The organism is Blastomonas sp. CCH9-A1, assembly GCF_001557175.1.
Lineage (GTDB): Bacteria > Pseudomonadota > Alphaproteobacteria > Sphingomonadales > Sphingomonadaceae > Blastomonas > Blastomonas delafieldii_A.
Map to the genome: position 1 here is coordinate 57214 of NZ_LSHM01000032.1, position 216985 is coordinate 274198.

A 216985-nucleotide genomic window follows, 5' to 3' on the forward strand; every position below is an offset into this window, starting at 1 on the left:
CTGGTCGCCGCGCGCGCATCTTGATCTTTGGGCCGACTGGGCCATGTTACTGTCTCCCCAGGAGAGACAGATGAGCGACACGAAGATCAGCGACGCCGAGTGGCGCGCGAAACTCAGCCCCGAACAATATCATGTGCTGCGCGAAGGCGGCACCGAGCGGGCGTTTACCGGCAAGTATAACGACCACAAGGGCACCGGCATGTACCGCTGCGCCGGATGCGGTGCGCCGCTGTTCGAATCCGACACCAAGTACAATAGCGGCTCGGGCTGGCCGAGCTTCACCGCGCCGGTCGAGCAGGAAGCCGTCAGCGAGATCGTCGACACCAGCCACGGCATGGTCCGTACCGAAGTGCGCTGCGCGCGCTGCGATGGGCATCTGGGGCATGTCTTCCCCGATGGTCCGGGACCCGAGGGGCTGCGCTACTGCATGAACAGCGCCTCGCTGGATTTCGAGCCGAAAGAGGATTGATCGGCCTCTCTGTTTTCCGGCGGAAGCCGGAATCCAGAGGCGAGGTTGCACTGTAGCCGCTCTCGGCTCCGGCTTTCGCCGGAGAACAGGTTGGGATGATGTTCGCTAGATTTGACACCACGTCCCTCGACTTTAGTTTACCCTGAGCGGCTGGCCTGTCAGCCAGTCGAAGGGCTCGGGACAAACGGGAAGTGGTGCATTCTCGGCTTAACCCAAATCCGTTTGTCCCGAGCGCAGTCGAGGGACGTGCGCACCTAACTAGCCCCGCCGCCGCCTGAGCACGATATACAGCGCCCCGTCCCCACCATGGCGCGGATGCGCGTTGCGGACCGCTGCGATATCGCCCGCATGGCGCGACGAGGCGAGCCAGTCCAAGACCGCTGCGCGGATCGCTCCACGTCCCGTCTCCGGCGCGCGCGCCTTGCCGGTGATCAATAACATCAACCGCATGTCCGCCGCGACCGCCTGACCCAACGCCAGGTCAAGCCGCGCGTAAGCGCTGGCGAGCGTGTGGCCGTGCAGGTCGATCGTGACATCGGGCTGCACCCCGCCCTTGGCCATGCGCCGATCCCAATGGCCGTCGAGATTGCCCTTGACGGTGGGGACAGGCGCGGGGGTGAAGGTCCAGCCAGGGGTGGGTTTGGCTGCAGTTGAGCTGAGCCAATCCTCCCCCTTGATGGGGGAGGCGCGAGATTTGGCCGCATGCGGCCTAGTCGCAGCGGTGGGGGTGAGCGAGCCTTTGAGTGCAGCGGCAGACGCTCCATCACCCCCTCCCAACTCTCCCCCATCAAGGGGGAGGGCTTTGGGTGTGCTGGGGGCCTTGACCCGATCCTTGAACGGCTCGACTGTCGCGATCACCCGTTTCCACAGGGCCGCTTCCGCATCGGTCAGCGGCCTGCGGCTCATCGTCAGCGCGCCTGGGCAGCGAGCCGGTCGTAGCTCCCGCGCGGCAGCAGGATCAGCGCCAGCCCGCGCGCGGACATGCCGCCGGCGATGGTCCGCGCCTGATCGCCCGCGCCCCAGAAGGTGTCGAACCGGTTCGCACCCTTGATCGCGCCGCCGGTATCCTGCGCGATCCACAGCCCATTGGGCTCGGCCCGGTCCATCGACAGGAAGACCGGCGCGCCCAGCGGGATGAACTTGGGATCGGCGGCGACCGAGCTGCCGGCCTCGACCTGATAGCCGAGCGCCCCCAGCGGCCCCGGCCCGGTCAGCTCGCGGAAGAAGACGAAGCTCTTGTTCTCGCGCATGATGCTGCGGCCCTGTTCGGGATTGGCGCGCAGCCAGGCGACGATGCCCTGCATATTGGCCTGGCCGGGCGCGAGCAGCCCGCGATCGCGCATCAGCGCGCCGATGCCGGTATAATCGCGCCCGTTCTGGCTGGCATAGCCGATGCGCACCACCGACCCATCAGGCGCGCGCAGGCGGCCCGAGCCCTGGACCTGGAGGAAGAAGAACTCGATCTCGTCCGCCGCCCAGGCAATCACCGGCGCGCGGCCGCTGAGCGATCCCTGCTCGATTTGGGTGCGGTCGTCATAGGGCACGAAATCGCTGCCCTTCACCTTGCCGCGAATCTTCTTGCCCGCCCATTCGGGGGAGAATTGCGACAGGTCGACATCCACCAGATCGGATGGCCGACCATAGACCGGCACCTCGAACCCCGGCTGGCGGGTGCGTGTGCCGGCGATTTCGGGCTCGAAATAGCCGGTGGCGAAGGCCGCGCCTTCGCCGACCTGTACCGCCTCGAACGCTTCGGCGAAGAAGCGCGCGGGGTCCTTGTCGCCCCAGGCAGCAGCGGCGTCGCATGGAGCGCGCCAGTCCTCGGGCCGGGTGAGGCCGCTCGCATCCTGGCGCTTGGTGACCGACGGGCAGGTGAGGCGGAATGCGGCGAGCGCGGCGCGCGCATCGTCAGGCGCGATCGGCAGGCTGGCAATATCGGGACCGCGGCGCAGCGTCTGCCCCGCAGCCTGCGCGATATCTGCGCTCGCGATCACGCCCGCCCCGGTCATTGCAGGCAAGGGCGTGGCGCGCGGGATCACATAATTGGAAACAGCACCCCCAGCAGGCGGTGTCACGGGCCGCGAAGGCGCAGGCGTGACCGTTTCATAAGGGAGGCGCGATGGCGCTGGCGTGGATGCCGTGTCCCCCGAAGGAACGACACCCGCGCATCCGGCGAGCGTCAGCGGCACTAGGGCAAGCGCCAGCCTTTGCATAGCAGCCCCCTGCCCCGTCGCAATCAGGCCTGGTCGGTTTCGACCAGAATCCAGTTGGGATCATTGCTGCGCAGGTCGCGCTGGAAGGTCCAGACATCGTGCGTCTCGACTGCATCGGTCAGCGATCCGGCAACAAGCTCGCCATCGGGACCACGCACGACCGCCGCAATGTCGGAATCGAAGCGCACGGTGATGCGCGCCATCGGCGCGTCATATTCGGCGTCGACGATGCGCGTTTCGTCGATGCGAACCAGCCGGTTCTCCAGCGTCTCGCCGCGCGCAGTGCGCTGCTCGATCGATTCGGCGAAGCTTTCGTAGACTTCATCATCGCACAGGCTGCGCAGTTGTTCGCGGTCGCCCGACCAGAAAGCTTCGAGGATCATGCCATAGGCAGCCTTGGCACCTTCGCGAAAACGGCCGACATCGAAGCTGCGATCGGACGCGAGAATTTGGCGGATGCCCGGCTCGGCAGCGATGTCGAACACGGTCGAGGTGCCCGGCGTCAGTCCAGCGGGCTTGTCGTCGAGCTGCGGGCGCTCGATCGCCGTGGGGCGTTTGGTGACAGGCGTGTCCATCCCGCGGGTCAGCGGTTCCTGCTCGTGCCCGGTGCGTTTGCCCAGCACCGAATAGAGCCGGAGCCCCAGAAATGCTGCAACCATGGCCAGGATGATGATTTCTACCGTCACAAGACTTCCCGTTTGCCCACCCGTGTGGAACGTGATGCTGCCAGCGCAGCAGGTTGAAAGCACAACATAGGACATGTCGGCCAATATGCAAATCGCTTTGGCCCGATATCCGTTGCGCCGGACCTGCACTTTCGCGACGCTTGCGCATGCAGCACAGCCCGATTAGAGCGCGGCACAGGACGCGCGGGGCGCGCAACTGCATCGAAAGGGATTATTCATGGCCGAAGACGGCACCGTAAACACGCAAGAGTCGGCGCTGAATGGCGCAGCGGGACCGCAGGCTGGCCTGATCTCGCAATATGTGAAGGACCTTTCGGTCGAGAACCCGAACGCCCCCGACAGCTATCAGTGGCCGGGTCAGTTGAGCTTCGACGTGCAGTTCCGCGCCGAATCGCGCCAGCTCAATGAAGAGGTGCATGAAATGCTGTGCACCTACACGATCGCAGCCAAGGCCGAACAGGGCACCGCCTATCTGGTCGAACTCGCCTATGGCGCGCTGGTCGGCCTGCGCGGCATGGACGAGGAGCAGACCCGCCGCTTCCTGTTCGCCGATACGCCCCGCATGGTCTTCCCGAACATCCGCCTGATCCTGGGCAATGTCATCCGCGATGCGGGCTATCCGCCGCTGGTGCTCGAGCCGATCGATTTCGTCGGACTGTACGAACAGCAGAGCCAGGACCCGAATTTCGGTGCGGCAATGCCGCCTGCGGAAGGCAACGCCTGATCCTCGCTTCCTGGGGCATCATCCGATGAACCTGCTGCGCGCCGTCTCCACCATCGGCGGTCTGACCCTGGTCAGCCGCGTGCTGGGGATGGTGCGCGACATATTGATGGCCCGCTATGTCGGCGCAGGCATGGCATCGGACGCGTTCCTGATCGCCTGGCGGCTGCCCAACCTGTTCCGCGCGCTGTTTGCCGAGGGCGCGTTTGCCGCGGTCTTCGTGCCGATGTTCAACCGCAAGATGGCCGAGGCGGACAAGGACGCGCCCGGTACCGGACTAGACATCGCCAAGGCCTTTGCCGGCCAGGTGCTGTCGGTGCTGGTGCCGTTCCTGGTCCTGTTCACCGCGCTGATGATGCTCGCTGCAGGGCCCGTCGTCTATGCGATGACCGGCGGCTTTCCCGATGGCGGGCCGGAAAAGTTCGCGCTCGCGCGGCACCTGACGATCATCACCTTTCCCTATCTCGGGCTGATCTCGCTGGTCTCGCTCTTGGGCGGCATCCTCAATTCCTTGAACCGCTTCTGGGTCAATGCCGCAGCGCCCATCCTGCTCAACATCTGCATGATCGTCGCCTTGCTGTTCTTTCGCGGCGACAATGAGGTCGACACCGCGATCACCCAGGCGATCGCCGTCACCGTCTCGGGCGCGATGCAGTTGCTCTGGCTGATCCTGTCCTGCCGCGCCAATGGCGTGGTGCTCAAGCTCTCGCGCCCGCGCCTGTCGCCCGACGTCAAGGCAATGCTGCTGCTCATTGCGCCGGCAGCAATCGGCCAGGGTGCGATCCAGTTCAACCTGCTGATCTCGACCTCGCTCGCCGCACGCTATTTGAGCGAAGGTGCGGTCTCGTGGATCTATTATGCCGACCGGCTGAACCAGCTGCCTTTGGGGCTGATCGGTATCGGTGTCGGCACCGCGATCCTGCCGATGCTCTCGCGCCAGATCGGCGGCGGCGACAGCGCGGCCGCGCTCAACACGCAGAACCGCGCGCTCGAACTCGCACTGCTGCTCGCGCTGCCTGCTGCGGTCGCTTTGGTGACCGCCGCCGGGCCGATCATCCACGGCGTGTTCCAGTACGGCGCGTTCACCGCCGAGGACACGCTGGCCACCGCGCAGGTGCTTGCCGCCTTTGCCTGCGGGGTGCCGGCCTATGTGCTGATCAAGGTACTCACACCCGGCTTCTATGCCCGAGCCGATACCAAGACGCCGGTGCGCCTCGCATTAGCGGCCATGCTGGTGAACCTTGTCGGCAATCTGGTGCTGATCTGGCCGCTGGGCCCCGTCGGCGTGGGCGTAGCCACCGCGCTGTCGGCCTGGGTCAATGTCGGCCTGCTGTTCGGCGTGCTGTACAAGCGCGGGCATATCCAGCCCGACGGGCGACTGATTGCCAAGATGTGGCGCATCATCGCTGCGTCGGCGCTGATGGGCGTGGCGCTCTGGCTTGGCGGGCATCTGGCAGAAAGCTGGATGGAAGGCAGGCTCGAGCACCGCATCGCCGCACTCGCCGTCTTGTGCGGCGGCGGCGCGGCGGTATATGGGCTCGCAACGCTGGCGCTGGGCGCTTACCGGCTCAGCGAGATCAAGGGCATGCTGCGCCGCAAGGCGTGAAGCGGCCCGCCCCTTCAGGCGAGAAAGTAACCGACATGCGCGTCCTTTCCGGCATCCAGCCGACCGGCAATCTGCACCTGGGCAATTATCTGGGCGCGATCCGCAACTGGGTGAAGATGCAGGACGAGATGGACGCGGACAGCGCGTGCTTCTTCTTCCTCGCTGATCTCCACTCGATCACCGTGCATGAAGAGCGCGAGACGCGCATCCGCAACGTGCGCGAGATGGCCGCCGCGCTGATCGCCTGCGGCATCGATGCCGACCGCAGCGTGCTGTTCAACCAGGCGCGCGTTCCCGCACATGCCGAGCTTGCCTGGCTGCTCAACGGCACCGCGCGCATCGGCTGGCTCAACCGCATGACCCAGTTCAAGGACAAGGCCGGCAAGAACCGCGAGGGCGCGAGTGTCGGCCTGTTCGTCTATCCGGTGCTCCAGGCCGCCGACATCCTGCTCTACCAGGCGACGCACGTTCCCGTGGGCGAGGACCAGAAACAGCATCTGGAACTGACCCGCGACATCGCGATGAAGTTCAACACCGATTTCGGGGTCGAGCTGTTCACCCTGCCCGATCCGTACATCCCGAAGGAATCGGCGCGGATCATGAGCTTGCGCGACGGCAATGCCAAGATGTCCAAGTCCGACCCGTCGGACATGAGCCGCATCAACTTGACCGACAGTGACGACGAGATCGCGCAGAAGATCCGCAAGGCCAAGACCGACCCCGAACCGCTGCCGGACGTCGCATCCGCGCTCGAAGGCCGGGCCGAGGCGCTCAACCTGATCGGCATCTATGCGACGCTGACCGAATCGACGCCCGATGCGGTCTGCGCCCAGTTTGCAGGCCAGGGCTTCGGCGCGTTCAAGCCCGCGCTCGCCGAAGTGCTGGTCGAGACGCTGCGCCCGATTCGCGAGCGTTTCGTCGAGCTCAAGGAAGATGAGGCTGCACTCGACGCGATCCTCGACAAGGGCGCGGAAAAGGCGCGGTCAGTCGCGGCGCCGACACTCAGCGGAGCTTATGAGGCGCTCGGCCTGATGCGCTGAGCCGAAGCTGAACCTGCGCAGAATTGCGTTCAAACGGGGTTCATTCGCGGCCAGTTAGTCCTATATCCAGAGTCGGACGGCGCAGGGTCGCGTGCGTCCGCCATGGAGAGACAAAATGACTGTTCGCAGCCGTTTTACCCGTCGTGCAGCGCTGTTTGCGGTGCCCGCCCTTGCCCTTGCGCTTTCGGCCTGCGCCACCCCGTTCAAGGCCGATGTCGCCCGCTTCCAGGCTCTGCCCGCTCCCCAGGGCCAGAGCTTTGTCGTCACCGCATCCGATCCGCGCCTGCAAGGCGGGCTGGAATTCGCGCAATATGCCGGGCTGGTGACGCGCCAGATGAGCCAGCTGGGCTATGTCCCCGCCAGCGATCCTTCGCGCGCCGACATGGTGGTGAGCTTTGCCTATGATGTCGACAATGGCCGCGAAAAGGTCGTGTCCGACGGCTTTGGCGGCGGCTGGGGCGCCGGTTTCGGTCCGTGGGGCGGTCCCTGGGGCGGCTTCTACGGTCGCCGTGCCTTTGGTTTCGGCTTCTATGACCCGTTCATCTTCGGCCCTGGCTGGAATAACGATGTGCGCAGCTACACCGTGTACACCAGCGAACTCGACCTGAAGATCGACCGCGTCGCCGACAATCAGCGCCTGTTTGAAGGCAAGGCCGAGGCCCAGTCGCGCAGCAAGAACCTGCAATATCTGGTGCCGAACCTTGTCGATGCGATCTTCACCGATTTCCCCGGCCGCTCGGGCGAGACGGTGCGCATCTCGATCGCACCCGAAGGCAAGAAGGTGAAGCCGATCCGCGAGACGCGGTGAGCATAGGCTAACCCTCCTAAATCCTCCCCGAGCTTGTCTCGGGGAGGGGGACCGCCGATCAAAGATCGGTGGTGGAGGGGAAGCGGGATCACGCTTGGAATCGCGGCAGTGCACATCCGCTGCCCCTCCACCACCCGCTGCGCGCGCGGTCCCCCTCCCCCAGCAAGCTGTGGGAGGATTTTTATACCCCCGTCGAGCCGAAGCCGCCGGTGCCGCGTTCGGTAGCGTCGAGATCATCGACCTCGGCGAAATCCGCGCGCTGCACCGGTGCGGCCACCAGTTGCGCGATGCGGTCACCCCGGCGGATCGGGAACGGCGTGTCGCCATGGTTGATCAGGATGACCTTGAGCTCGCCGCGATAGTCGCTGTCGATCGTGCCGGGCGTGTTGGGCACGGTGATGCCATGCTTGAGCGCGAGGCCCGAGCGCGGGCGCACCTGCACCTCGTATCCGTCGGGAATCGCCATCGCAAAGCCGGTGGCCACCGCATAGCGCTGACCCGGCATCAGGTCGAGCTCTTCAGCCGCGACGACATCCATCCCCGCCGCGCCCGCTGTCGCGTAGGCAGGCACCGGCAGCCCCTCGCCACGCGGCAGCCGCTTCAACCTTATCGTGATCGGCGCCAGCGGGTGTTCAGCGGACGGCATCAGCGATCTTCTCCATCAATTTGCGCGCGACCTGGTCCTTGGGCAGGTTGGACCAGCTTTCCACGCCATCGGCGGTGACGATGTGCACCGCGTTCTCGTTCCCGCCCATCACATCGCCGGAGACGTCATTGGCGACGATCCAGTCGCACGCCTTGCGCGCCAGCTTGGCCTGGGCATGCGCGATGACATTCTCGGTCTCCGCAGCAAAGCCGACCAGCAGTGCGGGCCGCCGCGCGTCCCGGGCCAGCCCTGCCAGAATGTCTGGATTCTCCGCCAGCTGCAGCACCGGTAGCGCGCCGCCGGTCTTCTTGATCTTCTGCTCCGCCGCATCCGCGGTGCGCCAGTCGGCCACCGCCGCGACCAGGATCGCGATATCGGCTGGCAGCGTCGCATCGACCGCCGCCGCCATCTCGCGCGCGGTCTCGACATCGATGCGCGTCACCCCCGGCGGAGTCGGCAGATGCACCGGCCCGGCGATCAGCTGCACCTCTGCACCCATGGCCGCCGCGGCTTCGGCAATCGCAAAGCCCTGCCGCCCGCTCGACCGGTTGGCGATATAGCGCACCGGATCGATCGGCTCGTGCGTCGGCCCGGCGGTGATAAGGATGCGCTTGCCGGAAAGTGGTAGCGTTGGAGCAACGGCAGCACCCGCCCGCACGGCCAGAGCCTGTTCGATCTGCTCCATGATCGCCACCGGCTCGGGCAACCGGCCCGGCCCGTATTCGCCGCATGCCATCGCGCCGTCATCGGGATCGACCACCGTGATGCCGTCGGCGCGCAACCGCGCGACATTGCGCTGGGTCGCCGCATGCTGCCACATGCGCACGTTCATCGCGGGCACCGCCAGTACCGGCGTGTCGGTGGCCAGCAGCACCGTCGTCGCCAGGCTGTCCGAAATCCCCGCCGCCATCTTCGCGAGCAGGTCTGCGGTGGCGGGACAGACAACGATCAGGTCGGCCTCGCGGCTCAGCTGGATATGCCCCATCTCGGTCTCGTTCTTGAGATCCCAGAGCGTGGTGAACACCTCGTTCTCGCTCAGCGCCGCGAGCGTCATCGGCGTGATGAACTGCGCGCCGCCATCGGTCAGCACGCAGCGCACGCTCATGCCCGCCTTGCGGATCAGCCGGATCAACTCGCACGCCTTGTACGCGGCGATGCCGCCGCCGACGATAAGCAGGATATGGGGTGGTTTCATGGGGGCCAGCGGTAAATGCTGCGCGCGCGCCGGTCAACGATAGTGCCAGCTTTCGAGCAGGCGGGAGGTGCCGGGGCGATAGGGCTGGTCAAAGGCATCGGGCGGCCGCGTCTCGCCGCAGCGATAGAGCGGCCCTGCGACCAGCCGCCTGCGATACAGCGCGGTCAGCACGATGGCATGGGCCAGCGCACACAGCGCGACGCCGATCAGCTGGCCCGCGCGCCCCTCGATCAGAAGCGAACCGTGGGGGACAAAGTCGGGCAGGCGAACGAGACCGATGGCATGCGCGCACAGAATCGCTGTGGCCAGAGCGGCCAAGTGATCGCGCATCCGCAACAGGGTGGAACACAATGACATGCGATCCGCCTACACGGCGCGCAGGGCGCGCGCTGTGCGGCAGATCGCAGTCAGGCCGGAATCACGCGGTGACTGCGCGCAGCCCCTCGATGAAATGCGGGATATTGGCTTCCGTGAACCCGGCAATGTTGATCCGGCCCGAACCCGCCATGTACACGCCCCAGTCGGCGCGCAGCGCGGCAATCTGATCCGGCGTCAGCTGGAGCACCGAGAACAGGCCGTTCTGCTGGCCCACGGCTGCCAGATTGACCGATCCGATCGACTGGTAAGAAGCGAGCGTGTCGCGCACGCTGCGCATCCGCTCGCGCATCGAATCGAGTTCAGCGAGCCAGATCTTGGTCAGCCCCTCGTCTTCCAGCACGATCCTGACCGCAGCCGCGCCATGATCGGGCGGCATCGACCAGTTGGCACGCGCCAGCGCGGCCAGGTTCGACTGGATCGCGGGCTGCTGCTCGGCGCTTTCGGTCATCACATAGAGCGCGCCGACGCGCTCGCGATACAGGCCGAAATTCTTGTCGCAGCTATAGGCAATCAGCGCCTCGGGCACCTTGGCAAGGACGGTGCGCAGGCCATAGCCGTCGGCCTCAAAGCCATGACCCAGGCCGTGATAGGCCAGATCGATCAGCGGAAAGAGTCGCTTGGCCGCGACCGTCTCGGCAATCTGCTGCCATTGCTGCTCGCTGTAATCCGCACCGGTGGGATTGTGGCAGCAGCCGTGCAGCAGCACCGCATCGCCCGCATCGGCCTTGTCCAGCGCGGCTTCGAGCGCGGTGAAGTCGAGCTTCTGCGTCGCGACGTCGAGATGACGGAAGGTTTCGCTCGCCAGGCCCACGGCGTTGAAGATCTGCACATGGTTGGGCCAGCTGGGCGTGCCCATCCAGATACGCTTGACGCCGGCCTTGAGCAGCAGGTCCGCTGCCAGCCGCACCGCGCCGGTGCCGCCGGGGGTCTGCAGGCCGTCGATGCGCCCTGCCGGATCGAAATCGCCCAGCATCCAGGGCATGATCGCGCGGACAAAGCCCATATCGCCTTCGGGGCCGAGATAGCTCTTGCTGTCCTGCCCGTCGAGCAGGCGCGCCTCAGCCGCCTTGATCGCCTTGAACACCGGGGTGGCGCCATCGGCGGTGCGATAGACGCCCACGCCCAGGTCGATCTTGGTCGGGCGGTCATCGGCCGCATAAAGCTTGATCAGCGCGAGCAGCGCATCGGCCGGTTGCGCCTTCAATTGTTCCAGCACGGGTAATTCCCCCATCTCACGTTTGAAAATTGCCGGAAACCACCTCTCCGGCGTCAGGAAAATGCGCGAGCCTCCATGCCGACCGTTGCGCGCCGGGGCAAGGCAAAAAGGCCGGCTGCCGCTTTGGAGTGCGACAACCGGCCCCGTATTTGCCCATGGCAGTTGCGACCCTGCGGGCTATGCCTGCCGCGAAGCGATCCGTCAGAAAGGGACGAAGTTCCGCTTGCGGGTGAATTTCATGTACCCGGCATTGACGCCGAGGCGCAGGCCCAGCCCCATGCGCACGGGGATCAGCACCACATCGCCGCGGCGCAGATAGCTGGTGTGGAATCCGCCGACCAGATAGGCCGCGCCCTCGCCCGCGCCGAAGCGCTTGTACAGGTCCTCGGTGTCATAGAGATTGTAAACCAGAACGAAGGTGTTGCCGGCATTGGCCCCGGCATCGAAGCCGATGGAAGGGCCGGTCCAGTAGACGGGCCGGTCGCCTTCCACCTTGTGGTGCAGCGTGCCCGAACCATAGCGCAGCCCGACGACGAATGCGCCCGATGCCTCGCGCCCGACGATATAGCCATTGGGCTCGCCCTGCTTGCGCAATATGTCCTCGATCAGCCCGGCCAGCCCTTCGGCGCCCTTGCCGAACACGCCCTCTGCCGCGCCGATCAGATCATCCTTCTGATAGCCGTTGCCGGAAACCGCAGGCGGCACCGCCGCATTCGCGGCAGGCGCGCTGCTGTCGGCTACCGGCGGCAGTGATTCGGTGCTGCTGGTGGCACCATTGTCGGGCGTGCCATAATCATATCCGCCGTCGAGGGGCGCCTCACGCGCCGGCTCGGCCGTGCCGCTGGGTCGCGCCGGCGCCAGGTCCGCATCGATTGCGTCATTGGGATCGATCGTCCTGACCTGGGCCGATGCCGGCCCGGCCAGAGGCCCTGCCCCCAGCCCCAATGTCGCCAGGGCGACAATCGCCAGACCCTGTCCGAACCAGCCCATTGCCATGCTTGCCTCCCGCCTGTGCATCATTAACCACAATCGCCGCATTCCTGGACCCAAGACAATGAATGGGCGATGACCCGAGTCGGTGGTGCGCCGACCCGAGTCCGATTTGCGACAAATGCGGTTGAATCGGGCGATTGCGGGCCATCCACAGCAAATGCGCAAAAGCGGGCGCGGAAAGCGAACTTAACCGGTTGATCCCTGCCCCACCCGCCGCTATAGCGCGCTCTGGCCAATCGACCGGCCCCGTAGCTGGGGCAAGCAAGCATCGACATGCTGCCATGCGGAGACGTGGGTGAGTGGCTGAAACCAACGGTTTGCTAAACCGTCGTACTGGTAAATCCGGTACCGAGGGTTCGAATCCCTCCGTCTCCGCCACTTCCTGTTCCGCGCCCCGGCCCTGATGGTCAGCAGCCCCGAAGGACACGCGACTGTCTCTGCTTTTGCCTAGCAGAGGAGCCAACGACATTCCCTGGCGCGGGACACGCGGGCGCCGGGAGCGAGACAAGCTGTCTAGCCCGAGCGGGATGGATCCCCCTCTGAAATGCGCAGGGAACGGGCATGCAGGAGTTTCGGTAGCAAACCCGCGGTCCGGACCGGCTTGACTTCCCCCGGCCGGCATCTGGGCGCAGCGCCATGAGCCGGCGTCCTCGATCACAATCTCAAGCCTGTTGGGTTGGCGGGGATGAAGGACGCCACCACGCCACTATACCGAATCGGTCGTGGCAGCTTTCGCATGTCTCGAAGCGCGCGGGCATCGTCTGCAAGGGGTTCGGACGACGCTGCTCGCAGCCGCAAGCCAGGCACGTGGAACTGTCACCGTTCCGCAGGATCAGCCCAGCCTGCTCGAACTCCCGGAGAATATCGGCAAACAACGTTGCCGAGACCGGGTCGTGCACACGGCCGGTCGCGTTGCAAAACGAACGATAGATTTGCGAGAGGCTGCGCTTACTGTCGATCTCGAACCACAGCGCCTCGATGGTTTCATCGATCTCGAGGCGGCTATGCCCATTGTGAATCATGCGGATATCGCCCCTGGGATCGGGATAGAAGCGGAACACCGCCGAGATCTCCCTCACCACTTCAGGCATAGACTCGCCTCAGGGCACAGTCGGACCAGTAGAGCACTTGCCGCACCAGTGTCAGCACTTCGTCCATATCGGGCGCGTCCAGCCCGAGACCGAACACCCTATAGCGCAAATAGATGCCAAGCGCATTTTCGGCCTCAGGCGATGGCGGCATCGACCGAAGCGATCTGATCCGCCATTTTCCGAGTGGATTGGTGAAGCCGTGCGCAAATCGGATGGCATCCACGCTATGGTCGATGATGTCGAAGAGGCGCAGCAGCACTTCGGCCGGATCTCCGCGATCCACCATGCCTTCAAGATCGAGCGCGGCGCCGTCGATCTTGTGCATGCAGCGCTTGACCATGTAGCGGCGGAAATCGCAGGCCTGCGCGGCGGCAAGCAGCGCGCGGTAGGCGGGTGTGTCGAAGAGCGGGACCGCGTTCAGAAGGCGATGAATCAGCAGCTCCTGCCGCTCGTCGATCCGCTCTGCGACAAAGTCGACGGGAATGTCCAGCGCAGCAATTTCCGCGACCGGCGAGGAGATGGTCCCGGTGTGGATATATTCCAGATCGATCCGGCGAGCTTTGCCGAAGATCATGTTGATCAGCATATGATCCTTGCGCACGACATGATCGATGCCGTCCAGCGCCAGCTCGCTCACAATCATGACATCGAGATCGGAGGTCTTGTTGCCAAATCCCTCCACCAGCGATCCTGCAAGAAAGATGGCTCCATGCTCGATGAAGCGCTGCTGTATCGCCGGGAGAAATTCGCCCATGTCGACACCGAAGCGCTGGCAAGCCGCCACGGACGCATGGGTCGGTAGAGGATGAATTGTGCCCTGCATTTTACTTGCGCATCACGCCAGGAGGGACAACAATCAAACTACTGTACCGATGAAGAACATTGGCTGCGGATGAATATCCGCAGCCAACATCACGATCAGGCGACCACGTCTGCGCGAAGCGTACGCAAGGTGGCGGCAAGTTCATTGAGACGCGATTCGACAACGTCGATCTTCTTCGTCACCATCTGCTTGCGATCAAGATACGCAGCACGAGTCACATTTTCAGACTTTGCCATCATAAATCTCCATTCGAATCATTGTTTTGAATATTACCCGAACAAATAATTCGGACTGCAGCTAAATTGAATTAGCTGCACCAGCATTGCTGGCACTTTTTGCAAGCAGCTTACATTTTCACTATACAAATCACCCCAGGATTGTCAACAATGATTCAATAGCCGCATCAACATATCGAATCTTTTCAGCTAAAGATTAAGTACTGTTCATGTTCGTTACAGGGAGATGTGCAATGACCGATAAGGGTTCAGACATCCGCATGAGTCGTGCGGTCTACGATCCGGCGATCCGCGAGGCGCTGACGCTCGGAGAGGTCGGCCGGATGAAATCGGTTCTCAAGCGCGCCAGAAAGGTTCAGGCAGAGACCGGAAACCTCTCAGCCGGAATTGCCGACCTGGAAGCGGCCATCGCCAGGCTGGAGAAAGGCTGACAATGGTCCCGCAGGCGGAGCTGCCGCATGCGCGCTTCTTCGGTTCGGCGGATCAGCGCAGGCGCGTACCCGTCAGCGTCGTCTGGGAACTGACCCGAGCCTGCGACCTGTCCTGCTGTCATTGCGGCTCGCGGGCCGGACGGCGCGCGCGTGAGGAACTGTCCAGCGTCGAATGCCTCGATCTTGTCGATCAGCTTGCCGAACTCGGAGCGCGGGACATCGGCCTGATCGGCGGCGAAGTCTATCTGCGGCGCGACTGGCTGGAGATTGTTCGGCGCATTCGCCAAGCGGGCATGGATTGCTCGGTCCAGACCGGCGGGCGGTTCTTCACTCCGGCCACGCTCGATGCTGCCATCGCGGCCGGCGTCATGAGCATCGGGGTGTCGCTCGACGGCGTCGGCCAGACCCACGACCTGCAGCGCGGGGTGCCGGGCAGCTTCGAAGCGGCGCTGGCGCTGCTGCACCTTGTGGCGAACCGGCCCATCATGGCGAGCGTGAACACGCAGATCAACCGTCACACGATGCAGCAGCTTCCCGAGCTGCTCGATGTCCTGATCGCAGCGAAGGTCTCGAACTGGCAGCTGGCGCTGACCGTCGCGATGGGCAACGCCGCCGACAATGACGACCTGCTGCTGCAGCCTTATGACCTGCTCGCATTGTTTCCCCTGCTTGCCAGCCTTCATGACCGTGCTGCCGAAAACGGCATCGTGCTGCAGCCATCGAACAATATCGGCTATTTCGGCCCCTATGAGGAAAAGCTGCGCCTGATCGGCGATATCGCGGCGCACTGGACCGGCTGCAGCGCTGGCGACAATGTCCTGGGCATCGAGGCGGACGGCAATATAAAGGGCTGTCCGGGGCTGTCGCGCGACTATGTCGGCGGGAATGTGCGCGACGAACCGTTGCGGGTGATCTGGGACCGCGCCGAGCGACTGGCCTTCACCCATCGCGCGACGAAGAGCGACCTGTGGGGCTATTGCGCGCAATGCTATTATGCCGAAATCTGCATGGCCGGATGCACATGGACAGCGCATTCGCTGATGGGGCGGCCGGGCAACAATCCGATGTGCCATTACCGCGCGCTCGAGTTCGCGCGCCGCGGCAAGCGCGAAAGGCTGGTCAAGGTGGCCGATGCGCCGGGCCATGCCTTTGACTATGGGCGCCATGCGCTGGTGGTGGAGGATAGGCCGCTATCCGACCAGGCGGTGCTGTCGTGACCGCCGGAAGGGTCGCCGCCACGCTGCTATTGTGCCGGTCGTGCCGGCAGTTCGTATGGCCCGAAGAGAAGGTCTGCAGCCACTGCCAGAGCGATCTGGCCAAGGCCGAACGTGAGTATCTGTCGGCGCTTGATATGGCCCGCGCTGCGGCAGAGCGGCTCGCGGCTGCCCTCAAAGCCGACCATCGGCTCCAACCCGACCGGCAAACCGGAGCCGCTGCAGCCATGGGCCACAGCGCATCCGGCTCGTTTTCATGAACCCAGAAAGGGCGTGCCGTGTCCGTTCATCAACCACGCGAGATGATCCTCGGAGCCTATATTTCCTATGGGACGGGGCATCACCCGGCCGCCTGGCGCATGGACAGCAGCCGCGCCGATGGGGCGCAGAACATCGAACATTATACAAGTCTGGTGCAACACGCCGAAGACAATCTCTTCGACTTCATCTTCCTGAGCGACACCCCCTCGGTGTTTGCGGACGACCATCTGGGTTATGGCAGCAGGGTTGTTGTCTTCGAGCCGCTGACATTTCTCGCCGCCATGGCAGTCCAAACCCGCCATATCGGGCTGATCGCGACCTCGTCGACGTCCTACAAGGAACCGTTCAACCTCGCGCGCGAATATGCTTCGCTCGATTGGATTTCGGGGGGGCGCGCGGGCTGGAACCTGGTGACCTCGTCCAAGGCGGGTGCGGCACTCAATTTCGGCCACGCCCCGCATGCCGAGCACGAGGCCCGATACGATCGTGCCGAGGAGTTTTTCGATCTGACCTGCCGCTTCTGGGACAGCTGGGAAGATGACGCCTTCCCACGGGACAAGGCGAGCGGCCTTTTCTACGATCCGGCCAAGCGCCACCCCGTTCATTTCGATGGGCAGCATTTCCGCATTGCAGGTGGCTTGCTCAACATCGCGCGTCCGGTGCAGGGGCGGCCTGTCATCGTCCAGGCGGGAGCATCCGCGACGGGGCGCGACTTTGCCGCACGGCATGCCGAGCTCGTGTTCACCGCTTCGGGCAGCATCGAGGATGCCCGCGAATTCTATCGCGATGTCAAGGCACGGGCCGCGCGCCATGGCCGCGATCCGGATCAGCTGAAGATCCTGCCCGGATGCAGCCCCTATTGTGGCCCAACCGCAGACCATGGCCGACGCAAGCTGCAGGACCTGCAGGACAAGGTGGCGCCGGGCCTCGCCCTGTCGATGCTGTCCGACCTGCTGGGAGGATTCGACCTCTCGCCCCATGACATCGACGGCCCGTTGCCCCCACTGCCCCCGTCGAATGGGAACCAGAGCCGCCGGGCGATGATCGAAAAGCTCGCCGCACAGCGAGGCGCCACCATTCGCAGCCTGTACGAACGGCTGGTCGTCGCGCGGGGCCATTTCATGGCGATCGGGTCGTACCAGGACATCGCGGACGAACTGGTCGAATGGGTGGCGACGGGCGCCGCCGACGGATTCAACATCATGCCGCCACAGATGCCCGATTTCCTCCATGATTTCTCGCAAGGGGTGATACCCCTGCTGCAACGCGCTGGCTGGTTCAAGCAGGCGTACCGCGCCGGCACGCTGCGCGACAAGCTGGGCCTGGACCGCCCCCGGCATCCCCGGGCACGCGCTTCAGTGGAGTAGCGACCGGCCGGTTTCGCTTCGATCGAACCGGGCCGTGTCAGCCCGCATGCGCTCTGGTTGCGGGGACTTCGCCCAGAAACAGTTCGGTGACATACGGGATCTCGATCGTGCCGTCGCGGCCGAACGTGGCGAGCAGATCCCAGATCGCCTGATCGACCAGCGCACGTCCCCTGGCCCTGACCGCCGCGGCGACCTTGCTCGACGAATGCGCCATCCCGAGAAAGGCTTCGCCCGTCATCTCCCGGATCCACTCGGCATGGTGGACGCGGATGCGCGTGAAACCCTGGTCCTCAAGCTCCTGGCGATAATCGAACGCGCGATAGTTGCGGCTATAGCCAGGGCTGCTGCCTTCCAGCAGCGCTTCATAGGCGCTGAGGAATTCCGATGTCTGCCAGTTGCGGTTGTTCTGGATCAGGGCGATCGCCCCACGAGGCTGAAGCACGCGCCTTGCCTCGGCATAGAATGCCGGTCGGTCAAACCACTGCGCCGCCTGTGCCGCCATAATGAGTGCCGCCGCGCCATCATTGACTGGCAGGTGCTCGGCTTGGCCACGGACGAATGCGATGCGCGGATCGTCCAGGGCCTGCGCCTGTTCGAGCATGCCGGATCCCGGCTCCACCCCCAGAATGCGCCAGCGCTGATCGAGGACATGCGCCAGCTGCTGCGTGGCGATGCCGGTACCAGCGCCAACATCCAGCGCCAGCAGAGGGCCATCGCCCTCAGGTTCGATCGGCGAGACATAGCGCGCCAGTTCATCGAACAGGGACGCAGGGTAGCTCGGCCGAAACTGCCGATAGCCGCCGGCAATCTCGTCAAAGGCCTCAAGTCTTTCCTTATCCATTTTGTCGGTCCGGCATGAGGGCGAGCGCCTTGCCAAGCAGGCGCGTCGCATCGTCCAGTTGATTTACCGGCACGGCCAGCGAGATCACCTTCCCGCCGGCGGCGCTCAACCTGTCGAGGAGATGGCCGAGCTCGGGAGCATTTCGAGGGGTCGGAAGGCCGTGCCAGGACAGGAACGACGGTTCATGATCGTCGAATGCCGATGCGCGCAGGCAGCTCAGAGCCTGTTCCCGGTCTGCGCCGTCAAGGTCCAGTTCGCGAAAGACAGTCCGCTCGATATCGGGTGAAACCTGGCACAACACGATAGCCCCCAGCTGCCCCGCGTTGCGATACGGGCGTCCATAGACCTCTCGCAGCCAGCGCATGGGGTAGGTTCGCTTTCCGGCCTTGTCGAACCGACCGCTGAGCTCAATCCCCCAGCGCCGCGTACGATAGGTACAATCCTCCGCTTCATAGCGGCGCGCGGCGGCCGCCAGCGACGCATCGCCCAGCAGGTGGCCCTCGCAGAAGCTCGCATAGGAAGGCCAGGAAAGCGTTTCCAGCGATGCATCCGGCAGGACCAGGAAGCGATCATTGGCAAAGGGATGGCAGCCTGTGTTCGCCAGCATTCGCGTCATCAGCGTCGTCTTGCCCGCCATCGAAGGGCCGACAAAGGCGATCAGGCGATCGCCGCAAGCCACCGCGCTACCATGCAGCATGTTGCCGGGCGGGCGATGATAGAGCGCCAGGCTGCGAATGGCGTGGAATATGCCCTCGGCGGCAAATCGCGCATTCACATCCTGTCGCACGCCGATGCGCCAGCTGCGGGGGCCCATCCGTTCGATCGAGAGGCCGCGGGTCGGCCAGACATGCATCACGCGCGCCGCATCGGTCAGCCCGCCGAAATTCCAATAAGGATGTCTGGTGCGGTGCACGGCGACCTTCTCGGTTGGTGATGCCGGAAGCGTCGCAACCCGGCGGACATGAAAGGCAAGGCCCTCGCCCGCAACCATCGCCGCTGCCTCGCCAGGCGCATAGGCCCCCATGAAGGCGTGCGTGATGCTGGCAAATTCCGGTTCCTCCACATCAAGGCGGATCGGGATATCGAGGATCGCAAAATGCACGCTGTCGCCTCGGCCCGGGTCCGCTGCGCTGCCGTGGGCAAGCAGGGCCATTTCGTCGCGGATCATGCCCCGGCTGCCCGGTCGGGACAGTAGCGCCGCTCCGCCGCCGTCACCTCTGCATAGTCGAACAGGTCGAACACCTCTTCCATCGCCACGATCTTGTTGGAGATGCCCTGCACAGACCGTTGCGAAGAGACCTGGTTGCACACTTCGGACATGGCAGCGACGCTGGCCCTGATCATGTGATTGGCCCAGATGACAAGGCCGAAGCCGGACGCTTCGAAGAGCTCGCAGGGCGTTTCGCTATAGGTCGTCGGGACAGCGATGAGCGGGGTGCGCCCAGCCCAGTGCAGCGCAAATTCAAGCACCTGATCGGCCGTCTTCTCTTTCGAATGGATCAGGATCGCATCGGCCCCGGCGAGCCGGTAGCGTTCCGCCCGCTCCAGCGCCTCGTGCATGCCGGCACCGACGACAAGCGCTTCGGTCCGCGCGACAATGCAGAATTCGTTCGCCAGCTGGCTGTCCTTTGCAGCCCGGATCTTGCCGCAGAATTCCTCGGCATCGATCAGGACCTGCCGACCGTTCACGAAGGAGTTCAGCTTCGGAAAGGTCTTGTCCTCGATACATGCACCGCCGACGCCCATCGCACTCAGCCGGCGGACAAGCAGGCGAAAATTGTTGAAATCGCCAAATCCCGTATCGGCATCGACCAGGATCGGCGTGTCGGTGACCTCGCGCATTCCCTGGAGCACATCGATGAGCTGCGTCGAGGAGACTTCGTTGCGATCGCGCTTGCCCAGCGCCGTCGATATCGAGAAGCCCGAGGCCCAGACGACATCGAACCCGGCATTGCCGACAATTCTGGCCGCCAGCGGATTATGGGCCTCCATTGCAAATGCCAGCCGATCCCGGGCAAGTAGCCGCTTCAACGCCGCGCCAGCATCCGGAACAGCGTTACCATTGCAGAGCATGCCATTCACGATCCTTCTCCCTGACTTGGAAGGCTTTGGCGAGAGAGCTTTTTCGCCGCGACATGGCGCAGCAGGCCTCCGGCCCGGTAGACGTCGAGAAGCAAGGGCGGAGGAGGCGCAAACGCGACGGTTGCGCCCTTGCAGACGATCTGTCCTGCGGCGAGGTCGATCTGGACAGGATCGCCCTCGCGACAATCGCCCAGGTCGGCCTCGATCGCCGGAAGCGCCAGGTTCCAGCAGTTGCGATAGAATATCCGCCCGAATGCCGGGCCGATCAGGGCACCGACACCTGCGGCCATCAGCGCGCTGACCGCCTGTTCGCGCGAACTTCCGATGCCGAAGACAGAATCGGCAATGATGCAGTCGCCAGGGGCGAAGGGCGCAAAACCCGGTGGCAGGAAATATTCGAAGACGTGTTTTGCGAGTTCATCCGGATTGGTGGAGGCGTGCTTGTAGCGCGCCGGAAGAATATCGTCCGTCGACACGGCGCCCGAAATCCGTCTTGCCCGCAATTGCATCATGAGGCGTGCTCCGGTTGGTCGGCACGGTCATGATCCAGTGAGACATCGTCTGTCAGTGTTAGACCTTCGAGTTCGGCGAGCGAGGGGATATGCCCCAGCAGCGCCGTTGCCGCAGCAACCAGGGGAGACACCAGCACGATCCGGGCATGCGGATTGCCCATGCGACCCAGGAAGTTCCGATTCATCGTCGAGACCACCAGATCCCCATCTGCTGGCACATGCCCCTGCGTTCCGACGCAGGGCCCGCAGCCCGCAGGGGTTACCAGCGCACCGGCGGCTATCAGCGTTTCGACATAGCCGTGTTGCAGCGCCTGAAGATGGATGTTGCGCGTGCCCGGCGTCACCACCAGCCGCAAGCCCGGTGCTATGCTGCGACCGCGCAGCAGGCGAGCGACCGTGCCTATGTCTTCCAGCCTGGAATTGGCGCAGCTGCCAACGAAGACACAGTCGACAGGCTCGCGGTCGGCCTCGTCTATCGATCGTCCGGTCGAGATTGCATGCCCGTCTGCAAACTGGGGCTCGAGCCCGTCGAGCTGGATGACCATCTTCCGGGCGCCGTCCTCGGCATCGGGGTCGATCCGCATCATTCCGGCCGGGCAGCCCAGCCAGGCCGAGACGAAACAGCATTTCGCACCCAGTTCGACGGACATGTTGGCCACCGTGGCCGCGCCTTCGGCGTCGAGCGACTCGATCCATTCGCCGCACCATTCGATCGAGCGATACAGGAATGCCTCGGGCGTGTTCGTCGCCAGCATATGCAGCATGACGTCCTTTGGCGTTGCATGGCGCGAAGGGCGACCGCGCAATTCGATCCGAACGGTTTCGGGCACCCGCAGCCAGGTCCTGCCTTCTGCCATCGCGCACGCGATATCGGTCGCGCCCATCCCCAGCGCCAGCGACTGAAAGGCTCCGCCGGTACAGGTATGCGAGTCTGCGCCCAGAACCAGTCGCCCCGGTCTGAACCATTGCTGCTCAGCGGCAAGCAGATGGCTGATTCCCGAGCCGACCGGCACCATCTCGATGCCCTGTTGCGCGGCGAAGCGCTCGGCATCCTTGACCCTGGAGGCCATGAGACGGTCGGGCGCGAGTACCGAATGGTCGCAGACGAACCGGATCCGCGATGCATCGCCGACATTCAGGCCGTGCAGTTCGAACAGGCGGGCGATGGTGGGCACATTGCCGTCCTGCGCATAGATCCAGTCGACCTCGACCTCGACGATGCTGCCGACTTCGGCCCCTGGCAGCTGGGCGTGATGCGCAATGATCTGCTGCACCAGCGTCATGCCACCGCGGCCTCGCTCGCAATCCTGCGATGAATGGCGACCAACTCTCCAGCTGACAGCGCCCGCTCCTTCTCCATCGCGAATTCACGAACCGCGCCGAGGCACTGGCGGAGTTCGCCCGCATCGGCCTCGATCCCCTGCTCGCCCAGCACATATCGAATCGCTTCGGTCCCCGAATGCTTGCCGATGACGATCTTTCTGGTGCCGCCGACCTCGGCCGGGTCGAATGGCTCGAAGGTATTCGCGTTGCGGACCACGCCCTTGACGTGAATTCCGGATTCATGAGCGAACACGTTGTCCCCGACAACCGGATGCCATGGCGGCGGCGCATGGCCAGTCGCCTGCGCCAGCAAGTCGCTCAGAGCCTTGAGCTGGGTGAGGTCCAGCCCCAGATCCACGTCGTGAAAGTCGCGCAGGCACAGGGCGACCTGGGCAATGTCGGCCATTCCGGCACGTTCGCCGATCGCATTGACCGTGGCATGGAAATAGCGAGCCCCCGCCTCGAGACCGGCCAGCGTGTTGGCTGTGGCTAGACCGTAATCGTTATGGGCGTGGCATTGCAGGTCGATCGGCACCGCCTTGGCGATGCTCGCCACCACCGCCGCGTACCGGCTTGGCGAAAGGATGCCGATCGTGTCGGAAAGCCGAAGCCGGTCCGCACCCGCTTCCTTCACCGCGCCGGCATAGTCGATCAGAAACGACGGGTCGGCCCGCCCGACATCCTCTGCGCTGATCGACACAAAGGCCCCGCGGTCCTTCGCGACGCCGATCAGTGTCCTGGCCTGCTCGACCAGCCAGCCGCGGTCACGCCCGACGCTGTGCTTCAAATGCATGTCCGAGGCCGGCAGGCCGATGTGAATCGCGCGAAAACCCAGGTCCAGCGACTGCACCACATCGTCCAGCTTTCCCCGGTTCCAGCCGATCAGCATCAGGTCGGAGCCGCGTTCGAGTAACTCCCGGATGACGGCAAGCTCGCTGCCCCCCATGGCGGGAATGCCGACTTCCATCCAGCGCACGCCCAGCGCACGCAAAGCCGTGAAGATGGCGATCTTGGTATCACGACCGAATGCAATTCCAGGGGATTGCTCTCCGTCCCGAAGCGTCGTGTCCTCATATACAATATCGTTGTTCACCAGCCATTGCTCCCGCCAGTACGGTCAGCCACGTTGCCTACTATGGATCGAATGTTTTTGATAAATATACTGTTGATTCGAGTAACTCTACAAGTTTCCTTCAAATCCTACAATTTGTCAAACGAATGACATGAAGCAAATGCTGGGTTTAATACAGTTTAATGATTGAACGTACTTGACAACGCTCGAAATATGCCAAGTTAAGGTGGAAACGGTTCTGAAATGATGTGAAGCCTTTTGCGCGATGGCTGGCCATGCGATTTGTCGGCACAGCGCTGGCTTGCTCGGCCCTGCTGCGGAGAGACAGCGCGTCGCAGCGATACAGGTTCAGGTGGCGCGGATCTGCTCGACGAAATGGCCGCTTTCGGCGGCCAGCTGGCGGGCCCCGTCGAACACGCGCTTGGCAATGCCGAGCATAGCTTCCGCCCTTTCCGCGGCGCTCTGGGCAATGCCGTTGATCGCATCGGCATCCACGCCTGTCGCCCGGCTAGCGTCATGGGTCTGCGCGGCATTGAAGGCGATCAGCTGCGTCGCCGATCGTTGCAGGGCAACCGCGCCCTGAATTTCGGCCGAGTTCAAGGCGATACGCGCAATCGCGGTTTCGACGCGAGCATGGCCGCAAGACACTTCGTCGACCGCATTCCCGATTTCATCGATATAGGCACGGATGCGATTGGCGGCGATAGCGGTCTGATGCGACAGTTGCTTGATTTCACCGGCGACTACGGCAAAGCCACGCCCAGCGTCACCTGCGCGTGCAGCTTCGATCGTCGCGTTGAGTGCCAGCAGGTTCACCTGACGCGAGATTTCGCCAATCAGGTCGATCACCGATTCGATCGATGCTGCAGAGACGCGCAGATCGGCAGTACGGGCGCTGCCTGCCGTCACGAGCGTGACCGCATCAATTCCGGCCTCGCGCGCCTCGTCCGTCCGGGCGGCAATGGAGTCAAGCGCAGCTGCGAGTTCGCGGCCCCTGCCAGCAATTTCCTCCATATGCGTACTGGTCTGCACGGCCGCAGTGGCAACGGCGGCAGCGCGGGTGCTGACCTGGGTCGACCTCTCCGCCACCTGGGCAGCGTCGTTTTCCAGCATGCTCGACAGCTTGTCCATCATCTGGCCCAGAGCCGCAACTTCGCGCTCGAAACGCTCTGCGGCAGCCTCGATCTGGTCGGCGCGCGCAACCCTGTGGCGGGCTCTATGACCCTCCCATTCACCCGCGAGCAGCGCCAGTCGGCGGTTGGTCAGCACGCCGAACAATCGGTGATCCTGCAGGATCATCATGCCTTCGGTTCCTCGTCCGACCCGATATTGCTCCAGGGCCGCACCGATCGACTGCGCGACATCGGCCCTCGGGCAATCGCGAATGTGCGACCTCAGGTCGCCCCCATAAGCCGGATTGCGCAGCAGGGCGTGGCCATAGGGGTTAAGCAGCAGCCGACGCATATCACGCTCGAAAATTGCACCGCACGGTCGACCCTCTGCGTCGAGCACCGGCAGCAATCGCAAGTCTGGATTGGCCTGAAAGCGGTCGATCACGCTGACCAGCGTGTCGCCGTGCAGGATATGGAGCGGCTCGCGATCTGCCGCCGACAGCCAGTCGCCGATCCTATCCGATCGCGCATCTGCCCCGGATGACCCGGCGGAGAAAGAAAAGGCGGATGGCGACTGCATCATACCCGAACAAATTATCGGAATCGTAGTAAACAAGCGCTTAAATATTTGTTACACTTTGAAGACATGACAAAAATGTTCGTCCACCATGTTCGGAGTCAAGCCGAACCGCCAACCGGAACTTTGCCCATAGATGGAGCCGGCAACATCCTGCCCGCCGAGACGCTGATCGTCGTGGGGTCAGGCATCCAGCGCTCGCAACCCTGCATGCCTGGCTCTTCCCCTGGCGCGCGGCATGCCCGATGGAACCATGGGGTCGAGGATCGCTGCTTCAGGCGGCCAGTTTCATGTGCGCGCGAGCGCCGAGCCACGCTGCGGATTGCAGCGCCACCAGAACCGTTAGCGACATCACCAGATAGGCGACCAGTCCGCTCAGCGTGCCGGATGGAATCGCCGCGAGCAGCAGCGTGTCATTGCCCCCGGGGATGAGCGAAGCGCCGAGCGCCATCACCGCACCGCCGGCCAGTGACCGGGCGAGATCCGCCGGGCGGGGCGGCGTGTACACGAACGAGCGCGCAAGGAGGCCCGAGACCAGCGCGCCGCCCAGCAGCGCGATGGCTGGTGCAAAGGCACGGGCATCGCTGTGCATCTCCATCTGCCCGCGCCGCACGATGGCGCGCACCGCATCCGAATAGGCCCAGTTCGGCTCCAGCGCGAAGAGCAGCGCCCCGCACAGACCCATGGCGAGCATCATCGCGCGCGGCCAAGCAGGCCTTGCCCGCCCGGGTTCGATGGATCGGCCACGTTCGCGCCAGCCCCAGGCAGCCAGCAGCGCAAAGCCGATGACAAGCGCGATACCGGGCCACATTGGCGTCGCATGGACATTGCCCAGCGCCGGACCGGCGGTCAGCAATGGTTGCCGATCGGCCAGGGCAAAGCCCAGCGCCAGACCGAAGGGCAAGGCCAGGAAGCGGACCTCGCCCTGGCCAATCCGCGCCAGCGTGCCCAGCAGGCAGGCATCGTTGATCACCGCGCCCAGCCCTATCAGCACGGCGCCGGACACCAGTGTACCCGAAATCGGCACTTCGGACGAGAGACGGGCTGTGGGACCAAGCAGCCAGTGCAGCGGCAGCGTCATTGTGCCCGCGACGCCCATCGCGATGACGAAACCGAGCAGCATGGTGCCGCGCCGCTGCAGCAGGATCTCGCGCGAGGCCGTCACCGCGCAAGTGCTGCTGCCGCTGATCGCCATGCCGACAAGGAAGGCGCATGGCAGGACGAGGATCAGCAGCATGCTGGCTTGCTCGCCGCGACATCGTCACCACTGGACGGTCCATCCACACTGGCACCGCCAGATCGCATCGCATCAGCCTCCTTCTACGGCACTGAGCGGGTTCGCCGGAAAGGCGCGTGCGGTTTCAGTCACGCGCGATTGCAGCCGCTCTCCTGCTCTGGCAAGGCAGGCGCGCGGCCGGTAAACGTCCGGCTGCTGTTGCCAAACAGGAGGGATGTTTGATGAATGTAGCCGAAGCAGTCGCCACGCGCCGGTCGATCCGGGCTTTCAAGGACACGCCGGTTCCGTTCGAGACGGTGCGGCGGGTGCTCGAACAGGCGCGGATGACGCCTTCGGGTTGCAACTATCAGCCTTGGGAGGCGACGGTGCTGACCGGCGCGCCGCTCGCGGCGCTGCAGCAGCGGCTGCTCGCGAGCCAGCCGGACGATCCGCAGGAATATGATTTCGCTGCCCCCGGCCAGGTGCCCAAATATCAGGAGCGGCTCTCGAACCTGGGCAAGGCGATGTACGGGGCGATGGCCGTGGCGCGCGACAATTCGGAACAGCGTGCCGATTTCGTCAAGATGAACATGGTCTCGTTCGGCGCGCCGGTGCTGCTGCTGTGCCATTTCCCCAAGCTGATGAAGGAACCGCAATGGTCCGATTGCGGCATGTGGCTGCAGACGATCATGCTGCTGCTGCGCGACGAGGGCCTGGACAGCTGCCCGCAGGAATATATGGGCGTCTATGGTCGCACGATCAAAGACCATCTCGGTCTGGGCGACGACATCCTGCTGTTCTGCGGCATCGCGATCGGCTGGCGCGACGAGCAGGCGCCGGTCAACAATTTCGAGCGCGAGCGGGTGCCACTCGACGAGCAGGTCACCTTCCTCGGTTTCGAATGATCGGGATGGGACGGATCGAGGGTGCTGCCAGCTATTCGCTGCGCAGCGCCTCGATCGGCGAGAGCCGCGAGGCACGGATCGCTGGATAGCCGCCGAACACCAGCCCGATGACGCCCGAAAAGGCAATGGCAAGCAGAGCTGTATCGAGCCCGATCGGCGCTGGGAAATCCGCCACCTGCTGGAAGATCGCCGCTGCGACCATCGCCAGCAGGAGGCCGATGCCGCCGCCGATGATGCACAGCACCGCCGCCTCGACCAGAAACTGGTTGCGGATATCGCTGCGCTTGGCCCCCAGCGCCATGCGCAGCCCGATCTCGCGGGTGCGTTCGGTGACGCTGACCAGCATGATGTTCATGATGCCGATACCGCCGACCAGCAGCGAGATCGAGGCGATCGCCACCAGCACCGCCTGGAAGATTTGCGTCACCTGACCCGAGGTCTCCGCGATTTCCTTGGTGGTGCGCACCGTGAACGGCGTGATCTTGCCCTTGGAGACGCGATAGCGCGCGCGCAACAGGCTCTTGATCTCGCGGTCGCCGGCGACCAGCGTGTCCTCGTCCTCGAAGCCGACGAACAGCAAGGTGACATCGTCAGGCCCCTGCGCGGTGGCGGTGGAAAGGCGCTGGCGCAACGTGGTGATCGGCACGACGATCTGGTCGTCATTGTCGTTGCCGAGGTTGCTGCCCTTGCTTTCGAGCAAGCCGATCACGGTGAACGGCACGCGGTTGATCCGCACCTTCTCCCCGATCGGATTGACATCGACGAACAGCTTGTCGGCCACGGTCTGGCCAATCACCACCACCCGCGCCGCCGATCCGACATCGCTCTTTGTGATGAAGCGGCCGTCCGACGTGCCTAGGTTGGAAATGCTGCCAAAGGCCTCGGTCGAACCGACCGCCTGGGTCGAGGCACTGCGCCCCCCGGTGACCAGCTGCACGCTGGTGCGGATCTGCGGGGCCACCGCCACCACGCCCGGAACCTGGCGCGCGATCGCCTCCCCGTCGCGCTCGGTCAGACGGCCGCGGTCGCCGGGACGCGGCGGACCATTGGCGCGCTCGGGCTCGGGCACCACGATCGCCATGTTCGAGCCCAATGTCGCGATCTGCTCGGTCACCGAAACTTGCGCGCCATTGCCGACGGCGACCGCCAGGATCACCGAGAACACGCCGATCATCACGCCCAAAGTGGTGAGAATCGAGCGCATGAGGTTGGTGCGCAGCGCCGTGAAGGCGATCGCGACATTGACGCCCCAACCCGCCAGCGTGCCCAGCAACCCGCTCATGCCGGCTCGGCCCGGCGGCGCGATGTTACAGCAGCGTCCTCGATGACCTTGCCGTCGCGGAACACGATCCGCCGCGCGGCATATTCGGCGATATCGGGCTCGTGCGTCACCACGACCAGGGTGATGCCCTCGTCATTGAGCTTCTGGAAGATGCCCATGATGTCGAGCGAGGTCTGCGTGTCGAGCGCGCCGGTCGGTTCGTCGGCGAGCAGGATCAGCGGGTTGGTGACCAGCGCGCGCGCGATCGCCACGCGCTGCTGCTGCCCGCCCGAAAGCTTGGCGGGGGTGTTGAGCAGCCGGTTGCCCAGCCCCATCGCTTCGAGCCGCGCCTGCGCGCGCTGGCGGCGTTCGGCAGGCCCGACCCCGGCATAGATCAGCGGCACCGCGACATTGTCCAGTGCGCTGGTCCGCGCGAGAAGGTTGAACTGCTGGAAGACGAAGCCGATCTTGCGGTTGCGGATCTCGGCGAGCTCATCGCTGTTCAGCGTGCGCGTATCGATGCCGTCGAGCCTGAGCACGCCCGATGTCGGCACGTCGAGACAGCCGATCATGTTCATGAAGGTCGACTTGCCCGATCCGCTCGCGCCCATGATCGCGACGAATTCGCCCTGGTCGATGCGCAGCGACACGCCGTTGACGGCGTGGACCATCTCACCGCCGATCACATAGTTCTTGATGAGATCCTGGGTCTCAAGAAGCGGCGCTGTCATCTTCGTCCGCATCTTCGCTCGGGGTCCTGGGCTTCAGCGACTTGGTACGCACCAGCACCTTGTCGCCCGGCTTGGTGCCCGACAGGATTTCCGTATAGTCGTCGCCCTCGAGCCCGATCTTCACCTGCTTGCGGACCGGACGATAGGGGTCCGTTCCCGCCAGATAGACGAAATGCCGCGGTGCCTGCTTGCGATCGGGATCGCCGGGCTGCGGCTCTTCCTGTGCCTCACGGTCGGCCGCCTTGGGTCGGAAGCGCAGCGCGCTGGTCGGCACCCGCACGACATTGGCCTTGGCGCCGGTGATGATCTCGACATTCGCGGTCATGCCGGGCAGCAGCTTGCCATCGAGATTGTCGACATCGATGATGACGAGATAGCTCACCACATTCTGCGTTTCGACCGGAGCCTTGCGGATCTGGCGGACGCGAGCGCGGAAAATGTCATCGGGATAGCTGTCGACCGTGAAGGTCACGTCCTGGCCTTCGCGGATCTGGCCGATATCGGCCTCGTCGACCGAAGCCTCGACCTGCATCTTGGTGATGTCGGCGGCAATCTCGAACAGGTTCGGCGTCTGGAAACTCGCCGCCACGGTCGTCCCCGGCTCGACCAGCTTGTTGATGATGACGCCGCTTGCAGGCGCGATGATGACGGTGCGGTTGAGGTCGAGCCGCGCCGAGGAAAGCTCGGCATTGGCCTGACGGATCTGCGCATCGCCGCTCTCGGTCTGCGCGGTGGCAACCTCGAGCGCATTGCGCGCGCTGTTGAGCCGGGTCTGTGCGGCGTCGAGATTGGCCTTGGACACGAAGCCGCGCTCGGCCAGCGATTTCTGCCGCGCGTAATCACGTTCCTGGATCTGCAACTCGGCCCTGGCGCGCGCCACATTGGCGGCGGTCTGCTGCAATCCGGCGCGGGCCAGCGCCACCTGCGCCTCGATCTGCTGCACCCGCGCGCGCACCCGGGTGGGATCGATCTCCGCCAGCACCTGGCCCTTGGTCACCGGCGAGTTGAAATCGACATAGACCTTGGTGATCTGGCCCGATACCTCAGTGCCGACCTTGATCGTGTTGAGCGCGCGCACCTTGCCGCTGGCCGAGACCACTCGCTCGACCGATCCGCGCGCCACGGTCTCGCCGAGATATTCGTAATCATGCTGGACCGGGCGCACAGCCAGATAAGCAAGATAGAGAAGGACAAGCGCGATCAGGGCGGACCAGATCTTGTGGCGCCCTATCCAGGAACGCAATTTGCTCAGCATCTATATTGGCCCCATCCTGCCCTGTACCTGCGAACATAGATGCTCGTCACGGGCATGGCCAGCGATGATGCGTTGAGATTGGACGAAGATTAGAAACGGTCGCGACGGCCAGCAATGAGTTGAACATGCGATCAGTCGCACGGATCGATCACCATGGGTGCGATACGGGGCCGGTTTCCCAGGTTGAGGAAATACATCGCGGTCATCCACGAGACTTCCTCGACAATCCTGTCCTCGTCGAGCAGCGGGTCCTCGAGCAGCATTTCGATCGCCGTGTATGTCATCTGTTCGGACAGCCGCACGGCAGCCTTCAACGTTTCGATCGGCACTTCGGGATAGATGGTCGCGACATGGCCGACATGCAGGTCGAGCACCTTGTCGCGCGAGTCGTTACGGACTTCCTGCAGCACCGGCACCGAGCGGATCGCGCGCAGAATCCACAGCCCGCCCGGCTGCGCGCGGGTGACCCGGATCAGTTCCTTGCGCAGCGCAATGTTCCACGCCACGACCTCGTCGAGCGAACGCGAGCCATAGGCATCGTTGCGCATGAACCTGTCGACAACGGCATCCTGCGCGGCCATCAGCCGCTTGGCGAGCTCGGTCAGCAGCGCATATTTGTTGGGGAAGTACCGGTAGAGCGCGGGCGGCGTCATCCCGGCGCGTTCGCACACCAGATTGGTGGTCAGCTTTTCGAACCCGACTTCGGACAGGAGCTCGCCCGCCGTTGCCAGGATCATCTCGAACGTGTCCTTGCCCCGCTGGCGCTGGGGCGTCTTGGTGTCGAGATCGGGCCGCGCGGCCAGCCTTGTCGAAGATCCTTGGGTGACCATCCAGCGTCCATTTGGTTCAACGATGTCAATGTCATAACACCGTGCGATCGGCTCGCAAGCCAAAGCTGGATGGGCCGCCCCCTGGGTCGGCCGGATGCCAGCCCCATCGCTATGCGGCTCTCCTGCCAAGGCAAGACCAGCGTGCCAGGCGGACCTGACACGCTGGTTTGCCGGGGTGCGACCCTTCAGGGCTATATCAATCGTCGATATTGCGGCGGAAGGTTTCGGGCAGGAAGATCAGGCCGATCACCACCGTCGCCGCTGCCACCACCACCGGATACCACAGGCCGTAATAGATGTTGCCGGTGGCCGCGACCATCGCGAAGGCCGTGGTGGGCAGGAAGCCGCCGAACCAGCCGTTGCCGATATGATAGGGCAGCGACATCGAGGTGTAGCGGATGCGGCTGGGGAACAGCTCGACCAGCATCGCGGCAATTGGGCCGTAGACCATGGTCACCAGCATCGCCAGCGCCCAGAGGATCGCGACCACGGCGAGCTTGTTGATCTTCGCCGTATCCGCCTTTTCGGGATAGCCCGCCGCGATAAGGCCAGCCTTGAGCTCGTCCTGGAAGCTCTTGATCGCCGCCTTCTTGTCCTCGCCCGACAGCTTGCCGGCATCGGGCGCAGTGAAGGTCTTGTCGCCGATCCTCACCATCGCCACCGTTCCGGCTGCTGCCTCGGCATTGGCATAGCTGATGCCCGCCTTGGCGAGATAGGTCTTGGCGATGTCGCAGCTCGTCGTGTCGAAGCTGTTCTTGCCGACCGGATCGAACTGGAACGAGCACTCGTCCTGATGGGCACTGATCGTGACCGGGGACGACGCCTGGGCCGCGGCGAGCGCGGGGTTGGCGGCCTGGGTCAGCGCGCCGAACAGCGGGAAGTAGAGCATCGCCGCCAGCGCGCAGCCGCCCAGGATGATCGGCTTGCGGCCGATCTTGTCCGACAGCCAGCCGAAGAAGACGAAGAACGGCGTGGCAAGCGCAAGGGCGATCGCAATCAGGATATTGGCGGTGGCGCCATCGACCCGCAGCGTCTTTTCGAGGAAGAACAGCGCGTAGAACTGGCCAGCATACCAGACCACCGCCTGGCCTGCGACCGCACCCAGCAGCGCGACCAGCACCCAGCGCAGGTTGCCCCATTGGCCGAATGCCTCGGTCAGCGGTGCTTTCGAGGTCGTGCCCTCTTCCTTCATCTTCTGGAAGACCGGGCTTTCGTTGAGCTGCAGCCGGATCCACATCGACACCGCGAGCAGCACGATCGAGATCAGGAACGGCAGACGCCAGCCCCAGGCGGCGAACGCCTCTTCACCCAGCGCGAAGCGGAAGCCGATGACCACCAGCAGCGCCGCGAACAGCCCGAAGGTCGCGGTGGTCTGAATCCAGCTGGTATAGAGCCCGCGCTTTCCTTCGGGCGCGTGTTCGGCGACATAGGTGGCAGCCCCACCATATTCGCCGCCCAGCGCGAGGCCCTGCGCCAGCCGCATCAGGATGAGAATGATCGGGGCTGCCACCCCGATCGAGGCATAGCTGGGCAGCAGCCCGACCGCAAAGGTCGAAAGCCCCATGATGCCCATGGTGACGAGGAACGTGTTCTTGCGCCCGACCAGATCGCCGATCCGCCCGAAGACGAGCGCCCCGAAGGGCCGCACCGCAAAACCGGCGGCAAAGGCGGCGAGCGCGAAGATGAAGCCGGTCGTCTCGTTCACGCCCGAGAAGAACTGGGCGGAAATGTACGTCGCCAGCAGCCCGTACAGGTAGAAATCATACCATTCGAACACCGTGCCCAGCGAGGAAGCGGCGATGACCATCTTCTCCCCCTGGGTCGCTTGGTGATGCTTGGGTAAAGCATCCTCGTACACCGTAGCCATTGTACCCACTCCTCTGCTTGTGTCGTTAGAAGGTGTATTTCGCCGCCATCTCGACGCGATCCATCTGCCCCTTCAATCCGTTGGCTACTTCCCGCTCGGCGTGACGCACTTCCACGCCGATGTCGAGATTCTTGACCGGGGACCAGAACAGGTTGACCGCCGCGCTGTACGCGGAAACATTGGCGAGCCCCGGCACGATCACGCCGCCGGGATAGTCGGCATGTTGATAGCCTGCCGCGATCGTCGAGCGCAGATTGCTCGTCCAGCCGAGCTTCAGCGATGCGAAAGCCGCAAAATTCTCGACCTTGAGCAGCCGGTTGCCCAGCGCGATCCGGTCGTACAGCGCGTCGGGCGCATAGCCGAGGCCGAGATAGCGGCCGATGCCGTCGCCATAGGTCGCGCTGAAGCGGATATCGTGGCGCTTGTCCGGGCCGAAGGCCAACTTGCCGCCCGCCGAGATGCCCCAGCCCATCGCATCATCGTCATTGCCGCCATCGTGCACCGACAGCTGACGCACCAGCCCTGCGACGTGCAGGTCGAGGTTCGGCTGCTTGTAGACCAGCTTGGCGACCAGATCGGGCACGCGGTCCTGATCGTTATCGGCCAGCGCGGCATTGGTGGTGTTGACCGTTTCGGTCTGCGGATTTTCCAGCGCCAGATGCAGTTCGAGCCCTTTGGCCAGCGGCTGGCGGTACTGGACGATCATCTGGCGGACGAACACCGTGCCTTCGAGCGGCCCGACGAAATCGGTGCTTTCAGGGAGCAGCGCGGGGTTCTGGAAAGTGGTCCATTCCTGGCCGATCAGGAACTTGTCGAAGGTCAGAAAAGCGCGGCGCAGCGTCGGCGTATAGGCGTTGGTTGCGCGCTGCGCCCCCGGCGGCGCGGTCGCCAGCGCGAAATCGAACTCGATATGCGCCTTCAACTCCTTGCCCGCGACCGGGGTGGAGCTGGTGAAGAACAATCGCGTCTGGCGCGCATTGGCCATGAAGTCGCGGGTCGATGTGCCGCCGACCGGAATCTGCTGCGGCAGGTAGAATTCCTTGCCCAGCGATCCACCGGCGAGCATGCCATCGTCATAGCGCGTCGCGCTCGCCACGGCCTTGACGAAGCCGCCCAGCTTGAAGGTGGTGCTGCCGACGCGAAAGCCCTCGGCAGGCGCGGTCGGCTTCGCCTCGAGCGCGGCGACCCGCGTCACCGCCTGTTCGCTGGCATTTGCGGCCTGGCTGGCGGCAGCGGCGGTTTCCGCCTGCACCGTGCGCGCAGCGACCAAGTCGGCGCGCAGCGTCTGCATCTCGGCCTCGAGCCGTGCCAGCCGTTCTTCCAGCGCCGCCTCGCGCGCTGTCTGGGCGATGGCCGTTCCCGGCGCCATCAGCGCGCTTGCGGCCAGTAACGCCGCCCCCATCGATCGATAACCGCTCGGCATCGCTCTCTCCTCAACCTGCGCCGGGTGCTCCCGGTCGCAGCCTCAGTCTTTGCCGATTGGCCCTCGCCTTCCAGAGCGACCATGGTCGGATATCTACGACCTTTGTCTAATGGCCCCATCGGGCACCGGCGGCTTATCATCGCGCCAGCCCTGCGCCCTCAGACGCAGCTCAATGAGGAGAGTGACCATGGCCGAGACCGTCTATCCCGTGCCCGCCGACTGGGCCGAAAACGCGCTGATCACCGCGCCGGTGTACGAAGAGCGCTACCGCATGTCGATCGAGCAGCCCGACGCCTTCTGGCGCGAGGAAGCGGCGCGGATCGACTGGATCAAACCGTTCACCAGGGTCAGCGAGTCGAGCTTTCACGAAGCCGATTTCGGTATCAGCTGGTTCGCCGACGGCACGCTCAACCTCGCTGCCAACTGCCTCGACCGGCACCTGGCCGAACGCGGCGACAGCATCGCGATCCTCTGGGAACCCGACAGCCCCGACGCGGCTTCGCGCGCGATCACCTATCGCGAACTGCATGAGCAGGTCTGCCGCTTCGCCAACCTGCTCAAGGCACAAGGCGTGCGCAAGGGCGAGCGCGTGACGCTGTACCTGCCGATGGTGCCCGAGGCCGCGGTCGCGATGCTCGCCTGCGCGCGGATCGGCGCGATCCATTCGGTGGTGTTCGCAGGGTTCTCGCCCGAGGCGCTCGCCGGGCGAATCCAGGATTGCGACAGCCGCGTCGTCGTCACCGCCGATGAAGGGCTGCGCGGTGGCAAGAAGGTTCCATTGAAGGCCAATGTCGATGCTGCGCTCGGCCATCATTGCGAGGCGGTGGATACCGTCATCGTCCTGAAGCACACCGGCGCGGATGTGCCGATGACTGAGGGCCGCGATATCGACTGGGCGCTGGGCGTCGCCGCGCAATCCGCCGATTGCCCGGCAGAGGAGATGGGCGCAGAAGACCCGCTGTTCATCCTCTATACCTCGGGATCGACCGGCAAGCCCAAGGGCGTGCTGCACACCACCGGCGGCTATGCCGTCTGGGCAGCAATGACCTTCCAATATGTCTTCGACTATCGTCCCGGCCAGATCTACTGGTGCGCGGCGGATGTCGGCTGGGTCACCGGGCACAGCTATGTCGTCTATGCCCCGCTGATGACCGGCGCGACCACGGTGATGTTCGAAGGCGTGCCGACCTGGCCCGATGCCTCGCGCTTCTGGCAGATCGTCGACAAGTTCGGTGTCGAGATTTTCTACGGTGCCCCCACGGCGCTGCGCGCACTGATGCGCGAGGGCGACGACTGGGTGACGAAGACCAGTCGCAAGTCCTTGCGCCTGCTCGGATCGGTGGGCGAGCCGATCAATCCCGAAGCCTGGGAATGGTATCACCGCGTCGTCGGCGAGGGCCGCTGCCCGATCGTCGACACCTGGTGGCAGACCGAGACCGGCGCGTGCATGATGACCCCGCTGCCCGGCGCGCATGCGCTCAAGCCCGGGTCTGCCGCCAAGCCGATGTTCGGCGTGAAACCGCTGCTGCTCGACAATGACGGCAAGGTCATCGAGGGTGCGGGCGAAGGCTGTATGGTCATCGACCGCAGCTGGCCCGGCCAGATGCGCACCGTCTGGGGCGATCACGAGCGCTTCTTCCAGACCTATTTCACCACCTTCAAGGGCCTGTATTTCACCGGCGACGGCTGCAAGTGCGACGAGGACGGCTATTACTGGATCACCGGCCGCATCGACGATGTGATCAACGTGTCGGGCCATCGCATGGGCACGGCAGAGGTCGAAAGCGCGCTGGTTGCGCATCCCAAGGTTGCCGAGGCCGCCGTCGTCGGCATGCCGCACGCGGTGAAGGGCCAGGGCATCTATGCGTTTGTCACGACCAATGTCGAGGTCGAGCCCGATGAACAGCTGCGCCGCGACCTGGTACAATGGGTCCGCCGCGAGATCGGGCCGATCGCGACGCCCGACATCATCCAGTTCACCCCCGCGCTGCCCAAGACCCGCTCGGGCAAGATCATGCGCCGCATCCTGCGCAAGATCGGCGAGAACGACCTGTCGAACCTCGGCGACATATCGACGCTTGCCGATCCGCAGGTTGTCGAGCATCTTGTCGCGGGCAGACCGCAACTGGCAGACGCGACATAGAAACGATCCTGATCGCGGATGACCACCCGCTGTTCCGCCAGGCGCTGGTCCTGGCGGTCAGCCGGGTCGCTCCGCAGGCGCAGATTCTGGAAACCGGGACGCTGGCCGCCGCCGCTGCCGCCGCCAGCACCGCGCAAGGGCTGCGCCTCATCCTGCTCGACCTCAAGATGCCCGGCGCGATGGGCTATTCGGGCATCGCCATGCTCCATGCCGAACGACCCGAGGTGCCGATCCTCGTCGTTTCCAGCGCGGAAGGCGCGGCCGTGGCCGAAGAGGCGCAGCAGCTGGGCGCGGTCGGATTTCTCTCCAAGGACAGCGACCTTGGCACGATCGAGGCGGCGATCGCGCGGGCCCTGGGCGGTCGTGCGCCCGCTGCCGGTGCGACGAGCCCGCCCGAACCCCTGCCGCAGGATGTCGCGGGCCTCACCCCCACCCAGCTGCGCGTGCTGCGCGAGGTGATCGACGGCAAGCTCAACAAGCAGATCGCGCACGACCTCGCCATGAGCGAGGCGACGGTGAAGGCGCACATGACCACGATCATGCGCAAGCTGGGCGTGCAGAACCGCACCCAGGCCGCTCTGGTCGCCCGCTCGCTGGGGCTCGACCTCAAGCATTAGGCAGGTTCGCGCGCGCGTGCGACCGAAGCCAGGAACCCGCCGATCAGATCCGCCCCCGCAGGTTTGGCGATCAGCACGACGCCCATACGCGCCGCGCGCCGTGCGAGGTCAGGCGAGCCCTGCGCGGTGACCAGCGCAGCGGGCAAGCCGGGATGCTTGTCGCGCAACGCCGCGATCAGCGCGAGCCCGTCGATCGACGCTCCGAGCTGATAATCGACCAGAGCGGCATCGAACGGCCCCGGCTCGGCCAGCGCCGCTGCCGGGCCATCGGCGCCGTGCGGATCGTGGCCGAGCAGCCCGAGCAGGCTCGTCGTGCCCTCGACGATCAGTGGATCGTTGTCGACCACCAGCACCTTGAGCGCCCTATCGGGCCAGATGGCGCGCGCTGACGCGGAGTATGGCATGGGCATGTCGATCGCATCGGAAGCGGGCAGCGATAGGCTGAAACGACTGCCCCTGCCCGGCATCGACTTGACCTCGATCACCCCGCCCAGCAGCCGCGCAATCCGCTCGGACAGCGCAAGACCCAGCCCCAGCCCTTCGGCCTCGACCGTGCCCAGGCGGGTGAATTCCGCGAAGATCGCCTCGATCTGGTCCTCGGCAATGCCCACCCCGGTATCGATGATGTCGATGCGGATGCGCGCGCCCCGCCGCCGGGTACCGATCAGTACCACGCCTTCGGGCGTATAGCGCAGCGCGTTGGACAGGAAATTCTGCAGGATCGAGCGCAGCAGGCCGGGATCGGTATGGACATGCCCACCCATCGGCCCGATGCGCAAAGCCAGCCCCTTGTCCTCGGCCATCGGCACAAAGCTTTCGGCCAGATCGGTGAGGAACGGCTTCAGCGCCACCGGCTCGGGGCTCGGCTCCACCCCGCCGGCATCGAGTCGGCTGATGTCGAGCAGTGCGCGGATCAGCCCGTCGGCCGCGCCGATCGCGCTGTCGATGCGCTGGGCGAGCTGTTGCGTTCCCGGCTCGGCATCGCGGGTCAGCGCGGCGGTGAACAGCCGTGCCGCGTGCAGCGGCTGCAACAGGTCGTGGCTCGCGGCGGCAAGGAAGCGCGTCTTGTCGCGCGTGGCTTCAGCGAGCTGACGGTTCGCGCTGCTGAGCTCCTGCGTGCGGTCGGCGACGCGCTGCTCCAGCTCAGCGAGCGTGCGTTCGAGCTCGTCGCGCATCCGCGCCTCGGCGGTGATGTCGGTAAAGCTGGTGACATAGCCACCGCCCGGCATCGGCCCACCCACGGTCTTGATGACGCGCCCGTCCTTGCGCTGCCGCTCGAAGCTGTGCGGCTGGCCGCGGCGCATGTGCATCAGCCGCTTGGCGACATGATGCTCGATATCTTCCGATCCGAAATCGCCGAGTCGCGCATTGTAGCGGATGAGGTCCGCGATGGGCGTTCCCACGCGCACCAGGCCGGGCGGATAGCCGAAGATATCGAGATACTGGCTGTTCCACGCGACCAGGTTCATCTCGGCATCGACGACGCTGATCCCGGCATCGACATTCTCGAACGTCGCGGCGAGCAGTTCGCGCGAGAAGCGCAGCGACTGGCCGCGCTCACCCAATAGCCGGGTCACATCGGCAAGGCTCATCTGGCTGCCCGCCAGCGCCGAGGCGACCAGCGCACGTGCCGACGAAGCCCCGACGACCCGCGCAATCAGGTCGCGCGCGCGCTGTGCGGCGGCGCGGGTGATCGGCACGCCCGGCGCGGCATCGGGAAATTCTCGCTGCGCCCGCTCGGTGCCGACAAAGCTGGCGGTGAGGCGCACGAGATCGTCGAGATCGCTGATCTTCTGCGCGCCGCGCAGCTGCCAGAGCAAGGGCCGCGCCTGCACCTTGCGCGCCGCGACCAGGCTGTAGGCGATCAGATTTGCCCCCAGGCTCCAGGCGACGCCATGCACCAGCGGCGAGGCGTTGCCGATGCCGAACAGCCGCATCGGATCGGCCAGCGTGCCGGTGACTGCCGCCATCCATGCATCGGGGAGGATCGGCGGCAACGCCAGCGTGTAGAGCCACAGCGCAAAGCCGGTCGACAGGCTCACCCGCGCCGCCAATGCATCGCGTCCGCCGCCCTGGGTCGCGAGGATCAGATGCGGGGTGAACTGCGCCATCGCGGCAAAGGCGACCAGCCCGATCGAGGCGAGCGTGTTCTCCGCCGGGATCAGCAGCGCCCAGGCGAGCGAGGCGGCGACGATGCCCAGGATCGAGGCGCGCCGCACGCGCAGCATCCTGCGCCCGAATGCACCTTCCGCCGCATCCGAGCGGTCGCGCTGCAGCAGCGCCGGGAAGATCAGGTCGTTCGAGACCATCGTCGCAAGCGCGGTCGCATCGACGATCACCATCGATGCCGCCGCGCTGATCCCGCCGATCAGCGCCAGCACGAGCACCCCGCCGCTGCCCGCCAGCGCCGGGATTTGCAGCACATAGAGATCGGCTCCGGTATCCGCCTGCACCAGGCTCGCACCGGCCAGCGCAATCGGTAGCGCCATGATCGCCATCACCGCCAGATAGGTAGCCAGGCCGAAGCGCGCGCGGTGCAGCGCGCCTGCATCCTGCGCCTCGACCAGCCCCATATAGAATTGGCGGGGCAGCGCGATGATCGCCATCAGCGAAATGAGGAAGATCACCGCGAACTCGACCGACAGTCGTTCGGGCCGGAAATTCTCGGCAATCAGCGCGGTGCCGCGATCGACCGCGCCCGCATCGGCACCGACCAGCAGCACCACCGCCACCGCCGCGACCGCCGTCAGCGCCACGATCTTGATCACCGATTCCAGGCCGATCGCATAGACCAGGCCCTCGCTGCGTCCCGCGAGCTCATAGCGGCGCGCGCCGAACAGGATCGCGAACAGCGCGAGCAGCACCGCCGCGCCGATCATTGCGGCATCGGCCATGGGCTTGCCCGAAGCGAGCGACAGCGCGCCGCCGATCGAGCGGAACTGCAGCGCGACATAGGGAATGGTGCCAACGAGCGCGATCAGCGTCACCAGCCGCGCGACGCCATTGTCATGCCCGAAGCGCGCGGCGATGAAATCGGACACGGTGGTCGCCTGCTCCTCCGCCACCGCCTGCGCCAGCCGCTTCAGGAAGCGCGGCGCGAACAGCAACAGGCAGATCGGCGCGAGATAGATCGGCAGATAGTACCAGCCGTCGCGCACGATCGACCCGACTGCGCCATAGAAGGTCCAGCTCGAGCAATAGACGCCCAATGCCAGCGTATAGGCAAGCTGCCTGAGCCACGGCCGTCGCTCAGCCTCGCCCGCGCGCCGCTCGACCAGCGCCGCCACCGCAAACAGCAGCAGAATGACCGCAAGCCCGATCAATGCCGCCGACGGCAGGCTCATAAGCTCCAGCGCTCCTCCCCCCGGCCCGACCGGGCTCGTGGGGGGAGTTTATGTCATCAACCACGTCAGGAGCAAGCGCGCTGCGCTCAGCCGCGATTGTCGAGCAAGCGACGCAAACTGCGGTGATGGCGCTCCATAGCCACGAAAAGGTAGAGAAACATCAAACCAAGAAAGCCGAGGAACAGCTTGATGCTCATTTCGATGTTCTGACGTCCCTCTGCCTTCCGACTGAAATTTGCTGCTGTCGCCTCTTCGGCAAGATTCTGAGCGTTTTCCAGCCGCGCCTCCGCAACGACGGCATATTGCTCGACGGCATGCGCCAGTTGCGCCGCTGGCTCCTCTATATCGTCCGGATACTGCATCTTGCAGACCTTCTCGACATAGGGTTCCGACACGGTCCGGCGCGAGGAACACCCCATGGGCGATTCATACCAATAGGCGCAATCCGTGGAATAGCTGTCCCAGGTCGCGATCGTCCGCGTGCGCGTTCGCACTTCGTCGCTGCAGACATTGACCTTTTTCGCGTCACGAAATGCCGAGAGTTTCTTGCGGAACGGCTCTTCGTTCGCAGCCTCACTGATGATCGCCAGCGCGTTCAGCATGACCGCGTCTTTGCCGACAAGAACCTTGCCTTGAGCATCCGTCACGTTGCCGGCCAAAGCCTCGAACATTTTTATGCGATCTTCGCTCCATACAAAATCGGCAATCTGGTTTTCACCGATCTTCGCATCGGATCTTTGAAACTTGCGAAACTTGTTGCGGAAAAGCCGGACGGTCTCCTTCTCGACCGCCTTGCTTGCCTCCAGCTTGACCTGCTTGGCCGCCAGCGGGTCCGGCGCAGCTTCTTTCTCTGCAACTGGGCTTACGTCATCCGCCTTGAGCGCGACGGGCTCCGGCGTTACTTCGGTCGAACCGATCTGCTGGGCCGCTCCGTAACAAAGCAAGAGAACCGTTGTAACCAGCGCCAGAGCGGCGAGAATCAAAACTGAATACCGCAGCAACGCCAGAAAGCTGGTTTCAGTTCGAGCGGCCCGGTCTTTTAATTTCTGTCGCCATGCCACCCGCTGCTGATCATCGGCCGTTATATCTTCCATCATGCCCCCCTTTTGATCCCCGATCATGCTTAGGGCGAGAGAGGCAATAACATCAAGAACAACGCCAGAAAAATAACATTCATTTCGGTTGCAATACTGTCAACCGACGAACAGCTCCGCCATCGCATCGATGATCGCTTCGCGGTCGAGCCGGTAGGTGCGGTAGAGATCGGGCAGGTCGCCGGTCTGGCCAAAACGGTCGGTGCCGAGCGGACTGACACGGTGGCCGCGCACGCCGCCGAGCCATGAGAGCGCGGCGGGCGAGCCGTCGAGCACGGTGACCAGGCCTGCGTTCGGCGACAATTGGCCGAGCAGCCGCGCGACATGGCTCTGCCCGCCGGGCGTGCCGGTCCAGCGCGCGGACCTTTGCGCCAACCAGTCGCGGTGCAGCCGGTCGGGCGACGTCACCGCGAGCAGGCCGAGGCCGGGAATGTCGTCCTTCAGCGCCTCCCAGGCAGCCAGCGCTTCGGGCGCGACCGCGCCGCAATAGGCGATTGCGGCTTCCGCGCCCGGCGCGGGTTCGCGCAGCCAATAGGCTCCCGCGAGCGCATCCGCTTCCCAGGCGTCGTCCGCGCGCGCGACCTGTTCGATGACGCGCGTGGTGAGCCTCAGATAGACCGAAGCGCCATCCTTCGCCTGCATATGTGCAAAGGCCCAGCCCATCATCAGCGCGACCTCATCGGCAAAGGCCGGTTCGAAGCTTTCCAGCCCCGGCTGGCCCATGCCGATCAGCGGGGTGTTGATCGACTGATGCGCGCCGCCCTCGCCCGCCAGCGTGATGCCCGAAGGCGTGCCGACCAGCAGGAAGCGCGAATCCTGGTAGCAGCCGTAATTGAGCGCATCGAGCCCGCGCGCGATGAACGGATCATAGACCGTGCCCACCGGCATCAGCCGCGTGCCGAAATGCGGGGCGGACAGGCCCAGCGCGGCGAGCGCGAGGAAGAAATTGTTCTCCGCGATGCCGAGCTCGATATGCTGGCCCGCCTGATGCGCCGCCCATTTCTGCGCCGAGGGAATCTTCACGCGCTGGAACACGTCCGCCAGCTCCTGACGGCGGAACAGCCCGCGCTGGTTGACGAATGCGCCCAGGTTCGTCGTCTGCGTGACATCGGGCGCGGTGGTGACCAGCCGGTCGGCGAGCGGCGCATCCGATTTTGCGAGATCGTGCAATATCTTGCCGAACGCGGCCTGGGTCGATTGCTCCGCTCCTTCGGGCACGGGCAACCTCTCGGGCAAGGGGATCGCGGGCGCTGCATGCTCGGCCTGTTTGCGCGCGATCGGGCTGTCAGCGACAAAGGCCTGAAGCGCGCTCGCCAGATTGTCGCCAAGGCCTGACCATTTGCCCCATTCCTCGCCAGCAGCGATGCCGAGCGCGTCGCGGAAGCCCTCGATCTGCGCGCCGTTCATCATGCCGGAATGGTTGTCCTTGTGCCCTGCCAGCGGCAGGCCATAGCCCTTGACGGTATAGGCGATCAGCAGCGTCGGGCGCTCGTCGTCCATGCTGTCGAAAGCGTCGAGCAGGGTCTCGATGCAATGCCCGCCGAGATTTGTCATGAGCTGTGCCAGCCCCGCATCGTCGAACGAGCCGATCAGGTCCGCCACGCCGCGCTTCCTGCCGATATCGTGCATCAGCCGCTCGCGCCACGCCGCGCCGCCCAGATAGGTGAGCGCCGCGAAATCGGCATTGGGGCAGGTCTCTATCCAGTCCTCCAGCGCCTTGCCGCCGGGGCGCTGAAACGCCGCGCGCTGCAGCTTGCCATGTTTCAAGGTCACGACGCGCCAGCCGCATGTCTCGAAAATGTCGTCGAAGCGGCGGAACATGCGGTCCGCCGTGGTCGCATCGAGCGACTGGCGGTTATAGTCGACGATCCACCAACAATTGCGCAGGTCGTGCTTGTAGCCCTCGATCAGGCATTCGTAGATATTGCCCTCGTCGAGTTCGGCATCGCCCATCAGCGCGATCATCCGGCCCGCCTGCTCCTCGCGCAGCTGGCCGTGCGCGATGAGATAATCCTGCACCAGCGAGCTGAACGCGGTGATCGCAACGCCGAGGCCCACCGATCCGGTGGAGAAATCGACCGGAATGCTGTCCTTGGTGCGCGAAGGATAGCTCTGCACCCCGCCGAGCCCGCGAAAGCGCTCCATCTTCTCGCGCGTCTGCTCATCCAGCAGATAGTGGATGGCGTGCAGCACCGGTCCTGCATGCGGCTTCACCGCCACCTTGTCCTGCGGGCGCAGCGCGTGGAAATAGAGCGCCGCCATGATCGCGGTCATCGACGCGCAGCTCGCCTGGTGTCCGCCGACCTTCAATCCGTCGCGCTTCTCGCGGAGGTTGTTTGCATTGTGGATCATCCACGAGGAGAGCCAGCGCAGCCGCTGCTCGATCTCGGTTAGGAGCCGCACGGTCTCGGCGCGACTTTCGGTGTTTACGGTGTCGATGACCATGGGGCCTCTGCGTCAAATCAGGGGGAATCGTGGTTTCTCCCATGCCCTAAAGCCAGCGGTGTCATCCAGCATTTTCGTGCCGCCCCCGACAATGCGGAGACACCGCCGGTTGAACCCCTGCCCGCTTGCTGCTAGCTGCGCGGCGGACTCGCCCGGGGCCTGATCGCGCGCCCCGATCCGCTCTTGCTGCAAGGACATCCTCATGGTCCCCCGTTATGCCCGCCCGCAAATGACCGCCATCTGGGAGCCGGAGGCAAAGTTCCGCATCTGGTTCGAGATCGAGGCGCACGCCACCGATGCGCTCGCCGAGATCGGAGTCGTGCCCAAGTCCGCCGCCAAGGCACTCTGGGCCTGGTGGGCGACCAACCCTGTGATCGACGTCGCCGCGATCGACGCGATCGAGGCTGTCACCAAACACGATGTCATCGCCTTCCTGACCTGGGTGGCCGAGCAGGTGGGCGACGAGGCGCGCTTCATGCACCAAGGCATGACCAGCTCGGACGTGCTCGACACCTGCCTTGCCGTGCAGCTCGCGCGCGCCACCGACATCCTGATGGACGACCTGAACGCGCTGCTCGAGGCGATCGAGCGCCGGGCGATGGAGCACAAGTACACGCCGACCATCGGCCGCAGCCATGGCATCCATGGCGAGCCGACCACATTCGGCCTCAAGCTCGCCCAGGCCTATGCCGAGTTCGACCGCTGCCGCGCCCGCCTCAAGGCCGCGCGCTCGGAAATCGCCACCTGCGCGATCTCGGGCGCGATCGGCACCTTCGCCAATATCGACCCCCGCGTCGAGGCGCATGTCGCCAAGAAGCTGGGGCTGGCGCTCGAGCCCGTCTCGACGCAGGTCATCCCGCGCGACCGGCATGCGATGTATTTCGCGACGCTCGGTGTCATTGCCTCGTCGATCGAACGGCTGGCGACCGAGATCCGCCATCTGCAGCGCACCGAAGTTCTGGAAGCGGAGGAATATTTCTCGCCCGGCCAGAAGGGCTCGTCTGCCATGCCGCACAAGCGCAACCCGGTGCTGACCGAAAACCTCACCGGCCTCGCCCGCATGGTGCGCAGCGCGACGATCCCGGCGATGGAAAATGTCGCCCTGTGGCACGAGCGCGACATCTCGCACAGCTCGGTCGAACGCTATATCGGCCCCGATGCGACGATCACGCTCGATTTTGCGCTCGCGCGGCTCACCGGCGTCGTCGACAAGCTGCTCGTCTATCCCGAACGGATGCAGAAGAATCTCGACAAGATGGGCGGGCTTGTCCACTCGCAGCGCGTGCTGCTGGCGCTCACCCAGGCCGGCGTGAGCCGCGAGGACGCCTATCGCCTGGTCCAGCGCAACGCGATGAAGGTGTGGGAATCGGATGGCGCGCTATCGCTGCTCGACCTGCTCAAGAGCGATGCAGAGGTGACGGCGGCGCTGTCGCCGGAAGAGATCGAGGAGAAGTTCAACCTCGATTATCATTTCAAGCATGTCGACACGATCTTCGCCCGCGTCTTCGGTTGAACACCTGAGCGAGTAACGCCTTCACAGGACCGGACGAACCGCGATGGCCGGGCCGCGCGCCCGGCGTCAGGAGGTTCGTCGATGGTCCGTGCAGTGTCTTATGGTGTGAGCGCGCCACTGACAGTGGCCTTTCATGCCGGTTCGCAGGGCGAATGGCAGGTCGTGCGGCAAACGACCCGGACGGGCGAGGACCTGCCCGTTGCCGCGCGCATCGGCACCGGCAATCCCGTGGACACGCCGCTCTGGACGCTGACCGGCTTCACCTCGAACCTGCGCTATACCACGGCCTCCGAACGCCAGCGTCTCGATGCGCGCTCGGCGCCGCTGGGGCGCAGCGAAGCGCGGATGGCCGCGCTGATCCCGATCCGCAAGTCGGCCGCCTGGTGGGCGATGGCGCAGGACGAGCGCCGCGCGGTCTATGAACGCTCCGGCCACACGCCGATCGGCCTCGGCTATCTCCCCGGCATCGCGCGCCGCCTGCATCACTGCCGCGACCTTGGCGAACCGTTCGATTTCCTCACCTGGTTCGAGTTCGAACCCGAGCTGGAAGGCGAATTCGACGATCTGCTGGCGCGGCTGCGCATTACCGAGGAATGGCGCTATATCGATCGCGAGATCGATATCCGGCTGATCCGCACCGACTGACCCGGGCTATTGTCCGCTAGGACAGCGGACTGGCCAAGCCGCAATTATCCTCCTATGCTGGCCACCGACCGCCGGGACGCGGGCTGGCTTGAGGGAGAATGCGCTTGAGGGAGACTGGGCGGTCATGCAGTTTCTGAAGACACTTGTGCTCATCATGATCGCGGTGGTGTTCGTCGTGTTCGCCTATAACAACTGGCAGGCGGTGACGGTGGACCTGTGGGGCGGGCTTGAGCTGGTGACCAAGCTGCCGGTGCTGCTGCTGCTCACGTTCCTGGCAGGGGTGCTGCCCGCATGGGCCTATCATCGCACCGCGATGTGGCGGCTGAGGCGGAGGCTGGCAACGCTGGAGGCGAACCAGGCGCGCACGGCAGCGACGCCTTTGGCTGCACCGGCATCGGCACCGCCGCAAGCCACCGAATTTGCAGACCATGCCGAGCCCGAACCGGTATTGCGGTCGGTCTGAAGGATCATAACAGGGGCCCGTTTTCCATCATGTCCAATCCTATCTATCTCGCGGTCGATCTTCCCGATCTGGCCCGCGCCACCGCTCTGGTGCAGCAGGTGCGCAGACATATCGGCGGGGTGAAGCTGGGGCTGGAATTCTTCTGCGCGCATGGCCATCACGGCGTGCACGAGATCGCGAAGATCGGCCTGCCGATCTTTCTCGACCTCAAGCTGCATGACATCCCCAACACCGTCGCCGCCGCGATGCAGGCCATCCATGTGCTCGAACCCGCTATCGTCACCATCCATGCCGCCGGTGGCCGCGCGATGATGGAGGATGCCAAGGCGGCCGCCGGTGCGAACACCAAGGTCGTCGCGGTCACCATGCTCACCAGCCTCGACGATACCGACATCGCGCGGATCGGCTTTGCGGGAAGCACGCACGACAACGTGCTGCGACTGGCAGAGCTGTCGCATCAGGCCGGTCTCGACGGCATCGTCTGTTCGGGGCACGAGGTCGGTGCGGTGCGTCAGCAATGGCGCGACGGCTTTTTCGTCGTCCCCGGCGTCCGCCCCGCCAGCGCCGCAATGGGCGACCAGAAGCGCGCCGTCACCCCGCGCCAGGCGCGCGACGCAGGCGCCTCGGTGCTCGTCATCGGCCGCCCGATCGCGCGCGCAGAGGATCCCGACCAGGCCGCGCGCGACATCATGGCGACGTTGTAGGGATCGCCCCACAGACCCCTTTCGTCACCCTGAACTTGTTTCAGGGCCCATTTCGCCTAACTCTCCAACCTAGCCCAGACGCACAATGGGTGCTGAAACAAGTTCAGCATGACGGAAAGACGACGGCTCAGAGCACATGACCACCCTCATCAAGATCTGCGGACTTTCCACCGAGGCGGCGATCGATGCCGCCGCGCGCGAGGGCGCCACGCATATCGGCCTGGTGCATTTCGAGAAGAGCCCGCGTCATGTCACGCTGGAGCAGGCCGCCGACCTGCGTCGCCGCACGCCGTCTCATGTCCAGGTCGTGCTGCTGCTGGTCAACGCCTCGCCCGAGTCGACCCAGCGCGCCCAGCGCACCGTGCGCCCCGACGTCATCCAGTTCCATGGCTCCGAAAAGCCCGAATGGCTGCGGATCGTGAAGCAGCATATGCCGGTCGAGGCGTGGAAGGCTCTGGGCCTGCGCAGCGCAGACACGTTGACTAACGCACGCCGTTTCGATGGCAGCGCCGACCGGCTGCTGTTCGATGCCCCGGCCCAGGCGCTGCCCGGTGGAAACGGATCGGTGGTCGACTGGTCGCTGCTGGTGGGCCATCATCACGCCCTGCCCTGGGGGCTGGCCGGCGGGCTGAGCCCCGACAATGTCGGGGAAGCCCTGGCCGCGACGCGGGCCCCGCTGGTCGATGTCTCCTCGGGCGTGGAGAGCGCACCGGGAGTCAAAGATATGGACAAGATCGCCCGCTTTTGCCAAGCGGTTCGCGACCATGACCAACACCGCAACCCAGCTTAACAGCTATCGCAATCAACCCGACGCGCAGGGCCATTTCGGCCCCTATGGCGGGCGCTATGTTGCCGAAACCCTGATGCCCCTGGTGCTCGATCTGGAGAAGCACTATCGCGCCGCGAAAGCCGACCCCGCCTTCCAGGCGCAGTTCGACGACCTGCTCGAACATTATGTCGGCCGCCCCAGCCCGCTCTATTATGCCGAACGGCTGACCGAGGAATTGCGCAAGGACGCCCCTGAAGGCAAGGGCGCACAGGTCTGGTTCAAGCGCGACGAGCTGAACCACACCGGCGCGCACAAGATCAACAACTGCATCGGCCAGATCCTGCTCGCGATGCGCATGGGCAAGACGCGGATCATCGCGGAAACCGGCGCGGGCCAGCACGGCGTCGCCACCGCGACCGTCTGCGCGCGCTTCGGCCTGCCCTGCGTGATCTATATGGGCGCGACCGATGTCGCGCGGCAGCAGCCCAATGTGTTCCGCATGAAGCTGCTGGGCGCGGAGGTCGTGCCGGTGACCTCGGGCGCGGCGACGCTCAAGGATGCGATGAACGAGGGGCTGCGCGACTGGGTCGCCAATGTCCACGATACCTTCTACATCATCGGCACCGCTGCGGGTCCGCATCCGTACCCCGAACTGGTCCGCGATTTCCAGAGCGTGATCGGCAAGGAAGCACGCGCGCAGATGATGGCGCGCACCGGCCGCCTGCCCGACCTGCTGGTCGCGGCGATCGGCGGCGGATCGAATGCGCTGGGGCTGTTCCACCCGTTTCTCGACGATGATGTCAAGATGCTGGGCGTCGAGGCAGCGGGCTATGGCCTGGATGGCGACCAGCATGCCGCGAGCCTGCTCGGCGGCTTTCCCGGCATCCTGCACGGCAACAAGACCTATCTGCTGCAGGACGAGGACGGCCAGATCACCGAGGGCCATTCGATCAGCGCGGGCCTCGACTATCCCGGCATCGGCCCCGAACATGCCTGGCTCAAGGACATGGGCCGCGTCGAATATACCGCGATCACCGACGACGAGGCGCTGGACGCCTTCCAGCTGCTCTGCCGCACCGAGGGCATCATCCCCGCGCTGGAGCCGAGCCATGCCATTGCAGCGGTGGCCAAGGTCGCCGCGACCATGGACCGCGACCAGATCATCCTCGCCAACCTGTGCGGACGCGGCGACAAGGATATCTTCACCGTGGCGGAAAAGCTGGGAGTGGAGATGTAGCTAGAAGCCCTCTCCCCTTCAGGGGGGAGGGTTGGGAGGGGGGAATGCGATGCGGCCCGGGAAACTGACCAAACGTGCAAGGGCCATGCGCATCGAAGCTACCGAACCCGAAATCAGGCTATGGCTTGAGCTTCGAGCCAAAAGATTTGCCGGAGTGAAATTCCGGCGGCAAAAAGTGATTGGGAATTACATCGTCGATTTTGCCTCGCGCAATCCGATGCTGGCGATCGAGGTTGACGGCGACACCCATGACGGGCGTGAAGCCTATGGTGCGGCGAGGACGAAGTATCTGGAAAGCCAGGGCTATCGGGTGCTGCGTTTTACCAACTATGATGTAATGACCGCGATGGAAGGTGTGTTGATGTTGATCGAAGCGGCGGTGCAGGCCCCCCTCCCAACCCTCCCCCCTGAAGGGGAGAGGGCTATATGAGCGCGCGCCTCTCCTCCGCCTTCCCCGCCGATCGCGCGGCGCTCGTCTGCTTCGTCACGGCTGGCGATCCCACGCCCGCATCCACGCCCGCAATCCTCGATGCATTGGTCGAGGGCGGGGCGGACGTGATCGAGCTCGGCATGCCGTTCACCGATCCGATGGCCGATGGCCCCGCGATCCAGAAGGCGAACCTGCGCTCGCTTGCCGCTGGAACGACCACTGCCGATATCCTGAAGATCGCGACCGATTTTCGTGCCCGTCACCCCGATGTGCCGTTGGTGCTGATGGGCTATGCCAACCCGATGACCCGGCGCGGGCCCGAATGGTTTGCCGATGCCGCTGAAGCAGCAGGCGTCGATGGCGTGATCTGCGTCGATATTCCCGCCGAGGAAGACGCGGCGCTCGGCCCCGCGCTCCGCGCCAAGGGCATCGCGCCGATCCGGCTGGCGACCCCGACCACCGATGCCGCGCGTCTGCCCGCCGTGCTCGAAGGTGCAGGCGGTTTCCTCTATTATGTCTCGGTCGCAGGGATTACCGGCAAGCAGCAGGCGGCACAGGCGAGCATCGAGGAAGCGGTGACGCGCCTCAAGGCCTCGACCGAGCTGCCCGTCGCGGTCGGCTTTGGTGTGCGCACGCCGGAGCAGGCCGCCGCCATCGCGCGCGTCGCCGATGGCGTGGTCGTCGGCAGCGCAATCGTCGATATCGTAGCCCAGCATGGCGCGGATGCGGCAGCGCCCGTGCGCGACTATATCCGCAGCCTCAGCACCGCCATCGCCGCCGCCCGCCAAACCACGAACGCCTGACAGGAGCATCCCCCATGAGCTGGTTCAGCCGTGTCCGCAATTCGATTCCGTTGATCGCCAAGCGCGACACCACGCCCGACAACCTGTGGCACAAGTGCAAGGCCTGCGGCGAAATGGTGTTCGCCAAGGAGTTTGAGGACAATCTTTCGGTCTGCCCCAAGTGCAACCATCATGAGCGCATCGGCGCACAGGCGCGCTTTGCGATGCTGTTCGACGACAAGATCTGGGAAGAGCTGCCCGCGCCGGTGGTCAAGGAAGACCCTCTCAAGTTCCGCGACAGCAAGAAATATGTCGATCGCATCAAGGCCGCGCGCGCGGCGGGCACTGCCACCGACGCGCTGACCAACGCGCTGGGCCGCATCCAGGGGCACAAGGCCGTGGTCGGCGTGCAGGATTTCGCCTTCATGGGCGGGTCGATGGGCATGGCCGTGGGTGAGGCGTTCATCCGCGGCACCGAGCGCGCGATTGCCGAAAAATGCCCCTATGTGATCTTCACCGCCGCCGGCGGCGCGCGGATGCAGGAAGGCATCCTCTCGCTGATGCAGATGCCGCGCAGCACCGTGGCGATCAGCCGCCTGCACGCGGCGGGGCTGCCTTATATCGTCGTGCTGACCGACCCGACCACCGGAGGTGTTACCGCGAGCTATGCGATGCTGGGCGACATCCAGATGGCCGAGCCCAATGCGCTGATCGGCTTTGCGGGCCAGCGCGTGATCGAGCAGACGATCCGCGAAAAGCTGCCCGAAGGCTTCCAGCGCTCCGAATATCTGCTCGAGCACGGGATGCTCGACATGGTGGTCGAGCGCAAGGACCTGCGCGAACGGCTGGGCAGCGTGATCGATTATCTGATGGCGGCCAGGGCGGCGGCGTGACGCGAAAGCCCCTCCCCTTCAGGGGAGGGGTTGGGGTGGGCCCGAATTGCGCCTTACGCCCTTCCCCACCCCCAGCCCCTCCCCTGCGCCGCAGGCGAGCGCAGCTCAACGGGAGGGGTGAGGCATGCCCGACCACGCCATTTCCTCGCACGCGGGCGTTCAGACCCAGCTCGACCGGCTCGCCGCGCTGTCGCCGGGGCGCGATGTGCTGGGGCTGGAGCGGATCACGGCCTTGCTCGATCGTCTCGGCAATCCGCACCACCGCCTGCCGCCGGTCTTCCATGTCGCGGGCACCAACGGCAAGGGATCGACCTGCGCATTCCTGCGCGCCGCGATCGAGGCGTCGGGCCTCAGTTGCCATGTCTATACCAGCCCGCATCTGGTGCGCTTCAACGAGCGTATCCGCCTCGCCGGTCGGCTGATCGAGGATGACCCGCTGGCCGACTATCTCGCGCGCGTGCTCGACATAGCTGAGGGCATCAACGCCAGCTTTTTCGAGGTGACCACCGCCGCCGCGTTCCTCGCCTTTGCCGAGACGCCTGCCGATGCCTGTGTGATCGAGGTGGGGCTGGGCGGCAGGCTCGATGCGACCAATATTCTGCCCGCGCCTGCGGTGTGCGGCATCGCGGCGCTGGGTATCGATCACGAGGCGTTCCTGCTCGCACCAGAGGAGGGCACGCCGGAGATCCCGCTCGAACGGATTGCATTCGAAAAGGCGGGCATCGCCAAGCAGGGCGTGCCGCTGGTCATCCAGAAATATGCCATCGGCATGATGGGCGCGATTGCGGGCCAGGCGATGCGCGCGGGCGCCTATGTCAAGGCGCGGGGCGAGGATTGGGACGCAGCGCTCTATCAGGGGCGGCTGCATTATCGCGATGTCGACGGCAAGCTCAGCCTGCCCGTGCCACGCCTGCCCGGCGCGCACCAGGCGGACAATGCCGCGCTCGCCGTCGCGATGATCCGCCACCAGAGCGCGCTCAGTATCCCCGACAGCGCATTGAGCGCCGCGATGGGCTGGGCCGAATGGCCCGCGCGGATGCAGCGGTTGAACCAGGGTCCGCTGGTCGCGCTGCTCCGCACCGACGAGCCGGTCTGGCTCGATGGCGGGCACAATCCCGACGCCGGGGCGGCGCTGGCGCGGCATGTCGCGGCCATGGGCGGCAAGGTGCACCTGGTCATCGGCATGCTGTCGAACAAGCAGCCCAGCGCACTGCTCGGCCCGCTCGAACCGCATCTTGCCAGCGTCACCGCGCTGCCGGTGCCGGGGCATGAATGGCACGATGCCGATGCGTTTCAGCGATGCCTCTCCTCGGGGATCGAGGTGGTGGCGGCAGCGGATGTGCGCGCGGCGATGGCGCTGCTGGCCGAGCGCGAGGCCGCCCCGGTGCTGATCGCGGGCTCGCTCTATCTGGCGGGCGAGGTACTCAGGGCCAACGGCCAGGAGCCGGATTGAACCGTCATTCCCGCGCACGCGGGAATCCCGCTTGAGCGCAACGGTGACAAGAAAGCGGGCCCCCCGCGTGCGCGGGGGTGACGAAAAACCGGGGCTTGGGTTACTCCCCGCTCTCCTCGGTTCCCGCGGTGCCAAGCGAGCGATCGACCAGCCCGCTCGCCATCATCCACCAGAACAGCAGCACGCCCGGCAGCGCGGCCACGGTCGTCACCAGATAGAAATTGGTGAAGCCCAGCTGCTCGATCATTCCGCCTGCGAGCGTTCCGGTTAGGAACCGCCCGGTGATGCTGGCTGCTGCGGAGAGCAGCGCAAATTGGGTCGCGGTGAACTCGAGGTTGCACAGCGCCGAGAGATAGGCGACCACACACACCCCGCCGATGCCGCTGGCGAAATTCTCGAAGCCCATCGCGCCTGCCATCGCCCAGGTGCTGTGACCGACCGTGGCAAGCCCGGCAAAGGCGAGGTTGGAGACCGCCATCAGCACCAGGCTGATCAGCACCGAGCGCTTCATGCCCAGCCGCGCATAAAGCACCCCGCCGACGAAAATCCCCGCGAGCAGCGCCCAGAAACCTAGGCCCACGTCATAGATCGCCAGCTCGTCATTGGTGAAACCCAGATCCTCGAACAGCAGCCGCAGCGTCAGGTTGGCGAGCGTGTCGCCGATCTTGTGCACCAGCACGAATAGCAGCACGACCAGCGCGCCCTGACGCTTGAAGAACTCGGCGAGCGGGCTGACATAGGCGATCGCCGCGGCGACCGGTCCCTTCAAGGGCTTGGGCTCTTGTCCGCGCGCCGGCTCACCCATCACCAGCCCGGTGATGACCGCGAACAGCCCGAAGAACGAGACCGCGATATAGGCCGTGGTCCAGTCGCTGCGCGCCGCGACGATCAGCGCCACCGATCCGGCGAGCGCCGCGCCGATGCGCCAGCCATACTGGCTCATCCCCGATCCCACGCCCAGTTGGTGCGGTTCGAGCAGTTCGATGCGATAGGCATCGATCACGATGTCGAAGGTCGCGCCCGCCACCCCGACCAGGATCGCGGCGACCGCGACGCTGGCAATATCGGCTTCAGGGTCGGCGAGCCCCAGATTCATGATCGCGACCATGACCAGCACCGCGCACAGGATCAACCACGAGACGCGCTGGCCCAGCCGCCCCAGCAGCGGCAGCTTCACCGCATCGATGATCGGCGCCCAGAGCCATTTGAAATTGTACGCGAGGAAGGTGAGCGCGAACGCGGTGACGGTGGATTTCTCGATGCCCGATTGCGCGAGGCGCGTCGAAAGCGTCGCTGCGATCATCGCAAAGGGAAAGCCCGAGGAAATGCCCAGGAACAGCGCGGCGAGCGGTGCCGCCTCGGTATAGGGGCGCAAGCCCACCGGCAGCGACGCGCGCCAGCCCGTTGCCTCGGGGGCGATCCCGGCGGTGTTTTCGGTCATTCAGCTTCCCTTCCCGTGTCCCGGGGCAGGAAACTAGCGGCACCAGCGATTTACGCCAGAGGCTTTTGCGCGCGCTGGCCCGGTCAGATCACCGCCGATCCGATCACCGGCCCGCCCGGCCCCTGCCGCACCAGCAATGCGTGCCGATCCGCGCCGGTCACGCGGAGCATGTCGGGCGTGATCGTGACGGTCTGCGCGCCGCCGGTCCACGCGCCAAGATTGCGCTCCGCGAGCACAACATTGGTATAGTGCACCTTTCGTCCGCCATTCTCTCCAGCACCGATGCTGACCGTGCGCCCGGACGCGAGCGCGACCAGCACCAGCTCGGCCTGCTGGCCCTTGGGACCATCGAGCATCACCTGTTTGCCCATGTCGGCAGCAGCGAGGCGGACGCTAAGCCCCGCCTTGCGCCGCGCGGCCGCAGCGGTGGCCAGAAGCCCGCGCACCTTCGCCTCCTGCGATCCCACCGTCTGCGCACGCCCATCGACCACGACCTGCGGCGTATAGATATTCGCGCCCCCAAAGGCCCTGTCGCCATATTGCCGCTGCAGCCTGGTATTCTCCTCGCGGCCCAGACTGTCCTTCCAGCCGAGCCGATCCCAATAGGTGACCGGACGGCTGATCACCAGCACGCCGGGGTCGCGCGCCAGCCTGGCCGCTACCGCATCGGCGGGCGGACAGGACGAGCAGCCCTGGCTGGTGAACAGTTCGGCGACTACTGGCCCCGCCGCGCTCTGCGTGAGCGCGGCGGGTGGCGCAGCGTGTTGGGGATCGGTTGCCGCCTGCGAAGGATCGGCTCTTCCCTCTATCAGCACAAACGCGGTCAGTGCGGCCAGCGCCGCCATCGGAATCCAGATTTTCAGCATGTTGATATCCTCGCGCGCAGCCTGTGCGCTCCATGAGCGCGAGGTTCGCCCGAGACCGGCGCGCGGTTACGCTGCCGAATAGAGGTTGAGCGGCTTTGGCATGGCCTTGGGCGTCTTGCCGCGGATCAGCAGATCGACCGCGTGGATCGCCTTGACCAGTTCGGCGGCACTGTAAGGCTTGATCAGACAGCCGATCGCATATTGTTTCGCATGGCCGGGGCACGTGCCGGTCGCGAACAGCACGGGTATGTCGCGCTCGCTCGCGACGCGGGCGACCTCGACCCCGCTGCCGCCGCGCGACAGGTTGACGTCCGCCAGCACCAGATGGATCGGTTCGCGCTCCAGCACCGCGATCGCCTCGGCCTCGGTATCGACCGTCGCGACCACGCGATAACCCGCATCGACCACGCGCAGCTCGTTGTCGAAAGCGACCAGCGGCTCGTCTTCGACGATCAGGATGGTTTCGATCGACCGGGTAAACCGCGAAAACAGCATGGGGAACTTTCTGAACGGGCGGGCGGCGGGAAAAGCAAATACGCCGGGTGCAATTCTTGCGTTCCCGCGCGCCCGCTTCGACGTTATAGCAGCGCGCATGCCCCCCCGGAAACCGAAATTCGATCCGCTCGACGACAGCCCGTCGCCGCGCGCTGCACAACCCAAGGCCCGCACCTCCACGCTCGGCGAAGGCCAGCGCATCGCCAAGCTGCTGGCGCGCGCCGGCATCGCCTCGCGCCGCGAGATCGAGCGGATGATCGAGGGCGGACGCGTCGCGCGGGATGGTGTCGCCATCACCACGCCCGCCACGGTGCTGACCAGCCTCAATGGCATCACCGTCGATGGCAAGCCAGTCAAGGAGCCTGCACCCGCCAAGCTATGGTGCTTTCACAAGCCCGCCGGGCTGCTGACGGCCGAGCGCGACTTTACCGGACGACCGACGATCTATGAACATCTCGCCAAGGTCGCGCCCGATGCGCCGCGGATGATGCCGGTCGGCCGGCTCGACCTCAATACCGAGGGCCTGCTGCTGATGACCAATGACGGCGAATTGAAGCGCCAGATGGAGCTGCCCGCTACCGGCGTCGAGCGCACCTATCGCGCACGCGCGTTCGGCGAGGTCAGCCAGGCGCAGCTCGAGGACCTGATCCATGGCATCACCATCGAGGGCGTTCGCTACGGCAAGATCGACGCCAATCTGGAACGCCGCACCGGGCGCAACGGCTGGATCGAGATGACGCTGACCGAGGGCAAGAATCGCGAGGTTCGCCGCGTGCTCGAACATCTCGGCCTCAAGGTCTCGCGCCTCATTCGCACCCGCTACGGCCCGTTCGTGCTCGATGGGCTCGATGTCGGCGCGATAGAGGAAGTGCGCCGCCACGACGTGGTGGCATTCAGGAAGACGCTGAAATGAGGGGCGTGCGATATAACCACTCTCCCTTGAAGGGAGAGGGTTGCGCAGTCTTGGCGACGAAGGAGCCTAGACGAAGCTGGGTGAGGGTGATTCGGGCGAGAAACCGCGCAAGCGTTGCTGCCCCTCATCCAACTCCGCCTAGCCGCGCTGGCGCTTGGCAAGGCTGCGTATCCTTCTCCCCCACCGGGGAGAAGGTTTAGTCATGTTGCGCATCATTTCGGGCGAATGGCGGGGGCGCAAGCTCAAGGCCCCGCCGGGCGACACCACCCGCCCCACCGCCGACCGGACCCGCGAAACCCTGTTCTCGATGCTCACCAGCCGCTTGGGCTCGTTCGAGGAACTGAGCGTGCTCGACCTGTTCGCAGGATCGGGCGCGCTGGGGCTCGAAGCCCTGTCGCGCGGGGCGGACCGGTGCGTGTTCGTCGAGCAGGACCGGCCTGCCATCGATGTGCTCAAGGGCAATATCCGCCTGCTCGGCGCCGATGCGCGCTGCGAGGTGCGGCCGAGTTCCGCACTCTCGCTGGGTCCGGCGATCAAGCCATTCGACCTGATCCTGCTCGACCCGCCTTATGGTACCGGCGCGGGCGCGGTCGCGCTCGACAAGCTGGGCCGCCTGGGCTGGTTCGCACCCTCGAGCTGGATCAGCGTCGAAACGTCAGCCAAGGAGAAGCTGGAGGTCGCCGGGTTCGAGATCGACACCGAGCGCGTGGTCGGCAAGGCCAAGCTCACGCTGTTGCGGCCTGCGGCGTCTGTGATAGACTGAACCGACGGCCAAATATTCGCCGATCGAGTCCGAATTCGCCTCGTCCGAGGAGGAAGAGGCCTATGACGCATGGTTCCGCGCCAAGGTCGAACGCGCGCTGCAATCGACCGGGCCCTTCATCCCGCATGAAGAGGTGATGAGGCAAGCTCACGAGATTATTGAAACGGCGAGGCAAAGAACCGCTGGCCGTTTTCCGGCGAACGCCGGAATCCAGAGCGACGCAAGTGCAACCTGACTCCTGGGCTCCGGCGTTCGCCGGAGAACGAGCCAGAATTTAACTTATCGCTCGCCCCCGCTGCACCCACAGCCCGGCAAAGCTCACCAGCCCCGCTGCCGCCAGATACAGGCCCACCGCGTCCGCGCCGCCCCGGTCCGCCAAGGCCTGGGCGGCAATCGGGGCGACTGCGCCGCCGATGATGCCGCCGCCGTTGAACGCCACCGACGCGCCGGTATAGCGCACGCGCGCGGGGAATTGCTGCGGCAGCCAGGCGCCGAGCGGGCCATAGACGAAGCCCATGACCAGCAGCGCCACAGACAGCGCGATCCAGGCGAGCCAGAGCGAGCCTGACCCGAGCAGCGGTCCGAACATCAAGCCGACGCCGACGGTCGCCGCGCAGCCGATCATCAGCACCCGCCCGCTGCTGGTCGCGTCTGACCGATAGCCCGACACGACGATGCCCAGCGCCAGGAACAGGATCGCGCCCAGCTGCACGATCAGGAAGCTCGTGCGGTCATGCCCCAGCGCGGTGGTGGCATAGCCGAGCGCAAAGGCGGTCGAGAGGTAGAAGATCGCAAAGCACGCGACGACCGCGAACGTGCCTGCCAGCGTTGCGCGCAGATGGTGGCGCAGCAGCTCTGCCACCGGCACCGGCGCGGGCCGCTCGGCCTCGAGTACGCGTGCAAAATCAGGCGTCTCGCTGATCTTGAGCCGCACCCAAAGCCCGAGCCCCACCAGGATGCCGCTCGCGAGGAACGGCACGCGCCAGCCCCAGGCGATGAACTGCTGTTCGGTAAGGTTCAGGCCCAGCAGAAGGAACAGCCCGTTGGCGGCGATGAAGCCCACTGGAGCCCCCAGCTGTGGGGCCATGCCAAAGCGCGCCGCCCAGCCCGGAGGCGCGTTTTCCACCGCCAGCAAGGCCGCGCCACCCCATTCGCCGCCCAGACCGAAGCCCTGGCCGAAGCGCAATATGCACAGCAGCAGCGGCGCGACCCAGCCGACCATCTGCCAGGTCGGCAGGAACGCGATCAGCAGCGTCGATCCGCCCATCAGCAGCAATGAGGCGACCAGGGTCGACTTGCGCCCGATCCGGTCGCCGAAATGCCCGAAGGCGATCGCGCCGACGGGCCGCGCGAAAAAGGCGAGCCCGAAGCTCATATAGCTCAGCATCAGCTGGGCCGAGGCGCTTTCGGAGGGGAAGAACAGCGGTCCGAACACCAGGGCGGCGGCGGTCGCATAGATATAGAAATCGTAGAATTCGACCGCGGTGCCGACCAGCGATGCGGTCAGCACCCGTTTATGGGTGCGATATGGATGCGTCATTCGGCCCTCCCCGGCACGCGACCGTTAACGCGAGGGTGCGGCTTGGCAAGCAGAAGCGCGCGTTTGCGGCAAGGCGAACAGCCAAAAGGGGCCGCGGTTGCCCGCGACCCCTTTATGGAAGAGAAGGAAGTGTGAAGGGTAGTTCAGGAGTAATCAGGCGGCGATCACCTCGCCATCGGCCTCCGGATCGCGCAGCACATAGCCGCGGCCCCAGACGGTCTCGATATAATTCTCGCCCCCGCAGGCCAGCGCCAGCTTCTTGCGCAGCTTGCAGATGAAGACGTCGATGATCTTGAGTTCGGGTTCGTCCATGCCGCCATAGAGGTGGTTCAGGAACATTTCCTTGGTCAGCGTGGTGCCCTTGCGCAGCGAGAGCAGCTCGAGCATCGCATATTCCTTGCCGGTCAGGTGGACGCGGGCACCATCGACCTCGACGGTCTTGGCATCAAGGTTGACCGCCAGCTTGCCGGTGCGGATGACGCTTTGCGAATGGCCCTTGGAGCGGCGGACCACGGCGTGGATGCGGGCGATCAGCTCTTCGCGGTGGAACGGCTTGGTGACATAATCGTCGGCGCCGAAACCGAACGAGCGCACCTTGCTGTCCATTTCCGAAATGCCGGACAGGATGAGCACCGGCGTCTGCACCTTGGCGACACGCAGCTTCTTCAGCACGTCATAGCCGTGCATGTCGGGCAGGTTCAGGTCCAGCAGGATGATGTCGTAATCATAGAGCTTGCCGAGGTCGAGGCCTTCCTCACCCAGGTCGGTGGTATAGACATTGAAACCCTCGGTCGTGAGCATCAGCTCGATTGCCTTGGCCGTGGTCGGCTCATCTTCGATCAAAAGCACCCGCATGTGCAGCCCCTTTTCGCCCGTGCCATCGGCACCGTTCAGTCATCTGGACCCAAGAACGGATCGACGAGGAAAACATTAACCATATTTTTTTGGGGGCAAAAGGTTAATTTTGAATTAACCGGCCTGACTCCACGAGTCGCGTCGGCCTGCGCAGGCACGAGGGGGCTCAAAAGACTCCCATTTCCGGCACTTAGGCGGTCCTTTTCGGTTCGTCGCTTTTGATCGAGTAGCGCCAATTGGTTTCCAATTGGTAACGGAGATGAAACGCGAATTTACTCCCCTTGCAAACCTTTACGCAGCCAGGCGATCAGGGCCTCGACCCGCGCTGGCCTGTGCGGCGAGGGCGGCGTGACGATGCTGAGCGTCAGCGGTTCGAACCGCCATTCGGGAAGCAGATGCACCAGCCGCCCGTCGGAAAGACCCTCCATGCAGAAGAAATCGGGCAAGGCGGCGATGCACTGACCGTCGAAAACCGCGGGCATCGCGGCATCGGCATTGTTGACGATCAGCGCAGGCTGCGAGCGGGCGAGCACGCGCGTCCCGTCGGGTCCCGTCAGCGGCCAGAGTCCCGGCTGCGGGCTGTTGGCATAATGAACCGCCTTGTGCGCCTCCAGCTCTGCGGGATGGCTCGGGGTGCCGTGGCGCGCGCAATAGCCGGGCGCGGCGATCAGGTAGAGACTGACGGTGCGCAGCCGGATCGCGCGCAGGCTGCTGTCGGGCAGCACCGCGATGCGCAGCGCCATGTCGAAACCCTGATCGACCAGGTCGACCCGCGCGTCGGACAGGTGCATGTCGATCAATATGCCGGGGTGCAGCGCCATGAACTGCGCGATCAGCGGCGCGACCGCGCTGAGGCCGAAGCTCATCGGCACCGCGATGCGCACGGTTCCGCTCAGGAGCACCGCCTCGTCGCGCGCCGCCTCGACCGCCGCCTCGCCATCCATCCGGATGCGCCGCGCATGATCGACCAGCGACCGCCCCGCCGCCGATAGCGACAGCCGCCGCGAGGTGCGGTGGAACAGCACGGTGCCGAGTTCCGCCTCGAGCCGCGAGACCGCCTTGGACACCTTGGCCTTGGACAGGCTCAGCGCATCGGCCGCCCCGGTAAAGCTGCCGGTATCGGCCACGGCCGCGAAAACCGCCCAGGCCTCGAAATCGGGAAGTCGCATATCCGGAAACAATCCTTTTCCAAACTGGCTATTTTGGAAACGATAGCTCAGGACTATCTGTTGCTCAAGCCAAGGCGTCGGCGTCGGTCCGGTGCCAGCAAGGAGCAAGTGACATGATCGAGAAACGCGATTTTTCCACCCTGGGTCACGCCAATCACGGTTGGCTCAATGCCCGCCACCATTTCTCGTTCGGCGGCTATCACGATCCGGCCCGCATGGGCTGGGGTAGCCTGCGCGTCTGGAACGACGACGAGATCGCCCCCCGGAGCGGCTTCCCCACCCACCCGCACCGCGACATGGAGATCATCACCTATGTGCGCACCGGCGCGATCACCCACCGCGACAGCCTGGGCAATGAAGGCCGCACCGAGGCGGGCGACGTCCAGGTGATGAGCGCGGGAACCGGTGTGGCGCATAGCGAGTTCAACCTGGAGGACGAGGAAACCCGGCTGTTCCAGATCTGGATCATCCCCGATGAAGCGGGCGGTGCTCCGCGCTGGGATGCCAAGCAGTTCCCCAAGGGTGAGCGTTCGGGCAAGCTGGAGGTTCTCGCCAGCGGCCGCGATGACGACATCCTGGCGGGCGCGCTGATGATCCGGGCCGATGCGCGGCTGTCCGGGGCCACTTTGGTCAAGGGCGACAGCATCACCCACCGGATCGATCCGGCCTATGCCGCCTATCTGGTGGTCTCGGCAGGCAGCGTGAGCGTCAACGGCGTCGAGATCGGCGAACGCGATGCTGCCGCGATCACCCGCGAACCTGAGATCACGATCACGGCGCTGGAAGACGCCGAATTCCTGATCGCGGAAACCCGCACCCACTGATCCCCCCAGCCCCGCCGTCTTCCCCCTCTCGGACGGCGGGGCACCCTTTTCCCTCCCACATTCCACGAAGGAGAATTTCCATGGCAAAGGTTCTGGTGCTCTATTACTCGACTTATGGTCACATCGAGACGATGGCCGAAGCGGTCGCCGAAGGTGCGCGCAGCGAAGGTGCGGAGGTCACGATCAAGCGTGTCCCCGAAACCGTCCCCGAGGAGATTGCCCGCGCGAGCCATTTCAAGCTCGACCAGGCTGCCGAGATCGCGACGCCCGAGGAACTGGCTGATTATGACGCGATCATCGTCGGTACCGGCACGCGTTTCGGCCGCATGTCGAGCCAGATGGCGGCCTTCTGGGACCGCACCGGCGGTCTGTGGGCCAAGGGCGCGCTGGTCGGCAAGGTCGGCGCCTCGTTCACCGCGACCGCCAGCCAGCATGGGGGCCAGGAGACGACGCACTTCTCGATCCTCACCAACCTGCTGCACCACGGCCTGACCGTGGTCGGGCTCGACTATGGGTTCCAGGGCCAGCTGAGCAATGACGAGGTGATCGGCGGATCGCCTTATGGTGCCAGCACGATCGCCGGCGGCGACGGATCGCGCCAGCCGCACCAGGCCGATCTCGATGGCGCGCGCTATCTGGGCGCCAAGGTCGCCCGCACTGCGGCCAAACTGACCGCCTGACCCCCTCCCCCGCCCGCTCGGGAGCAGCCGCCCGCGTCCCCCATGTTTGGGGGATTGCGGGCGGTTTGGCATCTGCCTAGCCTCGCCGCCTGTTCTGGGGAGAGCGATGATGGTGCGGGTTGCGTTGCGGCGGATGGCGTTCATCCTGTCGATAGTCTGGGTCGCCGCTGCACCGGCCAGGGCCGAATGGCGCGAAGCCTCAAGCCCCAATTTTCTGGTCTATGCCGATCAGAGCGAAGGCGACATTCGCGAATTCACCGACATGCTCGAGCGGTACCGTTCGGCGATGCGCTATATCTACAAGCTGCCCGAAGAAGCGACTTCGCCCTCGAATCGGCTGACCGTGTTCGTCGTGCGCGACGCCAATCAGGTGCGCAAGCTGATGGGCACCAACAACCGCTATGTGCTGGGCTTCTACCAGTCGCGCGCCGGCGGGTCGGTGGCGTTCGTCCCTCGGGTCGATGACAATAGCCAGAGCGACCGCGTGTCGCAGGGCGAGCAGATATTGCTGCACGAATATGCGCATCATTTCATGTTCAGCGTGTTCGCCGGTTCCCCGCCGCTCTGGCTGCAGGAAGGCTTTGCCGAATTCTATTCCACCGCGAAGTTCGACAGCGCGGGCGGCGTCGGCCTGGGACTTCCGGCCGATCATCGCGCGGCCGAACTGGCGCTGGCCCAGGAAGTTCCGCTCGACATGCTGCTGAGCACCCGCAAATACCGGGAAAATGCCTCGAAGCGTTATGATACCTTTTATGGACGCAGCTGGCTGCTGTTCCACTACCTCACCTTTTCCGAAGCGCGCGCCGGCCAGATGGCCCATTATCTCCAGCGCATCAACGCCGGCGAAGGCGAAGAGGCCGCAGCGACCCAGGCCTTTGGCGATCTGGCCGCGCTCGACAAGGAACTGGGCGCCTATATGAAACGGCGTCGGCTGACCTATCTCAATCTGGGCGCAAGCAAGATCGCCAGCGCGCCGATCGCGATCCGCATGCTCGGCAAGGGCGAAGCCGCCATTCTCCCGGTCATGATGCGGTCGAAACGCGGTGTGAACGAGGAAACCGCCCCCGAGGTTCTGGCGGACGCGCAGAAGGTCGCGGCGCAATATCCCGACGATGCCTTCGTGCTCAGCGCACTTGCCGAGGCGGAGTACGATGCAGGCAACGACGAGGCTGCCATCGCGGCTGCGGACAAGGCGATCGCCAAGAACCCGCAGGCCGTGGGCGCGATGATCCAGAAAATCTATGCGCTGTTCCGCAAGGCTGGGGACGACGAAGCGCTCTGGCCCAAGGTTCGCGCGGCGATCTCAGCCGCCAATCGGATCGAGAACGACAACCCCATCCCCCTCGCCTATTTCTTTCGCAGCTATGCGGCAGAGGGAAAGAAGCCGCCCGAGATGGCCGTCCAGGGCCTGCGAAAGGCGCTGCAGCTGGCGCCGTATGATACGGGCAACCGGCTGACACTGGCGGATTACTTCATCCGCACCGGCGACAAGCAGGCTGCAGAGACGACCCTTGCCCCGCTGCTGAACCACCCGCACGATACCCAGCTTGCCGATCTGGCGCGCAAGCTGCTGGACCGAGGCAATGCCCAGGCCGAGCCGAGCGCTTCCGACGACAGCAGTTCGTGATCGCTTAGGCCGCGAGCACATTCCACAGGACGAGCAGCGCCACCAGCAGCACCATCGCCGCAAACAGTCGGCGCGCGATGAGCACCCTACGCGCCAGCACCCGCGCCAGAAATATGCCCGGCACCGTGCCCAGCGCACCGCCCGCCACCATGGCCGCAAGGATCGGTCCGTCGATCTGACCCGACATCGCATAGCTGGCGCTGGTCGATGCGCCGAACAGGCTCACCGAAACCAGCGACGAGGCGGCGGCGTTGGAAAGTGTCATTCCCGTTGCCGCCATCAGCCCCGGCGCGATCAGGAAGCCCCCGCCGATGCCGAAAAATCCGGCCGCCAGCCCCACCAGCAAACCGATCGGCGCGAGCTTCATCGTCCGCGCGGCATCCAGTCGCACCGCAGGATCGCCCGTGCTGGCGGGGGCGCGCATCATCGACAGTGCGACCAGCGCCATCGCCGCCGCGAAATAGCCAAGCAAAGCCTCGCCATCGACCTGTTTGGCAAAATGCGCGCCGATCATCGCTCCGGTCACACCGGCGAGTGCAAACACGCTGGCGCAGGGCCATTTGACGGCACCCGCCCGCGCCTGACCCAGCAATCCGGCAAGCGCATTGATAGCGACCCCCGCAGCCGAGGTGCCGATCGCGACGTGCACATCGGCCACGCCGACAACATAGATCAGCCAGGGCGTTGCCAGCACCGAACCGCCGCCTCCGAAAGCCGCCAGCAACAGGCCGACGATTGCGCCTCCCAGCGCCGCCAGGGCGAGCGATTCGATCATCGGGTCAGCTCAGCGACCGCCGGTTCCAGGGCATCAGCGCAAGCAGCCGCGCCATGCCGCAAAAGCCGGTGACGCCTGCAAAGCTCAGGCCCAGCCCGACAAAGACGGTGAGCGCGACAAAGGCAGGCGCAACCAGCCAGGCGAGCAAGAGACCCGTCAGAATCAGCACGCCCGCCGCAATCTGCACCTGGCGCATCAGCTCCAGCGGTGCACGCGCATTGTGCACGACCGGTTGCCCGGCCGCCTCCCAGGCCTTCAGCCCACCCTTCAGAACGAGCGTATCGACGGGCCATCGGCGCGCCAGCCGTTCCTGGTGCAGCCCCGTGCGCATGCCGCTGGCGCACATCAGGATCGGCAGGACGCCGTCCTCCAGCACCACCGGTTCCGTTATGGCTGCCGAGGCGGGGCGCAGGATCGCGCCTGGAATGTGAGCGCGCGCAAACTCATCCGGCTCGCGAATGTCGATCAGCCGCGCCAGGCCCTGATTGAGCAATTGGTGCGCCTGACGCGCATCGATGGTCGTGATTGCCATGACAAGATTCCTCAGCTTTCCGGGGGACAGTAGATCGCGGCAAGCACCTGCATGATCTGCAGCACGGCAGGGTCGGCGATCCGGTAGAAGATGCTGGTGCCCTCGCGCCGGGTCTCGACCAGCCCCTGCTCGCGCAGGCGGGCCAGATGCTGCGACAGCGCCGATTGCGACAGCGCGACCTGCTGCTGAATAGCCCCCACCGACAGTTCGCCATCCACGAGCAGGCAGAGCACCTGCAGCCGGTGCGGATTGGCGAGCAGACGCAGCATGTGCGCGGCCTCGTCGGCCTTGGCGGCCATCGCTTCGGGCAGAGGTTTGGTGAAGGAGATATCAGACATGGGGCTCATATATTCCTTGATTATAAATTAGACAAGCCTAAATTAGAGAGAGCTTAAGGAGGAGTCCCCATGCCCATCGCCATTCATCCGCATTTCGATACCGTGACCAACACGGTCAGCTATGTCGTGATCGACCGGGCCAGCGCGCGCGCGGCGATCATCGATCCGGTGCTGGATTTTGAGGCCAAGGCAGCGACGATCGCCACCACCATCGCGGACAGTCTGCTCGCGACGGTCGAACAGCAGGGCGCGACGCTCGACTATGTGCTGGAAACGCACGCGCATGCCGATCACCTGACCGCCGCGCATTACATCCGTGCGCGCACGGGCGCCAGGATCGTGATCGGCGCGCATATCCGCAACGTCCAGTCGATCTTCACCCCGGTCTTTGCCGCCGAGCCGATCGAAACCGGCAAGGTCTTCGACATGCTGGTCGAAGAAGGCGACACGCTGGCCTTGGGGGAGACCGATATCCGCGTGCTGCACACACCGGGGCATACGCCCGCCTGCCTCACCTATCTGATCGACGACGCAGCCTTTGTCGGCGATACACTGTTCATGCCCGATTACGGCACCGCGCGCGCCGACTTTCCAGGCGGCGATGCCGCAACGCTGTTTCGTTCGATCCGCAAGATCCTGGCGTTGCCGCCGGAAACGCGCATCTTTGTCGGGCATGATTATCTGCCCAAGGGCCGCAGCGATTTCCGTTGGGAAACGACCGTCGCAGAACAGCGCGCGGCCAATGTGCATGTGCATGACGGTGTGAGCGAAGCCGAATTCGTCGCGATGCGCGAAGCGCGCGATGCCACGCTCGATGCGCCCACGCTGATCCTGCCCAGTCTGCAGGTCAATATCCAGGGCGGAAAACTGCCCAGTCCGGATGCCCAGGGCCGCGCCTTCCTGCGCCTGCCCATCAACGCGCTGGGCAAGCACAGTCCCCTGCCCGCAGAGCTGTTCGAATAAGGCTGTCAGTGAGGCCGTCGCTCGCTATGAACCTTATCCGATCTCTTCCCGGGAGGCATGGATGCACTCTGCTGTTCTGAACCAAATGCTCGGCCTGATCCTTCTGGCGGGACTGGCCGGCACGATGCCGGTTCAGGCGCAGGAGCCGATGCGGCCAGGCTTTCACGCCGGGACCGTCATCCCCGAATTCGGGCCCGTCGCCAGCGCTGAGGGCCATATGCCGATCCCTGTAGAGGCGACCTTCAGCATCGCGTTCGATGTCAGTGAGCCGGGCAAGCCAGGCAGCCTCAACCGCACGATCGAAAGCGCGGCGCGGTTCATCAACATGCATGTCGAGGCGGGCGTGCCGCGCGAGGCCATCCGCATTGCAGTGGTCGCGCACGGCCAGGCGTCGTTCGACCTCACCAATGCGGCGACCTATGCGGCGAAGCATGACGGTGCCGCCAATGCCAACCTCGCCGCGATCGCAACCCTGCTGCAGCACGATGTGCAGTTCATCCTGTGCGGCCAGAGCGCGGCTGCGCTGGGCATCAAGCGCGAACAGCTGGCCCCCGGCGTCAAGCTGGCGCTCTCCGCGATGACAGCGCACGCGCAGCTGCAGCAACAGGGCTACACGCTCAATCCGTTCTGAGGCTGCCGGTTATTCGGCGGGCGCGACCGATCGCTATGTATGGGCGGCTGGCCGTCTGACCGCTACATGGCGCGCGGAGCGCTTGCGCCACCAGATCATCAGGCCGGTGACGACGAACGTGCACAGCGCGATGCCGGACAGGAAAATCGCGATCCGCCCCGCCCAGCCGAAGGCTTTGCCGCTGTGCAACGGGAACTGCCAGGCCACAACGACATCCCCCGCGCTTCCCTCGCTGAAATGCCGATCGCCGATCACCGCACCACTGCGGGCATCGACGAAAAGCCAGCGGCCGCCATTGCTGTCGATGTCGCGCGAATCGAAAAGGCGCAACCAGTAGATACCCTTCGCAGGGTTGTACGAAAGGCTATCCACCCTGGTGGCACCCGCCAGCGCCAATGCCTGATCGGCGCTGACCGGAGGACGGTCCAGCGGCTCGGCCAGCACCGCCACCGCCTGGTCGGGTCGCTTGGTCAAGGGCGAGATCCGATCGATCGCCATCAGGACATCGTCAGACCAATTGAAATATACACCCGTCGCCGCGAGCGTCAGTGTTACCGGAAAAAGCCAGAGGCCCACGGCCCGATGCAGATCGAACACCCGCTTGTGCCCCGCCGCTCGGCGACGGATGCGGAAGCTTTCCTTCCAGCGCGCGGCATTGGGAAAGGACAGCACAGCAGACGCGATATGGTCGATGATCCAGACAAGGCCGACGAGGCCGAGGATCCAGGTCATCCACGCGCCCAGGTGCAGCGAGTAATGGAAGGTGTAGAGGAAGCTCATCAGCCCGCGCCGCGACAGGTCGATCGCATTGGCATCGCGCGCGCCCAGCACCTTGGCGGTCGCCGGGTCGATAAAGACCTGCCAGTAGGAAGGACGCGCCACTGGCGACAGGCCCGGCCTCACGATGGGCTCGAGATAGACCGTCACGACATCGCCCGGTTCGTCGGGCAGGTCGATATAGCCGGGCCGGTTGCCCGGATGCACCGCGATTGCTGCCCCGACTAGTTGGCTGACAGGGAGCATCGGCCCCGGACTAGCGGTGAACCAGTCCGCATTGAGACCATGGTCGATCTCATCATGGAAGACGAGAATCGACCCGGTTGCGCCCAGGAGGAACAGCCACAGCGCCCCCAGCAGGCCGAACCAGCGATGCCACAGCACCAGGGCGGGTCTGGGCCGCATCGACGATCAGACCTGACGCAGAGGCATCAGAACGCCCATGACACTGTGGCTTCGAAGGTCCGCGGCGTGCCATAGGTCACCCGGCCCGGACCAAAGGCATCGAAGGCAAAGCTGTCGGTGAGGTTCCGCGCGTTGAGCGCAAAGCGCCAGCCATCGATCTTGTAGGAAATGACGGCATCGAGCAGCGTATAGCCCGGCAATGTCAGCGTGTTGGCATTGTTCACCGGGCGCTTGTCGACCAACGTCACGCCGCCACCAAATCCCAGCCCCTTGAGCGGCCCGGATTGCACCTCATAGCTCGACCAGATATTCGCGCTGTGCGGCGACGTGCGCTGCACCTGACGCCCGAGAAAGGCAGGCGTATTGGTGCGGGTGATCTCTGCGTCGAGATAGGCATAGCTCGCCTGGATGCTCCAGCCAGGCAGGATCGTGCCTGCCAGCGACAGCTCCACACCCTGGCTGCGCTGTTCGCCATCGAGCACCGAAAAACCGACATTGACCGGATCGGGCGTCGCCACATTGGTCTGCTCGATCCGATAGACGGCGAGCGAACCGGTCAGTCCTTCAGTCAGGTTGACCTTCGCGCCGAGTTCCAGCTGCTCGCCGCGCGTCGGGGCAAAGGCTTCGCCGGTGACGGTCCTGCCAATCTGCGGCTGGAAGGATTTGCTGTAGCTGGCATAGAGCGACACGGCCTCGCGCGGCTTGAAGACCAGGCCGATGCGCGGGCTGAAGGCACTGCCGGTCTGGCGAGTGCGCGAGCCGGCGCCCGTGTCGGTATCGACCTGCTCGAACGTGTCGTAACGGCCGCCCAGAATGAGACTCCACCGATCGCTGAAGACGACCCGGTCCTGCACGAAAAGCCCGAGCTCGCGCAGGGTGTTTCCCGCATCGAAGGTGAAGTTGAGCGCGCCGCGCCGCGCGCCGTAAACAGGATTGAAAATGTCGATCGGAGCCGATGGGTCATATTCCCGGTAACGGAAATCCGCAGTCGAGCGCGACAGATCGATCCCGGCGATCAGCTCGTGGCGAATCGTTCCAGTCGCGAAACGGCCTCGCAGCGTCGTCTGCATCTGGGTTTCGCCATAGGTGTCGAAGGAATCGAACGGGGTTCGCGACAAGGTTCGCCCATCCGCAGCCAGTGCGCCAGGCAGCTCTGCTCCGACCGCAGCATAATCGGTATCGACAAAGCGCAGGATGCTGCTGACCGACCAGTCATTGCTGAATTCATGGACCAGGCGCGCGCCGATGCGATGCTGCTCCACTTCCACGCTGCCGGTATTGACGTTGCGCCGCCGGGATATCCGGCCATTGGGATTGGGAAGAATTGTGCCAACCGCAGGCAATCCGAAATTCTGCCGGTCGAGATCGAGAAGCTTGTAGGCTCCTTCGACCGTCAGGCTGGTACGATCGCTCAGCATCGCGCGAACCGACGGCATGATGACCGAATTGCGCGTGCTCGCACCCTCGAGAAACGAGCCCTGGTCGCGCACCGACGTGCTCAGCCGATAGCTGATCTTCCCCGCCTGATCCAAGGGCCCGGTGAGATCGGCCTCCGCGCGGAAGAAGTCATAGCTGCCCAGCGTTGCCGTCACGAAATAGCCCGGCTCGGCTTCGGGTTGCTTGGTGATGAAGTTGATCGTCCCACCCGGTGAGCTATTGCCGAACAGCAAGGAGGCGGGGCCGAGCAACACCTCGATCCGTTCGATCCCGGTCAGGTCCGGGCCCAGATTGGCCGCCGGACCGTTGCCGACCTTGGACAGCATTCCATCGAGCGCGGTCGGCGCAAAGAAACCGCGGACCTGTACCCGCAGGCCGTCGAAATTGGCGGGCGCCGAATTGCGGACGCTCGGGACATTGGCGAGCGCGCTGAAGGTGTCCGCGCGTTGATCGCGCAGCAGGTCCTCGGTCAGCACCTGCACCGATTGCGGCGTATCGAGCAAAGCCGCTCCATCGCGCGTACCGACCGCGTCGAGCGCCTGATAGCCCGATGCGCGCCCCGTCACGATGATCTCGCGCCGTGCTTGTTGGTCGGCTTCTGCATCCTGGGGCTCGGCTTGCGCATGGACTGGCGATGCAGCGATCACCAGCGGCAGCGACAACAGAGCCAAACGGAAAAGGTGTCGGGGTGCAGTCACGGCCGCCTCATCAATTGTTAATGCGAGGCGTTCCTAACAATTCCGAAATGCGAGTCAATTGCAATAATTGGCATGGCGTCAGGATGGGTGATTTTGCTGCGCCAAGCCCCTGAATGATCGCTGCATCCCGCATTCGCCCGAGTAGCAGACAACAAAAACCCCGCCGGAATGCGCTTCCGGCGGGGTCTTGTCATGTCGGCTCCCCGGGCGTGGCCCAGGGTGAACGCGAGGCTTATTCGGCGTCGCTGTCCACCGCTTCGGCTTCGGCAGCAACCGGTGCCGGGGCGGGTGCCGCCTCGACCTCATTCGCCGCTGCCATCGCCTTTTGCAGCGCACGCTGCTGAGCGCGGAGCGCGGCGTCGCGGCTGTTCGCTGCGATGCGGATGCGCGCCATGCCTGCACCGGTGCCCGCCGGGATCAGACGACCGACGATCACGTTTTCCTTCAGGCCGATCAGCGAGTCCCGCTTGCCTTCCACCGCCGCCTGGGTGAGCACCCGGGTGGTTTCCTGGAACGATGCAGCCGAGATGAACGAACGCGTCTGCAGCGAAGCCTTGGTGATGCCGAGCAGCACCGGCTTGCCTTCGGCAAACTTCTTGCCTTCGGGCAGACGGGCGTTGACCTCGTTCATCTCCTCGGCATCGAGCTGTTCGCCCGGCAGCAGCGTGGTATCGCCGCCATCGGTGATCTCGACCTTCTGCAGCATCTGGCGAACGATCACCTCGATGTGCTTGTCGTTGATCTTCACGCCCTGCAAGCGATAGACTTCCTGGATTTCGCTGACCAGATATTCGGCCAGCGCTTCCACGCCCAGCACTTCCAGAATGTCGTGCGGATCAGGCGAACCCGAGATCAGGTTGTCGCCCTTCTTGACATAGTCGCCTTCCTGGACGTCGATGACCTTCGACTTCGGCACCAGATACTCGACCGGTTCGCCCTCTTCCGGGTGGATCGCGATCTTGCGCTTGGCCTTATAGTCGCGGACGAACTCGATGCGGCCCGAGACCTTGGCAATGATCGCATTGTCCTTGGGCTTGCGCGCCTCGAACAGCTCGGCCACGCGCGGCAGACCACCGGTGATGTCACGGGTCTTGGCGGCTTCACGGCTGACGCGGGCGAGAACATCGCCAGCTTCGACCTTCTGGCCATCCTCGACCGAGAGCATCGCGCCCACGGCAAGCATATAGCGCGCCGCTTCGCCCGAATCCTCGTCCAGTAGGGTGAGGCGGGGACGCAGGTCTTCCTTGGACTTCGCCTTGCTCGATCCGCGGAATTCCACGACCACGCGCTGCGCGATACCGGTGGCATCGTCGGTCTGTTCGACCAGCGTCTTGCCGTCGATCAGGTCCTGATACTTCACGACACCGCTGGTATCGGTGATCACCGGCATGGTGAACGGGTCCCATTCGGCAATGCGATCGCCGATGTTCACTTCACCATTGTCGTCGACCAGCAGAACCGTGCCGTACGGGATGCGGTGGACCGCACGCTCGCGGCCTTCCTTGTCGACGATCGCGATCTCGCCGTTGCGGGCGAGCGACAGGCGCTGGCCGCGCTTGTTCACGATGGTCGGGATATCCCGGTACTGCAGCGTGCCATCGGCCACCGCTTCGAGGTTCGACTGCTCGTTGAGCTGCGCCGCACCGCCGATATGGAAGGTACGCATGGTGAGCTGCGTGCCCGGTTCACCGATCGACTGCGCAGCAATGACGCCGACCGCCTCGCCGATGTTCACCGGCGTACCGCGAGCGAGGTCACGGCCATAGCACTTGCCGCACACGCCCTGGGTCGCTTCGCAGATCAGCGGCGAACGGATGCGCGCTGCCTGGATGCCCAGAGCCTCGATCGACGCCACAGCGGCTTCGTCGAGCAGCGTATCCTTGGCCACCACGACATCACCCGACTTCGCATCGACGATGTCCTCGGCCAGGGTACGGCCCAGGATGCGCTCGCCGAGCGAGGCGATGACCGAACCGCCCTGCACGATCGCGCGCATTTCCAGCGCCCGCTCGGTGCCGCAGTCTTCCTGCACGATGACGCAATCCTGCGACACGTCGACCAGACGGCGGGTCAGGTAACCCGAGTTCGCCGTCTTGAGCGCCGTATCCGCCAGACCCTTGCGCGCGCCGTGAGTGGAGTTGAAATACTCCAGAACGGTCAGGCCTTCCTTGAAGTTCGAGATGATCGGCGTTTCGATGATCTCGCCCGACGGCTTGGCCATCAGACCACGCATACCGGCAAGCTGCTTCATCTGCGCTGGCGAACCACGCGCACCCGAATGGCTCATCATGTAGATCGAGTTGACCGGGGCTTCGCGGCCATGCTCGTCCTTCGGCGTCGCCTTGATCTCTTCCATCATGGCATTCGCGACCTGGTCGCCGCAACGGCTCCAGGCGTCGATCACCTTGTTGTACTTTTCCTGCTGGGTGATCAGACCATCCTGGTACTGCTGCTCATAGTCGGCAACCAGCGCACGGGTCTCGTCGACCAGACGCTCCTTGCTGTCCGGAATGATCATGTCGTCCTTGCCGAACGAGATGCCGGCGCGGCAGGCGTGACGGAAGCCCAGGCCCATGATCGCGTCGGCGAACAGGACGGTGTCCTTCTGGCCGGTGTGACGATAGACCTGATCGATGACGTCGCCGATTTCCTTCTTGGTGAGAAGGCGGTTGACGACATCAAAGGGCACCTTGTGGCTCTTGGGCAGACATTCGCCGATGAGCATACGGCCCGGCGTCGTCTGGTAGCGCTTCAGATACTGGTTGCCCTGTTCGTCGGTCTGCGGAACGCGGGCGATGACCTTCGAGTGAAGCGTCACCGCACCCACTTCGAGCGCCTGATGCACTTCGGCGATGTCCGCCATCAGCATGCCTTCGCCCGGCTCGCCTTCGCGGTCCATCGACAGGTAATACAGACCCAGCACCATGTCCTGCGAGGGCACGATGATCGGCTTGCCGTTGGCGGGCGAGAGGATGTTGTTGGTCGACATCATCAGCACGCGCGCTTCCAGCTGGGCTTCCAGCGACAGCGGCACGTGAACGGCCATCTGGTCACCGTCGAAGTCGGCGTTGAAGGCCGAGCAGACCAGCGGGTGCAGCTGGATCGCCTTGCCCTCGATCAGCACGGGTTCGAACGCTTGGATGCCCAGACGGTGCAGCGTCGGTGCGCGGTTGAGCATCACGGGATGCTCGCGGATCACCTCGTCGAGGATGTCCCAGACTTCCTTGCGCTCCTTTTCCACCCACTTCTTCGCCTGCTTCAGGGTCATCGACAGACCCTTGGCGTCGAGACGCGCGTAGATGAACGGCTTGAACAGCTCGAGCGCCATCTTCTTGGGCAGGCCGCACTGGTGCAGCTTGAGTTCCGGACCGGTCACGATGACCGAACGGCCCGAATAGTCGACGCGCTTGCCGAGCAGGTTCTGACGGAAACGGCCCTGCTTGCCCTTGAGCATGTCGGACAGCGACTTCAGCGGACGCTTGTTCGCACCGGTGATGATGCGGCCACGACGGCCGTTGTCGAACAGCGCATCCACGGCTTCTTGCAGCATGCGCTTTTCGTTGCGCACGATGATGTCGGGCGCGCGCAGTTCCATCAGCCGCTTCAGGCGGTTGTTGCGGTTGATGACGCGGCGATACAGGTCATTGAGGTCCGAGGTCGCGAAGCGGCCACCGTCCAGCGGCACCAGCGGGCGCAGCTCGGGCGGGATCACGGGGATGACTTCCAGGATCATCCACTCGGGACGGTTGCCGGAATCGATGAACGACTCCACGACCTTGAGCCGCTTGATGATCTTCTTGGGCTTGAGTTCCGACTTGGTCGTCTCAAGCTCCTGCAGCAGGTCGGCGCGCTCCTGCTCGAGGTCCAGATCCATCAGCATCTGGCGCACGGCTTCGGCACCGATACCGGCCGAGAAGGCGTCCTCGCCGAACTCGTCCTGCGCATCGAGCAGCTCGTCTTCGGTGAGCAGCTGATACTTTTCCAGGCTGGTCAGGCCCGGCTCGATCACGACATAGCTTTCGAAATACAGCACGCGCTCGAGCTGCTTGAGCTGCATGTCGAGCAGCAGGCCGATGCGCGAGGGCAGCGACTTGAGGAACCAGATGTGCGCGACCGGCGCGGCCAGCTCGATATGGCCCATGCGCTCGCGGCGCACCTTGGTCACGGTCACTTCCACGCCGCACTTTTCGCAGACGATGCCCTTGTACTTCATCCGCTTGTACTTGCCGCACAGGCACTCGTAATCCTTCACCGGACCGAAGATGCGCGCGCAGAACAGGCCGTCACGCTCGGGCTTGAACGTGCGATAGTTGATCGTTTCGGGCTTCTTGATCTCGCCGAAGGACCACGACCGGATGCGCTCGGGGCTGGCGAGACCGATCTGGATCTCGTCGAAGGTTTCCGGCTTCACGGCGGGATTGTTGAATTTGGTCAGTTCGTTCATTTTCTGCTCCATTTAAGCCCTCTCCCCTTCAGGGGAGAGGGTTGGGAGAGGGGCTTTCGCCGAGGGAAGCCTGTGACTCCCCCTCTCCCCGGCCCTCTCCCTGCGAAGGGGAGAGGGAGGGACAATCTTACTCCGCGGCTTCCGGCAGTGCGTCCGGGCCTTCGTCCGGATCGGGCAGCGCGTCGAGCGAGTTCAGCTCGACGTTCAGGCCCAGCGAGCGCATTTCCTTGACCAGCACGTTGAAGCTTTCAGGGATGCCGGCCTCGAACGTGTCGTCACCCTTGACGATCGCCTCATAGACCTTGGTGCGGCCGACCACGTCGTCGGACTTCACCGTCAGCATTTCCTGCAGCGTATAGGCCGCGCCATAGGCCTGGAGCGCCCAGACCTCCATTTCCCCGAAGCGCTGGCCACCGAACTGGGCCTTGCCGCCCAGCGGCTGCTGGGTGACGAGGCTGTAGGGGCCGATCGAACGTGCGTGGATCTTGTCGTCGACCAGGTGGTGCAGCTTGAGCATGTAGATATAGCCCACGGTCACCTTGCGGTCGAACTTGTCGCCGGTACGGCCGTCGTACAGATCGACCTGGCCCGACGGGTCGAGACCCGCACGCTCCAGCATCCGCGACACGTCCGCCTCGCGCGCACCGTCGAACACCGGGGTGCCCATCGGAACGCCGTTGCGCAGCAGGCCGGCCAGTTCGACCACGCCGTCATCCGAACGGTTGTCGATCTCGGCATGATATTCGGGGCCGTAGACATATTTCAGCTTCTCGCGAACGGCATCGGGCGGCGGTCCGGCTTCCGGATTCGGATTGGCCTCGCGCCATTCGTCCAGCGCCTTCGAAATCTGCTGGCCCAGACCGCGCGCGGCCCAGCCCAGATGGGTTTCGAAAATCTGGCCGACATTCATGCGGCTCGGCACACCCAGGGGGTTGAGCACGAAGTCGACATGCGTGCCGTCTTCGAGGAACGGCATGTCCTCGATCGGCAGGATGCGGCTGATGATCCCCTTGTTGCCGTGACGTCCGGCCATCTTGTCGCCCGGCTGCAGCTTGCGCTTCACCGCGACGAACACCTTGACCATCTTGAGCACGCCCGGAGCCAGCTCGTCACCGCGCTCCAGCTTCTCGCGACGGTCATCGAACTTCTCGGTGATGCGGGTCACGGCCTCGTCATACTGGGCCTTGACGGCTTCGAGATCAGCCTGAACCGCATCGTCCTCGACCGCGAACTTCCACCACAGGTGCTTCTCGACCTCGTCGAGCAGCGCCTCGTCGATGACGACGCCCTTCTTAACGCCCTTGGGCGCAGCCGATGCGACCTGACCGACCAGCATTTCGCGCAGGCGGTTATAGGTCGCACGGTTCAGAATCGCCCGCTCGTCCTCGCGGTCCTTGGTCAGACGCTCGATTTCCTCGCGTTCGATCGCCAGCGCACGCTCGTCCTTGTCGATGCCGTGACGGTTGAACACTCGGACCTCGACCACGGTGCCCGACACGCCCGGCGACAGACGCAGCGAGGTGTCGCGCACGTCGCTCGCCTTTTCGCCGAAGATCGCGCGAAGCAGCTTTTCTTCCGGCGTCATCGGGCTTTCGCCCTTGGGCGTGATCTTGCCGACCAGAATGTCGCCAGGATGCACTTCCGCGCCGATATAGACGATGCCCGCCTCGTCGAGGTTGCGCAGCGCTTCTTCGCCGACATTCGGGATGTCGCGGGTAATGTCCTCGGGGCCCAGCTTGGTATCGCGCGCCATGACCTCGAACTCCTCGATATGGATCGAGGTGAACACGTCATCCTTCACGATGCGTTCGCTGATGAGGATCGAGTCCTCGTAGTTGTAACCGTTCCAGGGCATGAACGCGACGAGCGCGTTGCGGCCCAGCGCCAGTTCGCCCAGATCAGTCGACGGACCGTCGGCGATGATGTCGCCTTCGTTGATCACGTCGCCCACCTTCACCAGCGGGCGCTGGTTGATGCAGGTGTTCTGGTTCGACCGCTGGAACTTCATCAGCGTGTAGATGTCGACGCCCGACTTGCCCGAATCCACCGAGCCGGTGGCACGGATCACGATACGGGTCGCGTCGACCTGGTCGACGATACCGGCGCGCTTGGCGGCGATCGCAGCGCCCGAATCGCGCGCCACGGTCTCTTCCATGCCGGTGCCGACGAACGGCGCTTCGGCGCGCACCAGCGGCACGGCCTGACGCTGCATGTTCGATCCCATCAGCGCGCGGTTGGCGTCATCGTTTTCCAGGAACGGAATGAGCGATGCCGCGACCGAGACGAGCTGCTTGGGGCTGACGTCCATCAGCGTGATGATGTCGCGCGGTGCCATCAGGAATTCGCCGGCCTGGCGGGCCGAAACGATATCCTCGGCAAAGCTGCCATCGTCGTTCAGCTCGGCGTTCGCCTGCGCGATCGTGTGCTTGGCCTCTTCCATGGCCGAGAGATACACGACCTCGTCGGTCACCTTGCCGTCGATCACCTTGCGATACGGGGTTTCGATGAAGCCGTACTTGTTGACGCGGCTGAACGAGGCGAGCGAGTTGATCAGACCGATGTTCGGGCCTTCGGGCGTTTCGATCGGGCAGATACGACCATAGTGCGTCGGGTGAACGTCGCGGACTTCGAAGCCTGCGCGCTCGCGGGTCAGACCGCCCGGGCCAAGCGCGGAGACGCGGCGCTTGTGGGTCACTTCGGCCAGCGGGTTGGTCTGGTCCATGAACTGCGACAGCTGCGACGAGCCGAAGAACTCGCGAACGGCAGCGACCGCCGGCTTGGCGTTGATCAGGTCGTTCGGCATGACAGTCGACACGTCGACCGAGCTCATGCGCTCCTTGACCGCGCGTTCCATGCGCAGCAGGCCGACGCGATACTGGTTTTCCAGCAGCTCGCCCACCGAGCGGACGCGGCGGTTGCCGAGATTGTCGATATCGTCGACTTCGCCCTTGCCGTCCTTGAGATCGACCAGCGTCTTGACGACCGCCAGAATGTCCTCGCGGCGCAGCGTGGTGACGGTGTCCTCGCAGTCGAGCTCGAGGCGCATGTTGAGCTTGACGCGGCCCACGGCTGAGAGGTCATAGCGCTCGGGATCGAAGAACAGGCCTTCGAACAGCGCATCGGCGGTTTCGCGCGTCGGCGGTTCGCCGGGGCGCATCACGCGATAGATCGCATCGAGACCCATGTCGCGGCTGTCGGCCTTGTCGGCCTTCATCGTGTTGCGGATCCAGGGCCCTGTGGTGACATGGTCGATGTCGAGCAGCACCAGCTGGTCGATCCCGGCCTTGTCGAGCTTTTCCAGATTCTCGGCGGTGACCTCGTCGCCCGCTTCGATATAGATTTCGCCGGTCTGCTCGTTGATCAGGTCATAGGCGCTGTAACGGCCGAAGATTTCCTCGGTCGGGATCAGCAGGCTGGTCAGGCCATCCTTGGCGGCCTTGGCGGCGGCGCGCGGGGTAATCTTGTCGCCCGCCTTGAACGCGACTTCGCCGGTTGCGGCATCGACAATGTCGAACGCCGGCTTCATGCCGCGCCACTGTTCGGCGACGAACGGGATCTTCCAACCGCCGGTGCCGCGCTCATAGGTCACGGTCTCGTAGAAATAGTCGAGGATTTCCTCGTCGTTGAGGCCGAGCGCATACAGCAGCGAGGTGACCGGCAGCTTGCGCTTGCGGTCGATACGGACGTTGACGATGTCCTTGGCGTCGAATTCGAAATCGAGCCACGAACCGCGATAGGGGATGACGCGCGCAGCGAAGAGATACTTGCCCGATGAATGGGTCTTGCCGCGATCGTGGTCAAACAGCACGCCCGGCGAACGGTGCATCTGGCTGACGATCACGCGCTCGGTGCCGTTGATCACGAACGTGCCGTTCGCGGTCATCAGCGGCATGTCGCCCATGTACACGTCCTGCTCCTTGATATCGAGCACGGAGCGGCTTTCGGTCTCGGCATCGACCTCGAACACGATCAGGCGCAGCGTCACCTTCATCGGCGCTGCATAGGTGATGCCGCGCTGACGGCATTCCTCGACATCGTATTTGGGCGACTCGAGTTCATAGTGAACGAAGTCGAGCTCGGCGGTTCCGGCAAAGTCGCGGATCGGGAAGACGCTGCGCAGCGTCTTTTCCAGGCCCGAAACATAACCGATCGAGGGATCCGAACGCAGGAACTGTTCGTAGCTCTCGCGCTGGACCTCGATGAGGTTCGGCATTTCGCTGACTTCGTGGATGTCACCGAAGATCTTGCGGATACGCTTCATCGGGGTCGGCTTGGTGGCGGCCGATGCTCGTGCGGAAGTTGCCATAAACGTGTCTTCGCCTTTTCGTGTCTATCGATTCGGGGCGCACAAAGACGCCAAAAGGCCGCAAGCTCATGAGAACCCCATGAACCGCAGCCTATCGCGTCAGATTATCCCTGAAGCTTCCTTCGTTCGGCAGGTCCGCGCAAACCTGTCATGTCTCGAAGCGTCCGGTGTTGGAGCGCGATATAAGCGGCGCTGTTGGACTTGTCAAATGGCCCCCATCACGGCCAGGCCATCCCCGCCGGTCGGCCAGGCGAGCAAATCGGGACAGCATTGCATCCCCATTTCCTCAATCCGTCGGCACATGCGGTCGGTTGACCTGCAAATGTCGAAAAAGCGGTGAACGCTCTGCCGCCCTCCGAACGTTGACCCGATACCATGACACACATATCGCACCCCATTCGCCCGGCAAGGGCCGCGATTGCCGCCGTTCTTGCCCTGACCGCAACCCCGCTGATGGCGCAGGATCTGGCACCGGCAACCACGCCGACGGTGGCGCCGACGCTGCCCCAGGCGCAGCCAGCGCAGCCCTTGGTGCCAACGACGGCGCTTCCGGGCATCAGCGCACCGGTGGCCACGACACAGGCCCCGACCGTCCAGGCCCAGCCGCCCGTTGCAGCGCTGCCTGGCACGCCGCTGGCGAGCCCCGTTGCTCCGCCCGCCGTGACGGATGTGCCGGTGGCTGCGATCGCACCGACGGCCGAGGTGGAAGCGGCCCCCGCTCCGCGAGCAGCCCGCCCCCAGACAGCGGAACGCGCAGCACCGCCGCGCCTGGCCCAGGCCGAGCCCGCCAATCCGAGTCCTGCGACCGGCGCGGAAATTGCCGATCCGGTTGAAACCCTGGCAGGCGAAGATTTGACGGCGATTCCTCCGATGACCAATGGTGGCACCGTTACCGAAACGCCGACATCCGAAGTGACGGCTCCCCCGCCCGCACCGGCCGAAGGCGATGGCGAGGTCTGGGGTTGGATGGCCGCCCTGCTGGCAGCGCTGGGCGTGGGAGGTGGCGCGATCGCGCTCCGCCGTACCCGGACGCGCAAGAGCGCCGCGATGATGGCCGCAGCGCGCGCGGAAGATGCGGAATATGATCGCCGCCTTGCCTCGCCGCATGCGCGTCCGCCGGTAGCACCGACCATGGCGGCTGCCGCTCCCGCGACGGCGAGCTTCGCGCAGCCGGTGACCCATCCCGCGCCTGCCCGGCCTGCCTCGCGCACGGGCAATCCGGACAGCCCGATCGACCACCGCCGCCTCGAAGCGCTGATCGCGCAGCGCCCGAACCGCGACAACCCGTTCAAGACCCGCGCCAACCGCAAGCGCCGTGCGCTGTACCTGATGCGCAACGGCTATGGAATGCAGAGCGCAGCCTGATAACAAGAATGGAACGACACCTGCGCATATCGGGGAGGCGGCGATCCGCCTCCCCTTTTTTTGGGCGCTTTTTTGCGTCAGGCTGAGCGATAGCGCGCCAGCCAGTGCGCATAGGGCGCAGGCAGCGTCCAGCTGGCATTGTCGACGCCGAGTTCGCGTGCGGCCTGATAGGGCCAGTGCGGATTCTCGAGCAGAGGGCGGCCCATCATCACCAGATCGACATCGCCATCGGCGACCATCCCATTGGCGTTTTCGGGCGTGCCGATGTACCAGCTGGTGGCATTGGGCAGGCCCGTCTCCTCGCGCACCCGGCGCGCGATCGGCGCCATGAACGCCGGACCCCAGGGGATCTGCGCGGCAGGCGTCGAAAAGCCGATGCTGACATCGATGAAATCGAGCCCGCGCGCCTTCATCTCGCCGACAAGCGCGATCGATTCCTTGAGCGTTTCCTCGTCCTGCCCGTCATATTCGAGCACGCCGAAACGGGCAGACAGCGGCAGATGCTCGGGCCATACCGCGCGCACCGCTTCGAGCGTTTCGAGCAGGAAGCGCCCGCGATTTTCGGCGCTGCCGCCGTACTGGTCGGTGCGCTGGTTCGAATGGCGCGACCAGAAGCTCTGCGCGAGATAGCCATGCGCAAAGTGCAGCATCAGCCATTCGAAGCCCGCATCGCGCGCGCGGATCGCCGCGGCGACGAAATCGGCCTTCACCCGCTCGATATCGTCCAGCGTCATCTCGCGCGGGGTGCGGTTGAGGCCACCGCCGAACGCAACCGCCGACGGCGCGATCGGCTCCCAGCCGCGCGGATCGCCTTCGGCGATATGGTCGTCGCCCTCCCAGGGCACATTGGCGCTGGCCTTGCGCCCGGCATGCGCGATCTGGATGCCGGGGACAGCGCCCGCTTTCTTGATCTCGGCGACGATCGGCGCGAGCGCATCGCGCTGTTCGTCGTTCCAGATGCCAAGGCACGCGGGCGTGATCCGGCCTTCGGGCGACACGCCCGAGGCTTCGACCACGACCAGCCCTGCGCCACCGCGCGCGAACGAGACGAGATGCGAGCGGTGCCAGTCATTGGCGACGCCTTCGGTCGCCGAATATTGGCACATGGGCGAGACCGCGATGCGGTTGCGCAGTGTGATCGACTTGAGCTTGAACGGGGTGAACAGCGGGGCGTCGGTGCCGGGGCTGGGATTGGTCATGGGGGAAATGTCCTTGGATAGGGGGTGGGGGTAGGTTTGATTGTTCGTATATAATCGAACTATAGGATATTCAAGAGCACCACGCTATATAAGGGCGCATGAGGAATTATGCCCATCCCGACCTTGCCGACGTTTCGATCGAGCATCTGCTCCACGCGCTGAGCGATCCGGTGCGGCTCGACATCGTCCGCCAGCTCGCCCGCGACGGCGAAGCGAGCTGTGCCGCGCTCGACGGCGGCCGCCCGAAATCGAGCATGTCCCACCATTTCCGCGTGCTGCGCAGCGCCGGGCTGGTGCACACGCGGATAGCCGGCGTGCAGCATATGAACACGCTGCGGCGCGAGGAGGTAGATAAGAGGTTTCCGGGGCTGTTGAGGGCGGTGCTGGGGGTGGCGGGGTAGGGTTGCGGTTGGGTGTCTGGTTTCAGGCAACCAGCGGCAACACGCGGATGGCTGCTATTGGGTGGCTTGTTGCCAGTCAGCGTGAGCGTTTAATCAAATATTTTTATCGATATCTTATCAGTGCAGAACTGGGGGGCGCTCGAGTTTTACGCTATGCTGAAACATTTTTTGACCGCTGTCGCGATATTGGTCCTTGCAACTGCAACGGTCTGGTTTGCGCTACCTCCGAAAGCACGGGAGAGCGAGCGACTTGAGAACCCGCCACCGAAACCGCCAAACTGCGAAGCTATGCCGAAGGAACTGTTTTACGAAAGCGGAGAGGCGTTGCCGGAGGGCATCCGAATCATTCGAGTTGGGGAAACCCGTCTGTTTGTGCCTATCAAATGGATCGAGAATTATTTTGTTGATTCCCAAAGTACGCGCCCAGACAGACACACCTATGATATTCTCAAAAAATTTCGCCCTGACCTTCACGGTTATGAATGCCCGGGCGTTGAGCATACACTCGTTGCAATAGGACAAACTCCACGGTTCGGTGAAAATCGTGGAGATGTGGTCGCTTTTGTTTTGAGGGGTAATTTTGCGCCAAAACAGGTCAAAGGGACGGATCGGATACGGGGCTTTTCGGTAAGCATCCAAGCGACGAAGAGGCCAGATGGAAGTGTCAAAACCTATCCGCGATACTCATCGACTGGGAATTATTGGGTGCAACCAAGCCCAGACTTCTTCCTAACTAAAGTCGGCTGCGAAACCGCTGCGGTTAAAAAATACGAAGAAGAGCTTCATAAACTTGGAAAATGGCTGATGACCCATCCAAGATATCGAGACAATTCGCACGAATTTTTCCCGCCATCTGAATTCTGAAAGCCCAGCCGTCCATTGATGCCCGCATCGGGGTCGGTTGCTGAATGGCAGGAATTTTTCCGCTTGGTTGCAAAGCCGCCATCCCCTCCCCGCTTGCCTGTGCAGGCAGGCATCCATCTCCTGCTTTCGCGCCCGGCGCAACGCTCGGGAGATGGCTCCATGCCTTCGCAGGGGAGCAGGTGGCTTGGTGGTGCGAGCGGGCGGCGGACAGTGAAGCCCTCTCCCGTTGAGCTTCGCTCGCCTTACGGCTCAGGGGGGAGGGTTGGGAGGGGGGATTGCGCCACCCTGGCGCTCGACTAGCCCCTCTCAACTTCGGCTAGCCGATACATCGGCGAGCCTTCGTATCTCTCCCCCATGGGGGAGAGAGCAACCAGTGGCTAATGCACCCAGGCCAGTAGCGCCGCCGCGCCTGCGCCCGCACCGATCAGCAAAGCCGCAAGGTGGCTCCAGAAGCCGCCACCCCCGCGCGCGCGGCGCTTGCGGTCCCAGATCAGCGGGATTTTCGGGACTGGCGGCGGTTCGGGCGCGCCGCCCTTTCTGGGTACGCGCTCTTCGAGGCGGCGGATCAGGTCGGGCAGGCGTAAGAGCGTCGCGACATCGGTGTTGATCCGGTCGGCAAGCAGCGTCTCGGGGCCCAGCTCACCGCGAATCCAGTCGCGCACATAGGGCGCTGCGACATCCCACATGTTGATATTGGGGTCGAGCTGGGTCGCGACGCCCTCGACCATCACCATCGTCTTCTGCAGCAGCAGCAGGTGCGGTTGGGTCTTCATGTCGAAATCGCGCGTGATCGCGAACAGCCCGTCGAGCATCTGCCCGACCGACAGCTCGCTCACCGGCTTGCCGCGCATCGGCTCGCCGACGGCACGCAGCGCGGTCGCGAACTCGTCGACATTGTGATAGCTCGGCACGTACTGCGCCTCGAAATGGATTTCGGCGACGCGGCGATAGTTGCCGGTGGTGAGACCATAGAGGATTTCCGCCAGCCAGAAACGCGCCTGGCGGTTGATGCGGCCCATGATGCCGAAATCGATCGCGACGATCGTGCCATCGGGGGCGACGAACAGATTGCCCTGGTGCATGTCGGCATGGAAGAATCCGCCCGCGATCGCCTGGCGCAGGAAGGCGAGCACCAGCCGGCGCGCAAGATCGGGCAGGTCATGCCCCGCGGCGATCAGCGCTTCGCGGTTGGAAATCTTGATGCCGTCGATCCATTCGAGCGTCATTACCGTGCCGCAGGTGCGATCCCAGTCGATTTGGGGCACGCGATAGCCCGGATGGCCATCCATCGCGCTGGCAAGCTCCGACGCGCTCGCCGCCTCGCGGCGCAGGTCGAGCTCGCGCAGGGTCCAGCGCTTGAAATTGGCGATGGTGAGCTGCGGGCGCAGGCGCGAGGCTTCGCCGCCCAGCGATTCGAGATGCGCGGCAGCCCATTCATAGGTGTCGATGTCGCGCGCGAAATTCTTGCGCACGCCGGGGCGCAGCACCTTGATCGCGACGTCGCGCCCGTCGGTCGTGCGCCCGCGATGCACCTGCGCGACCGAAGCCGCGCCGACCGGCATCGGCTCGACGAATTCGAAGAATTTCTCCAGCGGGCCGCCCAGCCCCTGCTCGATCTCGGCGCGGATGTCCTCGAACGGCACCGGCGGCAGGCTGTCCTGCAGGGTGAGCAGATTGTTCGCGGCTTCCTCGCCGACCAGATCGGGCCGGGTGGCAAGCGTCTGGCCGAGCTTGATCGCCGCCGGGCCGATCGCGCGGAAGGCCCCGGCATAATCGGGCACGGCGGGCACGCTGGCACCAAGGCGCGCGAGGCGGAACAGGCGGCGCACCTCGGGCGGGGTCTGCGGCGCGGCCTCGAGCCCTTTGAGCGCCCCATGGCGCGCAAGGATGCGGCCCCATTTCAGGAGCCGCAGGATATGCGTGCGCGGACGGGTCATGGGCGGATGCCGAACCCCCGCCGTTCAGCCGGCCCTTCCCCCATCACGCCTTCCAGCCGCTGTGAATGTTGACCGCGCCGCCCAGGATCTGCTCGACCTTGGTCGCGGTGAACCCGGCGTCCCTGATCATCTGCTCGAACACCGGCGGCTTGGGAAATCGGCGGATCGATTCGGCGAGATAGCGATAGCTGTCGGCATCGCCCGCGATCATCTGGCCCAGGCGCGGCATCAGATGGTGCGAATAGGCATCATAGACTTCGCCGAACACCGGCCATTCGGTCGACGCGAATTCGAGGCAGAAGAAGCGGCCGCCATAGCGCAGCACGCGGTGCGCCTCGGCCAGCGCCTTGTCGATATAGGTGACGTTGCGGATGCCGAAGGCGATCGTATAGGCATCGAAGCTGCGGTCGGGGAATTTGAGCTTCTCGGCATCCTGGCACGACCAGACCAGCCGGTCCTCGCCGCGCTCGACTGCGCGCTCGATGCCGACATCGAGCATGTCCTGGTTGATGTCGGCAACGGTCACGTTCGCGCCCGACTTGACCATGCGAAAGGCGATGTCGCCGGTGCCGCCCGCCATGTCGAGAATGTCCTCGCCAGCACGCGGCTTGACCCGGCGCACGAAGCGATCCTTCCACAACCGATGCATGCCGCCCGACATCGCGTCGTTCATGATGTCATATTTGGCCGCGACGTTGGAAAATATGCCGCCAACCCGGCCCTGCTTTTCCGCCGGGTCGATATCCTGATAGCCAAAGGGCACTGTCTCGCTCATGAGCGCCATGTAAGCATCTTTGTGCCCAGCGCAAAGCCTGATAACGGGCCTTTTTATGCCAGAGCTTCCCGAAGTCGAAACCACCGTGCGCGGGCTTGCTGCCGTGCTGCAGGACGTGCGCCTGACCAGCGTCGTTGCGCGCCGCGCGGACCTGCGCCGCGCCTTTCCGGCCGATCTCGGCCAGCGGATGACGGGCGCGAGGATCATCTCGCTCGGCAGGCGCGCCAAATACGGACTGCTGGACACCGACCGGGGCGATTCGATGGTGTTCCACCTCGGCATGTCCGGGCGCTGGCGGATCGATCCCGAGGATATCGGCGCGCACGACCATCTGGTCATGGAGACCGAATCGGGGCACCGCCTCTCGCTGTTCGATCCGCGCCGCTTCGGCTCGGTCGACCTGGTGACGACCGATGCGCTCGCAGGTTTCGCCCCTTTTGCCGCGATGGGCCCCGAGCCGCTGGGCGACGAATTCACCCCTGCCTATCTACGGGCCGCGCTGGCCGGTCGCGCCTCGCCGATCAAGGCGATGCTGCTCGACCAGCGAATCGTCGCAGGGCTGGGCAACATCTATGTCTGCGAGGCGCTCAACATGGCGCGAATCTCGCCGCTGCGGGCTGCCGGGCAGATCGGCCCTGCCAAGCTGAAACCGCTGGTCGCCGCGATCAAGGCGGTGCTGGCCGATGCCATTCTGGCAGGTGGATCGACCCTGCGCGATTATGCCCGGCCCGACGGGCAACTGGGCTATTTCGCCAAGCAATGGCGGGTTTACGGGCGCGAGGGTGAGGCCTGCCCCTGTGGCGGCACGGTCGAGCGCTTGGTGCAATCGGGCAGATCGACCTTCTGGTGCCGTTCCTGCCAGAAATAGCCGCGATCGCCCCACCGGGCGGCATTGAGACATTGACGTGGGCCATGAGAATCGCTAACGGCAGCGGCTTCAAAGCGCTGGCACCGCCACCGGGCGGCCAATCTGCTTTACCCCAAATCCGCCGATCAGCCGTGATCGCCAATTGAAAGACGTGTGAGAAACTATGGCCAATACGCCGCAAGCCAAGAAGCGCATCCGCCGGAACGAGCGTCGTGCCGTCGTCAACGGCAACCGCATCGGTCGCATCCGCACCTTCGTCAAGAAGGTCGAATCGGCCCTCGACGCCGGCGACAAGGAAGCGGCCAAGGCGGCTCTCGCCAGCGCACAGCCCGAGCTGGCCCGCGGCGTTGCCAAGGGCGTGCTGCACAAGAACACCGCCTCGCGCAAGTTCTCGCGCCTGACCAAGCGGCTCGCCGCTCTGGCCTGATGGCGAATCGGGTGGCGGCGCCAACGCCCTGCCCGCTTCCAGTCTTTCGGACACGATGATCCGCCGCCCGTCAGGGCAGGCGGATTTTTCGTGCGTCCAGTGTTCTTGACAGTGTTTGCAACATCGCGTCGGCTTTGTGACATAACGGTAATGGATCCGTCACACGCCCCATCGGGCAACTGACGCATTTCCTGCGATTCGGCTCGGCAGGGGTAACATGCCTCCGGCTAAGTCATTGAATTTGAATTATAATCAATGTGAATCCAGCAATATCCTCGCGTTAACCGAGTCAAGCGCCATTATTTCATTTTTTTTACCCGGCGGCTCTTGCTCGACTCGTTTTTCCACGGCTACATCAGGGTCGAGAGCCGAGCGATCAGCCAAGCTCTCCATTGCACAAACTGGTGGATACATTGATCGAAAGACCCATGTGTTTTTCGGTGAGCACCTTTTGTGCCCCAGATTTGGGACGGTTTCCCGTGCTGACCAAGGGGTTGGGCGGCACACAGGGAAGATCATTGCGCCAGGGATAGGCCCTGATGCGATGCAAGCGAGGGGGAGGTAGCAGGTTTTGCGTAACTGGGTCGGATTGCCACTGCACTGGATGGACCGGGATCATCCCGGATGTGACTCTGCACGCCTGCCCGGCTATGCCGCCCGGCATGCCGCCTGTGCCAGCTCGCGCTGGCCGGACCCTGGCCGAGGGCGCCTGAACTAGCATTCCGCAACGGCTGGGGTGCAACCGAAGTCAAGGGTTGCCCGCCGTTTTCCGTCCCATCCGGCAGAACCATCAGGTTCCGCCGGACCCCTTGTCAGCGATGACCGGCGGTACCGGTGCTGACCAAGATACAAGAAGTGGCATTCAGGCATGATCGAACTCAGTGATTCGAGCGGCGCGGCAGACTGGGCGGCCGACTGGAACGAGATCAGCGAAGGTCTGCGCAAGGATCTGGGTGCACAGATCCACACCCAGTGGATCCGCCCCATCCGTCCCGGCAGCTTCGAGCCTGCCTCGGGCCAGCTGCACCTGCACCTGCCGTCTGAATTTTCCGCCAACTGGGTGCGCGAGCGCTTTGCCGACCGTCTGGCCCTGGCTTGGAAGATCGTGCGCCCCGAAGTGCGCAGCGTCGCCATTGCCGCCGCGCCGCGTGAAGCCGAGATCGCACGCCCGCGCGTGGCCGCCCCGGTGGCGCCGATCGCGGCCGCGCCGCGCGCTGCCGAAAGCGGCAACCGCATCGCGCTCGATCCCTCGCAGCTCTTCTCGGGCTTCATCACCGGTCAGTCGAACGTGCTCGCGTTCAACGCCGCGCAGCGCATGGCCGCAGCCGAAAAGCCGCTGTTCAGCCCGCTCTACCTCAAGGCCGCGACCGGCCAGGGCAAGACGCACCTGCTCCACGCGATCGGCAATGCCTATGCCGAGATCAATCCGCAGGCGCGCATCTGCTACTGCCCGGCGGAAAAGTTCATGAACGATTTCGTCAGTGCCATTCAGCGCGGCGATTCAATGGCATTCAAGGCGCGTCTGCGCAGCTTCGACATGCTGCTGGTCGACGACATCCAGTTCATCATCGGCAAGAATTCGACCCAGGAGGAATTCCTCCACACGATCGATGCGATCCTGGGCGCAGGCAAGCGCCTCGTCGTCACCTCGGACCGCGCGCCGCAGGCGCTGGACGGGGTGGATCAGCGGCTGCTCTCGCGGCTCGCCATGGGCCTGGTCGCCGACATTCAGCCTGCCGATATCGAACTGCGCCGCGCGATCCTGCGCGCGCGGGTCGAGCAGATGCGGATGGGCGAGATTCCCGAAGACGTGACCGAATTCCTCGCACGCACGATCAGCCGCAATGTCCGCGAGTTGGTCGGCGGGCTCAACAAGCTGATGGCCTATGCCCAGATCACCGGGCAGAAGGTGACGCTGGCGCTGGCCGAGGAGCAACTCTCGGACCTCCTGAGCGCCAACCGCCGACGGATCACCATCGACGAGATCCAGCGCGCCGTCTGCCAGTTCTACAAGGTCGATCGCGCCGAAATGTCGTCCAAGCGCCGCGCACGCGCCGTGGTGCGCCCGCGCCAGGTGGCGATGTATCTCGCCAAGGTGCTGACCCCGCGCTCCTATCCCGAGATCGGCCGCAAGTTCGGCGGACGCGATCATTCGACCGTCATCCACGCCGTCCGCCTGATCGAGGACCTGCGCACGCGCGATGCCGATATGGATGGCGACGTACGCGCGCTGCTGCAGCAGCTGGAAAGCTGACGCGGCACCAGCCCAACAATTTCGCCATTCCCGCGAAGGCGGGAATCCCGCTATAGCGCCGACCCGAGCGGGATTCCCGCTTTCGCGGGAATGACGATGGCCTTTTCGGCATTCGCGCGGTTCAATGAGGACGTTCGCCGCATGCCGCTTTCCCCCACCCAGCTCGAACGCCATGCCCGGCATATCGTGCTGCCCGAGATCGGCGGCGTGGGCGTGGCGAAGCTCGCGTCAGCGCATGTCCTGCTGGTCGGCATGGGTGGAATCGGCTGTCCGGCGCTGCAATATCTCGGCGCCGCCGGCATCGGGAAGCTGACGCTGATCGATGGCGATGCAGTCGATCTTTCCAACCTGCAGCGCCAAACACTGTTCACGCCCACAGATGTCGGGCAATCCAAGGCCGAGGTCGCGGCCGCCTGGGTCCGGCGGTTCGACCCCGAATTGCAGGTCGCCGCCCTGCCCGAGCGGCTGAGCGCGGACAATGCCACCGCCCTGCTCGCCGGAGCCGATGTCGTGCTCGACGGCACCGACAATTTCGCGACGCGGCTGCTCGTCTCCGATACGCTCACCGCCTTGCACATCCCGCTGGTCAGCGCGGCGATCGGGCGTTTCCAGGGGCAGATCGGCACGTTTCGCGGCTGGTTGCCCGATGCGCCCTGCTATCGCTGCTTTGTCGGTGACGCGTTCGATGCCGAGGATTGCGATACCTGCGCCGAGCAGGGCGTACTCGGCGCGATGGTCGGCCTAGTGGGCGCGTTCGCCGCGATGGAGGTCGTGCGCGCGATCACCGGATTTGGCGACGATCCGCGCGGCAAGCTGCACCTGATCGATGGCCTCAGCCCGCTCTGGCGCACGCTGAAGATTGCCAAGGATCCCGAGTGCAAGGCTTGCGGGGGCGCGAGCCCGGCGGCATAGTCGGCTCCTCATCTGGGAGGATGCCGATGACCCTGCCCGTTACCGCGCTGACCGCCGCGATCTGCGCGATCATGCTGCTCGCCACCGCCATCGCGACCGTGCGCGCACGCTTCCGCACCCAGGCCTCGTTCGGCGATGCGGGCGATGCCGGGCTGATCAGTTCGAGCCGCGCGCATGGCAATCTCGCCGAACATGCGCCGCTGTTCGTGATCCTGATCGGGCTGCTCGAGATGGCGAATGCCAGCCACTGGCCGCTGACCGGGCTGGCGGTGCTGTTTCTGGCGGCCCGCGCTGCGCATATCATCGGTCTGCACCAGCCCCACGGCCCCGGCAAGCCGCCGCGGTTGCGGGCACTGGGCGTCATCGGCACCTGGATCGCCTATGCGGTTGCGATCGGCTGGACGCTGTTTCTGGTGGTGACGGTGAACGGCTAGGCCTCTCCCCTCTTCTTGGGGAGGGAAAGCGTGCGCGTTACCCGCCTCTCCCTCGATGGGAGAGGCAGCGAGACTTGGTGGCTTTGCCACCTTGTCGCAGCGGTGAGGGTGGTGGTGCCAGTTGGCGCCCAGGCATGATCCGGCACGATCACCCCCACCCAACCCTCCCCCATCGAGAGGGAGGGCCCTGCGCGCATCATCCCTGACCCAGCATCTCGCCGACCCATTCGGGCACCAGCTTCGTCGCCGGGCCGTGGCGCGATTCGTGGAAGAAATAGCTGCCCTGGCTCGGCTCGAGATTGAGCTCTAGCGTCATCGCGCCGCGCGCCCGCGCCTCGCGCACGAGGCCCGCAGCAGGATAGACCGCGCCCGAGGTACCGATCGAGACAAACAGGTCGCACGCGCCGACGGCTTCGTAGATCCGCTCCATTTCGTACGGCATCTCGCCGAACCAGACAATATCGGGGCGCAGCTGCCCGGCCACGCCGCATTCGGGACAGGCGGGCCGGTCGATCAGCGGTTCGCGCCATTCGGGCCGCGCATCGCAGGCGAGACACCAGGCGGTCAGATGCGTGCCGTGCATGTGCAGCAACCGGCTTGCACCAGCGCGCTCGTGCAAATCGTCGACATTCTGGGTGATGATCAGCAGTTCGCCCGGCCATTCGGCATCGAGCCGGGCCAGCGCCTCGTGCGCGGCATTGGGCTGCTTGGTCTGGATCGCCTCGCGGCGCATGTCGTAGAATCGCAGCACCAGATCGGGATCGCGCACGAACGCCTCGGGCGTGGCGACATCCTCCACCCGGTGCTGCTCCCATAGACCGCCCTCGGCGCGGAAGGTGTCGATGCCGCTTTCCGCGCTCACGCCGGCGCCGGTGAGGATGACGATGCTGGGAATCTTTGCCATGAGCCAGGCAATAGGGCATTGGCCGGGCGAATTACAGTCTGAGGAAAGACGGATGACGCGTATCGGGATTATCGGGCTTGCGGGCCGCATGGGCCAGGCGCTGGAAAGCGCGATTGCGGAGGGCGGCGCAAGCGTTTCGGGCGGCATCGATCAGGGCGGCGATCCGCTGGCGCTGGCAAAGGAGAGCGACGTGCTGGTCGATTTCTCGGTCCCCCAGGCACTCGAGGCCAATCTCGACGCGGCGGTCGCGGCGAATGTGCCCATCGTCATCGGGACCACGGGGCTGGAGGAACGCCATCACTGGCTGATCGACAGCGCTGCCGATCACATCGCCGTGCTGCAGACGGGCAATACCTCGCTCGGCGTCACCTTGCTCGCGCATCTGGTCCACGAAGCCGCGATCCGGCTCGGCGAGGACTGGGATATCGAGATTGCCGAAATGCACCACCGCCACAAGGTCGATGCACCCTCTGGGACTGCCTTGCTGCTGGGCGAGGCGGCAGCGCGGGCGCGCGGGCTCGACCTCGCACGCGACAGCGAGCGCGGGCGCGATGGCGTGACCGGCGCACGGGCACGCGGGGCGATCGGCTTTGCGAGCTTGCGCGGCGGATCGGTCGCGGGCGACCATACCGTCTATCTGGCGGGCGATAACGAGCGGATCGAACTCACCCATCGCGCCGAAAGCCGGATGGTGTTCGCGCGCGGTGCAGTCAGGGCGTGCTTGTGGCTGCACGACCAGCCGGCAGGGCGTTACACCATGCCGCAGGTGTTGGGGCTGGCTTGACGACCATCACGCCTCCGCTTAAGCCTGTGTTATAACAGCAATACAGCGGGGCAGGCATGGCATTCGATCCGGAAGCGGCAACCAGGGCGTATATCGACGGGCTGGGCGCGGAAGCGCTCGCCAAGGCCGCCGCCTATACGGCATCGAGCGAATGGATGATCCTGGGCGGGCTGGTCGTCACACTGGTCGTCACCCTGATTCTCGTGCGGCTGAAGCTCACCGATCGCATCTGGGCGCGCCTGGAACGGCGCGGCTGGGCGCTGCGTACCCTGCTGACGGTCGCAGGCTTCTCGGTAGCCTCCACCGTGCTCGGCCTGCCCTGGACGATCTATTCGGACTGGTGGCACGAAAAGAGCTATGGCCTGACCAGCCAGCCGCTCGGCGATTTCCTGAGCCAGGGCGCGATCGCGATGACGATCAGCACCGTGATGGGCAGCCTGTTTCTGCTCGGCGTCTATGCGCTGATGCGGCGTACCGGCCAGACCTGGTGGCTCTGGTCCGCCGGCCTTGCCGCGGCGGCGGTATCGGCAGGCCTGCTGCTGGCGCCGAGCCTGATCGAGCCGCTGTTCAACCAGTACAAGCCGATTCCCGAGGGACCGGTGCGCGATGCGGTGCTCGATATGGCACGCCAGGTCGATATCCCGGCGGACAGGATCTTCATCTATGACGGATCGCGCCAATCGAACAATTTCACCGCGAACGTCTCCGGCATCGGCAGCGCCGCGCGGATCGCCATCTCGGATGTCGCGCTGAAACAGGCCTCGCTCGACGAGGTGCGCGCGGTGACCGGGCACGAGATCGGCCATTATGTGCTCGGCCATGTCTGGCGCTCGGTCGGGGTGCTGAGCCTGCTCGTGGTCGTGCTGTTCTTCCTTGCCGATCGCCTGCACCCGCGCCTTGCCCGCGCGCTGGGCAGCCCGACCACCGATATATCCGATCCGCGCGGCCTGCCGGTGCTGATGCTGGTGCTGTCGATCCTGGGCACGCTGGCGCTGCCGGTGACCAATGCGCTGACCCGGATCGGCGAGAGCGAGGCCGACGCCTATTCGCTGCAGATGGTCAACCTGCCCGATGCTCTGGCGGGTGCGCTCGTCAAGACCGCCGAATATCGCTACCCGCGCCCGCATCCCTTGCAGGAAATGCTGTTCTACACGCACCCCTCGGTCGAGCGCCGCGTGCGCAGCGCGATGGAATGGAAGGCGAAGCATCCCGCAGGCAAGCCAGCGACCGCCACGGCCAATCCCTGATGCGCACCATCGGCCTGCTCGGCGGGATGAGCTGGGAGAGCTCGGCGCATTATTATCGCCTGATCAACCAGGCGGTGCGCGAGGGACTCGGCGGCACGCACAGCGCGGCAAGCGTGATGGTCTCGGTCGATTTCGCCGAGATCGAGGCGCTGCAACATGCTGGCGATTGGGATGCGCTGACCGAGCGAATGATTGCTGCTGCACGCCAAGCCGAACGCGGCGGGGCGGAGCTGCTGGTCGTCTGCACCAATACCATGCACCTGATGGCCGATGCGGTTCAGGCAGCGATCGGCATCCCGCTGCTGCACATTGCCGATCCGGTCGGCAGCGCCATAACAGCCAAGGGGCTAGCCAAGGTCGGGCTGCTGGGCACCGGTTTCACCATGGAACAGCCTTTCCTGCGCGATCGGCTGGCGCAGCGGTACGGGCTGGACGTGATCGTCCCAGAAGCGGCGGACCGGCAGGACGTGCACCGAATCATCTATGACGAGCTGGTGCGCGGGATCGTGACCGAAGAGTCGCGCACCACCTATCGCGCGATCATGGCGCGGCTCGCAGAGGCCGGCGCGCAGGCGATCATCCTGGGCTGTACCGAGATCATGCTGCTGGTGCGCGAGGAGGACAGCGCCGTGCCGCTGTTCGACACGACCACGCTGCACGCCCTTGCCGCGGTGGACATGGCTCTGGCACAAGCGGCGCCATGAACAAGGCCGACACTTTCGAATTCTACCGCCGCCTCGCCGAAACCAATCCCGCACCGGTGACCGAGCTGGAATATGGCAACCATTTCCAGCTGCTGGTCGCGGTGGTGCTCTCCGCCCAGGCGACCGATATCGGCGTCAACAAGGCGACGCGCGCGCTGTTCGAAAGCGTCAAGACGCCCGAGCAGATGGTGGCGCTGGGCGAGGAAGGCCTCAAGCAGCACATCAAGACGATCGGGCTGTTCAACAGCAAGGCGAAGAACGTCATCGCACTGTCCGAGGCGCTGATCGAGCGGCATGGCAGCGAGGTGCCGGAGGATCGCGATGCGCTGACCGCGCTGCCCGGCGTCGGGCGCAAGACCGCCAATGTCGTGCTCAACGCGGCGTTCGGGGCGGAAACCTTTGCGGTCGACACGCATATCTTCCGCGTCGGCAACCGCACCGGGCTGGCGCCGGGGCGCACCGTGATCGATGTCGAGCGCGCACTCGACAAGGGCACGCCGGGCCCGTTCCGCGTGCACGGCCATCACTGGCTGATCCTGCACGGTCGTTATATCTGCAAGGCACGAAAGCCCGAATGCTGGCGCTGCCCGGTCGCGGACCTGTGCCGGTTCAAGCCCAAGCCCGACGGCCCCGATGCGCCGATCCCCAAGGCGGCGAAGAAGCACCGTGCCAACAAGCCCGCGCCCGCGCGCAAGAAGCGGGTGCGCAAGATTGCCCCCGGCTCGACAACAGCGCCGCAATCGACCAGCGTGGCGGAATGACCCGTCTGCACACCCGGTCCGCCCTTGCTCTGCTGCTGTTCGCGCTCGCCGGTTGCGCCACCACCCTGCCCCCCGCTGACCCGCAGGCTGCGTTCATGGCCAGCCTCGCGCAGCATTGCGGCAAGGCCTATCCCGGACGGCTGGTGAGCACCGACCCTGCCGATGCCGATCTCGCCGGCAAGCCGATGATTGTCCATTTCCGCGCCTGCAGCGCAAACCGGATGGAAATCCCCTTCCATGTCGGCACCGCGAACGGCGGCTGGAACCGATCGCGCACCTGGATCATCACCCGGACCGGGACGGGCCTGCGCCTCAAGCACGATCACCGCCACGAGGACGGCAGCATCGACAAGGTCACCCAGTACGGCGGCGACACCGCCAGCCCCGGAACACCCGGCCAGCAGATATTCCCGGTCGATGCCGAAAGCATCGCGACGTTCCGCGCGCAGGGCCTCGGCGCATCGGTGACCAACAGCTGGATCGTGGGTATCGACGCGCGCACCTATGCCTATGCCCTGCGCCGCCCCGACGGACCCGCTTCGCGCAACTTCCGCGTCGAATTCGACCTCACGCAGCCGGTCGCCCCACCGCCTGCCCCCTGGGGCTGGTAGGGGTGGCTGTCGTTGGCTTTCGGAATGGGCACTCTGACGGTCATAGTGGAATGGCAGCTTTGGTCTCCGTGCGGACAAAAGCGGAAGTTCTCTCATCGACCCCAAAGCGGACATAAGGCGCAAGCTCAAGCATTGCCTCTTCGACCAATTCGCGTGATGCTCCAAAGCGGGCGGACGGGGCTTCGCCACAAGCCATCACACTGTCTCCAGTTTGCTGGCAGCAAAGGCAGCTAGATTAAGTGAAAGCAAGGCTTCCGCAGCCTCATCGGAGGCGTAAATGCCACCACCCATCAGGTGCTTGTCGCGCCAGAAATGATATCCTTCGGTCTGCTTCTTGCTGTGATAGAGTTTGGCATCAGATATCCGCACTCGTTCGCCATCCTCCAACCAATTCGACATCCATAGAGCTCCTTTCTTGAGCACCAATGTCGTATGCTCGCGATCAACGCCGTCGATCCGGTTGCACACCACCCACAGCCAGCGCTCAGCGACCTTTTCTTTCGCGTTGTTCACCACTGTGATCGGAAAGAACTGGTGTACCTCGGGCTCGAACCGCTCGACCACTTCCTTGAAGCGCGAGGAGACGCAGATAAAGCCCGGTGGACCTTCAAAGTCCGGCACTTTATTGCGAGAAATCCATTGAAGCCGTGTTGGTATATTGGTCGTACTGATTCGAATCCTGCAAGGGCTTTCGCAGTAGGACTTATTAGAGGCGTCGTTATCGGGCCAATATCTTCTAGCCATTCCAGTTTAGATGGATCTCCATCCAAAAAGTGCATCATCGGATGTTTTTCCCACGGGCATTTGTAGCCAATCAGATAAACCAACGGTCTCTCCATTGAAATTCCGCACCATTGATCTGCGCTCGCTCAAATTCAATCCAGTTTTGCGGCAGGCGCGGTGCAAAGCGACAGCGAACGTCCTCCAGGCATCCGAAAGGAGGAAAGAACCATCAATGCGTTTCGAGTTTGATGACGCAGGAACCATCAAATCAAACGCAAGCAGGACTTTCACACGCTTAGCCTGCGCCGGTTAAGCAATGCTTTTTGGGCATGTCTGCTTTCCACCCATTTGTTGCCATTCGTGCTGTTTGAGACTTTCCCCAACAGCGGACATCTCCAAAAGCTTCGGAGAACTGTGACGCCTGAGCCTTGTCTCCTGTAACGCGCTTGCGAAACCGAGGCTGTGCCATGCTCGCGAATTGTCGCGCTTTGCACGGCGATTGGCGCTATGGCGGTGATCCGGGCGCACCGCCTGGACAAGGAACAGACCATGGCTAAGGGCCAGAAGAAATCGAACCGCGAAGTCCGCAAGCCCAAGGCCGAAAAGCCCAAGCCCCAGAACGCCTCCAACCCTTCGACCAAGCCCGGCGGGCTGAACATCGTGACCCTGAAGAGCTGAAAGACCGCTGATGCTACCCCCGGATGGCGAAGACTATGTCTATGACGAGGCGAGCGGCGAATGGATCGCTCCCGGCGAAGCGGTCGCTGCGCCGCGCGATGAGGGCGTCGAGGTCCGCGATGCGGTCGGCAATCTGCTCGCCGATGGCGATCAGGTCACGCTGATCAAGGACTTGAAGGTCAAGGGCGCGGGCCAGACGCTCAAGCGCGGCACGCTGATCAAGGCGATCCGGCTGACCGGCGACGCGCAGGAAATCGACTGCCGGTTCGACGGCATCAAGGGCCTGGTGCTGCGCGCCGAGTTCGTCCGCAAACGCTGACCGTTATGCCGCGCCAATCGCCCGTCCGCACCGGATTTCGCTGGCTGCTGGCGCTGATCTATTTCGCTGCCGGGGTCATCCACATCCGCTCGCCCGGGGGTTTTGTCGCGATCACGCCCGATTGGGTGCCCAGCCCGCACGCGGTGGTGTTCTGGACCGGGGTCGCGGAAATCGCAGGCGCGGTCGGGCTGATGATCCCGCGGCTGCGCTTTGCCGCAGGCATCGGCCTTGCGCTCTATGCCCTGTGCGTGTGGCCTGCCAATTTCAACCACGCGATCAATGACATCGCGATCGGCGGCATGCGGCTTCCCTGGACCTATCACGGCCCGCGGCTGATGCTGCAGCCCGTGATCATCTGGTGGGCGCTCTGGGCAGGCGGGGTCACCGACTGGCCCTTCCGCAAGCGCCGCTGAGCGCGGTCAGCCGACCCCGCCAGGGGCAGCCAGCATCGCAACCAGTCTGCGCACGCCCTCGCGAAGCTCGTCGAGCCCCTCGGGCGAGCGGCCGCCCGCGATCGTCTCGGGCACGTGCAGCGCGTCAGCCCGCAGCGCCCTGCCCCGCTCGGTCAGGCCGATAAGCACGCGCCGCTCGTCCTCGGCATCGCGGGTACGGCTGACCAGGCCAGCCGCCTCCATCCGCTTGAGCAGCGGGGTCAAAGTCCCGCTGTCCAGATACAGCCGCGCGCCCAGCGACCCGACCGTCTGCGGCTCGTCTTCCCACAGCACCAGCATGACCAGATATTGCGGATAGGTGAGCCCCAGCGGCTTGAGAACCGGGCCATAGAGCCGGTTCAGCAGGTTGGTGGCAGCGTAGAGCGGGAAGCACACCTGCCGATCGAGCAGAAGCGGATCATCGCCCGTCGCTGCCACCGTGCCGGTCATTGCGCGAACACGCTGATCTTGACGTCGACATTGCCGCGCACGGCGTTCGAATAGGGGCAGACGGCGTGCGCTGCCTGAACGATCTCCTCGGCCTTGGCCTGATCGACGCCGGTGATCTCGACCTCGAGCGCGACGGCGAGCTGGAAGCCGCCCTGTTCGGTCGGCAGCAGGCTGACCTCGGCGGCGACCTCGATATCGCTGTCCTTGACCTGCTCCGCCTTACCGCGCGTCACATGGATGACGGCGTTTTCGAAACAGGCGGCATAGCCCGCGGCGAACAGCTGTTCGGGGTTGGTCGCGCCGCCCTTGCCGCCCAGTTCCTTGGGCATGGCGAGCGCCAGGTCGAGAATGCCGTCCTCGCTCTTGATGGTGCCGCTGCGGCCGCCATAGGCGTTGACGCGGGTGGTGTAGAGAGTGCTCATTTTCGGCTCCTTTTTGTCCGGGTATGACAGTTATGTAGGGATCAATTATATTGCACACAATATGACTGATCGATGTGATACCAAATTTATCGGCGCCGATTGTCGTGCGGTTGATCTCGCCGCGCGATTGCGTCACTAGGCGACAGGTGCCTGCCGCTACGGCTATCTCGCTGCAAGCGGCAAGGCGCGACCGGGGGTAGGATGACCAAGGCAAGCCAGGCGTCGCGCTCGCGCGAGCCATCGACCGCGCATCTCGGCTGGATGGCGCGCGCACTCTATGCACTGCTGATGTTCATCTATCGCCGCCACCGGTTCACGGCTGTGGGCACGCCACCGCCCGAGCGGCGCTATGTCATCATCGCGGTGCCGCATACCAGCAACTGGGACTTTCCTAACTATATGGGCGTGACCCGCGAGCTGGGCCTGCAGACGCATTTCATGGCCAAGACCTCGCTGTTCCGCTGGCCGTTCGGCAATTTCATGCGGCAGATGGGCGGCGTTCCGGTCGATCGCAGCGCGGCGGGTGACATGGTGCAGCAGATGATCGCCGAGTTCGCCGCGCGCGAGGACTTCATCCTGACCATCGCGCCCGAAGGCACGCGCAAGACGGTCGATGCCTGGCGCACCGGCTTTTACCGCATCGCGCATGGCGCGGGCGTGCCGATCGTCTGCGGCTTCATGGATTATGGCAACCGGCGCGCAGGCCTGGGCCCGGTGATCCACCCCACCGGCGATTACGAAAAGGACATGGCCCCCGCCTTCGCCTTCTATTCGGCGATGGCGGGGCGCAATGCGGTGCACAAATAGCGCCGGCGGCGCCGGGGCCGGTCAGCCCTGATGCGCGAGATCGGGGCGACCGAGATCGCCCTGCCCCACCGTGCTGCTCGCCATTTCGAGCATCCGGTCGAGCGATTTCTTCGCCTGGAGGCGCAGCTCCTCGTCCAGCTCGATCCGCGGCTCCAGATCGCGCAGCGCGACATAGAGCTTTTCCATCGTGTTCAGCGCCATGTAAGGGCAAATATTGCAGTTGCAGTTGCCGTCCGCGCCCGGCGCGCCGATGAACGTCTTTTCGGGCACCGCCTTTTCCATCTGGTGGATGATGTGCGGCTCGGTCGCGACGATCACCACCTCGCTCGGCGTTTCCTTGGCGAATTTCAGGATCGCGCTGGTCGATCCGACCATATCGGCATGGTCGATAATGTGGGCCGGGCATTCGGGGTGCGCGGCGACCGGCGCGTCGGGATATTGCGCCTTGAGCTTGAGCAGCTCGGTCTCGCTGAACGCCTCGTGCACGATGCACACGCCCGGCCAGAGCAGCATCTCGCGGCCCAGCTTGCGCTGCAAATAGCCGCCCAGATGCTTGTCCGGGCCGAAGATGATCTTCTGGTCCGCAGGAATCTGGCTCAAGATCTTTTCCGCCGAGGACGAGGTGACGATGATGTCGGACAGCGCCTTCACCTCGGTCGAGCAGTTGATATAGGTGAGCGCGATATGATCCGGATGCTGCGCGCGGAACGCGGCGAACTTGTCCGGCGGGCAGCTGTCCTCAAGGCTGCAGCCCGCGTCGAGATCGGGCAGCACGACGATCTTGTCGGGCGACAGGATCTTGGCGGTTTCGGCCATGAACTTGACGCCGCAAAAGGCGATCACGTCCGCATCGGTGTCCGCCGCGATCCGCGACAGTTCCAGCGAATCCCCGACGAAATCGGCAATATCCTGCAATTCGGGCTTCTGGTAGTAATGCGCCAGAATGACCGCGTTCTTCTCCTTGCGCAGCCGGTCGATCTCGGCGCGCAGGTCGAGACCGGAGAGGTTTTCGCGGGGTTGTGCAGTCATGGCAGATCCTCAACACGGGGCACCCATGCCCCTTGCGCCCCTGTCTAGACGGGAGGCGAGCCCAGGGCAAATGGTCGATGGCGCGTTACATGGGGGGCGGCGGCGGAAATGCCATACCCGCAATGGCTTCGCCCGGGTGACCCGCGACTGTCCAGCCGTAAATCGCATCGCCCAAAGCGGTCGGTGCGACCAGGTTCACCACTGGAATCGGCAGCAGTATCGCGACAATGCCCCAGAGATAGGCAGGGTGCCAGCGCACGCCGTGCCGCAGATCGCGAACGACCCCCGCCAGCGGGAAGATGAGGGCGCACAGCAAGGGGATTTCCCAGGCATGGGGCACCAGCAAGGGTGTCGGCAGCAGCCGACCCAGACCGGGGTTGAGCAAGGTCGCCATGGCACACAGCTGCAGCCGCATATGCCAGTCGCGCTGGTGCCGCAGCCGCAGCGCCGCGACGATCAGGCACCCGAACATCAGCAGGTTGACCGGATTGGCGATCAGGAAATGCTGCGGCTGGAAAAAGAACGGCGTGATCCCGCGTTGCACGACATCGATGGTGATCCAGAAGCCGAGCGCCATCATCAGCAGCACCCAGACGGCGGTGATGCGGCCAAGCAGGCGGTGTGCGCCATGCGGTCCCTGCACCGCCAGCCAGGCCTGCGCGGTGAACAGCAGCACCCAGCCCATGAAGACGATGCCATGCACATGCACCAGGGGGCGTGCGGCAAACGTCGATCGCCCCATTGCGAGGTGCAGGCTGAATCCCGTGACCACGAGCAGCGCCATGATGGTCGCCGACCATGCATAAAAGGGTTCGGCCGCAGCCGCACGTTGTCGCAGAACGCCGGTAACCGCCATGTTTCGACTCCCCCCGGACCCGGCGGGAGCATAACGCGGAACCAGCGATTTACGAAACGCTGTTTGCGGCCTCGGGCGCGCCTGCGACCAGCCGCCACAATTCGCCATCGCGCATCACAGCGCCGCGATGTTCGAGATCGATCAGATGCGCCAGCACCGAACGACCCGCCGCGCCGTAAAGCCGCGCATCAAGGCCCTTGTACATCTCGGGCACCATGGCGGGGATGGTCTGCGCGCCAGCTTCGAGCTGACGCAGCACCTGGCGTTCGCGCTGCTTGCGATGGCCCATCATGCCACGCACCAGCTGCGCCGGGTTCTCGACCGCAGGCCCGTGCGCGGGATAATAGATCCGGTCGGAGCGCTCCTGCAGCTTGGCGAGGCTCGCCATATAGGCGGCCATGTCGCCATCGGGCGGCGAAATGACGCTGGTCGACCAGCCCATCACATGATCGCCAGTGAACAGCGCGCCGCTTTCGACCAGCGCGAGGCACAGATGGTTGCTGGTATGGCCCGGCGTCGCGACCGCCTCGATCGTCCAGCCACTGCCCGAGACGCGCTCGCCATCGGTCAGCACCCGGTCGGGCGCGTATGTGGTATCGAACGCCTCGTCGGCGCGCGGGCCATCGTCGGACAGGATCAGCGGCGCACAACCGATGATCGGTGCTCCGGTGCGGGCCTTGAGCGGCGCAGCGGCGGGACTGTGGTCGCGGTGCGTGTGCGTGCACATGATGGCAGCGATGCGGGCATCGCCCACGGTCGCGAGGATCGCATCGATATGCGCCTCATCCGCCGGACCCGGATCGATGACCGCGACATCTGCGCCGTCGCCCACGACATAGGTTTGGGTGCCGGTATAGGTGAAGGGCGAGGGGTTGCCCGCGAGCACGCGGCGGACAAGCGGTTCGAGCGGCTCGGCAAGGCCGGTCGGCAGGTCAGCAGGCAGTTCCATGCGGCCTAGGTGGCACCGATGGCGCAGAAACGAAAGGGGCTGCGCAACTTTTGCCGCGCAGCCCCTTTTGCCGATCGGTTCTCGGCGGTTACCAGGTCCGCGCCGGCGGAGCGGGCGGCTCGGGCGCTTCGGGCGGCTCGGGAATGCGGCTTATCTCGCGCCGGACCTCGCCCATGTCGCGGCGGACATCGCGGCGAACCTGACGGCGCGCCTCGGCCAGGCCAGCCCGCATTTCGCGCAGACCTTCATCGAGGCCGCGCAGCGCTTCGGCGCGATCCTCGGCGCTCAGATTCGGGTTGCGGCGGATTTCGGCGCGCGCACGCTCCATCGACTTGCGGCCCTCGGCCATGCCGCGCTCGATCTGCGCGGCGATCTCGGCCTCGTCGGGCGTGACCTGGCCGCAGGTCACGACCTTGGTGCGGGTCACCTGGCCATTGCGCGTTTCGGTCTGCGTCATGAACGCCGCCGACCTGGACTTGCCTTCGCAATCGGTGGTCTGAATGCGCAGCGTATGATTGTCGCCCAGCTCGATCACATTGTCACCCGGCGATCCCCGGCGCACCATGACCCGCGAGGCTTGCGCATAGGCGCTGGCCCGTGCGCCTTCACGCTTGGCTTCCGCTGCAGCCCAGGCCGCCTGGCCCGCGGCACGATCTGCTTCGGCACGGGCACGATCGGCTTCGGCAACCGCAAGATCGGCGTCGGCAAGCGCACGGTCGGCATCGGCGCGCGAACGCTCAGCGTCAGCAGCCATGCGGTCCAGCTCCTTCTGGCGCGCGGGACGGTTGAGGCGCAGCACCACCTTCTTCCCGTCGTCGCGGCGCAGCGTGTAGACATAGACGCCGTCATCGACCTTGACCGACGGTGCCGCAGGCGCTGCCGGTGCGTCAGGAGCATCAGGCGCAAGCGGCGCTTCGGGTGCTTCGGGCTCGACCGGCTGCACCGCATAGCTAACCGTTGCGGTCATCGCCATCGCGGTGACAAGACCGCCGCCGATCAGCGAGCCGCCCAGCCATTTGCGGCCTTTCGAGGTTTCCGACTGCTTCATGATCTTCAGCCTTTCGACAATCTTGTCCTTGGGGTTCAAGGGGCTGGCAAAAGCCAGCGTCTGGCCGGTCGCCGCCTTGGCGATGGCGCGGGCATAAGCCTGGCGCTCGGCACTGGTGCGGCGGCGCAGCACGCGCGCATCGCACGCGGCTTCCTGGTCGAAGCGGAAGGCGCGCCAGGCCATCCACGCTACGGGATTGAACCAGTGCAACGACAGCATCGCCAGCGCGGCAAAGTTCGCCCACAGGTCGCCCGCGCGGTGGTGGCTGCGTTCATGTGCCAGTGCCAGCTCGCGCTCGACCGGGTTGTAATCGCGGGTAAAGCCGATCGGCAGCGCGATATAACGCTGCCACAGGCCGAAGGCGAAGGGGCCGGAAATGCCCGCAATCTCGATCACGCGGATATCATCAATGCGCGCGACCTCGACCGCATCCTCGAGCAACTCACGCCGGTTCTGCAAATAAGCGGAAAGCTGCGCGATCAGGAAAATCGCCGCGCCGCACAGCCACACCGTCACGCCGATTGCGAACCAGTCGGCATTGGCGAGCAGGGTCTGCACCAGGCTCGGCTCGGGCATCGCGTCCGCGGGGGCCGCCATGGCCGCAGGGATGATGGTTCCGGCACTCTCGACTGCCTCGGTCGCGACCGGCGCGGCTGGCGCGCTCACCTTCACCTCGATGGTCCTGGTCAGCGGCGGCATGAACAGCCGCGCCAGCGGGATCGCCCAGAGTGCATAGGCGAGTTCCGCGCCGAAATGCTTCGCCACCGGACGACGCAGCACCAGCACCAAAGCCATCAGCGCGGCGGTGACGATCAATGTGTCGACCAGCCACTCGCCGGCCACCCCATGCGCAAAATCGCTAAGCGATTGAAATGCGAGCCACTCCCCGATCATGACTTCAACTCCCCGATCAGCCGTTCGATTTCGGCTAGGTCCTCCGCCGTGAATTTCTGCTGTTCTGCCAGATGCGCGATAAGCGGCGCGGCGCGTCCGCCGAACAGCCGATCGACCAACCGCCGCGATTCATCGCCGACATAGTCTTCGCGCGCGAGAATGGGGCTGTAGAGATAGCGGCGGCCGTCCTGATCATAGGACACCGCGCCCTTGTTGGTGAGCCGCGAGAGCAGCGTCTTGACCGTCTGCAACGACCATTCGCGCGCATCGGCCAGCGCGTCCGCCACCTCGGTCGCGGTGAGCGGCGCGCGCTGCCACAGCACCTCCATCACCGCATGTTCCGCATCACTGATCCGTTCGGGAGCCATCGATTCGCCTTCACCTGTTGCAGGAGATACGACTACGGGTGTAATCGATTCGACTACGGCTGTAAACGGTGAATTTGGTCGGATGGGATCAAGGGTGTTTTTGCAGACGCCCACCCACCCCTAACCCCTCCCTTTCAGGGAGGGGAACGCACATGATTTAACCGTTTGCGCAGCCTGCTCCCCTCCCTGGAAGGGAGGGGATGGGGGTGGGTGCTGCGCGGCCAGTGGGGCTTACAGCCCCGCCTTGCCCAGCGCGCGGTCCAGGTCCTCGATCACGTCGTCGACATCCTCCAGCCCGACGTTGAGCCGCAGCATGTCCTCGGTGATGCCGACCGCGAGTCGCGCCTCCTCGCCCAGGCCGTGGTGCGTGGTCGAGCTGGGATGGGTCATCAGCGAGCGGGAATCGCCGATATTGTTCGAGATATCGACCAGTTCGAGCGCGTTGAGCAGCGCGTGCGCGCGGGCCCTGCCGCCGCCGACATAGAGCGAGAAGATCGGCCCTGCGGCCTCCATCTGCGCCATGGCGAGATTGTGCTGCGGATGGCTTGCCAGACCCGGATAGTTGACCCGTTCCACCCGGCCCTCAAGGAAGCGCGCGACCTTCAGCGCATTGTCGCTCTGGCGGCGGATGCGCAGGTCGAGCGTCTCGAGCCCCTTGAGCACCACCCAGGCATTGAACGCGCTCAGCGTCGGCCCGGTATTGCGGGTAAAGGGCAGCAGCGTGTTGGTGATGAAATCCTCGGTGCCGCAAACCGCGCCGGCGAGCACGCGACCCTGCCCGTCCATCATCTTGGTCGCGCTATAGGCGACGACATCGGCGCCATATTCCATCGGCCGCTGCAGCACGTTGGTGGCAAAGGCATTGTCGACGACGCTTACGATGCCGTGCGCGCGGGCGATCTCGCACACGGCCTTGATGTCGATCACGTCCATCGTCGGGTTGGCAGGCGTTTCGAAGAAGAACACCTTGGTGTTCGGGCGGATCGCCGCCTCCCATTGGTCGAGCTCGCGCCCGTCGATGATCGTGGTCTCGATGCCGAACTTCGGCAGCAGCGAGTCGGTGAGCCAGCGGCACGATCCGAAGAGCGCGCGGCTGGCAACGACATGGTCGCCCATCTGGAGCTGGCAAAGCAGGGCGGCGGTCATCGCGGCCATGCCGCTCGCCATGCAGCGCGTGGCCTCCGCGCCCTCCATGAGCGAGATGCGCTTTTCCAGCATCTCGACCGTGGGATTCTGCAACCGGCTATAGGTCATGCCGTCCTGCTCGCCGTTGAAGCGCGCGGCGGCATCCTCGGCGCAATCATAGGCAAAGCCCGAAGTCAGGAACAGCGCCTCGGAGGTTTCGCCGAACTCGCTGCGCGCGGTGCCACCGCGGATCGCGCGGGTGGCGGGGCGCCAGCGGCTGGTGATGGCGGGGTCTTGTCCGGATCTGCGCTTCATGGGGATAGCCTGTGAACGATGAAAAACCGCGCGCTATATGCGCGCGGATGCGGGCGGGGGGAAGCGGGAATTGCGCCCCAGGTCAGCGGGTTGATGTCCGCCCCCGCTCCGGCGCTTCCTCGGATGCGATCGCCTGCGGGCTGATCGAAACGCCATGCAGCCGCCAGCGCCCCTCAACCCACTGGAAATAGAAGTCGAAGAAGATCGCGGTGGGCCGCAGGCCGAAATAGCCGCGCACGCGGATCACGCCCGGCTCCACCACCGAAGGCGGCTCGGTATAGGTGGGGGCGAGGAGCAGCGCGTTGGATAGATCGACCCGGCTTTCGCGGATGCTGGCGAAAATCTCGCCCAGCCGCGCGGCATTGTTCATCACCTGAAAGCCCGGCGAGGAAATATCGCGCAGCACCGAATAATTGCCCGAAAGATTGGCATGGTGGACCGCCGTCATGGTCGACCAGAGCAGCTTGGCGAGTTCAAGCTCGCTCGGCACCGGTTCGACCGAGATCGGTGGCTGCGCGGCCTGGGGCGCACCCTGAGCCGATGCCGCACCGGGCAGAACCAGCGCCGCAGCGGCAAGCAAAAAGGCCGGGACAAGGCGCCCCGGCCAGAAGTTCGAACCTGTCATACCCGTCCTTACCAGGCGATCTGGAAGCCGCCGCGCGCGCCCACCGAACCGCTGTTGAAGCCGGTACCGATACCGGCGGAAACCGAAGCATTCTCCCCGACCCGGGCGGTGATTGCCATGGTCAGCGAGGCCTGGTCCTCATAATAGCCGACACCGCCCGACAGCGCAAAGTTGGTGCCTGCAGGCAGTGCGGGCGATTCCATGGCGAGCGCCATCGCCACGCCCTCGTTGGCCCGGTTGATCGCCCGCCGGTTGATCTCCGTCAGGTCGAACAGCGTGTTCACCTGGCCGGTGAGCGCGGTGACCTGCGCATTGGTGGCGAAATTGCTCACCGCAGGCCCTGCGCCCAGCGTGCCGCTGGCATCGGTGGTAACGATCGAGGTGGTGCCCGATTGCGCCGCGGTGCTGGCAGCAAGATCGCCGATCGTCACCGAGCTTCCCGTGCCGCCCAGCTTGATCTGGTTGGCGCGGTTGGCCGTGGCACCGTTACCGATAGCGACCGAATTGGTGAACGCGGCCGAGCTCTGGTTGCCGATGGCAATGGCACCGGCGCCAGAGGCGATCGCCGCCTCACCCACCGCGACCGAGCGGACGCCCGATGCCACGGCAAGATGGCCGAGCGCGGTCGCGCGTTCCGCCGTCGCTTCCGAACGCCAGCCATAGGCGGTGGCCGCCGTGGCCGTGGCCAGCGCCTATGGCTGGCGTTCGGAGGTCGAGGCTCCGGTGGCCTGGGTCGCGCGGCCCGAGGCACCGTCGCGGTTGCCGCCGATCGCGATCGCATCGCCGCCGCTGGCAATAGCCGTGTTGCCGATGGCGACAGCGTTGGTACCGCTGGCGACCGACTGGTTGCCAACCGCGACGCTGAGATCACCCGAAGACGCTGCAGCCTCACCCACGGCGGTCGAGCGCACGCCGCTGGCATTGGCGAGATGGCCGAGCGCGGTGGCGCGTTCCGCCAGTGCCTCGGCGCGCCAGCCAAAAGCGGTGGCGGCGGTGGCAGTGGCAAGCGCACGACCACCCACGGCCGTGCTCGATTGCGCGGTGGCCGCAGCGCTGAGGCCCATGGCGACCGCTTCGACCCCGGTCGACCGGGCATCGTTGCCGATGGCGATGGCGCCGGTACCCGATGCCACGGCCCCCAGCCCATCGGCATCGTCACCATCCTCGCCGATGGCGATCGAGCGCGCGCCGGTCGCGCGCGAGTTGGAGCCATAGGCCGCCGATCCCGCGCCGAGCGCCTGTGCATCCGCGCCGACGGCGGTCGAGCCCGAGGCGATCGCGCCCGCACCGATCGCAGTGGCACCGGGGCTCAACGCCTGAGCGTCGGTGCCGACGGCCGTCGCATCGACCGCGCTGGCCACCGCGCTGTTGCCCACGGCCACCGCATCTTCCGCGCTGGCCCGCGCGCCGACGCCTACTTGCGTGCTGTCGACACCCGTGCCGATGCCCGCACCCGGAGGTGCGGAGGCGACCGCGATCAGATTACCCGCCGAATCGATCGTCAGGAAGAACTGCTGGCCGGCAGGAACGATGCCCGCCAGGCCCGCGAACCGATAGCTGTGGTTGGCCGCGCCGAGCACGAACTGGTTGCTCGCGGTGGCGACCGATCCGTTGCCGATGGCGACCGAGTTGATAAAGGCTCCGGTCGAAGCCAGATTGCCGATCGCGATCGAGAAATCGCCGCTTGCCGTCGCGCTCTTGCCCAAGGCGAGTGAGCGGACGCCGCCCGCCACCGCCTGATGCCCGACCGCCAGCGACAGTTCGCCCGTCGCCCGCGCCTGCCAGCCGAAGGTCTGCGATCCCCGGCCCGAAGCTACCGCTTCGCCGCCCACCGCCGTGGCGTGGAAGCCCGAGGCATTGGCCTGGTCGCCGATTGCAACCGAGTCTTCATCGCCTGCGCTGGCCAGATTGCCGATCGCGACCGACGTGCCGAGCGAGGCGGTGTTGGCGCTGTCGGTCGTGGCCTGGTTGCCGATCGCGACCGAATTGGCGGCAGACGCAACCGCGCTCTTGCCGACGGCAGTCGAGCGGACGCCCGTCGCTTGCGCCTGGTGCCCCGCTGCCAGCGACAGTTCGCCCGAGGCGCGCGCCTGCCAGCCGAAACTCTGCGCCCCACGGCCCGATGCAACCGATTCGCCACCCACCGCCGTGGCGTGGAAGCCGCTGGCATTGGCGAGATCGCCGATCGCGACCGAATCCTCGTCAGTAGCGCTGGCCTGATTGCCGACCGCGACCGAGGTCAGCGCGGTCGCGTTGGCGGCTTCACCAACCGCCAGCGAGCGCACGCCCGTGGCATTGGCAAGGTGGCCCAGCGCATGCGCGCGCTCGGCATCGGCATTGGAGCGCCAGCCAAAGGCGGTTGCTCCAGGACCGAAGGCATCCGCCTCACCGCCGATCGCCACGGTCGAATTGCCGATCGCGCGCGCGCCGGTCCCGGCATCGTCGCCGCCGATGGCAAGCGCGTCGATCCCTTCAGCCCGGGCATTGTCACCCGCCGCAATGGCAGAGGCGCCCGTTGCCGTCGCTCCCGCCTGGGTACTGTTGACTGCGAAATAGTTGAGCCGTGCCGCATTGGCCGTGGTGGTCGCGGCGACCGCGTTGAGCTGGCCGACATTGACCGCATCGGTCAGCGCCGTGCCGGCTGCAACATTGGTGATGGCCCGCTCGGCGCCTGCAGCCCCTACCGAGACGGTATTGGCGCGATCGGCCACCGATCCCGAGCCCAGCGCAACCGCATTGGTCGCCGTGGCACTCGCGCCATTGCCCAAGGCAACGCTGTTATCGGCGGCGGCATTGGCGCGGCTGCCGAGCGCGCTGGCATTGGCCCCGCCCGCCTGCGCGCTCTTGCCGACCGAGGTCGCCTCGAGCCCGGCGGCATTGGCCTGATGACCGACCGCCACAGCGGTACGGCCCGAGGCATTGGCCTGCCAGCCGAAGGCCTGGCTGCCCACGCCCGAGGCGACCGATTCGCCGCCGATTGCGGTCGCGTGGAAGCCCGAGGCGTTGGCGAGGTCGCCCAGCGCCACCGCATCTTCCGCCGTCGCGCGAGCGCCATTGCCGATGGCCACCGCGGTGCCCGTCGAGGCGGCACCCGAGGGCGTTGTGCCGTCCGCCGTCACCGCGCCGTTGCCGATCGCGACCGAATTGAGACCTGCCGCATTGGCGCGGCTACCGACCGACGTCGCGTTCGCCCCGCCAGCCTGCGCGCTCTTGCCGACCGAGGTGGCCTCGAAACCGGCGGCATTCGCCTGGTGCCCGACCGCAACGGCGGTGCGCCCCGAGGCATTGGCCTGCCAGCCGAAGGCCTGGCTGCCGACGCCCGAGGCCACCGATTCCCCACCAATTGCGGTCGCATGGAAACCGCTCGCATTGGCCAGATCACCCAGCGCCACGGCGTCCTCGGCAGTGGCCTGTGCGGCATTGCCGATGGCGACCGCTGTGCCGGTCGAGGCAGCGCCCGAGGGCGTGGTGCCGTCTGCCGTTACCGCGCCGTTGCCGATCGCGACCGAGTTGATGCCGGCAGATACGGCCGCGTTGCCCGCCGCAAGCGAGTTCACGCCCGAGGCGTTGGCGCGGCTGCCCAGCGCCGAAGCGTTGGCGCCGCCGGCTTGAGCGCTCTTGCCCACCGAGGTCGCCTCGAAGCCTGCAGCATTGGCCTGATGACCCACTGCAACGGCGGTGCGCCCCGAGGCATTGGCCTGCCAGCCGAACGCCTGGCTGCCCACGCCAGAGGCCACCGATTCCCCGCCAATCGCGGTCGCGTGAAAACCGCTCGCATTGGCAAGATCGCCCAGCGCAACGGCATCCTCAGCCGTGGCCTGCGCCAGATTGCCGACAGCCACCGCGGTGCCGGTCGAGGCCGCGCCCGAGGGTGTCGTGCCGTCTCCCGTCACCGCGCCGTTGCCGATCGCGACCGAATTGATGCCTGCCGCATTGGCCCGGCTGCCGAGCGCAGCAGAATTGGTGCCGCCCGCCTGCGCGCTCTTGCCCACCGAGGTCGCCTCGAAGCCTGCAGCATTGGCCTGATGACCCACTGCAACGGCGGTGCGCCCCGAGGCATTGGCCTGCCAGCCGAACGCCTGGCTGCCCACGCCAGAGGCCACCGATTCCCCGCCAATCGCGGTCGCGTGAAAACCGCTCGCATTGGCAAGATCGCCCAGCGCGACGGCATCCTCAGCCGTGGCCCGTGCGCCATTGCCGATCGCCACCGCCGTGCCGGTCGAAGCCGCGCCCGAGGGCGTGGTGCCATCTGCCGTCACCGCATTGTTGCCGATCGCCACCGAGCTGATGCCCGCCGCACTGGCGCGACTGCCCACCGCCGTCGCGTTGGCGCCGCCTGCCAGCGTGCTCTTGCCGACCGAGGTCGCCTCGAACCCGGCAGCATTCGCCTGATGACCGACTGCGACGGCGGTGCGCCCCGAGGCGTTGGCCTGCCAGCCGAAGGCCTGGCTGCCTACGCCCGAAGCCACCGATTCACCGCCGATCGCCGTTGCATGAAAGCCGGAGGCATTGGCGAGGTCACCCAGCGCCACCGCATCCTCCTGGGTTGCCCGCGCGGCATTGCCGATAGCGACTGCCGTCCCCAGCGACGCTGCACCGGAGGGCGTCGTTCCGGCGGTTGTGGTCGTCGATCCGGCACCGATTGCAATGCTGCTCTGCGACGAGGATGTGGCAGCCGTCCCGATGGCAATGGCGAAGCTGGCCGAGGCCGTCGCCGAATCGCCGAAGGCATGGGATTGCTGGCCCGAGGCATTGGCGAACGTCCCTACCGCTGTGGAAAAATTGCCCGAAGCAGATGCAGCCGGGCCGATCGCGGAAGACTGGACACCGGTCGATACCGAGCGCGCGCCAACGGCCACGCTGAACGTGCCACTCGCGCTGCTCTGGTTGCCGACCGCCGTCGCGCCCGCGCCGCTCGCAGTTGCATTCACGCCGCATTCGGTGCTTTCGGGCACATCGTCTGCGTTCCCCGCGATCCCGTCAGGTCCGGCATTGGCGTTGCAAGGCGCGGTGGCATCGGCATAAGCTGGGCTCGCGATCGCGATGGCTGCAGCACTTGAGGCCAGAAAAAGCGTGGCACGCAACGCTTTTGCGTTGTTGGGGAAAGATTTCATGGGACCGCTCCTTGCTCGATGACAAGGCGGGTTTGCCCCCGGCTATAACTTTACTCATGCGACCCTGTTCGCCGAGTGGTCGTTAACCAGCCGTCGCGAAATCTATCAGAGCGCGCCCGATGCGCAACCCCAAGAAATCGCCACAAATTTGTCACCATGGCGTTCAACGGTTTCCGCCGCGTTCATAACTTGCTATCGGGGGCTCCAGGTTCGCACAACCGGTCATGAACTGCTCGCCAGAAAGCGTGAAATTGCCTGAACTTGTCTCCTTCGAGCCTGCAAGCGGTGCCCGGCTCTGGTCCGGCCCGCATGGCGATGTCGATGCCGAAGTCGCAACCGCGCGTGCGGCCTTTCCCGAATGGGTGGCGATGGCGGTCACCAAACGGATCGAGCTTTGCCGCCGCTTTGCCAATCAGGTGCGCGCGCGCGCCGAGGAAATGGCCGAGCTGATCGCGCGCGAAACCGGCAAGCCGATGTGGGAATCGCGGACCGAGGTGGAATCGGTCGTTGCCAAGGTCGATATTTCGGTCGCCGCCTATGCCGAGCGCACCTCGCAGCGCAAGCTGGACAGCGCTCTGGGCGGCACCATGGCATTGAGGCACAAGCCGCATGGCGTGATGGCGGTGCTGGGGCCTTACAATTTCCCCGCACATCTGCCCAACGGCCATATCATCCCCGCGCTGATCGCGGGCAATGCCGTGGTGTTCAAGCCTTCGGAAAAGACGCCTGCCGTCGGCGCGATGCTGGTCGAATGCCTGCACCAGGCCGGGATCCCCGAAGGCGTGGTGCGGCTGCTGATCGGCGGTGCGGACGAGGGCAAGGCGCTCGTCGCGCACGAAGACGTCGATGGCGTGCTGTTCACCGGCTCTGCCACCACGGGCATCGCGATCAACCGCACGCTCGCCAGCCGCCCGGACAAGATCGTCGCGCTGGAAATGGGCGGCAACAATCCCATGGTCATCTGGGATACGCCGTGCATCGCCGATGCGGCGGTGCTGATCATCCAGTCGGCCTTTACCTCGGCGGGCCAGCGCTGCTCGGCGGCCAGCCGTCTGATCGTGCGTGACACCATCTACGATGCGGTGATCGCCGAAACCAAGAAGCTGGCCGACCGGCTGGTCGTGGGCAAGCCGTTCGACGATCCGCAGCCGTTCATGGGTCCGGTGATCGACAATGCCACCGCCGACGGGCTGACCGAAAGCTTCCTCTATTTCCTCAGCAACGGCGGCCGCGTCATCAAGCATCTGGTGCGGCTCGACGACAATCTGCCCTTCCTGTCGCCCGCGATCATCGACGTCACCAATGTCAAGGATCGGCCCGATATCGAGCTGTTCGGCCCGCTGCTGCAGGTGGTCAAGGTCAGCTCGTTCGAGGAGGCGGTGGCCGAGGCGAACAATACCCGTTTCGGCCTGTCCGCCGCTCTGGTGGGCGGCAGTCCCCAGCATTACAAGCAGTTCTGGGCCAACATCCGCGCCGGAATCGTCAACTGGAACCGGCCGACCAACGGGGCCTCGTCCAAGGCACCGTTCGGCGGGGTCGGACTTTCAGGCAACCACCGCCCCAGCGCCTATTATGCAGCCGATTACTGCGCCTATCCGGTCGTCTCGAACGAGATGGAGCAGCCGCGCGCGACCATCGGCATCGGCCTGAAGTCGGACTGAACCGGGACCGGGAGACCAGGTTCCTTCGCAGCCGCAAAAGCAAATCTAACCCCTGCCCAAGGGGTTCTGCTTTGCATCCAAGGCCTCCAAATATCAGATGCACCGTTGGAAAGGACCAACGGCATGACGCATCCCCCTTCTGTCCCGCAAGCGGCGCCCGGCACCGTCTGGCTGGTCGGCGCAGGCCCCGGCGACCCCGATCTGCTCACCGTCAAGGCCGCGCGGATCATCGCGCGCGCCCGGCTGATCGTGCATGATGGACTGGTCGATGACGCCATCCTGGCGCTCGCCCGGCCCGATGCGCAGCTGATCTCGGTCGCCAAGCAGCGCGCCCGGCACACGCTGCCGCAACAGGATATCAACGCGCTGCTGATCGAGCAGGCGCGCGCCGGCCATGATGTCGTGCGCCTCAAGGGCGGCGATCCGTTCATCTTCGGGCGTGGCGGCGAGGAGGTCGACGATTGCCGTGCCGCTGGCGTACGTGTCGAGGTGATCCCCGGCATTAGCGCCGCCAATGGTGCCGCTGCCGCAGCCCAACTGCCGCTCACCCATCGCGACCTTTCGAGTGCGGTGACGTTCGTCGCGGGCCAGTGCAAGGGCCTGACCGAGCAGGACTGGTCAGGCCTGGCCGGAAAGGGCCGTACGCTCGTGATCTATATGGGCGTCGCCACCGGCGATGCGATCGCCGAAAAGCTGATCGCCGATGGGCTGTCGCCCGATACGCCCGTGGCCGTGCTCGAGAAAGGCACGCGCGCCGACATGCGGACGCTGCGCACGCTGCTGACCGATCTCGGGCCCATGATCGCGCGCGAGAAGGTGGTGAGCCCCGCGCTGATCGTGATCGGCGATGTCGTCACCCGCGCCAACGCCACCGACTGCCTGCCCACGCTCTTCGCCCAGCATCTGGAGCCGATTTCATGAAGATTCTCACCGGTAACGACCTGAAGACCGGCGACGTCATCTGGTGGGCGGGCGATACGCGCTGGTCGCGCCACCTGGCCGACAGCGTTGATGCAGGCGACGAGGCCGAGGCGATCCTCAAGCGTGAGGAATCCGCGTTGCGCGTCAATGTGCCCTATATCGTCGATGGCAAGCAGACCGATCAGGGTCCGATGCCGCTGCACATCAAGGAACGCATCCGTGCCTTCGGACCCACGGTGCGCACCGACCTTGCCATCAACACCAGCATTCCGATCGTGAGGGCCTGAAACTATGCCCTCGCGCCGTGATGCCCTGACGGGAATGGCGGGCCTGGCCATGCTGGGCGGTGTTGTCGCACCCGCGCATGCCGCGGGCCCAAGCCCGACGGTGGTGGTCGAACAGACGCTGCTCAAGGCACTGCCGGGCAAGGCCGATGCGCTGGGCCAGTTCCTTGCCGCAAACTGGCTGGTGATGGACCAGCAGGCGCTCGACCAGGGCCTGTTCACCGGCTTCTGGCTGGCGCGCTCCGCCCCCGGCTTCGAGGCCTGGGATTATGCGATGCAGGTCGGTTACCCGACCGCGCAAGGGTATGACGACCCTGCCACGGCAAAGGGTTTCGAGGCGATCCGCAAGGCCCACAAGACCGTGCTGATCGAGGGCGAAGGTCTGGCGGAGCTTGGCCGGATCGTCGGCAGCCAGCGGCTCGACCTGGTCGCCGTTCGCGGCTTTGCCGCACAGGTTTGAGATTTTTCGGAAGGGTACGCGATGTATCAGTATGACCAATATGACCAGGCGATGGTCGATGCACGCGTCGCGGAGTTCCGCGACCAGGTGCGCCGCCGCCTCGATGGCAGCCTGCCCGAGGAGGAGTTCCGGCATCTTCGCCTGAAGAACGGCCTCTATCTGCAATTGCACGCCTATATGCTGCGCGTGGCGATCCCCTATGGCACGCTCAGTTCGAAGCAGATGCACATGCTCGCCCATATCGCGCGCAAGTATGACAGGGGCTATGGCCATTTTACCACCCGGCAGAACATCCAGTATAACTGGATCAAGCTGGAGGACGCGCCCGATATTCTCGCCGAACTGGCGACGGTGGAGATGCACGCGATCCAGACCAGCGGCAATTGCATCCGCAACATCAGCTCCGACCAGTTTGCTGGCGCTGCTGCCGACGAGATTGCCGATCCGAGGCCCTGGGCGGAACTGCTGCGGCAATGGTCGACCTTCCACCCCGAATTCCAGCTGCTGCCGCGCAAGTTCAAGATCGCGGTCATCGCCTCGCCCAATGACCGGGCGGCGATGCGGCTGCATGACATCGGCATCGAGCTGGTGAAGAATGCCGACGGTGTGCTCGGCGCTCGGTTCTTTGCCGGTGGCGGCATGGGCCGCACCCCGATGATCGCGCCGATGATCCGCGAGTGGGTGCCGATCGAGGAGCTGATCAGCTATGCCGAGGCGTGCCTGCGCGTCTACAACCGCCATGGCCGCCGCGACAACAAGTACAAGGCGCGCATCAAGATCCTGGTGCACGAACTCGGCGCGGCGGAATATATCCGCCAGGTCGAGGAAGAGTTCGCGCACATGAAGACGCTGGGGCTCAACCCGCCTGCGGCCGAGCTCGAGCGAATCAGCGCGTTCTTCCGCGACCCGCCGTTCGAGCAGGGGCTGAGCGACGAAATCGACCGGTCGGACCCCGATTTCGCGGTCTGGGTCGATCAGAACACGCACCCGCACCGCGTACCAGGCTACACGTCGCTGACGATCAGCCTCAAGCCTGCGGGCGGCATTCCCGGCGATGCCACCGCCGAGCAGATCGACCTGATGGCCGAACTGGCGCGCGACTACGCGTTCAACGAGCTGCGCGTGACGCATGCGCAGAACATCGTGCTGGCGCATGTCCGCAAGGCTGATCTCTACGCGATCTGGCAGAAGCTCGATGATGCAGGCCTCGCCACCGCCAATCTCGACCTGATCGGCGACATGATCGCCTGCCCCGGGCTCGATTATTGCAGCCTCGCCAATGCCCGCTCGATTCCGGTGGCGCAGAAGATTTCGGAGCGGTTCGCCGATACCGGGCGGCAACGGGAATTGGGCGAACTCAAGCTCAAGATCTCGGGCTGCATCAACGCCTGCGGCCACCACCATGCCGGACATATCGGCATTCTGGGCGTCGACAAGAAGGGGCTGGAAAACTACCAGCTGCTGCTCGGCGGATCGGGCGCGGAGGATGTCTCGCTCGCCAAGATCGTCGGCCCCGGCTTTGACGAGGATGGCATCGTCAACGCGGTCGAGACCGTCACCAACGTGTATCTTGGCGCGCGCGAACCCGGCGAACGCTTTGTCGACACCTATCGCCGCATCGGCATGCAGCCGTTCAAGGAGGCGCTTTATGGCTGACGTCCAGATCCTTTATCGCGATGAGCCCGCTGTCACCGACACCGCCATCCCGCTCGCCGAGTTCACCGCAGGCACCAATTCGGCTGCGGTGCGCATCGAGCCGGGCGAGGACGCGCGCGCGCTGCTGCCGCAGCTCGATCAGCTCCGCCTTGTCGAGGTGAACTTCCCGAGTTTCGGCGACGGACGCGGATTTTCCAGCGCGCAGATCCTGCGCGAAGCCGGATACAAGGGCGAGCTGCGCGCGGTCGGCGATGTGCTGGTCGACCAGTTCGTCTTCCTGCGCCGCTGCGGATTCGACAGCTTCGCGCCCCGCAAGCCGCTCAATCCGGACGATGTGAAGGCGGCCGAGGGCTTTTTCCCCGAATTCTACCAGAAGACCAGCGACGGCGTCGCGGCGATCTGGGCCAAGCGGCATCAGGTGGCATCATGAAGCAGACCGAAATCAACGCGCAGCCCGCTGCCAGTGCTGCCCCCCGCCAGCGCGACCGCATTGATGCGGGTCCGCGCTTTACCGAGCGCGATGCTATCCGTCTGAACAACATGTTCCGCGGCACCGATACGGCAGAGATGATGCGCACCGTGATCCGCGACGGACTGGTCGGCGATCTTGCGATCGTTTCGTCCTTCGGCGCGGAAAGCGCGGTGCTGCTGCACATGATCGCTTCGGTCGATCCCTCGCTGCCGGTGCTGTTCCTCGATACCGGCAAGCATTTCCCCGAGACGCTGGCCTATCGCGATACGCTCGTCGAGCGGCTCGGCCTCACCAACCTCATCCTGCTCTCGCCCGATGCGGAGGACCTGGAAAAGCAGGACGCCAATGGCCTGCGCTGGTCGTACGATCCCGATGGCTGCTGCGAGATCCGCAAGGTGCGTCCGCTGGCCAAGGCGCTGCTCGCCTATGACGGCTCGATCACCGGTCGCAAGGGCTTCCAGTCTGCAACGCGCCAGGGCCTGCCGCGGTTCGAGATCGACACGTCCGACGCGCAGGGCCGGTTCAAGCTCAATCCGCTCGCGAGCTGGACCAAGGAGATGCTCGACAGCTATTTCGCCGAACACGACTTGCCGCGCCACCCGCTCGAGGCGCAGGGCTATCCCTCGATCGGCTGCGCGCCCTGCACCAGCAAGGTCGCGCCCGGCGAAGATCCGCGCTCGGGCCGCTGGAAGGGCTGGGACAAGACCGAATGCGGCATCCATAGCGAGGTAACGCCGCTCCCCGATGCCCAGGATGACAATGGCGCGAATGACCCTGTCTTCTGATCGACATTAAACTGCAGAAAAATTCGGAACAATTCGATCCGATTCAGGGCATTTTAACCATGCCCCATCAAGCTGCGGTCATGTCAGAGCGCTCCGATCTTTTGCAGATCCTGTATATCAGCACGGTGTCTCCAAGAGAAACCGTCGATCTGGGATCGATCCTCGCGGTCGCCCGGCGCAATAACCGCGCGCACGACATTACCGGCCTGCTGATGTTCAACGGCAAGCGCTTTCTCCAAGTGCTCGAAGGGCCGTCGGGTGCGGTGGAGAACACGTTCGAGCGGATTCGGCGCGATACGCGGCACCGCGCGCAAGTGATGCTCAGCCGCCGGACCGTGGGCAGGCGCGAGTTCGGCGACTGGTCGATGGCGTTTCGCGACGGACATGCCGACGAGGTCTATGACATCATCTGTGCCAGGACGGCAGATGCCCATCCCAATCTGCGTGCCGAGCTGACGGCCTTCGCCAGACAGATCTGAAGGCATAGTCTGCATCTATTGCTGCGCAGCATGAACGTCTTTCGCGCTGCGGTTGACAGACGGGTTCCCCGCCCCCATTCTCGATGAAGCAGGCCGGGCCCCTCTGGCGCAGCGTTCTCAAAATGCTGCGTGATGTCGGACTGCTACGGGATGCGCACCATCCCGGGCTTCCGGCCCGGTCTTACGATCGAAATCCCGCGCATCCCGACCAATGCACATCCATTGGAAAGGACGAAGAGATGAAAAATATAAAGGCCGCCACGATCGCGGCTCTGTCAGTTGCAGGACTTTCGATCCCCGCCAGCGCTTCCGAATTCCAGCACATCCGCCATCAGGTGCAGGTGCCGCACGGAGAGCGCGAGGTGACCGCCGTCTATCAGCCCAAGACGATGGTCAGCTATCGCCAGATCGGCAATATGAGCCCGAACCGGCCCAGCACCGCCCGCTGCTTGTGGAAGGCGGAAGTCATGGTCGAACGGCATCTCCAGGCACCGGCCGGACAGGGCAGCCATGTCGTGCGCACGCTGGTACCGGCCAAGCTGATCGAAGGATCGACCAACGGCCGCTGCGCCCAGGGCAAGGAGCAGGTCAGCGACACGCTCGCCCGCCGCGCCGATGAGGTGCAGGCGCATGTGCTGGCGGTCGCCGCCGAAGACCGCAATGCGCTGATGGCCGAACTCAGCATCGCCACGGGCAACCCGGCGAGCTGACCTCTGCAAATCCTCCCCCGGCCTGTCCGGGGGAGGATTTTCCCCGGCCCGCTTGCCTTCCCCTTCGCGCTAGCCCATTGTCTGCGAAGATAAAAATCCTCGCAGGGAAGGACTGGCCGTGGCCGCTAAAGCACTGAAATTCGGTTCCATCGCGCTCGCGCTCGCGATCGCCCCATTGGGCATGCCCGCACTGGCGCAAGATTCGACCGAGAATTTCACCGTCATCATCGGCGGCGCCAATGTCGGCCATCTCGATGTCGTGCGCAGCGGCGACACGGTGAAGATCGATTACGACTACAAGAACAACGGTCGCGGCCCGACCATGAAGGAAGAGCTGAAGCTCGACGCCAAGGGCATGCCCGTCAGCTGGAAGATCACCGGCAACTCGACCTTCGGCAACGCGATCAACGAGAGCTTCACGATGCAGCGCGGCACCGCGCGCTGGACCGATTCGACCGGCAGCGGCACCGCCAAACCCAAGGGCCAGGCCATTTATGTCGCGCAGGAGGGCAGCCCCTGGGCGGCTGGGCTTTATGCCCGCGCGCTGCTCGCCGATGATGATCGCTCGATCCCCGCGCTGCCCGGTGGCGCACTGAGCCTGGCAGAGCTGGAAAAGGTGCAGGTGACCGGCACTGGCGGCGCGATGACCGTCACCGCCTATGCGCTGTCGGGCAACGATCTCGACCCCGGCTATTTCCTGCTCGACGACAAGGGCGCGCTGTTCGCCGCGATCAGCCCGCGTGCGGTGTTCGTGCGCAAGGGCTTCGAGGGCGAGGACATCAAACTGCGCGATCTCGCAGTCAAATATTCGACCGAACGCTTCGTCAAGATGCAGGCCAAGGCAGCGAACACGTACAAGGCGCCGGTGCGCATCACCAATGTGCGCGTGTTCGATCCGGTGGCGATGAAGCTCACCGAACCGAAAAGCGTGCTGGTCAGCGGCCGCCATATCTCCGCCGTACTGCCTGCCAGCAGCCCCGCGACGCCAGGCGAGGTGACTATCGATGGCGAAGGCGGCACGCTGGTTCCGGGCCTGTACGAGATGCACGGGCATATCGGCCAGGAAGACGCGATGCTCAACGTGCTTGCGGGCATCACCTCGGTGCGCGACATGGGCAACGAGATCGACGTGCTCGACGGCCTGATCGAACGGATCGACAGCGGCGTGCTAGCGGGTCCGCGGATCATCAAATCGGGCTTTATCGAAGGCAAGTCGCCGTTCAGCTCGAACAACGGCATATTGGTGAACAGCCAGCAGGAGGCGATCGACGCCGCGCGCTTCTATGCGGCGCGCGATTACCAGGCGATCAAGATCTACAACAGCATGAACCCCGAATGGATTCCGGCGCTGGTCAAGGAAGCCAAGGCGCTGGGGCTGCATGTCATGGGCCACGTGCCTGCCTTCACCAATGCCGATGCGATGATCGCGGCGGGCTATGACGAGATGACGCATATCAACCAGGTGATGCTGGGCTGGGTGCTCGAACCGGGAGAGGACACGCGCACGCTGCTGCGCCTCACCGCATTGAAGCGCCTGCCCGCGCTCGACCTCAACAGCGGCCGCGTCAACGCGACGATCCGCGCGATGGTCGACAACAAGGTGACGATCGACCCCACTTTCGCCATCCATGAATCGCTGCTGCTCTCGCGCAACGGCATGATCAATCCCGGCATGGCCGATTATGTCGACCATATGCCCGTCGGCGTGCAGCGCAGCGCGAAACAGGCCTGGGCCAAGATCGCCGATGCGGCGGACGACAAGGCCTATCGCGGCGCGTTCGATCAGGTTGCGGCGACGATCCGCAAGATGCACGAATCGGGCATCTTCCTGATCCCCGGCACCGATATGGGCGGCAGCTTCACCTATCACCGCGAGCTGGAACTCTACCAGAAGGCCGGGATGACGCCCGCGCAGATCCTGCGGCGCGCGACCTATGACATGGCGCAGTATCTGAAGCAGGACCAGTCGCTGGGCAGCATCGAGAAGGGCAAATATGCCGATTTCTTCCTGATCCAGGGCGACCCGACGAAGGACCTCAAAGCCATCAAGGCGATCCGTCTCGTCGCCAAGGACGGCGTGTTCTACTATCCGAGCGAGGTCTATCCCGAGTTCGGCATCAGGCCGTTTGCGACCAAGCCCAAGGTGAAGCTGCCCAAAGAGGGTTGAGCAAATCGCTTTCCCTGATCGTCACCCCCGCGAAAGCGGGGGTCCCGCTTCTGCGCTGATGTTTCGATCGTAGCGGGATTCCCGCTTTCGCGGGAATGACGGCGGTTTCAGAGCATCCGCGCCCAGAACTGCATCGGGTGCGGCGTCTCGTGTGTGTCGCCGATATCGAGCCAGTCGAAGCTGGTCACCAGCCCGGACACCCTGGCATAGCCGCGCTTCGCCCAGAACGCGTCGAGCGGGCGATAGTCGCTCGGACGCATCGGGTGATCCGCCGGACGCTGCACCGCGCAGAAGAGCGCGACATTTGCCCCGGCCGCACGGCCCGCCGTCTCGCGATGATCGAAGAACGCGTGGCCAATCCCCTGCCCGCGATAGCCCGGCAGCAGCACCGATTCGCCGAAATAGAATGCCCGGGCAACGTCCCATCCATTCGCGACAAACGGGGCCTTGAAGGCGTCCTTTTGCGCAGCGAGCGGCGATGCCGTGGCCGCGCCGACAATGGTATCGCCGTCGCGCGCAATCACCAGCGCCGCATCGGGCGCAGCGGCAAATTCGGCGAGATACTCGCGCTCATAGGCGGCGTCGCCATCATAGAGATAGGGCCACTCGCGAAACACCGCGATGCGCAAGCTCGCCAGCGCGTCGATGGCCTCGGCGATGCGGTGGACGGGCAAAGTCTCGACCGTCACCGCCATTGCTTTACGCAGCCTTGCGGATAACCACGGACCCTGCGGAATAGCCCGCGCCGAACGAACAGATGATCCCGGTATCGCCGGGCTTCAGATCCTCGCTGTTCAGATGAAAGGCGATGATCGATCCTGCGGACGAGGTGTTCGCATAGCTATCGAGCACGGTCGGGCTCTCGTCTTCGCTCGCCTCATGTCCCAGCACGCGCTGCGCGATCAGCCGGTTCATGCCCGCATTGGCCTGGTGCAGCCACAGGCGGCGCAGGTCAGCCGGTGCGATGCCGAGCCGTGCGATATGGTCGGTGATCAGATCGCCGACCATCGGCACCACCTCCTTGAACACCTTGCGCCCTTCCTGGACGAACAGCTTGTCGGCGCTGTCGCGCGTTTCGGGCGCGGTGCGGTTCAAGAAACCGAAATTGTTGCGGATGTTGTTGGAGAAGCGCGTCTTGAGCTGCGTGCCCAATATATCCCAGTGCCCGACGGGCGCGAAATCGGCCGCCTCGACCAGTACGGCGGTCGCGACGTCGCCGAAGATGAAATGGCTGTCGCGGTCGCGCCAGTTGAGATGGCCCGAGCAGATTTCCGGGCTGACCACCAGCACCGAACGCGCATTGCCGGCGCGGATGAAATCTGCGGCGGTTTGGATGCCAAAAGTAGCGGACGAGCAGGCGACGTTCATGTCGAAGCCGAAGCCCTCGATGCCCAGCGCGTCCTGCACCTCGATCGCGATGGCGGGATAGGCGCGTTGCAGGTTCGAACAGGCGACCAGCACCGCATCGACGTCCTTCGCGTCGCGGCCCGCTCGTTCCAGCGCATCGCGCGCGGCGGCGACGCCGATTTCCGCGAGCACCGAAATCTGGTCATTGGGCCGCTCTTCGAAGCGCGGGCACATGATGTCGGTGTCGAGGATCGAAGCCTTGGACAAAACCTTGCGCGCCTTGATTCCGCTCGCCTTTTCGATGAATTCCACCGAGCTCGGCTGTAGCGCGACCATTTCACCCGCTTCGATCGCCGCGGCATGCTGCGCATTATGCTGCGCAACATATTCGTTGAAGCTGGCAACCAGCTCTTCGTTGCTGATGCTGTCGGCGGGGGTGAAAAGGCCGGTCGAGGAGATGACCGGGCGGGCTTGGTTATAGGCGGAAGTCATGTATCCGTAGGGTCCTGCACTATAGCTGGAGCGGGCTGGCGTCTTACTGCGGCAACACGGCCTTGGCAAGGGTGGTGCGGCAAGCGGAAACACAGATCTGGGGGTAATTTTCCTGCTTGCGGATTTCTGCGGACCCCCCTTTGATATCGCAAACACCAATGGGAGCAGGATACATGGAATATTCGGGTAAGGTCATCTGGATCACCGGGGCTTCGTCGGGGATTGGCGAGGCGCTGGCCGAGGCGTTGGCCGCGCGCGGCGCGCACATCATCCTTTCGGGCCGCCGCACCGATGCGTTACGGGCGGTCGCCGGTCGGCTGCCGACCGAGAGCCTGATCCTGCCGTTTGAAACCACTGACCAAGGAATACTGCCCGGCATCGTCGAACGGGCAATCGCGTGGAAGGGCCAGGTCGACGGCCTCGTCAACAATGCCGGAATCAGCCAGCGCGCGCTTGCCGTGGACAGCGCGCTCGAGGTCTATGACCGGATCATCGCTGTCGATCTGCTCGCGCCGATCTGGCTGACCCAGCTGCTGCTGCCGCACATGGCCTCGCGCAAGTCAGGACTGATCGTGGGCATCTCCTCGGTCGCAGGCCGCGCCGGGGTGCCGCTGCGCACCGCCTATTGCGCCGCCAAGCACGGGCTGATCGGCTATCTCGATGCGCTGCGCGCCGAGACCGAAACGCATTACGGGCTGAAGGTGCACACCGTGCTTCCAGGCTCCATCCGCACCGCCGTCTCGGCTAATGCGCTATCGGGCGATGGCACCGCCTTCGGTCACACTGACAGCGCCATCGCCAATGGCATGGACCCGGCCGAATGCGCCAGCCGCATCCTGGCGGGAATCGATGCCGGCGAACCGGAGATCCTGGTTGCCGAAGGCATGGAGGACATGATCGCCAAGCTGCGCATGAACGATCCGCTCAAGGCGTTCGAACTGATCGGGTCGATCGGCGCGCAGATGGCGGCCAAGCGCGACCAGGAGCGCGCCGGATGAGCGACGCGGCGCGCGCTGATCGAGACCCTGGGCCTGGCCCCGCATCCCGAAGGCGGCTGGTATAAGGAGACTTGGCGTGGACCTGCCGGGGCCGATGGCCGCGCGAGCGAAACGCTCATCTATTTCCTGCTCGAGGCCGGGCAGCGCTCGCACTGGCACACGGTCGATGCGACCGAGATCTGGTGCTGGCACGCCGGTCACCCAATCGCGCTCGGCCACGCACCGGGGGATTCAGGGCCGGTGAGCTGGCACCGGCTCGGCGCGGACATCCTGCATGGCGAGACCGCACAGGCCGTCATCCCGCCCGGCCACTGGCAGGCGGCGCATGCCGATAAGGGCTGGGCGCTGGTCAGCTGCCTGGTCTCGCCGGGATTCGAATTCGGCGGCTTCGTGTTGGCAGAAGAGGGTTGGGAGCCGGGTTGAGCAAGAAATTCGTCAGCCAAGCATCGTGAACGTTATCTTCAGGCCATAGTCGCGGCGGGTAGCCATAGTATTGTCATAGCGGATGGTTAGCGACGTGCTGGCAAGCTTGGCCAACCTGATGGTTTTAGCAACGCGCAACGAATAATTGTCAAAATTCTGATCCTGGTCCTTTCCGATTTCAGCCCCATCGTGGCTGAGCGTCAGATAGGCGCTATTGCCTTCCCCGGTTTTCACGCCCGTGTGCCAGGCGTAGATTTCCAAGTTTGTGTCGAAAAGAAACGGACCGATAACGAGCGCGTCGATACCGGCTCCGCCAGTCGTACGGCTTTCTCCAATCTGAAGATCATCAAATGGTCCGGCCATTTTCGCATTCCCTTGCTGCAAACGTTCGGCCGCATAATAGCTTGCGTCACTACTTCTCACATAATTATGGCTTGTTAATCTCCTGTCGCACCGCTGGAGACTGGCAGCCCAGCCTAACCCGGCGTCTTGTCGAACTTTACCGCATCCTCGGCAAAGCGCACCCAGGGCTGGGCGCTTTGCGTCCAGAAATGCAGCTTCGGATCGAGACCACTCACATCGTCGAGCGTGCCCGCCTTGACGAAATGCAGACCCTGCTGGCTGGGCAGATCGGACAATATCGGCGATCCGCAATTGCCGCAGAAGCGCCGCCAGACGGGATCGCCGCTTTCGCCCCGGTCCTCATAGGTCTTGAGCTCGCCGGTGATCGTCATCTGCGCGGCGGCGACCCCGATCAGCACCGACATCGCGCTGCCTGCCTGTTTCTGGCAATTGCGGCAATGGCAGACCGCGGCCATCAGCGGCTCACCCTCGATCGCATAGCGCACCGCGCCGCACAGGCATCCGCCGGTTGTCGTCATGTTCCATCCTCCCCAATGCTTGCATGGCCGTTTGCCACGTCGGTTGACAATGTTGCACGATATCCCGGCGTTGCGGAACATGATATTCTCGGTGCCCGGGCAGTCATCGACTCATGCCTGCCCCAAGCAGGGGGTAATGCAGATGACAAAGAGAGGATCACGCAGCGCCGCAACTCTGGCTCTGGCGGCCATGGTGCTTGCACCCATTCCCGCGCAGGCCGCACCGCCCGACGATGTCGCCGATCTGGTCGGCGCGCGCGGGGCCGGAGGCGAAACCCAGCTCGAACAGCGCGGATATACTTTTGTCGACGTGACCAAGGGCGACGAGCGCGCCTATGCCAACTGGTGGAATGGCGGGCGCAAGCGCTGCATCACCGTGGTCACCTATGATGGACGCTACGAGCGGATCGACAAGGCCTCACCCAGCGACTGCAAACAGAAATCGGGCGACAATGGCACCGCTGTTGCGGTCGCTGTCGGCGCAGCAGCTCTGATCGGCGCGCTGGCACTCGCGCACAAGTCGCACCATCACGACAATGGCGAGCATGGCGGCACTGCCCAGCAGGAGGCCGCCTATGATCGCGGCTATCGCGACGGGCTCTACAACTATCCCTATCACAATTATGATCGGTCCGATTACTACTCGCAGGGCTATCAGGTCGGCGTGCAACAGCGCGAATATGATGGCAGCCATCGCCCCGGCCAGGGCGGCGGCGGCTATCGCGAGGATGTCTATGTCCAGGACCTGATCGGCCAGGCGCGCAGCTATTCGGAGGCCGAATTGCCCCGGCGCGGGTTCCGGCAGATCGAGACCTATACCACCAATGGCGATGGGCGGTTCACCACCTATTGGCGGCAGGTGTCCAAGCAGTGCATCTCGGTCAATACCCGCAACGCCAGGGTCTATGACATCACGACGCTGCGCAACAAGCAGTGCCGCAACTGATGGCGATCAGGCTGTTGCGGCGGAAACGGCTTCGAATTCCTGCCGCAACAGCCGGGTGCTGTCCTCGAGCATCAGGCTCTCGACCATCGCGGCAACCATCGGCGCGCGCGACTGTACGCTGACGGTGGCGGCGCAGGCCGTGCCGCCATCACCGTTGGCGCTGAGCGTCAGCAGGCATTGCCCCTCGGCGGACAGGCCCTTGGGCTTGGCGTCGCGTACCGCGTGCCAGCTGCCGTCGCTCTGACGCTGCCAGACATCGCGCTGGGTGAGATCTAGCCACGAACCGATGACCGCGCGGATCATCGCGGGCGCATCGACCGGGACCTGGCGGGTGATCGCGACATGGATTTCTTGCGGCGAAGGGCGCTCTACGGTCACCGCAATCTCGCGCGATCCCTGGCTCTGCATCATCGCGGTCAGGAATTCCGCGTCGGTCCAGCGGGCGACCACGGCCTCGACAGGAGCGGCAAAGTCATGATTTTCCTGACGTTCCAGCATGTCCGCTCCCTGCCCTGCCATGATTGCGCTTCTGCTCCGACACACTAGGCTGGCGGGCGATGTTGACAAGCTATCTCGCCACGGTGCTGCTGATCGAACTGACGCCGGGGCCGAACATGGCCTATCTGGCGGCGCTCACGCTGGGTCATGGACGGCGCGCGGGGCTGGCGGCAGTGGTCGGCGTCGCGCTGGGCCTGGCGCTGATCGGGCTGGCCGCCGCGATGGGCTTTGCCGCGCTGGTCGCCGCGAGCCCGCTATTGTGGAACGCGCTGCGCTGGGCTGGCACCGCCTATCTTTTCTACCTCGCCTGGGAGACCTGGCGCGACGAGAAGGAGACATCGCCCGCCGGCATTGCCGGTGGACCGTCCGGCCAGCACCGCTTCTTCCTGCGCGGACTGATGACCAACGTGCTGAATCCCAAGGCGGCGCTGTTCTATGTCGCGATTTTGCCGCGCTTCCTGCCGCAATCGGGTGCGAGCCTGCACGACGGGCTGCTGCTGACCGGAATCAGCGTTGTGGTTGCGACCGTGGTGCATGTGGCGATCGTCCTGCTCGCCGCCACGCTGCACCCGCTGCTCAGCGCACCGGAACGGCTGCGAACGACGCGGCGCGCGCTGGCGATCGGGCTTGCGGCCATCGCCTTGTGGTTCCTGTCGGGCAGCGCGTTGCCCGGCGGTTGAAGGGAACTATCGCCACCCACCTCCGTAATCCCCCCGATACCTGTGGGACACGATGGAGGCGAAAACATGATCCGACATGGCGAAGAGGTCGAAATGACCACCGAAGAGGCGAGCGGCGGGCAGAAGCGCAATATCGTGCGCTATGTGCTGATGGTGTCGCTGGGCCTTGCGATCATCGCGCTCAGCATCATCTGGATCACGGGCGCGGCGACGGGGCCGGAAAATCCCGCGCCCGACCCGCAGGAATCGGTGTCCGATCCAGTCGAGGCTCCCGAAGGCCAGGCCCCGCTGCCCAACCCGAACCCCTGATATTGACGCGTATCAGCGCGCGAGCGCCGCTTCGGTTTCGTCCATCAACGTGGCGATGATCTCGGCGGCGCTTTCCTCGCGGGTGACCATGCCGACCGACTGGCCCGCCATCAGCGATCCGTTCTCGACATCGCCATCTATCACCGCGCGGCGCAGCGCGCCTGCCCAGAAATGCTCGATCTGCAACTGGGCTTCGTTCATGTCTATGCCGCCCGCGTCGAGCAATGCGGCCACCTCGCGCTGCTTGGCGGTGAACTCCTCGGTGCCCTTGTTCTTGAGCGCGCGCACGGGAATCACCGGAAGGCGCGGATCGACCTGCACGCTGGCGACCGCATCGCGCGCGTTGCCGCGCAGGAACGCCTTTTTGAACGCCGGATGCGCGATCGATTCATGCGCGCAGACGAAACGCGTGCCCAACTGCACGCCTGCTGCACCCATTTCGAGATAGGCGGCGATCGCGCTGCCGCGTCCGATGCCGCCTGCGACGAACACCGGCACCTCGTGCGCCACTTCGGGCAGGATTTCCTGCGCCAGCACGCTCGTCGATACCGGCCCGATATGGCCGCCTGCCTCCATGCCCTCGATGACCAGCGCATCGACCCCTGAGCGGATGAACTTCTTGGCCAGCGTCAGAGCGGGCGCAAAGCAGACCACTTTCGCACCGGCGTCCTTGATCGCCTCGATGCTGCCCTTGGGCGGCAGACCGCCTGCGAGCACGACATGGCCGACACCATGCTTGGCGCACACCGCGATCAGATCCATCAGCTGCGGGTGCATGGTGATGAGGTTGACGCCAAACGGCTTGGTCGCCAGCGCCCTGGTTGCAGCGATTTCGGCATCAAGCAATTCGGGCGTCATCGCCCCGCAGGCAATCACGCCAAAGCCCCCCGCGTTGGATATCGCGGAGACGAGGTTGCGCTCCGACACCCAGCTCATCGCCCCGCACAGGATTGCGGTCTCGCTGCCCAAAAAGGCGGTGCCGCGCGCCATGGCGGCAGCGGTGAGCGGGTGGCTCACGCTCATGCCTCTACCGCGTCCAGCCCATAGGCCGTATGCAGCACGCGCACCGCGAGCTCGGTATAGTCTTCCTCGATCAGCACGCTGACCTTGATCTCGCTGGTCGAGATTGCCTGGATATTGACGCCGCGATCGGCCAGCGCCTTGAACATCGTCGAGGCGACGCCTGCATGGCTCTTCATGCCGACGCCGACCACCGAGATCTTGGCGACATTGGTATCGGGGATGATGCGGTTGAAGCCGATCGATTCCTTCGCGCCTTCGAGCAGGTCGAGCGAACGCGCCAGATCTGCGGCGGGCACGGTGAAGGTCACATCGGTCTCGCCCTTGTCGCGGCCGACATTCTGGATGATCATGTCGACATTGATCGCGGCCTCGGCGAGCGGGCCGAAGATGTTCGCCACCGCGCCCGGCTTGTCGGGCACGCGGGTCAGCGTGATCTTCGCCTCGTTTTTGTCGTGCGCGATGCCGGTAATCAGCTGGCGTTCCATGTCCATTCCTTCCAGTTCTTCGTCGCTGACGATCATCGTTCCGGGGATCGTGTCCGCAGCCGGCGCATCGTCGTCGATGAACGAGGACAGCACCTGCACGCGCACGCCTTCCTTCATCGCCAGGCCCACCGAGCGGGTCTGCAGCACCTTGGCCCCGACACTCGCCAGTTCGAGCATTTCTTCGTATGTCACATTGGCAAGCTTGCGCGCCTTGGCGACGATACGCGGATCGGTCGTGTAGACGCCGTCGACATCGGTATAGATGTCGCAGCGATCGGCCTTGACTGCCGCCGCTACCGCGACCGCCGAGGTATCCGATCCGCCCCGGCCCAGCGTGGTCACGCGGCCATCCTCGCTCATGCCCTGGAAACCGGGGATCACGGCAATGACGCCCTTCTGCATCTCGGCGATCAGCGCTTCGGCATCGATGCTGTCGATGCGCGCCTTGGCATGCGCCTCGACAGTCTTGATCGGGAGCTGCCAGCCCAGCCAGCTGCGCGCGTTGGCGCCAAGCGCCTGCAGCGCGATCGCCAGCAGGCCGCTCGTCACCTGCTCGCCGCTGGCGACGACGACGTCATATTCCGCCGGATCGTAGAGCGGGTTGGCCTCGCGGCAGAAATTGACCAGCCGGTCGGTCTCCCCCGCCATCGCGGAGACGACCACCGCGACCTCGTGCCCGGCATCCTGCTGGCGCTTGACGATGCGCGCGACCCTGCGGATGCGCTCTGTCCCGGCCATCGATGTGCCGCCGAATTTCATGACGATCCGTGCCATTGCCCGTTCGTGCTTTCCCTTATGCGAAGTTCGCCCCTATAACCGGGCGCTGCCATAGAGAGGCCCCATCATGAACGCAAGCACCGGAACCGTCGAAACGCGTAGCGGCACGATCGACCCCAAAGAGGCCGCGCATTTCGGCAGGCTCGCGGCCGAATGGTGGGATCCCAGGGGCGAATCGGCGATGCTGCACAAGCTGAACCCCGTGCGCCTTACCTATATCCGCGCCGCGATCGACCGGCATTGGGCAGAGGCGGGCGCAGCGCGCAAGCCGCTGGCGGGGCGCAGCGCGATCGATGTTGGCTGCGGCGCGGGGCTGCTGGCCGAACCGCTCGCCCGGCTGGGGGCGCGCGTGACCGGGCTCGATGCGGCGGCCGAAAATGTCGCGGCGGCGCAAGCGCATGCCGAGGCAGTCGGGCTCGCGATCGACTATCGCAATGTCGATGTCGAGACGCTGGCGGGCGAGACGTTCGATCTCGTCACCTCGATGGAGGTGATCGAGCATGTTACCGATCCTGCCGCATTCGTCGCGGCGCTGGAACGCGCGCTCGCGCCAGGCGGGCTGATGCTGCTGTCCACCCCCAATCGCACGCCGCTATCCCGGCTCATGCTGGTCGAAGCGGCAGAACGGCTGGGCCAGGTGCCTCGTGGGACGCACGACTGGCACAAGTTCCTGACGCCCGAGGAGCTGACCGCGCTGCTGAAGGATGCGGGCCTCACCGTCACCGACACGCGCGGCATCGCCTGGGACCCGCTCAAGGGCCTGCACCTTAGCGACAATCTGGCACTCAATTATCTGATGACGGTGGTGCGGGGCTAGAGATGTGACGGCGCCTGCATCCGCTGATGCAATATGCGCATAACCGCGATGCCTTCGGGTATGATGCGGAAGTAGACGACATGACGGCAGATCGTGCGCCGCCTGTAGTCCTTGCGGATGTGATCGCAGGCCGGTGCCATGTAAGGCGCGGTCGCTAGTTCGGCGCAGACCGCTTCAATGCCGTCGACATAGCGCAAGGCCTGTTCGCGCCCCCAATGGACGATGGTGTAGTCGAAAATGCCGTCAAGATCGCGCTGCGCCGCTGGCGCGAGCTTGAAACTAGCCATGCTCTTCAAGCTTGCGACGCTTGAACTCGGCGAAATCGAAAGGTTCGGGGTCGCCGCTCATTTCGCCCTCAATCAGCGCCGAGCGGATACTGTCCAGTTCGAGGTCGCGTTGCTGCGCCTGCCGGATCAGGTCCCGGATCGCCTCGCTGTCATTGGTGTAGCTGCCAGCGGCGATCTTGTCGGAAATCCAGGCGTCCTGCTGCTGCGTCAGCGTGATCGTCTTGCGCACCGTCGCCATAATGACATCCCATCATCGTCATACTATTGGTGCAATATGATGTGTATGGCTTCGATCGTCAAACCGAGGCTGCGAACCCTGTTGACGATGCTACGAGGTTAGGCGGCCCGAACACTCTGATAGGCGGGGCGGTAACGAGGTTCGGGTACGGGCAGGCCATCGGCTTGCAGGCTTTCGACAAAGGCTTCGATGGCGATTGCAATTTCTGCGGCAGCCTGTTCGGGCGTTGCTCCATGCGCGCTGCAATGTTTTAGATCGGGAACATCTGCGATCCAGCTTTCGTCCTCAGCCGACCAAAACAGGTTGATATGGTAATGCGGCGTCATGCCTTGTCATCCAACTGGAGCCCGTGGGCTTCGATAATAACAAGAAACTGGCGCACCTGATAGGGCTTGGCCGATTTGCCATCGGGTTGGGCGTTGATCCGGTCTCCAATGCCCTGGTGCTTGTAGATATGGTGGCTGCCCTTGACGCGATCCAGGACGAAACCATAAGCCTGCAAAAGCCGCTCGAACTCGGCGAAGCTCAGTGCACTGCCACGCAGCAATTTTTCCTGCAGCTTGCCGATACGCGTCATTCAGCCTCGCCTATTCGTCAAACCCACCTTCCATATAGTCTTCGCGGGCGAGGTCGCTGAACTTGGTATATTCGCTTTCGAAGCGCAGCTGGACGTTGCCGGTGGAGCCATGGCGCTGCTTGGCGACGACAACGGTCGCCTTGCCCTGCACCTTGAGATGGCGTTCCTCCCAGATCCGGTATTTCTCGACCTCTTCGGGCGTGCTGTTGTCGTCGGGAACGGTCGGCTGGAGCGCCTGATTGTAATATTCGTCGCGATAGATGAAGAGCACGATGTCCGCGTCCTGCTCGATCGATCCGGATTCGCGAAGGTCCGACAGCTGCGGTCGCTTGTCCTCGCGGCTTTCGACCGCGCGGCTGAGCTGCGACAGCGCCATCACCGGCAGCTGCAGCTCCTTGGCTAGCGTCTTGAGGCCGCGACTGATCTCCGAAATCTCGTTGACGCGCCCCTCGTTGCGGCCCGTACCCTGGAGCAGCTGGAGATAGTCGACCACGATGAAGCCGATATCGTGCTTGCGCTTGAGGCGCCGCGCGCGGGCGCGGAGCGCGGCGATGGTCAGGCCCGGCGTATCGTCGATAAACAGCGGCAGGTCCTCGAGCTCCTGCGAGGCCGCGACCAGCCGCTGGAACTCGTTGCGGGCGATCTGGCCCATGCGCAGCTTTTCAGAGCTGATCCGCGATTGCTCCGCCAGGATACGCGTGGCGAGCTGGTCTGCCGACATTTCGAGGCTGAAAAACGCGGTCTTCGCACCGACATTCTTGTCGTCGGCGACGCCCGCCGCCTTGTCGAGCCGCCAGCGCGCGGCGGCGTTGAAGGCGATGTTGGTGGCAAGCGAGGTCTTGCCCATGCCTGGGCGTCCGGCAAGGATCAAAAGGTCGGAAGGATGCAAGCCGCCAATCTTGGCGTTGAGATCGGTAAGACCCGTGGTCACGCCCGAGACATGGCCGCCGCTGTTCAGCGCCTTTTCGACCATCGACAGTGCGGTGCGGGTGGCGACGTTGAACTGCACCGCGCCGCTCGTATCGCCCTCGCCCTGCGCGACATTGTAGAGTGCCGCTTCGGCCAGCTCGATCTGGCCCATCGGGTCGACCGCCTCGCTGGTGTCCATCGCCTTCTCGACCAGCGAGCGGCCAACCTGGATCAGCTCGCGCAGCAGCGCGAGATTGTAGATCTGCTCGGCAAAGTCGCGCGCTCCGATCAGCCCGCCGGCATCGCCGGTCAGCCGCGCGAGATAGCGCATACCGCCCAGCTCCGCCAAACCGGCGTCATTCTCGAAGAACGGCTTGAGCGTCACCGGGGTGACGGTGACGTTCTTGTCGATCAGCTTCATGATCTGCGCATAGAGCCGCTGATGGACGCTTTCGAAGAAATGCTCCGCCTTGAGCCGCGCGCCGACCTCTTCCGCGATGCGGTTGTCGATCAGCAGCGCGCCCAGGAACGCGGCCTCGGCCTCGATATTGCGCGGCAGCCGCGCTTCGGCGGGCTCGCGCGCATTCGGCGCGGCAATCTGGGGCGGCAGCGCCGGCGGCGGTGCGGCTTGGAGCAGGATATCTTCGGGCATCCGACCATAATCGCCGCAGCCGCCCGGGCGCGCAAGCCGCCTGTGCCAATAATCGTGTGGACAAGGCCGGGGAGAGCAGAACCGGCGGGCTTTTTCCGCTTGCCCCGATGCACGGCATAGGGAAAGACGGGGGGATCATGTCCAACCCGCGCATCATCCATGTCGAGCTCGACGAGCAGACGATTCTGTGGCGCAATGCGGATATCGAGCAGGAACGGCGCATCGCCATTTTCGACCTGATCGAGGACAATTTCTTCAAGCCGCTCAAAGCCTATCCCGATGGCTATGCCGGACCCTTCCGGCTGCATCTGGCGGTGTTCGAGGGCAGGCTTGCCATCACCATCTCGCGCGAGGATGGCAGCCATCTGGAAACGCTGGTGCTGGCGCTGGGCCGCTTCCGCCGCCCGATCCGCGAATATTTCGCGATCTGCGACAGCTATTATCAGGCGATCCGCAAGGCGACGGCGCAGGAGATCGAGACGATCGACATGGCGCGGCGCGGGGTCCACAACGACGCGGCCGAGCTGCTGGTCGAGCGACTGCAGGACAAGATCGAGATCGATTTTCCCACCGCGCGCCGCCTGTTCACGCTGATCTGCGTGCTGCACATCAAGGGCTGACACGAGCGACATGCGCCCTTCGACCCTGAAACGCTGGACCATCGGCCTCGTCCTGCTCGCGCTGCTGCTGGCGGTGCTCGGCGGGCTGATCTGGGGCGGCATCACCGGATGGACCCCTTCGCGCAAGGATTACCCGGTGCAGGGCCTGTATGTCAGCGCCGCCGATGGCGACCTGGCCTGGCCGACACTGGCGACCATGGGCGCGGATTTTGCCTATGTGCGCGCGAGCGCGGGCGGGCGCCTGCGTGACCCGCGCTTTGCGGCGAACATCAAGGGCGCGCGCGCGGCGGGCATGCGCTATGGCGCGGTGCATGAGTTCAGCCTGTGCGCCAGTGAGGAATCGCAGGCGCAGCAGTTCATCACCACCGTTCCGCGCGATCCCGACATGCTGCCCCCCGTTGTCAGCCTGGAGCTGAGCGAAGCCTGCAAGACCCGACCTGATCGCGCCATGCTGCTGGGCGAGCTCAACACCCTGCTCAACCAGATCGAGAACCATGCGGGCAAGCCGGCGCTGCTGCGCATCGGCCAGGATTTCGAGGAGGAATATCAGGTCAGCGAGGGACTGGCCCGGACGGTCTGGCTGCTCGGAGACTTCGTGCCGCCAGATTATGCTGCCAAGCGCTGGGTGATGTGGCAATCGAGCAGCTTCTACCGGATCAACGGCGCGCCGCAGGGCGTGCGCTGGAATGTGGTGCGACCATGAGCGATGATGCGAGCAGGACCGAATTGCTGGAGGCAGCGCGCACAGCGGCGCTGACGGCCTACGCCCCCTATTCGGGCTTTCATGTCGGCGCAGCCTTCCGTTTTGCCGACGGCACGATCGTGACCGGCAGCAATTTCGAGAATGCGAGCTATGGTCTGGCCATCTGCGCCGAAACCAGCGCCGCGATCGCTGCCAACCTTCAGGGGCGGCGGAAAGGGCTGGTCGAGGTCGCGATCATGGGCGGGCCACTGGATGCCGATGGCCAGCTTGCGCCGGGTCCGCATCCGGTGACGCCCTGCGGCCGCTGCCGCCAGGTGATGAACGAGCTGGCGCAACTCGGCGGCACCGATCCGATCGTCTATTCGGGCCACGCGACGGGCGCGATCGAGCACCGGCTTTCGGTGCTCTTGCCAGCCGCGTTCGGCCCGGCCAATCTGGAATAAACTCTAACCACGACCGCTCAGCCAGCGTACGCGCAGAGCCTTCGACAGGCTCAGGCTGAGCGGGCCAGGAGAATAGCCGCATGTCCATCCTTTCCGACAAATGGATCCGCACCCAGGCGCAGGAACACGGCATGATCGAGCCGTTCGTGGAAGGCCAGCGGCGCGATGGCTGCATATCCTACGGTCTTTCCTCCTATGGCTATGACGCGCGCGTGGCGGACGAGTTCAAGATCTTCACAAACGTCAATTCCTCGGTGGTCGACCCCAAGGAATTCGATCCGGCGAGCTTTGTCGATCGCAAGACCGATGTCTGCATCATCCCGCCGAACAGCTTCGCGCTGGCACGCACGGTCGAGTATTTCCGTGTGCCGCGCGACGTGCTGGTCATCTGCCTCGGCAAATCGACCTATGCGCGCTGCGGCATCATCGTCAACGTCACCCCGCTCGAGCCGGGCTGGGAAGGCCATGTCACGCTCGAATTCAGCAACACCACGCCGCTGCCCGCCAAGATCTACGCCAACGAGGGCGCGTGTCAGTTCCTGTTCCTCCAGGGCAACGAACCGTGTGAGACAAGCTATGCCGACCGCGCGGGCAAATATATGGGCCAGCGCGGCGTGACATTGCCCCGGCTTTGACCCACAAGCACGCACCATAATATCACAGCAGGAGAGAGCCTCATGTCCGCACGCGATTCGCGCGAGTTCGACGTCATCGTCTATGGTGCCAGCGGCTTTACCGGGCGTCTGGTCGCCGAATATCTGCAGAACACCTACGGCCAGGGCGGCAGTGCCCCTAAATGGGCGGTCGCGGCGCGCTCTGCCGACAAGATGGCAGCAGTGCTTGCAGAGATGGACATGCCCGCCGACACCCCGATCGTCGTTGCCAATGCCGACGAGCCCGACACCATCGATGCCATGGCCAAGCGGACGAAGGTCGTGCTGACCACCGTTGGCCCGTACCAGCTCTATGGCGAGCCGCTGGTCGCCGCCTGCGCCGCCAATGGTACCGATTATGTCGATCTGTGCGGCGAGCCCGCCTGGATGCGCCAGATGATCGACAAATATGATGCGGCCGCGAAGGAAAGCGGCGCGCGGATCGTGTTCTCGACCGGCTTCGATTCGATCCCGTTCGATCTCGGCGTGCTGATGCTGCAGAAGGAGTGCGTCGCGAAGTTCGGCAAGCCCACGCCGCGGATCAAGGGCCGCGTGCGCGCGATGCAGGGCACGTTTTCGGGCGGTACCGCCGCCTCGCTCAAGGCGACCATGGCGGCGGTCGGGCGCAATCCCGAACTGCTCGGCTATCTTACCAACCCGTTCAGCCTGGCGGGCGGCTTCGAAGGCCCGGCCCAGCCCAAGGGCAACAAGCCCGAGCATGACGAGAAGCTCGGCAGCTGGGCCGCGCCGTTCATCATGGCGCCGATCAACACCAAGAATGTCCATCGCACCAATGCGCTGCTCGGCCACCCCTATGGGCAGGATTTCGTCTATGACGAGATGATGCTGACCGGCCCCGGCGAGAAGGGCGAGGCGATCGCCAAGCATATTGCCAGCACCGATATGATGGGCGGCGAAGGCGGCCCCAAGCCCGGCGAAGGCCCGAGCAAGGAGGAGCGCGAGAACGGTTTCTACGACGTGCTGTTCGTCGCCGAGATGCCCGATGGCCAGGTGCAGCTCTATGGCGTGAAGGGCGACAAGGACCCCGGGTACGGCTCTACCAGCAAGATGATCGCCGAAAGCGCGCTCGGGCTGATCGAGGACGTGCCCGAAGGCCCCGGCGGCATCACCACCCCTGGCGCGGTGCTGGGCGAGCAACTGGTCAAACGGCTGGTCGCCCGGGCCGGATTGAGCTTCGCGGCGGAGTGATCCTGATTCCCCCTCCCCGGCGGGAGGGGGAATGTTGCGCCATTGCGACACAGCGCAGGAATTGCTGCACTTGCGAACACAGGCCCATTGCACTTTGGGCCGATTGGCGCATATAGCAGCCGCACGGGGCGACGCACGATCACGACAAGAGAAGAAGCGGAAGCATCATGCTGAAGGCCTTGCTGCGCAGAAAGCCCAAACCGGCAGCGCCCATCGATACCGCCACCCTGCCCGACGGCCAGCGCGTCTATGCGATCGGCGACATCCATGGCCGGCGCGACCTGCTCGACCAGCTGCTCGACAAGATCGTCATGGACGACCGCATGCGCGGCCCTGCTGACACGCATATCGTGTTTTTGGGCGACCTGATGGATCGCGGTCCGGACAGCGCCGGGGTGATCGATCGCGCGATCGAACTGTCCGAAACGCTGGGCGACAATGTCCATTTCCTGATGGGCAATCACGAGGAAGTGTATCTCGCCGCCGCCGATGGCGACGAGAAGCTGGTGCGCTTCTTCTGCAAGATCGGCGGACGCGAAACGATCCTGAGCTATGACATCAGCCCACAGGAATATAATTCGCTGAGCATGGAAGAGCTGACCGAGCGGCTCACCACGCTGCTGCCCAAGCGGCATCTCGATTTCGTGCGCGGCTTCAAGGACCGGATCGTGATGGGCGATTATGCCTTTGTCCATGCCGGCATCCGTCCGGGCAAGTCGATCGAGGAGCAGCGCCCCAAGGACCTGCGCTGGATCCGCGAGGATTTCATCATGGACGAAACCCCGCACGACAAGCTGATCGTGCATGGCCACACTATCACCGACGATGTCGAGGAATGCTCCAACCGCATCGGCATCGATACCGGGGCCTATATGAGCGGCATGCTGACGGCTCTCTGCCTCGAAGGGCGCGAGCGCTGGTATCTCAAAACCGGCGGTTGACGCGCGGCCAAGGGCTTGCCCAAGCTCTTGCGCTGACAGGGGATTTGCGCCAGCTTGCGCGCATGCTCAAGATCGCAACCCTGGTCGCCGCCCTTTCCCTCTCCCTTTCCGTCACCCCCGCGCTCGCCGCGCCAGAGGCCGATCCCGGCCGCCTGCGCGCCGATGTCGAGAAGCTGGTGAGCTTCGGCACGCGCCACACATTGTCCTCGCCCGACCATCCCACGCGCGGCATCGGTGCGGCAAGGCGCTGGGCGGCAGCGGAATTCGCAAAGATAGGCAAGGCGTGCGGCGGCTGCATCACGGTCGAGCAGATCGACCGGCGCTTCACCGGCCCGCGCGCGCCCAATGGCGTCAATGTCGTCAACGTGCTGGGCGTGCAGGCCGGGACGGGCAATCCCGATGATGTCATCATCATTTCCGCGCATATCGACAGCCGCGTGTCGGACGTCGCCGATTTCACCAGCGACGCGCCTGGCGCGAACGACGACGGCTCAGGCGTGGCGCTGGTGCTCGAAGCCGCGCGTGCCCTGAGCAAGGAAAAGTTCGCGCCGACGATCATCTATGCCGTGCTCTCGGGCGAGGAACAGGGGCTGTGGGGCGGTCGGCTGATTGCCGAGACCGCACGGGCGCGCGGCTGGCAGGTGCGCGCTTTGCTCAACAACGATATCGTCGGCAATACCGAGGGTCAGGATGGCCGCAAGGTCGCCGACCGGGTGCGCGTGTTCAGCGAGGGCATCCGCGCATCGGAATCGGTGGTCGAAGCGATGGCGCGTCGCGGCAGCGGCGCGGAGGATGACGGCCCCTCGCGGGCGCTGATGCGCGCCGCACAGCGCGTCGGCAAGGCGCGCAGCGATCTGGGACTAGAGGTCTTCGGCGTCCGCCGCCCCGACCGCTTCTCGCGCGGCGGCGATCACCTTCCCGCGCTGGAACTGGGCTATCCGGCGATCCGCTTCACCGTCGGCGTCGAGAATTACGATCACCAGCATCAGGACATTCGCGAGGAAAACGGGCGCAAGTTCGGTGATACCATCGACGAGATGGACTTTCCCTATCTCGCGCGCGTTACCGCGCTCAACATCGCGGTCATCCGCGAACTCGCCAGCGCCCCGCCTGCGCCCGCCAGCGCGGTACTGGGCGGCGCGCTCAGCACCGACACCAAGGTGAGCTGGGCCGAGGTTCCGGGCGCGGCGCGCTACAAAGTCTATTGGCGCAGGGCCGATGCGCGCGACTGGGAACAGTCGCAGGAAACCACCGATACCAAGCTGACGCTGCCCGGCATCATCGTCGACGATTATTTCGCAGGCGTTGCTGCCGTGGCCGAAAATGGAGCCGAAAGCGCGATCACTTTTGCGGGACTACCCCCGCGCCCGTAACAATGTTATGTCTATTTGACAGCTTTCTGGTTAGGGATGGGCCATGAACGACTGTTCTTCCTGCATCGTGCGGAACCGCGCGATCTGTTCGAGCCTGACGCCCGACGAATTGCTGATCCTGGGCAAGATGGGTCGCCGCCAGAAGGTCAAGGCCGGACACACCCTGCTGTGGGAAGGCGATGACGCGCCCGTCGTCGCCAATGTGCTCGAGGGCGTGCTCAAGCTCGTCGTCGCCGCATCGGACGGGCGCGAGCAGATTGTCGGCATCGTCTTTCCGTCCGATTTCATCGGCCGTCCGTTCGGCAAGGAAAGCCCATACAGCGTTACCGCGATGACCGATGCCGAGGTCTGCATCTTCAACCGCAACGCGTTCGACGATTTCGCCAGCGAGCATCCCGACCTGCAGCAGAAGCTTCTCCGCCGCACGCTCGATGAGCTCGACCGCGCGCGCCACTGGATGATGCTGCTGGGCCGCAAGTCGGCAACCGAAAAGGTCGCATCGTTCCTGCTCGAAATGTCCGATCGCCTGTCGGGCCAGGGCTGCAATGCCGATGGATCGCTCAATGGGTTCGAGCTGCCCTTCGGCCGTCAGCAGATCGCCGACATATTGGGCCTGACGATCGAGACCACCAGCCGCCAACTCACCCGGATGAAGAGCGACGGGCTGCTCTCCCTGCCATCGCGCCGCGAGATCGTGATCCGAAACCGCGCCGCGATGGAAGAGATGGCGGGCTGAGTCACCCACCGCCGCTTCGTCAGAAACGGAAGCCGATACCGGCGCTGATCACCCAGGGGTCAAGCTCGTGCCGGGTGCGCAGCACCTCGACGCCATTGGCACGCCAGCTGGCCAGCGGGCGCAGGAAATAGCGCTTCACGTCGGCCGAGATGAACAGCCCCTTGTCGTTCACCGGAATGTCCACGCCCGCCTGCAGCGCCGCGCCGACGGTGTCGTTGATCTTCTGGCTGGTGGCGCCGAGCGCCCGCGTCGTCGCGCCCGGTTTTTCGTTGATAAAGATGAAATAGCTGGGACCCGCGCCGATATAGGGGCGGATGCCGCCGGCTTTGCCGAAATGATATTTCAGCGTGACCGTGGCGGGGACGATCTTGGCGTTCGAGACCAGCCCGGCCCCGGCGAGCGCGCCGCGCCCGTCGACGTCATGCTCGGTCACCCCGGCGATGGTTTCGACCGACAGCGAATCGGCGAGGAAATATTCGATCGCGACCGTGGGCACGAAATTGTCGTTCGCCTTGGTCTGGGTTCCGGCGGGCAGACCGATGCGGTCGACCTTGACGTCCTTGATCTTGCCATCGGGCGCGACGAGCGTGCCCAGAACCTTGAAATGCACTTCGCCCGCCTGTGCCATCGCCTGGCCGGGAAGGGCCAGCGCAGCTGCCGTTAGAGCCAGCGGGATAATCTTGGTGTTCATGATGATCACTCCTCCTTGAGTGACCGCTTCCCTGCCTTGGGCCTCGGTTCGTCGCATTGATGCGGCGCAAAATTTTCTTTGACCCGGATCAATGTCTTGGCCCGCCACTCGGGGCAAACCCCTGCGGAGGAAGCGCGGATTCTGCTGTGAAGCCGCGTGCACGGGGACAAGCGTTATGGATGGTTTGGTTTTGAAGGCCGGGGGCTGGCTGGGCCTTGCCCTGCTGGCATTGGCAATGGCGGTGATGGCCGTCGACACGCCCTATGCGGTGCACATGACGATCATGATGATCGCCGCGCTGCTGGCGCTCTGGTTCACCATGAGCCGTGCCGATTATGGCGCGATCGCGCGCGGGATCCTGAAGGCACCGGCCGATCAGGGGCAATATGACGACGATCCCATCCGCTGGGGTGTCATCGCGACATTGTTCTGGGGCACGGCGGGGCTCGCCGCCGGACTGTTCATCGCGCTGCAGCTTGCCTATCCCGCGCTCAACTTCAATCTGGAGTTCACGACCTTCGGGCGCTTGCGGCCACTGCATACCTCGGCGGTGATCTTCGCGTTCGGCGGCAATGCGCTGATCGCGACCAGCTTCTACGTCGTGCAGCGCACCTGCCGCGCGCGCCTGGCCTTCCCTGCCCTCGCCCGCTTCGTCTTCTGGGGATACCAGCTGTTCATCGTGCTCGCCGCCACGGGTTACCTCATGGGCGTGACCGAGGCGAAGGAATATGCCGAGCCCGAATGGTATGTCGATCTGTGGCTGACCATCGTCTGGCTCGCCTATTTGGCGGTGTTCGTCGGCACGATCGTCCGTCGGCGCGAACCGCATATCTATGTCGCCAACTGGTTCTATCTCAGCTTCATCATCACCATCGCGATGCTGCACGTGGTGAACAACCTGTCGCTGCCCGCCACCATCTTCGGATCGAAGAGCTATGCGGCCTTCGCGGGCGTGCAGGATGCGCTGACCCAGTGGTGGTACGGCCATAACGCCGTCGGCTTCTTCCTGACCGCCGGCTTCCTGGCGATGATGTATTACTTCGTGCCCAAGCAGGCCGAACGCCCGGTCTACAGCTATCGGCTGTCGATCATCCACTTCTGGTCGCTGATCTTCCTCTATATCTGGGCGGGTCCGCACCACCTCCACTATACCGCGCTGCCCGACTGGGCGCAGACCCTGGGCATGGTCTTTTCGATCATGCTGTGGATGCCGAGCTGGGGCGGCATGATCAACGGCCTGATGACGCTCAACGGCGCATGGGACAAGATCCGCACCGATCCCATCATCCGCATGATGGTCATGGCGCTCGCCTTTTACGGCATGAGCACCTTCGAAGGCCCGATGATGTCGATCAAGTCGGTCAACAGCCTGTCGCATTATACCGACTGGACCATCGGCCATGTGCACAGCGGTGCGCTCGGCTGGAACGGCATGATCACCTTTGCCTGCATGTACTATCTGGTCCCGCGGCTCTGGGGTCGTGAGCGCCTGTACTCGCTGCGGATGGTCAACTGGCACTTCTGGCTCGCGAGCGCCGGCATCGTCTTCTACGCCGCGTCGATGTGGGTCGCGGGCATCATGCAGGGCCTGATGTGGCGCGAATACGGAAGCGACGGATATCTGGTCTACAGCTTCGTCGAAACCGTCGCCGCGATGCACCCGATGTACCTGATGCGCGCCTTTGGCGGCCTGCTCTACCTCAGCGGCTTCATCATCATGATCGTCAACGTCTGGGCGACGCTGGCCGGCAAGGTCCGCGACGAGAAGCCGATGACCGAGACGCCGCACAATGCCGCCGCCGACCGCCCGCTGGTCGCCGTGCCCGCCGAATAAGGGAGCCGAGAAATGGCCGACAATATCGCCGAACCGCGCTTCAGCCACAAGAAGCTGGAACGCAACATCACCCTGCTGGGTCTGGGCGCGCTCGCCGCCGTCGTCGTCGGCGGCATCGTGGAGATCGCCCCGCTCTTCTGGATCGACAACACGATCGAGAAGGTCGAGGGGATGCGCCCCTATACCCCGCTCGAGCTGTCCGGACGCAACATCTACATGCGCGAGGGCTGCTATACCTGCCACAGCCAGATGATCCGCCCGTTCCGCGACGAGGTGGAACGCTATGGCCATTACAGCCTGGCGGCCGAGAGCATGTACGATCACCCGTTCCAATGGGGTCGAAGCGCACCGGTCCCGATCTGGCGCGTGTCGGCAAGCGCTATTCGGACGAATGGCACCGCGCGCACCTCGCCGATCCGCGCAGCGTGGTGCCGGAATCGATCATGCCGCCTTATGCGTTCCTCGCCGAGCGCGAGCTCGATGCGGGCGACATGAGCGATGATCTCACCGCTTTGTCGCGGGTGGGCGTGCCGTACAGCAAGGCCGCGATCGCCGCTGCCAATGCCGATCTGAAAGCGCAGGCCGACCCCAATGCGGATGGCGCCACCGAATTGCAGGCGCGCTATCCCAAGGCGCAGGTGCGCGATTTCGACGGCGATCCCTCGCGGATCACCGAGATGGATGCGCTGATCGCGTATCTGCAGATGCTGGGCACCTTGGTCGATGTCGAAAAGGCCGCGCCGCAGGACCAGGGCGATGCCCCTGCCCCCGCCAAGGTCGCCGCTGCAGCGCCCAAGGGAGCCAATCCATGACCTATGACGATCTGCGCCACTTTGCCGACAGCTGGGGCCTGCTCGCCATGACCGTGCTGTTCATCGGCCTGATCGCCTGGCCCTTCCGCAAGGGCGCGCGCCAGCACAACCACGACGCCGCCAACATGATCTTCAGGGAAGACGACAATGTCTGACAAGAGCCGCATCGACGAACCCACCGGCACCGCCACCGTCGGCCATGAATGGGACGGCATCGAAGAGCTGAACACCCCGCTGCCGCGCTGGTGGCTGTGGACCTTCTACGCGACCATCGCCTGGGCGGCGGTCTATGTCGTGCTGTTCCCGGCCTGGCCGATGGTCAACAGCGCCACGCGCGGCGTGCTCGAATGGTCGAGCCGCGGCGATCTCAAGGCTGAACTCGCTGCGCAGGACGCCAAGCGTGCACCGATCGCCAAGGCGATTGCCGCCACCTCGATCACCGATCTGCCGCGCAAGCACGAGCTGATGGAGGCCGCGATCCAGGGTGGCAGCGCCGCGTTCAAGGTGCATTGCGTGCAATGCCATGGTGCGGGCGGAGCGGGCGTGGTCGGCGCCTATCCCAGCCTGACCGATGACGACTGGCTGTGGGGCGGCGACTTGGCCGCAATCGAGACCACGCTGACCCACGGCATCCGCAACCCCGACCACACCGAGACGCGTTTCAACATGATGCCCGCCTTCGGCAAGGACGGGATTCTCGATACTGCCGCGATCAACGATCTGGTCGCCCACGTGCGTGTCATCAGCCGCCAGGAAAAGCCGAGCGCCGCCTCGGCGCGCGGAGCAGCCCTTTTCGAGGCGAATTGCGTCGCCTGTCACGGCCCGAACGGCGAGGGCATCCGCGAACTGGGTGGCCCGAAGCTTACCGATGCCGTCTGGCTCTATGGCGGCAGCCGCGAGGCGATCACGAAGACCATCTACGCCCCGCGCAATGGCGTGATGCCGCGCTGGAACGACAAGCTCGATGCGGTGACCATCAAGATGCTCAGCGCCTATGTCCATTCTTTGGGCGGCGGAGAGGACGCTCCCGCTCCTGTCCTCACCGCTCAGCCCAAAGGGGAGGCCGATAATGGCTAACCCCGACGCCCTTGCGAACGTCGAAGGCCCGCTCTACGCCGCGCGCAAGGGCGTCTACCCCAAGAAGGTGGACGGCACTTTCCGACGCCTGAAATGGCTGATCATGGCCGTGACCCTGGCCATCTACTACGGCACGCCGTGGATCCGCTGGGATCGCGGCCCCTATGCGCCCGATCAGGCGGTGCTGATCGATCTGGCGAACCGGCGCTTCTACATGTTCCAGATCGAAATCTGGCCGCACGAATTCTATTATGTCGCGGGCCTGCTGATCATGGCGGGCATCGGCCTGTTCCTGGTCACCAGCGCAGTCGGCCGGGCCTGGTGCGGCTATGCCTGCCCGCAGACGGTGTGGACCGACCTGTTCCAGCATGTCGACCGGCTGATCGACGGCGATCGCAACGCGCAGATCCGGCTCGCCAATGGCCCCTGGACGCTGGAGAAGATCGGAAAGCGCGCGCTCAAATACGGCCTCTATCTCGCCATCGCCTTCTGGACCGGCGGCGCGTGGATCATGTATTTCGCCGATGCGCCGACGTTGACCCGCGAATTCTGGACCGGCGAGGCGGCCTATGTCGCCTATGCCACGGTCGGCGTGCTGACCATGACGACCTTCGTGCTCGGCGGCTTCATGCGCGAACAGGTGTGCATCTACATGTGCCCGTGGCCGCGCATTCAGACCGCGATGATGGACGAAAAATCGCTGCTGGTGACCTACAAGGACTGGCGCGGCGAACCGCGCGGAAGCCTGAAAAAGGCGCTCGCGCATCCGGGCAGCATCGGCGATTGCGTAGACTGCAACCAGTGCGTCGCGGTCTGCCCGACCGGCATCGATATCCGCACCGGGCCGCAGATCGGCTGCATCACCTGCGCGCTGTGCATCGATGCCTGCGACACGGTGATGGCGCAGGTCGGCCGTCCGCGCGGGCTGATCGACTATTGCGCGCTCGACGATGTCGCGGTGGAACGCGCCGGCGGCACTGCGCAGCCCGTGCTCAAGACGCTGCTGCGTCCGCGGCTGATGGTCTATCTCGCCATCTGGTGCACGATCGGCCTCGCGATGCTGTTCACGCTCGGCCAGCGCACCCGGCTGGACCTGGCCGTGCAGCACGAGCGCAGCCCGCTCTATGTCCAGCTGTCCGACGGCATGATCCGCAACAACTACACGCTCAAGCTGCGCAACATGGAAGCCCGCCCGCGCAAGGTGGCGATCACCGTCAGCGGGCTGCCCGGGGCGCAGCTCTGGACCGAGACCGGATCGCGCGAAAAGGCAAGCCAGCGGGTCGAGATGACCATCTCGCCCGACAGCGTCACTCGCGTCCGCCTGTTCGTCGCGGCACCCGCCAAGGGGCCGGCGCGCCAGGACTTCACCATCGCGACGCAAGGCCGGGACGGCGACCCGCGCGGCGATAGCGACACCATCCAGTTCGACCGTCCGGAGGCCCAGTAATGACCATGCGTACCGCCCCTCGCCCGTTCACCGGCTGGCACATGACCGGCATCCTGGTGGGCTTCTTCGCGATCGTGATGGCGGTGAACTTCGCCATGGCCCGGTTCGCGCTGTCGAGCTTCGGCGGCACGGTGGTCGACAACAGCTATGTCGCCAGCCAGCACTATAACGAACTGCTCGCCAAGGCTGAGGCGCAGGACCGACTCGGCTGGCAGCCCTCGGTCTGGCTCGACCGTACCCGGCATGTCCGCGTGACGCTGGCGCATGAGGACGCGAAGCTTCCGATCGAAAGCGCCAAGGCGATGATCCACCACCCGCTCGGCCGTCTGCCGTCGCAGGCGCTGGTGATGGTCGGTGACGGCCAGGGCGGCATGATCTCGACCCGAATGCTGCCGCAGGGCCGCTGGCGGATCGAGCTCGCCATGGCCCATGGCGGCGACGAGGCACGCTATCGGAGGGACCTCAAGTGAACGTGATGACCTGTCTCTCGCCCGAAACGGCGCTGATCGAACGCGACTTTGCCGTGCCCGATATCCGCTGCGCCGGGTGCATCTCCAAGCTCGAACAGGGCCTGGTGCGCGATGCCCGGATCAAAGCCGCGCGCGTCAACTTCACCGAAAAGCGCGTGCACCTGGCGCATACCGCCGATGCCGAGATGCCCGATCTGCTCGGTGCGTTCACCTCATTGGGCTTCGAGGCGCACCCGATCGGCGAGGGCCCGAAGGACCTGGATGGCGAAGCGGCCAGCAGCAAGGAGCTGGTCCGCGCGGTCGCGGTCTCGGGCTTCGCCATGATGAACATCATGCTGCTCTCGGTCTCGGTCTGGTCGGGCGCGACCGGGGTGACGCGCGACCTGTTCCACTGGCTCTCGGCACTGATTGCCCTGCCGACCATCGCCTATGCCGGACGACCCTTCTTCCGCTCGGCCTGGCGCGCGCTGCGGCACGGGCACACCAACATGGACGTGCCGATCAGCATCGGCGTGACGCTCGCCACCGCGCTGAGCCTCTACGAGACCGCGACGCACGGCGCGCATGCCTATTTTGACAGCGCCGTCATGCTGCTGTTCTTCCTGCTGTGCGGGCGCTGGCTCGACAGCGTGATGCGCGACCGCGCGCGCGGCGGCGTCACGGCGCTGCTCCGCAACATGGGCACCGGCGCAATGGTCGTCGGCGCAGATGGCAATACGCATTGGACCGACGCAACGGCCCTGCAGCCCGGCATGGTGATGCTGGTCGCAGCGGGCGAACGGTTGGCAGCCGACGGCGTGATCGTGCAGGGCCGCACCCGGATCGACCTGTCGCTGCTCACCGGCGAAAGCGCGCCTCAGGATGCCGATCTCGACGATCCGGTGCACGCCGGTACGCTCAATATCGACGCGCCGGTGCGCGTGCGCGTGACCGCCGCCGGAACCGATACCGCGATCGCCGATATCGCCCGGCTGATGGGTGAAGCCTCGCAAGGCAAGTCGCGCTATGTCCGCATCGCCGACCGCGCCGCGCGGCTCTATGCTCCTGCGGTGCACGGGCTGGCGCTCACCGCCTTTGCCGGATGGGTGGTCGCGGGTGCAGGCTGGCACGAGGCGCTGCTGATCGCGGTGGCGGTGCTGATCATCACCTGCCCCTGCGCGCTCGGCCTCGCCGTGCCCGCGGCGCAGATCGTGGCAGCAGGGGCGCTGATGAAGCGCGGGGTGCTGATCAAGGACGGCTCCGCACTCGAGCGCATGGCCGAGATCGACCGCGCACTGATCGACAAGACCGGCACGCTGACGCTCGGGCGCCCCGTCGCGAGCAATCTGGGCGAGATCGCGCCGCAGCATTACCCGTTGCTGCTGGCGCTGGCGCAGATGAGCCGCCATCCCTTGAGCGCCGCGCTCAACCGCGACCTGACCGCGCAGGGCGTGCACGCCGCGCAGATCGACGAAGTTCAGGAAACGCCCGGTTTCGGCGTCGCCGCGCTGTGGCAGGGCCAGCCGGTCACGCTGGGCAGGCCGCAAGGTCCGGAAGCGGGCAGCGAACTGGCGAGCGAGCTTAGCATCGATGGGCATCCCGTTGCGCTGGTACGCTTTGCCGACGCGCTGCGCCCCGATGCTGTAGAGGCCATCGCCGCCTTGAAGGCTGAGAGTGTCGATGCGATGATTCTCTCGGGCGACCGTACCGAGGCCGTAGCGCCGGTTGCGCGTACTTTGGGCCTTACCGCGATGACCGGGCTCAGCCCGCAGGACAAGCTCGCCGCCATCGCACGGAGCAGCGGCGCGGGCCACAAGGTGCTGATGATCGGCGACGGCCTGAACGATGGTCCTGCGCTCGCCGCCGGCCACGCCTCGATGGCGCCCGGATCGGCCAGCGATGTCGGCAAGAACGCCTCGGACTGCATCTTCATGGGCGACAGGCTAATGCCCGTGGTCGATACGATCCGCATGGCACGCCGCACCCAGGCCATCGTTCGCCAGAATTTCGCGCTGGCGATCGGATACAATGTCATCGCGGTGCCGCTGGCCTTTGCCGGACTGGTCACGCCGCTGGTCGCGGCGATCGCCATGTCGGGCTCATCGCTGATCGTCGTCGGCAATGCGCTGCGCCTCAAGGGAGCTTTGAAATGAACGGCCTGCTGTTGCTGATCCCCATCGCGCTGTCGCTCGGGCTGCTCGGCCTGGGGGCGTTCTTCTGGTCCGTCCAGGGCGGTCAGTATGACGACATGGATGGCGCTGCCGTGCGCATTCTGGTTGACGACGATGCTGATGCCGGAAAGGCCCTGCCATGAACGCGTTGCGCCGTCCCGGCGGACTTCCCGCCCTTTGCGCGCTCATTATCGCCATCGCGATGATCAACGCCCCGCTTGCCCGTGCGCAGGTTCGGGTGCTGGTCATGGAAAATTGCAATGGCGGGACGACGACGATCGTCATTCCCGAACGCGACGACGGCCTGCCGAAAAAGCAAGGCGATTGCTCCAAGGCCTGCCATGCGATGACCGACCGCCGGACCAAGGGGCTTGCAGGCAAATCCGGTTCGCACTGCTGAGGCGCGGGCAGCGATGCAAGGGCGGTGACTGTCGGCCACCGCCCTGACCATCTGTCTCGTCAGGCAAGCGTGCCGCTGCGCGCGCCGGTGGAATTGTAGCCGCCTGCGCCGAACAGGATATCGCGCACATGCACCGGGGAGACGCCTGCGGAATCGGCATCGACCGAAACGAAGATGCCGCCTTGGGTCATGCGCTCTTCATAGAAGCGCGCTTCGTCCTCATCCACGCCATGGCTAGTAAGCACACCTAGCAGACCGCCAGCTGCAGCCCCGACCACGGTTCCGGTCACTGCCGCGCCGCCGACCGCTGCCTCCGCAATCGCGCCAGCTGCAATGAAGGGCCCGACGCCGGGAATGGCGAGCGCGGCAATGCCGAACAGCGCACCAAGTCCTGCGCCTGCGGCCGCTGTGCCGAGCACATCGCGCGTTGTTTCTTCTCCGGCCCCATCGGTCGTAGTGGCCTTGCCATTGTCCGATCTGGCGACAATCGAGATCGCGCTATCCGGCACGCCCGCGGTGCGGAGCTGTTCGACCGCTTGTCCGGCTTGGCGCTCGTTGTCGAAAATGGCAGATACAAAACTGTTATGCATGGGGTTTCTCCTGTGTCACCCGGCCCGACAGGAAGCATACGAGGCGACGCACAGGACCGTTCCCCGCCTGGCACGGGTCGCGAGCGCACGAGAACTGTCTGGGTTCTCGCGCAAATTACATCCGATGCGGAGGTAATTTGCGCCGATCAGCGCTTTTCTGCGGGTTTGCGGCCATGTCCCGGCAAATTTTACAAATCCAATTTGACGGGCGCGCCGTTAACCCAATTCTGAAGATATTAACCATTTCGATTGGAGGTTTGCGTCAACCGGAGGATCAGGCAATGTGGGCCGCGACCAGGCGACAAAAATATTGATACACAATGATTTTTGGCCTGCTGTAGCAAGCCTGTCCCGGATCTGCAATCGTTGCCCGCACCGTTATCGCGATCCGTTTGTGTCAATCTTTCTTTACGCCACACCCCCCTGAAATAGGGGGTGATCGGTCCAGATCTGCTGCGGAAAAGGGCCGTTGTTAACCAATGCTTGAACTGTCCAGTCGTACGGGAGGCTACCCCCCAAAACAGGGGGGTCGAAGCTTAATGCAGCCGGCGTTCGCAATCGTTTGTGCGTGCTCCGGGTCGCCAATGAAAGGAGCGCGGACGATGGATCTGAAAAAGGCAACACTTATCGGGTCCGGCGTCATCTTCTCCACGGTCGCTGTCGCGGCGCTCTATGTCGGCACGACGTTGAGCACGATCAGCGTCGGCGGCCCGGTCGTTGCCGCAAACCAGCAGGCATCGGATCTGGTCGCCGATATCCTGCCGCCGCCCGTCTATATTCTGGAATCCTATCTGGAAGCGCGCCTGGCGATGGTCGAGCCGCGCGCGATGCGGCGCCATGCCGAGCGACTGGCAAAACTGCAGGGCGAATATGAGACCCGCCAGGCGCACTGGACCGCCTCGACCCTGCCCGATCCGCTCAAGGCGCAGCTGACCAGGGTCGATGCGCCCGCGCAACAGTTCTTTGCAGAGGTTGAAGGTCGCTTTCTCCCGAGCCTGAAGCGCGGCGACATGGCGGCGGCATCGGCGAGCATCGATGCCCTGGGCCGCGCCTATGCCGCACATCGCCGCGAGATCGACGAGCTGGTCGAGCAGACGTCCGCCTATCAGGCTGAAACGCGCGAAGCCGGCGCGGCTCAGGCCAGCTTTGCGTATTGGAGCATGGCGCTGGCGGGGCTCATCCTTGCTCTGGTGCTCGCAGCAGCCAATGGGCTGCTGTCGCGCTATGCGATCACCCCGCTCAAATCGGTCGCCGATGCCATGCGGCGGATGGCTGGCGGCGATCTCGAGGCGCGGGCCGAGGTCGACAAGCCGGTCGACGAGATTGCCGACATGATCGCCGCGATCGAGGTCTTCCGCGAAGCCTCGCGGTCGCGGCTTGCCGCCGAGCAGAAACAGGCGTTTATCGTCCGCGAGCTGACCGGCGGGCTGGACGCGCTCGCTGCCAAGCAGCTGACCCGTCGCATCGACACGCGTTTCCCCGACGAATATGAAGCGCTGCGCACCAGCTTCAACCAGACCATGGCAGAGCTGGCCGAGGTCCTGAGCCATAGCGTGGCATCGGCAGGCCATGTGCTGAACGGCGCGGCGGAGATCCGCTCCGCCTCGAACGATCTCGCCCGGCGCACCGAGCAGCAGGCCGCCAATCTGGAGGAAAGTGCGGCCGCGATGCGTGAGGTCACCGAGATGGTGCACCAGACCGCGCGCAACGCGACCGATGTCGGTCGCGACATTTCCGAAGCGCATGCGAGCGCCGCCGATGGCGGCAAGGTGGTCGCCCGCGCAGTAGCGGCGATGGACAGCATCCAGAAATCGGCGAGCCAGATCACCAGCATCATCGACGTGATCGACGGCATCGCCTTCCAGACCAACCTGCTCGCGCTCAACGCCGGGGTCGAGGCGGCGCGCGCGGGCGAGGCGGGCAAGGGCTTCGCCGTGGTCGCCAACGAGGTGCGCGCGCTCGCCCAGCGCTCCGCCGACGCAGCGCATGACATCAAGGACCTGATCACCACGTCGCACCAGTCGGTGGCCGAAGGCGTGGCGCTGGTCGACGAGACCGGCGCGGTGCTCCTGCAGATCGGCGAGCGCGTGGCGAGGATCAACGCGCGCATTGCCGATATCGCGGACTCCGCACAGATGCAGGCGGTGCGGTTGCAGCAGGTCAATCTGGCGGTCGGCGACATGGACAAGATGACACAGCAGAATGCCGCCATGGTCGAACAGTCCAACGCTGCCGCGCGCAGCCTGGCCGATGAAGCGAGCGAACTGGCGGCGCTGGTCGAAGCCTTCGAAACCGGTCGGCCACAGGTTGCAGCGGTCAATACGCAAAGGCGCGCCGCTCCTCGCCTGCCGGTAATTTCAGGCAATCTTGCCCTCAAGTCCGATGATGGCGACTGGGCGGAATTCTGAAACGGCCGGAGACAGGCCGGAGGTAACGCTTCGATCCAGGATCAGTTCTATTCATTGTTACTCAAGCATAATTCGGCATTAACCATAAATTCAGCGCTTTGCGCGACCCTGCTGCTCATTCGCTATTCCAGACGGCCTTGTGCGAAGGCCGACACCCATCTCACGGGTCTCGATTGACGCGGGGACCGGGCGATCTGGCTGGCGCGAAAGGGCAGGACAGATGCAGATCGGCAAGGCCACGCTGGCAGGCACCGGCGTCATTTTCGCAACCCTGGCAGCGACCGCGCTATTCGTCGGCGCGGCGATGGCGACGATCAGCGTCGGCGGCCCGATCTCTAACGACAACCAGCAGGCGTCCGATCTCGTCGCCGATATCCTGCCGCCGCCCGTCTATATCCTCGAATCCTATCTCGAAGCGCGGCTCGCGATGGCCGAGCCTCAGCGGCTCGATCATCATGCGGCACGGCTCCAGAAGCTGCATGGCGAGTTCGACGCCAGGCAACGGCACTGGGCCGCATCCACCCTGCCCGATGACCTGAAGGCCCAGGTGCACAAGGTCGATGCGCCTGCCCGCCGCTTCTATACCGAGCTCGAACAGTATTTCCTGCCCAGCCTGAAACGCGGCGACGAGGCGGCAGCGCGGCAGAGCATCGCCCGGCTTGCCGCCGCCTATGCCGTTCACCGGCGCGAGATAGACCGGCTGGTCGAGCAGACCTCCGTCTATCAGGCCGCGACCCGGCAGACCGGCGACAGCTATGTCACCATGGCTTTTGTCGCGATGGCGGTGGCGGGGCTCGTCCTGCTGCTGGTGCTGGCCGCCGCCAATCTGCTGCTGCGGCGTCACCTGGTCGATCCGTTGAAGGCCGTGTCCCGGGTCATGTGGCGCATGGCCGAGGGCGATCTCAAGGCCGAAGCGGGGCTCGACAAGCCGATGGATGAAATCGCCGATATGATGCGCGCGATCGAGGTCTTCCGCAAATCCTCGCAGGCCTGTCTTGCCGCCGACGTCCAGGCGGGCGTGGTGCGCGAGCTGACCCTGGGTCTCGAGGCGCTCGCCAGTCGCAACCTCGCCTATCGTATCACCGCCGCCTTCCCGCCCGAGTTCGAACCGCTGCGGGTCAGCTTCAACAGCGCGACGGAGACGCTGTGCGCGGTGGTCACCCGCACCGCCGCTTCGGCGGGCAATGTGCTCAATGGCTCTGCCGAAATCCGCTCGGCCTCGGGTGATCTGGCGCAGCGTACCGAGCAGCAGGCGGCAAATATCGAAGAAAGCGCGGCGGCGATGCGCGAGGTCACCGGCATGGTGCAGCAAACCGCGAAGAACGCGTTCGAGGTCGGCCAGCAGGTCTCCGACGCGCATGGCAGCGCAACCGAGGGCGGCATCGTCGTCACCCGAGCAGTCGAGGCGATGGGGCATATCCAGAAATCCTCGAGCGAGATCACCAGCATCATCGACGTGATCGACGGCATTGCCTTCCAGACCAATCTGCTCGCGCTGAATGCCGGGGTCGAAGCCGCGCGTGCGGGCGAATCAGGCAAGGGCTTCGCCGTGGTCGCCAACGAGGTCCGCGCGCTTGCGCAGCGTTCCGCCGATGCCGCCAGTGACATCAAGGCGCTGATCGGGGCGTCGCACGCATCGGTGGCCGAAGGCGTGGCGCTGGTCGACGAGACCGGTACCGTGCTGATGCGGATCGGCGAACGTGTCGCCGCGATCAACGACCGCATCGCAGAGATCGCCGATTCCGCCCAGGCCCAGGCGCTGCGCCTGCAGCAGGTCAATCAGGCGGTCAGCGACATGGACAAGATGACGCAGCAGAATGCCGCGATGGTCGAGCAGTCCAACGCCGCCGCCCGCAGCCTGGCCGACGAGGCCAACGACCTTGCCCGTATGGTCGAAGGCTTCGACACCGGCCAGCGCACAAGCCAGCCGCCCACGCGCCAGGCCCGCCCCAAGCATCGGCCCGCGCCGGTGGCCGGCAATCTGGCGCTGAAGGCCGATCCCGACGATGAGAGCTGGTCGAGCTTCTGAGCGAATTCCACGCACTGTGAAGGTCTTTCAGGGAACTTTGACCTCCATCAATGTTGCCTCGCATGAAGCGGCATAATCTGCGGGCATGTGGACATATCACCCCGATCTGCTCAGCCGCCCCGTGCCGCGCTATACGAGCTATCCCACCGCGGCCGATTTCGGCGAGAATGTGGGGGCTCAGCATTATATGCGCGCGCTCGATGCGGTGGAATCGGGGGCCCCTCTCTCGCTCTATGTCCACATACCCTATTGCGAGCAGATCTGCTGGTATTGCGGCTGCAATACCGGCGCGGCGAACCGCAAGCATCGGCTGACCGATTATCTGACCGCCTTGCGCGCCGAGATCGCGATGGTCGCCAAAAGGCTCGGCGGGCGTGGACGCGTGCAGCATATCGCCTTTGGCGGGGGCAGCCCCAATGCCATCGCGCCGGTCGAGTTCGTACGCCTGCTCGACCGGATCATGACGGTGTTCGACTGCTCGCGCCCCGAGGTGTCGATCGAGATCGATCCGCGCAACTTCACCTCGGAATGGGCGCTGGTGCTCGCCTCGTCGCGGGTCAGCCGGGTAAGCATGGGGGTGCAGACCTTCGCGCCGCACATCCAGGCCGCGATCGGCCGCATCCAGCCGCTCGACCATATCGAGACGGCAATGACCAGCCTGCGGATGCGCGGCATCGATGCGATCAATTTCGATCTGATGTACGGCCTGCCCGGCCAGCATCTCGATGATCTCGACGCGACGCTGCAGCAGACGATCCGCCTCGCGCCCAGCCGGATCGCATTGTTCGGCTATGCGCATCTGCCCGACATGATCCCGCGGCAGAAGCGGATCGATGCGCGCGATCTGCCCGATGACCGCGAGCGGTTCGAGCAGGCGGCCTATGGCTATCTGACGCTCACCCAGGCGGGCTATGTGCCGGTGGGATTCGACCATTTCGCGCTGCCGCATGATCCGCTCGCCATTGCCGCACGCGAGAACCGCGTGAACCGCAATTTCCAGGGCTTCACGCACGATGGTGCCTCGACGCTGCTGGGCTTCGGTGCCAGCGCGATCAGCATCTTTCCCGATCTGATCGTGCAGAACGAGAAGAATGCGGGCCCCTATCGCAAGCTGGTGGGCGAAGGCCGGCTGACGCCGACGCGCGGTGTCGCGCTCAATGCCGACGATATCCGCCGCGGCGATATCATCAATGCGCTGCTCTGCCGGGGCCGCGCGAGCCTGAACGACGAGTTCCTCCCTACTGCCCGCGCCGTGCTGACCGAGTTCGAACGGCGCGGGCTCCTTTTCTGGGAGGATCATGAGCTGGTGCTGGCCCAGGGTTCGGAACCTTATGCGCGGGTGATCGCCGCGCAGTTCGATGGCTTTCGCGGGCAAATTCATCCGCATGGCGGAGCCCAGCGCTTGCATTCCGCTGCGCCAGCCTGTTGAGCTTGGCCCCTTGAGACAGCAGGCCCGCGAATCAGCGGGGACCGGCGGCAAAGGGGGTCTGGCCATGACGGAATCGCAAGCGGCATCGAACTATGCGGGCGTGTTCGGCAACCGCATCGGCTTCGGCCAGCGCCCTGCCCTGCTGCTGATCGATTTCGTCCAGGCCTATTTCGATCCGGAATGTCCGCTCTATGCCGCCGTCGAGGATGCTCTGGCGAGCGCGATCCGGGTGCGCGATGCTGCACGTGCGGCGGACATCCCGATCATCTACACCAATGTCGTCTATCACCCCAGCATGGTCGATGGCGGCCGCTTCAAGCAGAAGACGCCGCTGCTCGCGGTGTTCAAGGCAGGATCACTGATGGGCGCCTGGCCGCAGGGGTTGGAGCCGAACGCCGACGAGCTGGTGATCTCCAAACAATATCCGAGCGCGTTTTTCGGCACGTCGCTCGCCGCGACGCTCACCGCGATGGGCGTCGATACGGTGCTGCTCACGGGCCTGTCGACCAGCGGCTGCGTGCGCGCGACCTGTGTCGATACCTCAAGCCACGGCTTCATCCCGATCGTCATCGCCGATGCCTGTGGCGACCGCCACCAGGCGCCGCACGAGGCGAACCTGTTCGACATGGACGCGAAATATGCCGATGTCGTGCGCGAGGCCGAGGCGCTCGACTATCTGGCAGGGTTGAAAGGCTGAACGAAGTTACGGCTGCCTGTCCCTTTCCGTCACCCCCGCGAAGGCGGGGGTCCCGCTTGTACGCAAGGTACAGAAAGAAGCGGGATTCCCGCTTTCGCGGGAATGACGGAGCAACAGGGCTGGATCAGATCGCGCCGGCGGCCTTCAGATTGTCGATCGTCTGCTGGTCCATGCCGAGCAATGTCCCATAGATCTCGTCATTATGCTCGCCGATGCTCTGCGGCGCGAGGCTGCGGATTCCGCTCGGCGTATCGGACAGCTTTGGGAAGCTGTTCTGCATCGCGAACTTGCCCCAGCGCGGGCTGTCGACCTCGACCAACGCCTCGCGCGCCTTGAAATGCTCGTCCTCGAGCATGTCCGCCGCACCGTAGATCCTGCCTGCGGGCACGCTGTACTCGATCATCAACGCCTCGACTTCGGCGACGGTCAGCGTCCTCGTCCAGGCCTCGATCAGATCATCGAGCTCCTTCTGGTTCTGCCCGCGCGCGACATGGCTGACATAGCGCGGATCGGTTGCGAGCTCGGGCCGCCCCATCGCCTGGCATAGCCGCGCGAAGACAGCGTCCTGATTGGCACCGATCAGATATTCGCCGTCGCTGCACTGATACACGTTGCTGGGCGCAATGCCTTCGAGGATCGATCCCGTGCGCTTGCGGACATGACCGCTGACCATGTACTCGGGCACCAGGCTTTCCATCACCTGCAGCACCGCCTCATAGAGCGCGCTGTCGACGACCTGACCCTTGCCGGTGCGTGTCCGCGCGTGAAGCGCGGCGAGCGCGCCCATGCAGCCATAGGTCGCCGCCAGGCTGTCGCCGATCGACACACCCATGCGGCTGGGCGGACGATCGGGATCGCCGACGATCGCGCGCCAGCCGCCCATCGCCTCGCCGATGCCGCCAAAGCCTGCGCGCGACGAATAAGGCCCGGTCTGACCATAGCCCGAGACGCGCACAATGATCAGGCGCGGGTTGATCGCGTGCAGCGCATCAGGGCCCAGACCCCATTTCTCGATCGTGCCGGGCTTGAAATTCTCGATCAGGATATCGGCATGCGCGGCGAGCTTGCGCACGACCTCCTGACCTTCGGCGACACGCAGATTGGCGGTCACTGACTTCTTGTTGCGCGAGACGACCTCCCACCACAATTTGTGCTCGCCATGGCCCCAGTTGCGCATGGGGTCGCCGCCGCCTTTTCCATCGATGGCCGGGGGTTCGACCTTGATCACTTCCGCGCCCATGTCGCCGAGCAACTGGCCGCAGAACGGGCCTGCGATCAACTGCCCCAGTTCGACGACACGAATGCCGGCCAATGCCCCCCGGTTTTCCTGGCTCATCTCATCCGTCCCTTATTCTGCAGCAATGGCGTAATTGGCCCAGCGCGGCTGGATCGGCGCGGGCAGCCCGGTTTCGGCCTCGCAATTGGCGCGCAAGGTCTCGATGCCAGGCCCGTAATCGAACAGCGGCAGATCGCCGCGACCGGCACGGATCTCCGCCCGCAGAGCCTCGGTTGCGGCCGGATCGACCACGCCTTCGCCATCGGCGACCACGCCATAGGCTTTGGCCCCGACAGGCGTGACCAGACCCTGGCGGATTTCCTTGCCTACCAGCTCGGGATCGCGCTCGAGCGGGTCACCCCAGCCGCCGCCGCCCCAGGTGATGAAGTGCAGGACATCGCCCGCTTCGATCGCGACGTCCTCCACCTTGTTGCCGACGATGGTTTGCGTGCCATCGGGCTTTTCCAGAATCTTGCGCGCGCGAGCGCCCGGCTTGCCGCCATTGACGCCCCAGGGCGGCACGAACCAGCGATCGTCATGAATGGCGATGACGCCCGGCTCGAGGAAACGATAGGTCATGACGATGCCATTGCCGCCGCGATGCAGCCCCGCGCCGCCCGAGTCCGCGACGGTCTCATAGCGTTCGATGACCAGCGGGAAATAGCGCTCGAGAAACTCGTTGGGCACGTTGGTGAAGCCCGGCCAGAGCGAATGGCCGTCGGGCCCGTCGCCCATCGGACGGCCCGGAATGCCGCCAAAGCCGATCTGGAACAGCTGGAACCAGTCGCCCTTCTTGTCTGTCCCCGCATAGAACAGGTGCGGGCTGGACGAGAAGCCGGCGGCGTTGAGGAATTCGGGCGTCTTCTGCCCCAGCAGCCCGCCCAGGATGTCGAAGATGCGGCCCAGCGCATGGGTGCGGCCCGAAAGCGCGGCGGGATAGCGCGGCTTCAGCAGCGATCCTTCCGGAATGCGCACCTCGATCAGATCGTAGAACCCGTCGTTGAACAGGATCTGGGGATCGAAGACCATGATCATGTAAATGCCGAAGAACATCTTGAACATGTTCTCGTTGAGCAGGAAATTGATCGAGGCCTGGCTCTGCGGGTCGGTGCCGTCGAAATCGAGAATGACGGTATCGCCCTCGCGCCACATCGTGCATTTCAGCTTGTACGGGCCATAACCCATGCCGTCGTCGCAGATATAATCCTCGAAGCTGACCGGCTCCTCGCTGATCGCCTGGGTAAGCAGCGTCTTCATCGCGCGGTGGTTGCGCGCGAGCAGCTCCTGCGTGGCCGAGACATAGGTGTCGACGCCGAACCGCTCGCTCATCTCGATCACGCGGCGCGCGGCGACGCGGCATGAGGCGATCAGTGCGTTCAAGTCCGCCGCGCACCAGGCGGGCGTTCGGCTCTGGTGCAGCACCAGCTTGACCAGATCCTCGTTATAGACGCCCTTCTTCCAGATCTTGACCGGCGGAATGCGCACGCCCTCCTGGAAAATGTTGGTCGCATCGATCGGCATAGACCCTGGCACCTTGCCGCCAATGTCGCTCTGGTGACCGAACATCGCCGTATAGGCGAGCAGGCGGCCATCCTTGAACACCGGCAGCAGCACCAGCCAGTCGTTGCAATGGCTGATCGCGCCGCCGACCGAATAGGGGTCGGACAGGAAGATCATGTCGCCGTCCTCGAGCGTGCCGTCATAGCCCTCGAGAAAGCCGCCGATAAAGCTGCCGAACTGGCCGACGATCATCCGCCCTTCATGGTCGGCGATCAGCGGAAAGGCATCGCCCTGCTCGCGGATACCCGGCGACATGGCGGTGCGCACCAGGGTTGCGTCCATCTCGATGCGCGCATTGCGCAGGGCGTTTTCGATGATGTCGAGCGTGACCGGATCGATCGCCTTTTTCTCGAACGGGGCGGTGTTGGTCTGGATGATGGTTGCGGGCATTAGAGCATCTCCAAATGCCCCTCTCCCCTTGCGGGAGAGGGTTGCGAAGTCTTGGCGACGAAGGAGCTTAGACGGAGCTGGGTGAGGGGGCGGCGACCGCGATGCTGCGCCATGCCCTCTCTAAGACTTGCTAGGCGGCAAGCTGCCAAGCCAAGTCTTTTCTCTCCCGTGAAGGGAGAGAAGTTTTCCGCGTTCCCCTTCATTTCAGCGTGATCAGGATGTTGCCGACACTGTCCACGGTGCCGGTGCAGTCCGCCTCGATCAGCGTGGTGGAATCCATTTCGATGACGATGGCCGGGCCCGGGATCACGTCCCCGGCGAGCAGCTTGGAGCGGTCGTAGATGATTGCAGGCACCATCGCCCCGCCCATCCACAGCTCATGATCGCGCAGCTTCGCCGCCGATGGGTCGCCATTGCCTTGAGGGAGCTTCGCGGCGGGCAGGTCGAGCGCCTTGCCCATCGCGACCGCGCGCAGGTTCACGATCTCGTGCTCGCTATCCATGTTGAAGGTGAACAGCCGGTGGTGCTCCTCATCGAAGCGCCCGGTCAGCCATTCGATGCCGTGGGTATGCAGGTCATCGCGGGTGACCGACATCGGCACCTCGAACGCCTGACCCGCATAGCGAACATCGACCTCGAAGGTGATGGTCACATCGTCCTTCGCGACGCCCTCGGCGACCAGCTCGTCGCCGATCTGCGCCGCCATCTCGTCCAGAATGCCGCCCAGTTCCTCGAGCGTCGTCTGCGAAGCCAGGCGCGAGAAGCTGCGCGCGGTTTCGGTGCGCATCCGCGTCGTCGCATCGCCGAGCGCGCACAGCACGCCGGGGCTCACCGGCGAGATCGCAGGCCAGCTGCCCATCAGCCGCGCGACCGCGTTGACGTGCAGCGGGCCTGCCCCGCCAAAGCCCATCAGCGCAAAATCGCGCGGGTCATAGCCCTGCTGCACCGAGATCATGCGCAGCGCGCCGAACATGTTCTCGTTGACGATATCGATGATACCGCGTGCGGCGGCATAGAGGTCGATGCCGAGCGCATCGGCGATGGTCTGCACCGCCTTTTTCGCGCCTTCGCGGTCGAGCTTGAACGTGCCGCCGAGCAGCGCTTCGGGCAGATAGCCGAGCACGACATTGGCGTCGGTCACGGTGGGCAGTTCGCCGCCCTTGCCATAGGCGACCGGCCCCGGCACCGCGCCCGCCGATTGCGGGCCGACACGCAGCGCGCCGGTCAGTTCGGGCACATAGGCGATCGATCCACCGCCCGCCCCCACGGTCTTGACGTCGAGCGCCGAAGCACGGACCGAAAGGTGCCCGACCTCGGTCGTACGCACGCGGCGCGCCTCCAGATTCTCGATCAGCGCGACGTCGGTCGAGGTGCCGCCGACATCCAATGTCAGGATATTGTGGATACCGGCGTTTTTGCCGACCCAGATCGCACCGGTGACGCCACCCGCAGGCCCCGACATCAGCAGCGAGACGGGATGCTCTTCGGATTTTTCCGAAGACATGAGACCCCCGTCCGAGCGGAGCAGCGCCAGCTTGCCTGCCATGCCCGCATCGCGCAGCCGGCTGCGCAGGTTGCGGACATAGCGGCCCACGACCGGGCGCACCGCAGCGTTGGCGACGGTGGTCAGCGTGCGCTCGTACTCCTGCATCTCGGGCAGCACGACATGGCTCAGCGAAATCGGCACATCGGGCAGGATTTCGGCGGCGAGCTCTGCCACGCGCTTCTCGTGCGCGCCGTTCAGATACGCGTTCATCAGGCTGACCGTCAGCGCCTCGATCCCCTGGCCTTTCAGCTTCTCGAGCGCAGCGCGAATATCGGCATCATCGGTCGGGCGGATTTCCGACCCTTGCGCCGACATGCGGCCCTTGATCTCGACCGTGTCTTCCAATGCTGCGAGCGGGGTCGGCTTGGGCCAGACGATCCAGCCGGCGAGCCCGCCGGGGACGAAACTGCGCGCAATCTGCATCACCTGGCGATAGCCTTCGGTCACGATCAGGCCGACGCGCGCGCCCTTGCCCTCCAGCACCGCATTGGTCGCGACCGTCGTGCCGTGCAGGAAGATCTCGACATCCGCCGGCGTGATCCCGGCTTTGGCGCAGATCGCCTGCACGCCGATCAGAATGCCTTCGGAACTGTCATGCGGGGTCGAAGGGGTCTTGTGCCGCCAGAAGGCGCCAGATTGTTCGTCGAACAGCAGCAGATCGGTAAACGTGCCGCCGACATCGACACCCAGCCTGTAACTCATGCATTCACCCCTTCAATTGCCGGGCTTGGCGCCGACATGATTGATGTTTGGTTCCGCCTCAGGCTGCCGCGCGGGCAACCAGGGAAGGCAGCTCGCGACCGAGAATCCCGGCCATCCAGCGATTGGCCGCGATGGCGGCGTCCAGATTCATGCCATGATCCAGCCCCGACCGCTCGGCGAGATAGATCAGCTCTTCGGTCGCGATATTGCCGGTGGCCCTGGGCGCGAACGGGCAGCCGCCCAGCCCGCCCAGGCTCGCATCGAGCACGGAAACGCCCGCCTGGATCGCCGCCCAGGCATTGGCGATGCCGGTGCCGCGCGTGTTGTGGAAATGCGCGCGCAGCGGAATGTCTGCTGGCACGAACTCGCTGAGCCGCCCGTACAGATCGGTCACCTGCGCGGGCACCCCGACGCCGATCGTGTCGGCGAGCGCGATCTCGGACGGCCCCGCTTCCAGCACCGCCTTTGCGATGTCGACGATCCGCTGCGCGGGCACATCGCCCTCGAACGGGCAGCCGAACGCGGCCGAGATGGTCACCTGCGCGATCAGGCCGTTTTCCTTGGCAAAGCGGATCATCTCGCTCGCCTCGGCAATGCCTTCCGCCACCGTCTGGCCCTGGTTCTTCTGCCCGAACGTATCGGTGGCAACGATCACGCAGCCGATCTCGTCGACCCCGCGCCTGCCGCCTTCCCTGGTCGCCAGCGCGCGCAGCACGCCGCGCTTGTTGAGCGTCAGGCCGATATAGGACACGTCCGCGCGGTCAGGCAGCCCGGCGATCACGGCTTCCGCATCGGCCATTTGCGGCACGCGCTGCGGGTGGACGAAGCTTGCCACCTCGAGCCGCCGCGCGCCTGCATCGATCATGCGGCCGATCATCTCCAGCTTGTCGGCAGTGGAGACGATATCGGGCTCGTTCTGCAGGCCGTCACGCGGGCCGACTTCGACAATCTGGATGCTGCTCATGGCGATGTTTGTATACATTTGTGGAGAGCCCGTCCAGCCGCTCGGAAAATTGACTCAGTCATTGGCCTGGCGCTGCTCCTTGTGGCGCTTGGCGGTGCTGCTGAAGACGTGGAAGGCGCGGCGGATATGGCTGGTCATCACTGCGCGGGCCCAGTGCGAATCGCGTGCGGTGAACGCGGCGATCAATTCGCGATGCTCACGCGCCGATTGCAGCAGCTCTTCGGTCTTGTACTGCGCGGCCGTGCGGCGGACCACCGGCTGTTCGACCAGCATCGGCAGCATGGCGGACAGGCGGGGAGAACGGGCGGCCTCCAGAATGATCTCGTGAAACCGCCGGTTTTGCGCCAGAAATGCGGTGACATCGGGCGGACTGCACCGCACCGCCGCGTCGAGAAGGTCGGAAATCCGGCCCAGTTCCTCGACCTGGCGGCCCGAGATGTTGCGAGCGGCGCGGCTGGCGGCATGACCCTCGAGCATGCCGCGCAGCACGAACATCTCGTCGATATCGTCGGCCGACCAGTCCGCGACGAACAGCCGTTTCGAATCGCTGCGCACGATCAGCAGCTCGTTCTCGAGCCGCCGCACCGCCTCGCGCACCGGGGTACGCGACACGCCAGAAATGCGCGCGAGCTGTTCCTCGGTCAGCTGCTGGCCCGGTTCCGCGCGGCCCGAGAGCACGAACTGACGGATCTTGTCATAGGCGATATCCGATGCCCGCGGCGATGCTGCCTTTTCCATTGCCTGCCATCCCGTCCCGGGGTCACGCACCGCTCCGGCGTCCCATGCCCGGTGCGCGCCCAATTGCGCCGATCTTGCGCCAATCCAATTTCGGCCTTGACGATAGACATTTGTATACAATACCGTCAAGCCATGGATCGCGGTCGGACCAACCGATGCAGACGATCCCGAAAGGTGGGGTAGCGTATGGCTGATGATCGCCGCATCAAGGTGATAGTACCCATTCCCATGGACGAGGCCGGCGTCGCCGCCCGCGCCGCGCAGCTGCCTTCCGATTTTGTCCGCCCCGGCTTTTCACCCGAATTCGTCGCCGTCCCCTGGGGTGCGGCGCTGGGTGACAGCTATCACGACATGCTGCTGATGGACTGGACGGTGTTCCAGACCGGCATCACTGCCGAGGACGAGGGCTATGCCGGAGTGCTGATCGACACGGTCAGCGATTCGGGGCTGCGCGCGCTGCGCTCGCGCCTGTCGATCCCGGTGATCGGCCCCGGTGAAGCCGCGTTCGCCGCCGCGATGATGCTGGGTAAGAAGTTCACCGTGCTCACCATGTGGCCCGAATGGTTCCCGCTCTACCAGAAGACGCTGACCGAATATGGCTTCTGGGACCGCGTCGCCTCGCTGCGGTCGATCGACACCCGGCCCGATGTCACCGAGCTGCTCGCGGGCAAGGAAGAGGTGATCTTCGACAAGCTCAAGGCCGAAGCCACGCGCGCGATGGAAGAGGACGGCGCGGACGTGATCGTATTGGGCTCGACCACCATGCACCAGTCGGCGGCGTTCCTGGCGGCAAACCTGCCGATCCCGGTGATCAATCCCGGCCAGATTGCCTGGAAATTCCTCGAAGGGCTGATCGAGTGCGGCCTCACCCACAGCAAGAAGGCATTTCCGACCCCGGAAGTGCCCAAGGATGCAGATATCAGAAAGGGTTGGTTCTGATGACAGACTGGTCACCTGGCGGCGCAGGACAGGCTCCGCTGCCCTATCCGTTCTATGTCGACATCGTCACCAAGCGCTATTTCGATGGCGTCGACAACAAGAACATGGACGAGGTGCTGAACTGCTTCGCCCCCGATGCGCGACTGACCGAAGTCACGTCGAACACCGTGCATGACGGTCGCGAGGCGATCCGGGCGATGTTCGTCAAGCTGTTCGCCGATTTCGAGCAGATCTGGCACGGCAATTTCGTGCATGTCGCCGATCCGCAATCGAACGCGGTCTGCTCGCAGTTCACCGTGCTGATCACGCCCAATGGCGGCGAGCAGCTGCGCTACGAGAACTGCAACCGCTTCTACCTCAAGGACCGGCTGTTCCAGGAGGTGTTCGTGTACATGAGCGGCGACAATCTGCTCAAAGAAGGGGATCTCTGATGCAATATGCCCCGACCATGCGCCGCGACGAACTGATCGCGTTCGCAACGCAGAGCTATTTCGCCAGCGTCGACCGCAAGGACATGGCTGCCACGCTCGCCTGCTTCCATGACGAGGCGCTGTTCACCGTCCAGACCAGCTTCACCACCCATGCCGGCAAGGCCGCAATCGAGCGGATGTTCACCGATTTCTTCGGTGCCTGGGAGAAGATCGTTCACCGCGATTTCACCTGCACGGTCGACGAAACCAACGGCCGGATCGCGGCAAGCTTCATTGCCGAACTGACCGCCGCCGATGGCAGCGTCACCACCTTGCACAACACCAATTTCTGGCGCCTGCGCGACGGCAGGTTTCAGGAAGTCTACGTCTATATGAGCGGGGCCAATGTGCTGGTCTGAAGACCGGCCGAAACAACACCCGCCAAGCAAAATATAGGGTTCGGGGGAACCCGCATATATCAGGGAGTTCACAGCATGCGCTTACCCAGTCTGTTTGCCGCAGCATCGGCCACCGTCCTCGCCAGCGCGCTGGCAACACCCGCTTTCGCGCAGGATTCGGCCCAGGCGGAACCGGCGGACGATGTGATCATCGTTACCGCGCGCCGCCAGAACGAAAGCCTGGCCGAGGTGCCGGCATCGGTGACGGTGCTCACCGCCGATGCCATCCAGAAGACCGGGGTCGAAACCGCCGACCAGTTCGTGCAGCTGACGCCCGGCGTCACCATCGTCACCGGCACGGCCGAGGCGGGCGACACGCAGATCAACATCCGCGGCATCAACGGCGCGCGCGACGCCGAAAGCTCGGTCGCTCTGGTCGTCGACGGTATTCTCAAGACCAATACCGCGCAGCTCAACCAGAACCAGGGCACCATTCGCCAGATCGAAATCCTCAAAGGTCCGCAGGGCGCGCTTTATGGCCGCAACGCGGCGGCGGGTGCGATCGTCATCCAGACGATGAAGCCGAGCGACCGGCTGGAAGCGGGCATCGAGCTCAGCGCCGCCGAACAGCAGACCTACAGAGGCAATGCGTTCATCTCGGTCCCGCTGGGCGAAAATGCCGGTTTCGTCCTGTCGGGCAGCTATCTCAAGACCGATGGCTTCTATCGCAACATCTTCCTGGGCAATTCCAAGACCATCGACGACCAGGAGGTCTGGTCGGTGGATGGGCGCTTCGTCGCGCAGCTCGGCGACCGGACCGAGATCGACGCCAAGGCACGCTATTCGGACCTGACCGGCGCGTCGATCGCGTTCAACGCGGCCTTCCACCTGCCCAATTTCGCGGCGGCAAACCCCGCCTTTTTCGAGGATGTGAACCGCCACCCGTTCAACTTCTACAGCAATATCCGCCCGACCAACGACCAGACATCGTTCGATGCTTCGATCAAGCTCGAGCATGAATTCGACTTTGCCAAGCTGACCCTGTGGGGCCTGTACAGCGATGTCGACCAGTCGCTGACCGCTGACGGCACCTCGGCGGACTTTGCCCGCTTCACCTTCCCCGGCGCAACGCCCGCATCGGTGGCAGCATCGAACGCCTGTTTCCGCAGCACCGCGCAGCTCACCGGCTTCCCGGTCAACCAGCCCGGTTTCATCGGCGCGACGCCGGTGCCGTTCATCTTCGCGCCGGCCACCGGATCGACCTTCGGCCCGTACAGCCCGACGACCTGCGACGGCACACAGTACCAGATCCGCCAGCAGGAAGATTTCAGCGGCGAAATCCGCCTGTCCTCGAACGGCGACGGTCCGTTCAACTGGCAGCTGGGCGCCTATCATCTCAACATCAGCCGCGATGTCGGCGTCAGCCTGGGCGCGGATCTTGGCCAGGGCATCATCCGCCGACTCTACAACGCGCCGGGCACGACCAACCCCACGACCCAGCTCTATTTCGACAGCTTCAGCACCGATGTGTACGCCGCCTTCGGTTCGGCCGAATATAACTGGAACGACCGGATCAACCTGGGCCTCGCGCTGCGCTACGATATCGAGGATCGCAGCGTCTCCAACAATGTACCGCTGGTGCTCGATCCGTTTACCGGAGGGCCGATCAATCCCGGCCAGACCGCAGGCGCCATCCCCGACAAGTCGGAAAGCTACAAGCAGCTTCAGCCCAAGCTGACCTTCCGCTGGTCGGTGGCGGACAATTTCAACGTCTATGCCAACTGGGGGATTGGCTTCAAGGCGGGCGGCTTCAACAATTCAGGCTCCGCCGCGATCGTCCGCCAGTCGTTCAACCAGTTCATCGGATCGCAGGTCACGATCAACGACGATTATCGCAAGGAACGGTCCAGCGCGTTCGAGGGCGGCTTCAAGGGATCGATGTTCGACGGCAAGGTGACGTTCGATCTCGCGGGCTATTATACCGATGTCCGCGACATGCAGTTCTTCGAATTCTTCGTCGGCGGGTTCGGTCTGCTCCGCGTGGTGTCGAACATCGACAAGGTCGAGCTGTATGGCGCGGAACTCAACCTCAATGCCGAGGTGACGCCGGGCTGGACGATCTTCGGTGCGTTCAACGTCACCGAAAGCGAGATCAAGCAGAACCGCTCGCGTCCGCAGACGGTAGGCAACAAGTCGCCCTCGACCGCCGACTATACGATCAACCTGGGCACCCAGATCGTAGCCCCCATCGCCAAGAGCTTCGATCTGGTCGCCCGCGCCGATTATCGCATCACCGGCCCGACCTGGTTCCACACGCTGCAGAACAACACCGTGCCGACGATCTTCAGCGGCCTGCTGCCGGGATCGGCGCTGGCGCTGCCCGCCTTTGTCGGCGACGCCAATTATGCGGTCACCCGGCGCGAAGCCTTCGGTGTGCTCGACGTGCGCGCGGGTCTCGAGGGCGAGCAGTGGCGCGTGACTCTGTTCGCGGACAATGTGCTCAACCGGCGTTATCTGAACGAGGTGATCACCGCAGCCGAGTTCGGCGGTTCGTTCATCTCGCCGGGCGGCCTGCGCCGCATCGGCGTGGAAGTCGGCTACAAGTTCTGATGCCTGCTGCTGGCACCACCCGCGCCCGCGCGCGGGTGGTGATCAGGCCTTGAGATAGATCCAGCCGGCCCAGAGCCAGCCGATGATCAGCAGCGTGCCGCCGATTGGCGTCACCGCCCCCAGCCAGCGTGGCGCGCCCAGCGCCATGGCATAGAGCGTCACCGCAAAGATCGCCCCGCCGATCAGCAGCGTCCAGGCCGCACCGGGCGCGCGGCCCATGATCGCGAGCGCCGCGACGGCATGTACCATCTGATACAGGCCGCCGGTGCGCAGCCATTCGGCCTGCTGCTCGCCCGCCGCCGCATGCGCGCCGAATGCCCCTGCCGCCACCGCGAGCGCGGCAGAAACGGCCGCCAGAACCCCTATCATCATCGCGTCGCTCCCCTTGTCATTGCCCCAGCAGAGCCGCCATGCGCTCGGCCGCCGGTTGCCAGGCAAGCCCGCTCTGCGTGAGCCAGCCATCGTCATAATAGCTGGTATGATAGCGATCGCCTCCGTCGCACAGCAGCGTCACCACGCTGCCTTGGGTGCCCGATGCCGCCATTTCCTCGATCAGCGCGGCGCAGGCGATCAGGTTGGTGCCGGTCGATCCGCCGACGCGACGCCCGAGGCGATCGGACAGCGCGCGCATCGCGCCGATGCTGTCGCCATCGTCGACCGCGATCATCCGGTCGATCACCCCGGGGATGAAGCTCGGCTCAACCCGGGGGCGGCCGATACCCTCGATCCGGCTCGCGCAGCCTTCGGGGAGCGATGTGGCGCTGCGATCATGAAAATGCCGGTGGAACACCGAATGTTCGGGGTCTGCGACGCACAGCCGCGTCGCATAACGCTGATAGCGCAGATACCGCCCGATAGTGGCCGATGTGCCGCCGGTGCCCGCGCCGCACACGATCCATTCGGGCTCGGGATATTCCTCTTCGGCCATCTGCGCGAAGATGCTCTCGGCGATATTGTTGTTGCCGCGCCAGTCGGTCGCCCGTTCGGCATAGGTGAACTGGTCGAGATAATGACCGCCGGTTTCCGCCGCGAGCCGGTGCGCGACATCGTACACGGTGCGCGGATCGTCGACCTTGTGAATCTCGCCGCCCTGGAAGCGGATGGCATCGAGCTTGGCGGGCGCGGTGGTCGCGGGCACCACCGCGATGAAGCGCAGCCCCAGCATCCGCGCGAAATAGGCCTCGCTCACCGCGGTCGAACCCGACGAGGCCTCGATCACGCAGGTCTCCGGCCCGATCCATTCGTTGCACAGGGCATAGAGGAACAGCGATCGCGCCAGCCGGTGCTTGAGGCTGCCGGTCGGGTGAGAGCTTTCGTCCTTCAGATACAGCGTGATGCCTGGGAAACGTGGCAGTTCGAGCCGGATCAGGTGCGTGTCGGCGGAACGGTTGTAATCCGCCTCGATCCGCCGGATCGCATCATTGAGCCAGCCGCGCGGGCAAAGCTCGCTCATCCTTCGGCGTCCACCAGACCGTGGCGCACCAGCATTGCGCGCGGATCGGGATCGCGCCCCCGGAAAGCGCGGAAGCTTTCCGCCGCAGGCCGGGTTGCGCCGCGCGCCAATACCTCGGCGCGGAAACGGTCGCCGGTCGCACGGTCGAGCAGCCCGGCCTCGACGAACGCCATGAAGCCGTCGGCGGCGAGCAGTTCGGCCCAGAGATAGCTGTAATAGCCCGAGGCATAGCCGCCCGCGAAGATATGCGAAAAGGCATGCGGGAAGCGGTACCATGCGGGCGGACGGATCACCGCCACCTCATCGCGCACCGCCTCGATCACCTCGACGGGATCGCTGCCCATCGTGCCGAGGTGCAGCAGCATGTCGAACAGCGCGAACTCGATCTGGCGGATCAGGAACAGCCCGGCCTGAAAATGCCGCGCGCGCAGCAACCGGTCGAAAAGGTCGTCGGGAAGCGCCTCGCCGGTCTTGTAATGGCCCGACATCGCGGTGAGCACCTGACGGTCCCAGGCGAAATCCTCCATCAGCTGGCTGGGCAGCTCGACCGCATCCCATTCGAACCCGCTGGTGCCCGCGATGCTCGGGCGGTTGACCTCGGTCAGCAGCAGGTGGAGGCAGTGGCCGGTCTCGTGCAGCAGCGTGCCGACATCCGAATGGCTGAGCAGCAATGGTGCATCGGGTCCGGCGGGCGAGAAATTGCACACCATATAGGCGACCGGCAGCTGGACGTGATCGCCATCGTTGCGGCGCGGGCGTGCCTCGCCCATCCACGCGCCGCCGCGCTTGCCGGGCCGCGCGAACAGATCGAGATACAGGCCCGCAATCGCCTTGCCGCTCTCGTCGACGACATCGTAGAAGCGCGCATCCTGATGGTAGAGCGAGGCGTCGGCGCGCTGTTGCAAGCGGATGCCGAACAGCCGCTCGAGCAGCATCTGCCAGCCCTGCATCACCTTTTCGACCGGGAAATAGCCGCGAATTTCGGCCTCGTCGACCGCATAGAGCGCCTGGCGCAACCGGTTCGAGGCAAAGCCGACATCCCAGGGCTGGAGATCGGCGATGCCCAGCTTCCCGGCGGCAAAGGCCTTCAATTCATCGAGATCGCGCTGCGCCGCCGGCTTGGCGCGGCTGGCAAGATCGCGCAGGAAGGCAAGCACTGCGCCGCCGTCCGACGCCATCTTGGTGGCGAGCGACCATTCGACCGGATCGGCAAAGCCCAGCAGCCCCGCCGCCTCGCGCCGCAGTTCCAGGATGCGGGCGATACGCTCGGAATTGTCGAACTGACCGGCATGCGGCCCCTGATCCGAAGCACGGGTGCCATAGGCCTTGTACACCCGCGCGCGCAGATCGCGATTCTCGGCAAAGGTCAGGATCGCGTTGACCGATGGCGCCTGCAGCGTCACGCGCCAGCCAGTCTGGCCCTTCGCCTCGGCAGCGGCGGCAAACATCGCCTTGTCGGTCTCCGACACGCCCGCAAGCTCCGCCTCGTCGGTGATCAGCTCTTCCCAGGCATCGGTCGCATCGAGCACCGCGCTGCCGAATGCGTTGGAGAGCGTCGCAAGTTCCACCGATACCGCCTTAAACCGCTCGCGCGCCGCCTCGTCGAGCGCCACGCCCGACAGGCGGAAATCGCGCAGTGCGTGCTCGACTGCGACCCGGTCTGCGTCAGGCAGCGCAGCGAATTCAGGCGTCGCCGCAAGCGCCTCGAACACCTCGTAGAGCTCGCGATTCTGGCCGACCATGATGCTGTTGGTAACCAGCCGCTGCTCGCCCTCCTGATAGGCGGTGCGCAGCTCGGGGCTGTCGGCTACCGAATGCAGGTGCGACACCGCCGCCCAGATCGCGCCCAGTTCCGCCTCTGCCCGCTCGAGCGGCAGCCAGGCGTCGGCGAACGTGACAGGCTTGTCGCGCACCAGCGCCTCGATCGTCGCGGCATGACGGGTGAGCGCCTCATCGAGCGCGGGCGCGATATGATCGGCAGTGATTTCGGCAAAGCGCGGCAGCGCGCGCGTATCGAGCAGGGGATTGGTCGTATCGGTCATCACTGCCCTTTAGCGGAATTTGGCGCAGGGTCAGGCAAAAATGTGCGGGCGCTCAGCTCCGGCCCTGCAGATCGCGCAGCATGGCCGCAGCCTCGGCACGCTCGGGAAACGCCCCCAGCGACAGCGAGGCGCGCAGCGCGCCCATCGCGCGGCCAGGCTTGCCTGCAGCGGCATAAGCCTGGGCCAGATGATAGCGCAGCCAGGGGTTGCGCGGTTGCAGGGCTTGCGCCTTTTCGAGCATCTCCACTGCCAGCATCGGCGTCTCCGCCGCCTCGGTCAGCGCCATGCCGCGCACATGCGCGACCAGCGGGCTTGCGGGCTGGACGCGATAGGCGAGCCGCGAATCATGCGCCGCGCGTGCAGGATCGCCCGCGCGCAGACGGGCGAGCGCGAGATCGGTGAGCAGCATCGGCTGGCTGCTGCCAAGTTGGGCATGCAGCGCCGACAGCATCGCTACCGCGCCGGCCCATTCGCCGCGATCGATATAGGCGTTGGCAAGCAACCGCAGCCCGCCGGTATTGGCCGGGCTCATGTCGACGAAGCTTTCGAGCAGCGCATCGGAGTCGCGCGCACGACCGAGCTCGCGCAGCGCCAGCGACAGGCGCCGCACCACCGGCTCCGCCAGACGAATACGCGCCGCGCGCTCGTAATAGGGCAAGGCCCCACTGGCATTGCCCGAGGCGTACAGCACATCGCCCAGCAGCATCTGCGCGTCGGGCACGCCGGGATTGCCATCGGCGAGCGGGCGGGCAAATTCCTCCGCCTGCGCAAAATCCCCGCGCGCTACCAGCATGCGGACATAGGGCACCACCGCGCGCGCATCGCGCGGCGCGGCGCGGGCGGCATCGGCAAGCAGCCAGGGTTCGTCGTCCTGATCGAGCCGCAGCAGCGGTGCGGGATCGGGCGCCGTTGCACGCGCGAGATATTCGAGCGCCGCGTCGCGCTCGCCTATCGCTTCGAGCGAGCGCCCGACGAGCGTCAGCAAATAGGCGCTCGCCCCCGCGCGATTGGCGACCGGGCGGAAGCGTTCGAGCAGCGCCTCGTGCTCGCCCTCGGCATAGAGCGCGCGCGCGAGCAGTTCGGCAGCGCGGCGGTTGAGGGGCTGCGCATCGGCAAGCTTTTCGAACCGGTCGATCGCCTGGCGATAGTTGCCGAGCTGGAACTCGACCACGCCTTCGACCTGCATCGCCGCCGGCACGCCTTCCAGCGCGCCTCCGGTCTTCTGCATCAAGGTGCGCGCCAAATCGTAGCGCCCCGCCCGCGCCGCGAGCACGGCTTGCAGGAAATAGCCGCGCGGGTTGTTCGGCTCGAGCGCGACGATCTGCCGCGCCGCCTTCAGCATCGCGCGCATCCGGCCCATATCGCCCAGCGTCGCGGCATATTCGCCGAGCACGGCGGTATCATTGGGGTCGATCGCCAGCGCGCGCTCGAACCATGGCAAGGCGGCAGCGAGCCCGGTCTGGCTGCGCGTCAGTTCACCGCGCAGCTGCAAGGCGCGGACATTGCCGGCGTCGAGCGCAACCGCATGGTCGGCTGCTTCCAGCCCGCCCGCCTGATCGCCCGATGCGGTGCGGAAGCGGGCAATGTCGGTCCAGAGCAGGCTGTCATCGGGGGTGAACTGCAGCGCCCGATCAAACGCAGCGCGCGCCTCGTCATACTGACCGAGCGCCAGATGCGCCCGCCCCTGGGTCCGCGCGGCATAGCCCATGTCCGCCTTGGCCACCGGTCCCTCGCCCAGCCAGCGCAGCGCATCGCCGGCCCGGCCCTGGAGCACCATCGCCTCGGCCATCGGCGCGCGCACCAACGCGCGATCGGCTCCGAGTTCCAGCGCGCGCTGGAGCTGGCCCTCCGCCCCGTCGGCGTCGAACAGCGCCAGAAACACCCGCGCCTGCGCGAGCCGCGCCTCTTTCATCTTCGGCGCGGCCTTGATCGCGTTCATCAGCTCGATCCGTGCCGCGCGATTGTCGCCGCGCGCACGATAGTCGGCGGCGCGCGCCATCGCCTCGCGCGCCGTACCCATGTCTTCGGCGCGCAATGCCGCGCCGGTTGCTCCCAGCAGCAAGGCCCCGGCGGCGAGCGCCAGCCACAGCCTGCTGCCGGGACGCAGATCAGCTCTGGATGTCATATTGCCGGAGCAGATCATACAACGTCGGGCGGCTGATGCCGAGCAGCTTGGCCGCGCCCGAGATATTGCCCTCGGTCCGCGCGAGCGCATGGCGGATCGCCTTGCGGTCGGCCAGTTCGCGCACCGCCTTGAGGTTGAGGAACTCCGCTGTCTGCGGTTCGGCGCGCTCGAGGTCGAGATCCTCGGCGGTGACCAGCCGGCTTTCGGCCATGATCACCGCGCGCTTCACCCGGTTTTCCAGCTCGCGCACATTGCCGGGCCAGTGCCAGGCATCGAGCATCTTCAGCGCATCGGGGGCAAAGCCCTTCACGGCCGGGTTCATCTCTGCGGCGAACCGGGCGAGGAAATGCTTGGCGAGCAGCACCGCATCGCCCGGCCGCTCGGCGAGCGAGGGGATGTGCACCACGATCTCGGCAAGGCGATAGAACAGGTCCTCACGGAACCGCTCCTCGGCGATCATCTTCTCGAGATTCTGGTGGGTCGCGCAGACCACGCGGGTATCAACCGGGATCGGGCTGCGACCACCGACCCGCTCGATCACGCGCTCCTGCAGGAAGCGCAGCAGCTTGACCTGCAAGGGCAGCGGAATGTCGCCGACCTCGTCGAGGAAAAGGGTGCCGCCGGCGGCCTGTTCGATCTTGCCGATCGTGGTCTTGATGGCGCCGGTGAACGCGCCCTTTTCATGCCCGAACAGCTCGGATTCGAGCAGGTTTTCGGGGATCGCCGCGCAGTTGATCGCGATGAAGGCGCCGCCGCGGCGGTTGCTCTTCTCATGCAGGCCGCGCGCGAACAGCTCCTTGCCGGTCCCGCTCGCGCCGAGCAGCATGACCGAGACATTGGTATTGGCGACACGCTCGATCGTGCGCGCGGCTTTCACCATCTGCGCATCGCCGGTGATCATGCCGCCGAGCACCGTATGGTCCTCACCCGATTTCTGGCTGAGCCGCGCATTTTCGCGCTCGATCTGCTGCACGTTGAGCGCGCGGCGGACGATCAGCGCCAGATCGTCGATCTCGACCGGCTTGCGGTAGAAATCATAGGCGCCTTGCGCGATCGCATCGCGCGCGCTCTGCCGCTCGCCATGGCCCGAGGCGATGATCACCTTGGTATCGGGCTTCAGCCGAAGGATCTCCGCCAATGTCGCAAAACCCTCGCTGACGCCATCGGGATCGGGCGGCAGGCCGAGATCGAGCGTCACGACATCAGGCTCCTCATAGCGCAGCAGGTCGATCGCGCTCGCCCGGTCGCCCGCGCACAGCACCTCGAAATCGTCGAACGCCCATTTGAGCTGACGCTGCAGCCCGGCATCGTCCTCCACCACCAGCAGGCGCGGCAGCCGGTTGGCGCCCTTGCCACCACCGTTCATCGCGGGATTGGGGGAAAGGTCGGTCATCGGTCAGGCTACCTTTTCAGCAATGGGCACGGGCTGCGCCGCCGGATCGTCGGAATCGATCCGAGTGGCGAGCGGAAGATGGATGGAAAAGCGGCTGCCCTCGCCCTCGCGGCTCTCGACCTCGATGCGCCCGTGCATCGCCTCGACCAGCAGCCGCGCCTCATAGGCGCCGATGCCGAAGCCGTCGGTCTTGCTCGAGATGAAGGGCTTGAACAGCTTGGAACGGACGAATTCGGCGGACATGCCCGCGCCATGGTCGACAATCTCGATCACGCCGTTGAGGCCATCGCGCGCCATGCTGACATAGACCGGCGTATCTCTGGGGCTGGCATCGATCGCGTTCTGGATCAGATGGCCGAGCACCTGTTCGAGCTGCGCCGGATCGGCCATCAGCATCAGCCGCTGCGCGGCGCTTGCGATCACCGGATGCCCAGCCTGCTTGGCCGCGATCACTGCGCGCACCACGCGCTCGGCATCGATCGCGCGGACGCCCTCTCCCGCCGAGCGCGCATAGCCGGTCAGCCTGCGGATCAGGGTGTTCATCTTGCCGACCGAATTCTGCAGCGTTGCGATCATGTCCTTGCGGAATTCGGGATTGTCGGCGTGCCGCTCGGCATTGCGCGCGACCAGGCTCAACTGGCTGACCAGATTCTTGATGTCGTGCATGACAAAGGCCATGCGGCGGTTGAACTCGTCGAACTGGTCGGCCTCGCGCAGCGCCTCTTGGCTGCGCGCCTCGGCGAGATAGCTGGCGAGCTGCCGTCCGACGAGGCGCAGCAGATCGAGATCCTCCCAGTCCAGGCGCCGTTCGACCAGCGGACGCGAGAGCACGACCAGGCCTGCGAGCCGGTCGAAATGGACCAGAGGCACGATCGCCCAAGCATTGGGCTCGTCGAGCACCCAGGGGGGAATCGCGCGCCGATTGGTGTCGCGGTCGCGGCCCGAGCGCAGCGCGTCGAGCTCGACGATCCGCCCGGTCGTCTGGAAATAGCCGATCGTTGCTGCCGTGCAGGCCTGGGCGGGGACATCGGCGGTCGGCCAGTTGAACCGCGCCTGCAGCTGCATGCGGCCATTGTCGCCGGGCGCGAGCAGCAGGCCCGCCGGGCTGTCGCTGATATCGGCGGCGGCCTTGATCACGCGTTCGTGGAACGGCGCGGTGCCATCGCCCGGCCGCCCAATCGTCTCGGTAAAGCGGATCCATTCGGCGCGATAATCATAGCGGTGCTGGAAGAAATGCTTGGTCGCCTTGACCTTGAACCAGGCGCGGAACCGGTCCGATGGCAGCAGGATCAGCGCCGCGAGCGACATGCCGAGCACCAGCAGCATCTGTGCGCCCGACGCCACCGTCCCGCCGACCGCGCGCAGCAGCTGCGCCACCGCGATCATCGTGACGAGATAGCCCAGGATCGCGAACAGCGAGAGCGAGCGATAGGCGATCTTGCGCGACAGGGTCAGCTTCCATCCGCCGGGCCGGCTGGCGGCAAGCGCGAAGAAGGGCACCGCAAAGATCATCAGCACGCCGCGCAGCGCCAGCATGTCGGCGCTCGGACGGTCGTTCAGATACCCCATGGTGTAGAGGTTGAGATCGTACAGCCACATCGCGGCCAGCGCGGTCAGCGGCACGCGCAGGCTGGTGCGCGTCTCCGCATCGGCGACGCTGTACAGATTGTTCGCCAGCACCAGCGCGCCGACGACGAAGATCATCCTGAGCAGCATCGCGCTGCCCTGCGCCAGGCTTTCCAGCCCCTGATGGGCAGCAAGCAGGGTAAGTCCGTTCTCCACCACGGGCTGCGCCGCGAGCACCAGCGTCAGCACCAGATAGACCGCCGTCACCGTGCCCGGCTGGGCTCGCGCCGAGCGCACCATCTGGAACAGGAAGGCCAGCCAAGCGAGATTTCGCAGCGATTCGGCGAGACCCGCAATCGGGTGGACGGGGCCGAGCACCGCGACAGCGAACGCCCAGAGACTGGTCGAGAGCAGAGCCAACAGCAGCGCGGCATCGCCCAGCGACGGGCGCGCATCGCGCAGCCTTGCCCAGCGCTGCACCAGCCAGGCGGCCACCAGCAGGGTCAGCGCCGCCGCGCCGCTATGGGCCCAGAGGCCTATATCGGCCCAGTTGGCCATGGGATCAGCGCGCGCCATCCGGCCACAGCACGACGCGCAGCGTCTGCAGAATGATCAGCAGGTCGAGAAAGGGCGTGTAGTTCTTGGCGTAATAGAGGTCGTATTCCAGCTTGTGCCGGGCATCCTCGACCGACGCGCCATAGGGATAGTTGATCTGCGCCCAACCGGTAATGCCCGGCTTCACCATGTGCCGCTCGTTGTAATAGCGCATCTTGGTTTCCAGATCGGCGACGAATTCGGGCCGCTCGGGCCGGGGGCCGACAAAGCTCATGTCGCCCTTGAGCACGCTCCAGGCCTGGGGCAGCTCGTCGATCCGCACCTTGCGGATGAAACGGCCGAGGCGCGTGACGCGCGGGTCGTTCTTCTGCGCCCATTGCGCACCATCGACCTCGGCATCGGTGCGCATCGACCGCAGCTTGACGATCTCGAACGGCTGTCCGTAAAGCCCCACTCGCTCTTGCTTGAAAAAGGCCGGACCCTTGCTGTCGAGCTTTACCAGCAGCGCGAAGAGCAGGATGATCGGCGCCGTCAGCACCAGCAGGATCGAACTGACGACCAGATCGAACATGCGCTTGGCGATGGTCGAAATGCGCCTGCCTGCGGAAAATCCGTCGGAAAAGATCAGCCAGCTGGGATTGACGGTGTCGAGATCGACCCGCCCGGTCTCGCGTTCCAGAAAGGTCGAAAGATCGTTGACGTGAACGCCGGTGGTCTTGATGCGCAGCAGGTCGTTGAGCGGCAGCGCATTGCGCCGCTCTTCCAGCGCCAGCACCACCTCGGTCACGTTGAGGTTCTCGACATGCTTGGCGAGATTCTTGATCGCGTCGCGGTTGATCGCCTCTTCGACCACCAGCGGGCCGTCGTTCATGGCGACGAAGCCGACAAGCACGAACCCGGCATCGGGACGTTCGGACAGGTCCTGCACCCGTTGCGCGCGCTTGCCGGCGCCCAGCACCATCAGCCGGCGCTTGAACGCGGTGGTGCCCAGCAATCCGCCGAGAATGATGCGGTTGCCGATCAGGAAGACGATCGACAGACCCATCGCGTACAGGCTGTTCGAGCGCCACAAGGTGGTGCCCGGCAGGATGAAATAGGTGACCGACAGCAATATGACGCCCAGCGAGATCGCGACGAGCAGCCGTGCGGCAGCAAAACGCAGCGATTGCAGGGAGTCGGGCCCGTACACCCCGACCGCGATCATCGCCATGTGCACGAGCAGCGCGAAGGTGGCTATCGGCAGCGGCCGCTGGGTGAGCGGTTCGACCGCCATGCCGATCTCGTGCGCACGCCAGACCCAGCCGATTTCGGCAGCAAGGCCCAGCAGCGCGAGATCGAAAAAGCCGAGCAGCAGCACCGCATGCGGCACATAATGTTTGAACAGCCTGAGCATGCTGCCCGTTATAGCCGGGCAATGGTCAAGTGTCGGTTAATTTTACAGCCACATTGGCGCTGAGCCCCAGAAATTCGGGCACATTGTCAAAGCTTTTTACGCCCTGGCGATGGTCGGAGGGTGCTTACTCGCCGATCTTCTGCGCAGCATCCTGTGCGGCGTCGCCCACCTTCTGCGCCGCGTTACCGACCTCATTCGCGGCACCAGCGACGGCGTCGGTGCGGACCTCGCCCTGCTGCAGGAACTGCCAGGCAAAGAAGCCGCCGACGACCAGGATCAGCAGCAGGATCGCCATCATCAGCCCGCTGCCGCCTCCCGAGCGGCGTTCGACGACAGTGGTGTGAGTCTGCACCGGCTCGACCGGGCGATCGGTCACGGTGGTCGTGGTGTATTCCGTCATGGCATTTCCCCTAAGCGGTTGTTCTGGGGCGTGTACGGCCATGCGCGCCAGGGGTTCCAGAAACCGGCAGTGCCTAGTCGGTGACGAAATCGAACGGCGTGACACCGCGTTCGCGATCGTCGAATTTCAGCCGGATGCCGAGCGGCGGCTTGGATCGCTGCGGGCAGTCGCCGCGCTTGCACATCGCGCAGCCCGGGCCAATGCGCGTTGCGCCTGCCGCGCTCAGGTCCATGCCGCGCGCATAGCAGAGCGTGGCGGCCTGATCGACCGGCACGCCAAGGCCGATCGCGAATTCCGCCGTCGTGCCGCCGGCGCCATAGCCCGCGCCCTGCACGCTGCGCGCGAGTGTGAGCCAGCGGCTCGCATCCTCCAGCTCGACCAGCTGGACCTGGACCTGGCTGGGGCGCGAAAACGCCTGGTGCAGGTGCCACAGAGGACAGGTCACCTCGGTATCGGCGAGCGGCGCCCGCGCGGCTCCGCCGAAGCGCTTCGACACCTGACCAGCGCGATCGACGCGGATCATGAAGAAGCCGAGGCCCCGCTGGCCCACCCGCTGCAAGGTCGTGAGCCGGTGCGCGACATGCTCGAACCCGGCCCCGAAGCGTCGCTGGAGCAGCAGCATGTCATAGCCCGATTGCTCGCAAGCGCGCAGGAAACGGCCATAGGGCATCATCACCGCAGCGGCGAAATAGCTGAAGATATGTCGCTGGTAGAGCCGCTCGGCGGTGCGGTCGCCGAACTGCGCACCGGCGACCAGCGCGTTGATGTCCGCCCGAAATTCGAGCTGACCGAGCAGATAGGCCGCCTGGAAGGTGCGCGAGGCCATGTCGAGCATCTCGGACAGCTGCAACTGGCGCGCATGCAGATCGAGCCGGCGCAGCTTTTCAGGCATCACGCTTTCGGGCAGGATGCGGATCGAGAGCTGGTGCTTGGTGCGCAACCGTTCGGCAATGGCGGAATAGAGATCGCCGCTCTGCAGCCGCAGCGCATCGGCCAGCTCCTCGGCGGCATGGTCGAGATCGGCAAAATGGTTGCGCCAGCGCTCGATCTCGCCGCGCACGCGTGCCACCGGATCATCGACGGCGGCCCCCGGCGCTGCGCTTCCCGCGCCGCCCTGCACCCGGTCGTACAGCCGCGCAAAGGCCGCCGCGGTGCCGGGCGATGCCGCCAGCCAGTCCTCGATCTCGCCCGGCTCGACGCCGAGATCGGCAAAGATCGGATCGGCCATGCGCCGCCGCATCGGCCCCAGCCCGCCGCCCGGTTCATCCCCGGTCAGATCGCGCGGATCGACATCGAAACGCTCGGCCAGGGTCAGCATCAGGCGTGCGCTGACCGGCCGCAGGTTGCGCTCGAGCAGGTTGAGATAGCTCGGCGAAATATCGAGCCGCTCGGCCATGGCGGCCTGGGTGAGACCGGCATTGCGGCGGAGGCGACGCAGCGCGGGTCCGGCGTGAAGCGAAGGTTCGACCATGGCCCAGTTTGTAACAATCATGACAAACTGACAAGGTTTTCATGGGTAATGGTGGCGTTATCCGCCGATTTTTTGTCAATTTCTGCTGCCAAAGGCCATTTCTGCCTCTAGCGATGAGGCGACACGGCTGGGACGAGCTAGCAGGAGAGGATCTGGGTGAGCGGGGCAATCCCGCCACCCTGCCTTTCTGCCGAGCCATAAGAGTTTGCACGAGCTTTCCTGGGGAGGAAAGACATGCCGCCGGAAACTACGGTTTTCGGCGGCATTTTCGTGACCTGGCCGTTTATTTTACAATTCGGCACCGAATGTTAACCGCTCGCTGTCAGGGTGCGCAGCGATGGCGGCAAAATGAGGGTAATGCGCAGTGCTCAAACAAGTCATGCTGGGATCGGGCGGCATCATGCTGGCCGCAGCGATCTTTGCATCGTCGTACAATACCGGTCCGGTACCCGCCGGAGCCCCGATCGCGGCCCCGGTCGCCGCGACGCCGGTCGTCGCGCCTGCCCCGTCGCAGCCTTATGTGGCGCCTTCAGCGCCTCCGCCGCCGGCCGAGGATACCGGAGACACGCAATTCGGGGCACCGATGATCTCGACCAAGCCGGTCGCCGAAGCCGTGGCCGAGCCGCTGCCGATCTTCACCGATCCCGACAGCGCGGTCGCCAATGGCGGGCGTCAGTATAACGCGCGCCCGGGCCACAGCTATCCCATCCCGAAATAACCGGCTGGCGCCTCAAAGGCAGGCGCGAGTCAGATAGCTGCGCGTATCCGCATTGATCAGCGCGGCATGGCCGTAATTCGGGTGGGTGATCTGCACCATCGCGACATTGCCCGCATCGTGCCAGGCCGCGATCGCGGCATCGTCAAGCGGGAAGTGCAGGAAGTGCACCGCGCTCGCCTTGCCCGAGGCGCTGGTGCGCTCGACATCCTGTTCGGGCACGGCGGCGATTCGGATGGCGCCGATGGTTAGGAAGATATGCTCTTCCACGCCGCCGATCGTGCGCAGGAACGCGTCGCGCCGCTCGGGATTCTCGATCTCGAACATCAGCGTCGCGGTCAGCTCGCGGCCATTGGGCACCATCGGGTTATAGGCCGCCAGTTCGTCGGCCAGTTGCTCCTCGCCGCCCTTCTCGATGCGAAGCATCTCCTGGATCTGCAGCCACATGCTGTCCCAGCTTTCGAAGGTGATCATCGCATGCGGGCCGATCGCCAGGCGCGAGAATTTCTTGGCCAGGATGCTTTCCTGGCGCTTGTCCTTGCGGATCAGCTCGTAATCGGCGAGGTCCATGATGTCCTCGCGGGTGATGGAACGGCGGTCCCTGGGCATCGTCTTTTCCATATCCGTTAGAGTCCGTAAGCCTTGGCCATCAGTTCGACGGGATGGCCGATCCGTTCGGGCAGTTTCGCCGCCCCGCCCTGCTCCATCACCTGCTTGAGGTGCGATCCGGCGAGCGGGCATTCGCTGACCATGTAATCGGGCGCGGTCTTTTCGAGCGAGCGCACCGTCGGGCGCGCGAGCTTCACCGCCGTGTCGAAATTGTCCTTGTATATGCCCCATTTGCCGCCATGGCCCGAGCAGCGCTCGGTCAGCACGGGCTTCGCCTCGGGGATCAGCTTGAGCATCTCCATCGCCTTGGGGCCCATGTTCTGCGCGCGCGAATGGCAGGCGAAGTGCACGCCAATACTGGCGTCCATCGCCTCGACCGGAGTGAGCCCGGCCTGTTTCGACAGCTTGACGATATATTCGCTGATATCGTGCGTCGCAGCGGAGAGCTTCTTGATGTCCTCGTTGTCCGGTTCGATCAGCGGCCATTCGAACTTCATCATCAGCGCGCAGCTCGCGGTGATCGCGACCACATCATAGCCCTGGTCGATCAGCGGCGCGAAATGCGCGGCGACGCGCGCGGCAGCACTGGCGACGGCGGGAATGTCGCCATTTTCCAGCTTGGGCATCGCGCAGCATTCGGGATGCTCGATCCGCACCTCGACGCCGTTGTGCGCCAGCACCTTGACCGCCGCTTCGCCCGGCGTCTGGTCGTTGAACTGGTCGTAGCAGCTGGCATAGAGCGCAACGCGGCGACCAAAGCCGGGTGCATCCGGATTGGGCGCGGGCACCAGCGCAGCGGCGCGGTTGGTCAGCGGGATGTCGGCGAACTTGGGCAGGTGCGCGCGCTTGTCGATGCCCAGCACCTGCTGCATGATTCCGCGCGTCGTCTCGCGCTTGCCGTCTGTCGCCCAATTGGCGACGTCGGACAGCACGCTGCCGAGCTTGCCGTTGCGATCGGTCTCGGCGAGCAGCGTATCAGCCTTGGACGTCATGCCCTTGCGATGTTCGACCGCGCGGTAACGCAGCATCAGATGCGGAAAATCGAGGTTGAACTCGTGCGGCGGCACATAGGGGCACTTCACCATGAAGCACATGTCGCACAGCGTGCAGGCGTCCACGACCTGCTTGATTTGCCCGGCGGACAGGTCCTCGACCTCCTCGTTCGGGCTTTCGTCGATCATGTCGAACAGCTTGGGGAAGCTGTCGCACAGGTTGAAGCAGCGGCGGCAGCCGTGGCAGATGTCGAACACGCGGCGCAGCTCGGCATCGAGCGCGGCCTCGTCATACCAGGATTCCTCGCGCCAGGGCAGCACATGCCGCGTCGGCGCATCGAGGCTGCCTTCCTTGTATTCGGTTGCCATCGCGGATCCCCTGTTAGGCTAGAATGACGTGATTGCTCTCCCCCGCGAGCGGAGGTTTGGACTGGACAGAAAAATGGCCTGCGCTTCGTGCCGAAGCACGAAGACGCAGGCCGAGTTGTCGTTCAACTGAAACTCAGGCTTCGGCCAGCAGCGCGTCGAGCGTCTTCTGGAACTTGCCGGCATGGCTCTTTTCCGCCTTGGCCAGCGTTTCGAACCAGTCTGCAATCTCGTCGAAACCTTCGTCGCGGGCGGTCTTGGCCATGCCCGGATACATGTCGGTATATTCGTGGGTTTCACCCGCAATCGCCGACTTCAGATTGTCGGCGGTGGTGCCGATCGGCTCGCCGGTGGCGGGATCGCCGCAGGCTTCGAGGAATTCGAGATGGCCATGCGCATGGCCGGTTTCGCCTTCCGCGGTCGAGCGGAACACGGCGGCAACGTCGTTATGGCCTTCGATATCGGCCTTCTGGGCGAAATACAGATAGCGGCGGTTGGCCTGGCTTTCGCCGGCAAACGCGTCCTTGAGGCACTGTTCGGTCTTCGATCCCTTGAGTTCCATGGTCATCCCTCTTCGTGTGATTCAAAACCCTGATGGACCAAGGGTTAAGGCCATGCCCGGCGACGCGCCATGTGATTTTCTTGAACAGAATAATCGATAAAATCGATCAGGTTGATTGATAATGTTTCTCAATTACCGGCAATCATCGCCATTTTGGGGGAAAACTTCCGCAATCCCCGTGACGAACGCAAAAACTGCCGTTAAACCGCCGCCACCGAAATCCAATCAGAAGGGACGTTTCCTCATGAACAATGCTGAACTTGCAGAGAAAATTGCCGCCGACCACGGCGTGACCAAGGCGGATGCCCGCAAGCTGGTCGATGGCGTTTTCGCTGCAATCGCTGATGCTGCTGCTGCCGGCGAAGAAATCTCGATCAACGGCTTCGGCAAGTTCAAGGTCAAGGCGACCCCGGAGCGCGAAGGTCGCAACCCGGGCACCGGCGCCACCATCACCATCAAGGCCTCCAAGAAGCTCGGCTTCACCCCCGCAAAGGCGGTGAAGGACAAGCTGAACGGCTGATCCGTTCCGGCCTGAGCCGAACGACAAAGGCCTCGCCCCTCGGGCGGGGCCTTTTCCTTTGCGCCCTGTTTTGCCCCCAGCATTTGGCCGCGCGAGCGTTGCAACCGCTTTGGCAACGCGATAGGGCCTTGAGCCGTGGGCGCATCGATCGACATAGGTCTGGATGAGACAGGGCGGCCTGTCGGCATCGATATCGAGGAATTGCTGGCGACCAGGCTTCTGGTCCAGGGCAATTCCGGATCGGGCAAGTCGCATCTGCTGCGCCGCCTGCTCGAAGAGAGCGCCGGGCTCGTCCAGCAGGTGATCATCGACCCCGAAGGCGATTTCGCGACATTGTCCGACGCCTTTTCGCATCTGGTCATCGATGCGGGCGACTATAACGAGCGCGAGATCGCGCGCATCGCCGCGCGCATCCGCGAGCACCGCGCCTCGGTGATCCTCAATCTCGAATCGCTCGAGTTGGAGGCGCAGATGACCTGTGCCGCGACCTTCCTCAACGCCATGTTCGATGCGCCGCGCGAGCACTGGTATCCGGCGCTCGTGGTGGTCGACGAAGCGCAGATGTTCGCGCCTTCGGTCGCCGGCGACGTGCCCGATCCGGTGCGCCGCGCCAGCCTTTCTGCCATGACCAACCTGATGTGCCGCGGGCGCAAGCGCGGTCTTGCCGGCGCCATCGCGACGCAGCGCCTCGCCAAGCTCGCCAAGAATGTCGCTGCCGAGGCGAGCAACTTCCTGATGGGGCGCACCTTTCTCGACATCGATATGGCGCGCGCCGCCGACCTGCTCGGCATGGAGCGCCGCCAGGCCGAGCGCATCCGCGATCTGGAGCGTGGCTGCTTTCTGGGCCTGGGCCCGGCCATCTCGCGCCGCCCGGTGACCACGCGCATCGGCGCCACCCGCACCACCAGCCGCACCGGCACGCACAGGCTGTTGCCGATGCCCGAGGCGCAGGGCGAGGATCTGCGCGACATGCTGCTCGCCGCCGGAGCGAACGATGCGCCGGTACCGATGCCGCCGCCCCGCCCCATGCCGGTGGCGGCCGACGAGCTGATCGGCAGCATCGCCCCTGCCCCTCTGCCGATGCCGGAGCAGTCGGCAATGTTCGCCGCGCGCAAGGAGGCGGAGGACGCGGCGGATGCGATCGATGCCGAAGCGGTGGTGGTCGCGGTGCTCACCGACATGCTCGCCGATGGCAACATGGCGAACCAGACCGAGGCACTGCTTTACCAAGATTTCTCGGTGCGCTGCCGGATGCAGCGGCTGATCCGCCCGCCGCTCGACATGGAAGGCTTCCGCCAGCGGCTGGCGCTGGCGCGCGGCGGCATCCTGGACCCGGCGGACCCGGCTTGCGCGCCGCTGCTCGAGGCCGCGACCCGGCTGCCGCAGGAAATGTACGCGCCCTTCCTGCTGATCGCGCGTGCCGCCATGGACGGACAACCCTGCCCCGACGATGGCGCTCTGGGCCGCGCCTATGGCACCAGCTCGCCGGGGCGCATCCGGCGGCTGATCGAATATATGGAAAAGCAGGGCGTCATCGTCGTCCGCGCCGATTTCGGCGGGCGACGATCGATCGGCATTCCCGACCTGGGGCTCAGCACCGGGGCGGAATAGGGACCCCTGCTCTGGTCACGCTCACCCTTCCCACTCCGCTGCGCGTCGCGGGCCCCTTCCCTCTCCCATCGGGAGAGGGAGGGAGGCGCGAAGCGCCGGAAGGGTGAGGGCGACACCAGTCGGAAAAATCAGAACTCCGTCGCCTCGAAGCGCACCGGCTCGCCGATCGCGTTTGCGGCCAGCGTATCCTCCCACATCACCCGGTGCCCGCGAATGATCGTGCCGATCGGCTTGCCGGTCAGCTCCATGCCGGTGAACGGGCTCCAGCCGCAGCGCGACTGCAGCCAGTCCTCGGTCACGGTCCAGCGCTTCTTGAGATCCACCACCGTGAAATCGGCGTCATAACCGGCAGCTATCCGCCCCTTGCCGACCAGCCCGAAGATCCGCTGCGCGCCCGCCGAGGTGAGGTCGATGAGCCGCTGCATCGACAGCCGCCCATGGTGCATGTGATCGAGCAGCAGCGGCAGCAGCGTCTGCACGCCGGGCATGCCGCTGGGCGTATCGGGATAGGTCTTGGACTTTTCCTCGATGGTATGCGGCGCATGGTCCGATCCGACAACGTCAGGCACGCCCTGCGCCAGCCAGTGCCACAGTCCGTCGCGATGCGCGCCGCTGCGGATCGGCGGGTTCATCTGCGCATAGGTGCCGAGCCGGGGATAGGCCTCCTCACCCGCCAATGTCAGGTGCTGCGGCGTCACCTCGCAGGTGGCGATATCCTTGTGCTGGGCGATCAGCTCGAGCTCTGCCGGCGTCGTGATGTGCAGGATGTGGATGCGCCGCTTCGCCTCGCGCGCGAGGCGGAGGATGCGCCGCGTCGCCAGGATCGCACTTTCGTCGTCGCGCCAGACCGGGTGTGACGAGGGATCGCCGGTAACGCGCAGATCAGCGCGCTCGTTCATGCGGAACTCGTCCTCGGCATGGATCGCGACGCGGCGCTTGCCGCTCGCCAGCACGCGCGCGAGCGCACCATCGTCGGCCACCAGCAGGTCGCCGGTCGAAGCGCCCATGAAGATCTTGACCCCCGCCGTGCCGGGAATGCGCTCCAGCTCCTTGAGCGATTCGGCGTTCGACGAGGTCGCGCCGACATAGAAGGCATGGTCGCACCACATGCGGTGGTGCGCGCGCGCAAGCTTTTCGGCGACGCGATCGGCGGTATCGGTATTGGGCTTGGTGTTGGGCATTTCGAACACCGCCGTCACCCCGCCCATCACGGCGGCGCGGCTGCCCGATTCCAGGTCTTCCTTGTGCTCGAGCCCCGGCTCGCGGAAATGCACCTGGCTGTCGATCACGCCGGGCAGCACGTGCAGGCCCGTACAGTCGATCACTTCCCCGGCATCGCCGGAAATCGCACCGATGGCGGCGATCTTGCCGCCGATGACGCCGATATCGGCAGAGACCGGCCCGCCGGGCAGATAGACGGTGCCGTTCTTCACGATCATGTCATAGCTGGCTGTCATCGTATCTCTCCGCTTGAAACTGGCTGAGCGATACGCATGTTGAGCGCCATGTCCACCCCCAGCCTGCTCGCCCGCCGCGCCCTCGTCCGCCTGTCGCCCACCGACCCGGAAGAGGATGTGCGCGGCTTCCTGCAGGGGCTGGTGACGCAGGACACGAAGGCGGTAGCGCCCGGAAAGCCGCAATATTCCGCACTGTTGACCGCGCAGGGCAAGGCGATGTTCGATTTCCTGCTCTGGGACGACGGCAGGGACGTGCTGATCGACTGTGAGGCGGAACACGCGGATGCGCTCGCCAAACGGCTGACAATCTATCGCCTGCGCCGCAAGATTTCTATCGCTCGTGATGCGACGCTGACGGTGCACTGGTCGCCCGAGCCCGTGCAAGGTGCCGCCCCCGATCCCCGCCTGGCTGCGCTCGGCTGGCGCTGGCTGGCCCCGGCGGGCGATGGCCTGAGTGCCGATGACGCATGGAAGGCACACCGGCTGACGCTGGGTGTGCCCGAAGGCGCGGATGAGCTCGGCGACATCCTCTGGCTCGAAACAAATGCGGTCGAATTGAACGGCGTCAGCTTCACCAAAGGTTGTTATGTCGGACAGGAAAATACCGCACGGATGAACTGGCGGCAGAAGGTCAACCGCCGCATCGTGGTGCTGCCGATCGCCGAGGCCGACGCGAAACGCCAGAAAATCGGCTATCCCGAACTCGGCTGGAGTGTCGAGCACCGCCGCGTCGAGGATCTGGAGCCTGCACGACTGCCCAGCTGGTTGCAAACCGCGCAAGCCTGAATGCAACATTTGATAAAGTACAAAATTTATTATATAACTGTTCTATCTCCCCAACTCAGCAAGGCTGAATCCGATGTCGCGCCCGCTCAACGACCATGAAGCCATCCGCACCCAGCTGATGGACGCAGCCGAGGACATGGTCCGCACGCGCGGCGCGATCAACCTCTCGCTGACCGAGGTCGCTGCCGCCTGCGGCATGTCGCAATCGAGCTTCTACCGTTATTTTGCCTCGAAAGAGGCGTTCTTCGAGGCCATCGCCGGGCGCTGGTTCGATGAATTGAACCAGATCATGGAAGACGTGGTCGCCTCCGACCTGCCCCCGCGCGAAAAGCTGTTCGAATTCTTCGCCCGCCGCGTCGCGGTCAAGCGCGCCCGCTTCGAAGCCGACCCCAACCTGTTTCGCGCCAATATGGACCTGGGCGAGGAACATTGGGAAGTGATCCGCGGCTATGTCGACCTTGCCGACCATTATATGGCGGTGATCCTGGGCGAGGCGATGGCCGAGGGCTATTTCCCCGGCTATGATCTCGACCATGTCGTGTCGCTGACCAATCTGGTGATGCAGCCGTTCTGCAACCCGTTCGTGATGATGGACATGATACGCACCGCGACGCCCGACAATCTGCGCATCGTGGTCAACACGCTGTTCGACGGGCTGGGCGCTGCTCAGGCCATCCAGGATGCCGAGAACGTGACGCCGCTGCGCGCGATTTCCTGACCGATCGCGTTGGCGCACCGGAGGCCTTGCCAATAGCTCTTGCTTCTGGCAATGGGGCGCTCCGCACGACACCGGCCTGCTGGTGATTCCAAGCGCGGGCGCGTAGCTCAGTGGTAGAGCACACCCTTCACACGGGTGGGGTCGCAGGTTCAATCCCTGCCGCGCCCACCATCTTTTCCCGGGGTCGAGAAAAGATGGCTTTCGCAGCCCCGATGGGCTTCGCGCAGGACCTGCTGCTTACTTGACCTTTGCAGCTGTCGCTTCGATCTCGATCAGGAATTGCGGGCCGGCGAGCGCGGCCACCTGGACCGTGGAACGGGCGACCAGATTGGGGTTGGCAGCCGTGCCGAAGAACTCGCGATAGCCCGCGTTGAAGCCGGCGAAATCCATCTTGCCGCCGAGCTTGGGGTCGCCGACGACGAACACGGTCAGCTTGACCACGTCGGACATCGCATAGCCCTGCTTGGCGAGCGCTGCCTCGATCTTCTTGAAAGTGCTGATAGTCTGCGTTTTCGTATCGCCATAGGCCTCGATTCCTTCGGTTTTCGCGGGATCGATCGGGCTGGCGAGCTGGCCGCTGAGCATCAGGATTTCCGCGCCCGGCGGGATGGTGACGCCACCCAGGATGATCGCTGGCGGCGGATTGGTGTGGCGCACGATGCCTTGCGCCAGGGCGGGAGCGCTGCACAGGCTGGCAGCGATCGAGGTCAGCAGGACTTTGCGGATCAAGAAGATTTCCTTTCACGTGACAGGAGAAACGACCCCGGCAAAAGCTGCTCGGCCGGGGCCGGGAACGAACGTCAGAAGCTCACGGTGCCCCGGACATACCAGAAGCCACCCGCCCAGCCGAGCGGCGATGTATCGGGATAGAAGGACCCATTGGCCGCGCCGCCGGTCTGCGGATAGATGTTGCGGGTCTCGCGCTCGGGAACATTGTCGAAGATGTTCTGTCCGCCCACCGCAATGCGGTATTTCTCGGCAAAGGTGATCCCGACCTCGAGATCGGCCCAGATTTCGGCATCGAAGGTCTTGGGCCAGGGATTGGGATAGAGCGAGGCGAAGGCGGGGTCGAAGCCGGTCGCCGGCGCGAAGAAGGTGGTGATGGAGCTCGCATAGTTCACCCGCGCGGTCACGTCGAACATGCCGCTGGTGAACGTCTCCGACAGCACCGCCCGCCAGCGTGGCAGGGATTCCTCGATATTGCCCTCGCGCACGCGGTCGATCAGCGGCTGTGCGGTGCCGCCGATCGCCGCCGATTGCACCACCGAGCGGATGCTGGTCACCTCGGTCTTGTTCCAGTTGACCGCCAGGCTGGTGTTGAAGCTGCCGATGCCGGTCGTCGCCTTGTGGGTCAGCACCGCGTCGATGCCCTGGGTGCGTGTGGCAAAGCCGTTGGTGAAGAAGTTGATCTGCCCCAGATCGAGCGCATTGGCGACGCCAAGGCCCAGCAAGGCCGTGCGGTTTGCGGCGGTCACGTTGAAATTGCCCGTGATGCCGATGCGGTCCTTCACCTTGATGTTGTAATAGTCGAGCGTGAAGGTGAAGCCGCCGCCCGGCGTCAGCACCAGGCCGCCCGAAAAGCTGGTCGATTTCTCGGGCTTGAGCGGCGATGAACCATAAGCGATGCCGACGATGCTGTCGGGCCGCACCGTTGCGACCGCGACCGGCACCGGACTGCCATTGGGAAAGGCGGTCTGCACATTCTGGGTGAATTGCTGGCCCGGCGTCGGCGCGCGAAAGCCGGTGTTGAAATTGCCGCGCACCGCGATCGCATCGGCAATCGCCCAGCGCGCCGAGATCTTGCCGTTCACGGTATCGCCGAAATCGGTGAACCGGTCATAGCGCAGCGCGCCCGACAGGGTGAAGCTCTCGACGATATCGGCCTCGAGGTCGAGATAGGCCGACACGCTGTTGCGCCCGCCCGAGGTCACCGAATCCGGGCCGAAGCCGGGAAAGCCGTTCGCGCCGACCGGCTTGGTCGACAGGAAGGTGGTGCCGTTGGCGCGCTGCACCGTCTGCGCGGCGAAGGGACCTGTGACCCAGGATGCCCGGTCGCCCAGCCCCACCTCATAGCTCTCGCGCCGGAATTCGAAGCCGCCCGCGACGTTGAGCGGGCTTGCCAGCCCGATCTCCCAGGGATAGCTGAGATCAAGATTGAGGTTGGTTTCGGTCTGCACCAGCTTGCCGAGATAGAAGCTGGTCGGGCTGTCAGGCCCCAGCGAGGGGTTGAGCGTGTTGCTCATGAAATAGCGGATCTTGTTGGTACCGGTCGATCCCGACAGGTCATAGGTCATCCCGAAACCGGTCTCTCCCTTGTAACCGCCAACGATCGCGAAATCCTCGTTCTCGGCCTCGAAGAACGGGGTGAAGCCGTTGGGGAAGATCTGGCTCGCTTCGAAAGTGCGGCCGGTCTCGCTGAAATTGCCGTTGGGTAGCCGGTCGAGATAGGTGGTGTTGATCGACTTGCCGAACGATCCGGTATTGCCGAAGCCGGGCCCGCGACCGGGAATGGCGGTGGTGGTGACGCCGATCGGGCGGCGATAGTTGAAGTCATTGCCCTGGCGCTGCGTGCCCCAATTGCCGAAGAGGTACAGCTCGTCCCTGTCGCCCAGCGGCAGCGAGGCGTTGAGCACCACGCGATAGGCGCGGTTTTCGGGCTGACCCAGGCGGTTGCCCTTGGCGATCGGCGGGCGGATTCCGGCGGCGACGAGCGGCGCAATTTCGGGGCGCGGGGCCGAACGGTCCCAGATATTCTGGTCGATGAACTCGCCGGTGACGTTGAAGAAGCCGCCATCGCTGCCGAGCTTGAACCCGGCAATCGCCGAGATCTGCGTGTCCTGGCCGTCGCCCTGATAGGTCTGGCCATAGCGCGCCTGCATGTCGATGCCGCTGTCCTTGGTGCTCAGCCCCAGATTGATCACGCCCGCGATCGCATCCGACCCGTAGAGCGCCGATGCGCCATCGCGCAGCACCTCGATGCGGCCCAGCGCCTGACCGGGAATCTGCGACAGATCGGGCCCTTGCGAGCCCTGCGCCAACTGGCCGCCGGCGACCTGCACCAGCGCCGAGCGGTGCATGCGCTTGCCGTTGATCAGCACCAGGATCTGGTCGGGCGGAAGGCCGCGCAGCGTCGGCGGGCGGACAAAAGCCGAGGCATCGCCGAGCAGGTTGCGCTGCTGGTTGAACGAGGGGACCAGCGTCTGCAGGATGGTCTGCAATTGCGGGCTGGACTGGGTCGCCAGATCCTCGTTGGTGAAGACGTCGATCGGCACCGAGGATTCGATCACGGTGCGGTCGGTGCGCCGCGTGCCGGTGACGACGATATCGGCCCTTTCGGGCGCGTCATCTTCCTGCGCTGCGGCGTCGGCCACCGGCTGCTCGGCCGTATCGGCCATAGCTGCGGCCCAGCCGGTCTGCGGCGCGGCGAGCAGTGCCGTCGCGAGCACGGCCCGCGAAATACCTCCATTCATTCTCATCTAAAGCCCCCGTTTGTTTTGCGTGTGGGCCTTCAGATCATCATCTTCCCAATGCCCGGGCTCTTTGGTCCGGGTGTGTTGGTTCGTTCCTGCGATGACATTTCATGAGATTATGTCTGGGCTGCCGTTTCGGGTACGGCCTCCTTCCCTGTCGGTTCGAAAAGGCTCTTGCGCATTGGCACGAAGCGCAGCGCGATACCGTCATAATGCTGTACGACCTCACCCTCGGCGCGATAGCCAAAGGCGGCATAGAAGGGCACGCCGGGCAGCGTCGCCATCAGCTCGGCCTGGGTGAAGCCTGCCGCGCGCGCCGCCGCTTCGCACGCGTCGAGCAATGCCGCGCCGATGCCGCGCCGCGCGAATTCGGGCGCGATGAAAAAGGCCCTGATCTTCGCGGGCGCCTTGGCGGGATCGACAAAGCCCATCTGCCGATCGGCAAAGCGGTCCGAGCCGAACAGGGTAGCCCTGCGGCTCCATCCCCCGCATCCGGCGATCCGGCCGTCCAGTTCGACCACCAGATAGGTGCCGTCGCCGACCAGTTCGCTGTCGACCCCGAACACATGCTTGATTGCCGCCTCGGTCTCTTGCGGCGAATAGAAGCCGATGCTGAGCTGCCGTGCCGAAGCGGCAATCAGCCGCTCGAGCGCGGGTATCTCCTCGGATCGGGCGGGGCGGATGATCATGCGGCTTGGGCACTCCTGGTCGGTTCGGTCAGCGCCCGGGCACGCATCTGGTCGACCAGCGCGGCAACGGTCGCATGTGCGGACTGCAGCGCGCCCTCCTGCCAGCCGGGCGTCTGGCTGAGCGCGGCGCTGGCGAAGAAGATGCGGCCATCGGGCTGGTTGAGCAAGCGGAAGGCGGGCGTGTCGGTCATCGGATGCTCGCCGCGATCGCGCACGCCGGGGTTCCAGTTGGGCCAGGGGCCGAGGCTATAGGGAATCTTGCGCCAGTTGACGACCAGCGGAGCGGTGCAATCGGCACCATGGCCGGGATGGACGCTCTCGATCGCGGCGCGCGCCATCGCGATCTGTTCGGCGATCGGCCTTTTGGCAAAGGCCTTGCCCGGCTCGCCCGAGCTGTAACAGCCCAGGATCATGCCCCTTTCGCTGTGCAGGCCCCAGGAGGGATACCAGATCAGGCTGGTCTCGCCGCCGACAAAGGTGAGCCCGCCATAGATCTGGTCGCGCTCCCAGAAACGCGGTGCCTCGAACGCAACCTTGTTCGAATCCTCGTAAAGTACGCCCGCAATCGCGCTGGCGACAGGCTTGGCAAAATTGGCCTCGATCCTGGCCAGCACCGGAAAGGGAATGGTGCACACGCAGTAATCGGCCCTGATGACCCGCGCCGCGCCGCCGGCCGTGTCGATATAGGCGATCTCCACCCCGGCCTCGCTCTGGCGGATGCGCTGGACATCCGCGTTCAGCACCGCGCGTTTCTTCAGGTTGCGCTCGATGCCGACCGAAATCTGGTCCATGCCGCCCACCGGCTGGAACATGGTCGCCTGCATGTAGAGATTGTCCTCGAAGCCCATCATGCCAAGCTGCTCGTTGGCGAGCAAATCGGCGAGCGGCACCGGCGCATTGGCGGTCTCGAAGCTCGATATCCCCGCCCCCGGCCCTGTCCTGAAGCCCGAGCGGGTCGTTCCCTTGAACGCATAGTCGCCCTGCAGATCGCCATAGGCTTTCAGGAACGGCAGCAGCTTCGCCTTTTCCTCGACGCTGAGCGCGGTATCGAGCGCGCCCTGGTTGACCGCCTTGGCGAGCAGTTCGGAGACATGACCGCGCATGTCGTTGATCGCGGTGCGCATGCGCAACTTGCTGCCGTTCTTCGCGACCAGATAGGCCGAGCGGCTGGAATTGACCTCGACTTCGAGCGGCACGCCGAAGCGCTTGGCATAGCCGAGCACACCTTGGTGGAAACTGGGCAGGCGTGCAGGGCCGGCGTTGAAATACAGGCCTTCGGAAAAGCGGGCGACCTGGTCGTCCTCGCCCAACATCGTGATGCGATCACCATCGCGCACCGTCCAGGCCTTGCCGCCGACGCGTCCCCGCGCTTCGAGCAATGTGACCGCAAATCCGCGCTGTTCGAGTTCATAGGCCGCAACCAGCCCGGCAAATCCGGCACCGAGCACCACCACCGAGCGGCCGTTGCCCAGATCGCCCGGCATCGGTTCGAGCGCTGCAGCCTCAGCGACTCCGAACCAGCCCATCGACTGCATTGCGCCCGCGACGGCCGCAACTCCCCCGGCCGCACCGATCCGGTGCAGCATCGTTCTGCGTGTGATCACCTTGTGAATGCCCCCATTCGAAAATGCAGGCCTTGCCGACACCCTCACCCGTCATGGCCAGGCCATCCCGACGCAGCGCTTTCCCTGGCCAACGCGCAGGGTTGCGCCGCCCTTGTCGGGTGGCCGCCTTGTTGTGCGATACAAAATAACTGGTGAAACCAGATCAAGCGTGCCTGCAATAAAATGTGCAGAAACCGCTCGTTCTTAACCGAAAACGTCTATTCTCAGCTGATCGTCGAATAGAAACATCGTTTGCAAACGTGCGCAAGAGGATTCTTCGCACGTGCGAAAAAATTATTGTGCGCTGCGGCACAAGCCCTCCATCGCGACCCTGGCCAAGCTCGCTCAGGCTGTGCTGCAATCAGGCGATCCGGCTGCGCGCATACCAGCCATATCCGCCGATCACCGCATAGCACAGGGCCGGCAGCACCAGAGCCAGGCCGAGCTGGCCCGACAGGTCGGCGATCGCGCCGGTGGCGAGCGGGATCACCGCCCCGCCGAAGATCGCGATGTTGATGATGCCCGATCCGTCGGCCGCGCGCGGACCCAGGTCCTCGCACGCCAGGCTGAAGATGGTCGGGAACATGATCGCGTTCATGAGGCCAATGGCGAGCAGGCTGTAGCCCGAGACCATGCCTTGCGTGCTCGTCGAGACGAGGATCAGCGTGATCGCGCCTGCGGCCACGGCAGCGAGCAGCGTGCCGGGGCTGACGAAGCGCATCACGCCCGATCCGATGAACCGCCCGACCATCGCGCCCCCCCAGTACAGGCCGATCAGCTTGCCCGCCGCCTGTTCGCCCAGTGCCATGACATGCGCCTGCATCAGATAGTTGACGATCAGCGATCCGATCGCGACCTCGGCGCCGACATAGAGGAAGATGCACAGCGCGCCGAAGCCGAAGCGCTGGCGCGCGAGCAGGTCGAACCCGGCCAGACCGCTGCTCGCCTCGTGCGTTTCGCCCTTCAACCGGTTGCGGAACAGCCAGACCACGCCGGCCACCACCGCGATCGCGGCGGCGATGCCGAGATAGCCATTGACGATCGCCTGGCTTTCGGCGGTGCGATAGGCATCGAGCGCGGGGCCGGAAAGCTGGTCCGCGCTGAGGCTGGCGAGGCTGCCGAGGATCAGCGCCGAACCCACGATCGGGAAGACGGTGGTGCCAAGCGAATTGAACGCCTGCGCGAACGTCAGGCGGCTGTGTGCGGTCTGGGGCTTGCCCAGCATCGAGATCAGCGGATTGGCGACGACCTGGACGATCACGACGCCGCTTGCCAGCACGAACAGCGCAAACAGGAACAGGCCATAGGTCGCGTTGCGCGAGGCGGGAATGAACAGCAGGCAGCCGAGCATCATCAGCAGCAGTCCGCATACGGCGCCGCGCATGTAACCGACTTTCTTGACCAGCTTGGCGCCGGGAATGCCGATCAGCAGATAGGCGGTGAAGAAGCAGAACTGCACCAGCATCGCCTGGGTATAGTTGAGCGTGAACAGCTCTTTCAGCTTGGGGATGATCACGTCGTTGAGCGAGGTGATGCCGCCGAAGATGAAGAACAGCCCGAACACGAACAGTCTGAGCTCGGGCGCGTCGACATGGTCGGTCGCGACGCCGGGTTTGCCATTCATGTTCTGCGGTGCAAGCGCCATTCGATCATCCTCACATTATCGGCAGGTCTTGGCCCGCCTCGCCTTGAATAGAGCAATTGGACGCGCGGCCAAGCGGCATCACGCGTCGTTCGGCAGGCTGAGCAGCAGCAGCGCTGACGCCAGCGCCAATAGGGCAAGTACCAGGAACAGGCTGGCATAGCCGAAATCGGGCACCATCGTGATCGCGATCCACGGCATGATCAGCGATGGCGCGGTGTTGGTGAGATTGAACAGCCCGATACCCAGGCCGCGCGAGGCGGCATCCGGCAGGATGCGCAGCGTCTGGCTGGCATGCAGCGCCAGGAAGGCAGCATTGGCGGTGACGAACGCCAGATAGGCCAGCTTGGCGGTGGCAGGGGTTCCGGCCAGCGCCATGACCAGCAACCCCGCCGAGGCGACCAGCGCGGTCAGCGCCAGCGCCTGAAACGGACGGCCATGGTGGTCGCTCCACCGCCCCAGCAGCAGCGCCGCGCCCACCGACAGGCCGAGCCCCGCCGCATAGAGCAGCATCTTGGCCGCATCGTCCATCGTGGGGTCGAGGCTGCGGAGCCAGAAATAGAGATAGGCGGCCAGCGCCGCGCCCGACAGCTGCATCAGCAGCCGCGCCAGCCATACGCGCTGGACGACGGAGGCGGCGCGCGCAATTGCAGCGGGTCGGCGGGTGGAACGATCTGCGTCCGGAAAGGGTCCTGATCGCGCAAACAGCAGCAGCGGCAGCACCAGCACCAATGTCATGGCGGCGATGGTCGCGGCGCGTGTCGCCAGCCCCTCCGCCGCTGTCGGCAGCAGCATCGCCGAAAGCGCGCCCAGCGGCGGTGCGAGCGACAAGAGGCCGCCGAGCAGGCCCTTGCGATCATCGGGCACCACATCCCCAGCCCAGGCTATCAGCGGCGTCAGCATCAGGTTGAGCGCGATCTGCCAGGCGACGACCAGCCAGAGCAGCGCCATCACCGTGTCGCACCAGACGATCGCCAGTTGCAGCCCGACCGTGGCGGCCAGCCCGGCCGCGACCCAGGAGCGGCGGCGGCGCGTCGCATCGCTCAGCCAGCCCGACGCCACGCCTGCAGCGCTCGCCGCCAGCGCGCCAGCAAACACGATATAGCCCAGCCAGCGCACGTCATCGCTGCCGGCAAGCTCGGTCACCCGCGCTGGCAGCACCAGCATCAGGAAGGGCGTATAGGCGATCACGCCGCCGGCATAGGCGAGCGCATAGAGCGGCAGGAATGCAGGCGACAGGCGCGTAAGGGGCCCGGTCACAATGTCAGCCGCCCGCCGCTCATGTCCTGTTCCAGCTACCTCTGCCTTCATCGGCCTCGTATCAGGCCCATTGTACCGGATCGCGCGCCGCCTGGGGCGAACGATCCGGACCTTGGCCCCCTTTTGGCTAGAAGTCGACGCGGAAACGAATGCCATAGCTGCGGGCATCGTTGAGGAAGCGGATGTTGAGCGAAGAGCCCACCAGCGCCTTTTGCGAGGCGATCTCGTCGAGGAAATTGCTCGCCCATGCCTCGATCCGATAGTTGTTGACCGTGTATCCCATGCCCAGGTTGAGGGTTGCAAAGCCGTTCTGACGATCGGCAAAGCCTGCAGAAAGCGCCGTCTGGCGGGTTCCGTCAAGAAAGACGATATCGTCCTCGTTGAACTGGCTGAGGAAGAAGGACGAACGGTAGTTGAGCAGCGCTTGCCAGTCGAACCGGCCGGGCCCCGCCTGGAAGGATTGTGACAGCCGCGCACTGATGTTGATCTTCGACGCCAGGGGCAGACGGTTGCCGACAAGGCTGATCAGCGGTGAATTGCCGCCCGCGCCAAAATCCTGCGCGCGCGCATCGGCCACGGTGCCACGCGTGATCTTGGTATCGAGGAACGCCGCGTTCAGATCGACAGCGAAATTGCCCGGCAGCTTGAAGCGCAATTCGGCTTCTGCACCATAGATGCGCGAGGCACCGATATTGCGGTTGACCAGCGAATAGCCGTTGCAGACTGGCGGTGCCTGGGTGGTATCGAGATTGATGCAGGTCAGGTCCTGGAAGACCTGGTTATTATAGTCATAGTAGAAGCCGGTGAGGTTGAACACCGCCGGGCGGTTGAACAGGTCGAAGGCGTTGCGGCTGCCGACCTCATAGACCAGCAGATCCTCGGGCCGGAACTCTTCGGGAATGGTCGATCCGTTGAAGCTGTCGTTGAAGCCGCCCGATTTGTGCCCGGTCGAGACCTTGGCATAGAGCATGTGGTCGTCGTCGATGTCGAACTCCACGCCCACGCGCCAGTCGATGAAATCGAACTTGGCGCGGCCGACCTGCTGGCCGGGAATGGTGAGATTGGCATAGCTGAACCCGCCATTGGTGTTCGAGGGATTGACTGCGGGGCAGTTGACGAAGCCATTGTCGATATCGGGCCGGTCGATACAGGTGCCATTGGGGTTGGTGCCATTGGCGATCGATCCGATCTGTGCGATCAGCGTGTCGCGCAGGCCCGGGCGCGCGATGCCCTCGATCAGGAACTGCGCCTGGCCGCGCGGCGTGGTGATGTTCGACACGTTGAAATTGGGCCGGTCGAGCAGCGCCGGGCGGAAGCCTTCGGTTCCCAAACGCGTCGCGAAACAGCAGGCGAAATCCTCCCCGCCCAGCGTCAGCGCCCAGTTGCCGCCGATACCGAAGCGCGATTTCTCCTCCTCGGTATATCGGATACCCGCGATCAGCCGCAGCCGGTCGGCGACGTCATAGGTGCCGTCGGCATAGAAGGCGAAGCTCTCGCCCTTCACGTCGGGCATGACGAATTCGGTCGCCGAATAGCAGCAATAGCCGCGATCGGCGAGCGCGAGATAGCCAACGGCCTGGTCCTCGTTGAAATAGAAGCCGCCCAGATTCCAGCGGAACGGCTGATCCTCGTTGGCGAAGATCCGCGCCTCGTAAACCTGGCTCTTGGACTTGGTCTGCCAGAAATTGCCCGAGAAATTGTCGTACTGCACCGCCGACAGGTCACGACCGGGGAAGTCGATACCGTCGCTTGAGGCGTTGACCTGATAGAAATCGACCGAGCGATAGCTTCCGGTCAGCTCCGCGCCAAACGTGCCGAAATCATAGGCAATCTTGCCCTGGACGCCCCAGAGCTCGTTCTCCATGTCCCCCTGCAGCCCGCGATAGACCACATCCCTGAGGTTCAGCTTTTCGGGCCGGATGCCGGTGGTGGCCACGGCGTTGAAAATGTTCGCGCCCGGATAGCCGGTGCCCGTTTCCCTGCCATAATCGCCGACGATCGAGATGCTGAGCCGGTCGCTCGGCTCCCACAGGAACGACAGGCGTCCGGCGTAATTCTCTTCAAGGCCAGCGGGCTTGAGCGTGTTTGCCGGTGCGCCGGTCGAGACATTGTTGAAGCCGTAATCACGGTTGATGTAATAGGCCGCTGCCCTGAGCGCTGCAGTGCTGCCAAGCGGCACGTTGATCGCGCCTTCGGCAGCGTAAGACGAGCGGTTCGAATATTCGGCCTGGGCATAGCCGCCGAACTGACCCAGCCTGGGCTTGGCAGTGATGATGTTGAGCGTGCCGGCCAGCGCATTGCGTCCGTAGAGCGTGCCCTGCGGCCCCTTGTTCACCTCAACGCGCTCGAGGTCGTAGAACATCAGGCCCAGCCCGCGCGGACGCGGGATATAGGTGCCGTTGAGATGTGGGGCAGCGCCGGGATCGCCGAGCTCGGTATTGTTGGCCGAGCCGACGCCACGGATGAAGATTTCGACATTGCCTTCCTGGTTGGCGATGCTGAGACCCGGCACTGCGAGCTGCAGCTGGCGCAGCTCGACAATGCCGTCCTGGCGCAGCTGTTCTGCCCCCAGCGACTGGACCACGCCCGAGACGTCCTGCGAATTTTCCTCGCGCCGGTTGGCGGTGACGATGATCTCGTCCTTGTCGCTGTCCGCGCCCTCTGCAGGGCGCTCCTGGCCATAAGCGGGCATCGCCGCCGTGGCCGACAGCAGCGCAAACAGCGCGGCGCGTGCGAACTGGTTCCTCTTCATGACATCCTCCCTAATCCTGATATTATTTGCATTGAATGACGGGTCCGGTCGGCGAGACGATTTTCGCCGAGGACATGACGATTTCGAGCTTTCCTGCGGTCGCGAGGCTGAGCGGCGTGTCGACGCGGGTCATGTCGACCCCGGCCTTGGCGAAGCAGCTCAGCGGCACCGCGATGCGGGTCCATTTGCCGGTCTTTGCGGCGGCAGTGAGCATGGGGGCGAGCGGGAAGCCGCCAGCACACTGCGCGCCGCACCCCATGACCAGGCTGACATCAGCCGTGGGCGGGGTATCGACCCTGAGTTCGATCTCGAGCGCCAGGTCGCCGTTCGACTGGCGCGAGAGATCCTCCGCCTCGCCCATCATGATCGCGGCAACCGCAGGCCCGGCGCCGGTCCAGCGCAGCCGCACCGAATCTTCCTGCGCGATGCGGTCTGCCGCCCGCGCCTCGATCAGATCGGGACCGGGATTGGTGGAAAGCGCGCCCGGCGGACCGATCAGCAACCGCCGCCCCGCGCCAGGCTTGCCCGCGGCAAACAGCACGCCCGGATCGGCAGCGGCGACACTGGCGCGCCCCTCGGGCAGCGGGGCGAGGTCGCCCTTGTCGGCGAGCGTCAGGCCGAAGCCGTAGGCAAATAGCGGATCGTAATTGGCGTCGCCGATATTGACCGCGGTCTGGTCGCTCGATTTCGGCCAGCTATAGGGCAGCTTGCCGCGAAAATCGGCCTTGCCGAAAAGCATGTCGGCCACGCCGCCGCCTTCCGATCCCGGCAGCCAGGCCGCGACGAACGCATCCGAAGCATTGAGGAACGGGTTGACCCACATCGCCCGGCCCGAAAGGAAGACCGAGACGGTGGGAATGCCCGCTGCCTTGAGCTTGCGCAGCAGCGCGAGCGACGTCGCATCGTCGTAACCGACATCGGGCCGGTCGCCCTGGAACTCGGCATAGGGCTCCTCGCCGAACACCACGATCGCGACATCGGGCTTGGCCGCAAAGCTGCCATCGGGCGAGAGCGTCGCGGTGCCGCCTGCGGCCCTGACCTGCTCGTCAATGCCTTCCCAGATCGATTGGGCGTTGGGGAAATCGCTGCGCTTCGTCCCCGTGCCCTGCCAGCTCAGCGTCCAGCCGCCGGTCTGCTTGGTGAGGTTGTCCGCGCCGTCGCCCGCGACCAGGATCTTCGCGCCGGGTTTGAGCGGCAGGACGCTGCCCGCATTCTTGAGCAGCACCAGCGATTCGCGCACCGCCTGCCGCGCCAGCGCGCGGTGCTCCGCGCTGCCCAGCAGCTCGAACCGCCCGCCATAGGGCCGGGCAGAGGGCTTGCCCGCCTCGAACAGCCCGGCGCGCAGCTTGACGCGCAGGATGCGGCGCACCGCATCGTCGAGCCGCACCATCGGCAGCGTGCCCTTTTTCGCGTGCTCCAGCGTGGTGCGCCAGAGCGTCTTCCAGCTGTCCGGCGCCATGTACATGTCGAGCCCGGCCACGGCAGAGGCAGCACAGTCAGTCGCGGTGCAGCCTGCGACCTGGCCATGGCCGTTCCAGTCGCCGACCAGGAAGCCGTCGAAATTCCAGCGCTGCTTGACCACATCGGTCAGCAGCGAGCGGTTGCCGTGCATCTTCACGCCGTTCCAGCTCGAGAAGCTGACCATCACCGATTGCACCCCGGCGTCGAGCGCGGGGAGATAGGGCGGGCTGAACAGGTCGCGTAAGGGTGCCTCGGCCATCTGGGCATCGCCCTGGTCCTTGCCGGCATGCGTGCCGCCATCGCCCAGGAAATGCTTGGCCGTGGCGATGATATGCGGCCCGCGCAGCCAGTCGGAATCGCCGACCTTGCCCTGCAGCCCCTCGATCAGCGGCGCGGCATAGCTGGTCGCGATCTCGGGGCTTTCGCCAAAGCCCTCATAGGTGCGGCCCCAGCGATCGTCGCGCACTACCGCCAGCGTCGGCGCGAAGGTCCAGTCGAGCCCGGTGACGCGCATCTCGATCGCGGTCGCCTCGCCGATCTTGCGGACGAGCTCGGGGTTCCGCGCGGCACCCAGGCCGATATTGTGCGGAAACAGTGTCGCGCCGACGACATTATTGTGCCCGTGCACCGCATCGCTGCCCCAGATGATCGGGATGCGCGGCAGCTTGCCATTGGGCTTCATCGACGCGGCGTAGAAGGCATCGGCAGCGGCAAGCCAGTCCTTGGCGGGCGCGTTGTAGCGGTTGCCGGGGTCCGAATTGCCGCCGTTGAGCACGGAGCCCAGATGATAGCGATGGACGTCGTCGGGCGTGACGCTGGCAATATCGGCCTGGACGATCTGCCCGACCTTCTGCTCGATCGACATCGCCGCGATCAGCGCGTCGATCCGGCGTTCAATCTCGGCATCGGGGTTCAGCTTCGATTCGCGCTGCGGCCAGAGCTCGGCATGCGCTTCGGCGCTGGCGCCTGCCGCAGCGGTGGTGGCATCGGTAGCGGCGGCAAGCGGCGCGATCCCCAGCGCCAGGGGCCAGGCGAGCGCCGCAAGCGACACAGCACGCAATGCAAGGACAGCCCCACGCGGCACGATCATCATCCCTCCCATCCTGTCGGCGGTTGATGCGCCTGACAACGTTTACCGATTCTCGGTCAACGTTTACCGCTATCCATCGACACAAGTCAAGAGAGGCGCTAAGAGAAGCTGGGTCGCAGCGGTTCCCCCAGTTCCGGGGGGGCCATCCAACCGCCTGGAGGGGACGATTTCGAAGCGAACCACGATCGTCGACATCGCAAGGGTTGCAGGCGTCACGCCCAAGACCGTCTCGCGCGCGCTCAACGATGCTCCCCATGTCAGCGCCGCCGTGCGGCAGAAGGTGAAGGAGGCCGCCGAGGCGCTCGACTATCACCCCAATCTCGCGGCGCAGAGCCTGATCGCGCGGCGCTCGTTCCTGATCGGGCTGACCTATGAGCGGCCGAGCCCCAGCTATGTCGTCGAGCTGCAGAACGGGGCGCTCAGCCGGCTCGACGATGGCCGCTACCGGCTGGTGGTGCTGCCCTTCGCGCATGTCGCCAGCCGCCCCGAGGAGCTGGGCAAGCTGCTGCTGCGCGCCGGGCTCGACGGAGTGCTGCTCGCGCCTCCCGCCAGCGACCAGCCGCTGCTGCTCGACATGCTCGAACGCCAGCGGCTGCCCTATGCGCGGATCACCCCGCACAGCGATCTCGATCGCGGGCTGGTGGTGGCGATGGACGAGAGCGCGGCGGGCCATGCGGTGGCGCAGCATCTGCTCGCGCTCGGGCATCGGCGGATCGGCATCATTCTGGGCGATCCCTCGCACGCCGCGAGTATCGGCCGTCTCGAAGGCTATCGCCGCGCCTTTGCCGAGGCGGGCGTTGCAATCGACGACGATCTGATCGTCACCGGCGATTTCACTTATGCCGTGGGCTATGAGGTGGCGCGAACGCTGCTTGCCGGCGAAAAACGCCCCAGCGCGGTCCTGGCGCAGAATGACGACATGGCCGTGGCGGCGATCGCGGCGGCACGAGAGCTGGGCCTGTCGGTGCCGCAGGACCTTTCAGTCGCCGGGTTCGACAATTCCGAGGTATCGCGCACCGCCTGGCCGCCGCTGACGACGGTCAACCAGCCGGTCGCGCAAATGGCCTGGGATGCCGCCGACCGGCTGATCGCGATGCTCGACGGCAAGACGGTGCCCGAGCTGCCGCAGCGCCGCGACCATGCGCACGAACTGCTGGTTCGCGCGTCCACCGCTGCCCCGGCCGCCTGACCGATCCGCTATTCCTGCTTCAGGGGCGGCTCGGCGCGCTCGATCAGTTCGCGCGCCTGGCCTGCGAACCACTGACCCGCCGCCGGTGCTTTCACCCCGCGCTCGGGATCGTTCGGCCCCGCCGTACCGCGCAGACACGCGCCATCCGATTCGCCGGGCACCTTGATCCACAGAAACCCATCGACATAGGCTTCGCGCGTGATCAGCGTAGGGCGGCGTCCCAGCCCCCGGCCCGGCGGATTGCACCAGACCTCGGCATCGCGATAGCGCCCGGCAGGCGGCTTCCACGAGCCCAGGCCATTGCGGCTGGAATCGATCAGCGCGTGCTTCTGCGTCGCGGGTTTGCGCTTAAGGCCCCGCTCGGCAAACAGCCGGTCATAGTCGGAATCGATCCGCCTGCGGTTGCTGGGCTTTTCAAAGGGTTCGGCCGAGAACTGGCTGGGGCAGGCCCGCGGGTCCATCCCGCCCTGCGTCACCAGAGCGATGCAATCGCTGACCCAGCGCGCATAAGGCACGACGCGCGCATCGCTCTCGAAATTCGAGACGTTGAGGAAGAAGCCCGCGACCTTGTCCACATCGGCGCGGATCAGGCGGTTCGCGATCTCGCCAGGCGCAAGCCAGCTGCTGCCGGTGCCGTCGAGATAGACGCGCGCCCGTGGAAGCGCGCCCAGGATTGCGACCGCGCCGCGCAGCTGGTCGTAGCGCCGCGACGCCGCCGCCTCGTCCTGCCCGTCGGGACGGCATCCTTCCAGATCGCCCGCCAGATTGCGGTGCCAGGGAATGACGCCCAAGCCATCCGGCTCCAGAACGATGATCGCCTGGCGATTGCCGACCCCCCGCGCCAACCCGGCTATCCAGGCGAGATAGGCCTCGCCATCCGCCGCTCCGCCCGCCGAATAGAGCGCACAATCGCGATAAGGGATATTGTACGCGACCAGCACCGGGATTTGCCCCTTCGCCGCCGCGCGCTCGGTGACGTCGCGGGCCTGGGCCTCGACGATTTCGGGCGTGCCGTAAGCGAGCCAGGTCGCCGAAGGAATTCGGGCCAACAGCAGCGCATCCTCGCGAGCGGCACCCTCGAGCTTCTCGGCAACTTGAACCGTCGTGCTGCGCTCATCGACGAAGAGCGTCGGCGGTTTCACTGCCGCCACAGCCATGACTGCGGGCACTAGCAGCGCCAGTACAAAAGCGAGGAATTTCAGACGCATCACCGCTCCCTATGGATATCTGTTTTCGCGTGCGAGAATCGCGACATCGCGGAAGCAAATCAACCGGCGTGCTGAAGAACTGCATCCGCTCCGGAGCGATCAGCCCGAAAGGCGCGGTGTCCTGGGGGTGCGCGCGCGCATCGCAATAACCAGCCCGATCATGCCCAGCGCCGCTCCGGCAGCGGCGAGCAGGCTCCAGCGATAGCCCTCGAACATGGTCGACAGCACCATCGCCACCACCGGTACGAGCACGCTGCTATAAGCCGCGCGCGCCGCGCCGATATCGCGGATCAGCGCGAAATACATCGGGAAGGTGACCACCGATCCCATCAGCCCGAGATACACGATCCCGCCGAGATAGGCCGGGCGGCTTTCGAATACCGGCGCGCCGTAGAGCGCCCAGCCGAGCGCGGCGTTACCCAGCGCGCCCCACAGCATCGCCCATGCGAGCAGCGACAATATCGGCATCGCTTTCACCCGCTCGGCCGATTGCATGACATTGGCGATCGAGGCGCACAGGATCGCGCACAGCGCGAGCCCCAGCCCCTTCATCACGTCCGACAGATCGGCAGGCATCGCGCGATATTCCTGCACGAACAGCAAGGCGATACCTGCCAGCGCCACCGCCGTGCCCAGGATGAACCCGCCCGCGATCCGCGCACCCAGGAAGATGCGCGAGAGCAGGGCATTGGGCACCATCAGCATCGCGAACAGCACCGCGAGCAGGCCCGAGGTGATGTACGCTTCGGACCGGTAGACGAAGTTGAAATTGGCCGAAAACTGGAACAGCCCGAGCGCGAGCGCGATCAGCTGACCCTGACGGTCGAGCCTCAGCGGCGCCTTGCGCCACCAGGCGAGCGCGAACATGCCGATCGCCGCCACCGCGAAGCGATAGCTGACCGACCAGGTCGGCGGGACGCTGGAAATCTGGTCCTTGATCACCAGCCAGGTCGAACCCCAGATCAGCGAGACGAGCAGGAATGGCACCAGCACCCGTGCCGAGAGCATCGACGGTTCTTCGTGCGTGTCTGACGCAGAGGCGGGCGCGCTGCTTGCCATCACAGCGCGGCGATGGCAGCGGCGAGCGGCGCGACGGTTTCGGCATCCTGATCCCAGGCGGTCACGAACCGGGCCTCGCCGCCCGCTTCGCTCATCTCTCCCCAGTCGTAGAATTCGAAGCCCTGCGCGCGCAGCGATGCGGCCTCGGCCGCGCTCAGTTTCACGAACACCTCATTGGCCTCGACCGCATAGAGCAGGCGGTCGCCCGCCGCCTCAGCGATCGCCTGCGCGCCTGCATTGGCGGCACGCGCATTGGCGAGCCACAGGTCATCCTCAAGCATCGCCAGCAGCTGCGCGGCAAGAAACCGCCCCTTGGACTGGAGCTGCCCGGCGCGCTTGCGCAAATAAGGCAGTTCGCGCGCGAGACAGTTGTCGAACACGATGATCGCCTCGGCATTCATGCCGCCATTCTTGACGCAGCCGAAGCTCAGCATGTCGACACCCGCGCGCCAGGTGACGTCCGCCGGGTCCGCGCCGGTCGACGCGATGGCGTTGGCAAAGCGCGCGCCATCCATGTGCAGCTTGAGGCCGCGCGCCTTGCAGACCTCGCCGATCGCGGCGACCTCTTTGGCCGTGTAGGTCAGGCCATATTCGCTGGCATTGGTGATCGAGACGGCGGCGGGCTGGACCTGGTGGACATCGTCGCGGATCTGGCTGGCGACGCGCACCACCTCGTCCGCGCTCAGCTTCGCGCCTTCGCCATCGGCCAGGATCAGCTTCGCGCCATGCATGAAAAAGCCCGGCGCGCCGCATTCGTCCTGCTCGATATGCGCCATCTTGTGGCAGATCACCCCCTTGTGCGGCGGGCACAGGGCGGAGAGCGCGAGCGCATTGGCCGCCGTGCCGGTCGCCACCCACAAAGCCCTGACCCGCGTGCCGAACAGCTGGCTGAACCGGTCGTCGAGCGCCTGGCTGAGCGCATCGCCGTCATAGGGCGAATCGAGCCGGTTAGCGGCGGCGATGGCGTCCATCACGCGCGGATGGACTGCGGCGGCATTGTCGGAAAAGAACTTCATGGCGGCGTGTGGTAATGCCGCGCGGGCCAAGGTCAAGCCGCTGAAATGTCAGAACCGGTGGTTCCAGCTCAGCGCAAACGAAAGCCCGTCATCCTGCACGTCGCGGCTGCCGGTGATCGGCGCGTCGATCAGCGCCGCCCCATAGGTGAAGCGCGCCGTCAAGGAAGGCGATGGCGTCCAGCTAAGCGACGCGCCGATGCTTGCGATTTCGCCCGGCTGCGGCTGGAAGGCACGGGTGGCGTTGCGCATCAGCGCACCATCGGCGAAAACCGACGGCGTGAAGCTGCCCCAGCGCAGCCCCAGGGCGCCGACCGCGCCCGAGCCAATGGTCACCGGCCGTGCCAGCTCGACCGATCCGATCACGCCGCGATCGGCCAGCACCAGGCTTTCGCGATAGCCGCGCACGGTAGCGCTGCCGCCCGCGACGAAACGCTCGCCGGCATAGAGTATGCTGGCGCCATATTGCGCAGCGAGCCGCGCGCGCAGCTCCCAGCCCTTGTCGCCCAACCGCCGGGCATGGCTGATCTGGCCCGAAAAACTGCGAAAGCGCGGCGACGGCGCGGCAATGCCGACAATGTCCGATCGGCTCCCCTCAAACCCTTGCGTGAAGCGCCCTTGCGCGATCCACACCGTGCCCGAGCTGCGCCGCGTCCACTCCGCACCCAGCCGGAGTGCCGAATATTCGGCCAGGCCGCGCACCGATCCCGGGCTGAACGAAAAGGGCTCCCCCAGAAGGAATGTGCGCGTCTCGCGGTGGATCACCCCGCTGCTCAACGTCACCGACTGCGCGCTGATCTCGGGCGTGCCGTCGAGTGCGGCGGGACTGAGCGGCCGCTCCCACAGAGTCAGCGCGAAGCCGCCCTCGACGAACCAGTCGCGCGCGCGGATCGAGAGGTTGCGCAAGGGCGCATCAACCACCGCCGCGCGATTATAGCCGCCGCGTGCCTCAATGCGGAGCGCGGGATGGAGGAACGGGGCGGCATAATCGACCTGCGCATCGGGCCGTCCCGCCGTGAGCCCGGCGTCGAGCGCGATCCGGTCACCTGCGAAAAGCGCATTGCGCACCGCCAAACCGCTGCCGACGCGCCATCCGCCCACCGCAGGCGAGCGGCTGTTGGCGATGCTGGCCTGCACTGCAAAGCGCGGGGCCGGATCGACCAGCAGGCTGAGCTGCGCTTCGCCGGGGCGCGTTCCGGGCTGAAGGTCGGCCTTGACCGTGGCGATGGCGTCGTCGGCGGCAAGCGCGCGAAAATCGCGCTCGATCGCGAGGCCATTGAGCGGGATCGCCTGGCCCGAAGGCATGCGGCGCAGCACATAGGCGTCGCTTAGCCCGCGTCGGCGGCCGTCCTGCCATTCGACCGTCGCTGCGCCGCCGGTCAGCCTTCCCGCCACCAGCCGCAGAACCAGCGGCGATCCGCCTGCCGGATCGCTCGCCGGATCGATCAGCACGCCCGAATTGACATAGCCGTTGCGGACATAGGCGAGGCTGATCTGCTGCACCGCCGCCGCGATCCGGTCGAGCGGCACCGGCGCGCCGACCAGGCCGTTGGCGATCGCCTGTTGCCGCACCCACTCCCCGTCGAGCGGCTCGTCCTTGCGATAGCGAACTGCAAACCCGCCAAAGTCGAGCCCCGCGCTGTCCGCCGTGGCGATGGCGGCGATGTCGGGTTCGGCATGGACCTCGACCTCGCAATAGGTGACGATACCGCTCGCCCCCGCATCGGGCACAGGCGTGCAGGGCGCTGCGACCGCCTGCAGCATCAGCGCAAGCATGAAGGTCAACGGCAGCCTCCCGAGGGAGCCACATCCAGCGCATCGAGGGCGAGCGGGCCGACCTGATCGATGCTGAGCCGGCTCACCGATCCGCTGCTGCGCGCCGCGCGGCACTGGCCGGCGAGCACGCCCGCCGCATCGCCAAAGCTGATATCGGGCGTGTCGATGCCGCTGCTGACATTGCCGACCTGACTGTCGACGACGAGATCGCCATCGACCAGCAACAGGTTGCTATTGTCTGCCGAGCGGATGAAGAAATCGGTGGCGAGTTGCACGTTCGCACCGCGCTGCTGCCCCAAAGCCTCGATCCGCGCGCCATCGGCGATCAGCGCATAAGGGCGGCTGATGACGATCCGCCCGCCGGTGCCGGGGCCCGACGAGGTGGCGATCGCAGCGGGCATCGCGCCGCCTGCAAGCCTGAGCAGCCCGGTTTCGGGCAGCAGCAGCTCGATCTGTCCCGCCGCTCCTGTCAGCGCGCTGGTGGTGATCGTGCCCCCCGGCCCCAAGGTGATGCGCGGCGCGCCGATGCTGATATTGCCCGCCGCCCCGCCGCCTGTCGCCGTGTTGGTGCTGGCGATACGGCTGCCCGCACCGGTGATGAGCAGCTCTTCCTCTGCCGCCAGCGCGATGCCTCCTGCGGTCGTGACGTTGGCCGAGCTTGTCGTTACCTCCGCGCCATCGCTGAGCACGATCTGCCGCGCGATCAGCGCCACCGTGCCCGCCTGGCCCGGTGCCAGATCGCCTGCATCCGAGCTGATCCGGCTGCCTTGACCCATCATGATGCGGTCGGCGACCACGGTCACCTCGCCGGCTGCACCAAAGCCCTCGGTCGCGGTGGAGATCGTCCCGCCGTTCATGGTCAGGGTGCCCGTCGCCGCGATCAGAACTCTCCCCGCGCGGCCGGGGCCGGGCACTATTCTCAAGCTCGGCACCAGATCGGGATCGGCCTCGAAATCCTCGTTGCTGGGCGGAACCAGCAGCTTGCGCGCCGCAGAGCTGATTTCAGCCTCGCCCGACAGCGCGATCCGCCCGGCCGAGATCAGGATATCGCCGCCATTGCCGAGGCTCGAGCTGGAGGTCGTGATCGATGTGATCCCGTCCATCTCCAGGCTGTCGGTCTGGATCACGATCCGCCCCGCATTGCCAGTATAGTCGCTCAGCCGGGTGAACTCCTGCGCACGCGGCAGTTCGGTCTCGGACGATATGCTGGGTCCGCCGAAACCATTGTTGATCAACCTCAGCGTGCCTGCCCGGATCGCGATCGCGCCTGCATCGCCCAGGCCCTGGCTGATCGACTGGATGCCGCCGATGCCGCTCAGCTCCAGCAAACCCCTGACATCGATGTCGATCGGCCCGGCTGCGGTCGCGCTGTCAGTGCTGGTCGAGATGAGGCCGATGCCGACCGCCATGCTGTTCGCGCGAATGGTGATGCTGCCCGGACCCGATGCCGTGCTCGACGAGCTCGAGGCGAGGATCAGGCCCTGGCTTGCCATTTCGAGCCGGTCGACATCGATCAGGATGTTGCCGGTGGTGCCGGTCGGCATGAATGCCCCGCGCGCCTGGAACAGCGTGGTGGAAAGCAGCCCCGTATTGGTCAGCCGCAACAACCCGCCGCGCACCTGGATGTCGCCGACCGAGCGCCCCGGCGCGGACAGACCGGTCGCGGTGACGATGCCTTCGTCGATCTCGATCCGGTCGCCTTCCAGAAAGATCGTGCCACCGCCGCCTGCCAGCCGGCTTTCGGTGCGGATGGCACCCGCTTGCCGCACGAAAATCTGTCCGGCGGTCACGCGGATATCGCCGCTGCGCTCGGCAAGCCCCTCGATGCCGCTGACGCGCAGTTCGCCGCTGACGAGATCGACCAGGTCGGCGCGCAGGTTGATCGCAGGCAGCAGGCCCGCGCTCGCAGTCACGCCGATCTCGCTGAAGGTGTCGAGCGTGATCGTGCCTGCCATCAGGTCGATACGGCCATCGTCCTGCAGCAGGATGCGGCTGTCGTTGAGTGCGATCCGCCCGCCGCGCAGGCCCTGATCGGGCCTTGCAGCGATGCCCAACACACCCCGGGCCTGGCCGACGGCGCGCAGGCTCGCTTGCGCCGCAAACAGGCTGCTGCTTTCCATCACGATGTCGCTCGCCGACAGCGCGATGCGCCCGGCGCCAACCCCGCGTGCCACCTCATCGCCCGGGCCCGCGCTGGCTTGCAGGGCTATCGGCGCATTGCCGCCCAGAAAGCCGAAGCGCAAGGGATCGGCCATGCTGAAGCTCGAACCCGATGCCGTGCCCGAGACCATCACCGTGCCATCGGCAAAACCCAGTTGCTGCGCGGTCGAGAAATGCGCGGTGCCGCCGACATCGATCGCCGCGCCATCGCCGAAGATGATGCCTGCCGGGTTGAGAAAAAAGAAATCCGCGCCCGGAAACGCACTCGCATCGATGGTCCCAGCAATGAACGATCGCTCGCCGCCGGTCACGCGGTTGATGACATTGCGGATGGTCGTCGCATCGCTCGCGGTCCAGCGCGCAATATCGCCGGGACCCAGATTGAAGCGCGCAAAGCTGTGGAACAGGTTGTCGCCGGCCCGCACCCCGCCGCCGATGGTCGTCACCGCGCCTTCAGCGGTGGCGGTGGTGCCGGTCGAAAGCTGAGGCAGCGTGTCAGGGGTGATCGTGGTCGGCGGCGCGCCGGTACCTTGCGCATGCACCGGCGCGGCCAGCAACGCCAGCACCGAACACCCCGTGCGCCAGCCCATCATCGCCAGCTCCCCACCAGCGTGAACGCGCTCCAGATGCCCGGATCGGCCCATTGTCCGTCCGCGCCGCGTGCCAGTTCGATCTGCGCGAGTTGCAGCGACCGCGCCCGCCCTGCGCCTGCGCGATAATGCCGGTAGAAGGCCTCCATCAGCGCGGCAGTGCCCGCATCGCTGACCTCCCACAAGGATGCGAGCGCGCTCGCCGCGCCCGCCTCGACCGCCGCGCCAGCCAGCCCCATCGCCTGGTCGTCATCGCCCACTGCGGTCTCGCAGGCGCTCAGCACCAGCAACTGCAGCCCCTGGCCGCGCAAACTGTTGGCGCTCAGCATCGCGCGCAGCTCGGGCAGGCTGATCGCCTCGCCATTGGCGACGACGAACGAACGTTCGGTGCGCCCGTTGAACGCGGCATGCGTGGCGAGGTGCAGCACGCTCGCCGGACGCTTTGCCAGGGCGGCCGCAAGCTCCGCACGGTCGAAATCGGTGAGCAGCACGCCGTCCTGCCCCGCCGCCATCGCCGCTTCGGAGGCGGTGCCCTCGAGCCGGGTGAAGCGGCCCACCGGCAGATCGATCTCCTTTTCCAGCGACGCGGCGATGATCTCGGGATCGGTATCGCGCGTGCCCGGCGCGGCAAAGCTGAGCGCGGGCACCACCGCGAGCCGCGCCTGTTCCATCAGGAACGTGCCTTGCGCATCCATCAGCGCGGCGAAGCTGATCTGGCGCAAAGGACCATCGGGCACGACGATCAATGTCGCCTCGGGTCCCAGCAGCGGGATGACGGGCGCGATGAGCGCGGCATGCAGTTCGCGCGATGCGGCTTCCCAGTCATTGCTGGCACCGCTGAGCGAGGCGGTCATCCGCTGAGCGAGCGCCGCAATCATTGCGCGATTGCGACTGCGGTCGGGCGGCATGCGGCGATAGCCCTTCGCCTTGTCGTCGCCGGTCGCATAAAGCAGTTCGATCCGGTCCTCGAGCAGCAGCGGATAGAGCAGAACCTCGCCGGGCTTCAGATCGGCAGGGGTCACCGGATTGCGCAGCGGCACGCATTCCGCGCCCAGGCTGTTCTGCAATTCGGCGCTGCGATAGGCCTCGGCGATCCGCTGCGCCTGGTCGAGCGTCCCGGCATCGCTGCCCGCAACAGCGAGTGTGGTGCCGATCGCGCGTTCGAAGACCGGGCGAACGAGCAGGTCGAACCGGCTTTCCTCGGTCAGTGGATCGACCGGCATCAGCACCGGGCGCACCCGCTCGAGCGCACGATAGGCGGCGATCACATGTTCGCCTGCGCGCTCGGGTTCGGCATCGGCGAGCAGCAGCGCATAGTGCGGAAGGTTCTGCGGAACCGGCTTCTGGCTTTCGAGGAAGATGGCGCGGCGGATGGCGGCCTGCGCTCCCTGGCGCTCCCCCTCAGCCAATGCGATACGTCCCTTGAGCGCGGCGAGCGTCGCCGCATCGCCCGCGCCCTGACGTGCCAGATCGGCGTAAAGTTCTACCGCATCGCGAACCATATCGGTTTTACCCAATCCCGCATCGTCGGCCAGCATGACCAGCGCGCGGAGGAGCGAGGCGCGATCGCCGGGCTTTTCCACCCGTGCCGACGCCGCCAGCCCCTGCGCGATACGTGGCGCGATATCGGCCTTGCGCGCCTTTTCCAGCCGCGCCAGGCGCAGCGCCGCCAAGGCGGTGAGCGCCGGGTCGTCGGCCTGCACGGCACGGTCGAGCGCGCAGGCAAAGGCGGCTTCCAGCCTGCGCCCCTGTCCCTCGATATCGGCAGGCGCGCAGCCCTGCGGTGCAGACGCCGGTGGTGCCGATGCGGCCGAGCGACGCCGCGCGCCCGGTGCGGCCGGTGGTGCGCCGCCCGCCAGTGCCAGCGCGGCCTCCCAGGCGGCGCGCGCGGCGAGCGCCTTGTCGCCCGCCTGCTCGGCCAGCACCTGGGCGGTGCGCAGAAAATCCTGCGCGCGCGCCTGGCTGCCCGATCGGGCGCGCCGCATCGCCTCGCCCGCCACCAGGCAATATTCGGCCAGTTGCGCGACGCTGGCCTGCTCGCCCCGCGCCAAGGGGGTGGATGGCGCGTGATCGGCGGGGGCGAGCAGCAATTCGAGCGCCGCATCCGCCCCGTTGTCGCCCCCGCGCATCAGACTGCGTGCTTGGCGCGCACGCGCGCTTGCCAGCGGCAGTGCAGCTGCGGGAAGGTCTGCCACCGGCCGATCGCACAAGGTGATCGCATCGGGCAGGCGCGCCTCCGCCGCTCCCGACGCGGCCAGGGCATATGCGACTGCCAATATCCCGATGCCCGCCATCTTACCCCTGCCTGGTAACGGCTTGCAGGATAACCGGATTTTCGCTGCGAATGAACGCCTAATGCGATCCGTCGCCGAGCATCGCCTTCAGGCGGTAGAGCGCGTCGAGCGCATCGCGCGGGCTCAGGTTATCGACATCGAGCGCCTGGAGCGTCTCGCGCAGTTCGTCCTTTGCCTCGGGTTCCCTGGCCGCAGCGGCGGCGAACAGCGGCAGATCGTCGAGCCCCGCAGCGAGGCCTCCGGTCGCCTCTCTCCCCGCTTCGAGCTTGGCGAGCACCGATTTCGCGCGCGCGACCACCACCGGGGGCACGCCCGCCAGCTTGGCGACCGCGAGGCCGTAGCTGCGATCCGCCGGTCCGTCGGCGAGTTCGTGTAGCAGCACCAGATCGCCCTTCCACTCGCGCGCGCGGACATGGTGCAGCGACAGCGCATCGAGCCGCCCGGCGAGCCGGGTGAGCTCGTGATAGTGCGTGGCGAACAGGCAGCGGCATCTATTGGTATCGTGCACCGCCTCGGCAATCGCCCAGGCGAGCGCCAGCCCATCATAGGTCGAGGTGCCGCGTCCGACCTCGTCGAGGATGACGAACGAGCGCTCGGTGGCCTGGGAGAGGATCGCAGCGGTCTCGACCATTTCGACCATGAAGGTCGAGCGGCCGCGTGCGAGATTGTCCGATGCGCCGACACGGCTGAACAGCCGGTCGACAATACCGATCCGCGCCGACCGGGCGGGCACGAACGCGCCAGCCTGAGCGAGCAGCACGATGAGCGCAGTCTGGCGCAGGAAGGTCGACTTGCCGCCCATGTTCGGACCCGAAACCAGCCACAGCCGGTCGCGTTCGGACAGGGTCGCATCGTTGGCGACGAACGCCTGGCCCGCCTTGCGCAGCGCGGCTTCGACCACCGGATGCCGCCCGCCCTCGATCGCGATCTCGGGCGCCTCGGTGAGTTCCGGGCAGCAATAGTCGCCCTCCGCTGCCATCTGGGCATGGCCGCAGGCGACATCGATGCGTGCGATCGCAGCGGCGGTGCGCGCGATGCCGTCGCGCGCGGCGATCACCTCCTCGCACAACCCCTCGAAATGCGCCTCTTCCGCCGCTTGGGCGTGCGTTCCCGCCTGCGCGATGCGCATCGCCTCGTCATGCAGCGCGGGCGAGTTGAAGCGCACCGCACCTGCCATGGTCTGGCGATGGGCAAAGCCGCTGTCCGCCTTCATCAGCGCATCGGCGCGCGCGGCGGGCACCTCGATGAAATAGCCGAGCACCGCATTGTGCCGGATCTTGAGCGCCTGCACCCCTGTCTGCGCCTTGTACTCCGCCTCCAGCGCGGCGATCGCGCGCCGCGCATTGCCCGAGGTATCGCGCAGCGCATCGAGCGCGGCATCATAGCCACGCGCGATATAGCCGCCCTGTTGGCGCTCGGTCGGCGGGCTTTCGACCAGCGCGCGCGCGAGATGCTCGACCAATGCGCCATGGCCCTGCATGTCGGGCAGCAGCCGCTGCATCAGATCGGGAAGGTCGGCTGCCTTGCCCAGCCGTTCGCGCAAGGTCCGCGCAGCGCTGAGGCCATCGCGCAGCTGGCCGAGATCACGCGGAGACCCGCGCCCGGCGACGACACGGCCCAGGGCGCGGGCGAGATCGGGGATCGCCTTCAACGCCTCGCGCACGCTGTCGCGCAGCAGCGGATCGGCATGGAACCATTGCACCAGCGCCAGCCGGTCGCGGATCGCGGACAGGTCGGTCAGCGGCGCGCCGAGATCGCTGGCGAGCAGCCGCGCGCCCGCGCCGGTGACGGTGCGGTCGATCGCATGAACGAGCGATCCGACGCGCCCGCCCTGCTGGCTTGCGAGAATCTCGAGGCTTTCGCGGGTGGCGGCATCGACCGCCATATGCTGCGCCACCTCGTGCCGACGCGGCGGCGCGAGGAACGGCATGGTCCCACGCGAAACATGTTCGAGATAGGCGAGCAGGCCGCCCGCCGCTGCCAGTTCGGCACGGCTGAAACTGCCGAACCCGTCGAGCGTCGCGACGCCGAAATGCGCCTTGAGCCGCCGTTCGCCCTCGAGGCTGCTGAAATCATGGCCTGGCCGCAGGATCGCGGTTTCGGCGAACGGGTCGGCGCGGTCGGACTGGACCAGCTCGCTCGGAGCAAGTCGCGCTATCTCTGCGGACAGGTCATTCGCGCTTGCCTGCATCAGCTCGAACCGCCCGGTCGAGATGTCGCACATCGCCAGGCCAAAGCCGCCTTCCGCGCTGGCGAGCGCGACGAGCCGGTTTTCGCTGCGCGAATCGAGCAATGCCTCTTCGGTCAGCGTGCCTGCGGTGACGAAGCGGACGATCGCGCGCTGGACCAAAGCCTTGGAGCCCGCGCGCGCCTTGGCTTCGGCAGGCGTCTCGGTCTGTTCGGCAATCGCGACGCGGTGCCCTGCCTTGATCAGCCGCGCGAGATAACCTTCGGCGCTGTGCACCGGCACGCCGCACATCGGCACCGGATCACCGCCATGCGCCCCGCGCGAGGTGAGCGCGATATCGAGCACGGCCGCTGCCGCCTTGGCATCGTCAAAGAACAGCTCGAAAAAATCGCCCATTCGGTAGAAGAGCAGGCAATCGGGCGCCTCGGCCTTGAGCGCATGATATTGCGCCATCATCGGCGTGGGGGCGTTGTCGGACGGGGCGCTCATCCGCTTTCCGTTACCCGAGCCGCGAGCGGCACGGAAGCGCGAGTTTTCCCCAGTACGGGTGCAGTGTCAAAATCCTCCCCGAGCTTGTCTCGGGGAGGGGGACCGCCGACCGCAGGTCGGTGGTGG

General features: G+C 65.1%; 198 protein-coding genes, 2 tRNA genes and 1 pseudogene (1 of these 201 cut by a window edge). 97 read left to right on the top strand and 104 right to left on the bottom strand.

Annotation, left to right across the window (positions count from 1 at the left end):
• Together holA and msrB are read left to right on the top strand one after the other, a co-directional pair.
• Nucleotides 1-24: the 3' portion of a DNA polymerase III subunit delta gene (gene holA / locus AX725_RS10000; protein ID WP_060978538.1), read on the top strand. Its footprint begins 1014 nt before the window's first position; the window shows 24 of its 1038 coding nt (coding positions 1015-1038); the start codon falls outside the window, past its left edge; it ends in the stop codon at nucleotides 22-24.
• Nucleotides 25-70: 46 nt separating this feature from the next.
• Entirely contained in the window at nucleotides 71-469 is a 399-nt protein-coding gene (gene msrB, locus AX725_RS10005) for a peptide-methionine (R)-S-oxide reductase MsrB (protein WP_060978537.1), read from the top strand.
• 258 nt (nucleotides 470-727) lie between these two features.
• Here the strand turns inward: msrB and AX725_RS20535 are convergent, their stop codons facing one another.
• Genes AX725_RS20535 through AX725_RS10020 form a run of 3 tightly spaced genes read right to left on the bottom strand, consistent with a single transcriptional unit; the run spans nucleotide 728 to nucleotide 3368 of the window.
• Entirely contained in the window at nucleotides 728-1375 is a 648-nt protein-coding gene (locus AX725_RS20535; protein WP_067513294.1) for a Smr/MutS family protein, read from the bottom strand.
• 2 nt (nucleotides 1376-1377) lie between these two features.
• Nucleotides 1378-2682, bottom strand: a complete 1305-nt coding sequence (gene mltA, locus AX725_RS10015) for a murein transglycosylase A (RefSeq protein WP_066113854.1) — start codon at nucleotides 2680-2682, stop codon at nucleotides 1378-1380.
• 23 nt (nucleotides 2683-2705) lie between these two features.
• Nucleotides 2706-3368, bottom strand: a complete 663-nt coding sequence (locus tag AX725_RS10020) for a Tim44/TimA family putative adaptor protein (RefSeq protein ID WP_155645739.1) — start codon at nucleotides 3366-3368, stop codon at nucleotides 2706-2708.
• A gap of 217 nt (nucleotides 3369-3585) precedes the next feature.
• Here AX725_RS10020 and AX725_RS10025 point away from each other — a divergent pair, with 217 nt between their 5' ends.
• The 4 genes from AX725_RS10025 (at nucleotide 3586) to AX725_RS10040 (ending at nucleotide 7543) form a co-directional block, all read left to right on the top strand.
• Complete coding sequence (locus tag AX725_RS10025) at nucleotides 3586-4092, top strand: protein-export chaperone SecB (RefSeq protein ID WP_060978534.1); 507 nt, start codon at nucleotides 3586-3588, stop codon at nucleotides 4090-4092.
• Between the two features lie 25 nt (nucleotides 4093-4117).
• Nucleotides 4118-5695: a murein biosynthesis integral membrane protein MurJ gene (gene murJ / locus AX725_RS10030; RefSeq protein WP_060978533.1), complete on the top strand. Its 1578-nt coding sequence runs from the start codon at nucleotides 4118-4120 to the stop codon at nucleotides 5693-5695.
• Between the two features lie 35 nt (nucleotides 5696-5730).
• On the top strand, nucleotides 5731-6735 hold the full coding sequence (trpS, locus tag AX725_RS10035; protein ID WP_060978532.1) for a tryptophan--tRNA ligase: 1005 nt from the start codon (nucleotides 5731-5733) through the stop codon (nucleotides 6733-6735).
• A 115-nt stretch (nucleotides 6736-6850) separates the two neighbouring features.
• The gene (locus AX725_RS10040; RefSeq protein ID WP_060978531.1) at nucleotides 6851-7543 is read left to right on the top strand and encodes a DUF4136 domain-containing protein; all 693 of its coding nucleotides are present in this window, start codon (nucleotides 6851-6853) and stop codon (nucleotides 7541-7543) included.
• A 181-nt stretch (nucleotides 7544-7724) separates the two neighbouring features.
• Here AX725_RS10040 and dut read toward each other — a convergent pair whose 3' ends face one another.
• From dut to AX725_RS10065, 5 genes are all read right to left on the bottom strand, one after another.
• A complete protein-coding gene (gene dut, locus AX725_RS10045) occupies nucleotides 7725-8189 on the bottom strand; it encodes a dUTP diphosphatase (RefSeq protein ID WP_060978530.1) in 465 nt (154 codons plus the stop codon).
• On the bottom strand, nucleotides 8176-9384 hold the full coding sequence (gene coaBC / locus AX725_RS10050; protein WP_060978529.1) for a bifunctional phosphopantothenoylcysteine decarboxylase/phosphopantothenate--cysteine ligase CoaBC: 1209 nt from the start codon (nucleotides 9382-9384) through the stop codon (nucleotides 8176-8178). Before coaBC ends, dut begins: the two co-directional genes overlap by 14 nt.
• 33 nt (nucleotides 9385-9417) lie before the next feature.
• Complete coding sequence (locus AX725_RS10055) at nucleotides 9418-9741, bottom strand: hypothetical protein (protein ID WP_155645926.1); 324 nt, start codon at nucleotides 9739-9741, stop codon at nucleotides 9418-9420.
• 61 nt (nucleotides 9742-9802) lie between these two features.
• A complete protein-coding gene (locus AX725_RS10060) occupies nucleotides 9803-10978 on the bottom strand; it encodes an amino acid aminotransferase (protein ID WP_060978527.1) in 1176 nt (391 codons plus the stop codon).
• A 201-nt stretch (nucleotides 10979-11179) separates the two neighbouring features.
• A complete protein-coding gene (locus tag AX725_RS10065) occupies nucleotides 11180-11968 on the bottom strand; it encodes a DUF1134 domain-containing protein (protein WP_082730786.1) in 789 nt (262 codons plus the stop codon).
• Nucleotides 11969-12256: 288 nt separating this feature from the next.
• Between AX725_RS10065 and AX725_RS10070 the strand changes: the two genes are divergently transcribed.
• A tRNA-Ser gene (locus AX725_RS10070) sits at nucleotides 12257-12349 on the top strand.
• A 284-nt stretch (nucleotides 12350-12633) separates the two neighbouring features.
• Here the strand turns inward: AX725_RS10070 and AX725_RS10075 are convergent.
• From AX725_RS10075 to AX725_RS20915, 3 genes are all read right to left on the bottom strand, one after another.
• Nucleotides 12634-13062 carry a hypothetical protein gene (locus AX725_RS10075; RefSeq protein ID WP_060978525.1) on the bottom strand — a complete coding sequence of 143 codons (429 nt, stop codon included), beginning with the start codon at nucleotides 13060-13062 and terminating at the stop codon, nucleotides 12634-12636.
• On the bottom strand, nucleotides 13055-13816 hold the full coding sequence (locus AX725_RS10080) for a hypothetical protein (protein WP_060978524.1): 762 nt from the start codon (nucleotides 13814-13816) through the stop codon (nucleotides 13055-13057). The genes AX725_RS10075 and AX725_RS10080 overlap by 8 nt, the downstream gene beginning before the upstream one ends.
• A gap of 164 nt (nucleotides 13817-13980) precedes the next feature.
• Nucleotides 13981-14121, bottom strand: a complete 141-nt coding sequence (locus AX725_RS20915) for a hypothetical protein (protein ID WP_155645716.1) — start codon at nucleotides 14119-14121, stop codon at nucleotides 13981-13983.
• Nucleotides 14122-14354: 233 nt separating this feature from the next.
• Here AX725_RS20915 and AX725_RS10085 point away from each other — a divergent pair, with 233 nt between their 5' ends.
• From AX725_RS10085 to AX725_RS10095, 4 genes are read left to right on the top strand one after another with little or no spacing between them, the layout of a single operon-like run.
• The gene (locus AX725_RS10085) at nucleotides 14355-14552 is read left to right on the top strand and encodes a DUF1843 domain-containing protein (protein ID WP_060978523.1); all 198 of its coding nucleotides are present in this window, start codon (nucleotides 14355-14357) and stop codon (nucleotides 14550-14552) included.
• Nucleotides 14553-14554: 2 nt separating this feature from the next.
• Nucleotides 14555-15769, top strand: coding sequence for a radical SAM/SPASM domain-containing protein (locus tag AX725_RS10090; RefSeq protein WP_060978522.1), 1215 nt, complete (start codon nucleotides 14555-14557; stop codon nucleotides 15767-15769).
• Nucleotides 15766-16026 carry a hypothetical protein gene (locus AX725_RS20920; RefSeq protein ID WP_066117597.1) on the top strand — a complete coding sequence of 87 codons (261 nt, stop codon included), beginning with the start codon at nucleotides 15766-15768 and terminating at the stop codon, nucleotides 16024-16026. The genes AX725_RS10090 and AX725_RS20920 overlap by 4 nt, the downstream gene beginning before the upstream one ends.
• A gap of 18 nt (nucleotides 16027-16044) precedes the next feature.
• Nucleotides 16045-17394: an LLM class flavin-dependent oxidoreductase gene (locus tag AX725_RS10095; RefSeq protein ID WP_196490395.1), complete on the top strand. Its 1350-nt coding sequence runs from the start codon at nucleotides 16045-16047 to the stop codon at nucleotides 17392-17394.
• A 37-nt stretch (nucleotides 17395-17431) separates the two neighbouring features.
• Here AX725_RS10095 and AX725_RS10100 read toward each other — a convergent pair whose 3' ends face one another.
• The 8 genes from AX725_RS10100 to AX725_RS10135 all read right to left on the bottom strand — a co-directional run bounded on the left by AX725_RS10100 (nucleotide 17432) and on the right by AX725_RS10135 (nucleotide 26150).
• Nucleotides 17432-18235 (bottom strand): class I SAM-dependent methyltransferase, encoded by an 804-nt coding sequence (locus tag AX725_RS10100; protein WP_060979388.1) that lies wholly within the window; start codon nucleotides 18233-18235, stop codon nucleotides 17432-17434.
• Complete coding sequence (locus AX725_RS10105; protein WP_060979389.1) at nucleotides 18228-19403, bottom strand: hypothetical protein; 1176 nt, start codon at nucleotides 19401-19403, stop codon at nucleotides 18228-18230. The genes AX725_RS10100 and AX725_RS10105 overlap by 8 nt, the downstream gene beginning before the upstream one ends.
• Complete coding sequence (gene aepX / locus AX725_RS10110) at nucleotides 19400-20308, bottom strand: phosphoenolpyruvate mutase (RefSeq protein ID WP_067512271.1); 909 nt, start codon at nucleotides 20306-20308, stop codon at nucleotides 19400-19402. Before aepX ends, AX725_RS10105 begins: the two co-directional genes overlap by 4 nt.
• Before the next feature lie 5 nt (nucleotides 20309-20313).
• On the bottom strand, nucleotides 20314-20829 hold the full coding sequence (locus AX725_RS10115; protein WP_067512267.1) for a LeuD/DmdB family oxidoreductase small subunit: 516 nt from the start codon (nucleotides 20827-20829) through the stop codon (nucleotides 20314-20316).
• Nucleotides 20826-22112 carry a 3-isopropylmalate dehydratase large subunit gene (locus AX725_RS10120; RefSeq protein WP_067512265.1) on the bottom strand — a complete coding sequence of 429 codons (1287 nt, stop codon included), beginning with the start codon at nucleotides 22110-22112 and terminating at the stop codon, nucleotides 20826-20828. The genes AX725_RS10115 and AX725_RS10120 overlap by 4 nt, the downstream gene beginning before the upstream one ends.
• The gene (locus AX725_RS10125) at nucleotides 22109-23245 is read right to left on the bottom strand and encodes a hydroxymethylglutaryl-CoA lyase-like TIM-barrel protein (protein ID WP_067512263.1); all 1137 of its coding nucleotides are present in this window, start codon (nucleotides 23243-23245) and stop codon (nucleotides 22109-22111) included. Before AX725_RS10125 ends, AX725_RS10120 begins: the two co-directional genes overlap by 4 nt.
• A gap of 327 nt (nucleotides 23246-23572) precedes the next feature.
• A complete protein-coding gene (locus AX725_RS10130; RefSeq protein WP_202185044.1) occupies nucleotides 23573-24916 on the bottom strand; it encodes a methyl-accepting chemotaxis protein in 1344 nt (447 codons plus the stop codon).
• Nucleotides 24917-25187: 271 nt separating this feature from the next.
• Nucleotides 25188-26150 carry a YeeE/YedE thiosulfate transporter family protein gene (locus AX725_RS10135; protein ID WP_060979393.1) on the bottom strand — a complete coding sequence of 321 codons (963 nt, stop codon included), beginning with the start codon at nucleotides 26148-26150 and terminating at the stop codon, nucleotides 25188-25190.
• A 221-nt stretch (nucleotides 26151-26371) separates the two neighbouring features.
• Between AX725_RS10135 and AX725_RS10140 the strand changes: the two genes are divergently transcribed.
• A complete protein-coding gene (locus tag AX725_RS10140) occupies nucleotides 26372-27034 on the top strand; it encodes a nitroreductase (protein WP_060979394.1) in 663 nt (220 codons plus the stop codon).
• A gap of 31 nt (nucleotides 27035-27065) precedes the next feature.
• Here the strand turns inward: AX725_RS10140 and AX725_RS10145 are convergent, their stop codons facing one another.
• The 6 genes from AX725_RS10145 to AX725_RS10170 all read right to left on the bottom strand — a co-directional run bounded on the left by AX725_RS10145 (nucleotide 27066) and on the right by AX725_RS10170 (nucleotide 34401).
• Nucleotides 27066-28316: an ABC transporter permease gene (locus tag AX725_RS10145; RefSeq protein WP_060979395.1), complete on the bottom strand. Its 1251-nt coding sequence runs from the start codon at nucleotides 28314-28316 to the stop codon at nucleotides 27066-27068.
• A complete protein-coding gene (locus tag AX725_RS10150; RefSeq protein WP_060979409.1) occupies nucleotides 28313-29026 on the bottom strand; it encodes an ABC transporter ATP-binding protein in 714 nt (237 codons plus the stop codon). Before AX725_RS10150 ends, AX725_RS10145 begins: the two co-directional genes overlap by 4 nt.
• Entirely contained in the window at nucleotides 29007-30281 is a 1275-nt protein-coding gene (locus tag AX725_RS10155) for an efflux RND transporter periplasmic adaptor subunit (RefSeq protein WP_060979396.1), read from the bottom strand. Before AX725_RS10155 ends, AX725_RS10150 begins: the two co-directional genes overlap by 20 nt.
• Nucleotides 30282-30412: 131 nt before the next feature.
• On the bottom strand, nucleotides 30413-31111 hold the full coding sequence (locus tag AX725_RS10160) for a TetR/AcrR family transcriptional regulator (protein WP_067512261.1): 699 nt from the start codon (nucleotides 31109-31111) through the stop codon (nucleotides 30413-30415).
• A gap of 196 nt (nucleotides 31112-31307) precedes the next feature.
• Nucleotides 31308-32978: an MFS transporter gene (locus AX725_RS10165; protein ID WP_060979397.1), complete on the bottom strand. Its 1671-nt coding sequence runs from the start codon at nucleotides 32976-32978 to the stop codon at nucleotides 31308-31310.
• Nucleotides 32979-33003: 25 nt separating this feature from the next.
• Nucleotides 33004-34401 (bottom strand): DcaP family trimeric outer membrane transporter, encoded by a 1398-nt coding sequence (locus tag AX725_RS10170; RefSeq protein ID WP_067512259.1) that lies wholly within the window; start codon nucleotides 34399-34401, stop codon nucleotides 33004-33006.
• Nucleotides 34402-34588: 187 nt separating this feature from the next.
• Here AX725_RS10170 and acs point away from each other — a divergent pair, with 187 nt between their 5' ends.
• Both acs and AX725_RS10180 read left to right on the top strand, forming a co-directional pair.
• Nucleotides 34589-36544: an acetate--CoA ligase gene (acs, locus tag AX725_RS10175; RefSeq protein ID WP_060979399.1), complete on the top strand. Its 1956-nt coding sequence runs from the start codon at nucleotides 34589-34591 to the stop codon at nucleotides 36542-36544.
• On the top strand, nucleotides 36541-37161 hold the full coding sequence (locus tag AX725_RS10180) for a LuxR C-terminal-related transcriptional regulator (protein ID WP_060979411.1): 621 nt from the start codon (nucleotides 36541-36543) through the stop codon (nucleotides 37159-37161). The genes acs and AX725_RS10180 overlap by 4 nt, the downstream gene beginning before the upstream one ends.
• Here AX725_RS10180 and AX725_RS10185 read toward each other — a convergent pair.
• The 3 genes from AX725_RS10185 to AX725_RS10195 form a co-directional block, all read right to left on the bottom strand.
• Nucleotides 37158-40505, bottom strand: coding sequence for a hybrid sensor histidine kinase/response regulator (locus tag AX725_RS10185; protein ID WP_060979400.1), 3348 nt, complete (start codon nucleotides 40503-40505; stop codon nucleotides 37158-37160). The genes AX725_RS10180 and AX725_RS10185 overlap by 4 nt on opposite strands.
• 86 nt (nucleotides 40506-40591) lie before the next feature.
• Nucleotides 40592-41602, bottom strand: a complete 1011-nt coding sequence (locus AX725_RS10190; RefSeq protein WP_155645950.1) for a hypothetical protein — start codon at nucleotides 41600-41602, stop codon at nucleotides 40592-40594.
• 96 nt (nucleotides 41603-41698) lie between these two features.
• On the bottom strand, nucleotides 41699-44044 hold the full coding sequence (locus AX725_RS10195) for a thiamine pyrophosphate-binding protein (protein ID WP_099046543.1): 2346 nt from the start codon (nucleotides 44042-44044) through the stop codon (nucleotides 41699-41701).
• Nucleotides 44045-44246: 202 nt separating this feature from the next.
• Between AX725_RS10195 and purB the strand changes: the two genes are divergently transcribed.
• From purB to AX725_RS10250, 10 genes are all read left to right on the top strand, one after another.
• On the top strand, nucleotides 44247-45557 hold the full coding sequence (gene purB, locus AX725_RS10205; protein ID WP_060979403.1) for an adenylosuccinate lyase: 1311 nt from the start codon (nucleotides 44247-44249) through the stop codon (nucleotides 45555-45557).
• A gap of 81 nt (nucleotides 45558-45638) precedes the next feature.
• The gene (locus tag AX725_RS10210; protein ID WP_066119137.1) at nucleotides 45639-46202 is read left to right on the top strand and encodes a chlorite dismutase family protein; all 564 of its coding nucleotides are present in this window, start codon (nucleotides 45639-45641) and stop codon (nucleotides 46200-46202) included.
• Nucleotides 46203-46326: 124 nt separating this feature from the next.
• Nucleotides 46327-46665: a lipopolysaccharide assembly protein LapA domain-containing protein gene (locus AX725_RS10215; protein ID WP_060979404.1), complete on the top strand. Its 339-nt coding sequence runs from the start codon at nucleotides 46327-46329 to the stop codon at nucleotides 46663-46665.
• Nucleotides 46666-46694: 29 nt separating this feature from the next.
• Nucleotides 46695-47369 carry an orotidine-5'-phosphate decarboxylase gene (gene pyrF / locus AX725_RS10220; protein WP_060979405.1) on the top strand — a complete coding sequence of 225 codons (675 nt, stop codon included), beginning with the start codon at nucleotides 46695-46697 and terminating at the stop codon, nucleotides 47367-47369.
• 136 nt (nucleotides 47370-47505) lie between these two features.
• Nucleotides 47506-48159, top strand: coding sequence for a phosphoribosylanthranilate isomerase (locus AX725_RS10225; protein WP_060979406.1), 654 nt, complete (start codon nucleotides 47506-47508; stop codon nucleotides 48157-48159).
• The gene (gene trpB / locus AX725_RS10230) at nucleotides 48134-49375 is read left to right on the top strand and encodes a tryptophan synthase subunit beta (RefSeq protein ID WP_060979407.1); all 1242 of its coding nucleotides are present in this window, start codon (nucleotides 48134-48136) and stop codon (nucleotides 49373-49375) included. Before AX725_RS10225 ends, trpB begins: the two co-directional genes overlap by 26 nt.
• Before the next feature lie 85 nt (nucleotides 49376-49460).
• On the top strand, nucleotides 49461-49805 hold the full coding sequence (locus tag AX725_RS10235) for an endonuclease domain-containing protein (RefSeq protein ID WP_066044157.1): 345 nt from the start codon (nucleotides 49461-49463) through the stop codon (nucleotides 49803-49805).
• A complete protein-coding gene (trpA, locus tag AX725_RS10240; protein ID WP_060979216.1) occupies nucleotides 49802-50608 on the top strand; it encodes a tryptophan synthase subunit alpha in 807 nt (268 codons plus the stop codon). The genes AX725_RS10235 and trpA overlap by 4 nt, the downstream gene beginning before the upstream one ends.
• A 14-nt stretch (nucleotides 50609-50622) precedes the next feature.
• Entirely contained in the window at nucleotides 50623-51480 is an 858-nt protein-coding gene (accD, locus tag AX725_RS10245; RefSeq protein WP_060979217.1) for an acetyl-CoA carboxylase, carboxyltransferase subunit beta, read from the top strand.
• Nucleotides 51481-51604: 124 nt separating this feature from the next.
• A complete protein-coding gene (locus AX725_RS10250; protein WP_060978519.1) occupies nucleotides 51605-52933 on the top strand; it encodes a bifunctional folylpolyglutamate synthase/dihydrofolate synthase in 1329 nt (442 codons plus the stop codon).
• Nucleotides 52934-53033: 100 nt separating this feature from the next.
• On the opposite strand, the gene AX725_RS10255 is transcribed toward AX725_RS10250, so the two are convergent.
• The 3 genes from AX725_RS10255 to AX725_RS10265 form a co-directional block, all read right to left on the bottom strand.
• Nucleotides 53034-54374: an AmpG family muropeptide MFS transporter gene (locus AX725_RS10255; RefSeq protein ID WP_060978518.1), complete on the bottom strand. Its 1341-nt coding sequence runs from the start codon at nucleotides 54372-54374 to the stop codon at nucleotides 53034-53036.
• An 83-nt stretch (nucleotides 54375-54457) separates the two neighbouring features.
• Nucleotides 54458-55240, bottom strand: coding sequence for a DUF1223 domain-containing protein (locus AX725_RS10260; RefSeq protein WP_081097207.1), 783 nt, complete (start codon nucleotides 55238-55240; stop codon nucleotides 54458-54460).
• A 66-nt stretch (nucleotides 55241-55306) separates the two neighbouring features.
• The gene (locus tag AX725_RS10265; protein WP_060978517.1) at nucleotides 55307-55735 is read right to left on the bottom strand and encodes a response regulator; all 429 of its coding nucleotides are present in this window, start codon (nucleotides 55733-55735) and stop codon (nucleotides 55307-55309) included.
• A 97-nt stretch (nucleotides 55736-55832) separates the two neighbouring features.
• Between AX725_RS10265 and AX725_RS10270 the strand changes: the two genes are divergently transcribed.
• From AX725_RS10270 to relB, 3 genes are all read left to right on the top strand, one after another.
• Nucleotides 55833-56648 carry a pseudouridine synthase gene (locus tag AX725_RS10270; protein ID WP_060978516.1) on the top strand — a complete coding sequence of 272 codons (816 nt, stop codon included), beginning with the start codon at nucleotides 55833-55835 and terminating at the stop codon, nucleotides 56646-56648.
• A gap of 205 nt (nucleotides 56649-56853) precedes the next feature.
• Nucleotides 56854-57411: a 16S rRNA (guanine(966)-N(2))-methyltransferase RsmD gene (rsmD, locus tag AX725_RS10275; protein WP_060978520.1), complete on the top strand. Its 558-nt coding sequence runs from the start codon at nucleotides 56854-56856 to the stop codon at nucleotides 57409-57411.
• Between the two features lie 22 nt (nucleotides 57412-57433).
• Entirely contained in the window at nucleotides 57434-57646 is a 213-nt protein-coding gene (gene relB, locus AX725_RS21510) for a type II toxin-antitoxin system RelB family antitoxin (RefSeq protein WP_081096857.1), read from the top strand.
• Between the two features lie 39 nt (nucleotides 57647-57685).
• Here relB and AX725_RS10280 read toward each other — a convergent pair whose 3' ends face one another.
• The 3 genes from AX725_RS10280 to AX725_RS10290 all read right to left on the bottom strand — a co-directional run bounded on the left by AX725_RS10280 (nucleotide 57686) and on the right by AX725_RS10290 (nucleotide 60975).
• Nucleotides 57686-58951, bottom strand: a complete 1266-nt coding sequence (locus AX725_RS10280) for an MFS transporter (protein WP_060978515.1) — start codon at nucleotides 58949-58951, stop codon at nucleotides 57686-57688.
• Between the two features lie 153 nt (nucleotides 58952-59104).
• Nucleotides 59105-59806 carry a response regulator transcription factor CtrA gene (gene ctrA, locus AX725_RS10285; protein WP_023839689.1) on the bottom strand — a complete coding sequence of 234 codons (702 nt, stop codon included), beginning with the start codon at nucleotides 59804-59806 and terminating at the stop codon, nucleotides 59105-59107.
• Between the two features lie 272 nt (nucleotides 59807-60078).
• Nucleotides 60079-60975, bottom strand: coding sequence for a LysR family transcriptional regulator (locus AX725_RS10290; protein WP_060978514.1), 897 nt, complete (start codon nucleotides 60973-60975; stop codon nucleotides 60079-60081).
• A 113-nt stretch (nucleotides 60976-61088) separates the two neighbouring features.
• Here AX725_RS10290 and AX725_RS10295 point away from each other — a divergent pair, with 113 nt between their 5' ends.
• The 3 genes from AX725_RS10295 to AX725_RS10305 all read left to right on the top strand — a co-directional run bounded on the left by AX725_RS10295 (nucleotide 61089) and on the right by AX725_RS10305 (nucleotide 64106).
• The gene (locus AX725_RS10295; RefSeq protein ID WP_060978513.1) at nucleotides 61089-61799 is read left to right on the top strand and encodes a pirin family protein; all 711 of its coding nucleotides are present in this window, start codon (nucleotides 61089-61091) and stop codon (nucleotides 61797-61799) included.
• A gap of 80 nt (nucleotides 61800-61879) precedes the next feature.
• Nucleotides 61880-62479: an NAD(P)H:quinone oxidoreductase gene (gene wrbA, locus AX725_RS10300; protein ID WP_060977568.1), complete on the top strand. Its 600-nt coding sequence runs from the start codon at nucleotides 61880-61882 to the stop codon at nucleotides 62477-62479.
• Nucleotides 62480-62585: 106 nt separating this feature from the next.
• Entirely contained in the window at nucleotides 62586-64106 is a 1521-nt protein-coding gene (locus AX725_RS10305; protein ID WP_060979809.1) for a tetratricopeptide repeat protein, read from the top strand.
• 4 nt (nucleotides 64107-64110) lie between these two features.
• On the opposite strand, the gene AX725_RS10310 is transcribed toward AX725_RS10305, so the two are convergent.
• Genes AX725_RS10310 through AX725_RS10320 form a run of 3 tightly spaced genes read right to left on the bottom strand, consistent with a single transcriptional unit; the run spans nucleotide 64111 to nucleotide 65751 of the window.
• Entirely contained in the window at nucleotides 64111-64881 is a 771-nt protein-coding gene (locus tag AX725_RS10310) for a sulfite exporter TauE/SafE family protein (RefSeq protein WP_060979808.1), read from the bottom strand.
• A 4-nt stretch (nucleotides 64882-64885) separates the two neighbouring features.
• The gene (locus AX725_RS10315; protein ID WP_066114747.1) at nucleotides 64886-65413 is read right to left on the bottom strand and encodes a rhodanese family protein; all 528 of its coding nucleotides are present in this window, start codon (nucleotides 65411-65413) and stop codon (nucleotides 64886-64888) included.
• 11 nt (nucleotides 65414-65424) lie between these two features.
• Nucleotides 65425-65751 (bottom strand): ArsR/SmtB family transcription factor, encoded by a 327-nt coding sequence (locus AX725_RS10320; protein WP_230962380.1) that lies wholly within the window; start codon nucleotides 65749-65751, stop codon nucleotides 65425-65427.
• Nucleotides 65752-65820: 69 nt separating this feature from the next.
• Between AX725_RS10320 and AX725_RS10325 the strand changes: the two genes are divergently transcribed.
• Together AX725_RS10325 and AX725_RS10330 are read left to right on the top strand one after the other, a co-directional pair.
• On the top strand, nucleotides 65821-66714 hold the full coding sequence (locus AX725_RS10325; protein ID WP_060979805.1) for an MBL fold metallo-hydrolase: 894 nt from the start codon (nucleotides 65821-65823) through the stop codon (nucleotides 66712-66714).
• Nucleotides 66715-66775: 61 nt separating this feature from the next.
• Entirely contained in the window at nucleotides 66776-67345 is a 570-nt protein-coding gene (locus AX725_RS10330) for a DsrE family protein (protein ID WP_067512510.1), read from the top strand.
• A 33-nt stretch (nucleotides 67346-67378) separates the two neighbouring features.
• On the opposite strand, the gene AX725_RS10335 is transcribed toward AX725_RS10330, so the two are convergent.
• From AX725_RS10335 to rpoB, 4 genes are all read right to left on the bottom strand, one after another.
• Nucleotides 67379-68527, bottom strand: a complete 1149-nt coding sequence (locus AX725_RS10335; RefSeq protein ID WP_066044432.1) for a PepSY-associated TM helix domain-containing protein — start codon at nucleotides 68525-68527, stop codon at nucleotides 67379-67381.
• A gap of 26 nt (nucleotides 68528-68553) precedes the next feature.
• The gene (locus AX725_RS10340; RefSeq protein ID WP_167348230.1) at nucleotides 68554-70662 is read right to left on the bottom strand and encodes a TonB-dependent siderophore receptor; all 2109 of its coding nucleotides are present in this window, start codon (nucleotides 70660-70662) and stop codon (nucleotides 68554-68556) included.
• Between the two features lie 232 nt (nucleotides 70663-70894).
• A complete protein-coding gene (gene rpoC, locus AX725_RS10345) occupies nucleotides 70895-75106 on the bottom strand; it encodes a DNA-directed RNA polymerase subunit beta' (protein WP_060979810.1) in 4212 nt (1403 codons plus the stop codon).
• A 127-nt stretch (nucleotides 75107-75233) separates the two neighbouring features.
• Entirely contained in the window at nucleotides 75234-79412 is a 4179-nt protein-coding gene (gene rpoB / locus AX725_RS10350; protein ID WP_060979802.1) for a DNA-directed RNA polymerase subunit beta, read from the bottom strand.
• Nucleotides 79413-79787: 375 nt separating this feature from the next.
• Here rpoB and AX725_RS10355 point away from each other — a divergent pair, with 375 nt between their 5' ends.
• On the top strand, nucleotides 79788-80777 hold the full coding sequence (locus AX725_RS10355) for a hypothetical protein (protein ID WP_156439140.1): 990 nt from the start codon (nucleotides 79788-79790) through the stop codon (nucleotides 80775-80777).
• 77 nt (nucleotides 80778-80854) lie between these two features.
• Here AX725_RS10355 and AX725_RS10360 read toward each other — a convergent pair whose 3' ends face one another.
• Nucleotides 80855-81976, bottom strand: coding sequence for an NADH:flavin oxidoreductase/NADH oxidase (locus AX725_RS10360; RefSeq protein WP_060979800.1), 1122 nt, complete (start codon nucleotides 81974-81976; stop codon nucleotides 80855-80857).
• 98 nt (nucleotides 81977-82074) lie between these two features.
• Here AX725_RS10360 and AX725_RS10365 point away from each other — a divergent pair, with 98 nt between their 5' ends.
• Both AX725_RS10365 and AX725_RS20925 read left to right on the top strand, forming a co-directional pair.
• Nucleotides 82075-82377, top strand: coding sequence for an ArsR/SmtB family transcription factor (locus tag AX725_RS10365; RefSeq protein WP_066044434.1), 303 nt, complete (start codon nucleotides 82075-82077; stop codon nucleotides 82375-82377).
• 153 nt (nucleotides 82378-82530) lie between these two features.
• The gene (locus tag AX725_RS20925; protein WP_156440465.1) at nucleotides 82531-83241 is read left to right on the top strand and encodes a hypothetical protein; all 711 of its coding nucleotides are present in this window, start codon (nucleotides 82531-82533) and stop codon (nucleotides 83239-83241) included.
• 377 nt (nucleotides 83242-83618) lie between these two features.
• Here the strand turns inward: AX725_RS20925 and ubiB are convergent, their stop codons facing one another.
• Together ubiB and AX725_RS10380 are read right to left on the bottom strand one after the other, a co-directional pair.
• Nucleotides 83619-85178: a 2-polyprenylphenol 6-hydroxylase gene (gene ubiB, locus AX725_RS10375; protein WP_060980355.1), complete on the bottom strand. Its 1560-nt coding sequence runs from the start codon at nucleotides 85176-85178 to the stop codon at nucleotides 83619-83621.
• A gap of 43 nt (nucleotides 85179-85221) precedes the next feature.
• Nucleotides 85222-85953 (bottom strand): class I SAM-dependent methyltransferase, encoded by a 732-nt coding sequence (locus tag AX725_RS10380; protein WP_060980357.1) that lies wholly within the window; start codon nucleotides 85951-85953, stop codon nucleotides 85222-85224.
• Between the two features lie 55 nt (nucleotides 85954-86008).
• Between AX725_RS10380 and mutM the strand changes: the two genes are divergently transcribed.
• The 5 genes from mutM (at nucleotide 86009) to AX725_RS10405 (ending at nucleotide 90848) form a co-directional block, all read left to right on the top strand.
• Complete coding sequence (gene mutM, locus AX725_RS10385; RefSeq protein ID WP_060980354.1) at nucleotides 86009-86821, top strand: bifunctional DNA-formamidopyrimidine glycosylase/DNA-(apurinic or apyrimidinic site) lyase; 813 nt, start codon at nucleotides 86009-86011, stop codon at nucleotides 86819-86821.
• A gap of 163 nt (nucleotides 86822-86984) precedes the next feature.
• Nucleotides 86985-87248, top strand: a complete 264-nt coding sequence (rpsT, locus tag AX725_RS10390) for a 30S ribosomal protein S20 (RefSeq protein WP_060980353.1) — start codon at nucleotides 86985-86987, stop codon at nucleotides 87246-87248.
• A gap of 868 nt (nucleotides 87249-88116) precedes the next feature.
• Nucleotides 88117-89502: a chromosomal replication initiator protein DnaA gene (gene dnaA / locus AX725_RS10395; protein WP_060980352.1), complete on the top strand. Its 1386-nt coding sequence runs from the start codon at nucleotides 88117-88119 to the stop codon at nucleotides 89500-89502.
• Nucleotides 89503-89643: 141 nt separating this feature from the next.
• On the top strand, nucleotides 89644-90414 hold the full coding sequence (locus tag AX725_RS10400; protein WP_060980356.1) for a HesA/MoeB/ThiF family protein: 771 nt from the start codon (nucleotides 89644-89646) through the stop codon (nucleotides 90412-90414).
• 26 nt (nucleotides 90415-90440) lie between these two features.
• Nucleotides 90441-90848, top strand: a complete 408-nt coding sequence (locus AX725_RS10405) for an MAPEG family protein (protein ID WP_066044413.1) — start codon at nucleotides 90441-90443, stop codon at nucleotides 90846-90848.
• A 196-nt stretch (nucleotides 90849-91044) separates the two neighbouring features.
• Here the strand turns inward: AX725_RS10405 and AX725_RS10410 are convergent, their stop codons facing one another.
• Complete coding sequence (locus tag AX725_RS10410; protein ID WP_060976911.1) at nucleotides 91045-91752, bottom strand: NAD-dependent deacylase; 708 nt, start codon at nucleotides 91750-91752, stop codon at nucleotides 91045-91047.
• Nucleotides 91753-91804: 52 nt separating this feature from the next.
• Here AX725_RS10410 and dapB point away from each other — a divergent pair, with 52 nt between their 5' ends.
• Genes dapB through AX725_RS10435 form a run of 5 tightly spaced genes read left to right on the top strand, consistent with a single transcriptional unit; the run spans nucleotide 91805 to nucleotide 95859 of the window.
• Nucleotides 91805-92536 carry a 4-hydroxy-tetrahydrodipicolinate reductase gene (dapB, locus tag AX725_RS10415; RefSeq protein WP_060976912.1) on the top strand — a complete coding sequence of 244 codons (732 nt, stop codon included), beginning with the start codon at nucleotides 91805-91807 and terminating at the stop codon, nucleotides 92534-92536.
• Between the two features lie 56 nt (nucleotides 92537-92592).
• Entirely contained in the window at nucleotides 92593-93783 is a 1191-nt protein-coding gene (locus tag AX725_RS10420; protein WP_060976913.1) for a M48 family metalloprotease, read from the top strand.
• Nucleotides 93783-94487, top strand: a complete 705-nt coding sequence (locus AX725_RS10425) for an aspartate/glutamate racemase family protein (protein WP_060976914.1) — start codon at nucleotides 93783-93785, stop codon at nucleotides 94485-94487. Before AX725_RS10420 ends, AX725_RS10425 begins: the two co-directional genes overlap by 1 nt.
• Nucleotides 94484-95248, top strand: a complete 765-nt coding sequence (gene nth, locus AX725_RS10430; RefSeq protein WP_060976915.1) for an endonuclease III — start codon at nucleotides 94484-94486, stop codon at nucleotides 95246-95248. The genes AX725_RS10425 and nth overlap by 4 nt, the downstream gene beginning before the upstream one ends.
• Nucleotides 95245-95859, top strand: coding sequence for a hypothetical protein (locus AX725_RS10435; protein ID WP_060976916.1), 615 nt, complete (start codon nucleotides 95245-95247; stop codon nucleotides 95857-95859). Before nth ends, AX725_RS10435 begins: the two co-directional genes overlap by 4 nt.
• 195 nt (nucleotides 95860-96054) lie before the next feature.
• Here the strand turns inward: AX725_RS10435 and AX725_RS10440 are convergent, their stop codons facing one another.
• Entirely contained in the window at nucleotides 96055-96480 is a 426-nt protein-coding gene (locus AX725_RS10440) for an imm11 family protein (protein ID WP_066044415.1), read from the bottom strand.
• Nucleotides 96481-97131: 651 nt separating this feature from the next.
• Here AX725_RS10440 and AX725_RS21635 point away from each other — a divergent pair.
• From AX725_RS21635 to AX725_RS10450, 3 genes are read left to right on the top strand one after another with little or no spacing between them, the layout of a single operon-like run.
• Nucleotides 97132-97260: a hypothetical protein gene (locus tag AX725_RS21635; RefSeq protein ID WP_269454092.1), complete on the top strand. Its 129-nt coding sequence runs from the start codon at nucleotides 97132-97134 to the stop codon at nucleotides 97258-97260.
• A 10-nt stretch (nucleotides 97261-97270) separates the two neighbouring features.
• Nucleotides 97271-97579, top strand: coding sequence for an alkylphosphonate utilization protein (locus tag AX725_RS10445; RefSeq protein WP_060979078.1), 309 nt, complete (start codon nucleotides 97271-97273; stop codon nucleotides 97577-97579).
• A gap of 5 nt (nucleotides 97580-97584) precedes the next feature.
• Nucleotides 97585-97992, top strand: a complete 408-nt coding sequence (locus AX725_RS10450) for a DoxX family protein (protein WP_081097121.1) — start codon at nucleotides 97585-97587, stop codon at nucleotides 97990-97992.
• A 6-nt stretch (nucleotides 97993-97998) separates the two neighbouring features.
• Here the strand turns inward: AX725_RS10450 and AX725_RS10455 are convergent, their stop codons facing one another.
• Nucleotides 97999-98460, bottom strand: coding sequence for a MarR family winged helix-turn-helix transcriptional regulator (locus tag AX725_RS10455; protein WP_060979079.1), 462 nt, complete (start codon nucleotides 98458-98460; stop codon nucleotides 97999-98001).
• On the bottom strand, nucleotides 98457-98882 hold the full coding sequence (locus AX725_RS10460) for an organic hydroperoxide resistance protein (RefSeq protein ID WP_060979080.1): 426 nt from the start codon (nucleotides 98880-98882) through the stop codon (nucleotides 98457-98459). Before AX725_RS10460 ends, AX725_RS10455 begins: the two co-directional genes overlap by 4 nt.
• A 201-nt stretch (nucleotides 98883-99083) precedes the next feature.
• Here AX725_RS10460 and AX725_RS10465 point away from each other — a divergent pair, with 201 nt between their 5' ends.
• Nucleotides 99084-99689 (top strand): lysophospholipid acyltransferase family protein, encoded by a 606-nt coding sequence (locus tag AX725_RS10465; RefSeq protein ID WP_060979081.1) that lies wholly within the window; start codon nucleotides 99084-99086, stop codon nucleotides 99687-99689.
• 21 nt (nucleotides 99690-99710) lie between these two features.
• Here AX725_RS10465 and nadA read toward each other — a convergent pair whose 3' ends face one another.
• From nadA to AX725_RS10510, 9 genes are all read right to left on the bottom strand, one after another.
• Nucleotides 99711-100718, bottom strand: a complete 1008-nt coding sequence (nadA, locus tag AX725_RS10470; protein WP_060979082.1) for a quinolinate synthase NadA — start codon at nucleotides 100716-100718, stop codon at nucleotides 99711-99713.
• Between the two features lie 85 nt (nucleotides 100719-100803).
• On the bottom strand, nucleotides 100804-101574 hold the full coding sequence (locus AX725_RS10475) for a hypothetical protein (RefSeq protein ID WP_060979083.1): 771 nt from the start codon (nucleotides 101572-101574) through the stop codon (nucleotides 100804-100806).
• Between the two features lie 49 nt (nucleotides 101575-101623).
• Nucleotides 101624-102523 (bottom strand): MBL fold metallo-hydrolase, encoded by a 900-nt coding sequence (locus AX725_RS10480; protein ID WP_060979084.1) that lies wholly within the window; start codon nucleotides 102521-102523, stop codon nucleotides 101624-101626.
• Between the two features lie 88 nt (nucleotides 102524-102611).
• Nucleotides 102612-104465, bottom strand: coding sequence for a M56 family metallopeptidase (locus AX725_RS10485; protein WP_060979085.1), 1854 nt, complete (start codon nucleotides 104463-104465; stop codon nucleotides 102612-102614).
• Nucleotides 104462-104833, bottom strand: a complete 372-nt coding sequence (locus AX725_RS10490) for a BlaI/MecI/CopY family transcriptional regulator (protein ID WP_060979086.1) — start codon at nucleotides 104831-104833, stop codon at nucleotides 104462-104464. Before AX725_RS10490 ends, AX725_RS10485 begins: the two co-directional genes overlap by 4 nt.
• 231 nt (nucleotides 104834-105064) lie before the next feature.
• The gene (metZ, locus tag AX725_RS10495; protein WP_060979978.1) at nucleotides 105065-106273 is read right to left on the bottom strand and encodes an O-succinylhomoserine sulfhydrylase; all 1209 of its coding nucleotides are present in this window, start codon (nucleotides 106271-106273) and stop codon (nucleotides 105065-105067) included.
• Between the two features lie 82 nt (nucleotides 106274-106355).
• On the bottom strand, nucleotides 106356-106898 hold the full coding sequence (locus AX725_RS10500; RefSeq protein WP_060979979.1) for a hypothetical protein: 543 nt from the start codon (nucleotides 106896-106898) through the stop codon (nucleotides 106356-106358).
• Nucleotides 106899-106906: 8 nt separating this feature from the next.
• Nucleotides 106907-107587: a YadA-like family protein gene (locus tag AX725_RS10505; RefSeq protein ID WP_286132165.1), complete on the bottom strand. Its 681-nt coding sequence runs from the start codon at nucleotides 107585-107587 to the stop codon at nucleotides 106907-106909.
• Nucleotides 107588-107590: 3 nt separating this feature from the next.
• Nucleotides 107591-112012, bottom strand: coding sequence for a hypothetical protein (locus tag AX725_RS10510; RefSeq protein ID WP_066119140.1), 4422 nt, complete (start codon nucleotides 112010-112012; stop codon nucleotides 107591-107593).
• A 224-nt stretch (nucleotides 112013-112236) separates the two neighbouring features.
• Here AX725_RS10510 and astD point away from each other — a divergent pair, with 224 nt between their 5' ends.
• From astD to AX725_RS10560, 10 genes are all read left to right on the top strand, one after another.
• Nucleotides 112237-113673 (top strand): succinylglutamate-semialdehyde dehydrogenase, encoded by a 1437-nt coding sequence (gene astD, locus AX725_RS10515; protein ID WP_066114973.1) that lies wholly within the window; start codon nucleotides 112237-112239, stop codon nucleotides 113671-113673.
• A gap of 123 nt (nucleotides 113674-113796) precedes the next feature.
• A complete protein-coding gene (gene cobA, locus AX725_RS10520) occupies nucleotides 113797-114594 on the top strand; it encodes a uroporphyrinogen-III C-methyltransferase (protein ID WP_060980024.1) in 798 nt (265 codons plus the stop codon).
• Nucleotides 114591-114881, top strand: coding sequence for a DUF2849 domain-containing protein (locus AX725_RS10525; RefSeq protein WP_060979982.1), 291 nt, complete (start codon nucleotides 114591-114593; stop codon nucleotides 114879-114881). The genes cobA and AX725_RS10525 overlap by 4 nt, the downstream gene beginning before the upstream one ends.
• A gap of 4 nt (nucleotides 114882-114885) precedes the next feature.
• Nucleotides 114886-115338 carry a hypothetical protein gene (locus AX725_RS10530; RefSeq protein ID WP_060979983.1) on the top strand — a complete coding sequence of 151 codons (453 nt, stop codon included), beginning with the start codon at nucleotides 114886-114888 and terminating at the stop codon, nucleotides 115336-115338.
• A gap of 21 nt (nucleotides 115339-115359) precedes the next feature.
• On the top strand, nucleotides 115360-116994 hold the full coding sequence (locus AX725_RS10535; RefSeq protein ID WP_060979984.1) for a nitrite/sulfite reductase: 1635 nt from the start codon (nucleotides 115360-115362) through the stop codon (nucleotides 116992-116994).
• Nucleotides 116987-117424: a DUF934 domain-containing protein gene (locus AX725_RS10540; RefSeq protein WP_060979985.1), complete on the top strand. Its 438-nt coding sequence runs from the start codon at nucleotides 116987-116989 to the stop codon at nucleotides 117422-117424. Before AX725_RS10535 ends, AX725_RS10540 begins: the two co-directional genes overlap by 8 nt.
• The gene (locus tag AX725_RS10545) at nucleotides 117421-118251 is read left to right on the top strand and encodes a phosphoadenylyl-sulfate reductase (RefSeq protein ID WP_060979986.1); all 831 of its coding nucleotides are present in this window, start codon (nucleotides 117421-117423) and stop codon (nucleotides 118249-118251) included. Before AX725_RS10540 ends, AX725_RS10545 begins: the two co-directional genes overlap by 4 nt.
• Before the next feature lie 80 nt (nucleotides 118252-118331).
• A complete protein-coding gene (locus AX725_RS10550; protein ID WP_060979987.1) occupies nucleotides 118332-118730 on the top strand; it encodes a BLUF domain-containing protein in 399 nt (132 codons plus the stop codon).
• Nucleotides 118731-118969: 239 nt separating this feature from the next.
• A complete protein-coding gene (locus AX725_RS10555) occupies nucleotides 118970-119440 on the top strand; it encodes a hypothetical protein (protein WP_060979988.1) in 471 nt (156 codons plus the stop codon).
• Nucleotides 119441-119558: 118 nt separating this feature from the next.
• Nucleotides 119559-121607: an amidohydrolase family protein gene (locus AX725_RS10560; protein WP_208598097.1), complete on the top strand. Its 2049-nt coding sequence runs from the start codon at nucleotides 119559-119561 to the stop codon at nucleotides 121605-121607.
• A gap of 107 nt (nucleotides 121608-121714) precedes the next feature.
• Here the strand turns inward: AX725_RS10560 and AX725_RS10565 are convergent, their stop codons facing one another.
• Both AX725_RS10565 and AX725_RS10570 read right to left on the bottom strand, forming a co-directional pair.
• Nucleotides 121715-122302, bottom strand: coding sequence for a GNAT family N-acetyltransferase (locus AX725_RS10565; protein WP_060979990.1), 588 nt, complete (start codon nucleotides 122300-122302; stop codon nucleotides 121715-121717).
• Between the two features lie 4 nt (nucleotides 122303-122306).
• Nucleotides 122307-123446: a beta-ketoacyl-ACP synthase III gene (locus AX725_RS10570; protein ID WP_060979991.1), complete on the bottom strand. Its 1140-nt coding sequence runs from the start codon at nucleotides 123444-123446 to the stop codon at nucleotides 122307-122309.
• A 173-nt stretch (nucleotides 123447-123619) separates the two neighbouring features.
• On the opposite strand from AX725_RS10570, the gene AX725_RS10575 reads away from it, so the two are divergent.
• Together AX725_RS10575 and AX725_RS10580 are read left to right on the top strand one after the other, a co-directional pair.
• Nucleotides 123620-124444: an SDR family NAD(P)-dependent oxidoreductase gene (locus AX725_RS10575; RefSeq protein ID WP_060979992.1), complete on the top strand. Its 825-nt coding sequence runs from the start codon at nucleotides 123620-123622 to the stop codon at nucleotides 124442-124444.
• A 15-nt stretch (nucleotides 124445-124459) separates the two neighbouring features.
• A complete protein-coding gene (locus tag AX725_RS10580) occupies nucleotides 124460-124867 on the top strand; it encodes a cupin domain-containing protein (protein ID WP_066114969.1) in 408 nt (135 codons plus the stop codon).
• A 12-nt stretch (nucleotides 124868-124879) separates the two neighbouring features.
• On the opposite strand, the gene AX725_RS10585 is transcribed toward AX725_RS10580, so the two are convergent.
• Entirely contained in the window at nucleotides 124880-125230 is a 351-nt protein-coding gene (locus AX725_RS10585) for a hypothetical protein (protein WP_060979994.1), read from the bottom strand.
• A gap of 113 nt (nucleotides 125231-125343) precedes the next feature.
• Nucleotides 125344-125748, bottom strand: coding sequence for a GFA family protein (locus tag AX725_RS10590; protein WP_060979995.1), 405 nt, complete (start codon nucleotides 125746-125748; stop codon nucleotides 125344-125346).
• A 142-nt stretch (nucleotides 125749-125890) separates the two neighbouring features.
• Here AX725_RS10590 and AX725_RS10595 point away from each other — a divergent pair, with 142 nt between their 5' ends.
• Nucleotides 125891-126694 carry a hypothetical protein gene (locus AX725_RS10595; protein WP_067512769.1) on the top strand — a complete coding sequence of 268 codons (804 nt, stop codon included), beginning with the start codon at nucleotides 125891-125893 and terminating at the stop codon, nucleotides 126692-126694.
• Between the two features lie 6 nt (nucleotides 126695-126700).
• Here AX725_RS10595 and AX725_RS10600 read toward each other — a convergent pair whose 3' ends face one another.
• Nucleotides 126701-127213, bottom strand: coding sequence for a DUF2505 domain-containing protein (locus AX725_RS10600; protein WP_068306069.1), 513 nt, complete (start codon nucleotides 127211-127213; stop codon nucleotides 126701-126703).
• Between the two features lie 38 nt (nucleotides 127214-127251).
• Here AX725_RS10600 and AX725_RS10605 point away from each other — a divergent pair, with 38 nt between their 5' ends.
• Together AX725_RS10605 and AX725_RS10610 are read left to right on the top strand one after the other, a co-directional pair.
• Nucleotides 127252-127872, top strand: a complete 621-nt coding sequence (locus tag AX725_RS10605; RefSeq protein ID WP_060979998.1) for a LysE family translocator — start codon at nucleotides 127252-127254, stop codon at nucleotides 127870-127872.
• A gap of 66 nt (nucleotides 127873-127938) precedes the next feature.
• Nucleotides 127939-128181: a hypothetical protein gene (locus tag AX725_RS10610; protein ID WP_060979999.1), complete on the top strand. Its 243-nt coding sequence runs from the start codon at nucleotides 127939-127941 to the stop codon at nucleotides 128179-128181.
• Nucleotides 128182-128193: 12 nt separating this feature from the next.
• Here AX725_RS10610 and AX725_RS10615 read toward each other — a convergent pair whose 3' ends face one another.
• Together AX725_RS10615 and AX725_RS10620 are read right to left on the bottom strand one after the other, a co-directional pair.
• Nucleotides 128194-129204, bottom strand: coding sequence for an NAD(P)H-dependent flavin oxidoreductase (locus AX725_RS10615; RefSeq protein ID WP_060980000.1), 1011 nt, complete (start codon nucleotides 129202-129204; stop codon nucleotides 128194-128196).
• Complete coding sequence (locus tag AX725_RS10620) at nucleotides 129201-130463, bottom strand: aspartate kinase (RefSeq protein ID WP_060980001.1); 1263 nt, start codon at nucleotides 130461-130463, stop codon at nucleotides 129201-129203. Before AX725_RS10620 ends, AX725_RS10615 begins: the two co-directional genes overlap by 4 nt.
• Before the next feature lie 70 nt (nucleotides 130464-130533).
• Between AX725_RS10620 and ubiG the strand changes: the two genes are divergently transcribed.
• Nucleotides 130534-131283: a bifunctional 2-polyprenyl-6-hydroxyphenol methylase/3-demethylubiquinol 3-O-methyltransferase UbiG gene (gene ubiG, locus AX725_RS10625; RefSeq protein ID WP_060980002.1), complete on the top strand. Its 750-nt coding sequence runs from the start codon at nucleotides 130534-130536 to the stop codon at nucleotides 131281-131283.
• Here the strand turns inward: ubiG and AX725_RS10630 are convergent.
• The 5 genes from AX725_RS10630 to AX725_RS10650 all read right to left on the bottom strand — a co-directional run bounded on the left by AX725_RS10630 (nucleotide 131280) and on the right by AX725_RS10650 (nucleotide 133946).
• On the bottom strand, nucleotides 131280-131570 hold the full coding sequence (locus tag AX725_RS10630) for a type II toxin-antitoxin system RelE/ParE family toxin (RefSeq protein WP_060980003.1): 291 nt from the start codon (nucleotides 131568-131570) through the stop codon (nucleotides 131280-131282). The two genes, ubiG and AX725_RS10630, sit on opposite strands and share 4 nt — an antisense overlap.
• A complete protein-coding gene (locus tag AX725_RS10635; protein WP_060980004.1) occupies nucleotides 131563-131808 on the bottom strand; it encodes a type II toxin-antitoxin system ParD family antitoxin in 246 nt (81 codons plus the stop codon). Before AX725_RS10635 ends, AX725_RS10630 begins: the two co-directional genes overlap by 8 nt.
• Before the next feature lie 98 nt (nucleotides 131809-131906).
• Complete coding sequence (locus AX725_RS10640; protein ID WP_060980005.1) at nucleotides 131907-132134, bottom strand: type II toxin-antitoxin system HicB family antitoxin; 228 nt, start codon at nucleotides 132132-132134, stop codon at nucleotides 131907-131909.
• On the bottom strand, nucleotides 132131-132385 hold the full coding sequence (locus tag AX725_RS10645) for a type II toxin-antitoxin system HicA family toxin (RefSeq protein ID WP_060980006.1): 255 nt from the start codon (nucleotides 132383-132385) through the stop codon (nucleotides 132131-132133). Before AX725_RS10645 ends, AX725_RS10640 begins: the two co-directional genes overlap by 4 nt.
• Nucleotides 132386-132395: 10 nt before the next feature.
• Nucleotides 132396-133946 carry a replicative DNA helicase gene (locus tag AX725_RS10650; RefSeq protein WP_081096951.1) on the bottom strand — a complete coding sequence of 517 codons (1551 nt, stop codon included), beginning with the start codon at nucleotides 133944-133946 and terminating at the stop codon, nucleotides 132396-132398.
• 137 nt (nucleotides 133947-134083) lie between these two features.
• On the opposite strand from AX725_RS10650, the gene AX725_RS10655 reads away from it, so the two are divergent.
• The 8 genes from AX725_RS10655 (at nucleotide 134084) to AX725_RS10690 (ending at nucleotide 140624) form a co-directional block, all read left to right on the top strand.
• Complete coding sequence (locus AX725_RS10655; protein WP_060980007.1) at nucleotides 134084-134566, top strand: UPF0262 family protein; 483 nt, start codon at nucleotides 134084-134086, stop codon at nucleotides 134564-134566.
• A gap of 10 nt (nucleotides 134567-134576) precedes the next feature.
• Nucleotides 134577-135269 (top strand): glycoside hydrolase family 25 protein, encoded by a 693-nt coding sequence (locus tag AX725_RS10660; protein WP_060980008.1) that lies wholly within the window; start codon nucleotides 134577-134579, stop codon nucleotides 135267-135269.
• The gene (locus AX725_RS10665; protein WP_331710223.1) at nucleotides 135248-135712 is read left to right on the top strand and encodes a cytidine deaminase; all 465 of its coding nucleotides are present in this window, start codon (nucleotides 135248-135250) and stop codon (nucleotides 135710-135712) included. The genes AX725_RS10660 and AX725_RS10665 overlap by 22 nt, the downstream gene beginning before the upstream one ends.
• Before the next feature lie 80 nt (nucleotides 135713-135792).
• Nucleotides 135793-136347, top strand: a complete 555-nt coding sequence (gene dcd / locus AX725_RS10670) for a dCTP deaminase (RefSeq protein ID WP_060980010.1) — start codon at nucleotides 135793-135795, stop codon at nucleotides 136345-136347.
• A gap of 42 nt (nucleotides 136348-136389) precedes the next feature.
• Entirely contained in the window at nucleotides 136390-137574 is a 1185-nt protein-coding gene (locus AX725_RS10675; protein WP_066114967.1) for a saccharopine dehydrogenase family protein, read from the top strand.
• Nucleotides 137575-137741: 167 nt separating this feature from the next.
• Entirely contained in the window at nucleotides 137742-138515 is a 774-nt protein-coding gene (locus tag AX725_RS10680) for a metallophosphoesterase family protein (protein WP_060980012.1), read from the top strand.
• 62 nt (nucleotides 138516-138577) lie between these two features.
• The gene (locus AX725_RS10685) at nucleotides 138578-139888 is read left to right on the top strand and encodes a M20/M25/M40 family metallo-hydrolase (protein WP_060980026.1); all 1311 of its coding nucleotides are present in this window, start codon (nucleotides 138578-138580) and stop codon (nucleotides 139886-139888) included.
• Nucleotides 139889-139931: 43 nt separating this feature from the next.
• Nucleotides 139932-140624 (top strand): Crp/Fnr family transcriptional regulator, encoded by a 693-nt coding sequence (locus tag AX725_RS10690; protein WP_060980013.1) that lies wholly within the window; start codon nucleotides 139932-139934, stop codon nucleotides 140622-140624.
• 19 nt (nucleotides 140625-140643) lie between these two features.
• On the opposite strand, the gene AX725_RS10695 is transcribed toward AX725_RS10690, so the two are convergent.
• The gene (locus AX725_RS10695) at nucleotides 140644-141315 is read right to left on the bottom strand and encodes an OmpW/AlkL family protein (RefSeq protein ID WP_060980027.1); all 672 of its coding nucleotides are present in this window, start codon (nucleotides 141313-141315) and stop codon (nucleotides 140644-140646) included.
• 175 nt (nucleotides 141316-141490) lie between these two features.
• Between AX725_RS10695 and ccoN the strand changes: the two genes are divergently transcribed.
• The 9 genes and pseudogenes from ccoN (at nucleotide 141491) to AX725_RS10740 (ending at nucleotide 149505) form a co-directional block, all read left to right on the top strand.
• On the top strand, nucleotides 141491-143149 hold the full coding sequence (gene ccoN / locus AX725_RS10700; RefSeq protein WP_060980014.1) for a cytochrome-c oxidase, cbb3-type subunit I: 1659 nt from the start codon (nucleotides 141491-141493) through the stop codon (nucleotides 143147-143149).
• A 12-nt stretch (nucleotides 143150-143161) separates the two neighbouring features.
• Nucleotides 143162-143961: pseudogene (ccoO, locus tag AX725_RS10705) on the top strand (cytochrome-c oxidase, cbb3-type subunit II).
• The gene (locus AX725_RS10710; RefSeq protein WP_060980016.1) at nucleotides 143958-144116 is read left to right on the top strand and encodes a cbb3-type cytochrome c oxidase subunit 3; all 159 of its coding nucleotides are present in this window, start codon (nucleotides 143958-143960) and stop codon (nucleotides 144114-144116) included. Before ccoO ends, AX725_RS10710 begins: the two are co-directional and overlap by 4 nt.
• Nucleotides 144109-145038: a cytochrome-c oxidase, cbb3-type subunit III gene (ccoP, locus tag AX725_RS10715; protein WP_060980017.1), complete on the top strand. Its 930-nt coding sequence runs from the start codon at nucleotides 144109-144111 to the stop codon at nucleotides 145036-145038. The genes AX725_RS10710 and ccoP overlap by 8 nt, the downstream gene beginning before the upstream one ends.
• Nucleotides 145031-146485 carry a cytochrome c oxidase accessory protein CcoG gene (gene ccoG / locus AX725_RS10720; RefSeq protein ID WP_060980018.1) on the top strand — a complete coding sequence of 485 codons (1455 nt, stop codon included), beginning with the start codon at nucleotides 145031-145033 and terminating at the stop codon, nucleotides 146483-146485. The genes ccoP and ccoG overlap by 8 nt, the downstream gene beginning before the upstream one ends.
• Nucleotides 146485-146955 carry a FixH family protein gene (locus AX725_RS10725; protein ID WP_208598098.1) on the top strand — a complete coding sequence of 157 codons (471 nt, stop codon included), beginning with the start codon at nucleotides 146485-146487 and terminating at the stop codon, nucleotides 146953-146955. The genes ccoG and AX725_RS10725 overlap by 1 nt, the downstream gene beginning before the upstream one ends.
• A 5-nt stretch (nucleotides 146956-146960) precedes the next feature.
• On the top strand, nucleotides 146961-149087 hold the full coding sequence (locus tag AX725_RS10730) for a heavy metal translocating P-type ATPase (RefSeq protein ID WP_066114982.1): 2127 nt from the start codon (nucleotides 146961-146963) through the stop codon (nucleotides 149085-149087).
• The gene (gene ccoS, locus AX725_RS10735; protein WP_060980019.1) at nucleotides 149084-149248 is read left to right on the top strand and encodes a cbb3-type cytochrome oxidase assembly protein CcoS; all 165 of its coding nucleotides are present in this window, start codon (nucleotides 149084-149086) and stop codon (nucleotides 149246-149248) included. The genes AX725_RS10730 and ccoS overlap by 4 nt, the downstream gene beginning before the upstream one ends.
• Nucleotides 149245-149505, top strand: a complete 261-nt coding sequence (locus AX725_RS10740; protein ID WP_060980020.1) for a hypothetical protein — start codon at nucleotides 149245-149247, stop codon at nucleotides 149503-149505. The genes ccoS and AX725_RS10740 overlap by 4 nt, the downstream gene beginning before the upstream one ends.
• Before the next feature lie 59 nt (nucleotides 149506-149564).
• Here the strand turns inward: AX725_RS10740 and AX725_RS10745 are convergent, their stop codons facing one another.
• Nucleotides 149565-150095, bottom strand: a complete 531-nt coding sequence (locus AX725_RS10745; protein ID WP_060980021.1) for a hypothetical protein — start codon at nucleotides 150093-150095, stop codon at nucleotides 149565-149567.
• Between the two features lie 602 nt (nucleotides 150096-150697).
• Between AX725_RS10745 and AX725_RS10750 the strand changes: the two genes are divergently transcribed.
• From AX725_RS10750 to AX725_RS10765, 4 genes are all read left to right on the top strand, one after another.
• On the top strand, nucleotides 150698-152503 hold the full coding sequence (locus AX725_RS10750; protein WP_066044238.1) for a methyl-accepting chemotaxis protein: 1806 nt from the start codon (nucleotides 150698-150700) through the stop codon (nucleotides 152501-152503).
• A gap of 220 nt (nucleotides 152504-152723) precedes the next feature.
• Nucleotides 152724-154532 carry a methyl-accepting chemotaxis protein gene (locus tag AX725_RS10755; RefSeq protein WP_066044239.1) on the top strand — a complete coding sequence of 603 codons (1809 nt, stop codon included), beginning with the start codon at nucleotides 152724-152726 and terminating at the stop codon, nucleotides 154530-154532.
• An 85-nt stretch (nucleotides 154533-154617) separates the two neighbouring features.
• Nucleotides 154618-155961, top strand: a complete 1344-nt coding sequence (hemN, locus tag AX725_RS10760; RefSeq protein WP_060978928.1) for an oxygen-independent coproporphyrinogen III oxidase — start codon at nucleotides 154618-154620, stop codon at nucleotides 155959-155961.
• A gap of 64 nt (nucleotides 155962-156025) precedes the next feature.
• Nucleotides 156026-156658 (top strand): isochorismatase family protein, encoded by a 633-nt coding sequence (locus AX725_RS10765; protein ID WP_060978929.1) that lies wholly within the window; start codon nucleotides 156026-156028, stop codon nucleotides 156656-156658.
• 124 nt (nucleotides 156659-156782) lie between these two features.
• Here the strand turns inward: AX725_RS10765 and AX725_RS10770 are convergent, their stop codons facing one another.
• The 5 genes from AX725_RS10770 to AX725_RS10790 all read right to left on the bottom strand — a co-directional run bounded on the left by AX725_RS10770 (nucleotide 156783) and on the right by AX725_RS10790 (nucleotide 163834).
• Complete coding sequence (locus tag AX725_RS10770; protein WP_060978930.1) at nucleotides 156783-157994, bottom strand: CaiB/BaiF CoA transferase family protein; 1212 nt, start codon at nucleotides 157992-157994, stop codon at nucleotides 156783-156785.
• A gap of 12 nt (nucleotides 157995-158006) precedes the next feature.
• The gene (locus AX725_RS10775) at nucleotides 158007-159884 is read right to left on the bottom strand and encodes a hydantoinase B/oxoprolinase family protein (RefSeq protein ID WP_060978931.1); all 1878 of its coding nucleotides are present in this window, start codon (nucleotides 159882-159884) and stop codon (nucleotides 158007-158009) included.
• A gap of 199 nt (nucleotides 159885-160083) precedes the next feature.
• On the bottom strand, nucleotides 160084-162132 hold the full coding sequence (locus tag AX725_RS10780; protein ID WP_060978932.1) for a hydantoinase/oxoprolinase family protein: 2049 nt from the start codon (nucleotides 162130-162132) through the stop codon (nucleotides 160084-160086).
• Between the two features lie 58 nt (nucleotides 162133-162190).
• A complete protein-coding gene (locus AX725_RS10785; RefSeq protein WP_081097206.1) occupies nucleotides 162191-163096 on the bottom strand; it encodes a hydroxymethylglutaryl-CoA lyase in 906 nt (301 codons plus the stop codon).
• 54 nt (nucleotides 163097-163150) lie between these two features.
• Nucleotides 163151-163834 carry a GntR family transcriptional regulator gene (locus AX725_RS10790; RefSeq protein WP_060978934.1) on the bottom strand — a complete coding sequence of 228 codons (684 nt, stop codon included), beginning with the start codon at nucleotides 163832-163834 and terminating at the stop codon, nucleotides 163151-163153.
• Between the two features lie 186 nt (nucleotides 163835-164020).
• On the opposite strand from AX725_RS10790, the gene AX725_RS10795 reads away from it, so the two are divergent.
• The 4 genes from AX725_RS10795 (at nucleotide 164021) to AX725_RS10810 (ending at nucleotide 168191) form a co-directional block, all read left to right on the top strand.
• The gene (locus AX725_RS10795) at nucleotides 164021-164773 is read left to right on the top strand and encodes an aspartate/glutamate racemase family protein (protein WP_060978935.1); all 753 of its coding nucleotides are present in this window, start codon (nucleotides 164021-164023) and stop codon (nucleotides 164771-164773) included.
• A complete protein-coding gene (locus tag AX725_RS10800; protein WP_060978936.1) occupies nucleotides 164773-165204 on the top strand; it encodes a nuclear transport factor 2 family protein in 432 nt (143 codons plus the stop codon). The genes AX725_RS10795 and AX725_RS10800 overlap by 1 nt, the downstream gene beginning before the upstream one ends.
• Nucleotides 165204-165602: a nuclear transport factor 2 family protein gene (locus AX725_RS10805; protein WP_060978937.1), complete on the top strand. Its 399-nt coding sequence runs from the start codon at nucleotides 165204-165206 to the stop codon at nucleotides 165600-165602. The genes AX725_RS10800 and AX725_RS10805 overlap by 1 nt, the downstream gene beginning before the upstream one ends.
• 75 nt (nucleotides 165603-165677) lie before the next feature.
• Entirely contained in the window at nucleotides 165678-168191 is a 2514-nt protein-coding gene (locus AX725_RS10810) for a TonB-dependent receptor (protein WP_066114965.1), read from the top strand.
• A 42-nt stretch (nucleotides 168192-168233) separates the two neighbouring features.
• Here AX725_RS10810 and AX725_RS10815 read toward each other — a convergent pair whose 3' ends face one another.
• From AX725_RS10815 to AX725_RS10855, 9 genes are all read right to left on the bottom strand, one after another.
• Nucleotides 168234-168560, bottom strand: a complete 327-nt coding sequence (locus tag AX725_RS10815; RefSeq protein WP_060978965.1) for a DUF423 domain-containing protein — start codon at nucleotides 168558-168560, stop codon at nucleotides 168234-168236.
• A 19-nt stretch (nucleotides 168561-168579) separates the two neighbouring features.
• Nucleotides 168580-169644: a PLP-dependent cysteine synthase family protein gene (locus AX725_RS10820; protein WP_060978939.1), complete on the bottom strand. Its 1065-nt coding sequence runs from the start codon at nucleotides 169642-169644 to the stop codon at nucleotides 168580-168582.
• On the bottom strand, nucleotides 169641-171686 hold the full coding sequence (locus AX725_RS10825; RefSeq protein WP_066114963.1) for a M3 family metallopeptidase: 2046 nt from the start codon (nucleotides 171684-171686) through the stop codon (nucleotides 169641-169643). Before AX725_RS10825 ends, AX725_RS10820 begins: the two co-directional genes overlap by 4 nt.
• Before the next feature lie 52 nt (nucleotides 171687-171738).
• Nucleotides 171739-173811 (bottom strand): tetratricopeptide repeat protein, encoded by a 2073-nt coding sequence (locus AX725_RS10830; RefSeq protein WP_060978941.1) that lies wholly within the window; start codon nucleotides 173809-173811, stop codon nucleotides 171739-171741.
• Entirely contained in the window at nucleotides 173795-175204 is a 1410-nt protein-coding gene (gene prsR / locus AX725_RS10835) for a PEP-CTERM-box response regulator transcription factor (RefSeq protein ID WP_171007804.1), read from the bottom strand. Before prsR ends, AX725_RS10830 begins: the two co-directional genes overlap by 17 nt.
• A 3-nt stretch (nucleotides 175205-175207) precedes the next feature.
• Nucleotides 175208-177328, bottom strand: coding sequence for an XrtA/PEP-CTERM system histidine kinase PrsK (prsK, locus tag AX725_RS10840; RefSeq protein ID WP_067513253.1), 2121 nt, complete (start codon nucleotides 177326-177328; stop codon nucleotides 175208-175210).
• Between the two features lie 4 nt (nucleotides 177329-177332).
• On the bottom strand, nucleotides 177333-178718 hold the full coding sequence (locus AX725_RS10845) for a TIGR03013 family XrtA/PEP-CTERM system glycosyltransferase (RefSeq protein ID WP_066114961.1): 1386 nt from the start codon (nucleotides 178716-178718) through the stop codon (nucleotides 177333-177335).
• 124 nt (nucleotides 178719-178842) lie between these two features.
• On the bottom strand, nucleotides 178843-179118 hold the full coding sequence (locus AX725_RS10850) for a hypothetical protein (protein WP_060978943.1): 276 nt from the start codon (nucleotides 179116-179118) through the stop codon (nucleotides 178843-178845).
• A 73-nt stretch (nucleotides 179119-179191) separates the two neighbouring features.
• Nucleotides 179192-180589, bottom strand: coding sequence for a helix-turn-helix domain-containing protein (locus AX725_RS10855; RefSeq protein WP_060978944.1), 1398 nt, complete (start codon nucleotides 180587-180589; stop codon nucleotides 179192-179194).
• A gap of 364 nt (nucleotides 180590-180953) precedes the next feature.
• On the opposite strand from AX725_RS10855, the gene AX725_RS10860 reads away from it, so the two are divergent.
• Nucleotides 180954-181307, top strand: coding sequence for a hypothetical protein (locus tag AX725_RS10860; RefSeq protein WP_156439094.1), 354 nt, complete (start codon nucleotides 180954-180956; stop codon nucleotides 181305-181307).
• 12 nt (nucleotides 181308-181319) lie between these two features.
• Here the strand turns inward: AX725_RS10860 and AX725_RS10865 are convergent, their stop codons facing one another.
• The 3 genes from AX725_RS10865 to AX725_RS10875 all read right to left on the bottom strand — a co-directional run bounded on the left by AX725_RS10865 (nucleotide 181320) and on the right by AX725_RS10875 (nucleotide 183833).
• A complete protein-coding gene (locus AX725_RS10865; RefSeq protein WP_060978967.1) occupies nucleotides 181320-181913 on the bottom strand; it encodes a DUF3501 family protein in 594 nt (197 codons plus the stop codon).
• Between the two features lie 17 nt (nucleotides 181914-181930).
• Nucleotides 181931-183274, bottom strand: a complete 1344-nt coding sequence (locus tag AX725_RS10870; RefSeq protein ID WP_060978946.1) for a heterodisulfide reductase-related iron-sulfur binding cluster — start codon at nucleotides 183272-183274, stop codon at nucleotides 181931-181933.
• Nucleotides 183275-183407: 133 nt separating this feature from the next.
• On the bottom strand, nucleotides 183408-183833 hold the full coding sequence (locus AX725_RS10875) for a rubrerythrin family protein (RefSeq protein ID WP_031318249.1): 426 nt from the start codon (nucleotides 183831-183833) through the stop codon (nucleotides 183408-183410).
• 244 nt (nucleotides 183834-184077) lie between these two features.
• Between AX725_RS10875 and AX725_RS10880 the strand changes: the two genes are divergently transcribed.
• Entirely contained in the window at nucleotides 184078-184353 is a 276-nt protein-coding gene (locus AX725_RS10880; protein WP_023838445.1) for an HU family DNA-binding protein, read from the top strand.
• A gap of 135 nt (nucleotides 184354-184488) precedes the next feature.
• A complete protein-coding gene (locus AX725_RS10885; RefSeq protein ID WP_060978947.1) occupies nucleotides 184489-185964 on the top strand; it encodes a helicase HerA domain-containing protein in 1476 nt (491 codons plus the stop codon).
• Between the two features lie 128 nt (nucleotides 185965-186092).
• Here AX725_RS10885 and AX725_RS10890 read toward each other — a convergent pair whose 3' ends face one another.
• On the bottom strand, nucleotides 186093-187421 hold the full coding sequence (locus tag AX725_RS10890; protein WP_060978948.1) for a dihydroorotase: 1329 nt from the start codon (nucleotides 187419-187421) through the stop codon (nucleotides 186093-186095).
• A gap of 36 nt (nucleotides 187422-187457) precedes the next feature.
• Here AX725_RS10890 and ygfZ point away from each other — a divergent pair, with 36 nt between their 5' ends.
• From ygfZ to AX725_RS10905, 3 genes are all read left to right on the top strand, one after another.
• Nucleotides 187458-188207, top strand: a complete 750-nt coding sequence (gene ygfZ / locus AX725_RS10895) for a CAF17-like 4Fe-4S cluster assembly/insertion protein YgfZ (RefSeq protein WP_230962340.1) — start codon at nucleotides 187458-187460, stop codon at nucleotides 188205-188207.
• 73 nt (nucleotides 188208-188280) lie between these two features.
• On the top strand, nucleotides 188281-188925 hold the full coding sequence (locus AX725_RS10900; RefSeq protein ID WP_060978950.1) for a TetR/AcrR family transcriptional regulator: 645 nt from the start codon (nucleotides 188281-188283) through the stop codon (nucleotides 188923-188925).
• 96 nt (nucleotides 188926-189021) lie between these two features.
• Nucleotides 189022-189096 (top strand) — tRNA-Val (locus tag AX725_RS10905).
• Nucleotides 189097-189162: 66 nt separating this feature from the next.
• Here AX725_RS10905 and AX725_RS10910 read toward each other — a convergent pair.
• From AX725_RS10910 to AX725_RS10945, 8 genes are all read right to left on the bottom strand, one after another.
• A complete protein-coding gene (locus AX725_RS10910) occupies nucleotides 189163-189654 on the bottom strand; it encodes a RidA family protein (protein WP_060978951.1) in 492 nt (163 codons plus the stop codon).
• Between the two features lie 71 nt (nucleotides 189655-189725).
• Nucleotides 189726-192401: a TonB-dependent receptor plug domain-containing protein gene (locus AX725_RS10915; protein WP_067513249.1), complete on the bottom strand. Its 2676-nt coding sequence runs from the start codon at nucleotides 192399-192401 to the stop codon at nucleotides 189726-189728.
• A 110-nt stretch (nucleotides 192402-192511) separates the two neighbouring features.
• On the bottom strand, nucleotides 192512-193084 hold the full coding sequence (locus AX725_RS10920; RefSeq protein WP_060978953.1) for a GNAT family N-acetyltransferase: 573 nt from the start codon (nucleotides 193082-193084) through the stop codon (nucleotides 192512-192514).
• The gene (locus AX725_RS10925; RefSeq protein ID WP_155645704.1) at nucleotides 193081-194688 is read right to left on the bottom strand and encodes a flavin monoamine oxidase family protein; all 1608 of its coding nucleotides are present in this window, start codon (nucleotides 194686-194688) and stop codon (nucleotides 193081-193083) included. Before AX725_RS10925 ends, AX725_RS10920 begins: the two co-directional genes overlap by 4 nt.
• Before the next feature lie 361 nt (nucleotides 194689-195049).
• Nucleotides 195050-196333, bottom strand: a complete 1284-nt coding sequence (locus AX725_RS10930) for a sugar MFS transporter (RefSeq protein WP_060978955.1) — start codon at nucleotides 196331-196333, stop codon at nucleotides 195050-195052.
• Between the two features lie 78 nt (nucleotides 196334-196411).
• Complete coding sequence (locus AX725_RS10935) at nucleotides 196412-197590, bottom strand: MFS transporter (RefSeq protein WP_060978956.1); 1179 nt, start codon at nucleotides 197588-197590, stop codon at nucleotides 196412-196414.
• A gap of 127 nt (nucleotides 197591-197717) precedes the next feature.
• Nucleotides 197718-200342, bottom strand: coding sequence for a TonB-dependent receptor (locus AX725_RS10940; RefSeq protein ID WP_060978957.1), 2625 nt, complete (start codon nucleotides 200340-200342; stop codon nucleotides 197718-197720).
• A 22-nt stretch (nucleotides 200343-200364) separates the two neighbouring features.
• Complete coding sequence (locus AX725_RS10945) at nucleotides 200365-202893, bottom strand: glycoside hydrolase family 3 protein (protein ID WP_081096995.1); 2529 nt, start codon at nucleotides 202891-202893, stop codon at nucleotides 200365-200367.
• A 193-nt stretch (nucleotides 202894-203086) separates the two neighbouring features.
• Here AX725_RS10945 and AX725_RS10950 point away from each other — a divergent pair, with 193 nt between their 5' ends.
• On the top strand, nucleotides 203087-204082 hold the full coding sequence (locus AX725_RS10950) for a LacI family DNA-binding transcriptional regulator (RefSeq protein WP_231725714.1): 996 nt from the start codon (nucleotides 203087-203089) through the stop codon (nucleotides 204080-204082).
• An 8-nt stretch (nucleotides 204083-204090) separates the two neighbouring features.
• Here the strand turns inward: AX725_RS10950 and AX725_RS10955 are convergent, their stop codons facing one another.
• The 7 genes from AX725_RS10955 to mutS all read right to left on the bottom strand — a co-directional run bounded on the left by AX725_RS10955 (nucleotide 204091) and on the right by mutS (nucleotide 216859).
• Nucleotides 204091-205290, bottom strand: coding sequence for a glycoside hydrolase family 6 protein (locus AX725_RS10955; RefSeq protein WP_060978959.1), 1200 nt, complete (start codon nucleotides 205288-205290; stop codon nucleotides 204091-204093).
• A gap of 99 nt (nucleotides 205291-205389) precedes the next feature.
• Nucleotides 205390-206298, bottom strand: coding sequence for a DMT family transporter (locus tag AX725_RS10960; protein ID WP_060978969.1), 909 nt, complete (start codon nucleotides 206296-206298; stop codon nucleotides 205390-205392).
• A gap of 50 nt (nucleotides 206299-206348) precedes the next feature.
• Nucleotides 206349-207365: a threonine aldolase family protein gene (locus AX725_RS10965; protein ID WP_066114959.1), complete on the bottom strand. Its 1017-nt coding sequence runs from the start codon at nucleotides 207363-207365 to the stop codon at nucleotides 206349-206351.
• A 48-nt stretch (nucleotides 207366-207413) separates the two neighbouring features.
• Nucleotides 207414-209138 (bottom strand): ShlB/FhaC/HecB family hemolysin secretion/activation protein, encoded by a 1725-nt coding sequence (locus tag AX725_RS10970; protein ID WP_066114957.1) that lies wholly within the window; start codon nucleotides 209136-209138, stop codon nucleotides 207414-207416.
• 5 nt (nucleotides 209139-209143) lie between these two features.
• Nucleotides 209144-211891 carry a two-partner secretion domain-containing protein gene (locus AX725_RS10975; protein ID WP_060978962.1) on the bottom strand — a complete coding sequence of 916 codons (2748 nt, stop codon included), beginning with the start codon at nucleotides 211889-211891 and terminating at the stop codon, nucleotides 209144-209146.
• Entirely contained in the window at nucleotides 211888-214182 is a 2295-nt protein-coding gene (locus AX725_RS10980; protein ID WP_060978963.1) for a CHAT domain-containing protein, read from the bottom strand. Before AX725_RS10980 ends, AX725_RS10975 begins: the two co-directional genes overlap by 4 nt.
• Nucleotides 214183-214240: 58 nt before the next feature.
• Complete coding sequence (gene mutS, locus AX725_RS10985; protein WP_060978964.1) at nucleotides 214241-216859, bottom strand: DNA mismatch repair protein MutS; 2619 nt, start codon at nucleotides 216857-216859, stop codon at nucleotides 214241-214243.
• Nucleotides 216860-216985 lie beyond the last annotated feature (126 nt).

Bases quoted from the DNA above. Each gene is read 5' to 3' on its own strand.
- msrB (WP_060978537.1), top strand. From the start codon at position 71: ATGAGCGACACGAAGATCAGCGACGCCGAGTGGCGCGCGAAACTCAGC.
- AX725_RS20535 (WP_067513294.1), bottom strand. From the start codon at position 1,375: ATGAGCCGCAGGCCGCTGACCGATGCGGAAGCGGCCCTGTGGAAACGG.
- mltA (WP_066113854.1), bottom strand. From the start codon at position 2,682: ATGCAAAGGCTGGCGCTTGCCCTAGTGCCGCTGACGCTCGCCGGATGC.
- AX725_RS10025 (WP_060978534.1), top strand. From the start codon at position 3,586: ATGGCCGAAGACGGCACCGTAAACACGCAAGAGTCGGCGCTGAATGGC.
- murJ (WP_060978533.1), top strand. From the start codon at position 4,118: ATGAACCTGCTGCGCGCCGTCTCCACCATCGGCGGTCTGACCCTGGTC.
- trpS (WP_060978532.1), top strand. From the start codon at position 5,731: ATGCGCGTCCTTTCCGGCATCCAGCCGACCGGCAATCTGCACCTGGGC.
- AX725_RS10040 (WP_060978531.1), top strand. From the start codon at position 6,851: ATGACTGTTCGCAGCCGTTTTACCCGTCGTGCAGCGCTGTTTGCGGTG.
- dut (WP_060978530.1), bottom strand. From the start codon at position 8,189: ATGCCGTCCGCTGAACACCCGCTGGCGCCGATCACGATAAGGTTGAAG.
- coaBC (WP_060978529.1), bottom strand. From the start codon at position 9,384: ATGAAACCACCCCATATCCTGCTTATCGTCGGCGGCGGCATCGCCGCG.
- AX725_RS10055 (WP_155645926.1), bottom strand. From the start codon at position 9,741: ATGTCATTGTGTTCCACCCTGTTGCGGATGCGCGATCACTTGGCCGCT.
- AX725_RS10065 (WP_082730786.1), bottom strand. From the start codon at position 11,968: ATGGGCTGGTTCGGACAGGGTCTGGCGATTGTCGCCCTGGCGACATTG.
- AX725_RS10075 (WP_060978525.1), bottom strand. From the start codon at position 13,062: ATGCCTGAAGTGGTGAGGGAGATCTCGGCGGTGTTCCGCTTCTATCCC.
- AX725_RS10080 (WP_060978524.1), bottom strand. From the start codon at position 13,816: ATGGGCGAATTTCTCCCGGCGATACAGCAGCGCTTCATCGAGCATGGA.
- AX725_RS20915 (WP_155645716.1), bottom strand. From the start codon at position 14,121: ATGGCAAAGTCTGAAAATGTGACTCGTGCTGCGTATCTTGATCGCAAG.
- AX725_RS10085 (WP_060978523.1), top strand. From the start codon at position 14,355: ATGACCGATAAGGGTTCAGACATCCGCATGAGTCGTGCGGTCTACGAT.
- AX725_RS10090 (WP_060978522.1), top strand. From the start codon at position 14,555: ATGGTCCCGCAGGCGGAGCTGCCGCATGCGCGCTTCTTCGGTTCGGCG.
- AX725_RS10100 (WP_060979388.1), bottom strand. From the start codon at position 18,235: ATGGATAAGGAAAGACTTGAGGCCTTTGACGAGATTGCCGGCGGCTAT.
- AX725_RS10105 (WP_060979389.1), bottom strand. From the start codon at position 19,403: ATGATCCGCGACGAAATGGCCCTGCTTGCCCACGGCAGCGCAGCGGAC.
- aepX (WP_067512271.1), bottom strand. From the start codon at position 20,308: ATGCTCTGCAATGGTAACGCTGTTCCGGATGCTGGCGCGGCGTTGAAG.
- AX725_RS10115 (WP_067512267.1), bottom strand. From the start codon at position 20,829: ATGATGCAATTGCGGGCAAGACGGATTTCGGGCGCCGTGTCGACGGAC.
- AX725_RS10120 (WP_067512265.1), bottom strand. From the start codon at position 22,112: ATGACGCTGGTGCAGCAGATCATTGCGCATCACGCCCAGCTGCCAGGG.
- AX725_RS10130 (WP_202185044.1), bottom strand. From the start codon at position 24,916: ATGCAGTCGCCATCCGCCTTTTCTTTCTCCGCCGGGTCATCCGGGGCA.
- AX725_RS10135 (WP_060979393.1), bottom strand. From the start codon at position 26,150: ATGCTGCTGATCCTCGTCCTGCCATGCGCCTTCCTTGTCGGCATGGCG.
- AX725_RS10140 (WP_060979394.1), top strand. From the start codon at position 26,372: ATGAATGTAGCCGAAGCAGTCGCCACGCGCCGGTCGATCCGGGCTTTC.
- AX725_RS10145 (WP_060979395.1), bottom strand. From the start codon at position 28,316: ATGAGCGGGTTGCTGGGCACGCTGGCGGGTTGGGGCGTCAATGTCGCG.
- AX725_RS10150 (WP_060979409.1), bottom strand. From the start codon at position 29,026: ATGACAGCGCCGCTTCTTGAGACCCAGGATCTCATCAAGAACTATGTG.
- AX725_RS10155 (WP_060979396.1), bottom strand. From the start codon at position 30,281: ATGCTGAGCAAATTGCGTTCCTGGATAGGGCGCCACAAGATCTGGTCC.
- AX725_RS10160 (WP_067512261.1), bottom strand. From the start codon at position 31,111: ATGGTCACCCAAGGATCTTCGACAAGGCTGGCCGCGCGGCCCGATCTC.
- AX725_RS10165 (WP_060979397.1), bottom strand. From the start codon at position 32,978: ATGGCTACGGTGTACGAGGATGCTTTACCCAAGCATCACCAAGCGACC.
- AX725_RS10170 (WP_067512259.1), bottom strand. From the start codon at position 34,401: ATGCCGAGCGGTTATCGATCGATGGGGGCGGCGTTACTGGCCGCAAGC.
- acs (WP_060979399.1), top strand. From the start codon at position 34,589: ATGGCCGAGACCGTCTATCCCGTGCCCGCCGACTGGGCCGAAAACGCG.
- AX725_RS10185 (WP_060979400.1), bottom strand. From the start codon at position 40,505: ATGAGCCTGCCGTCGGCGGCATTGATCGGGCTTGCGGTCATTCTGCTG.
- AX725_RS10190 (WP_155645950.1), bottom strand. From the start codon at position 41,602: ATGATGGAAGATATAACGGCCGATGATCAGCAGCGGGTGGCATGGCGA.
- AX725_RS10195 (WP_099046543.1), bottom strand. From the start codon at position 44,044: ATGGTCATCGACACCGTAAACACCGAAAGTCGCGCCGAGACCGTGCGG.
- purB (WP_060979403.1), top strand. From the start codon at position 44,247: ATGGTCCCCCGTTATGCCCGCCCGCAAATGACCGCCATCTGGGAGCCG.
- AX725_RS10210 (WP_066119137.1), top strand. From the start codon at position 45,639: ATGGTCCGTGCAGTGTCTTATGGTGTGAGCGCGCCACTGACAGTGGCC.
- AX725_RS10215 (WP_060979404.1), top strand. From the start codon at position 46,327: ATGCAGTTTCTGAAGACACTTGTGCTCATCATGATCGCGGTGGTGTTC.
- pyrF (WP_060979405.1), top strand. From the start codon at position 46,695: ATGTCCAATCCTATCTATCTCGCGGTCGATCTTCCCGATCTGGCCCGC.
- AX725_RS10225 (WP_060979406.1), top strand. From the start codon at position 47,506: ATGACCACCCTCATCAAGATCTGCGGACTTTCCACCGAGGCGGCGATC.
- trpB (WP_060979407.1), top strand. From the start codon at position 48,134: ATGACCAACACCGCAACCCAGCTTAACAGCTATCGCAATCAACCCGAC.
- AX725_RS10235 (WP_066044157.1), top strand. From the start codon at position 49,461: ATGCGCATCGAAGCTACCGAACCCGAAATCAGGCTATGGCTTGAGCTT.
- trpA (WP_060979216.1), top strand. From the start codon at position 49,802: ATGAGCGCGCGCCTCTCCTCCGCCTTCCCCGCCGATCGCGCGGCGCTC.
- accD (WP_060979217.1), top strand. From the start codon at position 50,623: ATGAGCTGGTTCAGCCGTGTCCGCAATTCGATTCCGTTGATCGCCAAG.
- AX725_RS10250 (WP_060978519.1), top strand. From the start codon at position 51,605: ATGCCCGACCACGCCATTTCCTCGCACGCGGGCGTTCAGACCCAGCTC.
- AX725_RS10255 (WP_060978518.1), bottom strand. From the start codon at position 54,374: ATGACCGAAAACACCGCCGGGATCGCCCCCGAGGCAACGGGCTGGCGC.
- AX725_RS10260 (WP_081097207.1), bottom strand. From the start codon at position 55,240: ATGCTGAAAATCTGGATTCCGATGGCGGCGCTGGCCGCACTGACCGCG.
- AX725_RS10265 (WP_060978517.1), bottom strand. From the start codon at position 55,735: ATGCTGTTTTCGCGGTTTACCCGGTCGATCGAAACCATCCTGATCGTC.
- AX725_RS10270 (WP_060978516.1), top strand. From the start codon at position 55,833: ATGCCCCCCCGGAAACCGAAATTCGATCCGCTCGACGACAGCCCGTCG.
- AX725_RS10280 (WP_060978515.1), bottom strand. From the start codon at position 58,951: ATGACGCATCCATATCGCACCCATAAACGGGTGCTGACCGCATCGCTG.
- ctrA (WP_023839689.1), bottom strand. From the start codon at position 59,806: ATGCGGGTGCTTTTGATCGAAGATGAGCCGACCACGGCCAAGGCAATC.
- AX725_RS10290 (WP_060978514.1), bottom strand. From the start codon at position 60,975: ATGCGACTTCCCGATTTCGAGGCCTGGGCGGTTTTCGCGGCCGTGGCC.
- AX725_RS10295 (WP_060978513.1), top strand. From the start codon at position 61,089: ATGATCGAGAAACGCGATTTTTCCACCCTGGGTCACGCCAATCACGGT.
- wrbA (WP_060977568.1), top strand. From the start codon at position 61,880: ATGGCAAAGGTTCTGGTGCTCTATTACTCGACTTATGGTCACATCGAG.
- AX725_RS10305 (WP_060979809.1), top strand. From the start codon at position 62,586: ATGATGGTGCGGGTTGCGTTGCGGCGGATGGCGTTCATCCTGTCGATA.
- AX725_RS10310 (WP_060979808.1), bottom strand. From the start codon at position 64,881: ATGATCGAATCGCTCGCCCTGGCGGCGCTGGGAGGCGCAATCGTCGGC.
- AX725_RS10315 (WP_066114747.1), bottom strand. From the start codon at position 65,413: ATGGCAATCACGACCATCGATGCGCGTCAGGCGCACCAATTGCTCAAT.
- AX725_RS10320 (WP_230962380.1), bottom strand. From the start codon at position 65,751: ATGTCTGATATCTCCTTCACCAAACCTCTGCCCGAAGCGATGGCCGCC.
- AX725_RS10325 (WP_060979805.1), top strand. From the start codon at position 65,821: ATGCCCATCGCCATTCATCCGCATTTCGATACCGTGACCAACACGGTC.
- AX725_RS10330 (WP_067512510.1), top strand. From the start codon at position 66,776: ATGCACTCTGCTGTTCTGAACCAAATGCTCGGCCTGATCCTTCTGGCG.
- AX725_RS10335 (WP_066044432.1), bottom strand. From the start codon at position 68,527: ATGCGGCCCAGACCCGCCCTGGTGCTGTGGCATCGCTGGTTCGGCCTG.
- rpoC (WP_060979810.1), bottom strand. From the start codon at position 75,106: ATGAACGAACTGACCAAATTCAACAATCCCGCCGTGAAGCCGGAAACC.
- rpoB (WP_060979802.1), bottom strand. From the start codon at position 79,412: ATGGCAACTTCCGCACGAGCATCGGCCGCCACCAAGCCGACCCCGATG.
- AX725_RS10355 (WP_156439140.1), top strand. From the start codon at position 79,788: ATGACACACATATCGCACCCCATTCGCCCGGCAAGGGCCGCGATTGCC.
- AX725_RS10360 (WP_060979800.1), bottom strand. From the start codon at position 81,976: ATGACCAATCCCAGCCCCGGCACCGACGCCCCGCTGTTCACCCCGTTC.
- AX725_RS10365 (WP_066044434.1), top strand. From the start codon at position 82,075: ATGAGGAATTATGCCCATCCCGACCTTGCCGACGTTTCGATCGAGCAT.
- AX725_RS20925 (WP_156440465.1), top strand. From the start codon at position 82,531: ATGCTGAAACATTTTTTGACCGCTGTCGCGATATTGGTCCTTGCAACT.
- ubiB (WP_060980355.1), bottom strand. From the start codon at position 85,178: ATGACCCGTCCGCGCACGCATATCCTGCGGCTCCTGAAATGGGGCCGC.
- AX725_RS10380 (WP_060980357.1), bottom strand. From the start codon at position 85,953: ATGAGCGAGACAGTGCCCTTTGGCTATCAGGATATCGACCCGGCGGAA.
- mutM (WP_060980354.1), top strand. From the start codon at position 86,009: ATGCCAGAGCTTCCCGAAGTCGAAACCACCGTGCGCGGGCTTGCTGCC.
- rpsT (WP_060980353.1), top strand. From the start codon at position 86,985: ATGGCCAATACGCCGCAAGCCAAGAAGCGCATCCGCCGGAACGAGCGT.
- dnaA (WP_060980352.1), top strand. From the start codon at position 88,117: ATGATCGAACTCAGTGATTCGAGCGGCGCGGCAGACTGGGCGGCCGAC.
- AX725_RS10400 (WP_060980356.1), top strand. From the start codon at position 89,644: ATGCCGCTTTCCCCCACCCAGCTCGAACGCCATGCCCGGCATATCGTG.
- AX725_RS10405 (WP_066044413.1), top strand. From the start codon at position 90,441: ATGACCCTGCCCGTTACCGCGCTGACCGCCGCGATCTGCGCGATCATG.
- AX725_RS10410 (WP_060976911.1), bottom strand. From the start codon at position 91,752: ATGGCAAAGATTCCCAGCATCGTCATCCTCACCGGCGCCGGCGTGAGC.
- dapB (WP_060976912.1), top strand. From the start codon at position 91,805: ATGACGCGTATCGGGATTATCGGGCTTGCGGGCCGCATGGGCCAGGCG.
- AX725_RS10420 (WP_060976913.1), top strand. From the start codon at position 92,593: ATGGCATTCGATCCGGAAGCGGCAACCAGGGCGTATATCGACGGGCTG.
- AX725_RS10425 (WP_060976914.1), top strand. From the start codon at position 93,783: ATGCGCACCATCGGCCTGCTCGGCGGGATGAGCTGGGAGAGCTCGGCG.
- nth (WP_060976915.1), top strand. From the start codon at position 94,484: ATGAACAAGGCCGACACTTTCGAATTCTACCGCCGCCTCGCCGAAACC.
- AX725_RS10435 (WP_060976916.1), top strand. From the start codon at position 95,245: ATGACCCGTCTGCACACCCGGTCCGCCCTTGCTCTGCTGCTGTTCGCG.
- AX725_RS21635 (WP_269454092.1), top strand. From the start codon at position 97,132: ATGGCTAAGGGCCAGAAGAAATCGAACCGCGAAGTCCGCAAGCCCAAG.
- AX725_RS10445 (WP_060979078.1), top strand. From the start codon at position 97,271: ATGCTACCCCCGGATGGCGAAGACTATGTCTATGACGAGGCGAGCGGC.
- AX725_RS10450 (WP_081097121.1), top strand. From the start codon at position 97,585: ATGCCGCGCCAATCGCCCGTCCGCACCGGATTTCGCTGGCTGCTGGCG.
- AX725_RS10455 (WP_060979079.1), bottom strand. From the start codon at position 98,460: ATGACCGGCACGGTGGCAGCGACGGGCGATGATCCGCTTCTGCTCGAT.
- AX725_RS10460 (WP_060979080.1), bottom strand. From the start codon at position 98,882: ATGAGCACTCTCTACACCACCCGCGTCAACGCCTATGGCGGCCGCAGC.
- AX725_RS10465 (WP_060979081.1), top strand. From the start codon at position 99,084: ATGACCAAGGCAAGCCAGGCGTCGCGCTCGCGCGAGCCATCGACCGCG.
- nadA (WP_060979082.1), bottom strand. From the start codon at position 100,718: ATGACTGCACAACCCCGCGAAAACCTCTCCGGTCTCGACCTGCGCGCC.
- AX725_RS10475 (WP_060979083.1), bottom strand. From the start codon at position 101,574: ATGGCGGTTACCGGCGTTCTGCGACAACGTGCGGCTGCGGCCGAACCC.
- AX725_RS10480 (WP_060979084.1), bottom strand. From the start codon at position 102,523: ATGGAACTGCCTGCTGACCTGCCGACCGGCCTTGCCGAGCCGCTCGAA.
- AX725_RS10485 (WP_060979085.1), bottom strand. From the start codon at position 104,465: ATGATCGGGGAGTGGCTCGCATTTCAATCGCTTAGCGATTTTGCGCAT.
- AX725_RS10490 (WP_060979086.1), bottom strand. From the start codon at position 104,833: ATGGCTCCCGAACGGATCAGTGATGCGGAACATGCGGTGATGGAGGTG.
- metZ (WP_060979978.1), bottom strand. From the start codon at position 106,273: ATGAAGCGCAGATCCGGACAAGACCCCGCCATCACCAGCCGCTGGCGC.
- AX725_RS10500 (WP_060979979.1), bottom strand. From the start codon at position 106,898: ATGACAGGTTCGAACTTCTGGCCGGGGCGCCTTGTCCCGGCCTTTTTG.
- AX725_RS10510 (WP_066119140.1), bottom strand. From the start codon at position 112,012: ATGAAATCTTTCCCCAACAACGCAAAAGCGTTGCGTGCCACGCTTTTT.
- astD (WP_066114973.1), top strand. From the start codon at position 112,237: ATGAACTGCTCGCCAGAAAGCGTGAAATTGCCTGAACTTGTCTCCTTC.
- cobA (WP_060980024.1), top strand. From the start codon at position 113,797: ATGACGCATCCCCCTTCTGTCCCGCAAGCGGCGCCCGGCACCGTCTGG.
- AX725_RS10525 (WP_060979982.1), top strand. From the start codon at position 114,591: ATGAAGATTCTCACCGGTAACGACCTGAAGACCGGCGACGTCATCTGG.
- AX725_RS10530 (WP_060979983.1), top strand. From the start codon at position 114,886: ATGCCCTCGCGCCGTGATGCCCTGACGGGAATGGCGGGCCTGGCCATG.
- AX725_RS10535 (WP_060979984.1), top strand. From the start codon at position 115,360: ATGTATCAGTATGACCAATATGACCAGGCGATGGTCGATGCACGCGTC.
- AX725_RS10540 (WP_060979985.1), top strand. From the start codon at position 116,987: ATGGCTGACGTCCAGATCCTTTATCGCGATGAGCCCGCTGTCACCGAC.
- AX725_RS10545 (WP_060979986.1), top strand. From the start codon at position 117,421: ATGAAGCAGACCGAAATCAACGCGCAGCCCGCTGCCAGTGCTGCCCCC.
- AX725_RS10550 (WP_060979987.1), top strand. From the start codon at position 118,332: ATGTCAGAGCGCTCCGATCTTTTGCAGATCCTGTATATCAGCACGGTG.
- AX725_RS10555 (WP_060979988.1), top strand. From the start codon at position 118,970: ATGAAAAATATAAAGGCCGCCACGATCGCGGCTCTGTCAGTTGCAGGA.
- AX725_RS10565 (WP_060979990.1), bottom strand. From the start codon at position 122,302: ATGGCGGTGACGGTCGAGACTTTGCCCGTCCACCGCATCGCCGAGGCC.
- AX725_RS10570 (WP_060979991.1), bottom strand. From the start codon at position 123,446: ATGACTTCCGCCTATAACCAAGCCCGCCCGGTCATCTCCTCGACCGGC.
- AX725_RS10575 (WP_060979992.1), top strand. From the start codon at position 123,620: ATGGAATATTCGGGTAAGGTCATCTGGATCACCGGGGCTTCGTCGGGG.
- AX725_RS10585 (WP_060979994.1), bottom strand. From the start codon at position 125,230: ATGGCCGGACCATTTGATGATCTTCAGATTGGAGAAAGCCGTACGACT.
- AX725_RS10590 (WP_060979995.1), bottom strand. From the start codon at position 125,748: ATGACGACAACCGGCGGATGCCTGTGCGGCGCGGTGCGCTATGCGATC.
- AX725_RS10595 (WP_067512769.1), top strand. From the start codon at position 125,891: ATGACAAAGAGAGGATCACGCAGCGCCGCAACTCTGGCTCTGGCGGCC.
- AX725_RS10600 (WP_068306069.1), bottom strand. From the start codon at position 127,213: ATGGCAGGGCAGGGAGCGGACATGCTGGAACGTCAGGAAAATCATGAC.
- AX725_RS10605 (WP_060979998.1), top strand. From the start codon at position 127,252: ATGTTGACAAGCTATCTCGCCACGGTGCTGCTGATCGAACTGACGCCG.
- AX725_RS10610 (WP_060979999.1), top strand. From the start codon at position 127,939: ATGATCCGACATGGCGAAGAGGTCGAAATGACCACCGAAGAGGCGAGC.
- AX725_RS10615 (WP_060980000.1), bottom strand. From the start codon at position 129,204: ATGAGCGTGAGCCACCCGCTCACCGCTGCCGCCATGGCGCGCGGCACC.
- AX725_RS10620 (WP_060980001.1), bottom strand. From the start codon at position 130,463: ATGGCACGGATCGTCATGAAATTCGGCGGCACATCGATGGCCGGGACA.
- ubiG (WP_060980002.1), top strand. From the start codon at position 130,534: ATGAACGCAAGCACCGGAACCGTCGAAACGCGTAGCGGCACGATCGAC.
- AX725_RS10630 (WP_060980003.1), bottom strand. From the start codon at position 131,570: ATGGCTAGTTTCAAGCTCGCGCCAGCGGCGCAGCGCGATCTTGACGGC.
- AX725_RS10635 (WP_060980004.1), bottom strand. From the start codon at position 131,808: ATGGCGACGGTGCGCAAGACGATCACGCTGACGCAGCAGCAGGACGCC.
- AX725_RS10640 (WP_060980005.1), bottom strand. From the start codon at position 132,134: ATGACGCCGCATTACCATATCAACCTGTTTTGGTCGGCTGAGGACGAA.
- AX725_RS10645 (WP_060980006.1), bottom strand. From the start codon at position 132,385: ATGACGCGTATCGGCAAGCTGCAGGAAAAATTGCTGCGTGGCAGTGCA.
- AX725_RS10650 (WP_081096951.1), bottom strand. From the start codon at position 133,946: ATGCCCGAAGATATCCTGCTCCAAGCCGCACCGCCGCCGGCGCTGCCG.
- AX725_RS10655 (WP_060980007.1), top strand. From the start codon at position 134,084: ATGTCCAACCCGCGCATCATCCATGTCGAGCTCGACGAGCAGACGATT.
- AX725_RS10660 (WP_060980008.1), top strand. From the start codon at position 134,577: ATGCGCCCTTCGACCCTGAAACGCTGGACCATCGGCCTCGTCCTGCTC.
- dcd (WP_060980010.1), top strand. From the start codon at position 135,793: ATGTCCATCCTTTCCGACAAATGGATCCGCACCCAGGCGCAGGAACAC.
- AX725_RS10675 (WP_066114967.1), top strand. From the start codon at position 136,390: ATGTCCGCACGCGATTCGCGCGAGTTCGACGTCATCGTCTATGGTGCC.
- AX725_RS10680 (WP_060980012.1), top strand. From the start codon at position 137,742: ATGCTGAAGGCCTTGCTGCGCAGAAAGCCCAAACCGGCAGCGCCCATC.
- AX725_RS10685 (WP_060980026.1), top strand. From the start codon at position 138,578: ATGCTCAAGATCGCAACCCTGGTCGCCGCCCTTTCCCTCTCCCTTTCC.
- AX725_RS10690 (WP_060980013.1), top strand. From the start codon at position 139,932: ATGAACGACTGTTCTTCCTGCATCGTGCGGAACCGCGCGATCTGTTCG.
- AX725_RS10695 (WP_060980027.1), bottom strand. From the start codon at position 141,315: ATGAACACCAAGATTATCCCGCTGGCTCTAACGGCAGCTGCGCTGGCC.
- ccoN (WP_060980014.1), top strand. From the start codon at position 141,491: ATGGATGGTTTGGTTTTGAAGGCCGGGGGCTGGCTGGGCCTTGCCCTG.
- AX725_RS10710 (WP_060980016.1), top strand. From the start codon at position 143,958: ATGACCTATGACGATCTGCGCCACTTTGCCGACAGCTGGGGCCTGCTC.
- ccoP (WP_060980017.1), top strand. From the start codon at position 144,109: ATGTCTGACAAGAGCCGCATCGACGAACCCACCGGCACCGCCACCGTC.
- ccoG (WP_060980018.1), top strand. From the start codon at position 145,031: ATGGCTAACCCCGACGCCCTTGCGAACGTCGAAGGCCCGCTCTACGCC.
- AX725_RS10725 (WP_208598098.1), top strand. From the start codon at position 146,485: ATGACCATGCGTACCGCCCCTCGCCCGTTCACCGGCTGGCACATGACC.
- AX725_RS10730 (WP_066114982.1), top strand. From the start codon at position 146,961: ATGACCTGTCTCTCGCCCGAAACGGCGCTGATCGAACGCGACTTTGCC.
- ccoS (WP_060980019.1), top strand. From the start codon at position 149,084: ATGAACGGCCTGCTGTTGCTGATCCCCATCGCGCTGTCGCTCGGGCTG.
- AX725_RS10740 (WP_060980020.1), top strand. From the start codon at position 149,245: ATGAACGCGTTGCGCCGTCCCGGCGGACTTCCCGCCCTTTGCGCGCTC.
- AX725_RS10745 (WP_060980021.1), bottom strand. From the start codon at position 150,095: ATGCATAACAGTTTTGTATCTGCCATTTTCGACAACGAGCGCCAAGCC.
- AX725_RS10750 (WP_066044238.1), top strand. From the start codon at position 150,698: ATGGATCTGAAAAAGGCAACACTTATCGGGTCCGGCGTCATCTTCTCC.
- AX725_RS10755 (WP_066044239.1), top strand. From the start codon at position 152,724: ATGCAGATCGGCAAGGCCACGCTGGCAGGCACCGGCGTCATTTTCGCA.
- hemN (WP_060978928.1), top strand. From the start codon at position 154,618: ATGTGGACATATCACCCCGATCTGCTCAGCCGCCCCGTGCCGCGCTAT.
- AX725_RS10765 (WP_060978929.1), top strand. From the start codon at position 156,026: ATGACGGAATCGCAAGCGGCATCGAACTATGCGGGCGTGTTCGGCAAC.
- AX725_RS10770 (WP_060978930.1), bottom strand. From the start codon at position 157,994: ATGAGCCAGGAAAACCGGGGGGCATTGGCCGGCATTCGTGTCGTCGAA.
- AX725_RS10775 (WP_060978931.1), bottom strand. From the start codon at position 159,884: ATGCCCGCAACCATCATCCAGACCAACACCGCCCCGTTCGAGAAAAAG.
- AX725_RS10780 (WP_060978932.1), bottom strand. From the start codon at position 162,132: ATGAGTTACAGGCTGGGTGTCGATGTCGGCGGCACGTTTACCGATCTG.
- AX725_RS10785 (WP_081097206.1), bottom strand. From the start codon at position 163,096: ATGAGCAGCATCCAGATTGTCGAAGTCGGCCCGCGTGACGGCCTGCAG.
- AX725_RS10790 (WP_060978934.1), bottom strand. From the start codon at position 163,834: ATGGAAAAGGCAGCATCGCCGCGGGCATCGGATATCGCCTATGACAAG.
- AX725_RS10795 (WP_060978935.1), top strand. From the start codon at position 164,021: ATGGCTGATGATCGCCGCATCAAGGTGATAGTACCCATTCCCATGGAC.
- AX725_RS10800 (WP_060978936.1), top strand. From the start codon at position 164,773: ATGACAGACTGGTCACCTGGCGGCGCAGGACAGGCTCCGCTGCCCTAT.
- AX725_RS10805 (WP_060978937.1), top strand. From the start codon at position 165,204: ATGCAATATGCCCCGACCATGCGCCGCGACGAACTGATCGCGTTCGCA.
- AX725_RS10810 (WP_066114965.1), top strand. From the start codon at position 165,678: ATGCGCTTACCCAGTCTGTTTGCCGCAGCATCGGCCACCGTCCTCGCC.
- AX725_RS10815 (WP_060978965.1), bottom strand. From the start codon at position 168,560: ATGATAGGGGTTCTGGCGGCCGTTTCTGCCGCGCTCGCGGTGGCGGCA.
- AX725_RS10820 (WP_060978939.1), bottom strand. From the start codon at position 169,644: ATGAGCGAGCTTTGCCCGCGCGGCTGGCTCAATGATGCGATCCGGCGG.
- AX725_RS10825 (WP_066114963.1), bottom strand. From the start codon at position 171,686: ATGACCGATACGACCAATCCCCTGCTCGATACGCGCGCGCTGCCGCGC.
- AX725_RS10830 (WP_060978941.1), bottom strand. From the start codon at position 173,811: ATGACATCCAGAGCTGATCTGCGTCCCGGCAGCAGGCTGTGGCTGGCG.
- prsR (WP_171007804.1), bottom strand. From the start codon at position 175,204: ATGACCGACCTTTCCCCCAATCCCGCGATGAACGGTGGTGGCAAGGGC.
- prsK (WP_067513253.1), bottom strand. From the start codon at position 177,328: ATGGCCAACTGGGCCGATATAGGCCTCTGGGCCCATAGCGGCGCGGCG.
- AX725_RS10845 (WP_066114961.1), bottom strand. From the start codon at position 178,718: ATGCTCAGGCTGTTCAAACATTATGTGCCGCATGCGGTGCTGCTGCTC.
- AX725_RS10850 (WP_060978943.1), bottom strand. From the start codon at position 179,118: ATGACGGAATACACCACGACCACCGTGACCGATCGCCCGGTCGAGCCG.
- AX725_RS10855 (WP_060978944.1), bottom strand. From the start codon at position 180,589: ATGGTCGAACCTTCGCTTCACGCCGGACCCGCGCTGCGTCGCCTCCGC.
- AX725_RS10865 (WP_060978967.1), bottom strand. From the start codon at position 181,913: ATGCCCAGGGACCGCCGTTCCATCACCCGCGAGGACATCATGGACCTC.
- AX725_RS10870 (WP_060978946.1), bottom strand. From the start codon at position 183,274: ATGGCAACCGAATACAAGGAAGGCAGCCTCGATGCGCCGACGCGGCAT.
- AX725_RS10875 (WP_031318249.1), bottom strand. From the start codon at position 183,833: ATGGAACTCAAGGGATCGAAGACCGAACAGTGCCTCAAGGACGCGTTT.
- AX725_RS10880 (WP_023838445.1), top strand. From the start codon at position 184,078: ATGAACAATGCTGAACTTGCAGAGAAAATTGCCGCCGACCACGGCGTG.
- AX725_RS10890 (WP_060978948.1), bottom strand. From the start codon at position 187,421: ATGACAGCCAGCTATGACATGATCGTGAAGAACGGCACCGTCTATCTG.
- ygfZ (WP_230962340.1), top strand. From the start codon at position 187,458: ATGTTGAGCGCCATGTCCACCCCCAGCCTGCTCGCCCGCCGCGCCCTC.
- AX725_RS10900 (WP_060978950.1), top strand. From the start codon at position 188,281: ATGTCGCGCCCGCTCAACGACCATGAAGCCATCCGCACCCAGCTGATG.
- AX725_RS10915 (WP_067513249.1), bottom strand. From the start codon at position 192,401: ATGAGAATGAATGGAGGTATTTCGCGGGCCGTGCTCGCGACGGCACTG.
- AX725_RS10920 (WP_060978953.1), bottom strand. From the start codon at position 193,084: ATGATCATCCGCCCCGCCCGATCCGAGGAGATACCCGCGCTCGAGCGG.
- AX725_RS10930 (WP_060978955.1), bottom strand. From the start codon at position 196,333: ATGGCGCTTGCACCGCAGAACATGAATGGCAAACCCGGCGTCGCGACC.
- AX725_RS10940 (WP_060978957.1), bottom strand. From the start codon at position 200,342: ATGAAGAGGAACCAGTTCGCACGCGCCGCGCTGTTTGCGCTGCTGTCG.
- AX725_RS10945 (WP_081096995.1), bottom strand. From the start codon at position 202,893: ATGATCGTGCCGCGTGGGGCTGTCCTTGCATTGCGTGCTGTGTCGCTT.
- AX725_RS10955 (WP_060978959.1), bottom strand. From the start codon at position 205,290: ATGCGTCTGAAATTCCTCGCTTTTGTACTGGCGCTGCTAGTGCCCGCA.
- AX725_RS10960 (WP_060978969.1), bottom strand. From the start codon at position 206,298: ATGCTCTCGGCACGGGTGCTGGTGCCATTCCTGCTCGTCTCGCTGATC.
- AX725_RS10965 (WP_066114959.1), bottom strand. From the start codon at position 207,365: ATGAAGTTCTTTTCCGACAATGCCGCCGCAGTCCATCCGCGCGTGATG.
- AX725_RS10970 (WP_066114957.1), bottom strand. From the start codon at position 209,138: ATGCTTGCGCTGATGCTGCAGGCGGTCGCAGCGCCCTGCACGCCTGTG.
- AX725_RS10975 (WP_060978962.1), bottom strand. From the start codon at position 211,891: ATGATGGGCTGGCGCACGGGGTGTTCGGTGCTGGCGTTGCTGGCCGCG.
- AX725_RS10980 (WP_060978963.1), bottom strand. From the start codon at position 214,182: ATGGCGGGCATCGGGATATTGGCAGTCGCATATGCCCTGGCCGCGTCG.
- mutS (WP_060978964.1), bottom strand. From the start codon at position 216,859: ATGAGCGCCCCGTCCGACAACGCCCCCACGCCGATGATGGCGCAATAT.